Genomic DNA, 230,686 nt, shown 5'->3' with positions numbered 1-230,686 from the left:
AAGAAACCACGCTAAGAACGCGAGCGGCAAGGTTATGCCGCTCAGGGTAATGAAGGGCAGTACGTCCTTGTACTGACTGGCAGCTGAAAAATTACCAGCGGTAGTCGTTGCGGGTTTCCCAGTCACCGACCTCTCTTTCCGCCTGATCTTTCTCGTAACCATAACGTTCCTGGATTTTACCTACCAGCTGGTCACGTTTACCTTCGATGACCGTCATATCGTCATCGGTCAGTTTGCCCCATTGCTCTTTCACCTTACCTTTGAATTGCTTCCAGTTACCACCGGCTTCGTCTTTATTCATCATAAAGTCCTCTTCGTTAGGCTGTGAATAGCGAGTCTGTCATCCAACGTTGCTGCGTTTTTTGCTGGACGTGATATTAAGTGTAGTCAGTGATTCTGAGTGCGACTGACTATTCAGAATATTTAACCGTCACGCTGCCGAAAACCAGCTGCCGTTTCGCCAGTGTCGCCGCCATATCCACGCCAGAGAGAGGCCACGCAGCGCCAGAAAAACCGCCAGCGCCAGCCATAAACCGTGATTTCCCAGCACCGGCAACGCCAGCAGCGTTAAGGCGAACCCGGCTGCCGCTACCGCCATGCTGTTGCGCATTTCCGCCGCCCGCGTTGCGCCGATAAACATACCATCCAGCAGATAGCACCAGACGCCAACCAGCGGCAGAATCACCTGCCAGTACAGATAATGGTCGGCAAGCTGTTGTAACTGCGGCAACGAGGTCAGCAGCGCAACGATCGGTTCGCCCGCCAGCAGATACGTCAACGAGAACAGCAGCGCCACAATGCCCGCCTGACGACAGGCGGCCCGCCATACCGCCAGCAGCTGGCTACCGTCGCGCGCGCCATACGCCTGGCCGGAATGCGCTTCCACCGCGTAGGCAAAGCCGTCAAGAGCATAAGCGGTGAAGGTCAGCAGCGTCATCAGCACCGCATTAACGGCGACAATATCGCTACCTGAGCGGGCGCCGAGGACGGTGATGGTGCCAAAGCAGAGTTGCAGCAGCAATGAGCGCAGCATAATGTCGCGATTGAGCGCCAGCAGACGGCGAAAGTTGCCGCGCCAGGACTGTTTCAGCATCGCAGACGACACGCCGCGCAGACGCAGCACCTTGCGCACCATCAGCAGACCAATCAGCAGCGTGGCGTACTCGGCGATCATCGTTGCCAGCGCCGCGCCCTGCACGTTCATATGCAGTCCCATCACCAGCCACAGGTCGAGCGCAATGTTGATGATATTACCGACTACCAGCAGGATCACCGGCGCGCGCGCGTACTGAACGCCCAACAGCCAGCCCAGCAGAACCAGATTCGCCAGCGAGGCGGGCGCGCTCAGCCAGCGAATCTCCAGAAAACGCCTTGCCTGGGTCAGTACGGCTTCGCTGCCGCCGACGATATGCAGCGCGAGATCGATAAGCGGAGTACGGCAAAGCGCGATTAACGCGCCTGCGCCCAGCGCCAACAGCAGCGGCTGTACCAGCGCTCGCGCCAGCGCCTGCGGGTTCTTCGCGCCAAACGCCTGCGCCGTCAGCCCCGTGGTGCTCATACGCAAAAAAAGCAGCATCATGAACAGAAAACTGGTCGCCGTCGCCCCCACCGCCACGCCGCCGAGATAAACGGGGCTGTCGAGATGGCCGATCACCGCGGTGTCGACCAGTCCCAGCAGGGGAACGGTGATATTGGAGAAAATCATGGGTAAGGCAAGACGCCAGAGCGCTTTATCAGCAGAAGTAAAAAAAGGCATAAAAAGAAGCCTGAGAAGCCGTTATCGCATTTTGAAAAATTTTACAGGCCCGATAGGCGTAGCGCTGGCGGGCCTGTTACCGGACGGCGGCGGCGCTGACGCCGCAGCCGGAGTGAAGGTAATAAAGTACGAAGGTACTACAGCCACTCGCCGTTGCGGATCACGCCAACGGCCAGTCCTTCGATAGTGAAGCTCTGCTCACGCAGGTCCACGACGATCGGTTTGAATTCGCTGTTTTCCGGCAGAAGTTCGACTTTATTGCCCTGCTTCTTCAGTCGTTTTACCGTCACTTCATCATCAATGCGCGCCACGACGACCTGACCGTTACGCACATCCTGAGTTTTGTGTACCGCCAGCAGATCGCCATCCATAATGCCGATGTCTTTCATCGACATACCGCTGACGCGCAGCAGGAAATCGGCATTCGGCTTAAACAGTGACGGATCGACCTGGTAATGGCCTTCAATATGCTGCTGGGCCAGCAGCGGTTCGCCCGCGGCAACGCGCCCGACCAGCGGCAGTCCGTCTTCTTCTTCGTGCAGCAAGCGAATGCCGCGAGATGCGCCGGAGACAATCTCAATAACACCTTTGCGCGCCAGCGCTTTCAGATGCTCTTCAGCGGCGTTCGGGGAACGGAACCCCAAACGCTGCGCGATTTCCGCACGCGTTGGCGGCATACCTGTCTGGCTGATGTGATCCCGAATAAGATCAAACACCTCTTGCTGCCTGGCCGTTAACGCTTTCATTCCGCCCCCTGGGTGTATATACAGTTATGCTGTGAGTATATACAGCAAAAGGCGATTTTGGAACCACAAACTGCATCATGCTCGCGAGTTTTATACGGTTATGGAACCCTGGTCGTAAAAAGCTTAACCAAAATGCGCCCACAGCAGGATGCCCCAGGTGATCAAAGCGATAATGATAGAGAGCAGCACCGCAGCCGACCCCATATCTTTCGCCCGTCCCGACAGCTCGTGATACTCGGAACCGATACGGTCCACCACCGCTTCAATGGCGCTGTTAAGGATTTCAACTATCATCACCAGCATGACCGAGCCAATCAGCAGAACGCGCGTAATCGCATCCACGTCCAGCCAGCAGGCAACCGCCACGGCCAGCAGAACGGCGACGCTCTCCTGGCGGAACGCCGCCTCGTTAATCCACGCGGCGCGAAACCCCTTCCAGGAATAACCTGCTGCTTTGATAATTCGGGTAAATCCAGTGGTATTATTAGCCATTAAAAGAACCTTTTCGCATTATTGGCGTCAATGACAATGTCTGTTTAGCTCAGCGGTATTGAGCGCAGGCGACCCGGCGCGAAGTATGACCGGATACACCAGAATTTCACATGACTTTCTGTTATCCTTGCAGCGCATTTGCATTATTAACCAGAGGCTTTACATCGTTTATGTCCGGCTGGCCACGAATTTACTACAAGTTACTGAATTTACCACTAAGCGTACTGGTAAAAAGCAAGTCTATTCCGGCAGATCCTGCCCCGGAGTTGGGACTCGATACCTCTCGTCCAATTATGTACGTTTTGCCGTACAACTCCAAAGCGGACTTACTGACTTTGCGCGCCCAGTGTCTGGCGCACGATCTTCCCGATCCGTTAGAACCGCTGGAGATCGACGGCTCGCTGCTGCCGCGCTATGTCTTTATTCATGGCGGACCGCGTGTCTTTACCTATTACACGCCGAAAGAAGAGTCCATCAAGCTGTTCCATAACTATCTCGATCTGCATCGCAGCAATCCACAACTGGATGTGCAGATGGTGCCGGTATCGGTGATGTTTGGCCGCTCGCCGGGGCGTGAAAAAGGCGAAGTTAACCCGCCATTACGTATGCTCAACGGCATTCAGAAGTTCTTTGCCGTTTCCTGGCTGGGACGCGACAGCTTTGTGCGCTTCTCACCCTCCGTTTCGCTGCGCCGGATGGCCGACGAACACGGCACCGACAAAATCATCGCGCAAAAACTGGCGCGCGTGGCGCGTATGCACTTCGCCCGCCAGCGTCTGGCGGCTGTCGGCCCGCGCCTGCCTGCGCGTCAGGATCTGTTTAACAAGCTGCTGGCCTCGAAAGCGATCGCCCGCGCGGTAGAAGACGAAGCGCGCAGCAAGAAAATCTCCCATGAAAAAGCGCAGCAGAACGCAATCGCGCTGATGGAAGAGATTGCCGCTAACTTCTCTTACGAGATGATTCGCCTGACCGATCGCATTCTTGGCTTTACCTGGAACCGGCTCTATCAGGGGATTAACGTCCATAACGCCGAGCGCGTCCGCCAGCTGGCGCATGACGGGCACGAAATTGTCTATGTGCCCTGCCACCGCAGCCATATGGACTATCTGCTGCTTTCATACGTGCTCTATCATCAGGGGCTGGTGCCGCCGCATATCGCTGCCGGCATCAACCTCAACTTCTGGCCTGCCGGACCGATTTTCCGTCGTCTCGGCGCGTTCTTTATCCGTCGTACCTTTAAGGGCAATAAGCTCTACTCCACGGTGTTCCGCGAGTATCTGGGCGAGCTGTTCAGCCGCGGCTATTCGGTCGAGTACTTTGTCGAAGGCGGCCGCTCACGTACCGGACGTTTACTGGATCCAAAAACCGGCACCCTGTCGATGACTATCCAGGCGATGCTGCGCGGCGGCACCCGTCCGATTACGTTAGTGCCGATTTACATCGGCTATGAGCATGTGATGGAAGTGGGCACTTACGCCAAAGAGCTGCGCGGCGCGACCAAAGAGAAAGAGAGCCTGCCGCAGATGCTGCGCGGCCTGAGCAAACTGCGTAACCTCGGTCAGGGCTACGTGAACTTCGGCGAGCCGATGCCGCTGATGACCTGGCTGAACCATCACGTGCCGGACTGGCGCGAGTCGATCGATCCTATCGAGGCGGTACGTCCGGCCTGGCTGACGCCGACCGTCAACGGCATCGCCGAAGAGCTGATGGTGCGCATTAACAACGCCGGGGCGGCGAACGCCATGAACCTGTGCTGTACCGCGCTGCTGGCTTCGCGTCAGCGTTCACTGACCCGCGAACAGTTAACTGAGCAGTTGAACTGTTATCTGGATCTGATGCGCAATGTGCCTTATTCCACCGACTCCACGGTGCCCTCCGTCAGCGCCAGTGAACTTATCGATCACGCATTGCAGATGAATAAGTTCGAAGTCGAGAAGGATACGATTGGCGATATCATCATTCTGCCGCGCGAGCAGGCGGTGCTGATGACCTATTACCGTAATAACATCGCACATATGCTGGTGCTGCCTTCGCTGATGGCGGCCATTATCACCCAGCATCGCCGCATCTCCCGCGAGGCGCTGCTGCAGCATGTCGATATCCTCTATCCGATGCTGAAAGCCGAACTGTTCCTGCGCTGGGAGCGTGCCGATTTGGCCAGCGTAATTGATGCGCTGGCGACGGAGATGCAGCGTCAGGGGCTGATTACCGTGCAGGACGGCGAGCTGCATATTAATCCGGCCCATTCGCGTACCCTGCAACTGCTGGCGGCTGGCGCGCGCGAGACGCTGCAGCGCTATGCAATTACCTTCTGGCTGCTGAGCGCGAATCCGTCGATCAACCGCGGCACGCTGGAAAAAGAGAGCCGCACCGTGGCGCAGCGTTTGTCGGTGCTGCACGGCATCAACGCACCGGAGTTTTTCGACAAGGCGGTGTTCAGTTCGTTAGTGCTTACTTTGCGTGACGAAGGCTATATCAGCGATACCGGTGACGCCGAACCTGGCGAAACCATGAAGGTATACCAGATGCTGGCGGAGTTGATTACCTCGGACGTGCGCCTCACCATTGAGAGCGCGACGCAGGGCGAGTAAGGAATAAAAAACCGGTCAAAATTGAAATGACCGGTTTTTTGTTGCCGGATGGCGGCGTTCCGCCTTATCCGGCCTACAGTTTCCAGCCTTGGGATGCATTTGTAGACCTGATAAGCGTAGCGCCATCAGGCACCAACCCACCGAACGCATTTTGCAGGCCGGGCCCCCGGCATGACCTCGACTAAAAGCGTCTGTATTCAGAAACGCCAGTAGCTCATCGCCAGCCCGATAAACAGCACCAGCCCCACGTAGTTATTGTTCATAAACGCTTTGAAGCAGGCTTCGCGATCGCGATTAGCAATCAGTCTCTGCTGATAAACAAACAGCGCGCCAGCCACCAGCACCGACCAGTAAAACCCTACCCCCAGCCCGTTCAGCCAGCCAATCAGCGCCATCAGCGCCAGCACCGCCACCTGTAAAATACCAATAATCAGCTTGTCGTTTTTACCAAACAGGATTGCGGTCGATTTGATGCCGATCTTCAGATCGTCATCGCGGTCCACCATCGCATACTGCGTGTCGTAAGCCACCGCCCAGAGAATGTTAGCCAGGAACATCAGCCAGCAGCTCAGCGGTACGGATTCGCTCACCGCGGCAAAGGCCATCGGGATCGACCAGCCAAAGGCCGCGCCCAGCACCACCTGCGGCAGATGAGTGTAACGCTTCATAAACGGATAGACCCACGCCAGCGCCAGCGCGGCCACGGAGAGCAGGATGGTCATGGTGTTGAGCGTCAACACCAGCAAAAAGGCAAACAGCACCAGCACGACAAACAGCGTCCGGGCCTCTTTTTCCGTCACCGCGCCGCTCGGCAGCGGGCGGTTCGCCGTGCGCTTAACGTGCCCGTCAAATTTGCGGTCGGCGTAGTCGTTTACCACGCATCCGGCGGCGCGCATCAGCCAGACGCCCGCGACAAATACCGCCAGAATCCACAGCGGAGGGACACCGGGGGTCGCCACCCACAGCGCCCACAGCGTCGGCCAGAGGAGCAGCAAGGCGCCAATGGGCTTATCCGTGCGCATTAAGCGATGAAACGCCAACAGCTTATCCTGCGTCAGACTCCACTCCATTTTATTTTCCTCTTAGTACAACGGTGATGCAGGTAAAAACAGCTCGGTCAGCAGCAGTGGCTTACCGCTCAGCCGCAGGCGGGAGCGTCGTCCCCAGAGTCCGGCATCACAACCAATCTCAATAAAATCTCGGGTTAATGTCGATGATGTAAAAAGATAGCGCCCTAACGGGGTTTTGCCCAGGTTTTGTAGGGCTATTTCCGGACCGCTGAGCGTTGATTCAGGCACCACGGTGCGCCCGGCAAGCCAGGGAACGCCATCGGCACAGAGCAGGATTTCACGCAGCCAGTAGCGGGATTCGCCTGGCAGCAGCGCCAGCTCTTCCGCCACCTCATTTTGACCCACGAACGCTTCCCTTATCAGCGTCACGGTGACCCGTTTTCCCTGCTGTTCAAAACGCTTTGTCATGGAATCTTCCAGTAACAGCCAGTCAAGCAGTTCGGGTTCCAGCGCAGGGATTGCCTCAAAATAACGCAGCGCACGCAATTGCGTTAACGCAGGGTGTGACATGCCTGACTCTCCGTTTCATAACCGGAGGTCATTGTATCGCAGAAAAACGATTTCAGAAGGAAGAAACACAATTAAGTGATCTGTTGCGCAACAAAAAAGTAACAATCAGCATCGAAAGCTAAAAAAAAGGTGCGCCATAAGACGCACCAGTTGTTGCAAATCAGCAATGTGGGGAAACCCTTACCCCTTGCCTTTTACACTGCTGATAAAGGTGGAACGGGCAGATGTCGATCCCAGACGTTCAGCTTCATCAAGCAGTTTCAGCGCTTTATCCACGTCGCCTTTGGCGACGGCGTCTTTAATCGCCTTGTTAAAGTAGCTTTCGGTATCGTTCAACATCGGCTCGCTTTTCTTAACCGGCGCAGGGGTCGGCGCGGCAGCGGGCGCGGCATAGGCTGGCGCAGGCGCGGCGGTATTGCCGACCGTCACAGGCCCAGGGCCGGAAGAACCAAACAGCGGCCCCACCAGCACGCTGGAGCTGCTGCTGGTTTTTACTTTCAGTTTCAGCAGACCGTCGGTGGTATGGCGGGCGACAGGGTCCGGAATATCCGGAACGGCATTCCCCACGCCTTTGGCATACGCTTTCGCCGGATCGAGCAGTCTGGTGGTCTGCTGGAGATCTTTTTCGGTGGTAAACACCAGCACGTAAAGCTTCTGCTGGCCCAGCGCAGGCGTCAGGCGCATTACCCCTTCCAGCCGATCCGCGCTCATTACGCCCGGCTCCTGATAGGTGAAGTAGCTGCTGGGGAAGAATGCGGAAGGCGTCATATTCTGGTCAAGAATCAGTACGTTCGGCGCAAATACGCTGGTTTGCTTATTCACTTCGCTGGAGAGCGTAAGGTTCAGTTCGCCGATATTCGCCGGCACGCTCCAGGCGGCGACCGGGCCGGTAATGCCCGCGACGTCCAGACGCTGGCCGCCGCCAGGAAGCTGGACGGACTGGGTTTTAGACTGATCGACCGGCGTCCAGGTTAACTGTTGCAGCGCGGCGGCCGGAATGGATGGCGCGGCGCTGGTGTTCTGCGGCACATAGTTGACTTCTGCCAGCGTGATGCCCGGCGCGCTGGCGAACAACCCGGCGGACAGACAGAGGGCGACGAGACTTTTCTTCATTTTCATTGTTATCACCTCAGAAAGCATGGGTTCAGCGGTGGCCAGGCAATAGCGCGCTAAACCGTGAAAAACGGTGCGGATTGGCCGGACGGCGCGATGCCTTATCCGGCCCGCATCTCGTTACCGGGGGACTGGCGTCCCCCTTACGTCAGCTGTTACCACCAGATTTCCATCTGGGCGCCGAAGGACCACTCATCGCTGTCGCCGCGGCTGGTTGTGCTGAAACCAGAGTTGTTGGCAGCGGCATAGCGCAGGGTGTTATCGCCATCTTTGATATAACCCCACTTCTCATCCCATTTCGCATAGGTTGCGAAGACGCGGATAGCCGGACGTGACCAGATGCTGTCGCCAGCCTGCCACTGTTGCGCCAGGGTGATTTTGTACTGATTGTTGCGGTCGCCGGTCTGCTGGGATTTGACGTTGTCATAGCCCACTTCCAGCAGGGTGCTCATGATCGGCGTCCATTTGAACATCGGACGCACGCCCACGGTCCACCAGTCGGTGCCAAGATCGTTATCCAGATCGGTCTTCTGGTACATACCGACGTACATCAGATCCCAGCGGTCGCCGAGGGAGATTGCCCCGTGGTCGAGAATACGCCACAGCTTACCGTTGTTATTAACATAGCTGTCGACGTAATGGATCTGGTCGTCACCCTCACCGACGGTGAATGTGGAACCATAAGAGCCCTGCGCAACCCCTTTACCATGAGTGGTCATCGCATCCGTGGCATACTGAACCACAAACTTGTTGTAGCCCTTCAGCATGCTCTGGGTGTGTTCCGCCGTGAACATCCAGCCATCTTTAGATGCGCCATCCGCCAGACGGTAGTCGTCGGTGGTATTCGCGCGACCGTAGTCAACGCCCAGCTCCAGCACGCCGTCCGGGTTGGTTTCCAGACCGGCTAAACGCACGTCAAACACGTCGTTGGCGGTATCTTTGGAGCGATCGTAAATATTCTGGCTGCTGAAGGTGTAAGAACCGCCCGCTTCCTGAGAACGGGTAGCGGCCAGAGAGAGTTTACCGAAGCCCAGATCGATGTTTTCGATACCGGCGCCAGGACCGGAAATATCCCAGTAGTAGAAGTCGATCATGTGGACGTCATGACGCTGATAGAAGCGCTTACCCGCCCAGATGGTGGAGCCCGGCAGCCAGTCGATCAGGTTTTTACCCTGCACGTTAGCTTCACGGAACGCCGGATCGGTACCTTCCCAGTCGTTCTGCTGCGCGACCGAGTAAGCGACGTTGGTGTCGAAATAGAAGCTCTTGTCGCCCTCTTTCCACACTTCCTGGCCCAGTTTCAGTTCCGCGTAGGTTTCACATTCGTTACCAAGACGGTATTTACTTTGAGCGCCGGTTGCCTGGAAACACTGCTGTTCGCCGCCGCTACCCGTCCAGCCGATACCGGAACGAGCATAACCATGAAAATCTACGGCCATTGCCTGGACAGACATCATGCCTGCCGCCACGGCAACCGCCAGGGGGAGTTTGCGCAGAGTAATCATCTTTTATCTCCTGAGATCATTGCTTTTCTTTAAACGCGTCATCCTTCGGGCCGCCTCGATACAGCCTCGAAGGGTTTTGCGTTTTGTTTTTTTAATGGGGAGCCTAAACGCCTGGCTCCTGATGCAACCGACGACATGCGGAGCCATCCTCACGGAACAGATGGCAGCGCTCTGGCGGCAGGCCGATAGCGAATGTGGCGCCCTCTTCTACCAACACCACGTCGTTCTGGCGGTAAACCAGGTTCTGACGGATGGCGGGGATCTGGATATGAATTTGCGTTTCGTGACCGAGTTGCTCGACGACCTGCACTTCGCCCTCCAGCGTGACATCGGCGATGTCGCTTGGCAGCAGGTGCTCAGGACGAATGCCTAAAGACATGTTCGCGCCCGGCTGCACGTTGGCGCTGTCGACGGGCAGCCAGACGTGCTGACGGTTCGGCAGCTCAACCTGCACCTGGTCGATGGCGGTGGCGGTCACTTTCACCGGCAGGAAGTTCATCTTCGGCGAACCGATAAAGCCCGCAACGAAGCGGTCAGCCGGGTAGTGGTACAGCTCCAGCGGTTTGCCGACCTGCGCGACGCGACCGGCGTCAAGCACCACGATTTTGTCGGCCAGCGTCATCGCTTCGACCTGATCGTGGGTGACGTAAATCATCGTGCGGCCCAGACGCTTATGCAGGCGGGAGATTTCGATACGCATCTGGACGCGCAGCGCGGCGTCGAGGTTGGACAGCGGCTCATCAAGCAGGAACACCCGCGGTTCCGCCACCAGCGTTCGGCCAATCGCCACACGCTGGCGCTGGCCGCCGGAAAGCGCCTTCGGTTTACGTTCCAGCAGATGCGCCAGTTGCAGCACCTCCGCCACCTGATTGACGCGCTGGTTCATCACCTCTTTTTTGGCGCCAGCCAGTTTGAGGCCAAACGACATGTTTTCCGCAACGGTTAAATGGGGATAGAGCGCATAGGACTGAAAGACCATCCCGACGCCGCGTTCTGCGGGCGGGATATCGTTCATCCGGGTTTCTCCGATGTAGAGGTCTCCGCTGGTGATAGTTTCCAGCCCGGCGATCATACGCAGCAGTGTGGATTTCCCGCAGCCTGACGGCCCGACGAACACCACGAATTCCCCTTCGTGGATGTCGAGGTTGATATCTTTCGATACCACCACGTCGCCCCAGGCTTTCGTTACATTTCGCAGCTGTACGCTCGCCATGCCCTTCTCCCTTCGTTACAACCTGTCATCGACAGCAACATTCATGATGGCCTGACTATGCGTGAATCATTGATTGCGTAAATCCTCCACCCCCCGGCTTTTTTATGGGGGAGGAGTCGGGAGGATGAGAGAAGGACGTCTGAGACCAGAGCCCGACGGCGGCAGGGAATTTCGTGATGTCGCTTGCAAAAATGGAGCTGTTTTTATGTGCGCCAGCACGCATTACTCACATTTATGTAACACAGATCACATAAAGCGACCGTGGGGCGTAGGGGGAAGGATGATGGAAAGAGGATGTCAATTAAGGAAACTGGAGCACGTTGAACCACTGAATTCGTACCACGAGCACATCACCAAAAGGATGGCAGATATGAAGATCAAGACTGGCGCACGCGTTTTCGCATTGTCCGCCCTTGCAGCAATGATGATTTCGGCACCGGCGCTTGCCAAAATTGAAGAAGGTAAGCTGGTTATCTGGATTAACGGCGACAAGGGCTATAACGGCCTGGCTGAAGTGGGTAAAAAATTCGAGAAAGACACCGGCATCAAAGTGACCGTTGAGCATCCGGATAAGTTGGAAGAGAAATTCCCGCAGGTTGCGGCGACCGGCGACGGCCCGGACATCATCTTCTGGGCGCATGACCGTTTCGGCGGCTACGCGCAGTCAGGCCTGCTGGCTGAAATCACCCCGGACAAAGCGTTCCAGGACAAGCTGTATCCATTTACCTGGGATGCGGTGCGTTATAACGGCAAGCTGATCGCCTACCCGATTGCGGTCGAAGCGCTGTCGCTGATTTATAACAAAGATCTGGTGCCGAACCCGCCGAAAACCTGGGAAGAGATCCCGGCGCTGGATAAAGAGCTGAAGGCGAAAGGTAAGAGCGCGCTGATGTTCAACCTGCAGGAACCGTACTTCACCTGGCCGCTGATCGCCGCCGACGGCGGTTACGCCTTCAAATTTGAAAACGGCAAATATGACGTGAAAGACGTCGGCGTCGACAGCGCGGGCGCGAAGGCCGGTCTGACCTTCCTGGTCGACCTGATTAAAAACAAACACATGAACGCGGATACCGATTACTCCATCGCCGAAGCGGCCTTTAACAAGGGCGAAACGGCGATGACCATTAACGGGCCGTGGGCGTGGTCGAATATCGACAAGGGCAAAGTGAACTACGGCGTGACCCTGCTGCCGACCTTTAAAGGTAAACCATCGAAACCGTTCGTCGGCGTACTGAGCGCGGGTATTAACGCCGCCAGCCCGAACAAAGAGCTGGCGAAAGAGTTCCTCGAAAACTACCTGCTGACCGATGAGGGTCTGGCGGACGTCAACAAGGACAAACCGCTGGGCGCGGTGGCGCTGAAATCCTATCAGGATCAGTTAGCGAAAGATCCGCGCATCGCCGCCACGATGGATAACGCCCAGAAAGGTGAAATCATGCCGAATATCCCGCAGATGTCCGCCTTCTGGTATGCGGTGCGCACGGCAGTGATCAACGCCGCCAGCGGCCGTCAGACCGTAGACGCTGCGCTGAAGGATGCACAAGGCCGTATCACCAAGTAAGTAAAGCGGCGGGTGGCGCTTCGTTTACCCGCCCTACAACTACGGTTTCGAACCGTAGGTCAGGTAAGCAGAGCGCCCCTGACGATAAGTTTTCACCGTTGTAGAGGAAGAACCCCATGGATGTCGTTAAAAAGAAATACTGGTGGCAAAGCGACACGCTGAAATGGTCAGTGATTGGTCTGCTGGCTCTGCTGGTAGGTTATCTTGTCGTTTTAATGTACGCCCAGGGGGAGTACCTGTTCGCCATCATGACGCTGATTTTAAGCTCGGTTGGCCTCTATATTTTCGCCAGACGTAAAGCTTACGCCTGGCGCTATGTTTATCCGGGAATGGCCGGGATGGGACTGTTCGTCCTGTTTCCGCTGATCTGCACCATCGCTATTGCGTTTACCAACTACAGCAGCACCAACCAGCTGGCGCAGGAACGCGCGCAGCAGGTCCTGCTGGACCGCTCTTATCAGGCAGGTAAAGCCTATAATTTTGGGCTATACCCGGTGGATGACGAGTGGCAGCTGGCGCTGACCGATGGCGATACCGGCAAATACTATCTTTCTGACGCCTTCAAATTTGGCGGCGAGCAGAAAATTCAGCTGAAAGAAGCGGATGCCCTGCCCGCAGGCGAACGCGCCAGCCTGCGCGTCATCACTCAGAACCGTCAGGCGCTGAACCAGATCACCGCCGTGCTGCCGGATGAGAGCAAAGTGATCATGAGCTCGCTGCGCCAGTTTTCCGGCACGCGACCGCTCTACTCCCTGGCCGACGACGGCACCCTGACCAATAACCAGAGCGGCGTGCAGTACCGCCCGAATAACGATATTGGTTTTTATCAGTCCGTCACCGCTGACGGCGACTGGGGCGATGAAAAGCTCAGTCCGGGCTATACCGTGACCATCGGCTGGGATAACTTCACCCGCGTCTTTACCGACGAAGGCATTCAGAAACCGTTCTTCGCTATCTTCGTCTGGACGGTGGTGTTCTCGGTGCTCACCGTGATCCTCACCGTGGCGGTCGGCATGGTGCTGGCCTGCCTAGTGCAGTGGGAATCGCTGAAAGGCAAAGCGATCTACCGCGTACTGCTCATTCTGCCGTATGCCGTCCCGTCATTTATCTCGATTCTGATTTTCAAAGGCCTGTTTAACCAGAGCTTTGGTGAGATCAACATGATGCTGAGCGCGCTGTTCGGCATTAAACCGGCCTGGTTCAGCGACCCCATGACCGCGCGTTCGATGATTATCATCGTCAATACCTGGCTGGGTTATCCGTATATGATGATCCTCTGCATGGGGCTGCTGAAGGCGATACCGGACGACCTGTATGAAGCGTCGGCGATGGACGGCGCAGGCCCGTTCCAGAACTTCTTTAAAATTACGCTGCCGCTGCTGATTAAGCCGCTGACGCCGCTGATGATCGCCAGCTTCGCCTTTAACTTTAATAACTTTGTACTGATTCAGCTGTTGACCAACGGTGGTCCGGACCGCCTCGGCACCACCACGCCAGCCGGTTATACCGACCTGCTCGTCAGTTATACCTACCGCATCGCCTTTGAGGGCGGCGGCGGACAGGACTTCGGCCTGGCGGCGGCGATTGCCACGCTGATCTTCCTGCTGGTAGGCGCGCTGGCTATCGTTAACCTGAAAGCCACGCGAATGAAATTCGACTAACTGGAATCACCAGGCGTTATTGGCGCAGCCAGTTTGGGCGCTGCCAGCGCGCAAGAACCGGAGCGTACACGAAGTACGTGAGGATTCTGAGCACTGCCAGCGTTCAAAATGGCAAGCAAAATAGCCTGGAACGGTGTTAAGGAGCGAAGAAAAATATGGCTATGGTCCAACCGAAATCTCAAAAGTTACGCCTTCTCACGACGCACTTAGGGCTGCTGATTTTTATCGCGGCAATTATGTTCCCGCTGCTGATGGTTATCGCCATCTCATTACGTGAAGGCAACTTCGCCACCGGCAGCCTGATCCCGGAAAAAATCTCCTGGGAGCACTGGCGGCTGGCGCTGGGCTTCAGCGTAGAACATGCTGATGGCCGGGTCACGCCGCCTCCCTTCCCGGTGCTGTTATGGCTGTGGAATTCGGTGAAGATCGCCGGGATTACCGCCATCGGCATCGTGGCGCTCTCCACCACCTGCGCCTACGCCTTTGCCCGTATGCGCTTTCCGGGCAAAGCCACGCTGCTGAAAGGGATGCTGATTTTCCAGATGTTCCCGGCGGTGCTGTCGCTGGTGGCGCTGTACGCTCTGTTTGATCGCCTCGGCCAGTATATTCCGTTTATCGGCCTGAACACCCACGGCGGGGTGATCTTCGCCTATCTTGGCGGTATCGCGCTGCATGTCTGGACTATCAAAGGTTATTTCGAAACCATCGACGGTTCGCTGGAAGAAGCCGCCGCGCTGGATGGCGCCACGCCGTGGCAGGCCTTCCGCCTGGTGCTGCTGCCGCTGTCGGTGCCGATTCTGGCGGTGGTGTTTATCCTGTCGTTTATTGCCGCCATTACCGAAGTGCCGGTCGCTTCACTGCTGCTGCGTGACGTTAACAGCTACACCCTGGCGGTAGGGATGCAGCAGTATCTCAACCCGCAAAACTACCTGTGGGGCGATTTCGCCGCGGCGGCCGTGCTGTCCGCTATCCCTATCACTCTGGTGTTCCTGCTGGCGCAGCGCTGGCTGGTTAACGGCCTGACGGCAGGCGGTGTGAAAGGTTAAGTTTCATCGAAGTACCTGTGTTAACTCTGCCCGGCAACGGGCAATGCCACTGCACCCTCAATGTGTATTTATTCAACTTGTGACTGCAATTCGGCGCTCCCTGGAGCGCCTTTTTTTTATGATATTTGATAATGCCGTTACGATTATTTTCTTTCGTGCTCACGGTCACTGCATTTTTATTTCCACCCAGGCATTGCCGCCAAGCAAACGCAATTAAGATCACAGAAAAGATATAACATAACTGCAATGTAAAAAATGATAATTGTTTTGCCTTCCTGTAAAACCCACCATCATCGACACTGATAAAAAGAACTGTATCGTCCAAGGCAGGTCTGAATGAATACCCAATATAATTCCCGCTATATTTTTTCGATTACATTAGTCGCAACATTAGGAGGGCTATTATTTGGCTACGATACCGCGGTCATTTCCGGTACCGTCGAGTCATTAAATACCGTCTTTGTCGCGCCACAAAATTTAAGTGAATCCGCCGCCAACTCGCTGCTCGGCTTCTGCGTCGCCAGCGCGCTGATCGGCTGCATCATCGGCGGGGCCATCGGCGGCTATTGCAGCAACCGCTTTGGCCGACGCGACTCGCTGAAAATCGCCGCCCTGCTGTTCTTTATTTCCGGCGTGGGTTCCGCATGGCCGGAATTAGGGTTCACCAGCATCAACCCGGATAATACCGTCCCCGTTTATTTAGCCGGTTACGTCCCCGAATTTGTTATTTATCGAATCATTGGCGGTGTCGGCGTCGGGTTAGCGTCAATGCTGTCGCCAATGTATATCGCCGAAATGGCCCCTGCGCCAATACGCGGAAAACTGGTTTCTTTTAACCAGTTCGCGATTATTTTCGGCCAGCTGCTGGTGTACTGCGTTAACTATTTTATTGCCAAATCCGGCGACGCCGCCTGGCTTAATACCAACGGCTGGCGCTATATGTTCGCCTCGGAGTGCATTCCCGCGCTGCTCTTCTTACTGCTGCTGTATACCGTTCCGGAAAGCCCGCGCTGGCTGATGGCGCGCGGCATGCAGGATCAGGCGGAAGGCGTGCTGCGCAAAATCATGGGGTCGACGCTCGCCGCCCAGGCCGTGCAGGAGATACATCAGTCGCTGGAGCATGGCCGCAAAACCGGCGGTCGTCTGCTGATGTTCGGCGTGGGGGTGATTGTCATCGGTATTATGCTGTCCGTCTTTCAGCAGTTTGTCGGCATTAACGTGGTGCTCTACTACGCGCCGGAGGTCTTTAAGACGCTGGGCGCCAGCACCGACGTCGCCCTGTTGCAGACCATTATTGTCGGCGTAATCAACCTGAGCTTCACCGTACTGGCCATTATGACGGTGGATAAGTTTGGCCGTAAGCCGCTGCAAATTATCGGCGCGCTCGGCATGGCGATCGGTATGTTCAGCCTCGGCACCGCGTTTTATACCCAGGCGCCAGGTATCGTCGCGCTGCTGTCGATGCTGTTCTACGTCGCCGCTTTCGCCATGTCCTGGGGGCCGGTATGCTGGGTGCTGCTGTCGGAGATCTTCCCCAACGCCATCCGCGGCAAAGCGCTGGCTATCGCCGTTGCCGCCCAGTGGCTGGCAAACTACTTTGTCTCCTGGACCTTCCCGATGATGGACAAAAATTCGTGGCTGGTGGCCCATTTCCACAACGGTTTTTCCTACTGGATCTACGGCTGCATGGGGGTGCTGGCAGCGCTGTTTATGTGGAAGTTTGTGCCGGAAACCAAAGGCAAAACGCTGGAAGAGCTGGAAGCGCTGTGGGTGAGCGCAGAGAAAAAAGCGCCGGAAGCGACGGCACTTTAATCCGCTCTCTCTTTACAGGCGGCCTGCGGGCCGCCTTTTCTCGTCTGATACTTCCTATACGCGCACGTAGTCGGTTTCAAAATTAAAGGTATGCCAGAGATGGCGGGCGCGGGAGTACTCGAACAGTCTGCCGTTATCCAGGAAAGCCGTCTGCTCTACCTGAATCAAAATGGTCGGCTCGCTTAATTTCAGCCACTGTCGCTCCTGTTCGCTGGCGTTCAGCCCGGTGACCGTCATATGCGCGCTGTGGATTGTGTGCCCCAGTTCGTGGGTGAGGTAAGCATAGATAGAGTGCTGAATATGGCTCAGGTTGAGATGAGGGAAGAGAGCAACCGGCATCCAGGTATACTCAATAATCGACGGCAGGTCGTCAATGATACGCACCCGCTGAATTTCATGCACCAGCTCGCCTTCCGGTATCTGTAATTTTTGCGCGATGTCCTGATTTGCCGGTACAGCGGCGTACTGCTCTATCCGCGTCGATAACGTCTTACCGTAGCTGGCGCAACGCTGTGCAGTGCCAATTAAATGGGAATTGCTGGCGGCGGAAACCTGGCGCTTAACAAACGATCCCAGCCCGCGCTTGCGTAATACCAGCCCTTCTCTGACCAGCAGATCCAGCGCTTTGGCGACCGTTAATTCACTACAGGCAAACTCTGCGGCAAGGCGGGTTCCTTCGGGAAGCTTTTTGTCCGGAGCGTAAACGCCTGCCACAATGCGGTGCCGCACCTTGTGATAGATGTCCATATATTTCGGCATAAACCCTCCATAAACGGCCCCTTACGGGGCCGGAAAAATTTATCGGGACAGCGAAGCCGCCATTCGCACCCAGGTATGTCGTCGCCCCCGAATAGCGACCGACAGCGCATTGAGCGCCTGCGGATCGGCCATGCCCGCCACGCCGGCGTCGCCAAAATTATGCATATCGCTACCGCAGCGCTTACTGGCGAGGCCAATTTCGCGCACCGTAGCACAATCCGCCCCTTCCTGACTACTGCTCAGGGTGGTGACGGCAAGACCGCCGCACGCCTGCACCGCCTGGACGATCTCCCTGACGTTCACCTCCGCCGCGCCGCGGCATCCGCCAGGCGCAGAGAAAATAACGCCATGCGCGCCAGCTCTGATATAGCTGACATATTCTTCCGGCTGCGCCAGCCCCGCCGTAGAGAACTTAGCCACCAGTATCAGTTTGTCGGTTTGCGCGCGGAGCTGTTCAATCGCCTGACACATGCGTTCAGCCGTGACGCCGAGTTTGTCGTACCCGGTCAGGCAGAAGAAATCGGCGTGCGCCATTGCGTGAAAATGCGCGAGCAGGAAAGCGTTGGGCGATGGAGACGCTTTCTCTGCCAGCACCTCAAAACTGACGCCGGTTAAGCGCCCGGTCAGCGCTTTTACCTGGGTGATGGGATCGTCGCCAAACCGACTATCACCGCCGTTAAGTACCGGATGCAGGCAGTTAATCCCCTTCAGCAACAGCAAATCGGCGCCAAATGCGCACAGCAGTTCAGCATTGGTGACTTCGGCGAACAGCGGCGGCGCCTGCACGGCGACCTCGGCCATAATCACCCGCCCTTCGCTGGCGACGATCGCTTCACGCAGTTCGTCGCCCATGACCGGCAGACAAAAGTCGCTGGCCCGACAGTTAAGGATCCGTTTCATCATGACGCCTCCGTGGCAAGCGTCACCACGGCTGGCGACGGCTGGCGAAATGCGGCTTCGAGAATTTCGAGGTTGGTCAACGCCTCGTTTTCGCTGACGTAATTCGCTTTTCCTGTGGTCAGGGTCCAGAACAGCGCATCATAAACGCGACCATAGTCCCCCGGCACCGCCGCAAGCGTCTCGCGGACGGACTCACCGGCAGCGTTCACATACTCAAGCACCGCCATTTCCCGATCCTCGCCAAATGCCGGATCGCCCGGCATGATGCCCGCTTTCAGGCTGGTCTCCTGTTGATCGATACCGTAACGAATAAACGATCCCCTGGTGCCATGCACGATAAACCGTGGTCCGGGGACTTTAACCAGATGGCTGGTTTTGACAATTGCGGTCGTCTTGCCGTAATAGAGATGCACGTCAAAGGTATCGTCAGGGTTAAGCGGGTTCCTCAGCTTGCGCAGATGGTATCCCACCTGCTGTGGCCGCCCGAGCAGCGAGAGTATTTGATCAACCGTATGCACCCCAAGACCATAGAACGCGCCGTTGAAGTCGCTGCCCGGACAGGTTTCCGCCTGCGGGCGGAAATAGTCGAAATGGCTCTCAATTTCGACAATATCGCCCAGCTTGCCGCTTTCAATAGCCTGCTTCATGGTCAGGAAGCAGCTGTCGAAGCGTCTGTTCTGGAAGGGCGTGACGGTTAAGCCTTTTTCCCGCGCCAGCGCAAACAGCGTTCTGGCCTCCTCCAGCGTGGTGGTGAAGGGCTTTTCCACCATCACATTTTTGCCCTTCTCCAGGCACATTTTCGCGTACTGATAATGGCTGTCAGGGTGGGTGCAGATAATGACCAGTTGGATCTCGCTGTCGTTCAGGATATCGTCGGGATCGGAAGTAAAGGCAATATGCTGATATTGCGCGCTGGCTTCGAGCTCCGGCTTACGCTGAATATCGAAGATACGTTTGACGTGATATTTATCTTTACGCAACAAAACGTAAGGTAAATGGTAGCGCGTGGCGCTTTTACCAAAACCAATATAAGCACAGTTGATCATGATTTTTCCTTAATAAAGAAGGTTAAGGCAGCCTGAACCGCTGCGGGTCCATCGAGTTTGCTAAAGTGCTGGGGATCGATCGGCGCCACGGGGCAATGATGGTTAATATCCTGGGCGATCGTCTCCTGAAGATAAGCGAGCTGTGGTCCGAGCAATATCAGCTGCGCTTGCTCATACTCCTGCGCCAGCCTGCCGGCGTTAACCGCATAGATAGTTAACGTACAGTTCTGGCTCTCGGTATATTTGCGCATCTTCGACGCCATTAATGAGGTGGACATACCCTCGTTGCAGGCAAGAATAATGGTTTTGCCGTCCAGCAGATGAATATCCGCCGGGCTGTCAAGGGTCGTTTCTTCTTTTGGCGCGGCAGCCAGTTCATCAATTACTTTTTCATTCCGGCTTTTCATGATGGCGTTTTCATAAGCCTGTAAAAATGGCATATAAATCACCACCCCCAGCGCCAGTAAAACCGCCTGCAAAATAACGTTACGGAAATCGCCGCCGGACCCCAGCCATCCGGAAATAAACGGCGGAACTGACCACGGGACGTAGGCGACAATTTTTGACACCCATCCCCAGGAGGTCGCGAAATAGGCGATGATAAAGTTAATTTGCGGATAGAGGATAAACGGGATCATCATCAACGGGTTATAGAGTACCGGAAAACCAAAAATGACCGGCTCGTTGATGTTAAATACGCCGGGGGCAATCACCGTGCGGGAAAATTTACGATGGCTGGACAATTTACTGCGGATAAAAACGGCCAGCAGCAGGGCCAGCGTGCTTCCCGTACCGCCCATATGACCATAGAGATCGCGAAACGGCAGCACAATGATATGCGGCGGAACCTGCCCGCTGGCGAAAGCCGCCATATTTTCCTGCATGGCGACCAGCAGCGGAGGCTCAAGCACGGGGTTGATAATCCCGCCAGGATGAATCCCCAGCGAAAACAGGATATTGGTTAAAGTGGTCAGCGTCAGAAATCCGGGCAGGTTGGTGGTTAAATGCACCAGCGGCGCCTGAATGAGCGTCTGTATCAGCGCCTGAACCTCCGTGTGGCCAAGCGTATTCACCGCGAAAGCCAGCAGCGCGAAAAGGCCGATGGTCAGCATAATCGAAAACATCGCCTGGAAGGACTGCACTACCATTGGCGGAACTTCATCGCCCAGGCGAATCTGTAGCCTCTTGCTTTTCGAAATCCATAAAAACAGCCTGGTCGACAGTATCGCCGTTAAGATCGCCAGGAATACGCCGCCTGCATTGGTATACGCATAGGGCACAATACCGGTCTGTTTTATTTCCTGCCCATTTGCCAGCGTTTGCGTGGTTTCTACCGGCATCAGGACGTAAAAAACCGCCAGCGCGACCATCGCCGGAATAACCGGCGTGTGATGCTTTTTCTTACTGGCAATATGATACGCAACCAATATCACTAACATCAGTGATAATATATTCATGGTCCCGTTAAGGATGCGCTCGCCAATATTACGTAAGCGGAGCAAGGTTTCCGTAGATAACAGATTGCTGAGCATGCCATTCGTGTCAAAAATGACATAATTGAGCATGATAAATAATCCTGCCAGCACGAGGAAAGGTACCGCAATAATAAAACTATCGCGCAAACTGCGTAAATGAACCTCGGCGGCCATTTTCTGCGAGGCGTCAGTGATCCGCCCCAATAGTGAGGATTGAAACATACCTGATTCCTGTCAAAGAGGGGATTAACGAATGTCCGGGAAATTCAGCGCAATCATTTCCTGGATAAGCTCCTGAGCAAGCATCGCCGTCATTAAATGATCCTGAGCATGGACCATAATTAAGTGAACCGGTATTTTTCCTTCCCCTTCGTCATATTCAATGAGTCTGGTCTGGATGGCGTGAGCCGCTTTCGCCGCCTGTTTTGATGCCTCCATCTGTTCAGAGGATGCAGGATAGTTGCCTTTCCGGGCCTCCTGCAATGCCTTAAACGCGCAGCTTTTGCACTGACCGGCATTAACAATAAGGCCCATCACTAACTCTTCGTAGCTTGTTTCGTTAAACATTTGCGCTCTCCATGAAATGTGAATGAATACATCCACCTCTGGTGAGATCCCTCACCGCACTCAGGTTTCATGGCACGCATTTAAAACCATATAGTTTTAAATTAAATCTATATAGATCACATTTTACGCTTTCCCGCAGGCTACTCCCGCTTCAGCCGTTTCGAATTACAGAGCCAGAGCGTGATCACCAGCAGCAGGATCGCCGCCGAGTAGATCAGCACATCCATCGGCGATTTATGATCGACGATGATCAGCCGCACAATCGCGGTGATCCCGATATAGACAAAGTAGCGCAGCGGAAAGTGAAAACCTGACTGGAAATACTTAACGATCAGGGCGATAAATTCGAAATAGAGAAAATAGACCACCAGCCCTTCCACCAGCTCATACTTGCTGGTCTGCTCAGGGGCGAACAGCACATCGGCCAGATGCAGCGTCTCTTTGCCGAGGAAGACAACCAGGATCAGCCCCAGACTCAGCAGGCCCAGGTTCAGCACGGTCTGTAAGATGGTGGAGATAAACTCCACGCGCGGACGAGATAGTGACGTCATAACAGCACCTCTTTCTCAGTGGCGAGGTTCCTGTATAACGCAAAAATGTGACGGAGATCTATATTTTTTGTGTATGTTTGGCGTGTTCGCCCGGTGGCGCTGCGCTTACCGGGTCTACAAAATCGTAGGCCGGGCAAACGCAGTGCCGCCCGGCGTGAAGCATCAACGGAAGTTAATGTTCTTATCGCTGGTCATATCATACAGCTGGAATTTACGTCCCAACTGTTGACCGCCGTCGCGCGTCAGCGGCGTCCAGCCCACCGCCGCGCGGCTGCGGGTCGGGCCTGAGGAGAAGAGATCCAGCGGAATGGAGACATAGATCCCTTTGGTAAAATCCCCTTCCCCGTACTCGTCCGGCGACACGTTGGTGAGCGTGGCGTAACCGCCGACCACCACGCCGCTGTCGAAGCGTTTAGAGATATCCAGCGTGCCGCCCTTGTCGCCCGCCAGATACTGACCAACGCTCGCTTTTACCAGCACATCCTGCGCGAACGACGGCGTCCAGTAAGCCGTCAGATGCCCGGTCTTCACGCTGTAATCGGTGAATTTCATCATATCCTGCGCGCTGCGCCAGTCACGCTGTTTCACGTAGTTCGCATCCAGACCAAACGCCCAGTTGCTGTCTACCGGGCGATAAAGCACTTCGGCCCCCGCGCCGCCGTACATGGTTTCCAGGTAGCCGCCATAGACCTGGCCGTAGAAACCGTTGCCGAAGTACTGGAAGTAGTTGGCCTGCAGGTTGTTGACGTACACGTCGTTCTGCACGTATTCACGCACGCGGGTGCGCACGCGCGGCAGCTTCGAGTCGCTCGGCGGATTGGTGTAGTTGAACTTGTCGTAGTTGTTGGCGAGGTTGCCAAACAGGCTGCCGGTGGTCAGCAGATGATCGGTCAGCCACAGGTCGGCGGTGGCCATCACCCCTAACTGATACATGTAGAAGTTTTCCGGCCCGCCCACCGACTGATTGAGCACCGGATCGACATGGAAGGCAAAGCGCGACTTGTCGATATACCAGCCCTGCTCGGTGCTTTCGGGAACCACCGGCTCAAGGCGTTTTTGCGCCAGCGGCGTTTCGTGCCCCAGCGGCTCCCCTTCCAGATGGCGCTTCAGGCTGGCGACGTCCGTTTCGGTGGTCACCTGCGGCAGGTTAAGACGGTTTTCGGTAACGCGGATCGTGCGGATCCCCTCCGGCAGATCGTTCATCACGATCCGGTTCGCCCGTTCGATCCCCTCCCGCGAGTCGCGGTATTTCACCTGCTCGCCGGTGACGTACAGCGTATCGCCCTTCACCTGAATTTTGGGGTCCGTCAGTCCGGCGTTGTATTTCAGCAGCGTAAGCTGACTGGCGACCACCGAGTGTTGCAGGATCGCATCCTGCGGCTGCGGCTGGTATTTCGGTCGGGCATTATCGTTGTAAGTCGGACGCAGATCGTTGAAGTTGGTGCGCAGGGTGACGCCAAACATGAAGGTATTACCGCGCTCGTAGCTGAGGTTAACGTCGGCCCAGTCGGTGACGCGGTAAATGGCGCCGACGTTAAACTTGCTTTTCTGCTCCAGCCTGCCGGCAAAGTCCTGTTGATAGTTATTGCCTTCATACTCCAGCTTCAGGCGCAGCGGCTGCCAGGGCGTCTGGTATTCGACGCCGCCAAACAGCGACGCCGGGCCGTGGAACATCTGGCTGCCGTCAATGGAACCGGCCTGCTGATAGCTGTTATCGCGATAGCAGTATTTGTCGCTGACCGAGCAGAGCGGGTTGCTTACGTTGCCGCTGGTGCCGAGATAGCCCCAGCCGAGGCCGAGCGAGAAATCAAACGGCCCCCAGGCTTTATTCGCCACGATATATTCGGCATCGAACAGACCGGTACCGCCGATATCCCGCGCACCCACCGCCACCTGCGGCAGCCAGTAGCTCTCTTCCCACAGTCTCAGCTTCAGGTCGAAAGCTTTATCCTTGTAGGTTTGATCGCCGGAGAAGGACTCCACGCTGCTGTACTGTCTGGTACGCACGTCGGTGTAACGCAGCGTGGTTTCCAGCCAGGGAAACAGCTGCACCGAGGCCGAATAGTAACGGTACTGATCGTTATCGCGATAGTTAAGACTTAGCTCCCCTTCACGCGCCATGCGCGCGGTCGGGGTTTGCAGCAGCCCCACGCCGCCGAAATCAGACTGCGAGGGGCCAATGGGCGCCGGGTACGTTTCGCCATGACAGGCCGCGCTGATGCCCAGCGCCAGTAAGCTGAGCAGATGTATTTTTTTCATTACTCGGGTATCCGCTGCGTCAGGGTATGAAGAATGTCGGCGTTCAGCGCATCCGGTTCGCTGCTCCAGACGGCATCATCCAGCCCCACAAAAATAATGCTGCCGGGCATCGGCTCAACGTGACGCCTGTTCCAGTAAGCGACCGGCACTTTCTGGCTGCGTCCGTCAGGGTAGATAACCCATGCGTAGCTGCGATCCGCGCCGCTGAGCAGGCTTTGCCCTTCGAGGTAGCTGACGACGTCGCGCCCCGGCATAAACGGCAATTTTCCCGGACGGCTCATCAGACCGAACAGGGTGACCTCCGCTGGCTGCGGACCCACCCACAGCGTGTAGTTTCCCTGTAGCGGCGGATTTGCGCGCTCGCTGACGCGCACCACGTCCGGATCGAGATTCACCCGCTGCCTGCCGGTGATTCTGAGCGCCTGCACCTGCTGGCGCAGGGCGTTAATGGCGGCCGCGTCATCGCCGCTCTCTCCGGCGCTCAGCGCCGCCAGTCGCGCGACCAGTTCCTGCTGCTGGCGCAGCGCCGCCGCGGTCGCCTGTTCTTCGCTAATCACCGCCCCCGGCCACCAGCTGTTCGCCAGCCTCGGCTGTCCCACCAGATCAATAAGGCGTTCCGCGCCGGTCAGCGTTTTAGCCTGCGGCGTCCCGGCGATAAAGACGTTTACGGTGCCGGCGGCAAAAACCGACGCGGCGTTCAGGCTGATAAGCAGCGCGAAAAGTGTCCGTTTCATCATTTTGCCGCCTTGATCAGCGTGGTTTTCACCGGGAAAAATCCCGCGCCAAGATACTGCTCCGACTGGCGAATTTGCCCTTCGCTGTCGATCCAGTAGCGGTTATGCCAGCGCGTCTGGTCGGTGGTCACCTCTTCGTCCAGCACGCGTACGGGCGTTTCATCGCTGCCCACTTTTACCGTGTCGCGGCCATCCCACGTAAAGACCGAGCGCACGGTGGCGTAGCGAACCTGCTTGTGTTCGGTCCAGCCCATTGTGCGGGTCCAGGTAGCGCCGTCGACGATCTGGTTGGGTGCGATAAGCGGGTCGTCAGCGAGATTATTGACTTCAATAAGGTTGTCGCCGCCGAGCAGCGTTTTCACCAGGCGACCATGCTGCGTCACAAGGGTGGCCTGATCCTGAGTCACCCATTTCTGCTGCCCGTTTTCGGCGAAAGCAAGCACCACAAACAGCTGAGGCCCGCCGTTAAGCTGCATATACTGGCTGGCGTAGGGCATATTCTGAATATCGTCGTCCGTCAGCTGTACGCCGGGCGTGCCGAACAGACTGTCCCACAGAGAATGGCCCAGCTCTTTGGTGGTGGCTGAACATGCCTGTAACAGCAGGCAAATAAGGATGATTCCAGGTCGCTTCACGACTCTTCTCCGCATGGTTGTCGGGTGGCGCTGCGCTTACCCGACCTACAGCTAAAATAACCACACCGAAGTGTGGTTATGCTTAAAGCGTACCGGTGTTACTGGGTACTGGTGGTCGTGGTGGTGGTGGTCCCGGTGTTGGAACCGTCACCGCCGCCGGTCGCCGCCAGCGCGACGCCCACCGCCGAGCTTACGGTGCTGACGCTGGTCGCGGAGGAACTGCCCGCCGACACCGACGTCGCCGCCGAACCTGCCGCTTCACCCACCTGAACCGGGGCTGCGTAGACAGAGCTCGCCGCAAGCGCAGATATGGCAAAAATGCCATACAGAACTTTTTTCATAACAATTTCCCTTCATTGAATGAATGGAGATTTACCCAAAAGAGTTTCGGGCGGGATCGAGTATACACAACTAAAGCATGCGGATTACGCCAGCTCTGAATAACGAGGCGGTTTTAGGATAATTGGACCTTTGCGGAATTATTTATTTTTGGATAAATATATTTATATATAAAAATCAAAAGGTTAATATTTTACCAGTGAAGAATTAACATCCGTATTTTCCTAAAATAACACGGCGGTAATTTATGGTTATTCATTATTTTAGGATTAAGCTCAATACAGCAATATGCGCAATGACGTGGACAAGCGGATTTATCTTATAAAAAAGCCGATATAAATATCGGCTTGTTTTATGACTTTACTTTCTTTTTGCCGGATGGCGGCGAAATGGCTTATCAGGCGCGCCAGGCTTTATAGCGGTTGATTAGCCCGTTCGTTGAGCTGTCATGACTGCTGATTTCTTTATCATCATTCAGCTCCGGCAGAATGCGGTTCGCCAGCTGTTTGCCCAGCTCCACGCCCCACTGGTCGAAGGTGAAGATGTTCAGGATCACGCCCTGGGTGAAGATTTTGTGCTCATACAGCGCAATCAGCGCGCCCAGGCTGAACGGGGTGATTTCACGCAGCAGGATCGAGTTGGTCGGACGGTTGCCTTCGAACACTTTGAACGGCACCACATGCTCAAGCGTTGCCGGATCTTTACCCTGATCGCGGTACTCCTGCTCAACCACTTCACGGGATTTACCGAACGCCAGCGCTTCAGTCTGGGCAAAGAAGTTAGACAGCAGCTTCGGATGGTGATCCGACAGCGGGTTGTGGGTGATCGCCGGGGCGATAAAGTCGCAGGGAACCATTTTGGTGCCTTGGTGAATCAGCTGGTAGAAAGCGTGCTGACCGTTAGTGCCCGGCTCACCCCAGATAATCGGGCCAGTCTGGTAATCTACCGGGTTGCCGTTACGGTCAACATATTTGCCGTTAGATTCCATATTGCCCTGCTGGAAGTAAGCTGCAAAGCGGTGCATATACTGGTCATACGGCAGAATCGCTTCGGTTTCAGCGCCGAAGAAATTGTTGTACCAGATACCAATCAGCGCCAGCAGCACCGGCAGGTTTTTCTCTGGCGCGGTGGTGGAGAAGTGCTTATCCATCGCGTGCGCGCCGGAGAGCAGTTCCACAAAGTTGTCATAGCCCACAGAGAGGATGATCGACAGACCAATCGCCGACCACAGGGAGTAGCGACCGCCGACCCAGTCCCAGAATTCAAACATGTTGGCCGTATCAATGCCGAACTCGCCAACCGCTTTCGCGTTGGTAGAGAGCGCGGCAAAATGTTTCGCCACGTGCTGTTCATCACCGGCGGTTTTCAGGAACCAGTCGCGCGCGCTGTGGGCGTTGGTCATGGTTTCCTGGGTGGTGAAGGTCTTGGAAGCCACCAGGAACAGGGTGGTTTCCGGGTTCACTTTTTTCAGCACTTCGGCGATGTGCGTACCATCAACGTTAGAAACAAAGTGCATGTTCAGATGGTTTTTATAGGGACGCAGCGCTTCGGTCACCATGAACGGACCGAGGTCGGAACCGCCGATGCCGATATTGACCACATCGGTAATCGCTTTGCCGGTATAGCCTTTCCAGCTACCTGAAATAATGGCTTCAGAGAAGGTTTTCATCTTCTCCAGCACCGCGTTGACTTCCGGCATCACATCTTTGCCGTCAACGAGAATCGGGGTATTGCTGCGGTTACGCAGCGCCACGTGCAGTACGGCGCGGTCTTCGGTACGGTTAATTTTTTCGCCGGAGAACATGGACTTGATGGCGCCCGCCAGATCGGTCTCTTTCGCCAGATCCTGCAGCTTAGCCAGCGTCTCTTCAGTGATGCGGTTTTTGGAGTAATCCACCAGCATCAGATCGTCAAACGTCGCGGAGAACTTGCTAAAACGGTCGCTATCCTTCGCGAACAGATCCGCGATGGTAACGTCTTTCATTTCGTCAAAATGTTTCTGTAGCGCCTGCCAGGCAGAAGTCTGCGTTGGGTTGATATTTTTCATTGGCAATACTCTTCTGATTTGAGAATTGTGACTGGGATCGATTGTAACGCCAGACAGAGAAAAGTGTGATTGTTTTAGTGCCGTTGCCCTGGCCCCGGCTCATGCGAGATTCAAAGCACCAGAAAGTATAGTTGTTATAAGCGCTGTTTCTGAGCATAAACTCAGCATAAAAAATCCGCATAATCCCGGCGTTGACAGCCCAGGCCGCTCATTTTATTTATAAATACAGTTTTGAATTTGCTTTTGCGCCTGCACCGGTTTCTGTTCTGCCTTTGTGCCATGGTCGCTTTCACACTCCCTGACACGAGGTTGTTATGACAGAGCTAGTCGTCTCCAAATTTGGCGGTACCAGCGTAGCCGATTTTGATGCCATGAACCGTAGCGCCGACGTGGTGCTTTCCGATGCCAGCGTTCGCGTAGTTGTGCTTTCCGCCTCAGCGGGCGTGACCAATCTGCTGGTCGCCCTGGCGGAAGGTCTGGAGCCGCTGGCGCGTTTCGAAAAACTCGACGCCATCCGCAAAATTCAGTTCGATATTCTGGAACGCCTGCGCTACCCGAACGTCATTCGCGAAGAGATCGAGCGCCTGCTGGAGAATATTACCACGCTGGCGGAAGCCGCCTCGCTGGCCACCTCTACCGCGCTGACTGACGAGCTGGTCAGCCACGGCGAGCTGATGTCCACCCTGCTGTTTGTCGAGATCCTGCGCGAGCGCGACGTGGCGGCGCAGTGGTTCGACGTGCGCAAAATCATGCGCACTAACGATCGCTTTGGTCGCGCCGAGCCGGATGTCGCGGCGCTGGCGGAACTGGCAACCTTACAGCTGGCGCCGCGCCTGAATGAGGGGCTGATCATCACCCAGGGCTTTATCGGCAGCGAGAGCAAAGGGCGCACCACCACGCTGGGACGCGGCGGTAGCGACTACACGGCAGCCTTGCTGGCCGAAGCGTTGCAGGCGACGCGCGTGGATATCTGGACCGACGTGCCGGGCATCTACACCACCGATCCCCGCGTGGTGCCCGCCGCGCAGCGGATCGACAAAATCGCCTTTGAAGAAGCGGCGGAAATGGCAACCTTCGGCGCGAAAGTGCTGCATCCAGCGACCCTTCTGCCCGCGGTACGCAGCGATATTCCGGTCTTTGTCGGTTCGAGTAAAGAGCCAAAAGCAGGCGGCACCCTGGTGTGCAACAAAACCGACAACCCGCCGCTGTTCCGCGCGCTGGCGCTGCGCCGCAAGCAGACGCTGCTCACCCTGCACAGCCTGAATATGCTGCATTCGCGCGGCTTTCTGGCCGAAGTGTTCGGCATTCTTGCGCGCCATAATATCTCGGTCGATCTGATTACCACCTCCGAAGTGAGCGTGGCGCTGACGCTGGACACCACCGGTTCCACCTCCACCGGCGATACCCTGCTGACGCAATCGCTGTTGATGGAACTCTCCGCGCTGTGCCGCGTTGAGGTGGAAGAAGGACTGGCGCTGGTGGCGCTGATTGGCAACGATCTGTCGAAAGCCTGCGGCGTCGGCAAAGAGGTGTTCGGCGTACTGGAGCCGTTTAATATCCGCATGATCTGCTACGGGGCCTCCAGCCATAACCTGTGCTTCCTGGTGCCGGGCGCGGAAGCCGAGCAGGTGGTGCAGAAGCTGCATCAGAACCTGTTTGAGTAAGTGAGTTTACATATCCGTCAGGGCCGATGGCGCTTGCGCCATCGGCCCTGTTCATTGCATTACCGTCTCATACAGTAACCGGTCCAGCGCGTTAATATCTCCTTCCCGGCTGTCCGGCAGCGTGGGCGGGATTTCGCCTCGCGCCAGTTCTGCCAGAATAAACCCATGCAGCAACGGACGACGCGGGCCATATTCGGCCTCTCCGGCGCGCTGTTTGCGTTCCAGCAGTTCGTCTATCTCCTGCCGCAAAGCCCCCTCCAGCTCACTGCCTGCCAGCAGCTCGGCAAAACGCATCGGCGGCGCGCCTTTACCCGCCTCCACCCAGCGCACCGCCAGCAAAGGACGCAAAACGTAGAAGTACTTTTTCAGCCGAACGCTGTCACCCTGTAGATAGCCGCGAAAATTTTTTCGCGCCATTGAGTAGTAATGCCAGCGCGCCCGCAGTGGAGAAAACCAGCGGGGAACCTGAGACTTCAGCGTGGAAACCGTTGCCTTATCCTCAAGGTACACTACCGGTGAATCCAGCCATTCGATAAGCGTCGGGTTAGCGCCTTTAAGCAAACCCAACGCTTTACGCCATTCCCAGCCGCAAACGTCCAGTTCATCATCTATCGGCAGCTCGATAACATCGCGCTGCGCGTCGACGCGCAGATACCACTGCGGCGGATGAACGTACAAAAATCGCACGTCATAATCGCTGTCCGGTGACGCGAATCCCCAGCCGCGGCTGCCGGATTCACAGGCGTACAGCACCCTGACGCCAAAGCGATGTTCAACCTCCCTGAGCTGCCGCACGACGCGTTCACGCATCGCGCGGCTCACCGTATTTTCAGCCATTTTATTATCCTTTTACACACACGACCTGCCGAAGGGTATGTACGATTTCCACCAGCGAAGACTGGGCCGCCATCACTGCATCAATGTCTTTATAGGCCATCGGGATTTCGTCGATCACCTCGCTATCTTTCCGGCACTCCACGTGAGCGGTAGCGCGAATGTGATCGGCAATGGTAAAGCGTTTTTTGGCCGCCGTTCGGCTCATTGTTCTTCCCGCGCCGTGGCTGCATGAACAGAAACTCTCCTCATTGCCCAGTCCGCGCACGATGAAACTTTTCGCCCCCATTGAACCGGGAATAATCCCCATCTCGCCTTTTTGCGCCGACACCGCGCCTTTGCGCGTCACCAGCACCTCTTCCCCAAAGTGTCGCTCTTTTTGCACATAGTTGTGGTGGCAGTTCACCGCCTCCTGCCGGGTTAAAAACGGTTTACTCACAATACGCGACAGCGCCGCCAGCACGCGGGACATCATTACTTCCCGGTTATGCCGGGCGAAATCCTGCGCCCACTCCACCGCTTCGATATAGTCGTCATAGTGGCGGCTTCCCTCCTGGAAATAGGCCAGATTTTTATCCGGCAGATTCGCCATATGCTGCTGCATATCCTGCTGCGCAAGGGTGATAAAAACGTTGCCAATCGCGTTGCCTACGCCGCGCGAACCGCTGTGCAGCATCACCCACACCCGCTGTTGTTCGTCCAGACACACTTCGATAAAGTGATTACCGGTTCCTAACGTCCCCAGATGCTGATGATTATTGGTTTTCAGCAGCTGCGGATATTTGTCGGTCAGACGCTTAAAGCGCGGCGCCAACTGTCCCCAGTGAGCGCTTACTTCCTCCGGCGGCGTTTCCCATGCGCCTTTATCGCGCCGGGAACGCGTACTGGTGCGCCCGTGTGGCACCGCCTGTTCAATGGCGCTACGCAGTCCGCTGAGATTATCCGGCAGATCGCCCGCCAGCAGCGAAGTCCGCACGGCGATCATTCCGCAGCCAATGTCCACCCCTACCGCCGCCGGAATAATCGCCCCTTTGGTTGGGATCACGCTGCCAATGGTCGACCCTTTTCCCAAATGCACATCCGGCATGACCGCCAGATGTTTGAAAATAAATGGCATTCTTGCCGTGTTCAGAAGCTGCTCCCTCGCCTCCGGCTCTACCGGTACGCCGCGGGTCCACATTTTTACCGGCGCGGCGTCCGGCACAACTAACCGCTCATACGCTTTCTGCTGCATTTTCTGTTCCTTCTCGCCTTTCAGCATCTTGATACAAGCGTAGTGCCAGAAGCGTGCCAAAAATATAAACGCCGAAGCGAACATTTAATTGTTTGATTTTTATCTGATTATTTTTCTATGTCGAAGCATGAATTGCAGTACCCGAAGATATTTTTTATCTTTTACTCTCAGCTTTTATCTTTCAGGATAAATCATGCAAAAGCGGCGGGTAGTGATTGGCGTACTGGGAACGGTGCTGGATAAACGCGGTAAGCGCGCCAACCGTATGAAGAAATGGCGTCCGACGGTAGGTTTATGCCAGCAGCCGGATTTTCCAGTAGACAGGCTGGAGCTTATCCATCAGCCACGGGATACCGGGATGTGCCAGCAGATAACGGAAGATATTCACCTGCTCTCGCCGCATACCGAGGTGCGTCCGCACGCGATTGCCATCGCAGATCCGTGGGATTTTGAAGAGGTGTACGCGGCGTTTCTCGATTTCGCGACCCGCTATCCATTCGATACCGAAAACGAAGAGTATCTGGTGCATATCACCACCGGCACCCATGTCGCTCAAATTTGCTGGTTTCTGCTGACTGAGGCCCGCTACCTGCCCGCCAGCCTGCTGCAAACCGGGCCAGCGCCGAAAGGCACGCCGGAAGAGGCGATCGCCGCCGGAACCTGTTCGGTCATCGACCTCGATTTAAGCCGCTATGCCACATTGACCAGTCGCTTTCAGCGCGAACAGCAGGCGTCCGTCTCTTTCCTGAAAGCGGGGATCGACACGCGAAACGCCACGTTCAACAAACTCATCGACCGTATTGAGCGCGTCGCGCTGCGATCCCGCGATCCCATCCTGCTCACCGGACCTACGGGGGCAGGTAAATCCTTCCTCGCAAAACGTATTTATCAACTCCGCCAGTCGCGACATCTGGTGGCCGGGAAACTGGTCGCGGTGAACTGCGCGACGCTACGCGGCGACAACGCGATGTCCACGCTGTTTGGTCACGTGAAGGGGGCATTTACCGGCGCGCTGACGCCGCGTGCCGGGCTGTTACGCGAAGCTGACGGCGGGGTGTTGTTTCTTGATGAGATTGGTGAACTGGGGCTGGACGAGCAGGCGATGCTGCTGAAGGCCATTGAAGAAAAAACCTTTTTTCCGTTTGGCGCGGATAAAGAAGCGCGCAGCGATTTTCAACTGATCGCCGGCACGCATCGCAATTTGCCAGAATGGGTCGCAGAGGGCCGCTTCCGCGAAGATCTCTATGCGCGTATTAATATGTGGAGCTTTGCCCTGCCGGGTCTGGCGCAGCGCCGGGAAGATATAGCGCCGAACATTGAATATGAGCTACAGCGTTTTTCCCGCAGCAGACAAAGCCAGATCCGCTTCGACAAAGCGGCGCGCGAACGCTATCTGGCGTTTGCCTGCTCAGCGCAGGCGGCGTGGCGCGGCAACTTTCGTGAACTGAGTTCATCCGTCGCGCGAATGGCGACGCTGGCCGAACAGGGCCGCATAACGACGGATCTGGTTGCAGAAGAAATTGCTTTGCTGAAAGCGAGCTGGCAGGTCACCGACTCGCAGCCTGAACGGGATATGACGCTGGATCTGTTCGATCGCTGTCAGTTAGAGACGGTTCTGGAGGTCTGTCGCCGCAGCGCCTCGCTGTCTGAAGCCGGACGCGAACTGTTTGCCGTCTCCCGGCAGAAAAAAACCAACCCCAACGACGCTGACCGCCTGCGTAAGTATCTGGCGCGTTTTGGCCTGAGCTGGGAAAGTATCCGCAGCACGTAAAATCCGAACTTTTCCGCCAGCAAACATAAATTGTTTGAATATTAAACGCTTCCGCGATAAACAATAAGCAGGGCCTGGCTCGATCCCGGCCTGTTTATAACGACACAACACACTTATCGCAAGGAATGAAAAATGCTGGCCACTCTTACGCGGCTGTTCCCGTTATGGGCGCTGCTGCTCTCGGTTATTGCCTATTACACGCCCTCCACTTTTACCCCTGTTGGCCCGTGGATCGCCACGTTGCTGATGCTGATTATGTTCGGCATGGGCGTTCATCTTAAGGTGGATGACTTTAAACGCGTCCTCTCTCGTCCGGCGCCGGTCGCCGCTGGCATCTTCCTGCACTATCTGCTGATGCCGCTCGCCGCCTGGCTGCTGGCGCTGGCATTCAATATGCCGCCGGAGCTTTCCGCCGGGATGGTGCTGGTAGGCAGCGTGGCCAGCGGTACGGCATCTAACGTAATGATTTATCTGGCGAAGGGCGATGTGGCGCTGTCGGTCACGATTTCATCCGTCTCCACGCTGGTGGGCGTGGTGGCGACGCCATTGTTGACGCGCCTCTACGTCGATGCGCATATCCAGGTTGATGTGATGGGTATGCTGCTCAGCATTCTGCAAATTGTGGTGATACCGATTGCCCTGGGTCTGGCGATCCACCATCTGTTCCCGCGCGTTGTGAGAGCGGTAGAGCCGTACCTGCCCGCGTTTTCAATGGTCTGTATTCTGGCGATTATCAGCGCAGTGGTCGCAGGTTCCGCCTCGCATATCGCCTCGGTCGGCTTTGTGGTGATTCTTGCGGTGATTCTGCATAACACCCTCGGCCTGCTCGGCGGCTACTGGGGCGGACGCCTGTTCGGCTTCGATGAGTCCACCTGCCGGACTCTGGCGATTGAAGTGGGAATGCAGAACTCCGGCCTCGCCGCAGCGCTGGGCAAAATCTACTTCGGTCCGCTCGCTGCCCTGCCCGGCGCGCTGTTCTCGGTCTGGCACAATCTGTCCGGCTCGCTGCTGGCCGGTTACTGGTCCGGCAAGCCGATTGAAAAAGATAAGCGCCAATAATTGAATATTAACCCGGGCCTGATAAGCTCAGCGCCATCAGGCACAATACGGATACAGTGCCGGATAAGTCGTTAACGCCTTATCCGGCCTACAAAGCATTGTCTCTTTCCCGTACACTGGTTTCATTATCCGACTGAGGGCACCCGTATGGCACTCCCCCGCATTACCCAAAAAGAGATGACGGAACGCGAGCAGCGCGAGCTGAAAACGCTGCTGGATCGCGCGCGCATTGCGCACGGTCGTCCGCTGACCAACAGTGAAACCAACAGCGTGAAGAAAGAGTACATCGATAAGCTGATGGCTCAGCGTGAAGCAGAGGCAAAAAAAGCCCGCCAGTTAAAGAAAAAGCAGGCTTACAAACCGGATTCGGAGGCGTCGTTCTCCTGGTCGGCGAATACGCCGACGCGCGGCAGACGTTAACGTCCTTTCTTCTTACGCCCCGGCGAGGTAAATCGCTTACCGTTTGCCGCCGGGCGCGCTTTCTCTTTTTCTTTCGGTTTCTCGATCTTCACCACCGGGCGCTTTATTCCCGCCGTTTTCGGCTTCGCTTTCGCCTTCGGTTTCGCTTCTGAAGAAGAGTTCTCGATAAGCTTAAACAGGGTGATCAGTTCATCGTCCGTCAGGTCGCGCCATTCACCGGGCGGCAGGCCAGCGAGACTGACATTCATAATGCGCGTGCGTTCAAGCTTCGTCACTTCGTAACCAAAGTATTCGCACATCCGGCGGATCTGCCGGTTCAGCCCCTGGATCAGGGTGATGCGGAACACAAACGGCGCTTCTTTTTTAACCTTACATTTTTTCGTCACCGTGCCCAGAATCGGCACGCCCGCCCCCATGCCGCGGATAAACTCGTCGGTGATCGGCTTATCCACCGTCACCAGGTACTCTTTTTCGTGATCGTTACCGGCGCGCAGAATTTTGTTCACCAGGTCGCCGTGGTTGGTCAGGAAAATCAGCCCCTGCGAGTCTTTATCCAGACGGCCAATCGGGAACACGCGCTTACTGTGGTTAACAAAGTCAACGATGTTATCGCGTTCGCTGTCTTCGGTAGTGCTGACGATCCCCACCGGCTTATTCAGGGCGATAAATACCAGCTCTTCCGCTTCGCGCGGCTCAATCAACCGACCGTTGACCTTTACCACATCGCCCGGCATCACCTGATCGCCAATGGCGGCGCGCTTACCATTAATGAAAACATTCCCTTGCTCGATAAAGCGATCCGCTTCGCGACGCGAGCAAATTCCGCTTTCGCTGATGTATTTATTGAGTCGGATGGATGCGTCGGGCAGCATTATTTCTCCTGTAGACAGTGCATTCTCCAGGGGATTCTCTCCCTCGCCGCCTTAATACAGCCTGGATACTGTTGAGTGATAAAAGCGAAATATACCCTACCTTTGGGGCGATAAAAAAGATTCGCGTTCGACCAGGTCAGTACCGCTGAGCCGATGCGTTAATTCACCGCCAGGCGTAATGCCAAATCATGCGGGTATGGGTCAAAATAGTTTTGCGTCAGCAGGTAGCGATCCGGGTATTCGGCCAGATAGTGCTTCAGCAGCGTCAACGGTGCGAGGATGGGCAGCAATCCCGCGCGGTAGTTAAGGATCACCTCACGCAGCTCGCCGCGTTGGCGGCTGTTAAGCTGGTTACGGAAGTACCCCTGAATGTGCATCAGGACGTTGGTATGGTTTTTCCGCGAGGCCGGTTTTTTCAGAATCGCCATCAGCTTTTCCCGATACGCGATAAAGAAGGCGTCCAGATCTTCCCATTCGTGTAATGAGGCGACAAACGGCCCGATTTCACGGTATCCCGCCTGATGGTGCGCCAGCAGTTGCAGTTTATAGCGGCTGTGGAAGTCCAGTAGCGCACGACGCGTCAGGCCGTTTTCGCGCAGCGTATTCAGCTCATGCAGGGCAAATACCCGCTCGACAAAATTCTCGCGCAGCGCCGGATCGTGCAGGCGTCCATCCTCCTCAACGGGCAGCCAGGGATAGCTCGCCATTAAGGCGCCGGTAAACAGGCCGACGCCCTCTTTGCGCCCGCGGTTGCCTTTTTCATCGTACAGCCGCACCCGCTCCATGCCGCAACTGGGCGATTTCGCACAGACGATAAAGCCCGCCAGGTTGCCCTGTCGCGGGAGAAAAGTATCGGCAAACGCGGTCATTTTCTCTGTGACGTCGTCATGCGGCGCATGGCTGAAGCGCATCCGGGTGTCCCCTTCAGGCGTCTGCACCAGGCGCAGCGCCGGGCGGGGAACGGGCAACCCTATCGCCATCTCCGGGCAGACCGGTTTAAACGTCACCCACTGCGCCAGCTCGTCCATCACAAAGCCCATGCGTTTATGCCCGCCGTCAAAGCGGACGGCCGAACCGGTTAAACATCCGCTGATACCAATAACGGGTTGCACGTTCATGCTTTTCTCCTGGCTGTGAATCATAGGGCGTAATGATATTTTAGCCGCTGAACATGCTCTTATGTAACAGACGCATAACAGTGGATAAAGATTACTCCCAAACTTCTGCCAATCACGCCGGTTGGAATGAAGCACAGACGGTTTGCACTACACTTTACTTCCAACCGCGTAGATGAAAGGAGTTCTCATGAAGCTATGGCCCGTCGTGACCGGAGTTGCTATTGCACTGACTCTGGTTGCCTGTAAATCCCCGACTCCGCCGAAAGGCGTACAGCCGATAACAAACTTTGACGCCAGCCGTTATCTGGGTAAATGGTACGAAGTCGCCCGCCTGGAGAACCGCTTCGAGCGTGGCCTTGAGCAGGTGACGGCAACCTACGGTAAGCGCAGCGACGGGGGGATCAGCGTACTCAACCGCGGCTACGATCCGCAGAAAAAGAAATGGAATGAGAGCGAAGGAAAAGCCTCCTTTACCGGCGAACCAACCACTGCCGCGCTGAAAGTCTCGTTCTTCGGGCCGTTTTACGGCGGCTATAACGTGATCAAACTGGACGATAATTATCAGTACGCGCTGGTCAGCGGCCCGAATCGCGATTACCTGTGGCTCCTGTCGCGTACGCCTACCTGCCGGAGGCAGTGAAACAGGACTACCTGAATACCGCGCGCAGCCTGGGCTTCCGGGTCGATCAGCTGGTGTGGGTAAAGCACTAGCCGCGATTCAGGCCAAAATACAGCATGGCCCTTTTCACTCCGTGAGCCACGTCAGTAAGCGGATAAACGTGCAGTGGTAGCATATGCTCCGGTTAATTTTCTGATTACAGGGAGAAATGATGGAACTGCTTTTATTGAGTAACTCGACGCTGCCGGGTAAGGGCTGGATGGAGCACGCGCTGCCGCTGATTGCTGAGCAATTAAATGGACGCCGTTCGGCGGTGTTTATTCCGTTCGCAGGCGTGACGCAAACCTGGGACGAGTACACGGAGAAAACGGCAGCCATCTTCGCGCCGATGGGCGTCAACGTAACGGGTATCCATACGGTAGCCGATCCGGTTGCCGCTATTGCCAATGCCGAGGTGGTGATTGTCGGCGGCGGCAATACCTTCCAGCTGCTGAAAGAGAGCCGTGAGCGCGGCCTGCTGGCCCCGATTGTTGACGTGGTGAAACGCGGCGCGCTGTATATCGGCTGGAGCGCAGGTTCCAATCTCGCCTGCCCGACCATCCGCACCACCAACGATATGCCAATTGTCGATCCGCAGGGCTTTGACGCGCTGGGCCTGTTCCCGCTGCAGATTAACCCGCACTTCACCAACGCGCTGCCGGAGGGGCATAAGGGCGAAACCCGCGAACAGCGTATTCGCGAACTGCTGGTGGTTGCGCCGGAACTGACGGTCATCGGCCTGCCGGAAGGTAACTGGATTAAGGTGAGTAACGGTCAGACGGTGCTCGGCGGCCCGAACACCACCTACGTGTTTAAAGCCGGTGAGGACGCAGTAGCGCTGGAGGCGGGACACCGCTTTTAATCGGTTTAGCCCTTGATGCCGGATGGCGCTACGCCTGTCCGGCAGTCAGTTTGATTAATATTCATCCCTCTCGTCGTCCTGGTCCGGCTGCTCCAGCACGCTGTAGGCGACGGAACAGAACAGCGAGTTCAGGCGCTGCATATCGCCTAATAACCCCAGATGCAGGGAGCTGGTCTCGATGCTCTGCACGTTCTGCTGATGCAGGCGGTCAACGTGCGCATGGGAATAACGCCGGTTAAGAATGCGGAAACGGTGCTTGCTGCGCCGTAACCGTCGGGCGCTTGCAACGTCGCCAGAGAAGAACACCGACAGCGCCAGCCGGAGATTGCTGAGCAACAGATCGTGAAGCGCATCCAGCTCTTTTAACCCTTCGACAGAAAACGCGCGCCGCGCCGCCAGCGATTTATCGGCAATCTCGCTGCCCATGCGCTCCACAATGTCCGACGCCTGCTCAAGGTTGAGCGACATTTCGATGATCTCCGCCCAGCGCTTAGACTCCTCCTCCGCCAGCTCCTCTTTCGGCATCCGCGCAAGATAGAGCTTGATGGCGGTATACAGCACGTTGATATCATCCGCCAATTTGCGTAGCTCTTTTTCTTCACGCGGTTCGCCGTGCATCACCTTTTTCAGCCCGACCATCATCTGTTCCATGGCATCGCCAATGCGCAGCGCCTCACGGGCGGCATTCGCCAGCGCCAGCGTCGGCGTATCCAGCGCGCTGACGTCAAGGTGCTTCGGCTTCAGGTGCGCCTCCAGCTCCGGCTGGTCGCGAATCAACCGCTGGCAAAGCCGCGCCATCGCCCCGGCAAACGGCACCATCGCCAGGCAGCGCGCCAGGTTGTAGAAGACGTGGAAGTAAATCACCAGTTCCGACTTCGGCAGCGGCAGTTCATCCATCAGGTTTGCCAGCGGATGAACGAACGGCAGAATAATCAGGCTGCCCACCAGCTTAAACAGCAGACTGCCGAGCGCCACGCGACGGGCGGCGGCGTTGGCGGCGCTGTTGTTGAGCATCGCCAGCAGGCCGGAGCCCAGATTGGCGCCGATCACCAGGCATAGCGCCACCGGAAACGAGATAATCCCCGCCGCCGTCAGGGTCGCGGTCAGCAGCACCGCCGCGAGGCTGGAGTAACTGATGATGGCGAACATCGCGCCAATCAGCGCGTCGAGCATAATGTCGCCGGTCAGCGAGGCGAAAATGACCTGTACGCCATTGGCCTGGGTGATCGGCGTGACGGCCTGGACGATCAGCTCCAGCGCCAGCAGAATCAGCCCCAGACCGATGCCCACACGTCCCAGCTGTCCGGCGCGGGACTGCTTGCGTCCCAGAAAAAAGATCACGCCGATAAAAATCAGCAGCGGCGACAGCCAGGAGAGATCAAACGTCAGTATTCGCGCCATCAGCGCGGTCCCGACGTCTGCGCCCAGCACTATCACCAGCGCCGGCGTCAGGGCCACCAGATCCTGAGCGACAAACGACGTGACCAGCATGGTGGTGGCGTTACTGCTCTGCACCAGCGCAGTCACGCCAATCCCCGCGCAGAAGGCGAGCGGTTTCTTTTCCACGCTACGGCTTAACACCGTGCGCAGACGCGCGCCAAATACGCGCATCACGCCGGTACGCACGATATGAGTGCCCCACACCAGCAGGGCGACAGCGGAAAGCAGGTGTAACAGCGTTAACACGGAATCAGGTACTCCTTATCGTTATAGATTTCCTGAGGCTCGGAATGTTGGCATCATGCCTGATGGCGCTACGCTTATCAGGCCTTGTATTATCCCTTCAGTGCAGGGAGAACCGGCCAGTTCTCTCTGCCATGCGGTCCGCATGCCGTATCAGGCCTCAGGCTAATAACCTGTGACGTAGATTTATGCAGCGGACCGCCGTTCTCCACAAGTGACAAACCGGACAGTATCATGGACCGGTTTTCCCGGTAATCCGCATTCACAAGGCTGGTCTCACTATGGAACAGGAACTTCATTTTATCGGTATCGATGTCTCTAAAGCTAAGCTGGATGTCGATGTGTTGCGGCCTGATGGCCGTCACCGCAGCAAAAAATTTGCCAACACCCCGAAGGGCCACGACGAACTTCTCCGCTGGCTCAGCGGTCATCGCGTGGCACCGGCACATATCTGCATGGAAGCCACCAGTACGTATATGGAAGACGTTGCCGCTCATCTCAGTGATGCCGGTTACACCGTCTCCGTCATCAACCCCGCCCTGGGTAAAGCCTTTGCACAGAGTGAAGGTCTGCGCAGCAAAACCGATGCAGTGGATGCCCGTATGCTGGCAGAGTTCTGTCGTCAGAAGCGCCCTCCGGCGTGGGAAGCCCCGCATCCGGTTGAACGGGCCCTGCGGGCTCTGGTGCTGCGCCATCAGTCGCTGACGGACATGCACACGCAGGAGCTGAACCGCCTGGAGACAGCGCGTGAGGTGCAGCGTCCGAGTATAGACGCCCATCTGCTGTGGCTTCATGCCGAACTTAAGCGCATCGAAAAGCAGATAAAGGACCTGACGGATGATGACCCGGATATGAAGCACCGCAGGAAGCTGCTGGAAAGTATCCCGGGCATCGGGGAGAAAACGTCCGCGGTATTACTGGCTTATACCGGTCTGAAGGAGCGCTTCACCCATGCCAGGCAGTTCGCCGCTTTTGCGGGTCTGACGCCGCGGCGGTATGAATCAGGCAGCAGTGTGAACAGGGCCAGCCGGATGAGTAAAGCCGGACATGCGTCGCTTCGCAGGGCGCTGTATATGCCTGCGATGGTGGCGGTAAGTAAAACGGAATGGGGAAGAGCGTTCCGTGACCGTCTGGCAGGGAACGGTAAAAAAGGGAAAGTGATAATCGGTGCGATGATGCGCAAGCTGGCGCAGGTGGCGTACGGTGTTCTGAAGTCAGGCGTGCCGTTCGATGCGTCCCGGCATAATCCGGTAGCAGCGTAAAATATGGTGGAAGGGATGAAAAAACAGCGCCTGACGGCGCTGTGACTGGTATGCCTGCAATCCGGTAAGGCGGAAAATAAAAAAGCTTGCAGGCGATAACAGTATCTACAAATCTCCCGCCAGGCCGGATAAGACGTTTACGTTGCCATCCGGCAATGGGCATCGGAATGCCTGATGGCGCTTCGCTTATCAGGCCTACAAAATCTTCCACCAGGCCGGATAAGACGTTTACGTCGCCATTGGGCATGCCGCGCCACTGAACCTTCTTCCAGTATAAGGGTTTAAATGTAAGAAAGAGACAGGGCGCTCAATGAGCGCCCTGTGAGTTGTAAGGAAACGTGACTCCGGTCTGACTGGTCAGTCGGCGTCATAGCCCAGATTTGGCGCCAGCCAGCGCTCCACTTCCGTTACGCTCATTCCTTTACGGAAGGCGTAATCTTCCACCTGGTCGCGCTGAATTTGCGCCACCGCGAAGTACTTGCTGTCAGGATGGCTGAAATACCAGCCGGAAACCGAGGCGCCCGGCCACATGGCGAAGGACTCGGTAAGCTTCATGCCGGTATGCTTTTCGACGTCCAGCAGCTGCCAGATAGTGCCTTTCTCGGTGTGTTCCGGGCAGGCCGGATAGCCCGGCGCGGGACGAATCCCTTGGTAGTTCTCGCGAATAAGTTCTTCATTGCTGAGGTTTTCATTCGGCGCATAGCCCCAGTACACCTTACGCACGCGCTCGTGCAGGTACTCGGCGAACGCTTCCGCCAGCCGGTCGGCGATCGCTTTCACCATGATTTTGTTGTAATCGTCGCGCTGCGCTGCAAACGCCTCCGCCAGCGCGTCCTCCTCCAGCCCGCCGGTCACCGCAAAGGCGCCGATGTAGTCTGCTTTGCCGGACAGCTTCGGCGCGACGAAATCCGCCAGGCAGTAGTTGGCGAAGCCCACTTTTTCCGTCTGCTGGCGCAGATGATGGCTGACGGTCAGCACGTGAGTCCGGGTTTCATCGCGGTAAATTTCGATGTCATCGCCGATGCGGTTCGCCGGGAACAGGCCGACCACGCCGCGTGGATTGAGCGCTTTCTCTACGCTGAGTTTATCCAGCATCTCGTTGGCGTCCTGGAACAGGCGTCTGGCCTCCTCGCCCACCACCTCATCTTCAAGGATGCGCGGGTATTTCCCCGCCAGCGACCAGGTCATAAAGAACGGCGTCCAGTCGATGTAATTACGCAGCGTTTCAATGCTGGCTTCCACCTCCTGTACGCCCAGACGGTGCGCTACCGGCGGCGTGTAGCTCGCCCAGTCGAAGGCCAGATCGTTGTCACGGGCGGCGGCCAAGGTCACGGGCGGCGTACGCGGTTTTTTACGCCCGTGCTGGATGCGGACGGTTTCGTACTCTTTACGGGTACGGGCGACAAACTCATCGCGCTGGGTCGCGGACAGCAGCGCCGCCACCACTCCCACCGTGCGCGAGGCATTCTGCACGTAAACCGTCGGGCCGCTGTAGTTCTGCTCGATCTTCACCGCCGTATGCGCTTTTGAGGTGGTCGCGCCGCCAATCAGCAGCGGAATGGTAAAGCCCTGGCGCTCCATCTCTTTCGCCACGTTCACCATCTCGTCCAGCGACGGGGTGATCAGCCCGGAAAGGCCAATCAGATCCGCATTCACCTCTTTCGCGGTTTTGAGGATTTTTTCCGCTGGCACCATCACGCCAAGATCGACGATTTCATAGTTATTACACTGCAACACCACGCCGACGATATTTTTGCCGATGTCGTGTACGTCGCCCTTCACCGTGGCGATGACCATCTTGCCGTTGCTGGTCCCCTGCTCTTTGCTGGCTTCGATAAACGGCTCCAGGTACGCCACCGCCTGCTTCATCACGCGGGCGGATTTGACCACCTGCGGCAGGAACATTTTCCCTTCGCCAAACAGGTCGCCGACCACGTTCATACCGTCCATCAGCGGCCCTTCAATCACCTCAATCGGGCGAGCGGCCTGCTGACGCGCCTCTTCGGTGTCCTGCTCAATAAACTCGGTGATGCCTTTGACCAGCGAGTATTCAAGACGTTTTTTCACCTCCCAGCTGCGCCACTCCGCCTGCTGCGCGTTGGCGGTATCATCCGCCTTGCTGCCGCGATATTTCTCCGCCAGCGCCAGCAGACGCTCGGTGCCGTCATCGCGGCGGTTGAGGATGACATCCTCCACCGCGTCGCGCAGTTCCGCAGGCAGATCGTCATAAATCGCCAGCTGTCCGGCGTTCACGATCCCCATATCCATGCCGTTACGGATGGCGTAGTAGAGGAACACCGCGTGGATGGCCTCACGCACCGGATCGTTGCCGCGGAACGAGAACGAGACGTTGGAGACGCCGCCGGAGATCAATGCGTGCGGCAGCTCGCGTTTAATGTCTTCACAGGCGCCGATAAAGTCCTGCGCGTAGTTGTTGTGCTCGTCGATCCCGGTCGCAACGGCAAAAATATTCGGGTCAAAGATGATATCTTCCGGCGGGAAGCCCACCTCTTCGGTGAGAATTTTATAAGCACGGCGGCAAATTTCGATTTTACGCGCCCGGGTGTCGGCCTGGCCCTGCTCGTCAAAGGCCATCACCACCACCGCCGCCCCGTAGCGGCGCAGCAGCTTCGCGTGATGGATAAAGGTTTCAACGCCCTCTTTCATCGAGATGGAGTTGACGATGCCTTTGCCCTGAATGCACTTCAGCCCTTTTTCAATGACTTCCCATTTAGAGGAGTCGATCATGATCGGCACGCGGGCGATGTCCGGCTCTCCGGCGATCAGGTTGAGGAAACGCACCATCGCCGCTTCGGCATCCAGCATCCCATCATCCATGTTGATATCGATAATCTGCGCGCCGCTCTCCACCTGCTGGCGGGCGACGTCCAGCGCTTCGCTGTATTTTTCTTCTTTAATCAGCCGCTTAAATTTCGCCGAACCGGTAACGTTGGTGCGCTCGCCGACGTTAACGAACAGGCTGTCTTCACCAATGTTGAGCGGTTCGAGACCGGAGAGACGGCAGGCGATCTCGATTTCCGGCAGTTTACGCGGCGGTAAGCCTTCTACCGCGCGGCTCATGGCGGCAATATGCTCTGGCGTGGTGCCGCAGCAGCCGCCGACGATGTTCAGGAAGCCCGCCTGCGCCCATTCGCGGATTTGCTTCGCCATCGTATCGGCATCGAGATCGTATTCGCCGAAGGCGTTAGGCAGTCCGGCGTTAGGGTGGGCGGTAACGTAGCACTCCGCGATGCGGGAAAGTTCCTGCACATACTGGCGCAGTTCATCCGGCCCCAGCGCGCAGTTAAGACCGAAGGTGAGCGCTTCGGCGTGGCGCAGCGAGTTGTAAAACGCTTCGGTTGTCTGCCCGGAAAGCGTGCGGCCGGAGGCGTCGGTGATGGTGCCGGAGATCATGATCGGCAATTCCACGCCCAGCGCGTCAAACTCTTCTTTCACGGCGAAAACCGCCGCTTTGGCGTTCAGCGTATCGAAAACGGTTTCAATCAGAATCAGGTCCGCTCCGCCCTCCACCAGCGCTCTGGTCGACTCACGGTAGGCGGCCACCAGCCGATCGAAAGAGATATTGCGGAATGCCGGGTCGTTCACATCCGGCGAAATGGAGGCCGTACGGTTAGTGGGGCCGAGGACGCCCGCCACATAGCGCGGTTTTTCCGGCGTGCGCGCCGTCCACTCATCGGCGCAGGCGCGCGCCAGCTTCGCGGCGGCAAGGTTGATTTCCGCCGACAGCGATTCCATCTGGTAATCCGCCATCGCAATGGTGGTGGAGTTGAAGGTGTTGGTTTCGATAATATCCGCGCCCGCTGCAAAGTAAGCGTTATGGATAGCGCTGATCACGTCCGGCTTGCTGAGCACCAGCAGATCGTTGTTGCCCTTCAGATCGCACGGCCAGTCGGCGAAGCGCTCGCCGCGGAAATCGGCTTCACTCAGACGATAGCTCTGGATCATGGTGCCCATACCGCCGTCCAGCACCAGAATTCGCTCATTTAACTGCGCACGCAGTTGTTCAACTTTGCTGCTCACACTTGCTCCCGACAACGCTCAACCAGACCGAAAAAAACTTAACAGGTCATACTGGCACAAACCGGAGAGGTGGAAAAGAGAACAACGGGCAACATGAGACATGTTCAGCTTCACTCATCCGATCAGTACAAGTTTTCTTGCATTATAATTGAATAAAACGAAAATGATTTCCACGATACAGAAAAGGAGTCTGCCATGGTTGCCACCGTTCCCGCAAAACGCGGTAGAAAACCCGCCGCGACAACCGCCCCCGCCGCCGGACAGGTTCAGTCGCTCACCCGCGGCCTGAAGCTGCTGGAGTGGATAGCGGAATCCAACGGCAGCGTGGCGTTAACTGAACTGGCGCAGCAGGCAGGCCTGCCGAACTCCACCACCCATCGCCTGCTGACCACCATGCAGCAGCAGGGTTTTGTCCGTCAGGTTGGCGAACTGGGTCACTGGGCGATTGGCGCGCACGCGTTTATCGTCGGCAGCAGCTTTTTGCAGAGCCGCAACCTGCTGGCGATTGTCCATCCGATTCTGCGCCGCCTGATGGAGGACTCCGGCGAAACGGTAAATCTGGCGGTACTGGACCAGAGCGATCACCAGGCGATTATCATCGACCAGGTGCAGTGCACTCAGCTGATGCGCATGTCAGCGCCCATCGGCGGCAAGCTGCCGATGCATGCCTCCGGCGCGGGCAAAGCGTTTCTCTCCCAGTTGAGCGAGGAGCAGGTGACCAGCCTGCTGCACCGGAAAGGGTTACATGCTTACACTCACGCCACGCTGGTTTCGCCCGTCCACCTGAAGGACGATCTCGCCCAGACCCGTAAGCGCGGCTATTCGTTTGACGATGAAGAACACGCGCTGGGCCTGCGCTGCGTGGCGTCGTGCATTTATGATGAGCACCGCGAACCGTTTGCCGCCATTTCGATTTCCGGCCCGATTTCGCGCATCACCGACGACCGTGTGACTGAGTTTGGCGCAATGGTGATCAAGGCGGCGAAGGAAGTGACGCTGGCGTATGGCGGGATTCGTTAAACACCGGATGAATGTCGGAGCGCGGCAAGCAATGCCCGGCGAGTGCGCTGCGAAACCGGGGTCTGCCGTGCAAGCTCGCGCGTGCTGACGCCGATTTGGGTCACGCATTTCAGGAAGGTAGGATAGTCGTCGCAGGCAATGGAATACTCGATTCCGCGGGTCCGTGTGTCAACGGAGCCGTAACTAACCTCAATATCCGCCTGTTTACACACTTCAACCCAATAAGCCTGTAACCATGCCTTACTGCACTGTGCGGTTGCTTTCTTCGCCGCTCGTTCAAGGGGAGATAGCGTCTTCTGCGTGGAGGCGTAAAACTCCAGCTGGTAGTAGTAATCCGGGATGCTGGGGTAATTCCTTTCCAGCCAGGGATCGTCAATGGGGGCCCCGTATTCATCCAGTTCGTAGCCGGTAAAATCCAGCTCGCCGCAGTAGTAACGACACATTTTAAGCGACAGCCCCGGCAGCTCGCCAAGCAGCCATTCGCCTTCATCAGACGCATTTTGTTGCCTGAAAAGCGCTTCTGCCTGGCCTGCCGTCGGCAGTAACGAGGCTGGAGCAAACTCAACCAGCGGATTAATCGCATTACGAAAAAAGAACATATTCATCATCCCTGAATAAAAATTATCCGGGAACTATACCATAACGCACGCTAAACCGCTGACGTCGCCGATAGGCGTAGACATCCTCCACATGCCCTTCCCGGATGCGCGTCTGTAACGCCCGCCAGTAATCGGCGCGGAACAGATCGGCATGCATCTCTTCGAACAGCGGCCCGATGCGCGGATCGGCGCACAGCCAGTGGCGAAACTCCTCCGGAAACACATCTCCCGGCGATACGCTGTACCAGGGCTCGGCGCTCATCTCATCTTCCGGATAACGCGCCTGCGGAATATCGCGGAAGTTTACCTCCGTCATGTAGCAAATCTCATCGTAGTCGTAAAACACCACGCGGCCATGACGGGTGACGCCAAAGTTTTTAAACAGCATATCGCCGGGAAAAATATTGGCGGCGGCAAGCTGGCGGATCGCATTGCCGTACTCCTCAATGGCGTCGCGCAGTTGCTGGCCTTCCACCTGCTCCAGCCAGATATTGAGCGGCACCATCCGGCGCTCAATATAGAGATGGCGGATGATAATCTGCTCTCCGAGATCGGTGATTTTTTCCGGTACTTCCTCATACAGCAGCGCCAGCAGTGCAGGATCGATCTGCCGTTTATTCAGGACAAAATTCTCAAACTCCTGGGTATCCGCCATGCGCCCTACGCGATCGTGCTCCTTCACCAGCTGATAGCAGGCGCGCACGTGAGCGGCGGACATTTCCTTTTGCGGCGCGAACTTATCTTTAATGATTTTAAACACCCGATCGAACCCCGGCAGGGTAAATACCAGCATCACCATGCCGCGAATGCCTGGCGCTTCAATAAACTGTTCATCGCAGCTTTCCAGATAGCGCAAATATTCACGATAGCTCTCGGTCTTGGCATGTTTCTGGCAGCCAATCGCCATATACAGCTCGGCGGTGGTTTTCCCCGGCAGGATCTCACGCAGCCACTCCACCAGCGCGGCAGGCAACGGCGCGTACACCATAAAATAGGAGCGGGCAAAGCCGAACACGATACTGGCCTCCGCGGTGGTGGTCAGGCAGGCATCAATAAACAGCTCGCCCTCATCGGTACGATGAACGGGCAGCAGGAACGGCAGCGTTCCCGCTGACGTAATAAGCTTACCGACCAGCCAGGCCGCCTTGTTGCGGTAAAACAGCTCATTCGCCACCTGCAAATGGCTGCGGGATAACGCATCCGCGCCGAAAGATTCCGTCAGATGCTGAATGATGTGGCTAATATCACGGCTTTTGTTTTGCCACGGCAGACGCAGCGGCAGATCGCTGAGCACGCGCATCAGCAATGATTCCCAGCCGCGATCGGGGAAGAAATCTTTTGCCAGCGGTCGTGGAATGGTGCGAAAGCGGCGTTCCGGCTGGGAACTGAAGATAAAAAGCCGCTCGGGCGTCAGCGAGCGGTGGTCAAACAGCCGACAGTAGACGGAGTTAAAAAAACTCTCCGCAATCTCGAAGCGCGGATAGTCCGGCAACAGCCGGGTATAGTGATCCTTCACGCGCAGCAAAAAGCCCGCATCGGTACTCTTGCCGTCGGTGATGCAGCGCAGCTGTTCCACCACCAGACCGACGTGGTGATCGTAGAGATGGATACGCTGTTTCATCGCCTGCTGTACCGCATGCCAGTCGGCCTGTTCAAAACGCTGCTGTGCGCCGGAGGTGACTTCCAGAAACCGGCCATACTGAGCGTCGAAGCCTTGCAGAATGGTTTGTGCAATCAGTAATTCGAGGCCACGCGACATTGTTTCTCCCCATCCTGCACACAATCATGCCGGATGGCGCATCGCTTATCCGGCCTGGGGGTTATCGTAGACCCGGTAAGCGCGCGCCATCGGGCATCAGGTCACTCAGAACTGCGACTCTTCCGTCGACCCTGTCAGTGCGGTCACCGATGAAGCGCCGCCCTGAATAATGGTGGTGACTTTATCGAAGTAACCGGTGCCCACTTCCTGCTGGTGGGAAACGAAGGTATAACCCTCTTTGCCTGCGGCGAATTCCGGCTGCTGCACCTTCTCGACGTAGTGTTTCATCCCCTCGCCCTGCGCATAGGCGTGAGCCAGATCGAACATGTTGAACCACATGCTGTGGATACCGGCCAGGGTAATGAACTGATATTTGTAGCCCATATCCGACAGCTGTTGCTGGAAGCTGGCGATAGTCTTGTCGTCCAGGTTCTTCTGCCAGTTAAACGACGGCGAGCAGTTATAGGCCAGCAGTTTGCCCGGATACTGCGCGTGGATGGCATCGGCAAAGCGCTTCGCCAGCGCCAGATCCGGCGTCGAGGTTTCGCACCACACCAGATCGGCATACGGCGCATAGGCCAGACCGCGGCTGATCGCCTGCTCAATGCCGGCACGGGTGCGGAAAAACCCTTCGCTGGTGCGCTCGCCGGTCACAAATTCGCTGTCATACGGGTCGCAGTCGGAGGTAATCAGGTCCGCCGCGTCGGCGTCGGTACGGGCAATCACCAGCGTTGGCACCCCCATCACATCCGCCGCCAGACGCGCGGCGACCAGCTTCTGGATCGCCTCCTGGTTCGGCACCAGCACCTTACCGCCCATGTGGCCGCATTTCTTCACCGACGCCAGCTGATCTTCAAAGTGAACGGCCGCTGCACCGGCTTCAATCATCGCTTTCATCAGCTCAAAGGCGTTTAACACGCCGCCAAAACCGGCTTCCGCATCAGCGACGATCGGCAGGAAGTAATCCACATAGCGCGGATCGTTCGGCTCAATGCCGCTGGACCACTGGATCTGATCGGCGCGACGAAAGGTGTTGTTGATCCGATCCACCACCGCCGGGACAGAGTTCGCCGGGTACAGAGACTGATCCGGATACATGCTGGAGGCCAGGTTGGCGTCCGCCGCCACCTGCCAGCCCGACAGATAAACCGCTTCAATACCGGCTTTCGCCTGCTGTAACGCCTGTCCTCCGGTCAGCGCGCCGAGGCTGTTGATGTAGCCTTTTTTCGCCTCGCCGTGCAGCAGACGCCACATTTTGGCGGCGCCAAGCTGCGCCAGCGTGCATTCCGGATTCACCGAACCGCGTAATTTCACCACTTCCTCTGCGCTGTAAGGGCGACGAATGCCTTCCCAGCGCGGCTGTGTCCACTCTTTTTGTAATTCTTCGATTTGTTGGCTACGGGTCTTCATGTGCAGATGCTCCATATTATTTTTACATCGTCTTTCGTGCCGCAGTTGCGTTGACTGCAACGCGAAATCCATAGGGTAAACTGTGGGTGAATTACGCCAGCAGGCGGTAGCCCGGCAGCGTCAGGAAATCGATTAAGTCATCTGAAGTGGTGATCTGTTCCATCAGGCGCGCAGCGTCATCGAAACGGCCGCTGCTGTAGCGGTGCTCGCCCAGTTCGTCCTGGATCACCCGCATCTCTTCGGCCAACATTTGACGGAACAGGGCTTTGGTTACCGGTTTGCCGTTGCTGAGTGTTTTCTCATGGTGGATCCACTGCCAGATAGAGGTGCGGGAAATTTCCGCGGTCGCCGCATCTTCCATCAGGCCATAAATCGGTACACAGCCGTTACCGGAGATCCATGCTTCGATGTACTGCACCGCAACGCGAATATTGGCGCGCATTCCCTCTTCGGTACGCTCACCTTCACACGGCGCCAGCAGTTGCTCTGCGGCGATCGGCGCGTCCTCCTCGCGGGTGACGAAAAGCTGGTTTTTGTTCTCGCCCAGCGCCTCGTTAAACACCGCCATCGCGGTATCCGCCAGCCCCGGATGGGCAATCCAGGTGCCATCGTGACCGTTGTTGGCCTCCAGCGCTTTATCCGCTTTTACTTTGGCGAGCACCTGATTATTTCGCTCGGCATCTTTGCTTGGAATAAACGCCGCCATGCCGCCCATCGCGAATGCGCCGCGCTTGTGGCAGGTCTTAATCAGCAGGCGCGAATAGGCGCTGAGGAACGGCTTATCCATTGTCACCACCTGACGGTCAGGCAGGACGCGGTCCGGATGATTTTTCAATGTTTTGATATAGCTAAAGATGTAGTCCCAACGACCGCAGTTCAGCCCCACGATGTGGTCGCGCAGGGCGTGGAGTATTTCATCCATCTGGAAGACGGCGGGCAGAGTTTCAATCAGCAGGGTCGCTTTGATTGTGCCGCGCGGCAGACTGAAGCGATCTTCGGCATAGCTGAACACTTCGCTCCACCAGGCCGCTTCCTGCCAGGCCTGGGTTTTCGGCAGATAGAAATAAGGGCCGCTACCTTTGGCCAGCAGCGCTTTGTGATTGTGAAAGAAATAGAGCGCAAAATCGAACAGGCTGCCCGGGATCGCCTCACCGCGCCAGGTGACATGTTTTTCCGGCAGATGCAGGCCGCGCACGCGACAAATCAGCAGCGCCGGATCTGGCTTAAGCTGGTAAATCTTACCGGCTTCGTTGGTGTAACTGATGGTGCCATTCACCGCATCGCGCAGGTTGATATGTCCGTCGATCACTTTGCTCCATTCCGGCGCCAGTGAGTCTTCAAAATCGGCCATAAATACCTTCACGTTGGCATTCAGGGCGTTGATCACCATCTTGCGCTCCACTGGCCCGGTGATCTCAACGCGACGATCCTGTAAATCTTCTGGAATACCGCGAATCGTCCAGTCACCATTGCGAATGGAAGCAGTTTCCGAAATAAAATCCGGCAGCTTGCCGTTGTCGATATCCTGCTGCTGCTGAATGCGTGCGGCGAGCAGTTTGTTACGCTTAGGCGTAAAACGCGTCACCAGTTCCGTGAGAAACTCCACTGCTTCCGCCGTCAGAATTTGCTTTTCCGCCTCACCGCTGGGCCTGGTAAAGGTCAATTCATCGGTAGTGGTCGCCTGTTGATTCATTCTGTAGCTCCTCGTCATTGATCAAATCACATCCCCAATGCGAACGAAGGATCGTTGTGCGCTTTTCGTTCAGCACAACTAAGACTACTCATTTAAAATGCAAAATCAAAAACAATTTCCATTTTTAATTAAATTATCATTTAACTATTTGATAACATTAAAGATAAATTTTTATTACGTCATGAAGTGGATTTCGGAAATAAAAAAGGCACCCGCAGGTGCCTGTTTCAACATGCTGAAACGCTTTAGGATCGTCAGCGTCAGAAGATTAATCCAGCGTGGGATTCATGTGACGCAGATCGTATGGCGTGATCTGGTAAACGTAATAGTTGAGCCAGTTGGTAAACAGTAAATTACCGTGGCTTCGCCAGGTGGCGCGCGGTTTATTCTGCGGATCGTCTTGCGGGAAATAGTTATAAGGCACGACCGGGTTTAAACCCGCTTCCACATCGCGGAAATATTCGCTGGCAAGCGTATGCGCGTCATATTCCGGATGGCCGGTAACGAAGGCAATACGTTTATCTTTGCTGGCAAACAGGTAGGCGTCGCCGTCTGCAGTTTCCGCGAGGATCTCAAGATCGGTGTAGTCACGGATTAACGCCGCCGGGAAGTCAGCGTAGCGCGAGTGCGGCGCAAGGAATGAATCATCAAATCCGCGGGTCAGCAGGGCATGAGGATGGAGGATGTGATGTTCATAGACGCCGGAAAGTTTATCGGAACGGGTTTGCTTGGGAATGCCGTAGAGGATGTTGAGCGCGGCCTGTACCGCCCAACAGACGAACAGCGTTGAGGTCACGTGATCTTTCGCCCACTCGAGCACCTGCTTGATCTGCGGCCAGTAAGCGACATCATTAAACTCTACCAGTCCCAGCGGCGCGCCGGTGACAATCAGGCCATCAAAGTTCTGATCGCAGATATCTTCAAAGTTACAGTAAAAGTTATTCAGATGCTCTGCCGGCGTGTTACGCGATTCACGGGCATCGATCCGCAGCAGCTGTATATCAACCTGCAAGGGTGAGTTAGAGAGCAGGCGTAAAAACTGATTTTCCGTCTCGATTTTCTTCGGCATCAGGTTGAGGATAAGCACCTTCAGCGGACGAATTTCCTGGCCTGACGCGCGGGACGACGTCATCACAAAGACGTTTTCCTCACGCAAGAAATTGACGGCGGGCAGCTCGTCCTGTACGCGAATCGGCATAACCTGATAACCTCACTACACACGTTTATACGTTTAGACATCCAGATAGCTGAAGATACCGGGAATTCCGCTGAATGTCGAGTCTGCATGTGGAAGGTGAGAAAGTTTCAAGACGGCAAGTGCGTTAGACTATAAAGATAACGAAAAGGAGAAAGTATGGTTATTAGCATTCGCCGTTCACAACGTGATGAAGGGGAAAAGCTGGTCAACATCTGGTGTCGCTCGGTCGATGCCACGCATGATTTTTTGTCAAAAGAGTATCGTGCGGAGCTTGAAGAACTGGTGAGATCGTTTTTACCGGAGGCGCCGTTATGGGTGGCCGTTGATGAACAGGATGAGCCAGTCGCCTTTATGCTGCTGACCGGCGAGCATCTGGATGCACTGTTTGTTGATCCGGATGTTCGCGGCTGTGGTGTGGGAAAGTTATTGATTGAGCACGCGCTGTCGCTGGCACCCGAACTCACAACTAACGTAAACGAGCAGAACCAACAGGCAGTAGGATTTTATAAGAAAATGGGATTTAAAGTAACAGGACGTTCGGAAGTGGACGACCTGGGAAAGCCCTATCCATTGTTGAATTTAGCACATCCGTAGGCCGGATAAGGCGGAGCCGCCAACTGGCATCATGACGTGGACGTGCCTGATGGCGCTACGCTTATCAGGCCTACAACACGGTCCGTTGTTGAATGTGGTGCATCGTAGGCCGGATAAGGCGAAGCCGCCATCCGGCATCATGACGTGGGCGTGCCTGATGGCGCTGCGCCTGTCAGGCCAGCGGCAAAAACGCAAAAAGCCCATCCGTCAGGATGGGCTCTTCACCTTAATTAATGCCTGGCAGTTCCCTACTCTCGCATAGGGAGACCCCACACTACCATCGGCGCTACGGCGTTTCACTTCTGAGTTCGGCATGGGGTCAGGTGGGACCACCGCGCTACGGCCGCCAGGCAGATTCTGTCTGTCTGACGCCGGCAGGCGGCAGACTGTAATCTGTATCAATGCTGAAAATCTTCTCTCAACCGCCAAAACATCTTCGGCGTTGTAAGGTTAAGCCTCACGGTTCATTAGTACCGGTTAGCTCAACGCATCGCTGCGCTTACACACCCGGCCTATCAACGTCGTCGTCTTCAACGTTCCTTCAGGAGACTTAAAGTCTCAGGGAGAACTCATCTCGGGGCAAGTTTCGTGCTTAGATGCTTTCAGCACTTATCTCTTCCGCATTTAGCTACCGGGCAGTGCCATTGGCATGACAACCCGAACACCAGTGATGCGTCCACTCCGGTCCTCTCGTACTAGGAGCAGCCCCCCTCAGTTCTCCAGCGCCCACGGCAGATAGGGACCGAACTGTCTCACGACGTTCTAAACCCAGCTCGCGTACCACTTTAAATGGCGAACAGCCATACCCTTGGGACCTACTTCAGCCCCAGGATGTGATGAGCCGACATCGAGGTGCCAAACACCGCCGTCGATATGAACTCTTGGGCGGTATCAGCCTGTTATCCCCGGAGTACCTTTTATCCGTTGAGCGATGGCCCTTCCATTCAGAACCACCGGATCACTATGACCTGCTTTCGCACCTGCTCGCGCCGTCACGCTCGCAGTCAAGCTGGCTTATGCCATTGCACTAACCTCCTGATGTCCGACCAGGATTAGCCAACCTTCGTGCTCCTCCGTTACTCTTTAGGAGGAGACCGCCCCAGTCAAACTACCCACCAGACACTGTCCGCAACCCCGATAAGGGGCCCACGTTAGAACACCAGCCATTAAAGGGTGGTATTTCAAGGTCGGCTCCATGCAGACTGGCGTCCGCACTTCAAAGCCTCCCACCTATCCTGCACATCAAGGACCAGTGTTCAGTGTCAAGCTATAGTAAAGGTTCACGGGGTCTTTCCGTCTTGCCGCGGGTACACTGCATCTTCACAGCGAGTTCAATTTCACTGAGTCTCGGGTGGAGACAGCCTGGCCATCATTACGCCATTCGTGCAGGTCGGAACTTACCCGACAAGGAATTTCGCTACCTTAGGACCGTTATAGTTACGGCCGCCGTTTACCGGGGCTTCGATCAAGAGCTTCTCCGCGAGGATAACCCCATCAATTAACCTTCCGGCACCGGGCAGGCGTCACACCGTATACGTCCACTTTCGTGTTTGCACAGTGCTGTGTTTTTAATAAACAGTTGCAGCCAGCTGGTATCTTCGACTGGTTTCAGCTCCGTGAGCAAGTCACTTCACCTACGCACCAGCGTGCCTTCTCCCGAAGTTACGGCACCATTTTGCCTAGTTCCTTCACCCGAGTTCTCTCAAGCGCCTTGGTATTCTCTACCTGACCACCTGTGTCGGTTTGGGGTACGATTTGATGTTACCTGATGCTTAGAGGCTTTTCCTGGAAGCAGGGCATTTGTCACTTCAGCACCGTGGTGCCTCGTCATCACGCCTCAGTGTTAAAGTGAACCGGATTTACCTGGAACACACACCTACACGCTTAAACCGGGACAACCGTCGCCCGGCCGACATAGCCTTCTCCGTCCCCCCTTCGCAGTAACACCAAGTACAGGAATATTAACCTGTTTCCCATCGACTACGCCTTTCGGCCTCGCCTTAGGGGTCGACTCACCCTGCCCCGATTAACGTTGGACAGGAACCCTTGGTCTTCCGGCGAGCGGGCTTTTCACCCGCTTTATCGTTACTTATGTCAGCATTCGCACTTCTGATACCTCCAGCATGCCTCACAGCACACCTTCAACGGCTTACAGAACGCTCCCCTACCCAACAACACTTAGTGTCGCTGCCGCAGCTTCGGTGCATGGTTTAGCCCCGTTACATCTTCCGCGCAGGCCGACTCGACCAGTGAGCTATTACGCTTTCTTTAAATGATGGCTGCTTCTAAGCCAACATCCTGGCTGTCTGAGCCTTCCCACATCGTTTCCCACTTAACCATGACTTTGGGACCTTAGCTGGCGGTCTGGGTTGTTTCCCTCTTCACGACGGACGTTAGCACCCGCCGTGTGTCTCCCGTGATAACATTCTCCGGTATTCGCAGTTTGCATCGGGTTGGTAAGCCGGGATGGCCCCCTAGCCGAAACAGTGCTCTACCCCCGGAGATGAATTCACGAGGCGCTACCTAAATAGCTTTCGGGGAGAACCAGCTATCTCCCGGTTTGATTGGCCTTTCACCCCCAGCCACAGGTCATCCGCTAATTTTTCAACATTAGTCGGTTCGGTCCTCCAGTTAGTGTTACCCAACCTTCAACCTGCCCATGGCTAGATCACCGGGTTTCGGGTCTATACCCTGCAACTTAACGCCCAATTAAGACTCGGTTTCCCTCCGGCTCCCCTATTCGGTTAACCTTGCTACAGAATATAAGTCGCTGACCCATTATACAAAAGGTACGCAGTCACCCCATAAAGAGGCTCCCACTGCTTGTACGTACACGGTTTCAGGTTCTTTTTCACTCCCCTCGCCGGGGTTCTTTTCGCCTTTCCCTCACGGTACTGGTTCACTATCGGTCAGTCAGGAGTATTTAGCCTTGGAGGATGGTCCCCCCATATTCAGACAGGATACCACGTGTCCCGCCCTACTCATCGAGCTCACAGCCTGTGCGTTTTCGTGTACGGGACTTTCACCCTGTACCGTGCGACTTTCCAGACGCTTCCACTAACACACAAGCTGATTCAGGCTCTGGGCTCCTCCCCGTTCGCTCGCCGCTACTGGGGGAATCTCGGTTGATTTCTTTTCCTCGGGGTACTTAGATGTTTCAGTTCCCCCGGTTCGCCTCGTTAACCTATGTATTCAGTTAACGATGATGCACCGTGGTGCACCGGGTTTCCCCATTCGGACATCGCCGGGTCAAAGGTTCATATCACCTCGCCGGCGCTTTTCGCAGATTAGCACGTCCTTCATCGCCTCTGACTGCCAGGGCATCCACCGTGTACGCTTGTTCGCTTAACCTCACAACCCGAAGATGTTTCACTTCAGGATTGCGAAATTGAGAGACTCACGAACAACTTGCGTTGTTCTGTGTTTCAATTTTCAGCTTGATCCAGATTTTTAAAGAGCAAATATCTCAAACATCACCCGAAGATGAGTTTTGAGATACGGATGGCAACGCCTTTCACACATTGGCCTGCAAGTGGCGTCCCCTAGGGGATTCGAACCCCTGTTACCGCCGTGAAAGGGCGGTGTCCTAGGCCTCTAGACGAAGGGGACACGAAAATTGCTTATCACGCGCTGCGTGATATTTTCGTGTAGGGTGAGCTTTCATTAATAGAAAGCGAGCGGCCTTATTTCATTCAGCCTCACTCCCAACGCGTAAACGCCTTGCTTCTTTACTTTCATCAGACAATCTGTGTGGACACTACAAAGGCAGGTTCTTTAAGGTAAGGAGGTGATCCAACCGCAGGTTCCCCTACGGTTACCTTGTTACGACTTCACCCCAGTCATGAATCACAAAGTGGTAAGCGCCCTCCCGGAGGTTAAGCTACCTACTTCTTTTGCAACCCACTCCCATGGTGTGACGGGCGGTGTGTACAAGGCCCGGGAACGTATTCACCGTGGCATTCTGATCCACGATTACTAGCGATTCCGACTTCATGGAGTCGAGTTGCAGACTCCAATCCGGACTACGACATACTTTATGAGGTCCGCTTGCTCTCGCGAGGTCGCTTCTCTTTGTATATGCCATTGTAGCACGTGTGTAGCCCTGGTCGTAAGGGCCATGATGACTTGACGTCATCCCCACCTTCCTCCAGTTTATCACTGGCAGTCTCCTTTGAGTTCCCGGCCGGACCGCTGGCAACAAAGGATAAGGGTTGCGCTCGTTGCGGGACTTAACCCAACATTTCACAACACGAGCTGACGACAGCCATGCAGCACCTGTCTCACGGTTCCCGAAGGCACAACCGCATCTCTGCAGTCTTCCGTGGATGTCAAGACCAGGTAAGGTTCTTCGCGTTGCATCGAATTAAACCACATGCTCCACCGCTTGTGCGGGCCCCCGTCAATTCATTTGAGTTTTAACCTTGCGGCCGTACTCCCCAGGCGGTCTACTTAACGCGTTAGCTCCGGAAGCCACGCCTCAGGGGCACAACCTCCAAGTAGACATCGTTTACGGCGTGGACTACCAGGGTATCTAATCCTGTTTGCTCCCCACGCTTTCGCACCTGAGCGTCAGTCTTCGTCCAGGGGGCCGCCTTCGCCACCGGTATTCCTCCAGATCTCTACGCATTTCACCGCTACACCTGGAATTCCACCCCCCTCTACGAGACTCAAGCCTGCCAGTTTCGAATGCAGTTCCCAGGTTGAGCCCGGGGATTTCACATCCGACTTGACAGACCGCCTGCGTGCGCTTTACGCCCAGTAATTCCGATTAACGCTTGCACCCTCCGTATTACCGCGGCTGCTGGCACGGAGTTAGCCGGTGCTTCTTCTGCGGGTAACGTCAATGACTGCGGTTATTAACCACAATCCCTTCCTCCCCGCTGAAAGTACTTTACAACCCGAAGGCCTTCTTCATACACGCGGCATGGCTGCATCAGGCTTGCGCCCATTGTGCAATATTCCCCACTGCTGCCTCCCGTAGGAGTCTGGACCGTGTCTCAGTTCCAGTGTGGCTGGTCATCCTCTCAGACCAGCTAGGGATCGTCGCCTTGGTGAGCCGTTACCTCACCAACAAGCTAATCCCATCTGGGCACATCCGGTGGCAAGAGGCCCGAAGGTCCCCCTCTTTGGTCTTGCGACGTTATGCGGTATTAGCTACCGTTTCCAGTAGTTATCCCCCTCCACCGGGCAGTTTCCCAGACATTACTCACCCGTCCGCCACTCGTCAGCAAAGCAGCAAGCTGCTTCCTGTTACCGTTCGACTTGCATGTGTTAGGCCTGCCGCCAGCGTTCAATCTGAGCCATGATCAAACTCTTCAATTTAAGTTTGATGCTCGTGAATTAAACTTCGTAATGAATTACGTGTTCACTCAGAGACTTGGTATTCATTTTTCGTCCGGGGACGTCAAGAATCCATGTCACTTTGAGTGCCCACACAGATTGTCTGATAAATTGTTAAAGAGCAGTTGCAACGCGGCTTTCAGCTCGCCGTTGCGAGGTGGCGTATATTACGCTTTCCTCTTTCAGAGTCAACCCTGATTTCAGGATTTTTCTCTTCACCGCCACCGGCGTTTTTCTGTGAAGTGATTCACATCCGCCGTGTCGATGGAGGCGCATTATAGGGAGTTCCCGAGCATCCGCAATAGAAAAATTGCAGAAAAATGACTGACTGCTGCATTCCCCAGCAAAACCCCGCCTTATACCTGTTTACTCACAAGCTTATCCACAGAAACAGGGATCAACAGCCGGATCTTTCTGGCCCGTAGCGGATCGTGAAAAGAGAAAAACGCCCCTTAAACAGGCGAGCGAAAAATTCGCGAGCGTTGCGCAAACGTTTTCGTTACAATGCCCGGCAAAATGAAGATGCCCCGTAAGGGGCGTTAGCTAAGTTTTTCGCGAAAGATTCAGCTAACGCTCTCTGTAATAGTCAAATCCAGGGGATTTACCATGCAACAACGTCGTCCAGTCCGCCGCGCTCTGCTCAGTGTTTCTGACAAGGCCGGTATCGTCGAATTCGCCCAGGCACTTTCCGTACGTGGTGTGGAGCTGCTGTCGACAGGGGGCACTGCCCGTCTGTTAGCAGATAAAGGCCTGCCGGTGACTGAAGTTTCCGATTACACCGGTTTCCCGGAAATGATGGATGGACGCGTGAAGACCCTGCATCCGAAAGTTCACGGCGGGATCCTCGGTCGCCGCGGGCAGGATGATGGCATTATGGAACAGCACGGCATCGCGCCTATCGATATGGTTGTCGTGAATCTGTATCCGTTCGCGCAGACCGTTGCCCGTGAAGGCTGCTCGCTGGAAGATGCGGTAGAAAACATTGATATCGGCGGCCCGACGATGGTGCGTTCCGCAGCCAAGAACCATAAAGATGTCGCCATCGTCGTTAAGAGCGGCGACTACGAGGCCATCATTAAAGAGATGGACGCTAACGAAGGCTCCCTGACCCTCGCCACCCGTTTCGATCTCGCCATCAAAGCCTTCGAGCACACCGCCGCCTATGACAGCATGATCGCCAACTATTTCGGCAGCATGGTTCCGGCCTACCACGGCGAAAGCAAAGAAGCCTCCGGCCGCTTCCCGCGCACGCTGAACCTGAACTTCATTAAGAAACAGGATATGCGCTACGGCGAGAACAGCCACCAGCAGGCCGCCTTCTATATAGAAGAAGAGGTAAAAGAAGCGTCCGTCGCCACCGCACAGCAAGTGCAGGGCAAAGCGCTTTCTTATAACAATATTGCCGATACCGATGCCGCGCTGGAGTGCGTAAAAGAGTTCAGCGAACCGGCCTGCGTTATCGTGAAGCACGCCAACCCATGCGGCGTGGCGATCAGCGCCACGATTCTCGACGCCTACGACCGTGCGTATAAAACCGACCCGACCTCCGCCTTCGGCGGCATTATCGCCTTCAACCGCGAGCTGGATGCCGAAACGGCGCAGGCGATTATCTCCCGCCAGTTTGTGGAGGTAATCATCGCCCCGTCCGCCACGGAAGAAGCCTTGAAAATCACTGCCGCCAAGCAGAACGTTCGCGTACTGGTCTGCGGCCAGTGGGCTGAGCGCGTGCCGGGTCTGGATTTCAAACGCGTGAACGGCGGCCTGCTGGTTCAGGATCGCGATCTGGGCATGGTGACTGACGGTGAGCTGCGCGTCGTCAGCAAGCGCCAGCCGACGGAACAGGAGCTGCGTGACGCGCTGTTCTGCTGGAAGGTGGCGAAATTCGTGAAGTCCAACGCCATTGTTTATGCGAAAGAGAATATGACTATCGGCATTGGCGCAGGCCAGATGAGCCGCGTCTATTCGGCGAAAATCGCCGGGATTAAGGCCGGTGATGAAGGTCTGGAAGTCAAAGGCTCCGCGATGGCCTCCGACGCCTTCTTCCCGTTCCGCGACGGTATCGATGCCGCTGCCGCCGTAGGCGTGAGCTGCGTGATCCAGCCTGGCGGTTCTATCCGCGACGATGAAGTCATTGCCGCCGCCGACGAGCACGGTATCGCCATGATCTTCACCGACATGCGCCACTTCCGCCATTAATGGAGCGAGAGATGAAAGTATTAGTGATTGGCAACGGCGGGCGCGAGCACGCGCTGGCGTGGAAAGCGGCCCGGTCGCCGAAAGTCGAAACCGTTTTTGTCGCGCCAGGCAACGCCGGCACGGCGCTGGAACCTGGCCTGCAAAACGTGGCAATCAGCGCCACCGACATTCCGGCGCTGCTGAATTTTGCCCAACGCGAGAAGATCGACCTGACTATCGTCGGACCGGAAGCGCCGCTGGTGACCGGCGTGGTGGATACTTTCCGCGCCGCTGGGCTGAAAATCTTCGGCCCAACCCAGGGCGCAGCGCAGCTGGAAGGCTCCAAAGCCTTCACCAAGGATTTCCTTGCGCGCCACCAGATCCCGACCGCCGAATACCAGAACTTCACCGAAATCGAGCCTGCGCTGGCCTATCTGCGGGAAAAAGGCGCGCCGATCGTCATCAAAGCCGATGGTCTGGCCGCCGGTAAGGGCGTGATTGTGGCGATGACGCTGAGCGAGGCCGAAGCCGCGGTTCACGATATGCTGGCAGGCAATGCCTTTGGCGACGCGGGCCACCGCATTGTGATCGAAGAGTTCCTCGACGGGGAGGAGGCCAGTTTCATCGTGATGGTTGACGGCGAGCATGTGCTGCCAATGGCGACCAGCCAGGACCACAAGCGCGTGGGCGATGGCGATACCGGTCTGAACACCGGCGGGATGGGCGCCTACTCGCCTGCGCCGGTCGTCACCGACGAGGTGCATCAGCGGACGATGGAACGCATTATCTGGCCAACCGTAAAAGGCATGGCGGCGGAAGGCAACACCTACACCGGCTTCCTGTATGCGGGTCTGATGATCGACAAGCAGGGCAATCCGAAGGTGATCGAATTCAACTGCCGCTTTGGCGATCCGGAAACCCAGCCCATCATGCTGCGCATGAAGTCCGATCTGGTTGAGCTGTGCCTGGCCGCCTGCGAAGGCAAGCTGGACACGCAAAAATCCGAATGGGACGAGCGCGCCTCGCTGGGCGTGGTGATGGCGGCGGGCGGTTATCCGGGCGACTACCGCACGGGCGATGCGATCCACGGCCTGCCGCTGGAAGAGGTGGCGGACGGTAAAGTCTTCCACGCCGGGACAAAACTGGCTGATGACGAGCAGGTTATCACCAGCGGTGGCCGCGTACTGTGCGTCACCGCGCTGGGGAACAGCGTGGCCGAGGCGCAAAAGCGCGCTTACGCATTAATGGCCGATATCCACTGGGACGACTGCTTCTGCCGTAAAGACATCGGCTGGCGCGCCATTGAACGCGAGCAAAACTAACGCGAAAGCTTCGCCAGCAGCGTTTTGCGCGTAATCCCTAACTGACGGGCGGCTTCCGTTTTATTGCCGCCCGTTTTTTCCAGCGCCGCCAGAATGACCTCTTTTTCGACTTCCACCAGCGGTTGAATCGCCTGCGCCGGCATAAGCGGCATCGCCTGGTTCGCAATCGCCAGCGGCAGTTCACGCTCCGAAATGTACTCTCCGGTCAGCAGGACCACCGCCCGCTCGATGGCATTTTCCAGCTCGCGGATGTTGCCCGGCCAGGCGTAATGAATCAGTAGATCCATCGCCTGCGGCGTAAAGCCTTTCACCGCTTTCCGGTTGCGCGCGGCGAACCGCTGGAGGAAATGCTCAGCCAGCAGGGGAATATCTTCCCGACGCTGGCGCAGCGACGGCGTTTCAATCGTCACCACGTTCAGCCGGTAGTAGAGATCCTGACGAAAACGCCCGGCGCTCGCCTCCTGCGCCAGATCCCGATGGGTGGCGGCGATCAGACGTACATCCACCGAAAGGGTCTGATTGCTGCCCACCCTTTGCACCTCTCGCTCCTGAATCGCCCGCAGCAGGCGGACCTGCATGAGCGGCGAGATATCGCCAATTTCATCCAGAAACAGCGTGCCGCCGTCGGCTTCGACAAAACGTCCCTCCCGACGCTTATCGGCGCCAGTAAAGGCCCCCTTTTCATGACCGAACAGTTCAGATTCCAGCAGCGATTCGTTGAGCGCCGCGCAGTTCAGCGTTACCAGCGGTTTGTCGCTGCGCGCGCTGCTGGCATGGAGCGCGCGCGCCACCAGCTCCTTGCCGGTGCCGGAGTCGCCGTGAATCAGCACCGTGGCGTCGGAAGGGGCGACCATCGCGATTTCGCTCAGTAACTGCTGCATCGCCGGGCTTTTCCCCACCATGCCAGACTGGCTGGCGGAAACCGACGGCAGTTCCCCGGCAACCTCCTGGGCGTGGGCAAGAGATTTCTCCAGCGTCTCCTGTAAGCGGTCAAAATCCAGCGGTTTAATCAGATAATCCAGCGCGCCGGTTTTTAACGCTTCTACCGCCGTTTCGACGCTGGAAAATGCCGTCATGATCAGCACCGGGATCGCCGGATTCAGCGCTTTAATCTCTCTGAGCGTCTCGATGCCGTCCATTTCCGCCATCCGCACATCGCACAGCACCAGATCGAAAACATGGCCGCTTGCCTTTTCCAGCGCTTCACGTCCGCTGTAGGCCAGCGCCACGTTGTAGCCCCAGCCGCGAAGCAGCGCCTGTAAAATCGTGCAGTGGCTGACGTCGTCATCCACCACCAGAATGTCGATCTTTTCGCCCGTCACCCTTGTGAATCCTTCTGTTTTGCGTTCACCGGCAGCCAGAGGGTGAAAACCGCGCCCCGGCCTGCCGGACTGTCCGCCTGAATCGTCCCGCCATGCTGTTCAACAATATTGTGCACCACCGCCAGTCCCAGTCCGGTTCCCTCGGCTTTGGTGGTAAAATAGGGGGTAAAAATCGCCTCCAGCTGTTCCGCCGCTATCCCCTTCCCGCTGTCTGCAACGACGATCTTAACGCGATTATCGCCGCTGGCGCTTGCCGTAACGCTAATCGTCCCCTGGCTGTCGATAGCATGAATCGCATTCAGATAGAGATTCAGCAATACCTGCGTCAGCCGGTCCGGATCGGCCTGGATCAGCGGCAAACCCGCGCTGGGGGTAAACTTCAGCTCAATTTCTCGCTGACGGGCGTCCTGGCTCACCAGCTGTAAAGAGTGGGCGATCAGCGCGTTGAGATCTACCGGCTGGAGCGATAAGCGCGCCGGTTTTACCAGCTCAAGCAGTTCGCTGACCACCCGGTTGAGTCGATCGGCCTCTTTCGCCATCACCTGCGCCAGCTGGTGCGCTTCCCCCTCCGCCGGGGCGCGCTCGGCGAAATAGCGCGCCAGCCCTTTAATCGATGAAAGCGGGTTGCGGATCTCATGCGCCACGCCCGCCGCCAGATGACCCAGCGCCACCAGCTTCTCTTTACGATTCATTTCGTCCTGCAGTAATTGACGCGAACGCAGATACCGCCGGTACCAGAAAAAGGTCATCAGCGTCGCCAGCAGGACCGCGGTTAAGGCGAACAGCATAATCAGCATATTGCGCCATTCACGCGCCTGGGTAGTGGCTAACTCGCTGGCATCAAAGGCGATAAAAATGATTCGCTGCGTGGAAGGCGTGTTTGCATCGTCACTCTCACAACGCGGCATCACTCCCATACCGTGCCTGCCTGACGCATGCAGCGGCTGGAACTGGCGGTAAATTTCCAGCGCCGGAACATCCTGCCCGCGCTCATCCATCGCTTCCGCAGGACGCCAGCGCATTTCCTCGCCGGGACGCAGTCGTTGCATCTCATCTGCCGCATAGAGTTTCCGTCCCGCCTGCGCAGGATCGCTGTGCATCAGGATAGTCCCCTGCACATCCGTCACCGCAAACCATAGCACGCCAGGCTGTCCCGCCATCTCTTCCAGCAGCGTTTGCTGTTGGCGATGATGCATGCGCATTCCCATCCCGACGCGCGAGCCGGATTCCAGCGCGCGTATCAGCACGTCGCCCTTTTCCACCAGGGTCTGGCGCGCGGCATCGCTTTCCCGGCCATAATCGCGGATCACCACCACAGCAAACAGCCCGACCAGCATCAGCATGGCGGCAGGCAAGATGCCACTGAGCCATTTCGCAACGGTATCCTTATGGTGTCGCATACTCTCCTTCGCCTTTCCCCTTACTTTGTGTACGCCTTTGCAGCAGGAATCATGCCACTTTTTGCTGCCGTTAACCCTGTCCTGCCACGCAAACCGCGACGCCGGACGAGTAAAAATGACTCGCCGCGTTCATCCGGCGGGTCATTTTTACTCGCTTTTGTCGGAGCCTCCCTCCCCTGACCCGCGCTACACGCGGTGCCGGTGTCTGGCACGGAAGATGCAATACCGAAAGCGAAACCACCTACAGGAGGATAAATGATGAAACGGAACAATAAAGCTGGCCTGACGCTGATAGCGTTCTCTCTGATGGCATTCGCCGCCAGCCCGGCGCTGGCGCGTCATCACTGGGGCAATGGCGACGGTATGGGGCCGCACTACGCCAGCCCGCTTACCGCCGAACAGCAGACGGCGATGCAGAAAATCCATGATGATTACTACAACCAGACCAGCGCCCTGCGCCAGCAGCTGATGTCCAAACGCTACGAGTATAACGCCCTGCTCTCAACCAACGCCCCGGACAGCGCGAAAATCAACGCGGTAGCGAAAGAGATGGCGTCGTTAAACCAGTCGCTGGATGAGCTACGGGTAAAACGTGATGTGGCGATGGCGCAGGCGGGCATAACGCGCGGCACAGACATGGGTTACGGCGGCTGCGGCGGGCGTGGCGGTCATCGGGGAATGGGACACTGGTAGCAACGTCGCCTGATGGCGCTACGCTTATCAGTCCTGGAGACAGTAGCGTTACCTTATCCGGCCTACAGATCTATCCAGCCGACGTTAAAACGTTTTCTCCGTCGGCTGCCAGCGGCAGAAATCGGAATTCGCCACCAGCAACAGCTGTGAGCCTTCGGGCGCTTCCAGCCACGCCACGCTCACGTCCATTGACGAATGGCGCTGGCGGCGCGCGATGTGGTTCATCGCCCACGCGTCTAAATCAGGCTTCAACGTTTCACCTTCGCAGGTGGTTATCGTGCCTTCGGCGCCGTGCCAGCGCCCCTGTCGCAGCACCACGCGTCCCAGGCGCAGCGCGTCGCTGGTCTGGCGGATTTGTTCGGCGCGATAGCGGTATAAGGCGATTTGATCGTTTGAAAGCTGCTGCTTATGGCCTTCGACTTCGCGCTGCATAAAGCTCAGTTCGCCACGATCGTCAAACCGCACGCGGATATGCTCCGGCGGCTTGCTATAAATATTGAGTTCAATCAGAGAGAACGTTTCGCCCTGCCAGCGATATTCGCTGGTTGTGGTGTTGCCGTCGTTACGCCACGGGCTGAACACCGAAAGTAAGTGCACGCCATCCGCGTCGTCTTTACGCCAGATGCGCACTGCGCCCTGGTCGTCAGCGAAGCCGCTGGCGGTAAAAGGCGGCAGAGAAGCGTTATGGCTACAGGCTGTCAGCAACAGCGCGCCCGCCAGCGTCAGCGCACGACGCCAGACAGACAAAAGGGGCGAAACCGCCCCTTCGTTAAAACTGTTCACAGCCACGCGGTCTTATTTAACTGCGTCTTTCAGTGCTTTACCAGAAACAAACGCCGGTACGTTAGCTGCGGCGATTTTGATCTCTTTACCAGTCTGCGGGTTGCGGCCAGTGCGCTCAGCACGGTGGTTCACTTTGAAGGTACCGAAACCAACCAGTTGTACAGCATCGCCTTCTTTCAGAGACTCAGTAATAGCAGCCAGAGTGGATTCCAGAGCAGCTTTAGCCTGGGTTTTGGACAGTTCTGCTTTGTCTGCAATTACATCAATCAGTTGAGTCTTGTTCATAAGTTATCCTTACAATGTGTTTATCGCTTGCTAAGCATCGAGTGCGACGGAAATGCCAGAAAAGCACTCTCCTGCATACACGCACCGATAGCCACTTTTTTTCGCCCCCCAAATGTAGACCAGACGGGGGGCGGAAGGGAAGCCTTCAGGTACGACAATTCAGAAGTTAAATCACGTTTTCGTGTCTTATTGCTGAAAATTTATACCGATATTACTCTCGCCAGCCTCACGCAGGTCTGCCCTGAGCCCTTTTATCAATTCAATGTCGCGTTCTTCGCAGTCGGCTAAAAGCCGGAATATTTCCCACTGAATATCCCATTCCTGCTCTACCGCCGGGTTCTCTTTAAGCTCTTCATCGCTCATTTCCCGACCCGCCTGGGTCATCTCCAGCATCGCCACCGTAGTAATAGACGTCTTACTGACTTCAACAGCGTGCGACAGCGTTTCACCGCTCAGACGAGAATGCACCAGTTCACTTAACGCCACGCAGGCATCAATTGCCGGATAAACGCCGTACAGATCGTAGTCGTCGGCAACCGGGATCGCCTCTTCGAATTTCTCAAGCTGGCTGTCGAAATTCACCTTCGCATCTTTGACCGTCAGCGTCTCCCAGATAAGGTCGAGAATCCGCCGGTACACCTGACCATCACCGAACCCCGTCTGCTTGCAGAACATGGCATAGTTTGGGTACATACGTTCGCACAGACAGGCCATAAAGGTGACGTGCTGCCAGCTTTCGAGGCGTTCCAGACGCAGATGAATCGGGTTTTGTAACATGATGAAATCTCGAATCGAAAATTAGCCGCAGTGTACATCAATCAGGGCTGAATTTCCTGCCATCGCGTGAAGGCCGGACGCCCGGACGCCACGGCATCCGCCCAACGCGTCGGCTCCGGCAGGCGGTAGCCTTTCATGCAGCGCTGCACCCACGCCAGCGCGCTGTCCAGCCCGACGCGATGCCCCGTCGCCACAAACAGCGGGTTACAACGCGCTTTACTGCGCCACACCCAGGCCAGCTGTTCGCCTTTGTCCATCAGCGGCGCCAGCGCGCCTGGCTCGGCAGAGAGCGGCTCAAACTTGCCGCACAGGCGTTTTTTCGCCACGCCAATGGTCGGCACATCCACCAGCAGTCCGAAATGGCTGGCGACGCCAAGCCGACGCGGATGCGAAATGCCATGCCCGTCGACAAACAGCAGATCGGGTTTTTGCGACAGCTGTTCCCACGCCGCCAGCAGCGCGGGATATTCACGAAACGAGAGAAAGCCGGGGATATAGGGCATGGTCGTGGCGATACGCGCCACTTTGTATTCAATAAGTTCAAGAGAGGGATATTTCAGCAGAACCATTGCCGCTCGCGTCACCTCTCCTCCCTGCTCAAAGCCAACGTCTGCGCCGGCGATCAGATCCGGCGGATCCCGGTCAAACCGATCCTCGCGGATCACGGATGAGGCCAGTTCAAGTTGTTGAGCGCGTAGCGACGCGAGATCCATATTTTCTCCTTAGCGGTGATATTGCGCGGACAGTCGGTGCACCGCCTCCACAAAAGCGCCGGCGTGTTCCGGCGGCACATCCTGGTGGATGCCGTGACCGAGGTTAAAGACGTGGCCTTCGCCTTCGCCGAAAGCAGAAAGTATAGTCGCCACTTCTTCTTCAATGCGCGCTGGCGGCGCATAAAGCATCGACGGGTCCATATTGCCCTGCAGGGCGACCTTATGCCCGACGCGACGGCGCGCGTCGGCAATATCGGTAGTCCAGTCCAGCCCCAGCGCGTCGCAGCCGGTTTCCGCCATCGCCTCCAGCCACTGACCGCCGCCTTTGGTAAACAGCGTCACCGGCACGCGGCGACCGTCGTTTTCACGCAGCAGGCCATCGACAATTTTGTGCATGTAATACAGCGAAAACTGCTGATAATCGCGCCCGGTAAGCACGCCGCCCCAGGTATCGAAAATCATCACCGACTGCGCGCCCGCTTTGATCTGCGCATTGAGATACAGCGTGACGCTTTTCGCCAGCTTATCGAGCAGGGCGTGCAGGGTATGCGGATCGGCATACATCATCTTTTTGATCACGGTAAAGGCTTTGCTGCTGCCGCCTTCCACCATGTAGGTCGCCAGCGTCCATGGGCTGCCGGAAAAGCCGATCAGCGGCACCTCGCCCTTCAGTTCACGGCGGATAGTGCGCACGGCGTTCATCACATAGCCCAGCTCGTCTTCCGGATCGGGAACGGGGAGTTTGTCAACGTCCGCCCTGCAGGCGACCGGAGAGGTGAAACGTGGGCCTTCTCCGGCTTCAAAGTACAGGCCAAGGCCCATCGCATCCGGAATGGTCAGGATGTCTGAAAAGAGGATCGCCGCATCAAGCGGATAGCGGCGCAGCGGCTGGAGCGTCACTTCGCAGGCCAGTTCGGCATTTTTGCACAGCGACATAAAATCGCCAGCCTGGGCGCGGGTGGCTTTATACTCCGGTAAATAGCGGCCCGCCTGGCGCATCATCCATACCGGGGTGACATCAACGGGCTGGCGCAGCAGCGCACGCAGATAACGATCGTTTTTCAGTTCGGTCATTTTGCAGTTCCTTATTGCGTCAGTCCGTCAGTTTATCATGTCATTCATATTCAGCCCGACATATTGCCACCGTATCTTCGATCAGCCGCCGCGCGACGGTGCCTGGCGGCGGCAGGAGCGGTAAATCATCGTAGCGATACCAGTCCGCTTCCAGCAGCTCTTTCGGGTCGATGACAATGTCGCCGCTGTCGTATTCCGCCATAAACGCGGTCATCAGCGACATAGGGAACGGCCACGGCTGAGAGGTCACATAGCGCAGGTTTTTCACTTTAATCCCGCTCTCCTCCATCACTTCACGGGCGACGGCCTGCTCCAGAGTTTCGCCAACTTCCACAAAGCCGGCGAGAACGGTATGGATGCCATTACGATGGCGGGTATGCTGCGCGAGCAGAATGGCGTCATCGCGCCGAATGGCGACAATGATGCAGGGGGCGATTTGCGGATAGTAGCGTTCGCGGCAGTGGCTGCACAGCATCGCCCACTCGGTTTTACTCGGGTGCATGGGATGCCCGCAGTAGCCGCAAAATTTATGCGAACGGTAAAATTCCGCCAGCTGTACGCCCCTTCCCGCCAGCTGAAACAATCCGGCGTCCCGATCGATCACCTGACGGACCGATCCCATATCGTGGCGACGCTGCTGTTGCACCAGCCAGACCGGCTCGCCTTCCCACTCGCCAATGCGTAATGCGCGTTGACCCACAAGATCGAAATTTGCCGCATCGCCGTGTGGCAATTCTCCACAGGGCAACCATAATTTTTGTTCATGACTGACGATCCACCAGCCGTGATCTAATTTTTCAATTATACGATCCATAGCTCTTGCACTACCTTTGCATCACTGGCATGTTGTTAACATTATTTTTACAATCTCTGAGTAAGCCGTTTTTTATCTACACTTGCGGAGACAATCATGCTAAACCAGCTGGAAAACCTGACGGAGCGCGTCGGCGGGAGTAACAAACTGGTCGATCGCTGGCTACACGTGCGTAAGCATCTGCTTGTGGCTTACTATAATCTGGTTGGCATTACGCCTGGCAAAGAATCCTACATGCAGCTGAATGAGAAAGCGCTGGATGATTTTTGTCAGAGTCTGGTCGACTATCTTTCCGCCGGACACTTCAGTATTTATGAACGTATTTTGCATAAATTGGAAGGGAATGGTCAGCTTTTAAACGCAACCAAAATCTGGCCGCAGCTGGAAGCCAACACCCAGCAGATTATGGACTACTACGATTCCACCCTTGAAACCGCCATCGATCACGACAATTGCTATGAGTTCCAGCAGGCGCTGTCGGATATCGGCGAAGCGCTGGAAGCGCGTTTCGTTCTTGAGGATAAGCTGATCATGCTGGTCTTTGATGCCATGCATGAGCAGGCCAGAATTAAACGCCCTGCTTGAATTCTGCGCAATTAACGAGTAGGTTACAAACGTCCCCTCGCTGGAGGGGACATCATCTTGTCGGAGTGCCTGCATTCCACAAACGCATTCGCGATGCCTCAGGGTAACGCGAAGGCGATGTGGGAAAGGCTGAGACCGTTAATTCGGGATCCGCGGAACCTGATCAGGTTAAGACCTGCGAAGGGAACAAGAGTAATTCTGCTTTATGCCCCTGCCCTTACGGGCGGCGCACGTCCATTACTCCATCCGTCGTCTGACAAGCCACGTCCTTAATTTTTTTGGAATGAGCTATGTCTACCACACCATTAACCCGCCGCGAACAGCGCGCTCAGGCCCAGCATTTTATCGATACGCTGGAAGGCACCGCTTTCCCCAATTCAAAACGCATTTACCTCACCGGTTCGCAACCGGATATCCGCGTCCCGATGCGGGAGATCCAGCTTAGCCCGACGCTTATCGGCGGCAGCAAAGAGCATCCGCAGTTCGAAGCGAACGAAGCCGTGCCGGTATACGACACGTCCGGCCCCTACGGCGACCCGGAAATTGCCATCAACGTGCAGCAGGGTCTGGCGAAGCTGCGCCAGCCGTGGATTGAGGCGCGTAATGACAGCGAAGAACTCAGCGTTCGCAGCTCCGCTTATACAAAAGAGCGCCTGGCGGATGACGGCCTCGATGCGCTGCGCTTTACCGGCCTGCTGACGCCAAAGCGCGCTAAATCCGGGCGTCGGGTCACGCAGTTGCATTATGCCCGCCAGGGCATCATCACTCCGGAGATGGAGTTTATCGCCATCCGCGAAAACATGGGGCGCGAGCGCATTCGCAGCGAAGTGCTACGCCACCAGCATCCGGGCGAAGGATTTGGCGCCCGCCTGCCGGAAAATATCACCCCGGAATTTGTCCGTGATGAAGTGGCCGCCGGTCGCGCCATTATCCCCGCCAATATCAACCATCCTGAGTCGGAACCGATGATTATTGGCCGCAATTTTCTGGTCAAAGTGAATGCCAATATCGGTAACTCGGCGGTGACCTCTTCCATTGAAGAGGAGGTGGAAAAGCTGGTGTGGTCAACGCGCTGGGGGGCGGATACGGTGATGGATCTCTCCACCGGGCGCTATATCCACGAAACCCGCGAGTGGATCCTGCGTAACAGCCCGGTGCCGATTGGCACCGTACCGATCTACCAGGCGCTGGAGAAGGTAAACGGCGTCGCCGAAAACCTCACCTGGGAAGCCTTCCGCGATACGCTGCTGGAGCAGGCCGAACAGGGGGTGGATTATTTCACCATCCATGCGGGCGTGCTGCTGCGCTACGTGCCGATGACCGCCAGACGGCTGACCGGTATCGTCTCGCGCGGCGGTTCAATCATGGCGAAATGGTGCCTCTCTCACCATAAAGAGAACTTTCTGTATGAGCACTTCCGCGAAATTTGCGAAATCTGCGCCGCCTACGACGTCTCGCTGTCGCTGGGCGATGGCCTGCGCCCCGGCTCCATTCAGGATGCCAACGACGAGGCGCAGTTCGCCGAGCTGCATACGCTGGGCGAACTGACCAGAATCGCCTGGGAATATGACGTACAGGTGATGATTGAGGGGCCGGGACACGTGCCGATGCAGATGATCCGCCGCAACATGACCGAGGAACTGGAGCACTGTCATGAAGCGCCGTTCTATACGCTTGGACCGCTAACCACCGATATCGCGCCGGGCTACGACCATTTCACCTCTGGCATTGGCGCGGCGATGATCGGCTGGTTCGGCTGCGCGATGCTCTGCTACGTCACGCCGAAAGAACATCTCGGCCTGCCCAACAAAGAGGATGTAAAGCAGGGGCTGATTACCTACAAAATCGCCGCCCACGCCGCCGATCTGGCCAAAGGCCATCCCGGCGCGCAAATTCGCGATAACGCGATGTCGAAAGCGCGCTTTGAATTCCGCTGGGAAGATCAGTTTAACCTCGCCCTCGACCCGTTTACCGCTCGCGCGTACCACGATGAAACGCTGCCGCAGGAGTCCGGCAAAGTGGCGCACTTCTGCTCAATGTGCGGACCAAAATTCTGCTCAATGAAAATCAGCCAGGAGGTTCGCGATTACGCCGCCGCGCAGAGTATCGAAGTGGGAATGGCGGATATGTCGGAGAACTTCCGCGCCAGGGGCGGCGAAATTTATCTGCGTAAGGAGGAAGCGTGATGTATCAGCCCGATTTTCCTTCCGTCCCTTTTCGTCTGGGGCTGTATCCGGTAGTCGACAGCGTCGCGTGGATTGAACGTCTGCTGGAGGCTGGCGTGCGGACAATTCAGTTGCGCATTAAGGATAAGCGCGATGAGGAAGTAGAGGCCGACGTTGTGGCGGCAATTGAGCTGGGTCGTCGCTATGACGCCCGGCTGTTTATCAACGACTACTGGCGGCTGGCGATCAGGCACTGCGCTTACGGCATACATCTGGGCCAGGAAGATCTGCAATCCACCGATCTGAAAGCGATTCAGGCGGCGGGCCTGCGTCTCGGCGTCTCTACCCATGATGATATGGAAATTGACGTGGCGCTTGCCGCACGTCCTTCGTATATCGCACTGGGTCACGTCTTTCCCACGCAAACCAAGCAGATGCCTTCCGCGCCGCAGGGTCTGGAACAGCTGGCGCGGCATATTGAACGTCTGGCCGATTACCCTACCGTCGCCATCGGCGGCATTAGCCTGGAGCGCGCGCCCGCAGTGCTCTCTACCGGCGTTGGCAGCATTGCGGTGGTCAGCGCCATCACCCGGGTCGCGGACTGGCGCACCGCGACGGCGCAGTTACTCGACTTAGCAGGAGCGGGTGATGAACGATCGTGACTTTATGCGCTACAGCCGACAAATCCTGCTCGGCGACATTGCTATTGAGGGACAACAGGCGCTGCTGGAAAGCCGGGCGCTGATTATCGGCCTGGGCGGTTTAGGTTCGCCAACTGCGCTGTATCTGGCGGCCGCTGGCGTTGGAACGCTGGTGCTGGCGGACGATGACGCGGTACACATCAGCAATCTGCAGCGGCAAATTTTGTTCACCACCGAGGATCTCGCCCGGCCCAAATCGCAGGCCGCGCAACAGCGGCTGTCGCGACTCAATCCGCAGATCGAACTGGTGGCGTTACCGCAGCGGCTTAACGGTGATGCGCTCAACCAGGCGGTAGCCCAGGCGGACGTGGTGCTCGACTGTACCGACAATATGGCGACGCGGCAGGAAATTAACGCCGTCTGCGTGGCACATAATACGCCGTTGATTACCGCCAGCGCGGTCGGTTTCGGCGGACAATTGATGGTGCTGACGCCGCCCTGGGAGCAGGGCTGTTACCGCTGTCTGTGGCCGGACGACAGCGAACCGGAGCGCAATTGTCGCACCGCAGGCGTACTCGGCCCGGTGGTTGGGGTGATGGGCACACTGCAGGCGCTGGAGGCGATCAAATTGCTCAGCGGCATTGAAACGCCCGCCGGCGAACTGCGCCTGTTTGACGGCAAAACCAGCCAGTGGCGCACGCTGGCATTACGTCGCGCCACTGGCTGCCCGGTCTGCGGAGGTCAACATGCGAATCCTGTTTAATGATGAACCGTTGCAGTGTGCAGACGGGCTGTCGGTAGCGGAACTGTTGACGCAGTTGAATCAGCTCAAACCGGGCGCCGCGCTGGCGCTGAACCAGCAGATCCTCCCGCGCGAGCAGTGGGAACGACAAAACGTGCAGGAAGGCGATCAGATCCTGCTTTTTCAGGTTATTGCAGGGGGTTGAGATGTTACGTATTGCCGATAAAACGTTTGATTCACATCTGTTCACCGGCACGGGCAAGTTCGCCTCATCGCAGCTGATGATTGACGCCATCCGCGCGTCGGGCAGCCAGCTGGTGACGCTGGCGATGAAGCGCGTGGATTTACGCCAGCATAGCGACGCCATTCTGGCGCCGCTGATTGAGGCCGGGGTGACGCTGCTGCCCAACACCTCCGGGGCGAAAACGGCGGAAGAGGCGATCTTCGCCGCCCAACTGGCGCGTGAGGCGCTGGGAACTCACTGGCTGAAGCTGGAGATCCATCCCGACGCCCGTTGGCTGTTGCCGGACCCGATCGAAACGCTGAAGGCCGCCGACGCGCTGGTAAAGCAGGGATTCGTGGTACTGCCCTACTGCGGTGCTGACCCGGTTCTGTGTAAGCGGCTGGAAGAGGTCGGCTGCGCGGCGGTGATGCCGCTGGGCGCGCCCATTGGCTCAAATCAGGGGCTGGAAACCCGCGCGATGCTGGAGATCATCATCCAGCAGGCGAGCGTGCCGGTGGTCGTTGACGCCGGGATCGGCGTACCAAGTCATGCGACGCAGGCGCTGGAAATGGGCGCCGATGCGGTGCTGGTAAACACGGCGATTGCGGTGGCGGACGATCCGGTCATGATGGCGCGGGCCTTCCGCCTCGCCGTTGAGGCGGGGTTGCTGGCGCGTCAGGCGGTGCCGGGAAGCCGCAGCGTCTGTGCCAGCGCCACCAGCCCGCTGACCGGCTTTCTGGAGATTCCGGCATGAAAACCTTCACTGAACGCTGGCGACAGCTGGATTGGGATGACATCCGCCTGCGCATCCACAGTAAAACGCCCGCCGACGTCGAGCGGGCGCTGAATGCCGCCCGGCTCAGCCGCGACGATATGATGGCGCTGCTGTCGCCCGCAGCCAGCGCGTATCTTGAACCGCTGGCGCAGCGGGCGCAGAAGCTGACCCGTCAGCGCTTCGGCAATACGGTGAGCTTTTATGTGCCGCTGTATCTCTCAAATCTCTGCGCCAACGACTGCACCTACTGCGGTTTTTCAATGAGCAACCGTATTAAGCGCAAGACGCTGGATGAAGCAGAGATTGCGCGGGAGTGCGCCGCCATTCGCGCGCTGGGTTTTGAGCATTTACTGCTGGTCACCGGCGAGCATCAGACGAAAGTGGGAATGGACTATTTTCGCCGTCATCTCCCCACGATCCGCCGCCAGTTTTCTTCATTGCAGATGGAGGTGCAACCGCTGGCGGAAGCGGAATATGCCGAACTCAAAACGCTGGGCCTTGACGGCGTGATGGTGTATCAGGAAACCTGGCACGAAGCGCAGTATGCTCAGCACCACCTGAAGGGCAAAAAACAGGACTTCTTCTGGCGGCTGGAGACGCCGGATCGGCTGGGCCGCGCCGGAATCGATAAAATTGGTCTTGGCGCACTGATAGGCCTTTCCGACAGCTGGCGGGTCGACTGCTACATGATGGCCGAACAACTGCTCTGGCTACAGCAGCATTACTGGCAGAGCCGCTTTTCAGTCTCCTTCCCGCGGCTACGGCCATGCGCGGGCGGCATCGAACCCGCCTCGCTGATGGATGAACGCCAGCTGGTACAGACCATTTGCGCTTTTCGTTTGTTTGCGCCGGAAATTGAATTGTCGCTGTCCACCCGCGAGTCGCCCTGGTTTCGCGACCACGTTATTCCACTGGCGATTAATAACGTCAGCGCCTTTTCGAAAACCCAGCCCGGCGGCTATGCCGATGAACATCCGGAGCTGGAACAGTTCGCGCCGCATGATAACCGCCGTCCCGAAACGGTTGCCGATGCGCTTATCGCCCGGGGATTACAGCCGGTCTGGAAAGACTGGGACAGTTTTCTCGGGCGCGCCTCGCAAAGGTTATGAAGCGTAATGTAAGCCTGTAACATTTTTCCGGGCCGCTACGGAGAACGGAAAACGGGAGGTTGCCGCCAGCCTCCCGTTTTTTTAGGGTATGTCCGTCAGCCGCAGTGCTGTCCAGGGCGAAAAGCTTCTTCCTCGTTTCGCCCTGCCCTCACTGCGACGTAAAGCGAGGAAAAACCCTGAAGCTAAATGTCGGATGGCGGCCTTGCCTTATCCGACCTGCAACGACAGTGCTGGCATAATAAGCGTTGCGCGACTGCCATCAGGCATAAAAAAACCCGCCGGAGCGGGTTTTTTACTATCGGGCAGTCAACGATTACTCGTTGTCGGAACCGCCCAGACCTGCATTCAGCAGTTCCGCCAGGCTGGCGGAGGCGTCTTCCGCAGTCACCTGCGGCGCGGCCGGGAGTTCACCCGCAGCGCGGCGGCGCATACGATCCTGGTGGTACGCATAACCGGTACCCGCCGGGATCAGACGACCCACGATAACGTTCTCTTTCAGGCCGCGCAGTTCGTCGCGTTTACCGGCAACGGCTGCTTCGGTCAGGACACGAGTCGTCTCCTGGAACGATGCGGCAGAGATGAACGATTCGGTTGCCAGAGACGCTTTGGTGATACCCAGCAGATCGCGGGAGAACGTTGCGCCCACTTTGCCGTTCGCTTCCAGATCGCGGTTAGCGATCTTGACGCGGGAGTATTCAACCTGTTCGCCTTCCAGGAAGTCGGAACTACCTGCGCTTTCGATGGTCACTTTACGCAGCATCTGACGAACGATAACTTCAATGTGCTTATCGTTAATCTTAACGCCCTGCAGACGGTATACATCCTGGACTTCGTTAACAATGTAACGAGTCACAGCATGAACGCCACGCAGGCGCAGAATGTCGTGCGGCGCTTCCGGACCGTCGGAAACCACGTCACCACGTTCTACACGCTCACCTTCGAACACGTTGAGCTGACGCCATTTCGGAATCATCTCTTCGTACGGCTCGCTGCCGTCTACCGGGGTGATAACCAGACGACGTTTCCCTTTGGTCTCTTTACCGAAGGAAATGATACCGCTGATTTCCGCCAGGATTGCCGGCTCTTTCGGACGACGCGCTTCGAACAGGTCGGCAACGCGTGGCAGACCACCGGTGATATCCTTGGTACCGCCGGATTCCTGCGGAATACGCGCCAGGGTGTCACCAGAGCTGATCTGTACGCCATCTTCCAGCTGTACAATCGCTTTACCCGGCAGGAAGTACTGCGCAGGCATATCGGTACCCGGGATCAGCACGTCATTGCCCTGAGCATCAACGATTTTCAGCGCCGGACGCAGATCTTTACCACCGGTAGTACGTTCAGCAGAATCCAGCACCACCAGCGAAGACAGACCGGTCAGTTCGTCGGTCTGACGCGTAATGGTCTGGCCGTCGATCATATCGGTGAAGCGAACGAAGCCGCTGACTTCGGTGATAACCGGCATGGTATGCGGGTCCCAGTTTGCAACGGTTTCACCGCCGGCAACCTGCTCGCCATCATTCTTCGCCATCACCGCGCCGTAAGGCACTTTATAGCTCTCTTTGGTACGACCGAATTCGTCGATCAGTTTCAGCTCGGTGTTACGGGAAGTGATAACCAGTTTACCGCTGGAGTTCACAACCGACTTCGCGTTGCTGAGCTTGATGCTACCTTTGTTTTTCACCTGGATGCTGGATTCAGCAGCCGCACGGGATGCCGCACCACCGATGTGGAACGTACGCATCGTCAGCTGTGTACCCGGCTCACCGATGGACTGTGCCGCGATAACGCCGATAGCCTCACCTTTGTTGATGATGTGGCCACGCGCCAGGTCACGACCGTAGCAGTGCGCGCAGACGCCAAAGTCGGTGTCACAGGATACAACGGAACGCACTTTAACCGCGTCGACAGAGTTCTCTTCCAGCAGGTCACACCACTGCTCGTGCAGCAGCGTATTGCGCGGAACCAGAATGTCTGCGGTGCCCGGCTTCAGCACGTCTTCAGCGGTTACACGACCCAGTACGCGATCGCGCAGCGGTTCTTTAACGTCGCCGCCTTCGATAACCGGCGTCATCAGGATGCCTTCGTGCGTACCGCAGTCGTCTTCGGTAACTACCAGATCCTGCGCCACGTCAACCAGACGACGGGTCAGATAACCGGAGTTCGCGGTTTTCAGCGCGGTATCCGCCAGACCTTTACGCGCACCGTGCGTCGAGATGAAGTACTGGAGTACGTTCAGACCTTCACGGAAGTTCGCGGTAATCGGCGTTTCGATGATCGAGCCGTCCGGCTTCGCCATCAGACCACGCATCCCCGCCAGCTGACGAATCTGCGCAGCAGAACCACGCGCACCGGAGTCGGCCATCATGTAGATGCTGTTGAAGGAAACCTGCTGCTCTTCCTGGCCGTCACGGTTAATCACGGTTTCAGTCTGCAGGTTGTCCATCATCGCTTTGGATACACGATCGTTCGCCGCGGCCCAGATATCGATAACTTTGTTGTAGCGTTCGCCTGCGGTAACCAGACCGGACTGGAACTGCTCCTGGATCTCAGCAACTTCGGCTTCCGCCTCAGAGATGATCTCGTATTTTTTATCCGGGATGACCATGTCATCGATACCAACGGACGCACCGGAACGCGCTGCATATGCAAAGCCGGTGTACATCGTCTGGTCCGCAAAAATAACGGTCGGTTTCAGGCCCAGAATACGGTAGCAAGTGTTCAGCATTTTGGAGATCGCTTTCTTGCCCAGCGCCTGGTTGACGATGGAGAAAGGCAGACCTTTCGGTACGATCATCCACAGAATGGCACGGCCAACGGTCGTGTCTTTCAGGCTGGTGTGCGCAACGAATTCGCCGTTAGCATCTTTTTCGTATTCAGTGATACGCACTTTAACGCGCGCATGCAGAGAGGCCAGGCCAGCGCGATAAATACGCTCAGCTTCTTTCGGACCGGTCAGCACCATGCCTTCGCCTTTGGCGTTAACACAGTCACGGGTCATGTAGTACAGACCCAGTACAACGTCCTGAGACGGAACGATGATCGGTTCGCCGTTCGCCGGAGACAGGATGTTGTTGGTAGACATCATCAGCGCACGCGCTTCAAGCTGGGCTTCCAGCGTCAGCGGTACGTGAACAGCCATCTGGTCACCATCGAAGTCGGCGTTGTATGCCGCACAAACCAGCGGGTGCAGCTGGATAGCTTTACCTTCGATCAGCACCGGCTCAAACGCCTGGATACCCAGACGGTGCAGGGTCGGCGCACGGTTCAGCAGTACCGGGTGTTCGCGAATGACTTCGTCGAGGATATCCCAGACGACAGCTTCTTCACGCTCAACCATTTTCTTCGCGGCTTTGATGGTGGTGGCGAGGCCACGCAGTTCCAGCTTGCCGTAGATGAATGGTTTGAACAGCTCCAGCGCCATTTTCTTCGGCAGACCGCACTGATGCAGACGCAGGTATGGGCCTACGGTGATTACAGAACGACCGGAGTAGTCAACACGCTTACCGAGCAGGTTCTGACGGAAACGACCCTGCTTACCTTTGATCATGTCGGCCAAAGATTTCAGAGGACGCTTGTTAGAACCGGTGATCGCACGACCGCGACGACCGTTATCCAACAGGGCGTCTACCGCTTCCTGCAGCATACGTTTTTCGTTGCGGACGATGATATCCGGCGCAGCCAGATCCAGCAGACGCTTCAGACGGTTGTTACGGTTGATCACGCGACGGTACAGATCGTTCAGATCCGACGTTGCGAAACGACCGCCATCCAGCGGAACCAGCGGACGCAGATCCGGCGGCAGAACCGGCAGAACGGTCAGAATCATCCACTCCGGCTTGTTGCCGGACTGTACGAACGCTTCCAGCAGCTTGATACGCTTGGTCAGCTTCTTACGCTTGGTTTCGGAGTTGGTTTCGTTCAGCTCTTCACGCAGCGTTTCACATTCCTGCTCCAGATCCATGCTCTTCAGCAGGGCCTGAATAGCTTCGGCGCCCATCTTGGCGTCGAATTCGTCACCGAACTCTTCCAGCGCGTCCAGATACTGCTCTTCAGTCAGGATCTGCTGGCGCTCCAGGTTAGTCATACCGCCTTCGATAACCACATAGGATTCGAAGTACAGCACGCGTTCGATATCGCGCAGCGGCATATCGAGCAGCAGGCCGATACGGGACGGCAGCGATTTCAGGAACCAGATATGCGCGGTCGGAGAGGCCAGCTCGATGTGGCCCATACGCTCACGGCGCACTTTAGTCTGGGTCACTTCAACGCCGCACTTCTCACAGATCACACCGCGGTGTTTCAGGCGCTTGTACTTACCGCACAGGCACTCGTAGTCTTTTACCGGCCCAAAGATACGGGCGCAGAAAAGGCCGTCACGCTCAGGTTTGAACGTACGGTAGTTGATGGTTTCCGGCTTTTTAACTTCACCGAAAGACCATGAACGGATCATGTCTGGCGAAGCCAGAGCAATTTTGATCGCATCAAACTCTTCGGTTTTAGTTTGCGCTTTCAGAAACTTTAATAAGTCTTTCACGGATTTGCTCCCGTCGGAGTTAGCACATTCCGCTGCCGGGTGTTACCCCGGCAGCAGTGACCTGTTTGAGCGAGAATTACTCGTCTTCCAGTTCGATGTTGATACCCAGCGAACGAATCTCTTTCAACAGTACGTTGAAGGATTCCGGCATGCCCGGCTCCATCTGATGGTTGCCGTCTACGATGTTCTTATACATCTTAGTACGGCCGTTCACGTCATCAGACTTAACGGTGAGCATTTCCTGCAGGGTGTAGGCTGCGCCGTATGCTTCCAGCGCCCACACTTCCATCTCCCCGAAGCGCTGACCACCGAACTGCGCCTTACCACCCAGCGGCTGCTGAGTAACCAGGCTGTAGGAACCGGTGGAACGAGCGTGCATCTTGTCGTCGACCAGGTGGTTCAGTTTCAGCATGTACATGTAACCTACGGTTACCGGACGCTCGAACTGTTCACCCGTACGGCCGTCGAACAGCGTGATCTGACCGGAAGTCGGCAGGTCACCCAGTTTCAGCAGCTCTTTAATTTCCGCTTCTTTCGCACCGTCGAACACCGGCGTTGCGATTGGCATACCTTTGCGCAGGTTTTCAGCCAGACGCAGAACTTCTTCATCGCTGAAGGTATTCAGGTCAACTTTCTGACGAACGTCAGCGCCCAGATCGTACGCACGCTGGATGAATTCGCGCAGCTTCGCGACTTCCTGCTGCTGTTTCAGCATGGCGTTAATCTTGTCGCCGATACCTTTCGCAGCCATACCCAGGTGGGTTTCCAGAATCTGACCGATGTTCATACGAGACGGTACGCCCAGCGGGTTCAGTACGATGTCGACCGGCGTACCGTTTTCATCGTAAGGCATATCTTCGATCGGGTTGATCTTAGAAATAACACCCTTGTTACCGTGACGGCCCGCCATCTTGTCACCAGGCTGAATACGGCGTTTCACCGCCAGATAGACCTTAACAATCTTCAGCACGCCCGGCGCCAGATCGTCGCCCTGGGTGATTTTGCGGCGTTTCGCTTCGAGTTTTTTCTCGAACTCGTGTTTCAGTTCGTCATACTGCTCAGCCAGTTGTTCCAGCTGATTTTGTTTCTCTTCGTCGGTCAGCCCCAGCTCCAGCCAGCGGTCGCGCGGCAGTTTGTCGAGCTTCTCAGCTTCAACGCCGCCGGAAACCAGCACAGCGTGGATACGGCTAAACAGGCCCGCTTCGAGGATCTGCAGTTCTTCAGACAGGTCTTTCTTCGCCTGCTTCAGCTGCATCTCTTCGATTTCCAGCGCGCGCTTGTCTTTTTCCACGCCATCGCGGGTAAAGACCTGAACGTCGATAACCGTACCGGAAACACCGTTTGGCACGCGCAGAGAAGAGTCTTTCACGTCAGACGCTTTCTCACCGAAGATCGCACGCAGCAGCTTCTCTTCCGGAGTCAGTTGGGTTTCACCTTTCGGCGTAACCTTACCAACCAGAATGTCGCCGCCGGTCACTTCCGCGCCGATATAAACGATACCGGATTCATCCAGTTTGGAGAGCGCAGCTTCACCCACGTTCGGGATGTCAGCGGTGATCTCTTCCGGCCCCAGCTTGGTGTCACGGGACACGCACGCCAGTTCCTGAATGTGGATGGTGGTGAAACGGTCTTCCTGGACAACACGCTCGGAAACGAGGATGGAGTCTTCGAAGTTGTAGCCGTTCCACGGCATGAACGCTACGCGCATGTTCTGACCAAGCGCCAGTTCACCGAGGTCGGTGGACGGACCGTCTGCCAGCACGTCGCCGCGCTCAACCGGCTCGCCCAGAGAAACACACGGCATCTGGTTGATACAGGTGTTCTGGTTAGAGCGGGTGTATTTGGTCAGGTTGTAGATGTCGATACCTGCTTCGCCCGGGTACATCTCGTCTTCGTTAACTTTGATAACGATACGGGAGGCATCCACGTACTGAACGGTACCGCCACGCTTAGCGACCGCAGTTACACCGGAGTCAACGGCAACAGCACGTTCCATACCGGTACCTACCAGCGGCTTATCAGCGCGCAGGGTCGGAACCGCCTGACGTTGCATGTTCGCACCCATCAACGCACGGTTGGCGTCATCGTGTTCCAGGAACGGGATCAGGGACGCACCGACGGAAACCACCTGCTGGGTGGAAACGTCCATGTAGTCAACCTGGTCGCGGCTGAACAAGCTGGATTCGCCTTTACTACGGCAGGTCACCAGATCTTCTACGAAGTGGCCGTCGTCATCCAGGTTGGAGTTCGCCTGAGCGATAACGAAGTTGCCTTCTTCAATAGCAGACAGGTAGTGAATTTCATCTGTTACTACGCCATCAACCACGCGACGATACGGCGTCTCAAGGAAGCCATATTCGTTAGTCTGCGCGTACACGGACAGGGAGTTGATCAGACCGATGTTCGGACCTTCCGGCGTTTCGATTGGACATACGCGACCGTAGTGAGTCGGGTGTACGTCTCGAACTTCGAAGCCTGCACGCTCACGGGTCAGACCGCCCGGGCCAAGCGCGGAGATACGACGCTTGTGCGTAATCTCAGACAGCGGGTTGTTCTGGTCCATAAACTGAGACAGCTGGCTGGAGCCGAAGAACTCTTTTACCGCCGCGGAGATCGGTTTGGCGTTGATCATGTCCTGAGGCATCAGGGTATCGAGATCGCCCAGAGACAGACGCTCTTTCACCGCACGCTCAACGCGCACCAGGCCAACGCGGAACTGGTTTTCCGCCATTTCGCCTACGGAACGGATACGACGGTTGCCGAGGTGGTCGATATCATCGACTTCGCCTTTACCGTTACGGATATCGATGAGCTTCTTCATCACTTCGATGATGTCGTCTTTGCTCAGGATACCGGAACCTTCGATCTCTTCACGCAGTAAAGAACGGTTGAACTTCATACGACCTACCGCAGACAGATCGTAGCGGTCTTCGGAGAAGAACAGGTTCTCGAACAGGCTTTCAGCCGCTTCGCGAGTCGGCGGCTCGCCCGGACGCATCATGCGGTAGATTTCTACCAGCGCGCTCAGGCGATCGTTAGTCGGGTCGACGCGAATCGTTTCTGAAATATACGGGCCGTGGTCCAGATCGTTGGTGAACAGCGTTTCGATGCGCTTGTGGCCAGCCTGGCTCAGCTTAGCCAGCAGATCGAGGCTCAGCTCCATGTTGGCCGGGCAGATCAGCTCACCGGTAGATTCATCAACGTAATCTTTCGAGGCGACTTTACCGGCAATATATTCAACCGGAACTTCGATATGCTTGATATCGTCTTTTTCCAGCTGGCGAATATGACGCGCGGTGATACGGCGGCCTTTTTCAACGTAGATTTTGCCATTCGCTTCGATATCGAAGGAAGCGGTTTCACCACGCAGACGCTCCGGCACCAGCTCCATTTGCAGCTTGTTGTCGCGGATTTCGAAGATTACTTTCTCAAAGAACAGATCGAGGATCTGCTCCGTGGTGTAGTTCAGCGCACGCAGAATGATGGTCGCAGGCAGTTTACGGCGACGGTCAATACGGACGAACAGGTTGTCCTTCGGATCGAATTCGAAGTCCAGCCAGGAACCACGGTAAGGAATGATGCGCGCGTTATACAGCACTTTACCGGAGGAGTGGGTTTTACCCTTGTCGGAGTCAAAGAAGACGCCTGGACTACGGTGCAGCTGAGAAACGATAACACGCTCGGTACCATTGATAACAAAGGTACCGTTGTCAGTCATGAGCGGAATTTCACCCATGTAGACTTCTTGTTCTTTAATGTCTTTTACGGTGCCTTCCGGCGCTTCGCGCTCGTAGATCACCAGACGCAGTTTTACGCGCAGCGGTGCGGAATAGGTCACGCCACGGATCTGACATTCCTGAACGTCAAACACCGGTTCGCCAAGGCGGTAGCTGACGTATTGCAGCTCGGAATTACCGCTGTAGCTCTGAATCGGGAATACGGAACGGAATGCGGCTTCCAGACCATACTGCCCTTCAGGATCTTGCTCGATAAACTTCTGAAACGAGTCAAGCTGGATAGAAAGGAGATAAGGTACATCCAGAACTTGTGGACGTTTACCAAAATCCTTACGAATACGTTTTTTCTCGGTATAGGAGTAAACCATAGGGTTCCTCAGCTCGCTGACAAGTCGACCCATCTGTCCATTGAGCGGACAGTTTGTGCAACACTATTTTGTTGACCGGAAAATGGAACACTTTCCGCAATGCCTGTTGCTATCACGCTTAAACCATTTCATTGCGATTTACACAGAACGGCCGCCCTGTCGCAGTATATTAAGTCGTCGATAGAAACAAGCATTGAAAGGCACAGCAGTAGTCAAACAGTGTGAAACGCTACTGGCGCCTTACAGCGCAAAAAGGCTGGTGACTAAAAAGTCACCAGCCATCAGCCTGATCTCTCAGGCTGCAACCGGAAGGGTTGGCTTATTTAACTTCAACTTCAGCGCCAGCTTCTTCCAGAGATTTTTTCAGTGCTTCAGCGTCATCTTTGCTCACGCCTTCTTTCAGAGCGGCCGGAGCAGATTCTACCAGGTCTTTCGCTTCTTTCAGACCCAGGCCAGTTGCGCCACGTACTGCTTTGATAACAGCAACTTTGTTAGCGCCAGCAGCTTTCAGAATTACGTCGAATTCAGTTTTTTCTTCAGCAGCTTCAACCGGGCCAGCAGCTACAGCTACAGCAGCAGCAGCGGAAACACCGAATTTTTCTTCCATTGCAGAGATCAGTTCTACAACGTCCATTACGGACATAGCGGATACTGCTTCAATGATTTGATCTTTAGTGATAGACATTTAAATTGTTCCTGAATATCAGAATAAGTTTATACGTAAGCAAATGCTTTATAAAGATAACTGCGATTAAGCAGCTTCTTTCGCATCGCGTACAGCAGCCAGAGTACGAACCAGTTTGCCAGCCGAAGCTTCTTTCATGGTTGCCATCAGGCGTGCAATTGCTTCTTCGTAGGTCGGCAGAGTTGCCAGGCGGTCGATCTGAGACGCCGGGATCAGCTCACCTTCAAAGGCAGCGGCTTTGACCTCAAATTTTGCATTCGCTTTCGCGAACTCTTTGAACAGACGAGCGGCAGCGCCCGGGTGTTCCATAGAGTATGCAATCAGGGTCGGACCAACAAACGTGTCTTTCAGGCACTCGAACTGAGTACCTTCAACGACGCGGCGCAGCAGGGTGTTACGAACAACACGCATGTAAACGCCAGCTTCACGACCTGCTTTACGCAGTTCAGTCATTTTATCTACAGTTACGCCACGGGAATCCGCAACTACTGCAGACAGCGCGCCTTTGGCTACTTCGCTGACTTCAGCAACAATCGCTTGTTTGTCTTGAAGATTTAAAGCCATTAGCTTTGCTCCTGGATGTTTGCCGGAACTCATGTTCCGGAACTCACTTCACTCTTCCCAACGGAGAGAGCGTCTTAATACGGTGAGCAGAAACAAGCCAGAATATCCAAAAATAATCTTAGCGTTCTGTCACCGTCTACGCAGGGGATTAAGTTTCTTGCGAAACACCTGCGGTCTTCGACGGAGGCCTGGATAGGCCAGGCTCCAACGAACAAATTCTTTCTATTCTTCGCTATTCAGCCTGTGGCGGCGTTAGCTTCCTTCGCTCACACCAGTCACATAGTTAGCTATGCTCCTGGTGATTCACTCAGTTGCTGCCTTGCCACAAACTGAATATCTCGAATATAAATCTGCTATTTGCAGAATCGTGGGGGTAGAATTGTAGACAAAACCACCGCCCACGTAAAGCTAATCTTAGTTCGCAGATGCGCTCAGACCAGCCTGATCAACGGCAACGCCAGCACCCATGGTGGTAGAGATGCTAACTTTCTTGATGTACACGCCTTTCGCCTGAGTCGGTTTCGCTTTTTTCAGCGCAACCAGCAGGGCTTCCAGGTTTTCTTTCAGTTTGTCAGCGTCAAAATCCACTTTACCAATGGTGGTGTGGATGATGCCGTTTTTGTCGTTACGATAACGAACCTGACCCGCTTTAGCGTTCTTAACCGCTTCAGCAACGTTCGGCGTTACGGTACCTACTTTCGGGTTCGGCATCAGGCCACGCGGACCCAGAACCTGGCCCAGCTGGCCAACAACGCGCATTGCATCCGGGGAAGCAATAACAACGTCAAAGTTCATTTCGCCTTTCTTAATCTGTTCAGCCAGATCTTCCATACCTACCAGCTCAGCGCCTGCAGCTTTAGCAGCTTCAGCGTTTGCGCCCTGGGTAAATACGGCTACGCGAACGGAACGGCCAGTACCGTGCGGCAGTACAGTTGCGCCACGTACGTTCTGGTCAGATTTACGCGCGTCGATGCCGAGGTTAACGGCAACGTCTACGCTTTCTACGAACTTAGCGGTAGCCAGTTCTTTCAGCAGAGAGATAGCTTCGTTGATGTCGTACTGTTTAGTCGCATCAACTTTCTCACGGATCACACGCATGCGCTTGGTCAGTTTAGCCATTTCTTAGTCCTCCACTACCAGGCCCATGGAACGTGCAGTACCTTCGATGGAGCGAGTCATCGCTTCAATGTCGGCACCAGTCATGTCGGCAGCTTTGGTCTGCGCGATTTCCTGCAGCTGAGCGCGGGAAATTTTACCCACTTTGTCTTTGTTCGGCTTACCAGAACCAGACTTGATGCCAGCCGCTTTCTTCAGTAGAACGGCTGCCGGCGGAGTCTTGGTAATGAAAGTGAAAGAACGGTCAGCGTAAACGGTGATAACAACCGGAATCGGCAGACCTTTTTCGATGGAATCCGTTTTTGCGTTGAACGCTTTGCAGAATTCCATGATGTTAACGCCCTGCTGACCCAGTGCTGGACCAACCGGCGGACTCGGGTTTGCCATACCAGCTGCAACCTGCAGCTTGACATAGGCTTGTACTTTCTTAGCCATTCTTAAATCCTCAAATTGGGTTATAACGCCTTTACACTTCATCCTTCAGGCCGCCTCTGCGTTGGCTGCCTTCTCTCAAACCAGTCACTTACTTATGTAAGCTCCTGGTTTTCGCTTAGTTGCCGCCTTGATGCAACCTGAATGATTTTGTGTAAGTAACGGCTCCCCGTGATAAATATCGTTTTACGGATAAGATCCATAAAAACAAAAGGCGCGAAATTGTATTCCAATCTCGCGCCTTGTGCAACGATTAGATCGCCGCTTTTTTGATCGCTACTTACGCTTTTTCAACCTGAGCGAAGTCCAGTTCTACCGGGGTCGCACGACCGAAGATAGACACGGACACTTTCAGACGGGACTTCTCGTAGTCCACTTCTTCAACGACGCCGTTAAAGTCAGCGAACGGACCATCGTTAACGCGAACCATTTCACCCGGCTCAAACAGCGTTTTCGGACGCGGCTTATCACCAACCTGCTGCAGGCGGTTCATAATCGCATCAACTTCTTTATCGCTGATTGGCGCAGGACGATCGGAAGTACCGCCGATAAAGCCCATCACACGCGGTACGCTACGCACCAGGTGCCAGCTCGCGTCATTCATGACCATCTGGACCAGTACGTAACCCGGGAAGAATTTACGCTCGCTCTTACGACGCTGGCCGCCGCGGATTTCGACCACTTCTTCGGTCGGCACCATGACTTCGCCAAATAACTCTTCCATATTGTGTAATTTGATATGCTCGCGCAGCGACGTTGCTACGCGGCCTTCAAAACCGGAAAACGCCTGAACGACGTACCAGCGCTTTTTAGGAGCTTCAGACATCTCAGAACCTCAGGCCAGTGATAAAGGAAACCAGGCGAACCAGAATACCATCCAGTCCCCACAGGATTAGTGACATTACTGCGGTAACCGCAGCCACAATCAGCGTGGTGTGCAACGTTTCCTGGCGAGTCGGCCAAATGACCTTACGTACTTCTGTACGCGCTTCGCGGGCAAAAGCAACGGTTGCCTTCCCTTTCGTCGTCAACAGCGCGACACCACCCGCTGCAGCAATCAGAATTACTACGGCCAGCGCACGCAGCGGCAGCATCATGTCACGATAAAGATAATTGCCGACAATTGCCACGAGCAGCAACGCCACGACAACGATCCACTTTATCGCTTCCAGGCCGCGCCCGCTTCCTTGAGCTTCGGTATTCGCACTCATAAACCAACCTGTCAGAAGAATTCTACAAATAATTTCACCCCGCGAATGCGAGGCTAACCAGTCAACCTTGTGCCGAAATGCGTGTCAGCGCTTCGGATTCAACGCCCTCTACAGAGCCTGTCTCAGCAATGATTATGACAAATAAAATCACTGATGAGCCAGGTTCTGGTTCGAAAGCGTACAAAAAGGGCATCAAATGATGCCCTTTTATTGCGCATTGCGTCAAATGTTATCAGCGATTAGCCGAGAACTTTAGCAACCACGCCCGCGCCAACGGTACGGCCGCCTTCACGGATTGCGAAACGCAGACCGTCGTCCATCGCGATCGGGTGGATCAGGGTAACAACCATTTTGATGTTGTCGCCCGGCATTACCATTTCCACGCCTTCCGGCAGTTCGATGGTGCCAGTCACGTCAGTTGTACGGAAGTAGAACTGCGGACGGTAGCCTTTGAAGAACGGAGTGTGACGGCCGCCTTCGTCTTTGGACAGGATATAAACTTCAGATTCGAACTTGGTGTGCGGCTTGATGGTGCCCGGCTTAGCCAGTACCTGACCACGTTCGATTTCTTCACGTTTGATACCACGCAGCAGAACGCCTACGTTCTCACCCGCACGGCCTTCGTCCAGCAGTTTGCGGAACATTTCAACGCCGGTACAGGTAGACTTCGCAGTCTCTTTGATACCAACGATTTCAACTTCTTCGCCCACTTTGATGATACCGCGCTCTACACGACCGGTAACAACGGTACCACGACCGGAGATGGAGAATACGTCTTCGATCGGCAGCAGGAACGGCTTGTCAATCGCACGCTCTGGCTCAGGGATGTAGGAATCCAGGAAGCCTGCCAGTTCGATGATTTTCTCTTCCCACTCTGCTTCGCCTTCCAGCGCTTTCAGGGCAGAACCACGAACGATCGGCGTGTCGTCGCCCGGGAAGTCGTACTGAGACAGCAGCTCACGCACTTCCATCTCAACCAGTTCCAGCAGCTCTTCGTCATCAACCATGTCGCACTTGTTCAGGAACACGATGATGTACGGAACACCTACCTGACGACCCAGCAGGATGTGCTCACGGGTCTGCGGCATCGGGCCGTCAGTCGCGGCAACTACCAGGATCGCGCCGTCCATCTGAGCAGCACCGGTGATCATGTTTTTAACATAGTCGGCGTGGCCCGGGCAGTCTACGTGTGCGTAGTGACGGGTCGGGGTATCGTATTCAACGTGAGAGGTGTTGATGGTGATACCACGCGCTTTTTCTTCCGGCGCGTTATCGATCTGGTCGAATGCGCGAGCAGCACCGCCGTAGGTTTTAGCCAGTACGGTAGTGATTGCAGCGGTCAGCGTTGTTTTACCATGGTCAACGTGGCCGATAGTACCGACGTTAACGTGCGGTTTTGTACGTTCAAACTTTTCTTTAGACATCGATTGTCCCTCTAAGACACGGATAAATCGGTGATATCACCACATCAACCAGGCGATATGCCTGAATGTTGAATCATTGAGTCGTTACAGAGAAAACAGGGAAGGAGAAGTGAAGTGGTGCTGATACCCAGAGTCGAACTGGGGACCTCACCCTTACCAAGGGTGCGCTCTACCAACTGAGCCATATCAGCACGTCTGGAGCGGGCAGCGGGAATCGAACCCGCATCATCAGCTTGGAAGGCTGAGGTAATAGCCATTATACGATGCCCGCATCCTGAAACTCGGCTACCCAGTTCTTTCTGTAACAAAAAAAGAGACAGGTCTCTTTTCTCATTCGAGCCGGTTATTTTATTAACCAGCTCAGACAGCTTATCGCTGCCAGAAAGTGGTGGTGGGGGAAGGATTCGAACCTTCGAAGTCTGTGACGGCAGATTTACAGTCTGCTCCCTTTGGCCGCTCGGGAACCCCACCGGACTTGATGGTGCCGACTACCGGAATCGAACTGGTGACCTACTGATTACAAGTCAGTTGCTCTACCTACTGAGCTAAGTCGGCATCAAGTAGCGCGCATTCTATGGAGAGCGGCGAGCTCATGCAACTAAAAAATTGCATAAAATGTTCTATCGCTCACATTTTGTGCTATACGGTTAATAAATGATGTATTTTCAGTCAGATTAGCATAAAATTTCGGCACCGGCCGGTAGCCTGTTATTCCCCGTTCTGTCCGTTGCGGCCTTCCGCAGATCCAACATGTCCGCTTCACATCTGGAATATCCGTCACAATGCCTTTCAGGGAATGACGCCTGGAAGAGATTTTTTCTTATTATTCCTTCCCACATGGTGTTACCCTCCTGCCCATTGTCCAAATTAACTGAAATGTGACGTGCCATTGCAGGCCGGGATTGACGCGCTTTTTTATCACAGTCCCGATGGTGTGATGACAGCCAGAAACATGCTTATGAGTATAAAAGAGCAAACGTTAATGACGCCTTACCTCCAGTTTGACCGCAACCAGTGGGCTGCGCTTCGTGATTCCGTGCCGATGACGCTTACCGAAGATGAGATCGCCCGGTTAAAAGGTATTAATGAAGATCTGTCGCTGGAAGAAGTGGCGGAGATCTATTTGCCGCTGTCGCGTTTGCTTAACTTCTATATCAGCTCTAATCTGCGTCGTCAGGCGGTTCTCGAACAGTTTTTAGGCACCAATGGCGAGCGCATCCCGTATATTATCAGTATTGCCGGCAGCGTAGCGGTAGGTAAAAGCACGACGGCCCGTGTATTGCAGGCTTTACTAAGCCGCTGGCCGGAGCATCGTCGCGTTGAGCTGATTACAACCGATGGTTTTCTTCATCCCAACCAGGTGTTAAAAGATCGTGGTCTGATGAAGAAGAAGGGCTTTCCTGAATCCTATGATATGCATCGCCTGGTTAAGTTTGTTTCTGACCTGAAATCAGGCGTACCGAATGTGACAGCGCCGGTCTATTCCCATCTGATCTATGATGTTATTCCTGACGGGGATAAAACGGTGGCGCAGCCGGATATACTTATCCTTGAGGGCCTTAACGTTCTGCAAAGCGGAATGGATTATCCTCACGATCCGCATCATGTATTTGTTTCCGACTTCGTCGATTTTTCTATTTATGTTGATGCGCCGGAAGATTTACTGCAGACATGGTATATCAACCGTTTTCTGAAATTCCGCGAAGGGGCGTTTACCGACCCTGACTCTTATTTCCATAATTATGCAAAGCTGTCAAAAGATGAAGCCATTGCCACCGCAACGGCGCTGTGGAAAGAAATTAACTGGCTGAATTTAAAACAAAACATTCTGCCAACGCGGGAGCGCGCAAGTCTGATAATGACCAAGAGCGCGAATCATGCCGTTGAACAGGTCCGCCTGCGCAAATAATAATAAAGGGAGCAATCGCTCCCTTATTTTATTCCGCGCTACGCAGCGATATTTCGCCGCCGACCCAGGATTTAATTACCCCATCCTGTTCGAGAAGTAATGCGCCCTGTGTATCGATCCCGCGTGAAATACCGTATATTTCTTTTTCGCCAATAATGAGTTTGACCTGACGATTAATAAAGTTATCCAGTTTTTCCCAGCGCGAAAGATAGGGAGCCAGGCCTTCCTGTTCAAACAGTTCCAGCGCGCTACGCAACTCACCAATCAGCCTCGCCGCCAGCGTGTTGCGATCCAGCACGATCCCGGCTTCCTGCAGAGTGATCCACCCCTGATTGACAATGCCTTCTTCGACGCGACGCATCGCCATATTAATCCCCGCGCCGATGACGATTTGCGCGGCGTCGCCGGTTTTACCGGTGAGTTCAACCAGAATGCCCGCCAGTTTGCGATCCAAAAGGTAAAGATCGTTCGGCCATTTCACCCGGACTTTATCCGCGCCGAGGTCGCGCAATACTTCAGCCATCACGATACCAATCACCAGGCTTAAGCCAATAGCGGCAGCCGGCCCCTGCTCAAGTCGCCAGTACATCGAAAGATATAAGTTAGCGCCAAAGGGCGAGAACCATTTACGGCCACGGCGACCGCGTCCGGCCTGCTGATATTCAGCCACACAGGCATCGCCTGATTGCAGCTGGCCGAGTCGGTCCAGCAGATACTGATTAGTCGAATCGATCACCGGCAGCACGGCGACCGTACCGCGATCCAGCAGGCTGTGGATGCGCTCTTTATCCAGTAGCTGGATCGGTTCCGGCAGGCTGTAGCCTTTACCAGGAACGGTAAAGACATCCACGCCCCAGTCGCGCAGGGTCTGGATATGCTTATTGATTGCTGCCCGGCTCATCCCCAGCGTTTCACCTAACTGTTCGCCTGAGTGGAACTCGCCGTCAGCCAGCAAGGAGATTAGCGTCATGGGGACGGTATTATCTTTCATGCAATGATCTCCAAGGCACTGACTTCCCCCGTCTGCCCGATAAAACGCACTTCTGGCTCCAGCCAGACGTTAAATTTTTCACCCACTTTAGTACGCACAAGATGCGCAAGCTGCACGACATCTTCACTGGTGGCGTTATCCGCGTTAATCAGCACCAGGGCCTGCTGGCGGTGTACCGCTGCGCCACCAACTGTCGTCCCTTTCAGCTGGCACCGATCGATAAGCCAGCCAGCTGCCAGCTTCACTGTGCCATCCGGCTGGGGATAATGCGGCGCGTCGGGGAATTGAGACAGCAGCGACTGCGCTACCTCAGCCAACACAACGGGATTTTTGAAAAAGCTGCCTGCATTGCCGTTCACCTTCGGGTCTGGCAATTTTGTTGTTCGCATATGACAGACAGAATCAAACACCTGCTGAGGCGTTACCGTTGTGGGATCCAGACGCGTAAGATCGCCATAAGTCAGTACAGGCTGCCATTGCTTCGCCAGACGCAGGCCGACGGCGACAATCGCAAAGCGATCCTGATATTCATGCTTAAAAATACTGTCGCGATAGCCAAAACGGCATTCCGCTGCGCTGATACGATGTTGTTTGCCGGTTGCCAGTTCAACACAGTCAACGTAGTCGCAGACGCGCTGTAACTCTACGCCGTATGCGCCTATGTTCTGAATGGGAGAGGAACCGACGCAGCCAGGAATCAGCGCCAGGTTTTCCAGTCCTGGCATACCCAGCTGTAACGTATGTTGCACCAGATGATGCCAGTTCTCGCCCGCACCGACATGCAAATACCACGCGTCAGGCCGTTCTGTAACGTTTATTCCTTTGATACGGTTGATGATTACCGTACCGCTGAACGTATCAAGAAACAGGACGTTACTCCCTTCGCCCAGTATCAGTACCGGTTGATGTAACGCATTGGCTGATTGCCAAGCTTCAAGTAGCTGTTGTTCATTTTCGACGCAAACAATCTCATTTGCAGACTGTTCGATGCCAAAAGTATTCCAGGGCTTAAGGGAGTGATTCATAGAGGCTTTCCTGATGCAAAATCGTCGCTAGTTTACCGCATATGCAACAGGATGGCTTGTTTTATGGCGGGATGGATGATCTTACCGTAGGCCGGATAAGGCGGAGCCGCCATCCGGCATCATGACGTGGACGTGCCTGATGGCGCTGCGCCTGTCAGGCCTGCAACACGGTCCGTTGTTGAATGTGGTGCATCGCAGGCCGGACTCTGTAGGCCGGATAAGGCGAAGCCGCCATCCGGCGTCATGACGTGGAGTGCCTGATGACGCTGCGCCTGTCAGGCCTGCGGCAAAAACGCAAAAAGCCCATCCGTCAGGATGGGCTTTTCACCTTGATTGATGCCTGGCAGTTCCCTACTCTCGCATGGGGAGACCCCACACTACCATCGGCGCTACGGCGTTTCACTTCTGAGTTCGGCATGGGGTCAGGTGGGACCACCGCGCTAGTGCCGCCAGGCAAATTCTGTGTCAGAAACGAATCTTTTTCACTGATGCTGCGTTGCCTGCGCTCGTAAAGTCAGTCACATACTTCAGTATGCTCCTTCCTTTCCTTCGCTTGCCGCCTTGCCTCAGCGCAAAATCTTTCGTTTCCGCTAATCTGTATCAGAACTGAAAATCTTCTCTCAACCGCCAAAACATCTTCGGCGTTGTAAGGTTAAGCCTCACGGTTCATTAGTACCGGTTAGCTCAACGCATCGCTGCGCTTACACACCCGGCCTATCAACGTCGTCGTCTTCAACGTTCCTTCAGGAGACTTAAAGTCTCAGGGAGAACTCATCTCGGGGCAAGTTTCGTGCTTAGATGCTTTCAGCACTTATCTCTTCCGCATTTAGCTACCGGGCAGTGCCATTGGCATGACAACCCGAACACCAGTGATGCGTCCACTCCGGTCCTCTCGTACTAGGAGCAGCCCCCCTCAGTTCTCCAGCGCCCACGGCAGATAGGGACCGAACTGTCTCACGACGTTCTAAACCCAGCTCGCGTACCACTTTAAATGGCGAACAGCCATACCCTTGGGACCTACTTCAGCCCCAGGATGTGATGAGCCGACATCGAGGTGCCAAACACCGCCGTCGATATGAACTCTTGGGCGGTATCAGCCTGTTATCCCCGGAGTACCTTTTATCCGTTGAGCGATGGCCCTTCCATTCAGAACCACCGGATCACTATGACCTGCTTTCGCACCTGCTCGCGCCGTCACGCTCGCAGTCAAGCTGGCTTATGCCATTGCACTAACCTCCTGATGTCCGACCAGGATTAGCCAACCTTCGTGCTCCTCCGTTACTCTTTAGGAGGAGACCGCCCCAGTCAAACTACCCACCAGACACTGTCCGCAACCCCGATAAGGGGCCCACGTTAGAACACCAGCCATTAAAGGGTGGTATTTCAAGGTCGGCTCCATGCAGACTGGCGTCCGCACTTCAAAGCCTCCCACCTATCCTGCACATCAAGGACCAGTGTTCAGTGTCAAGCTATAGTAAAGGTTCACGGGGTCTTTCCGTCTTGCCGCGGGTACACTGCATCTTCACAGCGAGTTCAATTTCACTGAGTCTCGGGTGGAGACAGCCTGGCCATCATTACGCCATTCGTGCAGGTCGGAACTTACCCGACAAGGAATTTCGCTACCTTAGGACCGTTATAGTTACGGCCGCCGTTTACCGGGGCTTCGATCAAGAGCTTCTCCGCGAGGATAACCCCATCAATTAACCTTCCGGCACCGGGCAGGCGTCACACCGTATACGTCCACTTTCGTGTTTGCACAGTGCTGTGTTTTTAATAAACAGTTGCAGCCAGCTGGTATCTTCGACTGGTTTCAGCTCCGTGAGCAAGTCACTTCACCTACGCGCCAGCGTGCCTTCTCCCGAAGTTACGGCACCATTTTGCCTAGTTCCTTCACCCGAGTTCTCTCAAGCGCCTTGGTATTCTCTACCTGACCACCTGTGTCGGTTTGGGGTACGATTTCGTGTTACCTGATGCTTAGAGGCTTTTCCTGGAAGCAGGGCATTTGTCACTTCAGCACCTTAGTGCCTCGTCATCACGCCTCAGTGTTAATGAACAACCGGATTTACCTGGTCGTTCCACCTGCACGCTTAAACCGGGACAACCGTCGCCCGGCCGACATAGCCTTCTCCGTCCCCCCTTCGCAGTAACACCAAGTACAGGAATATTAACCTGTTTCCCATCGACTACGCCTTTCGGCCTCGCCTTAGGGGTCGACTCACCCTGCCCCGATTAACGTTGGACAGGAACCCTTGGTCTTCCGGCGAGCGGGCTTTTCACCCGCTTTATCGTTACTTATGTCAGCATTCGCACTTCTGATACCTCCAGCATGCCTCACAGCACACCTTCAACGGCTTACAGAACGCTCCCCTACCCAACGAACGTATCCTTAAACCGACTCGACTTTGTATACGCTTTGACGTCGCTTCGCTCCGTCAATCGTAAGACGCTGAATCGCTTTAAGTGATACGTTCGCTGCCGCAGCTTCGGTGCATGGTTTAGCCCCGTTACATCTTCCGCGCAGGCCGACTCGACCAGTGAGCTATTACGCTTTCTTTAAATGATGGCTGCTTCTAAGCCAACATCCTGGCTGTCTGAGCCTTCCCACATCGTTTCCCACTTAACCATGACTTTGGGACCTTAGCTGGCGGTCTGGGTTGTTTCCCTCTTCACGACGGACGTTAGCACCCGCCGTGTGTCTCCCGTGATAACATTCTCCGGTATTCGCAGTTTGCATCGGGTTGGTAAGCCGGGATGGCCCCCTAGCCGAAACAGTGCTCTACCCCCGGAGATGAGTTCACGAGGCGCTACCTAAATAGCTTTCGGGGAGAACCAGCTATCTCCCGGTTTGATTGGCCTTTCACCCCCAGCCACAGGTCATCCGCTAATTTTTCAACATTAGTCGGTTCGGTCCTCCAGTTAGTGTTACCCAACCTTCAACCTGCCCATGGCTAGATCACCGGGTTTCGGGTCTATACCCTGCAACTTAACGCCCAATTAAGACTCGGTTTCCCTCCGGCTCCCCTATTCGGTTAACCTTGCTACAGAATATAAGTCGCTGACCCATTATACAAAAGGTACGCAGTCACCCCATAAAGAGGCTCCCACTGCTTGTACGTACACGGTTTCAGGTTCTTTTTCACTCCCCTCGCCGGGGTTCTTTTCGCCTTTCCCTCACGGTACTGGTTCACTATCGGTCAGTCAGGAGTATTTAGCCTTGGAGGATGGTCCCCCCATATTCAGACAGGATACCACGTGTCCCGCCCTACTCATCGAGCTCACAGCCTGTGCGTTTTCGTGTACGGGACTTTCACCCTGTACCGTGCGACTTTCCAGACGCTTCCACTAACACACAAGCTGATTCAGGCTCTGGGCTCCTCCCCGTTCGCTCGCCGCTACTGGGGGAATCTCGGTTGATTTCTTTTCCTCGGGGTACTTAGATGTTTCAGTTCCCCCGGTTCGCCTCGTTAACCTATGTATTCAGTTAACGATGATGCACCGTGGTGCACCGGGTTTCCCCATTCGGACATCGCCGGGTCAAAGGTTCATATCACCTCGCCGGCGCTTTTCGCAGATTAGCACGTCCTTCATCGCCTCTGACTGCCAGGGCATCCACCGTGTACGCTTGTTCGCTTAACCTCACAACCCGAAGATGTTTCACTTCATGATTGCGATAATTGAGAGACTCACGAACAACTTGCGTTGTTCTGTGTTTCAATTTTCAGCTTGATCCAGATTTTTAAAAGAGCAAAACTTCGCAGTGAACCCTTTCAGGTACACTCTGAAGTTTTATAACGTAAACATTCCACAGAATGGTGGAGCTATGCGGGATCGAACCGCAGACCTCCTGCGTGCAAAGCAGGCGCTCTCCCAGCTGAGCTATAGCCCCATACGGTGTGGTTAAACCTCATTACCCGTAATTTTTGCTGAGGCAAGGCGTGGTGACACGAAGCATACTTAAAGTATGTGAGTGTCGCCGCAACGCAGCATCAGCAAAAATTTGGTAGGCCTGAGTGGACTTGAACCACCGACCTCACCCTTATCAGGGGTGCGCTCTAACCACCTGAGCTACAAGCCTGTAGAGGTTTTTACTGCTCGTTTTTCATCAGACAATCTGTGTGGACACTACAAAGGCAGGTTCTTTAAGGTAAGGAGGTGATCCAACCGCAGGTTCCCCTACGGTTACCTTGTTACGACTTCACCCCAGTCATGAATCACAAAGTGGTAAGCGCCCTCCCGAAGGTTAAGCTACCTACTTCTTTTGCAACCCACTCCCATGGTGTGACGGGCGGTGTGTACAAGGCCCGGGAACGTATTCACCGTGGCATTCTGATCCACGATTACTAGCGATTCCGACTTCATGGAGTCGAGTTGCAGACTCCAATCCGGACTACGACATACTTTATGAGGTCCGCTTGCTCTCGCGAGGTCGCTTCTCTTTGTATATGCCATTGTAGCACGTGTGTAGCCCTGGTCGTAAGGGCCATGATGACTTGACGTCATCCCCACCTTCCTCCAGTTTATCACTGGCAGTCTCCTTTGAGTTCCCGGCCGGACCGCTGGCAACAAAGGATAAGGGTTGCGCTCGTTGCGGGACTTAACCCAACATTTCACAACACGAGCTGACGACAGCCATGCAGCACCTGTCTCAGAGTTCCCGAAGGCACCAATCCATCTCTGGAAAGTTCTCTGGATGTCAAGACCAGGTAAGGTTCTTCGCGTTGCATCGAATTAAACCACATGCTCCACCGCTTGTGCGGGCCCCCGTCAATTCATTTGAGTTTTAACCTTGCGGCCGTACTCCCCAGGCGGTCTACTTAACGCGTTAGCTCCGGAAGCCACGCCTCAGGGGCACAACCTCCAAGTAGACATCGTTTACGGCGTGGACTACCAGGGTATCTAATCCTGTTTGCTCCCCACGCTTTCGCACCTGAGCGTCAGTCTTCGTCCAGGGGGCCGCCTTCGCCACCGGTATTCCTCCAGATCTCTACGCATTTCACCGCTACACCTGGAATTCCACCCCCCTCTACGAGACTCAAGCCTGCCAGTTTCGAATGCAGTTCCCAGGTTGAGCCCGGGGATTTCACATCCGACTTGACAGACCGCCTGCGTGCGCTTTACGCCCAGTAATTCCGATTAACGCTTGCACCCTCCGTATTACCGCGGCTGCTGGCACGGAGTTAGCCGGTGCTTCTTCTGCGGGTAACGTCAATGACTGCGGTTATTAACCACAATCCCTTCCTCCCCGCTGAAAGTACTTTACAACCCGAAGGCCTTCTTCATACACGCGGCATGGCTGCATCAGGCTTGCGCCCATTGTGCAATATTCCCCACTGCTGCCTCCCGTAGGAGTCTGGACCGTGTCTCAGTTCCAGTGTGGCTGGTCATCCTCTCAGACCAGCTAGGGATCGTCGCCTTGGTGAGCCGTTACCTCACCAACAAGCTAATCCCATCTGGGCACATCCGGTGGCAAGAGGCCCGAAGGTCCCCCTCTTTGGTCTTGCGACGTTATGCGGTATTAGCTACCGTTTCCAGTAGTTATCCCCCTCCACCGGGCAGTTTCCCAGACATTACTCACCCGTCCGCCACTCGTCAGCAAAGCAGCAAGCTGCTTCCTGTTACCGTTCGACTTGCATGTGTTAGGCCTGCCGCCAGCGTTCAATCTGAGCCATGATCAAACTCTTCAATTTAAGTTTGATGCTCGTGAATTAAACTTCGTAATGAATTACGTGTTCACTCAGAGACTTGGTATTCATTTATTGTCCGAAGACATCAAGAATCCATGTCACTTTGAGTGCCCACACAGATTGTCTGATAAATTGTTAAAGAGCAGTGCCGCTTCGCTTTTTCTCAGCGGCGCGGGGTGTGCATAATACGCTTTCCCGCCTCAGAGTCAAGCATTTATTTTTTGCTTTTCTCCGTGAAGTTCCTCTCAGAACCCCGCTGACCCGGCGGCCTGTATGCCGTTGTTCCGTGTCAGTGGTGGCGCATTATAGGGAGTTATTCCGGGCTGACAAGAGGAAATTTAAAATAATTTTCCGAGTGCCTGATATTTACTCAAATTGCCATTAAACCGCCAGTTTTTCGAGCGTTTCAAAACCGTAGCGCTGCAAAACGGGTAAAAGTTGCTCGGTTTCCGGCGTCAGCGCCATACAGTAAGCAATATTCGCCGCCGTTGATTTCGCATCCGGCGCTTCGTGTTCCAGCAGCCAGGCCGTGCGCCGCGCAATCGCCGCGCCGGAATCCACCAGTCGCGTCCCTTCCGGCAGAACGTGCAATAGCTCTTCTTTTAATAATGGGAAGTGCGTACAGCCGAGCACTACCGTGTCGGGAGGCTCTGACATACGCAGCCACGGACGCAGGATCCGCTGTAGCTCCTCCAGCGGTACAGGTTTACCGTGCAGTTTCGCTTCGGCCAGTTCAACCAGTTCAGCCGAACCCAGCATCGCGATCTGACATTCATTGGCAAAGCGTGCAATCAGTTCGTGCGTATAGGGCCGTTTCACCGTACCGCGCGTCGCCAGCAGCCCTACAATACCATTGGCGGTTAAGCGCGCCGCTGGCTTAATGGCCGGGACAACGCCAACTACCGGGAAAGCAAACTTTTCACGCAGGGCGGGAAGCGAGACGGTGCTGGCGGTATTACAGGCAATCACCGCTAGAGAAAGAGGACTGCGCTGCTGTACTGCGGTGACTATCTCGACAACGCGCTCGACGATAAACTCTTCGCTCTTCTCCCCGTAAGGAAAAGCCACGTTATCAAAAGCGTATATATAGTGGAGATCCGGCAGGAGTTGCCGAATCTCATCGTACACCGACAACCCACCGACGCCGGAGTCAAAGACCAGCACGGTGGGACGGGGATCAGAAGGTGTAGCTGCCAGACAAGGTGTATTCCCGTCCTGCAGTTTGGTAGCCATAAACTGTCTCGTAATCTTTATCGAACAGGTTGGCTATTTTACCACGAACTGTGAGATGTGAGGTGACAGGATAAGAAAGTCCGATATCCCATACGCTCAGTCCGCCCATTTTGACTCTGCGGGAATTGTCATAGTCGTAATCATAGCGTTCACCAATGTACTGATAGGTCACATCCCACCCCAGCTCATACACCTCGCCGCTCAGCTCATACTTCACCTGCTGTTTTGCGCGACGGTAAAGTTGCTGATCGGTTTCATCATCGCGCGGGTCGACATATTGCAACGTTAAGCGATGATCGACCGGTCCCGTAGTGAGATTGCCGGTCCACTCCAGGCCTTTAATGGTCGCGGATTTGACGTTGAAGTAGGTATTGTCGTTGTAATCGATCAGATTCTGGATTTTGTAGCGATAGGTCGACAGACGCCAGTCAACCGGCCCGGTCAATCCTTCTAATCCAGCTTCCCATTGCTTTGACTCTTCCGGCTTCAGGTTCGGGTTGGAGGCAATCCCAAACCGTTCAGCGCCAAACTGCTGCCCAAGCGAAGGCGCGAGGAAGCCCGTACCATAGGAAAGCGTCACTTTATAATCGTCGACAAACTGCCACCCTGCTGCCGTTTGCCAGGTGCCGTGCCAGCCAAACTGCTCGTCGTGATCTTCACGACCCGAGGCTTCCAGCGTCACGCTGTCGATCTGCTGCTGCCCGGTCAGATAAAGCCCGGTGTTGTCGCGCTTGTAATTATCAGTCCCGTACTCGCCAAAGGACATCAGCTTTTCCTGCTTCCAGTCGACGCCGGCACTGATAGCCCCATGTCCCACAACAACATTGTTGCCCCACTGGATATAGCGCTGCTCCATGTCATCGAGGCTATAACCTGTTGCATAACGCCCGTTCAGACTGCTGTAGTTGTAGTCTTTAATACGCTGGTAGTTTGCCACCAGTTGTGACGAGTAGATCCCGGAATTGAAACGCAGCCCGGTATCCCACGACTGGGTGTAATTTTGGTGCTCATCGTTTCCGCCGTCATAACCCCAGTTGCCCTGGTCATAGTCGGCGTTGCTGGCATAGCCGTAGCCGCGAAAATAGCCATCAAAATTATCGTTGAATTTATGTTCAACGCTGCCCCAGAACAGTTTGTTGCGATAACCGTCGCGATCGCCATCCCCGCTATAGCTGGAGCGCGGCTGCACGTCGAAGCCTTTAGTGGTCTGGTAAGCGCCCGCCGCTGTCACCACCGTATCGCCGAAGCGCTGACGCCAGGCACCATCATATTGCTGGTAGCCCTTTGACCCAACGCCTGCGTTGATCTGTGAACGTTCTTCACCCGCCATAGTGATGATATTGACCACGCCGCCAATCGCACCGGAACCGTAGATCGCTGAACGCGGCCCGCGGATATATTCGATGCGCTGCACCAGCGAAACCGGAATCTGGTCGATATCGGAGTTATTGGTAATACCCGGACGCGCGACCGGAATGCCATCCACCAGCACCAGGACGTGTTTGGCTTCAGTCCCACGCACAAAAAGCGAAGAGCTCTGTCCCATGCCGCCATTCTGCGCGACATCCACGCCCGGCAGACGACGCATAACATCCAGCACGGTTCTGGACTGCCAGCGTTCAATATCCTGCCGGGTAACGATATCCGTAGGGGCCAGTACAGTGTTGACGGGTTGTTGAAAGCGATTTGCCGTGACGACAAGCGTGTCCGGGGTGGCATCCTGTGCCCAACCAGAAAAAGCCGTGACGGAGAGCGCCGTCAGCAGCGACATTTTTTTAATCATTGTAAAGCATCCGCAATATAAGAAGGATGCCGCAGGTCCCACCGATAGTACGCGATGATGAAAACCAGTTGCGACGTTAGCCGGCAGGTCTTCGGGCTCGGAAGGTTATCCTTTTAGGGGATAGCAGAAATGAAGACTTCCCACCCGCAGGCAGTGTCTGCTTACGCTCTCATTTCACCTTTCCTTACCGCTGCGCGTCAGCCCCAGATTCGCACTGGATTCCCTTTTAACTCACAGGACCGGCACACGGATGCTACAGTCTGTTACAACTTACTGTCCAGCGCGTTTGTTAAATATGAGAAGTCATCAATAACTGGACATCCGTTGAGCAATCCCTACAATCCCCGCGTACTTTTATTTTTCAGGATGCATCATGACCCCCGAACACCTTCCGACAGAACAGTATGACGCGCAGCTCGCCGAAAAAGTGGTGCGCTTACAGAGTATGATGGCGCCGTTTTCTGACCTGGTTCCGGAAGTGTTCCGCTCGCCGGTCAGCCATTACCGTATGCGCGCCGAGTTCCGCATCTGGCACGACGGCGATGACCTGTACCATATTATTTTCGATCAGCAGACGAAAAGCCGCATTCGCGTCGACAGCTTCCCGGCGGCGAGTGAGTTGATTAACCAACTGATGAGCGCAATGATTGCAGGCGTGCGCAACAACCCTGTTCTGCGGCAAAAGCTGTTTCAGATTGATTACCTCACCACCATGAGCAACCAGGCGGTGGTGTCGCTGCTGTACCATAAGAAGCTGGACGAGGCGTGGCGGCAGGAAGCGGAAGCACTGCGTGACGCCCTGCGCGCGCAGAATCTGAACGTGCATCTGATTGGCCGGGCGACGAAGACCAAGATCGAACTGGATCAGGATTACATCGACGAACGTCTGCCGGTGGCGGGTAAAGAGATGATCTACCGTCAGGTAGAAAACAGCTTCACCCAGCCGAATGCGGCGATGAATATTCAGATGCTGGAGTGGGCGCTGGATGTCACCAGAGGGTCGAAAGGCGATCTGCTGGAACTATACTGCGGCAACGGCAACTTCTCTTTAGCGCTGGCGCGTAACTTTGACCACGTGCTGGCCACTGAAATCGCCAAGCCGTCCGTCGCCGCGGCGCAGTACAACATTGCGGCGAACGGCATCGAAAACGTGCAGATTATTCGCATGGCGGCAGAGGAATTTACTCAGGCGATGAATGGCGTTCGCGAGTTTAACCGCCTGAAGGGTGTCGATCTGAAAAGCTATCAGTGCGAAACCATTTTTGTCGATCCGCCGCGCAGCGGGCTGGACAGCGAGACAGAGAAGATGGTGCAGGCGTACCCGCGGATTTTATATATCTCCTGTAACCCGCAGACGCTGTGCAAAAACCTGGAAACATTAAGCCAGACGCATAAGATTGAACGTCTGGCGCTGTTCGATCAGTTCCCCTACACGCACCACATGGAGTGCGGGGTGCTACTCACCGCGAAGTAGCAGAGGCGGCTTGCCGGGCGCTTCGCTTGCCCGGCCTACAGATGAGTACACCACTCGGCGTTTTGCCGGGGGCGCTTCGCTTGCCCGGCCTACAAATGAGTACGCCATCCGGCGTTTTGCCGGGGGCGCTTCGCTTGCCCGGCCTACAAATGAGTACACCACTCGGCGTTTTGCTGGGGCACTTCGCCTGCCTGGCCTACGTAATATATGCCCCTGTAGGCCGGATAAGGCGCTTGCGTCGCCATCCGGCATTGACGTTATTCCGCGATATCCTGCGGGCGATTACGCATCTTCACGCCAATCCAGAACACCAGAATCACCGACAGCACCGCCGGGAAGAAGTTGGAGCCGATATCCGGATACTCCGCGCGCACCACGGTGCTGTACAGCAGCACGCCAAGAATAAAGCAGGCCGCAGCCAGACCCGGCAACCCCACGGGCATGGTGCGATTCTGATAACGTTGATGCAGACAGTACACCGTCAGCACCAGCGAAATAATCGGGAATACAGAGAACGGCACGATAGAGCTGAACAGCGCCGCGAATGTGCCATTGATCGATAAGCCAGCGACCAGCGCCAGCAGCAGCGTACCTTTATCCTGAACTGACTGTTTCATTACTCTTCCTTCACATTGTCCGGCATAAGGGACATCTTCTCTTGTTCACGGCGATACCAGTAATAGGCCCCTTTCGCAATCATGCGCAGTTGCAATACCAGTCGCTCTTCTAATTGTCGGCGCTGTTCCGCCCCCACATCCAGCGCCTCAGCCCCCGCGCTAAAGACAATCGTCACCATCGCTTCGGCTTGCGCTTCCGTGAAGGCGCGCGGCATATGGTTTTCGAGTTCCAGATAGTCCGCAAGTTCCGCGATAAAATGCTGAATTTCACGCGCAACGGCGGCACGAAAAGCGGCCGAGGTGCCGGAACGTTCGCGCAATAATAAACGGAAGGCGTTCGGGTTGTTGCCAATGAACTCCATAAATGTGGAAACCGAGGTACGGATCACGCTCCCGCCTTTGGCGATGCGCTGACGCGCCTGGCGCATCAGCTGTCGCAGCATCAGGCCGCTTTCATCGACCATTGTCAGCCCCAGTTCGTCAACATCACGGAAATGACGATAAAATGAGGTTGGCGCAATACCCGCTTCCCGCGCAACCTCACGCAAACTGAGGCTGGCAAAGCTACGCTCAGCGCTCAGTTGACTAAATGCGGCTTCTACCAGCGAACGCCGGGTTTTTTCTTTTTGCTGCGCTCTAACGCCCATCACGATGTCTGAGTCCTTCCATATGCCTTGCCTGGCACTATACCAGAGTTCAAAGTTAATCTGTTTGTTCAGCTTTGTGAATGATTGTTTACGCGCAGTTTGTGCTCCTGCTTCGCAAAAAAGCACAACGATAATTGGGTTAAAGGCAGGCGAATGTTATCATCGTGTTTATTTTATGTATAAAAACAGGTGAGTCATACCATGCCACATTCCTGGGATTACGATGCCATAGTAATAGGTTCAGGCCCCGGCGGCGAAGGCGCTGCAATGGGTCTGGTTAAGCAAGGAGCCCGCGTTGCGGTTATTGAGCGCTACCATAACGTTGGCGGCGGTTGCACCCACTGGGGCACCATCCCGTCAAAAGCGCTCCGCCATGCCGTCAGTCGTATTATTGAATTTAACCAGAACCCCCTTTACAGCGATCACTCCCGCCTGCTCCGTTCCTCCTTCGCCGACATTCTTAACCATGCCGATAACGTGATTAACCAGCAAACGCGTATGCGGCAGGGATTCTATGAGCGTAACCACTGCGAAATTTTACAGGGCAATGCCCATTTCGTTGACGAGCATACGCTGGCGCTGGAATGCTCCGACGGCACGGTCGAAACCCTGACCGCAGAAAAATTTGTCATTGCCTGCGGTTCCCGCCCCTACCATCCGGCGGACGTCGATTTCTCCCACCCGCGCATTTATGACAGCGACTCTATTCTCAGTCTGCATCATGAACCGCGTCACGTGATTATTTATGGCGCAGGGGTGATCGGCTGCGAATATGCGTCGATCTTCCGCGGAATGGACGTTAAAGTCGATTTGATCAATACCCGCGATCGTCTGCTGGCCTTTCTCGACCAGGAGATGTCAGACTCCCTCTCCTACCACTTCTGGAACAGCGGCGTCGTTATTCGTCACAACGAAGAGTATGAGAAGATTGAAGGCTGCGATGACGGCGTGATTATGCATCTCAAGTCAGGCAAAAAGCTGAAGGCCGACTGCCTGCTGTACGCCAATGGCCGCACCGGGAATACCGACTCCCTGGCCTTACAGAATATCGGCCTCGAAACGGACAGCCGCGGGCAGTTGAAGGTCAATAGCATGTACCAGACCGCGCTGCCGCACGTTTACGCAGTGGGCGATGTAATTGGTTATCCGAGCCTGGCGTCCGCCGCCTACGATCAGGGGCGCATCGCCGCGCAGGCGCTGGTGAAGGGTGAAGCGACGGCACATCTGATTGAAGATATCCCGACCGGCATCTACACCATTCCTGAAATCAGCTCCGTGGGGAAAACCGAACAGCAGCTGACGGCGATGAAAGTGCCTTACGAAGTGGGTCGTGCGCAGTTTAAGCATCTGGCGCGCGCGCAGATTGTCGGTATGAACGTCGGCACGCTGAAGATTTTGTTTCACCGGGAAACGAAAGAAATTCTCGGGATTCACTGCTTTGGCGAACGCGCGGCCGAGATTATTCACATCGGCCAGGCGATCATGGAGCAGAAAGGCGGCGGTAACACCATTGAGTATTTTGTTAACACCACCTTTAACTACCCGACAATGGCCGAAGCCTATCGGGTAGCGGTGCTGAACGGCTTAAACCGCCTTTTTTAACGCTTTGTCGAAATGGCCATCCATCGCCCCACGGATGGCCTCCGCCAGTTGCTCATAGCGACTGCGCAGCGGCGAACCCGGACGATAAACCAGCCCTACCGTACGGCGCGGTTCCGGCTTAATGCACGGCAGATAGACGACGCCGTCACGCCTGCGCTCCTGCGGCACCGCCAGCGCTGGCAGTAACGTAATCCCACTGCCCGCCGCCACCATGTTGCGCAGCGTTTCCAGACTGGTCGCGCGGAAGTGGGTATCTTCATCAGCGCCCGCTTCAAAGCAGAAGCCCATCGCCTGGTCGCGCAGACAGTGACCATCTTCCAGCATCAGCAGTTTTTCGCCAGCCAGATCGGCCATCGGCACGCAATCGCGATTCGCCCACGGGTGATCTTCATAGATCGCCAGCAGCATCGGCTCGTCGAACAGCGGCACTTCAATAAACGCTTCACTCTCTTTCACCAGCGCCAGAATAACGCAGTCCAGCTTACCGCTATCCAGCTGCGCCAGCAGCTGATGGGTTTGCGCTTCGTGCAGATACATTTCCAGCTTCGGGAAAGTCTGGTGCAGCATCGGAATAATATGCGGCAGCAGGTAAGGGCCTACCGTCGGAATTAAGCCAATATGCAGTGGACCTGACATGGTCTCGCCCTGCTGGCTTGCCATCTCCTTGAGCACTTTGACCTCACGCAGCACGGTGCGCGCCTGGTCCACCAGCAGCAAACCCGCCTGCGTGAACAGCACTTTACGACTCGTCCGCTCCAGCAGCATCACCCCCAGCTCATCTTCCAGCTTGCGGATTTGCCCGCTGAGCGTCGGCTGACTGACGTGACAGGAGTCAGCCGCACGCCGGAAATGGCGGTGTTCGGCTAATGCCACCAGGTATTCAAGATCACGAATATTCATTATTCATCCTCCGTCGCCACGATAGTTCATGGCGATAGGTAGCATAGCAACCAACGATTATCCCTATCAAGCTTTCTGACTAATAATACAACACGAAACGGAGCGGTACGTTTAACCCTTGAAGCCACCGCACGTTCAGAGAGTTTCTCTCAACCCGAATAACTAAAGCCAACGTGAACTTTTGCGGACCCCGTGGTCCGCATTTTTTTTGCATAAAAAAGCCCGGCACAGGGCCAGGCTCTTAAAGCTTGTTGCCGGATGCGCTTCGTTTATCCGGCAAACTCCTCTACCCCAGCCGCGCCTTCGCGTAGCTAATGGCCTGCGCCACCTGCTGCGGAGAAACGCCGCCCTTCGCCGCCCGCTTATCGAGGCATGACTGCAACGAAAGAATGGGATACACGTCGTCGCCAATCACGCCGCTGAATTTTTGCAGCTCCGCCAGCGGCAGCTCCTCCAGCGCTTTCCCCTGACGAATCGCCTCCACCACCGTTTCACCCACGATATGGTGCGCTTCACGGAACGGCACGCCTTTCGCCACCAGATAGTCCGCCAGTTCAGTGGCGTTAGCATAGCCCTGCTGCGCGGCTTCCTGGCAGCGTGGACGCCGCACCTGAATACCGTCCAGCACCAGCGTGGCCATATGCAGACAATCCAGCCAGGTGTCGAGCGCGTCGAACAGCCCCTCTTTGTCTTCCTGCATATCCTTGTTGTAGGCCAGCGGCAGACCTTTCAACGTCATCATCATGCCGGTCAGCGCGCCCTGCACCCGGCCACACTTGCCGCGAATCAGCTCCAGCGCATCCGGGTTTTTCTTCTGCGGCATCAGCGACGAACCGGAGGTCACGCGGTCAGACAGCTCGACAAATCCCGCTTCGCCGGTGTTAAAGAAAATCAGGTCTTCGGCAAAACGCGACAGGTGCACCATGCCGATAGCGGCGCCCGACAGCAGTTCCAGCACGTGATCGCGGTCGGAGACGCTGTCCAGGCTGTTACACGTCGCGCAAGCAAAGCCCAGCCAGCCGGCCAGCTGTTCCCGGTCGATCTCATAGGCGGTGCCCGCCAGCGCGCCGCAGCCTAACGGGCTGACGTCCAGACGCTTCAGGGCATCCTGCAGGCGGCTTTCGTCGCGCGCCAGCATTTCCACATACGCCAGGCACCAGTGGGCAAACGTCACCGGCTGCGCACGCTGCAAATGGGTATAACCCGGCATCACCGCATCCTGATTAACCTCTGCCGTTGCCACCAGCGCGCTTTGCAGCTGGCGGTTGGCGGCAAGCAGCTCGCCGACCGTATCTTTGCACCACAGCTTCAAATCGGTGGCGACCTGGTCGTTACGGCTACGTCCGGTATGCAGCTTTTTGCCTAACTGACCGACTTTGTCGATCAGCTTACCTTCCACCCAGCTGTGAATATCTTCCGCGTCGCTTTCCAGGATCTGCTGCGGATTCGCGCGAACCTCTTCCAGCAAAACGTTGAGCGCCTCTTCCAGCTGGCGCTGTTCGTCCGCGGTTAACACGCCGACGGTGACCAGCGCTTTGGACCAGGCGACAGAGCCCACAATATCCTGCTCCGCCAGGCGGTAGTCGAAGCGCAACGAGTCGTTGAACTGTTTAAACCGCTGATCTGCTGCCTGTGTAAAACGCCCACCCCAAAGTGCCATAACGTACGTCCTTAAATTCTGATGTTAATGCCGGATGGCGCTACGCTTATCCGGCCTACGAATACTACCGGATGGCGCTGCGCTTACCCGGCCTACGGTCTTGCAGACCCGGCTAGCAGAGCGCCGCCGGGCATTAAATCTTACGCTAAAATACGGGTGCCTATCGGCGTACCGTTAAACAGCGCCGGCAGCTGCTCGGCGTGACGCCAGGAGGCGATATCCACCGGACGACCCAGCGTACGCGCCGCATCCAGCGCGGCGTTGACCTTCACGATCATGCCGTCAGTGATAATACCCTGCTCAATCAGCTGTTCCGCCTTCGCAGCAGTCATTTCAGCAATACGCTGGCCTTTGCCGTCGAGGATGCCGCTCACGTCCGAGAGCAGGATCAGATCCGCCCCCAGCGTCGCCGCCAGCGCGGTCGCCGCCTGGTCCGCGTTGACGTTCATTAACAGCCCTTCTTCCGTCGCGCCGATTGAACTCACTACCGGCAGAAAACCGCCGTTCAGCAGGGTGTTAATCAGCGCCGGCGACCCCGGCTGCGCCAGCCCGACATGACCCAGTTCCTCATCAAGCTGGGTCACTTTGACGCTATCGCCATCGCCCAGGTAGAGGCCGACGGAAGCGATATGATGTTTTTTCGCCCATGCCAGCAGCGTTTTGTTCGCCGTTCCCGCCAGCGCGCCGGTAATAATGTCAATCTGATCGGCTGGCGTGACGCGCAGGCCGTTTTTCTTTTTCACCGGCAGATTCAGCCCTTTCATCAGCTCATCAACCACGCAGCCGCCGCCGTGGACAATCACCAGCGGGCGTTGATGCGTTTCGCGATAGTTAACCAGCGCGGTAAACAGACGCGCCAGCGCCTCTTCGCTATCCAGTAATACGCCACCCAGCTTGATAATTAATGGATTCATCATTGCACCCTTAAACAAGAGACTGCGTTTCAGCAAAGCCGAAACGAATATTAGCGCACTGCACAGCCTGCGCCGCCGCGCCTTTCAATAAGTTATCTTCGGTCGCCACCACGATCAAATGCTCGCCCTGAACGGCAAAACCGATATCACAAAATGGCAGCCCGACCACATTCTTCAGCGCCGGAACGCCCTGCTCATACAGGCGTACCAGCGGTTTATCGTCATACGCCTGGCGCAGCGCCTGAGCGACCTGCGCATGGGTCACCCCCGGCTTCAGACGGCAGGTGATGGTTTCAAGGATCCCGCGCGGGAAGTTGCCCAGATGGGGAGTAAAGATCACCTCCGCCCCCAGGTGGCTGGCGATCTCCGGCTGGTGGCGATGGGTAAATACGCCGTACGGCTGTAAGCTGACTTCACAGAAACTGTTAGACAGCGCGGCCTTGCGCCCCGCGCCGCTCACCCCACTGGTGGCGTTGATTACCGGCCAGTAGGTCAGATCCAGCAGCCCGCCATCAATCAGCGGTTTCAGCGAAAGCTGCGCCGCCGTCGGGTAACAGCCCGGCACGGCAATCAGATTCGCCTCTTTCAGCGCATCCACGCTCCACTCCGCCAGCCCGTACACCGCCTGTGCCAGCAGTTCAGGATGCTGATGGCTGAAGCCATAATATTTTTCATAGAACCCGGCGTCGTTGACGCGAAACGCGCCGGAGAGATCGAATACCACGCAACCGGCCGCCAGGAACTGCGGCGCCAGATCGTGGCTGACTTCGTGCGCCGTGGCCAGGAACACCACGTCCACGCCGTCGGAAAACTCACGGATGTCGGACATCGGCTGCAACGGGAGATCAACAATGCCTTTAAGCTGGGGATGCAAATCGGAGATTAACTTTCCTGCATCATTGCTTTGCGCTGAGACGGTCAAAGCGGTTATGGTCATATGAGGGTGGCGATTTACGTAGCTTACAAGCTCTGCGCCCGCATAACCGCTAGCGCCTACAATCAGCGTATTCAACATCGGGTTCCTTTATGCTCAACGTTAATGTATTTTTATTCACATTTTGTGCATGAATATTGATACTATCACGACCTAAGGTGTGTCAACAATGAAAATGAACTTACCGCCATTTATCGAGATTTACCGCGCCCTGATTGCCACACCGTCCATCAGCGCCACCGAAGAAGCGTTGGACCAGAGCAACGAGTCTTTAATCAATCTGCTGGCGGGTTGGTTCAGCGAACTTGGTTTCAATGTAGAGGTGCAACCGGTTCCGGGCACCCGCAATAAATTCAACCTGCTCGCCAGCACCGGCCACGGCGCGGGCGGGCTGCTGCTGACGGGTCATACCGACACCGTGCCGTTTGACGACGGTCGCTGGACCCGCGATCCGTTCACCCTGACCGAACACGACAACAAGCTGTACGGCCTGGGAACGGCGGACATGAAGGGTTTCTTCGCGTTTATTCTCGACGCCCTGCGCGACGTGGACGTAACGAAACTGAAAAAACCGCTCTACGTGCTGGCGACCGCCGACGAAGAAACTAGCATGGCCGGCGCGCGTTATTTCTCGGAGAACGCGACGATTCGTCCGGACTGCGCCATCATCGGTGAACCCACCTCGCTGCAGCCGATTCGCGCTCACAAGGGCCATATTTCTACGGCGGTGCGCGTGCTGGGCCAGTCCGGTCACTCCAGCGATCCGGCGCGCGGTGTGAATGCCATTGAGCTGATGCACGATGCGATTGGCCGCATTATGCAGTTGCGCGACTCGCTGAAAGAGCGTTACCACTATGAAGCGTTCACCGTGCCCTATCCGACGCTTAATCTCGGCAGCCTGCACGGCGGCGACGCATCGAACCGCATCTGCGCCTGCTGTGAACTGCATATGGATATCCGCCCGCTACCGGGTATGACGTTAAGCGAACTCGACGGCCTTCTGGCGGAAGCGCTGGCGCCGGTTAGCGAGCGCTGGCCGGGACGCCTGACGGTGGCGGAACTGCATCCGCCGATTCCGGGCTACGAATGCCCGCCGGATCATCAACTGGTGGAAATGGTGGAAAAGCTGCTTGGCGAGAAAACCGACGTGGTGAACTACTGTACCGAAGCGCCGTTTATTCAGACCCTGTGCCCGACGCTGGTGCTCGGCCCCGGCTCCATCAATCAGGCGCATCAGCCTGATGAATATCTGGAGACGCGTTTTATTAAGCCGACCCGGGAGCTGATTACCCAGGTTGTACACCATTTCTGCTGGCACTGATCGTCTGCCCGCCGCGTTAATTCTTTGGTATTAAACGCGGCGTTTTTTTACATTTTCATAAGTAATGCTTATTTGATTCACGAGGAATTAAATAACGTAAATTAGCCGCTATTTATTGGTTTGCTGAACCGATTTCGCAGCAATTGACGCCACGGTTTTTACGTGGCTTTATAAGATGAGTAAGTGATGTGAAAAAATTAAGTCCGCACGATTTCGCGTTGCAGCAGACGGCAAACGAGCGCAGCCAACACGGCTACAGCGTGAAAGAATCAGGACATTTACAAAAGAGATGGGGTGTCTGGGTTAATATGAACGAACAATATTCCGCGTTGCGTAGTAATGTCAGTATGCTCGGCAAAGTGCTGGGAGAAACCATCAAGGATGCGCTGGGAGAGAACATTCTTGATCGCGTAGAAACAATCCGTAAGCTGTCAAAATCTTCACGCGCTGGCAATGAGGCAAATCGCCAGGAGTTGCTCACCACGTTACAGAATCTGTCAAACGATGAGCTGCTGCCGGTCGCACGCGCCTTTAGCCAGTTTCTCAACCTGGCCAACACCGCAGAGCAGTATCACAGCATTTCGCCGAAGGGCGAAGCCGCCAGCAACCCGGAAGTGATTGCCCGCACCCTGCGTAAACTCAAAAACCAGCCGAATCTCAACGAAGCCACCATCAAAAAAGCGGTGGAATCTTTGTCGCTGGAGCTGGTGCTGACCGCGCATCCGACAGAAATCACCCGCCGCACGCTGATCCACAAAATGGTGGAAGTCAACGCCTGCTTAAAACAGCTCGATAACAAAGATATCGTCGATTACGAGCGCCACCAGCTGATGCGCCGTTTGCGCCAGCTGATTGCCCAGTCATGGCACACGGATGAAATTCGTAAACAGCGGCCAAGCCCGGTCGATGAAGCCAAGTGGGGCTTCGCGGTGGTGGAGAACAGCCTGTGGCAGGGCGTGCCGAACTATCTGCGCGAACTGAACGAACAGCTGGAAGAGAATCTCGGCTATCAGTTGCCGGTTGATTTTGTCCCCGTGCGATTCACGTCATGGATGGGCGGCGACCGCGACGGCAACCCGAACGTCACCGCGGACATTACCCGCCACGTTCTGCTGCTGAGCCGCTGGAAGGCCACCGATCTGTTCCTGAAAGATATTCAGGTGCTGGTCTCAGAGCTGTCGATGGTCGACGCCACGCCGGAGCTGTTAGCGATGGTTGGCGAAGAAGGCGCCAGTGAGCCGTACCGCTATCTGATGAAAAATCTGCGTTCCCGCCTGATGGCGACCCAGGCGTGGCTGGAAGCGCGTCTGAAAGGCGAAAAACTGCCGAAGCCGGCGGGACTGCTGACGCAAAACGAACAGCTGTGGGAGCCGCTGTACGCCTGTTACCAGTCGCTGCAGGCCTGCGGCATGGGCATTATCGCCAACGGCGAACTGCTCGACACCCTGCGTCGCGTGAAATGCTTCGGCGTACCGCTGGTGCGCATTGATATCCGTCAGGAAAGCACCCGTCATACCGAAGCGCTGGGCGAACTGACCCGCTACCTCGGCATCGGCGATTATGAAAGCTGGTCCGAAGCGGACAAACAGGCGTTCCTGATCCGCGAGCTGAACTCCAAGCGTCCGCTGCTGCCACGTCACTGGGAGCCGAGCAACGACACCCGCGAAGTGCTCGATACCTGTAAGGTCATTGCCGAAGCGCCGAAAGGGTCGATTGCCGCCTACGTCATCTCAATGGCGAAAACGCCGTCTGACGTCCTGGCCGTCCACCTGCTGTTAAAAGAGGCCGGAATTGGCTTCGCGATGCCGGTTGCCCCGCTGTTCGAAACCCTTGACGACCTGAATAACGCCGACGACGTCATGACCCAGCTGCTGAACATCGACTGGTATCGCGGCCTGATTCAGGGCAAGCAGATGGTGATGATCGGCTACTCCGACTCGGCGAAAGACGCCGGGGTGATGGCGGCGTCCTGGGCGCAGTATCAGGCGCAGGATGCGTTAATCAAGACCTGCGAAAAAGCGGGCATTGAACTGACGCTGTTCCACGGTCGCGGCGGCTCCATTGGTCGCGGCGGCGCGCCTGCCCACGCGGCGCTGCTCTCCCAGCCGCCGGGCAGTCTGAAAGGCGGCCTGCGCGTCACCGAGCAGGGCGAGATGATCCGCTTTAAGTACGGCCTGCCGGAAGTGACCGTCAGCAGCCTGTCGCTTTACACCAGCGCGATTCTGGAGGCGAACCTGCTGCCGCCGCCGGAGCCGAAGGACGCCTGGCGTCATATCATGGACGAACTGTCGGTTATCTCCTGCGATCTGTACCGTGGCTACGTTCGCGAAAATAAAGACTTTGTGCCCTATTTCCGTTCCGCAACGCCGGAGCAGGAGCTGGGCAAACTACCGCTCGGTTCACGACCGGCGAAACGTCGTCCGACCGGCGGAGTGGAATCGCTGCGCGCCATCCCGTGGATCTTCGCCTGGACGCAAAACCGACTGATGCTGCCAGCCTGGCTGGGCGCAGGAACCGCGCTGCAAAAAGTGGTCGAAGACGGCAAGCAGAGCGAACTGGAAGCCATGTGCCGCGACTGGCCATTCTTCTCCACCCGCCTCGGGATGCTGGAAATGGTCTTCGCCAAAGCGGATTTGTGGCTGGCGGAATATTACGATCAGCGTCTGGTCGCCAAAGAGCTGTGGCCGCTGGGCAAAGAACTGCGTAATCTGCTGGCAGAGGACATCAAAGTGGTGCTGGATATCGCCAACGACTCGCATCTGATGGCCGATCTGCCGTGGATTGCCGAATCTATTCAGTTGCGGAATATCTACACCGACCCGCTGAACGTTCTGCAGGCCGAACTGCTGCACCGCTCACGCCTGACGGAAGAACAGGGCAAAGAGCCGGACCCGCGCGTGGAACAGGCGCTGATGGTCACCATCGCCGGCGTTGCCGCAGGTATGCGTAATACCGGCTAAATTCCTATTTTTCGTACCCTCGTGCTATTGCGCGAGGGTGCGCTAAAATATTTCTGTCATAAATGTTTCGTTTTACTTATATTCCTGTCTGTTTTTTCTACTGTAAGAATTTTCGGCGTAAACACCCTTTGGCGTGCGAAGCTTCAGATTCTCTTAAGATTTAGTCGTTACGTTTGGCAATACGTTTAAAGACAGGCTACCACTATGCATTCCACAAAATTCCAGCCCGCGTCCGCATTTAGCGGAAAGGCCCTTGGCTGGGCGATGCTTTACTTTTGGTTTTTTTCGACACTACTTCAGGCAATCATATTTATAAGCGGCTACAGCGGCACTAACGGGCTGCGGGACTCCCTGTTATATAGCTCTCTGTGGCTGATCCCGGTGTTCTTATTCCCTAACCGTATCCGTATTATTGCGGCGGTGACGGGCATCATCCTGTGGGCGGCCTCGCTGGCGGCGCTGAGCTATTACGTTATTTACGGGCAGGAGTTCTCGCAGAGCGTACTGTTCGTGATGTTTGAAAGTAATGCTAACGAAGCCAGCGAATATCTGGCCCAGTACTTCAGCATGAAGCTCGTCCTTATCGCCCTGGCCTATACGGCGGTGGCGATCTTCCTGTGGACGCGTCTGCGCCCGGTCTATATCCCTTCGCCGTGGCGCTATCTGATCTCATTCGCCCTGCTTTACGGGCTGATACTGCATCCACTCGCAACAGGCACCTTGATTAAACACAAGCCGTTTGAGAAGTCGCTGGACAGCCTGGCCTCGCGGATGGAGCCTGCCGCGCCGTGGCAATTTATCTCCGGCTACTATCAGTATCAGCGCCAGCTGACGTCGCTGAATAATCTGCTTAATGAAAACAACGCGCTGCCGCCGCTGGCAAACTTTAAAGACAGCAGCGGCGATGCACCGCGCACGCTGGTGCTGGTGATTGGCGAATCCACCCAGCGCGGTCGCATGAGCCTGTACGGCTACCCGCGTGAAACGACGCCGCAGCTGGACGCGCTGCATAAGACAGACCCGAATCTGACCGTGTTTAACAACGTGGTGACCTCGCGCCCCTACACGATCGAAATTTTGCAGCAGGCGCTGACCTTCGCGAACGAAAAGCAGCCGGATCTGTATCTGACCAGACCGTCGCTGATGAACATGATGAAGCAGGCGGGTTATAAGACCTTCTGGATCACCAACCAGCAGACGATGACCGCGCGCAATACCATGCTGACGGTTTTCTCTAAGCAGACCGATAAGCAGTTTTATATGAACCAGCAGCGCACCCAGAGCGCGCGCGAATATGACAGCAACGTGCTGGCGCCGTTTAAAGAAGTGATGGCCGACCCGGCGCCGAAAAAGTTCATCATCGTTCACCTGCTGGGCACCCACATTAAGTACAAGTTCCGCTATCCGGAAAACGAGGGCAAGTTCGATGGCAATACCGATCACCTGCCGCCGGGGCTGAGCGAAGAGGAACGGGAATCGTACAACGATTACGATAACGCGAACCTGTATAACGATAAGGTCGTGGCAACTCTGATTAAGGATTATAAGGCGGCCGATCCGAACGGCTTCCTGCTCTATCTCTCCGATCACGGCGAAGAGGTCTATGATACGCCGCCGCATAAGACGCAGGGGCGTAACGAGGACAGCCCAACGCGCCATATGTATACCGTGCCGTTCCTGCTGTGGACCTCGGAAAAATGGCAGGCGGCGCATCCGCGTGATTTCTCGCAGTATGTGGACAGAAAGTACAGCAGCTCCGAGCTGATCCATACCTGGTCCGATCTGGCGAGATTAAGCTACGAAGGTTACGATCCGACGCGCTCCGTGGTTAACCCGCAGTTCAAAGAGATTACGCGCTGGATTGGCAACCCGTACAAGAAAAATGCGCTGATTGATTATGACACTCTGCCGTATGGCGACCAGGTGGGGAATCAGTAAAGCGCTCCATTGCCGGGCAAGCGAAGCGCCCCCGGCAATAATCACTTGAGGACATCTGTTTTCAACGTTACTGTTTCTCCTGTCTGCGCTCCGCAAAGGATTAACATGTATCAGGATGTCAGCCATCTTCTTTCCCACCTGATTAACGGCCCCGCTTCGCTGCGGCGGATTTTTTTCGCCTCCGCCAGCACACCCGCGCCGGACCTGGCGTATCAGGTGGATTTTCCACGACTGGAGATCGTACTGGAAGGTGAGCTGACCGATGCCAGCGTTGGCGATACGCTGGTCGCTTGCGACGTACTCTACGTTCCGGCGGGCGGCTGGAACCTCCCGCGCTGGCAAACGCCGGTCACCACGCTTAGCATCCTGTTCGGAAAACAGCAGTTAGGCTTCAGCGTGGTGCAATGGGACGGCAAAAGCTACCAGAATCTGGCGAAACAGCACGTTGCGCGACGCGGCCCGCGGATCGGCTCTTTCCTGCTGCAAACGCTCAATGAAATGCAGATGCAGCCGCAGGAGCAGCAAACGGCGCGGCTGATTATCGCCAGCCTGCTCAGTCACTGTCGCGACCTGCTCGGCAGCCAGATCCAAACCTCTTCCCGCAGTCAGGCGCTGTTTGAAGCCATTCGCAGCTATATTGATGAACATTACGCCTCGCCGCTCACCCGCGAGTAGGTGGCGCAGGCGTTTTATATCTCGCCGAACTATCTCTCGCACCTGTTTCAAAAAACGGGCGCCGTCGGCTTTAACGAGTATCTGAACCATACGCGGCTGGAGCATGCCAAAACGTTGCTGAAGGGCTACGACCTGAAGGTGAAAGAGGTGGCGCATACCTGCGGATTTGTGGACAGTAACTACTTTTGCCGTCTGTTCCGTAAAAACACCGAACGGTCGCCGTCGGAGTATCGCCGACAGTATCACAGCCAGTTGACGGAAAAACCGGTTACTCCAGAATGAGATGCGTCTGTTGCGGAGCGGTCAGCAGTTTGCGCACTGCGCTTATCACCCGCTGCGGCTCGCGCAGAAACGCGCTTATCCCCGACTGCACGTAGCGGCTCTGGCTAAAACGTTCCGCGCCTGCCAGTTCGATATCGGTAATCAGCAGCACGGCGTCAGCCCGGCCGATCTCCTCCTCCGTTAAGCGATTTTCCGTACCGAGCGCGCCCTGTGTTTCAATTTTAACGTTCCATTTTTCCTGCTGACAAAGCTTCTCCAGCCGTTCAGCCGCCATGTAGGTATGCGCCACGCCGCTAACGCAGGCGGTCACGGCAACCAGATAGCGTCCCGTTGAGACGGACATATTAACCTCCTGTGGTGACCTCAAAGCCAGCGTTCTCCGCCATTTCACGGTATCTTGCCACGGCTTGCGCCGTGGGCGCCGGAACGTATTTCATTGACCAGGACTGCCCGAGCAGGCGATATTTCGGTTCGCCGTACAGATGAAACGGCAGCAAATGAACCTGTCTTATCCCAAGTGATAACAACAAGCTCAGGGCACGCTGCATATTCTCCGGCATAAGTGTATAACCGGGAATCAATGGCAAGCGGGGGATCACATTAATCCCTTCCGCCACCAGCAGCTTCAGATTCGCCAGTACCCGCGGCAGATTCATGTTCACCACCTCACGCGCCCGCTCCGGCTCCATAATTTTTAAATCAAAGAGTACCTCATCACAGGCTTTCGCCAGCGGCAACAGGCGACTGGCGGATGCATCACCGGCGGTTTCAATCGCGCAGCGCACATCCCAGCGCCGCAGGCGGTGCAGGAATCGGGTCGCGAAAGGCGCCTGCATCAGCACCTCGCCGCCGGAGAGAGTAACACCGCCGCCGGAAGTGCGAAAGAAAACGTCGTCTTTCATCACCTCACGTTCCAGCTCATCAAGGGTGACGTCGCGCCCGATCCGTTCAAACGCACCGGAAGGGCATTCGTCGGCGTCCCGCAGGCAGGGCACGCAGTGCAGACATTTACTTTCCCGGCGCACGGTTTCAATACGCGGTGAAATGGATTCAGGATTGGCGCACCACGGACAGGTATGCGGGCAGCCTTTAAAAAAGACTACCGTGCGTATTCCCTGCCCGTCATTCAACGAGTAACGCTGAATATTGAAGATGCGCGCAACGTCATCGCCGCGCGGCTCCGGTACCTCACAGCTGATGCGCGGTACGGCGAATGATGTCATCCTGGATCTCCTTCGACAGCTCAACAAAGAAGGCGCTATAGCCCGCCACGCGAACCACCAGTCCGGCGAAATCCTGCGGTCGCTGCTGCGCTTCCCGCAGCGTTTCGGCATTCACCACATTAAACTGGATGTGCTGAAGCTTAAGCTGAGTAAATGCGCGCAGGAAGTCAGCGAGCTTGCGCAGCCCCGCCTCGCCCTCCAGGGTCGCCGGAGTAAATTTGACGTTCAGCAGCGTGCCGTTGGAAAGCAGCGTGTTATCGAGCTTGCTGACCGATTTCAGTACCGCCGTCGGCCCCTGCATGTCCTGTCCGAGCATTGGCGACAGGCCGCCGTCGGCCAGCTGTTCTCCGGCGAAACGACCGTCCGGCGTCGCCCCCACTACCGCACCCAGGGGCACATGCGCAGAGACGGTATAAGAGCCCGGCGTAAAATGGCCGCCGCGCGGATTCTGATATTTTTCCACCTCTTTGCAGTAATAACGCAGCAGTTCGGCGCTGATGTTATCGACATCATCAATGTCGTTACCGTATTTCTCGAAGCGGTTGATCAGCCGGGCGCGGATCTTTTCTCCTTCCGGGGTGGCAAAATTAGCTTTCAGCACGGCGAGCAGTTCATCGAAACTCAGGCGCTGCTGCTCAAACACCAGCCCGTTCAGAGCGTGCAGCGAGTCGCTCAGGTTAGCGATGCCTATCCCCTGAACGCCGGAGAAGTTATAGCGCGCGCCGCCGTCGGTAATATCGCGCCCATTTTGCAGACAGTCGCTGATAAACGAGGAAAGCAGCGGCACCGGCGCCCAGTCGCGGTGGCCGATATCGCAAATATTGCTGCCCTCCACCATCAGGGTGATGTAATGGCTGATTTTGCTGCGAATATGATCCAGCAGGCCTTCATAACTGAGTTCGCTGTTGCCCTCGTTTTCGTAGAGGCTAATCTCCATCACCTTCAGCAAATTGAACATGGCGATGTCATGCAGGCCGTAGGTTTTGCCCGGGATCGACAGCTCCACGCAGCCCACTACCGCGTAATCACGCGCATCCTCCAGCGATACGCCGCGGTTCAGGAATGCGGGCACCACCACTTCATCATTGAAGATCTGCGGGATACCGGTGCCGAGGCGGATCGTCTGTGCCGTTTTCATCAGGAACGGCGTATCGATCAGCGCATTGGTGCGCACGCCGAGGTTAGGCTGCGGCAGCTGTACGCTCTGGTAGGCGTCAAGGCACAGGAAAGAGAGGACGTTCACCGCGCTGCGCCCGTTTTCGGTTAAGCCGCCAAGCAGCGCGGTGTAACCGGTCGGGAAGCCGGCAAAATAGCGGGCGCTGCTGGTCGAGCGCAATAACACGATATCGTTGCACTTCACCCACAGCGACTCAAGCAGCTCCTTCAGGAAAGCCGGATCGTCCCCCTGCGTCAGCGATGCCTGGTAAAACGGCAGCATGTACTGGTCGAACCGGCCAAGCGACAGCGAGCTGGCGTTAGACTCGTACTGCAAAATGATGTTCATGTACCAGAACAGCTGACACGCCTGCCAGAAGGTCTGCGGCTTATGCGCCGCGTTATGCCGCAAGTTCGCCGCAATCGCGAGCAGTTCCTGACGGCGCTTCGCGTCAGGGCAGCGCTCAGCCATCTCTTCCGCCAGCACGGCATAGCGCAAAATATGCCGCTGAGACGCTTCCAGCAGCAGCAGCGCGGCCTGATAAAAGTGATTATCGGGCGCTTGTTGACAGTGCGCCCGCATCTGCGTCGTCAGTTCGCCCAGCCCGTTATTCAGCAGGCGCGGATAATCAATGATGATATGCCCCTGCCCTTTATCCGTCTGGTTGACGCTAAAAATCTGCGTACTGACGGCGGCCTTCACCTCATCGGTCATCTGCGCGTTGATGAAATCCTTCATCGAGCGTTTTTCCCACCAGGGGAACAGCTCTTCGCGATAGATGCGTTTATCTTCTTCGCTAATATCAAAACGGTCCTGCGGGCGCGTCGGAAACTGATCCAGCTCCTTGAGCAGCCAGTACGGGTCCATCTCGGGCGACATAATCCCCGCACGCGGTTTTACGGTGCGGTTCCCGGCAATCAGTTCCTCATCACGAATTGAGATCGCCACATGTTCAAGGATATACGCCGTCGCTTTGGCGCGACGCAGGATAACCGGTTCGCCCTCCGTCTGCTGATAGCTGGCGGTGTAAAGCAGCGCGCGTTCCAGCGAGATTTCACGGTTGTTCTGGAACAGCGCGCTTTTCAGGCGTTGGATACGATTCGTCATGAGGAACTCCCTGAAGCCTGGCCATCAGGCTATCTTATTTGTCATTTTGAACCTAGGCTGTGCTCGTAACCCTCACGTACGGCGGGTACGCTCGGGTTCCTGCGCGCTGTCCGTGTTCAAACTGCCTGCAACGATGACGCCTGATGAAGCAGGCTGTTAATCAAAAAACGGTTACGCGGTTTGCGCCAGATGCGCGTCAATCTTATTCATAATGGCGTCGGCGCGTTTTACCGCATCGCTGATATTGACGCGTACGATGGTTTTACCTGCGAAGCGCTCTTCGAATTTGATGCCGATATCCTTAGTCAGAATCACCATATCCGCGCTCGCCACGTCGTCCGGCGTCAGCTCATTTTCCAGGCCAATTGAGCCCTGCGTCTCCACTTTCACTTCCCAGCCTTTCGCTTTTGCGGCGCTCTCCAGCGCTTCGGCAGCCATATAGGTATGCGCGACGCCTGAAGGACATGCGGTAACTGCAATAATTTTCGTCATGGTTTCTTCCTCACTTAATTCATTTCAAACTCTAAATCCAGGTCGTCTTCTTTTTCGTCAACCTGAGTGTCCTTCTTCCGCGCCAGGCTTTTCAGCACGTTTACGCAGATTGCAGTAACAACCGCGCCGACGGCGATCGCGGCGATATAACCGAGCTTGCCTTCCACCACCGGCAGGACGATTAAGCCGCCCCAGCCGGCATAGCACTGCGCGCCGAACAGCGCAGCGGTGGCCGCCCCGCAGGCTGAGCCCAGCATGATGGAAGGGATGACGCGCAGCGGATCGGCGGCGGCGAAGGGAATCGCCCCTTCAGTGACGCCTACGCAGCCCATCACCAGCGCCGCTTTACCGGCTTCCCGCTCTTCCGGAGAGAAGTTTTTACGTCCCAGCAACGTTGCCAGCCCCAGGCCCAGCGGCGGTACGCAGATCCCTACGGCGGCGATGGCCACAACGGTGTAGACGCCCTGCGCCACGCAAATCAGCATAAAGGCATAGGCAACCTTGTTTACCGGACCGCCCATATCAAAGGCCAGCATTAGTCCCATAATTACCGCTAACATCACGATGCTGCCCTGCTGCATCCCCTGCAGCCATTCGGTCAGGCTGCCGGTCAGCGCGCCGACCGGTTCGCCCAGCCCCCACATCATGATGCCTGCCGTGATAAAGGTGCCGATGACCGGAATAACAAAGATGGGCATAACGGAGCGCAGCACCTTATGCACCGGGATTTTTTTCAGGTAGTGAACGACGATGCCGCCGATGATCCCGGCAATCAGCGCGCCAAAAAAACCGGCGCCGAAGCTGTTGCCCACCCAGGCGCCAATCGCGCAGGGCGCCAGCGCGGAGCGTTCGGCAATGGAATAACCGATGTAGGCGGCAAGAAAAGGCACCATCAGCGTCAGTCCGGCGACGCCAATATCAAACAGTTTTTTCAGATTCGGATCGGTCGCAGCGTCCGGCACCGCCCCTTTGCCGTACAGCATGACGGAGACCGCCAGTAAGATGCCGCCCGCAACCACAAAGGGGATCATATGCGACACGCCCGTCATAAGATGCTGTCGGGTATTTTTCAGGATCTGCACCAACTCTTTCATACGTCGCTCCCGGGCCAGGAAAGCCCATATCCATAACGTTGTTGTGGCAAACAATAGGCAATCCGCAACGGCGCAGACAGTGGATAAAAAGGCCATTTACTGGATTTTTGTAATATCAGTACAAAAATGCGATCCGCTTCATAACTTCAGCACAGCGTAATGAAAACGCTAACGCTCCGAGTTGTGAAGCAACTCGCAATTTTCTCGTCACATTACATTTGTCCAGTTTTTGGCAGATTTGTCACATGGCAGAGAGCAATCAAGCCCTTTTATCCTGTAAGCAGAAAACCGTTATGGGAGAGAGGCAATGGCCCTGATTGTGGAATTTACCTGTGAACTGCCCAACGGCGTTCATGCGCGCCCGGCAAGCCACGTGGAAACGCTGTGCAATACCTTCACGTCTCAGATTGAGTGGCACAACCTGCGCACTGGTCGTAAGGGCAACGCCAAAAGCGCGCTGGCGCTGATTGGCACCGACACCCTGGCTGGCGACAGCTGCCAGTTGCTGATTACCGGCGCGGATGAAGCCGAAGCTCACCAGCGTCTGAGCCAGTGGCTACGCGAAGAATTTCCGCTCTGTGACGCCCCGCTGGCAGAAGTCAGCAGCAGCGAATTAGTCCCGCTTCCCGCCTCGCTCACCCACCTGAATCCGCAGTTATTTCGCGCCCGAACCGTCTGCAACGGCAGCGCTGGCGGCATCCTGACTCTGATCTCCTCGCTGGATCTCAACGCCCTCGGCGAACTACCTGCGGCAAACGACGTGGAGAAGGAACAGTCAGCGCTGGATCGCGGCTTAACGCTATTAATGAAAAGCATCGCGTTCCGTTTGCTCGACAGCGATGGCGCCACCAGCGCCATCCTGGAAGCCCACCGTTCGCTGGCGGGCGATACCTCTTTGCGTCAGCACCTGCTGGACGGGGTTTCACGCGGCTTAAGCTGCGCGCAGGCGATTGTTGCCAGCGCTAACCATTTCTGCGATGAATTCTCCCGTTCCAGCAGCAGCTATTTACAGGAGCGCGCGCTGGACGTGCGTGACGTTTGCTTCCAGTTGCTGCAACACATTTACGGCGAAGAACGCTTTCCGGCGCCGAGCAGGCTGACCCAGCCCAGCGTCTGTATGGCCGATGAACTGACGCCAAGCCAGTTCCTGGAGCTGGATAAAACGTTCCTCAAAGGCTTGCTGTTAAAAAGCGGCGGCACCACCTCGCACACGGTGATCCTCGCCCGTTCGTTTAATATTCCCACCCTGGTCGGCGTGGAAATTGACGCCTTAACGCCGTGGCTCCAGCAAACGGTGTATATCGACGGCAACGCAGGCGCAATCGTGGTCGCTCCTGACGAGCCCGTCGATCGCTATTACCAGCAGGAGGCCCGCGTACAGCATGCCCTGCGCGAACAGCAGCGCGTCTGGCTGAACCGGGAAGCGCGCACTGCGGACGATGTCCGGATGGAGGTCGCCGCCAATATCGCGCACTCCGTTGAGGCGCAGGCCGCCTTCGGCAACGGCGCGGAAGCGGTCGGTCTGTTCCGTACGGAAATGCTGTATATGGACCGCGCCAGCGCGCCGGACGAAAACGAACTGTACAATATCTTTTGCCAGGCGCTGGAGCCCGCCCGGGGACGCAGCATTATTGTGCGCACGATGGACATCGGCGGCGATAAGCCCGTTGATTACCTCAACATCCCGGCGGAAACCAACCCTTTCCTCGGCTATCGCGCCGTGCGCATCTATGAAGAGTACGCTGCGCTGTTTACCACCCAACTGCGGGCGATCCTGCGCGCGTCAGCACACGGCAGCCTGAAAATCATGATCCCGATGATCTCCTCAATGGAAGAGATCCTGTGGGTCAAAGAGAAACTGGCGGAAGCTAAACAGCAGTTACGCAATGAGCATATCCCGTTTGATGAGAAGATCCCGCTCGGCATCATGCTGGAAGTTCCGTCGGTGATGTTCATCATCGATCAGTGCTGCGAGGAGATTGATTTCTTCAGCATCGGCAGCAACGATTTGACGCAGTACCTGCTGGCCGTCGATCGCGACAACGCTAAAGTCACTCGCCACTATAACAGTCTGAACCCGGCCTTTCTGCGCGCGCTGGATTACGCGGTGCAGGCGGTGCATCGACAGGGTAAGTGGATTGGCCTGTGCGGCGAGCTGGGGGCAAAAGGCTCGGTTCTTCCGCTGCTGGTTGGCCTCGGGCTGGATGAGATCAGCATGAGCGCGCCGTCGATTCCCACCGCCAAAGCGCGCATGGCGCAGCTCGACAGCCGCGCCTGTCGCCAGTTGCTGAATCAGGCGATGGCCTGCCGCACCTCGCTGGAGGTGGAGCATCTGCTGGCGCAGTTCCGCATGACGCAGCAGGACGCCCCGCTGGTCACCGCCCAATGCATCACCCTTGACAGCGACTGGCGCAGTAAGGAAGAGGTGATCAAGGGGATGACCGACAACCTGCTGCTGGCGGGTCGCTGCCGCTATCCGCGTAAGCTGGAGGCCGATCTCTGGGCGCGCGAAGCGGTCTTCTCAACCGGCCTGGGCTTTAGCTTCGCCATTCCGCACAGCAAATCTGAACATATTGAGCAGTCCACCATCAGCGTGGCGCGGCTGAACGCGCCGGTCCGCTGGGGCGACGACGAGGCGCAGTTCATCATCATGCTGACGCTCAACAAACACGCCGCGGGCGACCAGCATATGCGCATTTTCTCACGTCTGGCCCGTCGCATCATGCACGAAGAATTTCGCAACGCGCTGGTTAACGCCGCCTCCGCCGACGCTATCGCCAGCCTGCTGCAACATGAGCTTGAACTTTAAAAAGAGGAAGAAAATGGAACTGTATCTGGATACCGCAAACGTAGCGGAAGTTGAACGGCTGGCGCGCATCTTCCCGATTGCTGGCGTGACCACCAATCCGAGCATTGTCGCGGCAAGCAAAGAATCCCTCTGGGATGTGCTGCCGCGGTTACAACAGGTTATCGGCGCAGATGGCGTACTGTTTGCCCAGACCATGAGCCGCGATGCGCAGGGCATGGTGAACGAAGCGAAACGCCTGAACAACGCCATACCAGGCATCGTGGTGAAAATCCCGGTGACCTCCGAAGGTCTGGCGGCGATCAAGATGCTGAAAAAAGAGGGCATTACGACGCTCGGCACCGCCGTGTACAGCGCTGCGCAAGGGCTGCTGGCCGCGCTGGCAGGCGCGAAATATGTCGCCCCCTACGTAAACCGCGTGGACGCGCAGGGCGGAGACGGTATCCGCACGGTACAGGAGTTGCAAAGCCTGCTGGCGCTGCACGCCCCGAACAGCAAAGTGCTGGCGGCAAGCTTTAAAACCCCGCGTCAGGCGCTGGACTGTTTACTGGCTGGCTGCGAAGCGATCACGCTGCCTTTAGATGTAGCGCAACAAATGCTCGATACCCCTGCGGTACAGTCGGCTGTTGAGAAGTTTGAGCAGGACTGGAAAAACGCATTCGGAAACATCAACCTGTAAAGGGGATAACGTATGGATCGCATTATTCAATCACCTGGTAAATACATCCAGGGCGCAGATGTCATCACCCGTCTTGGCGACTACCTCAAGCCGCTGGCGGAACGCTGGCTGGTGGTCGGCGATAAATTTGTTTTAGGTTTCGCTCAGGAGGCGCTGGAAAAGAGCTTCCGGGATGCGGGACTGGCGCTGGAAATCGCGCCGTTCGGCGGCGAATGTTCGCAAAATGAGATCGACCGGCTGCGCAGCGTCGCTGAAAAGGCGCAGTGCGGCGCAGTACTTGGCATCGGTGGCGGCAAAACGCTGGATACCGCCAAAGCGCTCGCCCACTTTATGAATCTGCCGGTCGCTATTGCGCCGACCATCGCCTCAACCGATGCGCCATGCAGCGCTCTTTCCGTTATCTACACCGACGCCGGTGAGTTTGACCGCTACCTGATGTTGCCGCATAACCCGCATATGGTTATCGTTGATACGAAAATTGTCGCGGGCGCACCGGCGCGACTGCTGGCCGCCGGTATCGGCGACGCGCTGGCGACCTGGTTCGAAGCGCGCGCCTGTTCACGCAGCGGCGCGATCACGATGGCCGGGGGAAAATGCACCCAGGCTGCGCTGGCGCTGGCTGAACTGTGCTACAACACGCTGCTGGAAGAGGGTGAAAAAGCGATGCTGGCCGCTGAACAGCACGTAGTAACGCCCGCGCTTGAGCGCGTGATCGAGGCGAATACCTATCTGAGCGGCGTCGGCTTTGAAAGCGGCGGTCTGGCGGCAGCGCATGCAATTCATAACGGTCTGACGGCAATTCCTGACGCCCATCACTACTACCACGGCGAGAAAGTGGCGTTTGGTACGCTGACGCAGCTGGTGCTGGAAAACGCCCCGGTTGAGGAGATTGAAACCGTCGCCGCGCTGTGCCACTCCGTCGGTCTGCCGATTACGCTGGCGCAGCTGGATATTAAACAGGATGTGCAGGCGAAAATGCGCATCGTGGCGGAAGCGTCCTGCGTGGAGGGAGAAACCATCCACAATATGCCAGGCGGCGCAACGCCGGATGAGGTGTATGCCGCTCTGCTGGTTGCCGACCAGTACGGACAGCGTTATCTGCAGGAGTGGGAATAAGCGGAATTTGCCGGAGAGTAGCCTCATCCGGCAATTTGCCCGGTGGCGCTGACGCTTACCGGGCTGTCACTGACAGGCCGGAAGGCGGCTTCGCCTCCCGGCATTCAGACTTACAGCAGGTCGAAACGGTCCAGGTTCATCACTTTCACCCATGCAGCCACAAAGTCCTTCACGAACTTCTCGCGGCCATCGCTGCAGGCATACACTTCAGCCAGCGCGCGGAGCACCGAGTTTGAACCAAACACCAGATCGGCGCGGGTGGCGGTGTATTTCACTTCGCCACTCTGGCGGTCACGCCCTTCAAACAGCTCTCCGGATTCATCGGTTGCCTTCCATTCGTAGCGCATATCCAGCAGATTCACGAAGAAATCGTTGCTGAGAACGCCAACGCGGTCGGTAAAGACGCCGTTCCTGCTGCCGTCGAAATTGGCGCCCAGTACGCGCATCCCGCCTACCAGCGCGGTCATTTCCGGCGCGGTAAGGGTCAGTTGCTGCGCTTTATCAATCAGCAGTGACTCGGTGGTAGAGACATCCAGACGCGCCCGATAGTTACGGAAACCATCGGCAATCGGCTCGAGCAGTTCAAACATCTCAATATCGGTCTGATCCTGACGGGCATCGACGCGGCCCGGCGTAAACGGTACGCCGATGCTGACGCCGGCAGCGCTCGCCGCCTGCTCCACACCAACCACGCCCGCCAGCACGATAATATCGGCCAAGGACGCTTTGCCCGTCGATTTCTGGATCTCTTCCAGCACCGGCAGTACGCGTGCCGCAGTGGCATTGACGTCCCAGTCGCGCTGCGGCGCTAAGGCCAGACGCGCGCCGTTCGCCCCGCCGCGCTTGTCGCCGCCGCGGAAGGTGGACGCCGAGGCCCAGGCCACAGAAACCAGCTCGCTGACGGACAGACCGGAAGCGGCGATTGCCGCCTTCAGGCTAATGATCTCCTCTTCGCCCGGATGGTAGACCGGCTGCGGCAGCGGATCCTGCCAGATCAGATCTTCTTTCGGCACTTCCGGACCAATGTAGCGCGCTTTCGGTCCCATATCCCTGTGCGTCAGTTTGAACCAGGCGCGGGCGAAGGCTTCATTAAACGCCTGCGGATCGTTCAGGAAACGTCGGGAGATCTTTTCAAACTCCGGATCGAAACGCAGCGTCAGATCGGTTACCAGCATCGTTGGCTTGCGTTTTTTCGACGGATCGAACGGATCGGGAATAATTTCCGGCGCGTCAACCGCTTCAAACTGGATTGCCCCCGCCGGGCTGCGCGTCTGTACCCACTCGTATTTGAACAGGTTCTCGAAGAAGTAGTTGCTCCACTGGGTTGGGGTTTGCGACCAGACCACTTCCAGACCGGAGGTGATGGCATCCGCTCCCACGCCGCTGCCGTGGCTGCTTGCCCAGCCCAGACCCTGTGCCTCAATCGGCGCCGCTTCCGGATCCGGCCCCACGTGAGACGCTGCCGCCGCGCCGTGCGTTTTACCGAGCGTATGCCCGCCGCCGATCAGCGCCACGGTTTCTTCGTCGTTCATCCCCATGTTGCCAAAGGTCGCGCGAATCGCCGCCGCTGCGGAAATCGGCTCACCGCTGTGATCCGGGCCTTCCGGGTTCACGTAGATAAGCCCCATCTCCGTTGCGCCCAGCGGCGCTTTCGCCAGCGCTTCCGGATGACGGTGAGTCAGCCAGGCTTTCTCATCACCCCAGTTCACGTCCAGATCCGGTTCCCAGACGTCTTCGCGCCCGGCGCCGAAACCGAAGGTGCGGAAGCCCGAGTTTTCCAGCGCGACGTTGCCCGCCAGAATATAGAGATCCGCCCAGGAAATTTTTTGCCCGTATTTCTGCTTAATAGGCCACAGCAGACGGCGTGCTTTATCGAGGCTGACGTTATCCGGCCAGGAATTCAGCGGCGCGAAACGCTGCTGTCCGCGACCCGCCCCGCCGCGCCCGTCAATCGAACGGTAGGTGCCCGCGCCGTGCCACGCCATCCGAATAAACAGCCCGGCATAGCTTCCCCAGTCGGCAGGCCACCACGGCTGTGATTCGGTCAGCAGCGCTTTGAGATCGCCTTTCAGCGCCGAATAATCTAATTTGCTGAATTCTTTGCGGTAGTCGAAGTCCTCACCCAACGGGTTCGAACGGTTAGAGTGTTGATTTAAAAGATCCACCCGGAGCTGGTTAGGCCACCAGTCGCGGCTGGTTGTTCCTGCTCCAGCGCTCTGGTCATGACCGCCCTTATGGAACGGACATTTTCCGGTAGACAGGGTGTTATGGGTATCGTCGGACGTGCTCATATCTCAGCTCCCTTTTCAATGTTACCGCTACGATATACACCACCAGAGATTAGATATATTCGATATAATCCACAGATTCGATAGCCAATACCTTTTATATTTTTCGTTAACAAGATGTAGATCAAAGCAGACGTAAAAAAGCCCTCCGCAGAGGGCCTGGAGAACTTACAGAGCGGGCCTGACACCCAGAGTATGACAGATTGCGAAACTCATCTCAGCGCGGTTAAGCGTATAAAAATGAAAATCTTTTACTCCTTCCCGGCTTAAAATTTTCACCATGTCCATCGCGATGTTCGCCCCCACCAGTTTGCGGGTCTCCGCATCGTCATCAAGCCCGTTAAACATTTGTGACATCCAGGCCGGAATACGCACGTTGGTCATGTCAGCGAACTTCTTCGCCTGCTTAAAGTTTGAAACCGGCAGAATGCCCGGAATGATTTCGACATCAATGCCCGCAGAGACGCAGCGGTCGCGAAAGCGCAGGTAGCTTTCGACGTCGAAGAAAAATTGGGTAATGGCGCGATTTGCACCAGCATCGACTTTACGTTTCAGGTTCAGCAGATCCGCCTGGGCGCTTTTCGCCTCCGGATGCACTTCCGGATAGGCCGCGACCGAAACATCAAAATCCGCCACCTCTTTCAGCAAACTGACCAGGTCGGCGGCGTACATATCCGGCTTGCCGCTGCCCGGCGGCAGGTCGCCACGCAGGGCAACGATGTGACGGATGCCATTGTTCCAGTAGTCGCGAGCAATGGTGCGTAATTCATCGCGGGTGGCGTCAATGCAGGTCAAATGCGGGGCAGCTTCCAGCCCGGTGCGATCTTTAATACCCTTAATGATGCTGTGCGTGCGGTCGCGCTCGCCGGAGTTCGCGCCGTAGGTCACCGAGACAAACTTCGGCTTCAGGCTGCTCAGTCGATCGATAGAGTTCCACAGGGTTTGCTCCATTTCACTGGTGCGCGGCGGGAAAAATTCAAATGAAACGTTAATCTGACCCTGTACTTCCGCCAGGCTCTGATTCAGGGCTTCCCGCTGGTTGGCGTGAAAAAAGCTCATACCTTACCTCATCAATCGCTTGTCATTATATGTTGTGTTGTGAACATCTATCCGTTTAGACGTCCAGATGTAAAAATGACGGAAAAGCGCGATGCCGTCAACAGAAAAATCAGCGTAAAGAGTGAGGAAAACTCAGGGAAGGTGAAAAAAATTCACGTTGCGAGGAAAGGAAGGCGTTTCGAACGCGGTCAGAATGCCAGATGATGAGCGCTTTAACGTATCCAGCAGACTGATAGTGCGAATCCCAGGCCGGATGCCGCCATCCGATAGTTTGCCCGGTGGCGCTATCGCTTACCGGGCCTACGTGTCGGTGCAGGCCGGATAAGGCGAAGCCGCCATCCCGCTGTTTGCCCGGTGGCGCTGTCGCTTACCGGGCCTACGTATCGATGCTGTTGCAGGCCGATGTGATGGACACCTCCCACCTTACGGCATCATTAGTGCCAGACTGAGGTGTTAACTTCAGTTCCCAGGGGGAGGTGTCCACATGAATATTAAACGTATTGGCCTCGATCTCGCAAAGCTGGTTTTTCAGCTTCATGGCGTTGATCACCATGAACGCGTTGTTCTCCGTAAAACACTGCGCCGTTCACAGATGCTTGTCTTTTTCGCCCGGCTTGAGCCCTGTCTTATTGGTATCGAAGCCTGCGGCTCCTCGCATTACTGGGCCAGAGAGTTGACCCGACTCGGGCACTCTGTCCGTATTATCCCGCCCCGGTTCGTTAAGCCTTATCTGAAGGGCAACAAAAACGATGCCAATGATGCCGAAGCTATCTGCGAGGCCGTCAGCAGGCCCTGTATGCGCTATGTTGCCGTTAAATCTGAAGCGCAACAGAGCATGCAGGCAGAGCACCGGGTTCGTGCCCGCCTGCTTCGCGACAGAACGGCGCTCAGCAACGAGATACGCGGCATGCTGGGCGAGTTTGGCCTTGTGCTTCCTGTCGGGCTTGCCGCGCTCAGACGAGCACTGCCGGAGATACTTTCTCAGCAGGAACAATGGGATAACCGCTTTATCCGTCTGCTGTGCGAGTTAGCGGAGGAATTGCAGATACTGGATGACCGACTGGCGCGTTATGACCGGCGGCTTAAACAGCTGGCGCAGGACGATGACCGTATCAGGCGGCTTCAGGAGATCAGCGGGATTGGCCCGGTAACCGCCAGCGCGCTGGTTGCAGCAGTGGGTAATGCAAGACAGTTTAAAAACGGACGTGAAATGGCGGCCTGGCTGGGGCTGGTTCCCGGGCAGCACTCAAGCGGCGGAAAAAACCGGCTGGGTCACATCAGTAAGCGGGGTGACAGCTACCTGCGAACGCTGCTGATCCACGGAGCGCGTGCAGTACTGAATGCCTGCGGTAACAAGGAAGACCGTCGAAGCCAGTGGCTGCAGTCAGTGGCAGAAAGACGTAACAGGAATGTCGCAACGGTCGCCATGGCGAACAAAAATGCCCGTATCGCGTGGGCCGTGCTGAGTCGGGAAGAAGAATATCGCGTGATGTAGAACGAAACGGTAAGAGTGAGAGAAAAGAATAATCCTGTCGTGAGATTGCAGAGTCATTAAGCACAAATGTGTAACAGGTAAGACCGACACCTGAAAACTCCGGTTTATCCGAAGGCTCCCTGCGAAGCAAAGCCGTCAGGCCGAATGGAACCAGGTGTGCAGATAACATCATGGCCGGGCACGACGGTGCCGAAAGAAAGGCCGGATATACGAAAGCATCTTACTCCCGTTACACAAAACATGATTAGTGGCTTGCATAACGGGAGGTGTCCATATACGGATAAGGCGAAACTGCCATCCCACTGTTTGCCCGGTGGCGCTGTCGCTTACCGGGCCTACGTATCGATGCTGTTGCAGGCCGGATAAGGCGAAGCCGCCATCCAGCAAACGAAGCGCTTTACAGCAGCTGCGCCAGGCGGTTAATGTCCGACTGAATCGCCCCGGCGGTGACATCCCGTCCGGCGCCCGGTCCACGGATCACCAGCGGGTTGTCGCGATACCAGCGGCTTTCGATGGCGAACACGTTATCGCACGGCAGCAGCGCCGCCAGCGGATGCTCAGGACGCACCGCCTCGACGCCGACGCGCGCCTTACCGTTAGCGTCAAAACGCGCCACATAGCGCAGCACCAGCCCCATTTCGCGGGCGGCTTCCAGACGCTGCACCATCTGCTCGTTCAGCTCATCGCCATTCTCAAAGAAATGGTCGATAGAGCCTTCTTCGCAGTGCGCCGGCACCAGCGACTCGACGCGCACCTGGTCCGGTTCGATGTCATAACCCGCCTCACGCGCCAGGATCACCAGCTTGCGCATCACATCTTTACCTGACAGATCAACGCGCGGGTCCGGCTCGGTCAGCCCCTGCTGCCAGGCCTGATCCACCAGATCGGTGAATGGCACAGAACCGTCAAATTGCAGGAACAGCCAGGAGAGCGTGCCGGAGAAGATCCCGCTGATCGACAGAATAGTATCGCCGCTGTCGATCAGATCGCGCACGGTATGGTTGATCGGCAGTCCGGCGCCCACGGTGGCGTTATACAGCCAGTGGCGGCCCGTTTTATCAAACGCGTCGTGGATCTGACGGTATTTATCGCTGTTGCTGGCGCCAGCCAGTTTGTTGGCGCTGATCACGTGAAAACCGTGGCTGGCGAAGTCGAGATACTGATCCGCCAGCTGTTCGCTTGCGGTCACATCCAGCACCACCAGATCGTCATACGGATGGGCGCGCATCCACAGGAACAGGGACTCTTCATCCTGTTCAATGGCTTCGTCATTAAAGAACGCCAGCGCGCGGCTGGCATCCAGCCCGTCATAGTTCAACAGACTACGGCGGCTGTCCACCACGCCCGCCAGCACAAATTCAAAGCCGGTACGCGCCGAAAGGGTGCTCTGCTCGCGCGCGAACAGTTCCAGCCAACGCGAACCGATGTTGCCTTTTCCGAACAGCACCAGGCCAATGCGCTTTTCGGCGCGGAAAATAGACTGGTGCAGACCCTGAATCAGGCTCTCGGTCGGCCCGGTACGCAGAACGGCGACCAGGCTAATGCCCTCTTCCGACTGCCAGGTAAACTCAACCGGCTGGCCCTTCAACTGCTGCCAGAAGCGGTGGCAGTGCAGCGGGTTACGGGTAACGCCCGCGCCGACCATCGCCACCAGCGCCAGCCCCTGACGCAGCCGCAGCTCGCCCGGCAGGCCCGCCTCGTCGAGAATGCGCAGCGCACTGTCGGCGACTTCAGAGGTGTAGCAGAACTGCAGCAACTGACGGTCGTTATGCACGCCCACCGCCAGCGGACGCACCTGCGCGCGTTTGAGGATCTGGTCGATATCTTTGTACGCCAGCTTAAAGTCCTGGCTGGCGGGCACCTGAAATTCAATCAGGCAAACGTCATCATGGCTGGTGACGATGCGCGCGCCTGTCCCGGAGGCCAGCACGCGTTCAATGCGCGTGGAGCCCTGATCCGGCGTGTAGCTACAGCGTAATTGCAGATCGATGTCGCTGCCGGAAACCGGCTGAAGAGTGCGCGCGTGCAGTACCGGCGCGGCCAGTCGCGCCAGCTCGCTGGCCTCATCCAGACGCAGCAGCGGCAGCAGGCAGGCATCTTTCACTTTGCGCGGGTCGGCGCTGTATACCCCGGCCACGTCGCTCCAGATGGTAACGCGGGAGACGCCCGCCAGCGCGCCAATCTGCGTCGCGGAATAGTCAGAGCCGTTACGCCCCAGCAGGACCGTTTCGCCCGCATTGCTGCGGCTGATAAAGCCAGTGACAACCAGACGTTTGCCTGGATGCTGCACCAGCAGCTGTTGCAGCAGCGGATAAGAGAGACCTTCATCGACCTGCGGCTGCGCAGCGCGCTCGGCGCGGAGGAACTCACGCGCGTCCAGCCAGGCGGACTCCATCCCCTGCTGGTTGAGCACCGCGGACATCAGTCGCGCGGACCAGATCTCCCCGTGGCCGACCACTTCCGCATAAACGGCATCGGTTACGCCGTTGTCCAGCAGGGTCGCCAGGCGCTCCAGATCGCTGATAAACAGACTGATTAAGTTATCCGCCGCCCCGGCAGGCAGCAGCCCGCTAATCAAATCGCACTGATAACGACGCAGCGTTTGTTGCACCTGATGCGCAGAGAGGCGATCGGTCTGACTGAGTTTAAGCCAGCTAATCAACTGGTTGGTGGTGCTGCCTGCGGCGGAAACCACCATCATATCGTCAGGCTGTGAGTATTCCGCCATAATGCCCGCGACGCGCAGATAACACTTCACGTCGGCCAGACTACTGCCACCAAATTTATGCAGTTGGCGACCCTTCGCCCCTGCCTGCGCAATCACACTCATGTTTACCCCTCTTTTGCAGCCCGGAAGCCATTTTCCAAGTCGGCAATTAAATCTTCGCCATCTTCAATACCGGTGGAGATTCGCAGCAGCGTCTCGGAGATCCCGGCGGCGGCGCGCGCTTCCGGCGCCATGCCGGCATGGGTCATCGTCGCGGCGTGGGAGATCAAACTTTCCACTCCCCCTAAGGATTCCGCCAGCGTAAACAACGACAGCCCGCCAAGGAAACGACGCAGCGTCTGCTCATCGCCATCCAGTTCAAAACTCAACATTGCGCCAAAGCCTTTTTGCTGACGCGCGGCAATTTCATGGCCCTGATTTTCCGGCAGTGACGGATGATACAGCTTTTTCACCAGCGGCTGGGTTTGCAGGTAATCAACAATCGCCTGAGCGTTCCGCTGCGCCACCTCCATGCGCGGCGCCAGGGTGCGTAGCCCGCGCAGCAGCAGATAGCTGTCGAACGCGCTGCCGGTGACGCCGATATTGTTCGCCCACCATGCCAGTTCAGTGACGGTATCGGCATCTTTGGCAATCACCACGCCCGCCACCACGTCAGAGTGACCATTCAGATATTTCGTGCATGAATGCAACACCAGATCGGCGCCCAATACCAGCGGATTTTGCAGCGCCGGGCTTAAAAACGTGTTGTCGACGACGCTCACCGCGCCTGCCTCTCGCGCCAGCTGACAGATTCTGGCGATATCCACCACGCGTAACAGCGGATTGCTCGGACTTTCAACCAGCACCAGCTTCGGTTTTTCCGCCAGCGCGGCCCGCAGCGCCTGCTCATTACCCTGATCGACAAACAAAACGCGATAGCAGCCGCGTTTCGCCAGGCTGTCGAACAGACGGTAGCTGCCGCCGTAGCAGTCGTGCGGCGCCACCAGCAGGTCGCCAGGCTTGAGGAACACCGTCGTCACCAGGTGAATCGCCGACATGCCGGTATTGGTCAACACCGCGCCCGCACCGCCTTCCAGCTCCGCCAGCGCACGCTGGACCACATCACGGGTCGGGTTGCCGCGACGGGAATAGTCGTGGGCACGAGGCTCATTAAAACCGGTGAAGTTGTAAGTACTGGAAAGGTGAATCGGCGGGACAACGCAACCGTACTGTTCGTCGTTATTTAACCCGCTACGCACTGCGATGGTGGCCTGTTTACGCGTCATGTTAGGGTGTTCCTGAGCTGAGTCGGTGAAAAGTTAGGCATCAGATTAATCATTGAAGCAATAGACGTCAATACATCTGGACATCTAAACTTCTTTGCGTATAGATTGAGCAAACCGCAAATAGCCGTTAAAATTATATGCATTAGCGCACAACTACAGGCGCTTTACCCGTGTCATGGGATCGCCTGTACGGTAAACTATGCGGAATTACGGCTGATAGCCACACCGCGTGTGGCCTGGCCCCATATTAATGACAAAGAGGATTAAGGTATCTCATGGCTGAATGGAGCGGCGAATATATCAGCCCATACGCTGAGCACGGTAAGAAGAGTGAACAAGTTAAGAAAATTACGGTTTCCATTCCTCTGAAGGTGTTAAAAATCCTCACCGATGAACGCACGCGTCGTCAGGTGAACAACCTGCGTCACGCCACCAACAGCGAACTGCTGTGCGAAGCGTTTCTGCATGCCTTTACCGGACAACCTCTGCCGAATGATGAAGATCTGCGTAAAGAGCGCAGTGATGAAATCCCGGAAGCGGCAAAAGAGATCATGCGCGAACTGGGCATCGACCCGGAGACGTGGGAATACTGATTCCGGAAGCGGAAAATTAATGCCAGTTGCTAAAGGTAACTGGCATTAACACGAGCCTGTAACAGGTATGCCTGGACTGGCCTTTCAGACCTGCCACGTCCTCTTGTCGTCCCCGGACGCATGCTCAATTACATCAACTTTTTAATCGTTATTTTTGCCGAGTGAATTGCAGAATAATCTCCGGCCTATATTTCTCATTAAATTAACCCCGAGTTATTACTCATAATCCATTAATTTTCCAGATGAATAGACAGTAACGCAGGTCATAAATATTCTTTGTCCTGGACGCTCAACGTGTTATATCTGATAAAAAAACGCTGACAAAATAAAGGCTATCGATGGATACTGTCGAAGAACTTAATGGCACTTATTTTTATAAAAGTATCTGTAATATTTCCGCTGGAGAACTTTTCTTCTGGATATTTCTGGATAAAATCGATGAGCAGTTTGGCGGCATCACGGATATTGTCGCCATGGCATGCATTATTTTAGGGCTTCCATTACTGGAAACAAGAGGTAAACCTTATGGAACAACAGCAGGTACCTCTATAGCGTCTAAATATCTACGCGAAATTCTGAATGTAGAGTTGCCGATGAGGCTTCCAACGTTTACAAATGCCAATGTCAGGACTTTGAAACCACGTTATGTTACCAATCTGGGCGCTTTTGTTGGCAGATGGGTTCCCGTAGTTGGCTGGGTTATCATTGCTAACGATATAATTCAGATCACTTATAAGACCGTATCAACCTATAATACCATTGTAAGAGAGGAAGATAAGATATGGTAACTGATGAAGAGATACTGGAATTTTTCCGGGATGAATTACCCGTTATGGGAACATTAACAGGTAAAATGATTCCATTACAGATGGATGATGCCTTACAGTATTATACATCATTTGATGACCTCTCATTTACCATGGATAAATACACTGAAAAATTTAATATTGATTTAAATAATATAAATTTTGACGTTTATTATCCGTGGGAAATAGAATGGTTTTTCCGTAAGTGGTTTACTAAAGAACCTGTTAAACAAACGGCAAAGCCACTCACTGTTCGTATGTTCGCAGAATCAGCTAAAGCGGGTAAATGGTTATACGACTGATAAGGAGCGTTACAAATGGCAGTTCCTGTTCACTTATGGCTTAAAGATGATAGCGGCGCGATTATCCGCGGCTCTTCTGATGTCCGGGATCGCGAAGGCAGTATAGAGCTACGTGGTTTAACGCATAATCTCTGCATCCCCACCGATAGCGCGACAGGGAAACTCACGGGTACACGCAGACATGCGCCTTTATTGTTTGATAAGGAGATCGATTCCTCTTCCCCCTATCTTTACAAAGCTGTCGCAACGGGCCAGACGCTGAAGAGCGCGGAACTGAAGTTTTATCATATCAATGATGCGGGGCAAGAAGTTGAATACTTTATTATTCTTCTTGAAGAGGTGAAAGTCGTATCCATAACCCCTGTTGTGCATGATACCCGGACGGTAACTGGCACCGGGCATCTGGAAAGCGTGCAGTTGCGCTACGAAAAAATTACCTGGCTATATAAAGACGGCAATATCCAGTATGCTGACGCATGGAACGAAAGAGCGTCAGCGTAGGCGCAAAATGGCGATCGTCCACCGAAAAAAAAGCGCCTTCCGGCGCTTTTTTCTGTGACAGCAGAATCTTATTTGCTGCCCGGGATGCTGAAACGCTTGTTGAAGCGGTCAACACGGCCACCGGTTGCAACGTCACGCTGTTTGCCAGTGTAGAACGGGTGGCATTTACCGCAGACGTCCAGGTTCAGATCGTGACCAACGGTAGAGCGGATTTTCATGACGTTACCGCAAGAACAGGTAGCAGTAATTTCTTCGTATTTCGGGTGAATATCTTTTTTCATGGGAAAACCTCGGTTTAAGGCCGCGTCGCTCTTCCAGCCCTAACGCCAGACACCACGCGATGTTAATTATTTCCCGTCGCCTTCCACTCTACACCAGCAGCGCGAAATTCTCGGGTAATGGTCAATTTTCGACACAATCAAATTGCATCAAAGGCGGCGAATCATACAGAATTTGCACAATGGATGCAAACTGATCCTCGCTCCCTTGTCACAATGTGTATACTAACCCGCCAGTTTTCAAGTCAGGAAGATTTCATGCCCGTTGCGCACGTCGCCTTACCCGTTCCGCTTCCCCGCACCTTTGACTACCTTCTGCCGGAAGGCATGGACGTCAAAGCCGGGTGCCGGGTGCGCGTCCCGTTTGGCAAGCAGCAGGAGCGAATCGGCATTGTGGTTTCGGTCAGCGACAAAAGCGAACTGCCGCTGAATGAACTCAAAGCGGTGGTCAACGTGCTGGACGACGAACCGCTTTTCTCTTCCTCCGTCTGGCGCCTGCTGCTGTGGGCGACGGACTATTACCATCATCCTGTCGGCGACGTGTTGTTTCATGCCCTGCCGATCCTGCTGCGCCAGGGGAAACCGGCGAGCAACGCGCCAATGTGGTACTGGTTTGCCACTGAAGAAGGTCAGGCGGTCGATCTCAACAGCCTGAAACGTTCGCCAAAACAGCAACAGGCGCTGGCCGCGCTGCGACAGGGCAAAATCTGGCGCGACCGGCTGGCGGAACTCGACTTCAGCGACGCCGCACTGCAGGCGCTGCGCAAAAAAGGGCTATGCGAGCTGGCAAGCGAAACGCCTGGCTTCAGCGACTGGCGTACCGGTTACGCCGTCTGCGGCGAGCGTCTGCGCCTGAATACCGAACAGGCTACCGCCGTTGGCGCGATTCACAGCGCCGCCGACCAGTTCTCCGCCTGGCTGCTGGCTGGCGTCACCGGCTCCGGTAAAACCGAAGTCTATCTGAGCGTGCTGGAAAACGTCCTCGCCCAGGGAAAACAGGCGCTGGTGATGGTGCCGGAGATCGGCCTGACGCCGCAGACCATCGCCCGCTTTCGCGAACGTTTCAACGCGCCGGTGGAGGTACTGCATTCCGGTCTCAATGACAGCGAACGTCTTTCCGCCTGGCTGAAAGCGAAAAACGGCGAAGCGGCAATCGTCATCGGCACGCGTTCGTCGCTCTTTACTCCCTTTAAGAATCTGGGGGTCATCGTCATTGATGAGGAACACGACAGCTCATATAAACAGCAGGAGGGCTGGCGCTACCATGCCCGCGACCTGGCGGTGTATCGCGCCCACAGCGAACAAATTCCGATCATCCTCGGCTCAGCGACGCCCGCGCTGGAAACACTGTGCAATGTGCGGCAAAAAAAATATCGCATGCTGCGCCTGACCCGACGCGCGGGAAATGCGCGTCCCGCGGTTCAGCATGTGCTGGACTTAAAAGGTCAGCAGGTACAAGCCGGGCTGGCTCCGGCGCTGATTGGCCGGATGCGCCAGCATTTGCAGGCCGACAACCAGGTGATCCTGTTTCTCAACCGTCGGGGCTTCGCTCCCGCGCTGCTGTGCCATGACTGCGGCTGGATAGCGGAGTGTCCGCGCTGCGATCACTACTACACGCTGCATCAGGCGCAGCATCATCTGCGCTGCCACCACTGTGACAGCCAGCGCCCCGTACCGCGCCAGTGCCCGACCTGCGGCTCCACGCACATGGTGCCGGTCGGCTTAGGCACCGAGCAACTTGAACAGGCCTTAGCGCCCTTTTTCCCCGGCGTGCCGATATCCCGCATCGATCGCGACACCACCAGCCGCAAAGGATCGCTGGAACAGCACCTGGCGGAAGTCCATCGCGGCGGCGCGCGGATCCTGATCGGCACCCAGATGCTGGCGAAAGGACACCATTTCCCGGACGTCACGCTGGTCGCCCTGCTCGACGTGGACGGCGCGCTGTTCTCGGCAGACTTCCGCTCCGCTGAGCGTTTTGCGCAGCTTTATACCCAGGTCTCCGGGCGTGCCGGACGCGCCGGTAAACAGGGAGAGGTGGTGCTCCAGACGCATCATCCGGAACATCCGCTGCTGCAAACGCTGCTGCATAAAGGCTATGACGCGTTTGCCGAACAAGCGCTGGCGGAACGCCAGACCATGCAACTGCCGCCGTGGACCAGCCACGTTATCGTGCGGGCGGAAGACCATAACAATCAACTGGCCCCTCTGTTTTTGCAGCAGTTACGCAATCTGATTCAGGCCAGCCCGCTGGCTGACGACAAGCTATGGGTTCTGGGCCCGGTTCCCGCTCTGGCGCCAAAGCGCGGGGGACGCTATCGCTGGCAAATTTTATTGCAGCACCCCTCGCGGATTCGCCTGCAGCATATTGTCAGCGGCACGCTTACGCTCATCAATACATTGCCGGATGCGCGCAAGGTGAAATGGGTGCTGGATGTCGATCCCATCGAAGGATAACGTCTCACGATGCGAGGCGGATCGTAAAATTCAACATACATCACACTTTTTATGAAAATTCTGTAACCGTTACCGCTTGCTATCTGATAAAAATGTTTTCGATGTGATGTATACACAAAAACATTCGGGATACATCGAGGCGGCAACGTAAAGTCCGTCTGAAAGATCACGTGTACAGGCAAGGATAGTGCTGCGCCGGATTACCCAGGCAAGGAGAGAGAGTGAAACCGAAAAAGCTGGTTGCTGCCGCGACTATGAAAGATGTTGCCGAGAAGGCGAAAGTCTCAACGGCAACCGTATCCCGCGCGTTAATGAACCCGGAAAAAGTCTCCCAGGCCACCCGCAGCCGGGTTGAACAGGCCGCACTGGCTGTCGGCTATTTGCCGCAGGCGGCGGGACGCCACATTAAACGTAATGAATCGCGGACGATTCTGGTGATTGTCCCGGATATTTGCGATCCGTTCTTTAGCGAAATCATTCGCGGCATTGAAGTTACCGCCGCCAGACATGGCTATCTGGTGCTGATCGGCGACTGCGCGCATCAGAATCAGCAGGAAAAAACGTTCGTTAACCTGATCGTTACCAAACAGATTGACGGGATGCTGCTGCTGGGCTCACGCCTGCCATTCGATGCCAGCATTGAAGAACAGCGCAATTTGCCGCCAATGGTGATGGCAAACGAATTTGCCCCGGAGCTGGAGCTTCCCACGGTTCACATTGATAACCTGACCGCCGCCTTCGATGCCGTCAACTATCTGCATGAGCTGGGCCATCAGCGCATCGGCTGCATTGCCGGGCCGGAAGAGATGCCGCTGTGCCATTACCGCCTGCAGGGCTATGTCCAGGCGCTGCGCCGCTGCGGCATTGTGGTCGATCCGCACTATATCGCCCGCGGCGACTTTACCTTTGAGGCGGGCGGCAATGCGTTAAAGCAGCTGCTGGCGCTACCGCTGCCCCCCACGGCGGTGTTCTGCCATAGCGACGTGATGGCGCTTGGCGCCCTCTCATGGGCTAAACGCCAGGGGCTAAAGGTCCCGGACGATCTGTCGATCGTTGGTTTCGACAACATCGCGCTGGCCGAGTTTTGCGATCCCCCGCTGACAACGGTGGCGCAGCCGCGCTTCGGGATTGGACAGGAAGCGATGCTGCTGTTGCTCGATCAAATGCAGGGGCAGAATGTCAGCAGCGGCTCGCGTTTAATGGACTGTGAGCTGATCCTGCGGGGCTCAACGCGTGCTTTAACGTAAACCTTTCAGACTTCCACATCTGGTCAAAGGCCCGTCGCTTAAGTAACATGGCGGGCTGACGAACGAATAAATACAGCGAAACGATAGTGGCACAACGAGATTATGTACGTCGCGGCCAACCGGCAGCTTCGCGGCGCAAAAAGAGCACTTCACGGAAAAAGCAACGCAACACGTCTGCGGTATCGCCCGCTATGGTCGCCATTGCCGCCGCCGTCCTTGTAGCCTTTATCGGTGGTCTGTACTTCATTACCCATCACAAAAAAGAAGAGTCTGAAACGTTGCAGAGTCAGAAAGTGACGGGCAACGGGCTGCCGCCGAAGCCAGAAGAACGCTGGCGCTATATTAAAGAGCTGGAAAGCCGCCAGCCGGGGGTGCGTACACCAACGGAACCGTCCGCGGGCGGTGAAGTGATGAAACCGGACCAGTTGACCAACGAACAGCGTCAGCTGCTGGCGCAGATGCAGGCGGATATGCGCCAGCAGCCTACCCAGCTCAATGAAGTGCCGTGGAACGAACAGACGCCTGCGCAGCGTCAGCAAACGCTGCAACGACAGGCTCAACAGCGTCAGGTTGAGCAACAGCAGCAGCGCGCTCAGCCACAGCAGCAAACGCGTACCGCGCAACAGCCGCCGAAACAGACGACGCAGCCAAAGCAAACGGCCTCCCAACAGCCGTATCAGGATCTGTTGCAGACGCCAGCGTACACGACCGCTTCGCAGCCGAAAACTCAGCAGGCCGCGCCGGTTACCCGCGCGCCGGATGCGCCGAAGCCTGCGACGGAGAAAAAAGACGAGCGCCGCTGGATGGTGCAGTGCGGCTCCTTTAAAGGCGCAGACCAGGCGGAAACCGTGCGCGCTCAGCTGGCTTTCGAAGGTTTTGACTCCAGAATCACCACCAATAACGGCTGGAATCGCGTGGTTATTGGCCCGGTGAAAGGTAAAGCGAATGCCGACAGCACCCTCAGCCGTCTGAAGCTGGCGGGCCACACAAACTGCATTCGACTCGCCGCCGGGGGTTGAAACCCCCAAAATCTCCCCCATCTATAATTGCATTATGCCCCGTACACCGTGCGGGGCCTTTATTCTGCATTTGTAACCAAGGGGTCTGCTCGTGACAACAATAGTAAGCGTACGCCGTAACGGCCATGTGGTTATCGCCGGTGATGGCCAGGCCACGCTGGGCAATACCGTAATGAAAGGCAACGTGAAAAAGGTCCGCCGTCTGTATAACGACAAAGTCATTGCCGGCTTTGCCGGCGGTACGGCAGATGCGTTCACGCTGTTTGAGCTGTTTGAGCGCAAGCTCGAAATGCATCAGGGACACCTGGTCAAAGCCGCCGTCGAACTGGCAAAAGACTGGCGTACCGATCGTATGCTGCGCAAGCTCGAGGCGCTGCTGGCGGTCGCGGATGAAACTGCCTCCCTCATCATCACCGGTAATGGCGACGTCGTACAGCCGGAAAACGATCTGATTGCTATCGGCTCCGGCGGTCCCTACGCCCAGGCCGCGGCGCGTGCTCTGCTGGAAAACACCGAGCTCGGCGCTCGCGAAATTGCGGAAAAAGCGTTGGATATTGCAGGCGACATCTGCATTTACACCAACCACTTCCATACTATCGAAGAATTGACCTCCAAAGCGTAAGGATCTCCCATGTCTGAAATGACCCCACGCGAAATCGTCAGCGAACTGAACAAGCATATTATCGGCCAGGATAACGCCAAGCGTTCCGTGGCGATTGCTTTGCGTAACCGCTGGCGTCGTATGCAGCTCGACGAAGAGCTGCGCCATGAAGTGACCCCGAAAAATATTCTGATGATCGGCCCGACCGGCGTCGGTAAAACCGAGATCGCCCGCCGTCTGGCGAAACTGGCTAACGCGCCGTTCATCAAAGTTGAAGCGACGAAATTCACCGAAGTCGGCTATGTCGGGAAAGAAGTTGACTCCATCATCCGCGATCTGACCGACGCCGCCGTCAAAATGGTTCGCGTCCAGGCGATCGAGAAAAACCGCTACCGCGCCGAAGAGATGGCGGAAGAGCGCATTCTCGACGTATTGATCCCACCGGCAAAGAACAACTGGGGCCAGGCGGAGCAGCAGTCCGAACCATCCGCAGCGCGCCAGGCGTTCCGTAAAAAACTGCGTGAAGGCCAGCTCGACGATAAAGAAATCGAGATCGACCTTGCCGCAGCGCCAATGGGCGTTGAGATCATGGCGCCTCCGGGAATGGAAGAGATGACCAGCCAGCTGCAGTCAATGTTTCAGAACCTCGGCGGACAGAAGCAGAAAGCGCGTAAGCTGAAAATTAAGGACGCGATGAAGCTGCTGATCGAAGAAGAAGCGGCCAAACTGGTGAATCCGGAAGAGCTGAAGCAGGACGCCATCGACGCCGTCGAGCAGCACGGTATCGTGTTTATCGATGAAATCGACAAGATCTGTAAGCGCGGCGAATCCTCCGGCCCGGACGTTTCCCGTGAAGGCGTACAGCGTGACCTGCTGCCGCTGGTGGAAGGCTGCACCGTCTCCACCAAACACGGCATGGTCAAAACCGATCACATTCTGTTTATCGCCTCCGGCGCATTCCAGGTCGCGAAGCCGTCTGACCTGATCCCGGAACTGCAGGGCCGTCTGCCGATCCGCGTGGAGCTTCAGGCGCTGACGACCAGCGACTTCGAGCGCATTCTGACCGAACCGAACGCTTCCGTCACCGTGCAGTATAAAGCGCTGATGGCGACCGAAGGGGTAAACATTGAGTTTACCGACTCCGGTATCAAGCGCATCGCCGAGGCCGCCTGGCAGGTAAACGAAACCACCGAAAACATCGGCGCCCGTCGTTTGCATACCGTTCTTGAGCGTCTGATGGAAGATATTTCCTACGATGCGAGCGATCTCAACGGTCAGAGCATAACAATTGATGCGGATTATGTGAGCAAGCATCTGGATGCGCTGGTCGCAGATGAAGATCTGAGCCGTTTTATCTTATAATCGCGTTCAATGCATTTTCATCACTGTTGATGGGGCTGAAAAGCCCCATTTTTATTGGCGCTCGATATGACTGAACAACAACAAATTAGCCGCACCCAGGCCTGGCTGGAAAGTTTACGCCCCAGGACGCTGCCTCTGGCCTTTGCGGCGATCGTCGTCGGCACTACGCTGGCGTGGTGGCAGGGACACTTTAATCCGCTGGTAGCTCTGCTGGCGTTGATTACCGCTGGCCTGCTGCAAATCCTGTCGAATCTCGCCAATGATTATGGCGATGCGGTAAAAGGCAGCGACAAACCGGACCGCATCGGGCCGCTGCGCGGGATGCAAAAAGGGGTCATCACCCAGCAGCAGATGAAGCGCGCGCTGATTATCACCGTGGTGCTGATTTGTCTCTCCGGCCTGGCGCTGGTCGCCGTGGCGTGTCATACGCTCACCGACTTCGTGGGCTTCCTCGCCCTCGGCGGGCTGTCGATTATCGCCGCCATCACCTATACCGTCGGTAATCGCCCGTATGGCTATATTGGCCTCGGTGATATTTCCGTGCTGGTGTTCTTCGGCTGGCTCAGCGTGATGGGCAGCTGGTATCTGCAGGCGCATACGCTGATTCCGGCGTTGATCCTGCCCGCGACCGCCTGCGGCCTGCTGGCAACCGCGGTGCTGAACATCAATAACCTGCGCGATATCAACAGCGACCGCGAAAACGGCAAAAACACGCTGGTGGTCCGCTTAGGCGAGATTAACGCCCGCCGCTATCACGCCTGCCTGCTGATGGGAACGCTGGTCTGTCTGGCTCTGTTTAACCTGCTTTCCCTGCAAAGTCCGTGGGGCTGGCTGTTCCTGCTGGCGACGCCGTTGCTGGTCAAACAGGCGCGTTACGTGATGCGGCAAATGGACCCGGCGGCGATGCGTCCGATGCTGGAGCGCACCGTGAAAGCCGCGCTACTGACTAACCTGCTGTTTATAATAGGAATTTTCTTAAGCCAGTGGGGCAGATAACTGACAAATATCAATTAACAATTGATGATTTTGCCAACAGTACGCATAGCGCGATATACTAAAAATTCTCGCAGCAACTGAAGTTAAACCTATGAAATATGATACTTCCGAGCTTTGTGACATCTATCAGGAAGATGTCAACGTCGTGGAACCGCTGTTCTCTAACTTTGGGGGACGGTCTTCGTTTGGCGGACAAATCGTCACGGTGAAATGTTTCGAGGACAACGGGTTGCTGTACGATCTGCTCGAACAAAATGGCCGTGGTCGCGTTCTGCTGGTCGACGGCGGCGGTTCTGTCCGTCGTGCGCTGGTCGATGCCGAACTGGCGCGTCTGGCGGTGCAGAATGAATGGGAAGGCCTGGTAGTCTACGGCGCGGTGCGTCAGGTAGACGATCTGGAAGAACTGGATATTGGCATCCAGGCGATCGCCGCCATTCCGGTCGGCGCCGCAGGAGAAGGCATTGGGGAAAGCGATATTCGCGTCAACTTTGGCGGCGTAACGTTCTTCTCCGGCGACCATCTGTACGCCGACAATACCGGGATTATCCTTTCCGAAGACCCGCTCGATATCGAGTGATCAAAAAAGGCACCGCAAGGTCTGAGGGTTCCCCAGAAACATCATTAATACACCATAATGATGTTTCGATAGGCCCTCGCCATATCGGCGTATACCCTGTCGGGGTTCATCCCCGACAGGAGCCCCGGCGACTGCCTGATGACATTTTCACTCAATGTCAGATACGACAGCACCCTGCGTGATTTCTCACTGTTCGCCTGGAACCATCGATTTATTCCCTTACTTTCAAGGTAATATCCTGTCAGCCATATGATGATGCTGTAGAGAACTGCAACCAGGCAAAGCACGGATATTCGTTTCTCCCCCCGGCTTTTACTTGCCCGCAGTCCCAACCCATAGCGCTCGCTTTTTTCATCCCTGAAGTTCTGTTCTATCTGCATACGGCGACTATAAATTTTAACAATCTCGCGTGGCTTATATTCCATCAGGCTGGTAAAAAGCAGCCACGGTTCACGCGCATTTTTACGGTACATCCTGTCTGTTCTGGGGTAATGCTGGCTGCTTTTCCTGCCCGTCGCCCTCTTATGTACGGTGTAAAAATGTCCCGGACAGTCACGACTGGCGTTGCGTGCCAGTCGCCCGAATCCCAGATAGCGCGCCGTTGTTGATGATGCAATATCCCGCGCCATCTGCCAATCTTCATCCCCGACGACCTGAAAATAGAGGCTGCCCCTGACTCGTCCGACAAAATCCCAGCCCAGAGAACGGATGTGGTGAAACCAGCTGCTGCGAAAGCCTGCATCAGTCACGATAATGACCTGCTTATCTTTGCCGATGGCAGTAGCCATCTGATCGAGAAAGGCATTTTGCACGGCAGAGTTGTTCTGGTAGCGGGAGGAAATGACTTTACTCATCAGAGGAATAGCTCTGCCATCGCACAATAAGCTTGCCCGCAAAACACTGAGCTCTGATGAAGGATAACCACTCCAGTCCACGGCAATGACACAAACTGAAAGACTGTGTGTGAGTCGGGATACAAGCTGCCGGTAGACGGAGGGAATATCACTGAACATCAGGTCGCTGTTGAGGTGCCGGTCAACACGCTTAATCTTGTGCTTAACACGTGCGGGGCCTGGCAGGTATCTGCCGATGCTGGTAAGAGAAAGCGAAGCACCACGCGTCAGGGCCACGGTCATATCGAGCAGGGCATTTTTACGGTACTGATGAATGGAGTTCAGGGACTGGCTGAAAAATTTATGGCAAACTTGTGAAGCAGGCATAGAGGAGTGACCTTACTTTTTGGTGGAACACTAAGTAGATCACAACCTTCTATGCCTGTCTTTATTTATGGGGAACCCTCAGACCGCAAGGTGCCTTTTTTATACGTTACGTCATCTGTAAGCCTGATAAGCGTAGCGCGCCATTGAGGTTATTGTGCCGGATGGCGGCGCGAGCGCCTTATCCGGCCTACAAAATCGATAAAATCACCACGATGATTACGCGCAAGATTTCGCGTTGTAGCAAGGCGGCAAGCGAAGATATCCCCAGGAGCGTAGTAAACTACGTGACTGGGGTAGCTAAGCGCAGCCAACGCCGCTACGGCGCGAAAGATAAAGCGTAATCAGACTTCTTCCATACGGCCTAAAAGAGCCTGCAGACGATCCTGCCAGCCGTTCTGCTGCTCTCTCAGCGAATTGTTCTCGCGCTCAAGTTCTTCGCGGCTATGCTGTGCTGCCTGCACTTCCTGCGAAAGGCTGTTATTTTTCTCTTTCAGCTCTTCGATTTCCATCTGTAACAGGGTGATGGTATCAATCGCCTGCTGTACTTTTGCTTCCAGTTTCTCAAATACTTCTAAAGACATGGTTATACTCTCCTGACTTGCAAGGCGACGCTTCACGCATACGCGCACAATATCGCATAATCTATAGTGCCCGATTGTATGAAGCCCCGTCGCCCCTGTCCAGCAGCATCCCACGCAGATTGCGGTTTGCCACACTTTTCATACTTCTCCTGGTGACATGTCGCCTCTCCCCCTGAAGTGTTAACGCTTTGGTTAATGAAATGATTCAGCTCTCATTTTTTATGTCCGACAAAATGCGCTTCATGGCGCGATAACGCTCATTTTATTGACGAAGCACACACATTTTAATTTCGATATTTCTCGTTTTTGTTCGTTAACGATAAGTTAACAGGGCACCTACAGGGCATCGTGGACGTCAGTGACCTCCTCGCTTACCACAAACATTAAACTCTTCAGGATCCGCTTATGAGTCAAACATCAACCTTGAAAGGCCAGTGCATTGCTGAATTCCTCGGAACCGGGTTGTTGATTTTCTTCGGTGTGGGGTGTGTCGCTGCGCTAAAAGTCGCCGGAGCGTCTTTTGGACAGTGGGAAATCAGTATTATCTGGGGGTTAGGGGTGGCGATGGCTATCTACCTGACCGCCGGGGTTTCTGGCGCTCACCTGAACCCGGCTGTCACTATCGCATTATGGCTGTTTGCCTGTTTCGACAAGCGTAAGGTTGTTCCTTTTATCGTTTCACAATTTGCCGGCGCGTTTTGCGCAGCGGCGTTAGTTTACGGGCTTTATTACAATCTTTTCGCGGACTTTGAGCAGACGCACCATATCGTGCGCGGCAGTGTAGAAAGTATTGATCTGGCTGGCACTTTCTCAACGTATCCTAATCCACATATCAATTTTGTGCAGGCCTTCGCGGTTGAGATGGTGATTACCGCTATTCTGATGGGGCTTATTCTCGCGCTGACCGATGACGGCAACGGCGTACCGCGCGGTCCGCTGGCGCCGCTGCTGATTGGCTTGCTGATTGCGGTTATCGGCGCGTCGATGGGGCCGCTGACCGGCTTTGCGATGAACCCGGCGCGTGATATCGGCCCAAAAGCGTTCGCCTGGCTTGCCGGCTGGGGTAACGTCGCCTTTACCGGCGGCAAAGATATTCCTTACTTCCTGGTGCCGCTTTTTGGCCCCATCGTTGGCGCAATTCTGGGCGCGTTCGCCTATCGCAAACTGATCGGCCGCCATTTGCCGTGCGATACCTGCGCCGTGGAAGAACAGGAAACCACGACCGCTACACAACAAAAAGCTTCGCTGTAATGTGACTACGGGACAAAAATTATGACTGACAAAAAATATATCGTTGCGCTCGATCAGGGCACCACCAGCTCCCGCGCCGTCGTGATGGATCACGATGCGAATATCGTGAGCGTTTCCCAACGCGAATTTGAGCAGATCTACCCGAAGGCGGGTTGGGTAGAACATGACCCGATGGAAATCTGGGCAACGCAAAGCTCGACGCTGGTGGAAGTGCTGGCAAAAGCGGACATCCGTTCCGATCAGATTGCAGCTATCGGTATCACCAACCAGCGCGAAACGACCATCGTCTGGGAGCGGGAAACCGGTAAGCCGATTTACAACGCCATCGTCTGGCAATGTCGTCGCACCGCAGACATCTGTGAGCATTTAAAACGCGACGGCATGGAAGAGTATGTGCGCAGCACAACCGGCCTGGTGATTGACCCCTACTTCTCCGGCACCAAAGTGAAGTGGATCCTCGACCACGTCGAAGGCTCCCGCGAGCGAGCGCGTCGCGGCGAACTGCTGTTCGGCACCGTAGATACCTGGCTTATCTGGAAAATGACCCAGGGGCGCGTACACGTCACGGATTACACCAACGCCTCGCGCACCATGCTGTTCAATATCCACACGCTGGACTGGGACGACAAGATGCTGGATGCGCTGGATATTCCGCGCGCCATGCTGCCGGAGGTGAGCCGTTCTTCTGAAGTGTATGGTCAAACCAACATCGGCGGGAAAGGCGGCACGCGTATTCCTATCTCCGGTATTGCCGGCGACCAGCAGGCGGCGCTATTCGGCCAGCTGTGCGTCAAGGAAGGGATGGCGAAGAACACCTACGGCACCGGCTGCTTTATGCTGATGAACACCGGGGAGAAAGCGGTCAAGTCCGAAAACGGACTTTTGACCACCATCGCCTGCGGCCCGACCGGGGAAGTGAACTACGCACTGGAGGGCGCGGTGTTTATGGCCGGCGCGTCTATTCAGTGGCTGCGTGATGAGATGAAGCTGATCAGCGACGCGTTTGACTCCGAATATTTCCCCACCAAAGTGAAAGATACCAACGGCGTGTATGTGGTTCCGGCCTTTACCGGCCTCGGCGCACCGTACTGGGACCCGTATGCCCGCGGCGCCATCTTCGGCCTGACCCGTGGCGTCAATTCCAACCACATTATCCGCGCGACGCTGGAATCCATCGCTTATCAGACCCGCGACGTGCTGGAAGCGATGCAAGCGGACTCCGGCATTCGCCTGCACGCTCTGCGCGTGGATGGCGGCGCGGTTGCCAATAACTTCCTGATGCAGTTCCAGTCTGACATTCTCGGCACGCGCGTCGAGCGCCCGGAAGTACGCGAAGTCACCGCGCTGGGTGCGGCGTACCTGGCGGGACTGGCGGTCGGTTACTGGCAGAACCTTGATGAGCTGCAGGAAAAAGCGGTGATTGAGCGTGAATTCCGTCCCGGTATCGAAACCACCGAGCGTAACTACCGTTACAGCGGCTGGAAGAAGGCGGTCAAACGCGCGCTGGCATGGGAAGAACACGACGCGTAACGCGCCTCTGTAAGCCCGGTAAGCGCAGTGCCGCCGGGCATTTCCCGGTGCAGGGAACGTCCTGCACCCGGGTACACATCAATAATTTCCTCCCCCTCCCTGTGCTACACTGCGCGCCATTCCTTTCTGCTACGAGTTTGCTATGAGACGAGAACTTGCCATCGAATTTTCCCGCGTAACCGAAGCGGCGGCGCTGGCTGGCTATAAATGGTTGGGACGCGGTGACAAGAACGCCGCTGACGGCGCGGCGGTAAACGCCATGCGCATTATGCTTAATCAGGTCAACATTGACGGCACCATCGTGATTGGCGAAGGCGAGATCGACGAAGCACCGATGCTCTATATCGGTGAAAACGTTGGCACCGGACGCGGCGACGCGGTGGATATCGCTGTCGACCCGATCGAAGGCACGCGCATGACGGCGATGGGCCAGGCCAACGCGCTGGCGGTGCTGGCAGTCGGCGATAAAGGCTGCTTTCTCAACGCGCCGGATATGTACATGGAGAAGCTGATTGTCGGGCCGGGCGCGAAAGGCGCTATCGATCTCAACCTGTCGCTGGCGGATAACCTGCGCAATGTCGCTGCTGCGCTCGGCAAACCGCTGTGCGATCTGACCGTCACCATTCTGGCGAAACCGCGTCACGACGAGGCGATTGCCGAAATGCAGAAGCTGGGCGTACGCGTGTTCGCCATTCCGGACGGCGACGTGGCGGCGTCGATTCTGACCTGTATGCCGGACAGCGAAGTTGACGTGCTGTACGGGATCGGCGGCGCGCCGGAGGGCGTGGTCTCCGCCGCGGTGATCCGCGCGCTGGATGGCGATATGCAGGGCCGCCTGCTGGCGCGTCATAACGTTAAGGGCGATAGCGAAGAGAATCGCCGTATTGGCGAACAGGAGCTGGCGCGCTGTAAAGCGATGGGGATCGAAGCGGGCAAAGCGCTGCGTCTGGACGAGATGGCGCGCAGCGACAACGTCATTTTCTCTGCGACCGGCATCACTAAAGGCGATCTGCTGGAAGGAATTAGCCGTAAAGGCAATATCGCCACCACCGAGACGCTGTTGATTCGCGGTAAATCCCGCACCATCCGCCGTATCCAGTCGATCCACTATCTCGATCGTAAAGACCCGGACGTGCAGGCGCATATCCTGTAACGGATATGTGTTCTGTCGGCCGGATCTATCCGGCAAAGCATTTGATCAATCGAGCCTTCCGGCCCATCCGGGCTGGAAATCTTGCCGCCAGGGAACGAAGATATAGGGACGAGATCAGAACAGGAGAAAACCATGGCAGATTGGGTAACAGGCAAAGTCACGAAGGTACAGAACTGGACCGATGCCCTGTTTAGTCTGACCGTCCACGCCCCCGTTCAACCTTTTACCGCCGGTCAGTTTACCAAGCTTGGGCTGGAGATTGACGGCGAGCGCGTTCAGCGCGCTTACTCCTATGTGAATGCTCCCGACAATCCCGATCTGGAGTTTTACCTTGTCACCGTTCCCGATGGCAAACTGAGTCCGCGTCTGGCGGCGCTGAAGCCCGGCGATGAAGTGCAGGTGGTAAGCGAAGCTGCTGGTTTCTTTGTGCTGGATGAAATTCCCGACTGCGACACCCTGTGGATGCTGGCAACCGGCACCGCCATCGGCCCTTACCTGTCGATTCTGCAGTTGGGTAAAGATTTAGATCGCTTCAAAAATGTGGTGCTGGTCCATGCCGCGCGCTACGCCGCCGATTTAAGCTATCTGCCGCTGATGCAGGCGCTGCAAAACCGTTATGAAGATAAGCTGCGGATTCAGACGGTGGTCAGCCGTGAGACGGCGCCGGGTTCGCTGACCGGTCGCGTACCGGCGCTGATTGAAAACGGCGAGCTGGAAAAAGCGGTAGGGCTGCCGATGGATAAAGAGACCAGCCACGTGATGCTGTGCGGTAACCCGCAGATGGTGCGCGATACCCAGCAGTTGCTGAAAGAGACCCGGCAGATGAGCAAACATCTGCGCCGTCGACCGGGGCATATGACCGCCGAGCACTACTGGTAACGCCTTATCGCGCCAGAAGTTCGATGGCGGGCGGACAACGTGCCGGATGGCGGCTACGCCTTATCCGGCCTACGATTTACATCTGTTTGTGGTGCTGGTGAATTCTTTGCCGGATGGCGGCTGCGCCTTATCCGGCCTACAGTTTTCGCCCGTTTGTGGTGCTTGTTTATTCTTTGCCGGATGGCGGCTGCGCCTTATCCAGCCTACGATTTTCGCCCGTTTGTGGTGCTTGTTTATTCTTTGCCGGATGGCGGCTGCGCCTTATCCGGCCTACGATTTTCGCCTGTTTGCGGTGCTTGTTTATTCTTTGCCGGATGGCGGCTGCGCCTTATCCGGCGTACAGCCCGTGTAGGCCCGGTAAGCGTCAGCGCCACCGGGCGTTCAGCGCATACGGGTCAATCCGCCTTAAACTTCACGTCCTGGGTATCTTTGCCGAACTTATTCTCGCCCGGAGTACCGACAAACGCGCCCAGATCGATAATCATCATGATAAGGATCAGCGTCGGCACAAAGCGTCCTGCCGCCCACTGCCAGACGCCAGGCAGGATCGCCCAGTTGCCGGCCAGCAGCATCCACGCCACGATCATCAGCAGCGCCCACAGTCCGGAGCGCCCGCGATCGTGCAGGCGCTTTACCGTCACCGCGGCGGTCGGCCAGAGCAGACAAACCAGGCAAAATGCGGCGGTCTGTATATCGAGTAAGTTTTTACTCGCCAGCGAAAACAGAACCACCATACCGACAAGCCACAGCCCTATCCAAATCCAGAAATCACGGCGACCGATGCGCCCTTTAAATGAGAATAACCACTGCTGTAGGCTCATGTAAGTTCCTTTAAAATAGAAAGCGCCGCTAGTTTACCCTTTTGACAAGCCAGACGGTTATCGTTTTAATCGTGAGCAACCATAACGAAAGGTAAGATTGATGAAGCCAGGATGTTCACTGTTTTTAATACTGTTTTCTGCGATGACTGCCTGCGCGCCAGCGCTGTCGGCAGAGACGTTAATTGCGCCCACTGCGCCGTATCTGCTCGCCGGCGCGCCGACGTTCGATCTCTCTATCAGCCAGTTTCGCGAAAATTTTAACCAGCAGAATCCGAAGCTTCCGTTAAACGAATTCCGCGCTATCGACAGCAGCCGTGATAAAGCCAGGCTTACCCGCGCGGCCAGCAAAATTAATGAGAATCTGTACGCCTCTACCGCCCTTGAGCGCGGGACGCTGAAAATAAAGAGTATGCAGATCACCTGGCTGCCGATTCAGGGACCGGATCAGAAAGCGGCGAAAGCCAAAGCGCTGGAGTATATGGCCGGCGTGATCCGCACCGTCGCGCCGCTGCTCACCAAAGAACAGAGCCAGAAGAAGCTGCAAAAACTGCTGGCGGCGGGGAAAAACAAACGTTACTACGCCGAAACCGAAGGCGCCATTCGCTATGTCGTGGCAGATAACGGCGAAAAGGGGCTGACCTTCGCTGTTGAACCGATTAAGCTGACGTTATCGGAGAATATTGAAGGGCTTAATTAGTGATAAAAAGCAAAGCCTCTCAGGTGAAAATCTCTATACTGATTCACAGACCATGCCATCCAGCAGGGTGGCCATCTTCCTTAATTCGCTGACAAAGCGTGGAGAAATGAAATGCGACATCCTTTAGTGATGGGTAACTGGAAACTGAACGGCAGCCGCCATATGGTAAACGAGCTGGTATCGAACCTGCGTAAAGAGCTGGCGGGCGTTGCTGGCTGCGCGGTGGCTATCGCTCCGCCGGAAATGTACATCGACCTGGCGAAGCACGCTGCGGCCGGTAGCCACATTATCCTCGGCGCGCAGAACGTTGACCTGAACCTGTCCGGCGCTTTCACCGGTGAAACCTCTGCGGAAATGCTGAAAGATATCGGCGCGCAGTACATCATCATCGGCCACTCTGAGCGTCGTACTTATCACAAAGAGTCTGACGAACTGATCGCGAAAAAATTTGCCGTGCTGAAAGAGCAGGGCCTGACCCCGGTTCTGTGCATCGGTGAAACCGAAGCGGAAAACGAAGCGGGCCAGACCGAAGAAGTGTGTGCCCGTCAGATCGACGCCGTGCTGAAAACGCAGGGCGCTGCCGCCTTTGAAGGCGCGGTAATCGCTTACGAACCGGTCTGGGCGATCGGTACCGGTAAATCCGCGACCCCAGCGCAGGCGCAGGCTGTTCACAAATTCATCCGTGACCACATCGCCAAAGCGGACGCGAAAATCGCTGAACAGGTTATCATCCAGTACGGCGGCTCCGTAAACGCCTCCAACGCGGCTGAACTGTTCGCTCAGCCGGACATCGACGGCGCGCTGGTTGGCGGCGCTTCGCTGAAAGCCGATGCCTTCGCGGTAATTGTGAAAGCGGCAGAAGCAGCCAAACAGGCTTAATCGCTTGTGGCGGATGACCGCCTCATAAAATCTCAGGCCCGGTAAGCGCCAGCGCTACCGGGCTTTTTTACAAACGCCCCAGTAAACCAAACCACAAATAATCCAGCGGCACCAGCAGCAGCCAGGTTGCCACCGCCAGTGCCAGACACAGTAGCATCCCCGCCCGCGCCGGCACCTTCCCTAACGCCATCGCCACCACAATCGGCGACGCCTGATACGGCAGCAGCGGCGTGGAATAACCCAGCACCTGAATCATAATCACCGACAAGAGCGGAAAACCCGTCGCCTCAGAAAAGCTCTGCGCCAGGGTGGTGTACAGCGCCGGGACGCCGTTGGCGGTCATAATGAAGTTAAGCGCGGTGGTAATGCCGGTCAGAGCGAGGAAGCTGGTAAACGGCGCCTGCGGATCGAGCGGCATGACGTGCAGCAACGCCTCACCGGCCGCATCGCCAATCCCGGTCTGCGTGACGACGATCGCCAGGCCAAGAATGCCCGCGACGTACAGGCAGGTTCGAAAATTCACGCCCGAGGCAAACTCGTCTCCGCTGATAAAACCGATACGCGGCAGCAGGGTGATGACCGCCGCCGCCAGCCCGCTCCATGCCGGACCAATCCCGTGCCAGCTCTCGCTCACCCACATCGTCAGCACCACCGCCAGCATCCACGCCAGCCGCTTTTCGGCGCGGCTCATCGGCTCCGGCGGCGTTAAATCACGCGGCGCGTGGGGCTTGCCGGGAAACAACCAGCACACCAGCACGATCAGCAGCGCGCCTTTCAGCCAGCCCAGCACCGGCGTATGCAGTAGCAGATAGGGTAAATAGTTAAGATGGATGCCGTAAGAGCCTTCCGCCGCCCCGCTCATCACCAGATTCGGCACGTTGGCGGGGAGGATCGTCGCTGAAAGCTGAAAAGTGCCGAAGCCGACGGCCAGCGCCAGGCCGTACCACGCGCGGGTACCCTCCATAATCCCGGCACGCTTCGCCATCGCCGCAACAATCGGCATCAACAGCGCGATACGCCCCATATTAGAAGGCATGACGAAGGCCAGCGCGTAGCTCAGAAGCACCACGCTGGAGACCATCAGCGGCCAGGAGTCGGTCAGCCGCGCCGAAAGCGCCCTTGCCGCCCGGTCCGCCAGCCCCGTCTTGCGGATCGCCACGCCGAGCACAAAACCGCTGAACACCAGCCAGAACGCCGATGAGGCAAAGCCGCCAAAGATAACCTCCGGCGGGGCGATCTTCGCCATCATCGCCACGGTAAAGAACAGTAGCGCGGTGATAAACTCCGGCAACAGCGAGGTCGCCCAGAGCAGAATGGTGATGCCCACCACTAACGAAGGAATAAACAGCGGATGCGAAAGCCAGAGCGACATGCCTGTCTCCTGTTGTTTTTTTCAACAAGAATACGGGGACAGGCAGGTCGAGTAAACGCCAGATTCGCCGGGGTTACAGTTAGCGTTTACTCTGAGATATATTTAAAATTCTTTGGCTTTCGTTGTTTTCGAAGCTCTTCAGGGGATATTTCATTGCCTTGTTGATCATAATAATGCGTCACCGGCGTACCGTACGGGTCAGCCGTAACGACCTCTTCATTGTTGTCATGATAGGTTTTCGCAAGACGAAACGTATTGCTGAACAGGGCGCCATTGAAATAAGAACGCTCGCTAAAACGGTTGTCTTTAGTCTTAATTAATTGCCCACTAATTACGCCCTGGTCATCCCAACTGGTACTTTCTATTTTCCGGTTGTTATGTTGCAGAACGATTGATGAAAGGAAACCCGATTTGTGCCACCAGTACTCTTTTCCGCATACCGCGATGCCATTTGAAGAGGTCGTACACCAATCGTTCTGACGCATTAAATTACCCGAGCCGGAATGAAAGGTGGTTTGTTCTTTCAGGCCTGGCTTTAGCACATGTGAATCGGCAGACAGACGCATTCGCACCGGTTTACGCGCGTAATCATCACTGGAAGAGTAATCGTAATGGGTTTCTTCCGCCGGATAATATTTCCCGTCCCAACGCGCATAAGAAAACAGCTTCCCGTTATGGTTAAACTTATACTCCGCGCCAGCCTTTTCACCGTCCTGCCAGTGAGTTAACGTAGCAAGAACGCCGTCTTCATGCCAGGTGCGCCATTCTCCGTCTTTCAGGGACGCCGCCTGTTTCGCGGCCCGTCGGTCGCACGCGTCCTGGTCTGTCAGGTTTTTACATAAGTCGCCGCCAGCCGGTGATACGATCTTCCAGTGGCCAAGTTCATAGCGTTGACCACTGTCTTTATGATACACCTCTTCCTTCAACAGCTGACCATACTGATAAATGGCGTATCGCTTTAATTTGCCGTTAGCAAACCATTCGCTGATTTCCCCATTCACTACCCCCTGCCGGTACTGTTTGCTGATAACGTTTTGCCCTTCCAGGGTCGTCTCCCGCAGTTCCCCATCCAGTAGCCCGTTACGATATTGCGCATAACGCGGCTGCGTGGTCATATTCTCTTGCCACCTGCCTTCTTTATGACCGTTAAGATAGTGGCCTTCTTCTTCAAGCTGCCAGGCGGATTCATGACCCCATTGTCGGCTCTTCCGCTGCCATAATCCGTTCAACGTTCTGTTTTGCCAGGTTTCTACCGCAATAATCTCCCCGGTATCAGAGAAGGTTTGCCACACGCCGTCCTTCTCGTCTTCATGGTATCGCCCCTCCTTGCGCAACCCCTCATAATTGTATTCTTGCCAGAGTCCTTCACGCAGTCCGTTGCGGTACGTCCCTTTTTCCAGTAATCGCCCCTCTTCCGCGTTGAAATGGGTCCATTCGCCGTCAAATTCGTTGTTATGATATTGCCCTGTCAAGCCTGGATTTAACTGGCATCCTTGCAGTCCAAAAAAAGTAAATGGCCCCTCCCGGCAGTACTCATTGGCCGCCGCTACGTTCTGGTAATAAAGTCCGGTAATAGCAAAGCCAGCATCATCATTTCCGCATGTGCCCTGACGCAGAATATCCATGGTTAACGTATAGCGTATGTTTTCCCCTTTCTCGCTTGTTCGTTCGATAAACTTGTCAGGAAAAATAAGGGAATAGCCGCTTGCATCGTCCAGTTTTTCTACATCATCGCCCAGCTCATCAAAATAACGCAGGAACTCGTGCCGATAATTATCCGGCGCGTTGAGCACTTCAGTAAAAAGCGGATCGGGTAAATCCTGCGGGAATGCTTTGATCAAATATTGCTGCGGCAGCAGACGGCCGATCGCCTTGCGGGCGCTGGCGACGGTAAAGGTGTCCAGCGACGCCGCCACTTTTTCCAGTTGTGGCGTAAAACGCGTGAGCGGCAGCGCTTGATCCGCATCGGCTCCCCATGCTCTGAGGTGAGGTTTCCCGGCCTTGTCGCGATACATAACCACAACTTCATCCTGGCCGCCCAGGTCCAGATCCTGAAAAAAGACGGCAACAACAGAGACATTCCCGAGTTCGTACTGCCGGTTTTCAATTAACTCATAATCGGAAATTGTCCGCTCCTCTGTCTCTTCAGGAGAGTCGAACCAGGCTGTCACAATATCATTTTTCTGATAAAACGAGAGAGTTTGTCCATCATGAGTGGCAAAAGGTCCATGTACCAGCCTGCCTTTATCCGCAGCGTTGACCGTCGACACCGCGAGCAGTGACGATAACATCCAGTGACGTATACGCATTTTCATTTTATTTGCTTCCCTGCCCCTCAGGCTGGAGCGTAAACACGCCGCCAACCGTTTTTAAGGTCATTATCGATTTATCAGGCACTTTTCCGTGTGCTATTTCCAGATACTCATCAGAGAGCGGCGCTTTAATCGCAACCGGCTTTTGTGCGGAGAGTTGGTTAATGATGTTATTACCGGTGATGCCCTCGGCAATAATTTTCCCCTGCCAGCTGGCTGGAATGACCGTTATGATTTCGCCATCTGCCGAGAAAATATCGCCTTTGGCCAGCACGGTTCCAAAATGGATTTTTCCGTTGCCGGTTTGCAGGTTATTACTGAAGGTTTCGCAGGCCAGCGCATGGATATTTTGCGTGCCGGTGGTCTGTCGGATGTGAATCGTTTCAGATAGCGAGTTAAGCGTTAAGTCACCTTTGACCAGGTCTAACGTCAGCGGCCCTTCTGAGTTTTTATCGGTGAGATTACCGCTTCGTAACTTCACTGACACGGGGACTTTCATGGCTTCAGTCAAAATTTCGCCCTTCATGACATCAAGCGAAACAGAACCGCTGAGGGCATTTTGCGCGTTGACCTTACCATCAACCACGTTTACGCGAATATTATTTTTCGTGCCTTTAAGGTAGATGTCAGTCAGCGTGCCGTTAATCTCGTACTGACCCGTGGCGGGAAGGCTGAGCGCCGCCGTGACGCCCTTTACCTTTTGCAGGTCAATATCGGCAGGCGCTGGCAACGTAAGCGTTGCGTTTTGACCATCAGGCGACCATTGCGGTTCGTCTGAAGAAATATCGCCGGTAATCTTGCGGGTGGTAAGCGACGCCTCACGTGCGATATTTACCTTTTGCATATCCAGGGAAACCTGCGGCTTACCATCATCCCGCGTGACGATTAACAGCGCGCCGCGGGCAATATTGACCGTCAGCGTTCCGTTCTCTGGCAGCGGCCAGTCATAGGTTTTCGCATTAAGCGGAATAGCGATAAATCCCAGCAGAAAAGCCAGGGCTTTCAGTCCCGGGACGACGTCCTTGTGAATAAACATAGAAACTCCGTTCTGATGATCTTTATTTTGCGGCGCTTTACCTGCGCAGAACGAATAACGTTATCATGCCGGACGGCCAAATAACGAGCATCAATTCTTTCGTTTTATCCTAATTTAACAGCGCGCAGCTATGATCCTGAATTTCTTCCGCCGACGCGCGATTTAAGGTCAACAGATTGCGCCGGGTCGCCAGCAGCACAAAAGAATTATCGCTCTGACGGGCCATCGCCAGCGCGTAGCTCCCCATATGCTGGCGCGCCTCCGGCACCTCCTCCGCCAGCATCATAAACGGGCTGCGCTGCATCAGTTCGCTCTCCGTGACGCGGCGCGCCAGGTACTCATGCCCGCGTAACCCGCCCGGTAGCGGTAACCAGCGGGAGCTGACTTTCGCCAGGCTGGCGTCCAGCTGCGCCCGCACATCAGGGCGAAGGCAGGAAATATGGATGTGGAAATGGTCCTGCGTCCGTCCGCTACGAGAATTGATCGCCAGAGAAACGGCGCTGTCCGGAATATCCTTGCCGTACTTCTGGCTCATAAAATCGCGAGCCTGCCAGGCCAGCCAGAAGAAGTTGGGAGTGGGCTGCTCGAGCAGCAAAGGGCTTTCAGTGCCATTAATGCGATAAGTTGGCATCAACAGATATTGCAGCGGGCCGTTGCGGTCTTTAAACACCACGTAGCCAGCAGCGGGCTTTACCTCAGCACACGGCGCGGGATCGTTATGCTGCAACTGGTTGGGTAAGCACTGCCCGAAAACGATGTTCCTTAATGCGTCAGGGTTACGCATAAATTTCCAGTACCCCGTCCCCGCAGCAACAGTAATCACCAGCAATGCCAGCAGCCCAAAAGCGATTTTTTTCATGATGCGTTCCCTGTCTCTACACGACCCGCAAGAGTAACGCAAAATGATGACAATTAAAAAAGCCCGGCGGCAATTGCCCCGGGCCAGTGATAAATACGTTGATTAACGTTTACTGATCTGGTCGAACGTGCCGCCGTTAGAGAAATGTTCTTTCTGCGCTTTCGTCCAGCCGCCAAACACATCGTCAATGGTGAACAGCTTCAGCTTCGGAAACGCGTTCTCATATTTCTTCGCCACGTCGGCATCGCGCGGGCGGTAGTAATTTTTTGCCGCGATCTCCTGGCCTTCCGGCGAGTAGAGATACTTCAGATAGGCTTCGGCAACCGCTTTCGTCCCTTTCTTGTCCACGACTTTATCGACGACAGAGACGGTTGGCTCTGCGAGAATGGATTCGCTCGGGGTGACGATATCGAACTTATCTTTGCCCAGTTCGTTCGTCGCCAGCAGCGCTTCGTTCTCCCATGCGATCAGCACGTCGCCAATCCCACGTTCGACGAAGGTGTTGGTCGAACCGCGCGCGCCGGAGTCCAGCACTTCGACGTTTTTGTATAACGCCTTAACGAAATCCTGCGCTTTCGCTTGATCGTTGTTGTTATGGTGCAGCGCGTAGCCCCACGCCGCCAGATAGTTCCAGCGCGCGCCGCCGGAGCTTTTCGGGTTCGGCGTAATCACCGAAATGCCCGGTTTGATCAGATCGTTCCAGTCGTGAATTTGCTTAGGGTTACCTTTGCGTACCAAGAAGACAATGGTGGACGTATACGGCGCGGAGTTGTCCGGCAGGCGTTTAATCCAGTTTTTATCAATGCGGCCACGTTCGGCAATGGCGTCGACGTCGTAAGCCAGCGCCAGCGTAACCACATCCGCTTCAATACCGTTGATAACGGAAGTGGCCTGTTTGCCGGAGCCGCCATGCGACTGACGAATCACCACGTTATCGCCCGTCTCTTGTTTCCAGTGCGCGCTAAACGCTTTGTTGTACTGCTCGTACAGCTCGCGCGTCGGATCGTAAGAGACGTTAAGTAACTGAATATCCTTTGCCAGAACGCTGGATGATGCCAGCAACAATGTTAACCCTACGCCCCATTTGTTCATCGCCCAACTCTCTTTTGTTGTGTTGTGATGAGCAAAGCGTGCCAGAAAGGAAATCAAACATTAAAGAATAAAAAAAGATTGGCTATAACTTGGGGGAATATATGAAGAGCTTATGCCGGATAGCGGCTGACGCCTTATCCGGCCTATAGATCGCAAAGATTTGTAGGCCGGATAAGCGTAGCGCCATCAGGCGCAGCGAAGAATTAGTACAGTTTCTTCGCGCAGTCCAGCCAGTCACCTTTGAACGGACGCTTCATGTTTTCAATCGCGTCGATAATGTCATGGTGAACCAGTTTTTCGTTCTGAATACCGACGCAGCGACCGCCAAAGCCTTCAAGCAGCAGTTCAATCGCGTAAGCGCCCATACGGGAAGCGAGAATACGGTCGTAAGGCACCGGGGAACCACCGCGCTGAATGTGGCCCAGTACGGTCGCACGGGTTTCACGGGCGGTTTCTTTCTCGATGTAATGCGCCAGCTCATCAACGTCGCACATGTGCTCGGTAATGGCGACGATGGCGTGTTTTTTACCCTTCGCGATACCGGCTTTGATCTCAGCAACCAGATCGTCACGGCTGAATTCCACTTCCGGCACCACCACGAACTCACAGCCGCCGGCGATGGCAGCCGCAAGGGTCAGATCGCCGCAGTAACGACCCATCACTTCAACGATAGAAATACGCTGGTGTGAAGAAGAGGTGTCGCGCAGACGGTCGATTGCTTCCACAACGGTGCCCAACGCGGTGAAGTAACCGATGGTATAGTCGGTCCCTTTGATGTCGTTATCGATGGTGCCCGGCAGGCCGATGCACGGGAAACCCATTTCGGTCAGGCGCTTCGCCCCCATATAGGAACCGTCGCCGCCGATAACCACCAGAGCGTCAATGCCGCGTTTTTTCAGGTTTTCGATAGCCACGGCGCGGATGTTTTCATCACGGAATTCCGGGAAGCGGGCTGACCCCAGGAACGTGCCGCCACGGTTGATCATGTCGGACACGCTGTAACGGTCAAGCTGCACCATACGGTCTTCATACAGACCCAGGTAGCCATCATAAATTCCCATGACTTCCAGTCCTTCCGTCAGCGCTGCGCGCACCACGCCACGGATTGCTGCGTTCATGCCCGGCGCATCACCGCCGCTTGTCAACACACCGATTTTTTTAATCATGACTACCTCTGAACTGTGGAATGCAAAATGAAATCTGTTGCCGGAAGTCGATTCTGCACATCGAAACGATCCAACGAATATGCAGATAGTATAACAATCGCTCCCTGCTGAATTGATTCAGGTCAGGCCAAATGGCGGTAATTTATACACAAAATGCGGGTCTGGCTCACTTTTTTACTCACGCTTACGAAAGCTCAAACCGTTTGTCTTCCTTAGGGACAACGGAACACGGATCCTGATGGATAATCACATCCGAACCCGGGAAACGCCGCAGGATCGCCTGCTCCACCTGTTCAGCCACCAGATGCGCCTGAACGAGCGGCAGATTATCTTCCATTTCCAAATGAATCTGTATAAAGCGGGTCGGCCCTGACTGCCGCGTTCTGAGATCGTGAGCGCCGCTAACGCCCGGCCATGAGGTCACGATTTCAATGATTTCCTGACGTTCTGCATCGGGTAAGGCGCGATCCAGCAACGACTGCACTGCATCATAGCCCATGCGCAACGCGCTATACAAAATATAGACGCCGATGCCCAGCGCAAACAGCGCATCCGCCCGATGCCAGCCGTACCAGGCAAGCCCGAGCGCAACCAGAATAGCGCCGTTCATCATAACATCAGACTGATAATGAAGCATATCCGCCCGCACCGCCTGGCTTTGTGTCCGTTTTACCACCCAGCGCTGAAACGTGACCAGCACAATCGTCGATATCAGGGCGATAATCGTTACCACTACGCCCACGCCGGGATCGTTCATCGGCGTAGGGGTGATTAAATGCTGGATGCCGGTTAAAAACAGAAACAGCGCCGAGCCGGAAATAAACATGCTTTGCGCCAGCGCCGCCAGTGACTCCGCCTTCCCGTGACCAAAAGTATGCTCATCATCCGCCGGTTGCAGCGAGTAGCGCACCACCAGCAGATTGGTCAGCGAGGCGGCAATATCCACCAGCGAGTCGACCAGCGCAGCCAGAATGCTTACCGAACCGGTGTACCACCACGCAAAAATTTTGATCAAAAGTAACAGCGACGCCATCACCGTCGCAGCGATAGCCGCCCGGCTGACCAGCCGTCCATAAGTTTGATTCATAAACGCTCCTGCTATTATCTGGCCGTAGTATAACTCATAGCGACAGCGGGCAGAAAATCATGCCGGATAAGAAAAAATGTTAAATAAATGCTGTTAAGGCGAGAGTGGATGATATGCATTTACTTTTCACAGGAGACGTAACGTATATCATTATAAATAATTTATCCCATCATCACATATATCATTTAATATAAATTAAAATAGATTACCCTCATAATTTAAAAATCTATGCCTGCGCCGTCATTTATTTATAAACTTTATTGCGCCGCCATTTTTTAATGTTTATATTCATTTACGCAGAAGCGGTTTACTGCAATAAATAATTTAAATCAATATAAAGGACTAAATAATGAAACATGGTATATATGTTGCGATGACACTCGCCCTTCTTTCAGGCTGTGCGTCGGCTTCAACGGAAAGCATGAGCTGCCCGGCGCCGGAATCCATCAGCTATGAGAACCATATTTATACTTCTCCCGTGACGCTTTCCGGATGGGAAGGAAGCTGGAATTCACAGGCGCACCGCCAGCAGGATATTAAGCGCTTTGTCACTGCGCTTTATTTTGCAAAAACAGGCGTTACCGAAGGGGTATTAGTGAACTGCACCTATGAACTGGCCAATGGTCAGGAAATTGACTTAACGTACAGCCGTAAAGGAGAAGAGGACATACTCAGCAATTTAATTGTTTCAATTGATGGGAATACAAACTGGTATCCAGAATCGGCATCAAAAAGCGAACGTTTTTATGATTGTGATAAATCGGCGGACGCCTGTAGCTTTACTCCGCTGAGGACCGTTTACAATTAATTTTTCTGTCCGCCTGTCGGCGCTTTTCCTGGTAAGGTCCGTTTTATGGACAAAAAAAACCCCCACATCATGTGGGGGAAGACAGGGATGGTGTCTATGGCAAGGAAAACAGGGTTTGTTACTGGGAACGTGAGTTGCTACTACTCAATAACCTCAACGATGAACTTTTGTGCCATTGCGTCACGTCGCGCAACTGCTCCATACGTTGTTGATGCTTCTCATTTAAAACCGCTTGCTGCTCGGGCGTTAACAGGTGATACATCTGGTTGCGGACCTTAGCCATTTCGACCTGTCTGGCAACCTGTGCCTGCGCCATCTTTTCTGCCTGAGCGCGTACAGCGTTTTCATCAAATTTTTCTGCAGTGACAAGACGATGCATCGTCTCCATTTCGCTAACATTAACAGGAGGCTGTTCGTGCCGGGCCTGTTGCATCAGATCTCGCATCTGTTGACGTTGATGTTCGGTTAAACTTATGCCGTCAAACATATGGCTTTGTACAGTGCGCGGCGCCGAAGGTTCACTCGGGTGCCAGTTATCGCCTGTATCGACTTCAGCAGCATGGCTTAATGAACTGAATGCCAGCGTTGAGGCCATGACGGCAGCGGTAACTTTGCGCATCACTTGCTCCCAAAATCTTTTCTGTCGCGATTCAACGAGAGACAGTCTACGATTCAGGCTGCAAACATGCGTCAGGGGGTGTAAAACAACGTAAAGTCATGGATTAGCGGCGCTTGATGTCGTAATTTCTGCCTCGGAGGTACGTAAACAATGAATAAAATCCTGTTAGTTGATGATGACCGAGAGTTGACATCCCTTTTAAAGGAACTGCTGGAAATGGAAGGCTTCAACGTGCTGGTTGCCCATGACGGGGAACAGGCGCTGGAGCTTCTGGACGACAGCATCGATTTACTTTTGCTTGATGTCATGATGCCGAAGAAAAACGGCATTGATACCCTGAAAGCGCTTCGCCAGACACACCAGACCCCCGTTATTATGCTGACCGCCCGCGGCAGCGAACTGGATCGCGTGCTTGGGCTTGAACTGGGCGCAGATGACTATTTACCGAAGCCGTTTAACGATCGCGAACTGGTGGCGCGTATCCGCGCGATCCTCCGCCGCTCGCACTGGAGCGAACAGCAGCAGAGCAGCGATAACAGCTCGCCGACGCTGGAAGTGGACGCGCTCAGCCTCAATCCGGGGCGTCAGGAAGCCAGCTTTGACGGGCAGACGCTGGAGCTCACCGGCACCGAGTTCACGCTGCTTTATTTGCTGGCGCAGCATCTCGGTCAGGTGGTATCGCGTGAACATCTCAGCCAGGAAGTGCTGGGCAAACGTCTGACGCCTTTTGACCGCGCCATCGATATGCATATCTCGAACCTGCGTCGCAAACTGCCGGAGCGCAAAGATGGCCACCCGTGGTTTAAAACTCTGCGTGGTCGCGGCTATCTGATGGTTTCCGCTTCATGATAGGTAGCTTAACCGCGCGCATCTTCGCCATCTTCTGGTTAACGCTGGCGCTGGTGCTGATGCTGGTGTTGATGTTGCCCAAGCTCGACTCGCGTCAAATGACCGAGCTGCTGGACAGCGAACAGCGCCAGGGGTTGATGATAGAGCAACACGTCGAGGCTGAACTCGCGAACGATCCGCCAAACGATTTAATGTGGTGGCGTCGCCTGTTCCGCGCGATTGACAAGTGGGCGCCGCCTGGACAGCGGCTATTGCTTGTGACCACTGAAGGACGCGTGATCGGCGCTGAACGCAGCGAAATGCAGATCATCCGTAACTTCATTGGTCAGGCGGATAACGCCGATCATCCGCAGAAGAAAAAGTACGGTCGCGTAGAAATGGTTGGCCCGTTCTCCGTCAGGGACGGAGAAGATAATTACCAGCTTTACCTGATTCGACCGGCCAGCAGTTCCCAATCCGATTTTATTAACCTGCTGTTTGACCGCCCGCTATTGTTGTTAATCGTCACGATGCTGGTCAGCTCCCCGCTGCTGTTGTGGCTGGCCTGGAGCCTGGCGAAACCGGCGCGTAAGCTGAAAAACGCCGCCGACGAGGTGGCCCAGGGCAACCTGCGTCAGCATCCGGAACTGGAGGCTGGCCCGCAGGAATTTCTTGCCGCAGGCGCCAGTTTTAACCAGATGGTGACCGCGCTGGAGCGCATGATGACCACCCAACAGCGTCTGCTGTCGGATATCTCGCATGAACTGAGAACGCCGTTGACCCGCTTACAGCTGGGCACCGCGCTGCTGCGCCGCCGCAGCGGCGAGAGCAAAGAGCTTGAGCGTATCGAAACCGAAGCGCAGCGTCTGGACAGCATGATCAACGACCTGTTGGTGATGTCGCGCAATCAGCAGAAAAACGCGCTGGTCAGCGAAACGATGAAAGCCAACCAGCTGTGGGGCGAAGTACTGGACAACGCCGCCTTTGAAGCCGAACAGATGGGCAAATCGCTGACGGTGAACTTCCCGCCGGGGCCGTGGCCGCTGTACGGCAACCCGAACGCGCTGGAAAGCGCGCTGGAAAATATCGTCCGCAACGCGCTGCGCTATTCGCATACGCAGATAGAAGTTGGCTTCGCGGTGGATAAAGACGGGATTACCATCACCGTGGATGACGATGGTCCGGGCGTGAGTCCCGAGGACCGCGAGCAGATCTTCCGCCCGTTTTACCGAACGGATGAAGCGCGCGATCGCGAATCCGGCGGCACCGGGCTGGGGCTGGCGATTGTCGAAACCGCCATCCAGCAGCATCGTGGTTGGGTAAAGGCGGAAGACAGCCCGCTGGGCGGATTGCGGCTGGTGATCTGGTTACCGCTGTATAAGCGTTCGTAATAACGCTGAGTTGCCGGATGGCGGCGTAAACGCCTTATCCGGCCTACAACCGTAGCCCCGCTAAGCGTACCGCCCACAGGCCTGATAAGCACAGCGCCATCAGGTAAATTAGCGCCGGATGGCGGCGTTCCGCCTTATCCGGCCTACAATCGCAGCCCCGCTAAGCGCGCCATCCGTAGGCCTGATAAGCGCAGCGCCATCAGGCAAATTAGCGCCGGATGGCGGCGTTCCGCCTTATCCGGCCTACAACCGCAACCCTATTAAGCGCACCGCCCGTAGGCCTGATAAGCGTAGCGCCATCAGGCAAATAGCGCCGGATGGCGGCGTTCCGCCTTATCCGGCCTACAACCGCAACCCCGTTAAGCGCACCGCCCACAGGCCTGATAAGCGCAGCGCCATCAGGCAAATAGCACCGGATGGCGGCCGGGTGATATTTCTCCCTTGCCTGCTCCGTCAGCCGCGCAGACGCCGCGACTGATCTTCGATTTTGCCGCTCAGACGGCGCTTCTGCATCGTTCTGGTCCAGCTTTTCGACAACCCGGCCGCCGACAGCAAACGGTGATACTGCTCATCATCAAACGGCATATGCCAGGCTATCGCAATCGCTTCCTGTACCGATACATCGCTGACGCGTGAAATCAGCTCCAGCGGCGCGTCGGTCGACACTTTCCCTGGCGCAATCACGCTGCACAACCAGCCGGTTTTACCGCTGTTTTGCATCTGGCTTGCCATATCGCTGATGCCGAAATGGAAGTTAAGCTTATGACACGGCGAACGCGGCTGCGTCACCTGAATCAGCGCCTCGCCCCAGCGCAGGATATCACCGATAAAGACATTCTCCTCGGTCAGCCCTTCCGTCGACAGGTTTTCGCCAAAAGCGGGCGCCGCGAACCGATCCGCCAGTCCGGGGAATTCACGCGCCCAGTACGCATAATGTTCGCGCGGGTAGTGGCACAGCGCGCGATCCGGCCCGCCGTGGATTTTCTTCTCCGCCTGCTGGTCGCCTTCCAGACCGCGCTCCGTCAGCATCAGCTCGCCATCGACCTGAATTTTGGCAATCGCGCTGGGACGGTTTCCCGCATAGTCCTGAATCCTGCCGGTAAATACCTCTACTGGATAGCGCATCTGTTCCCTCTCCCCGATAATTTGCCTTATTTAACCACAATTATTTTACTTCAGGTGCGCAAAATGAGAGCGCGATTCACATGATGCCGAAGGATACATGCTATCAATGAAGGTGTTTTTGAAACGCCATTTCATAATAAGGAGTCGACAACGTGACAGATCAAACGCAGTTTGCTGGCGTCTGGTGCCCCTCCATTACGCCGATGGATCATAACGGACAGATCGATCTCGCGGGGCTGAAGCAGCATCTTCAACGCCTGACCGAGGCGAAGATCGACGTGATTTTACTGATGGGCAGTATCGGGGAGTTCGCCTCCTTCTCTGTTGAAGAGCGGCTGTTGTTGATTCGCGAAGCGCGCGCCATGAGCACGCTGAAGATGGTTGCCAACGTCTCCGCCACCTGTTTGCAGGATGTGCTGCTGATGGCGCAGGAAGCGTATCGCTCCGGTTACGACGCGGTGATGGTACTGCCGCCCTATTATTACGGCCAGATGGCAAAACAGCTGTTGAGCTACTTCCGCCGGTTGGGGCAACAGCTTGACGGTAAATGGTTCGCCTATAACTTTCCGGCGCGCACCGGCTGCGATTTAACGCCGGAGCTGATCGCCACTCTCGCCGCCGAATTCCCGAATTTCGCTGGCATTAAAGATACCGTCGACTGCCAGTCGCATACCCGTAGCATGATTCAAGCGACCCGCGCGGTACGTGACGATTTCGCCGTGCTCTCCGGCTATGACGAGTATTACATTCCCAACCTGCTGGCGGGCGGCGCGGGGATTATCTCCGGGCTGAACAACGTTATGCCGGAGCTGTTTGTCAGCGCCCGTGAGGCGTTCCGGGCGGGCGATCTCGCCGCGTTACAGGAGATTCAGCAGAAGATCGGCGTCTATATGGCGATTTACGCCATCGGCGAGGATTTTGTCACCACCATCAAAACGGTGGTGTCGCGGAAGTTTGGCTACTGCACCGGCGTATCGCGCAATGCGGGCGGTGAACTGAATGAACAACAGTGCCGGACCATCGACGAGGTATTTGGCCGCTAAATGAAAATAGCCCGGCTTACCGGGCTTAAACAGGCCATTGCAGGCCGGATTGCGCTCGCGCCATCCGGCTAATTGACTTATTTTTTAGCCGCGAAACGGGCTGCTGCTTCGTCCCAGTTCACCACGTTCCAGAACTCTTTGATGTAGTCCGGACGACGGTTCTGGAATTTCAGGTAGTAAGCGTGTTCCCACACGTCCAGGCCGAGGATCGGGAAGCCGGATGCGCCAGAGATCGCTTCGCCCATCAGCGGGGAGTCCTGGTTGGCGGTAGAAACTACGGCTAGTTTATCACCTTTCAGCACCAGCCATGCCCAGCCGGAGCCGAAACGGGTTGCTGCGGCTTTCTCGAACTCTTCTTTAAATTTCTCAACGGAACCGAAATCGCGTTCGATAGCGGCCTTCAGATCGCCCTGCAGAGTCGTGCCTTTTTTCAGGCCTTTCCAGAACAGGCTGTGGTTAGCGTGGCCGCCCGCGTTATTGCGCAGGACGGTTTTCTTGTCGGCAGGCACCTGATCCAGCTTCGTAATCAGCTCTTCCACCGGCAGAGAGGCGAATTCCGGCAGGCTTTCCAGCGCTGCATTGGCGTTGTTTACATAAGTCTGATGGTGTTTAGTGTGGTGGATTTCCATCGTCTGCTTATCGAAGTGCGGTTCCAGGGCATCGTAAGCGTACGGCAGGGATGGCAGTGTATAACTCATAATCATCTCCATTATTATCGAGCGGCTGGTTGTTAATGCCGCGTAAGCAGTTGGTTCATTATAGTTAATTAAATGATATTGAAAATGATTATCAATGCCGTAGTTTTTGTGTGGTTATATTTTTGCCGCCCTTTTTTCGTTATGTGAGCCAAATCACCCACTTAACGATCTGATTGCCATCAACACCGCCACCGCGGCAATTGTCAAAAGGTTAATCATCTGCGCAATTTTTAAACTCATTACGTCGGAGGGGTAATACCGGCGATAAAAACAATGAGGATGACGTGATGAGTAACGCGATTACGATGGGTATTTTTTGGCATTTGATAGGCGCGGCCAGTGCAGCCTGTTTCTATGCTCCGTTCAAACAGGTCAAACAATGGTCATGGGAAACGATGTGGTCGGTTGGCGGGATTGTGTCGTGGCTGATCCTGCCGTGGGCCATCAGCGCCATGCTGTTACCGGACTTCTGGGGCTATTACAGTTCTTTCAACCTCTCAACCCTGCTCCCTGTCTTCCTGTTCGGCGCGATGTGGGGCATCGGCAACATTAACTATGGCCTGACCATGCGCTATCTCGGCATGTCGATGGGCATTGGCATCGCCATCGGCATTACGCTGATTGTCGGTACGCTAATGACGCCGATCATCAACGGCAATTTTGACGTGCTGATCAATACCGAAGGCGGACGAATGACCCTGCTGGGCGTGCTGGTCGCGCTGATTGGCGTCGGCATCGTCACCCGCGCGGGACAGCTCAAAGAGCGCAAAATGGGCATCAGGGCCGAAGAATTTAACCTGAAAAAAGGTCTGCTGCTGGCGGTAATGTGCGGCATCTTCTCCGCGGGTATGTCGTTTGCGATGAACGCCGCAAAACCGATGCACGAAGCGGCGGCCGCGCTGGGCGTCGACCCGCTGTACGTCGCGTTGCCAAGCTACGTGGTTATTATGGGCGGCGGCGCGCTGATTAACCTCGGCTTCTGCTTTATCCGTCTGGCAAAAGTGAAGAACCTGTCGATAAAAGCCGACTTCTCGCTGGCAAAACCGCTGATTATCTCCAACGTGCTGCTCTCCGCGCTGGGCGGCCTGATGTGGTATCTCCAGTTCTTCTTCTACGCCTGGGGCCATGCGCGCATTCCGGCGCAGTATGATTACATCAGCTGGATGCTGCACATGAGCTTCTATGTGCTGTGCGGCGGCATCGTCGGTCTGGTGCTGAAAGAGTGGAAAAACGCCGGTCGCCGTCCCGTCAGCGTGCTGAGCCTGGGCTGCGTGGTGATTATCATCGCCGCCAATATCGTCGGCCTCGGTATGGCAAGCTAATTGCTCTGATGACTGAGATGACGCCACTGACTGGGCGTCATCCCGGTTTCCCTGGTGAACACCACGGAAAAGTAATTACTGTCCTCAAAACCGCACTGCATGGAAATTTCACTGATCATCAGCCGACTGTGCTGCAGTAAATACTGCGCATGACAGATACGCACCTGCCGCTGATACTGGTTGATAGTCATGCCGGTCTGATTGCGGAACTGCTGTCGCAATACGCGTTCGCTGCACCCTTCCCGATCGCAAAATTTATCCAGCGCAAAGGCGCGCTCAAGGCTGCCTGCCAGCGCGGTGATCAGTTTATCAAGCAGCGTTTCGCTGGAGGTCGCCGGCAGGTTGTCTGTGGCGTAGCGATAGCGCTTCAGCGTCAACGCCAGTTGGGCGAAAAGCAGTTCCGCCATGTCGTTGGCGAGCGGCTCGCGCTGGTTGCTTTCATGCTCCAGTTGGCCGATCACCTGCCGCGCCTGGGCCATGCCGGTGCTGCCGAGCCGCCAGTGCGCCTGCCTTGTCGCGCCGTTAAAGCCCGGTATTACCGCCTTCCAGTCAACGTTGAGCTTCAGGCGTTCCGGGCAGTAAATAATGTTCTGCAAAACCAGATCGTTAACGGAGGTGTAGGAGTGTTTATCTTCGGCGCGAATGTAAAACAGATCGCCGCGGGTAATACGGTAGGGGCGATCGTTCAGCACATGCAGTCCGTTACCCCGCCAGACCATCACCAGTTCACAAAACTCATGCGTATGTTCCGCAAACACGTTTTGCGGATAGCGATCGGCGACGGCGACGGCCTGTTCGTCACCGGCAAAGAAATCTTTTTTTAACAGGACCAGCTGATTCGCCACCACGTTACCTCAACCTGAATATCTGCCGGATGGCGCTACGCTTATCCGGCCTACAGAACGCCATCCGGCATTCAAGGGAGTGATTATCAGCAAACTGGCGGCAAAAAACGGTGATAGCTTTCGCGTTACTGGAGCAACGCATCGCGCCCCTGACGGATATCGCGCGGGGACCAGTTAAATTCCCGGCGAAAAAGCGTCGAAAAGTGGTTACTGTCGCCAAAACCGCAGTGATAAGCGATCTCGGTGACGCTTTCATCGCTGTGACGCAGCAGGTGGCGGGCTTTAATCAGACGCAGGCGATTCAGATAGCGCTGCGGGGTTAATCCGGTATGTTGCTTGAGCTGGCGGTGCAGCGTGCGCAGGGAAAGCGAAAACCGCTCGGCCAGCGCCTCCCAGCAGATCTCCTCGGCGAAATGATCCTCCAGCCAGGCCATCAGCTGATTCAGCCGCGCATCGTTGTTTTCCGCCCCCTCCATCAGGCTGCTTCTGCGCAACAATACCAGCAGCTGCATAAACAGAATTTCGCGGTTCGCCAGCGCGGGAAGATCCATCTCATCGTCGTTCTGCTCCATCTGCGCCACCAGCTGGCGTACCTGCGCCAGCGCGCTTTGGTTTACCCGCCAGTGCGAGGGGTACATGCCGTCCCGCTCCTGGGGAAGCAGCTGATTCAACCCGGAGAGAAACTGAAACGCATCGGGCGAGCGATAGAGCACGTTAGTCAGACACAGATTGTCGGTATGTTCATATAAGTGCCGATCGTGGTCGCGAACAAAGCACACCGTGCCGCCGCTAATGGTATAGGGCTGGCCGTTAAAAACGTGAATGCCGGTGCCATGTTCCACAATCACAATTTCATGAAAATCATGATGATGCTCCGGAAAGGCAGACTGCGGCAGCCGGGGCTCAATGGCAACCGGCGCGTTACCTGATGGGAAAAAATCCACGCTGTGCAATACGGTCATGATGATCCCTTCCGGATGTAATGAACATGGCAAAATAGTAATTAAGGGTTATCAACCTCACCTTAAATTTTTGACCTGAAACCGTGCAAACAGCGTCGATTTTTCAAGAAAGGGCGGGAAAGATCAGGAATTGCGGTCGCCGTCACATCCACTATTTTGAGGCGTTTTACCGGAAACTGTGAACGTTATCACGTTCACCTTTGCTTTCTTGCCAGCGGCTAATTTTGCCTGTCAGTTACGAGAAGGTGCGCCAGAGCGAGGTTTTTTAGACTGGGCCTAATGAAACTCAGAAGGACCTCGCTATGACTTTTCGCCATTGTGTGGCTGTCGATCTCGGCGCATCCAGCGGCCGCGTAATGCTGGCGCGCTACGACAGTGAACACCGCACCCTGACGCTGCGTGAAATCCACCGCTTCGTGAACTGCCTGCAAAAACAGGATGGTTTCGATACGTGGGACGTCGACAGCCTTGAAGACGCCATTCGCCTCGGGCTGGAAAAGGTCTGCGATGAAGGCATTCGCATCGACAGCATCGGCATTGATACCTGGGGCGTGGACTTTGTTCTGCTGGATAAGCAGGGCCAGCGCGTCGGGCTGCCGGTGTCCTATCGCGACAGCCGCACCACGGGCATTATGCCGCAGGCGCAAAAACAGCTCGGCAAAGCCAATATCTATCAGCGCAGCGGGATCCAGTTTCTGCCGTTCAATACGCTGTACCAGCTGCGCGCGCTGGTCGAACAGCAGCCGGAGCTGGCGTCGCAGGTGGCCCATGCCCTGCTGATCCCTGACTATTTCAGCTATCGCCTGACCGGCGAAATGAACTGGGAATACACCAACGCCACCACCACGCAACTGGTCAATATCAACAGCGACGACTGGGACGATACCCTGCTGGCGTGGACCGGCGCGGATAAAGCCTGGTTTGGCCGCCCTGCGCATCCCGGCAATGTGATCGGCTACTGGATCTGCCCGCAAAAAAATCAGATCCCGGTGGTCGCCGTCGCCAGCCACGATACCGCCAGCGCGGTTATCGCCTCGCCGCTGGCGAATAAGCACAGCGCCTACCTCTCTTCCGGCACCTGGTCGCTGATGGGTTTTGAAAGCCTGACGCCGTACACCAACGACGCGGCGCTGGCGGCCAACATCACCAACGAAGGCGGCGCGGAAGGCCGCTATCGGGTGCTGAAAAATATTATGGGGCTGTGGCTGCTCCAGCGGGTGCTGAAAGAGCGCCAGGTCACCGACCTGCCGGCGCTGATCGCAAAAACGCAGTCGCTTGCAGCCTGCCGCTTCCTGATCAACCCCAACGACGACCGCTTCATCAACCCTGACGATATGTGCGCCGAAATTCAGGCCGCCTGCCGTGAATCCGGCCAGCCTGTGCCTGCCAGCGACGCGGAGCTGGCGCGCTGCATTTTCGACAGCCTGGCGCTGCTGTATGCCGATGTGCTGGGCGAACTGGCGAGCCTGCGCGGCGAAGCCTTTACCCAGTTACACATCGTCGGCGGCGGCTGCCAGAACGCCCTGCTCAACCAGCTGTGCGCCGACGCCTGCGGTATCCGCGTGATGGCCGGGCCGATCGAGGCCTCTACGCTCGGCAATATCGGCATTCAACTGATGACTCTGGACGAACTGAACAACGTCGATGAATTCCGTCAGGTGGTCACCGCCAATTACAACCTGACGACGTTTACCCCTAATCCAGACAGTGAAATTGCCCGCTATGTGGCGCAGTTTCGCTCAAAACGACAGACAAAGGAGCTTTGCGCATGACCACTCAACTGGAACAAGCCTGGGAACTGGCGAAACAACGTTTTGCCGCAGTAGGTATTGATGTCGAGGAGGCGCTGCGCCAGCTCGATCGTCTGCCGGTATCGATGCACTGCTGGCAGGGCGATGATGTCGCCGGATTTGAAAACCCGGAGGGTTCACTTACCGGCGGCATTCAGGCGACGGGCAACTATCCGGGCAAAGCGCGTAACGCCGCGGAACTGCGCGCCGATCTGGAGCAGGCCCTGAGCCTGATCCCGGGGCCGAAACGCCTTAACCTGCACGCTATCTATCTGGAGTCGGATACCCCGGTTTCCCGCGACCAGATCAAGCCGGAGCACTTTAAGAACTGGGTGGAGTGGGCAAAGGCTAACCAGCTTGGGCTGGATTTTAACCCGTCCTGCTTCTCGCATCCGCTGAGCGCGGACGGCTTCACCCTTTCCCATGCCGACGACAAAATCCGTCAGTTCTGGATCGATCACTGCAAAGCCAGCCGCCGCGTTTCCGCCTATTTTGGCGAACAGCTGGGCACGCCGTCGGTGATGAATATCTGGATCCCGGACGGCATGAAAGATCTCACCGTTGACCGCCTGGCGCCGCGCCAGCGTCTGCTGGAAGCGCTGGATGAGGTGATCAGCGAGAAGCTGAACCCGGCGCATCACATCGATGCCGTGGAAAGCAAACTGTTCGGCATCGGCGCGGAAAGCTACACCGTCGGCTCCAACGAGTTCTATATGGGTTACGCCACCAGCCGCCAGACCGCGCTGTGCCTCGATGCCGGACACTTCCATCCGACCGAAGTGATCTCCGACAAGATCTCAAGCGCGATGCTTTATGTGCCGCGCCTGCTGCTGCACGTCAGCCGTCCGGTGCGTTGGGACAGCGACCACGTGGTGCTGCTGGACGACGAAACCCAGGCGATCGCCAGCGAGATTGTGCGCCATAAACTGTTCGACCGCGTGCATATCGGCCTCGACTTCTTCGACGCCTCCATTAACCGCATCGCGGCGTGGGTCATCGGCACCCGTAACATGAAAAAAGCGCTGCTGCGCGCCCTGCTGGAGCCGACGGAGCAACTGCGTCAACTGGAAGCCAGCGGCGATTACACCGCGCGACTGGCGCTGCTGGAAGAGCAGAAATCCCTGCCGTGGCAGGCGGTGTGGGAAATGTACTGCCAGCGTCACGACGCGCCAGCCGGCAGCCAGTGGCTGGAGAGCGTGCGCGCGTATGAAAAAGAGATTCTGAGCAAACGTAGCTAACCCTTTTTGCCGGATGGCGGCTTCACCTTATCCGGCCTACAGGAATGATGCACACCGTAGGCCCGATAAGCGCAGCGCCATCGGGCATTCAATGAGACAGGTATAAAATATGCAAAGTATTACCACTTCCTGGTTTGTTCAGGGAATGATCAAAGCCACTTCCGACGCCTGGCTGAAGGGCTGGGACGAGCGCAACGGCGGCAACCTGACGCTGCGCCTCGACGAGGCGGACATTGCGCCATACGGCGCGGATTTCCACCCGGCGCCGCGCTATATCGCCCTGAGCCAGCCGATGCCGCAGCTGGCCAACACGCCGTTTATCGTCACCGGTTCCGGTAAATTCTTCCGCAACGTGCAGCTCGACCCGGCGGCCAATTTAGGCGTGGTGAAAGTAGACAGCGACGGCGCGGGCTATCACATTTTATGGGGACTGACCCACGAAGCGGTGCCAACTTCTGAGTTGCCGGCGCACTTCCTCTCCCACTGCGAACGCATCAAAGCGACCAACGGCAAAGATCGGGTGATCATGCACTGCCACGCCACCAACCTGATCGCTCTGACCTACGTGCTGGAAAACAGCACCGATCTCATCACCCGCAAACTGTGGGAAGGCAGCACCGAGTGCCTGGTGGTGTTCCCGGACGGCGTCGGCATCCTGCCGTGGATGGTGCCGGGCACCGACGAGATCGGCCAGGCGACCGCCCGGGAAATGCAAAAGCATTCGCTGGTGCTGTGGCCGTTCCACGGCGTCTTTGGCAGCGGCCCGACGCTGGATGAAGCGTTTGGCCTGATCGACACCGCCGAAAAATCGGCGGAAGTGCTGGTGAAAGTGCTGTCGATGGGCGGCATGAAGCAGACCATCAGCCGTGATGAACTGATCGCGCTGGGTAAACGCTTTAGCGTCACCCCGCTCGCCAGCGCACTGGATCTGTATTAATACCCACACCCGCCCCGCTCACCGTTGCCGCTCTGACGCCTTCGCCGGAGCGGCAATATGTGGATCTCGCATATATCGATGTGGCTAACGGTTTTAAATGGCAGGTCGTGGCAGCCTGTATGGTACTGAGCGGAATCAATATTTCTGGCGGTTCCGGCGCCGTGCAAGCGCTGCGCCGCCGGACATAATTTCATCGTAATTAAGGAGAATAACATGAGCTTTATGCTGGCACTTCCGAAAATCAGTCTGCACGGCGCAGGGGCGATTGGCGATATGGTGAATCTGGTCGCCAATAAGCAGTGGGGCAAGGCGCTGATCGTCACCGACGGTCAACTGGTGAAGCTGGGGCTGCTCGACAGCCTGTTTACCGCGCTGGACGCGCATCAGATGGCTTATCACCTGTTTGATGAGGTCTTCCCGAACCCGACCGAAGCGCTGGTGCAAAAAGGCTATGCGGCGTACCAGGCGGCGAACTGCGACTACATCATCGCGTTTGGCGGCGGCAGCCCGATCGACACTGCGAAAGCGGTGAAAATTCTCACCGCCAACCCGGCGCCGTCCACCGCCTACTCCGGCGTCGGCAAGGTGAAAAATCCGGGCGTACCGTTGGTGGCGATTAACACCACCGCCGGCACGGCGGCGGAAATGACCAGTAACGCAGTGATTATCGACTCCGAACGTCAGGTGAAAGAAGTGATCATCGACCCGAATATCATCCCGGATATCGCCGTCGACGATGCCAGCGTAATGCTCAATATTCCGCCGTCCGTAACTGCGGCAACCGGTATGGACGCGTTGACCCACGCGGTGGAAGCGTATGTCTCTGTCGGCGCGCACCCGCTGACCGACGCCAACGCGCTGGAAGCCATTCGCCTGATTAACCTGTGGCTGCCGAAAGCAGTCGATGACGGCCAGAACATGGAAGCCCGCGAGCAGATGGCGTTTGGTCAGTATCTGGCGGGGATGGCGTTTAACAGCGCCGGTCTGGGGCTGGTTCATGCGCTGGCGCACCAGCCGGGCGCGACTCATAATCTGCCGCACGGCGTGTGCAACGCCATCCTGCTGCCGATTATCGAAAACTTTAACCGCCCGAACGCCGTCGCGCGTTTTGCCCGCATCGCCGAAGCGATGGGCGTCGACACCCGCGGCATGAGCGACGAAGCGGCAAGTATGGAAGCCATCAACGCGATCCGCGCCCTCAGCAAGCGCGTAGGGATTCCGGAAGGGTTCAGCAAGCTCGGCGTAACCAAAGAGGATATTGAGGGCTGGCTGGATAAAGCGCTGGCCGATCCATGCGCGCCGTGCAACCCGCGCACCGCCAGCCGCGATGAAGTGCGTGAACTGTATCTGGAGGCGTTATGATCCGCAAAGCGTTCGTGATGCAGGTTAACGCCGGGGATCACGAAGAGTATCAGCGTCGCCATAATCCCATCTGGCCGGAGCTGGAAGCGGTGCTGAAGGCGCATGGCGCGCATCACTATGCGATCTATCTCGACAAGGCGCGCAACCTGCTGTTCGCCACCGTGGAGATCGAATCCGAGGAGCGCTGGAACGCGGTCGCGAACACCGACGTGTGTCAGCGCTGGTGGAAGTATATGCGCGACGTAATGCCCGCTAACCCGGATAACAGTCCGGTAAGCGCGGAACTGAAAGAAGTGTTTTATCTGGCGTAACGACGAGTTGCTCCGCAGGCCTGATAAGCGCAGCGCCATCAGGCAATGCCGAATGGCCAGATGCCGCTATCCATGCCTCAATCCAGGCCCGGTGAACACCGGGCCTGCCTGCATCAGAAGTAATACTTAAAGCGAACGCGGGCGCCGTAGCGGTCTTCAGAGTCATCACCGTGGACGTCATCGCCGTCGCTGTCCAGCGCCGAGTAATAGGCGCCGAGATAGATATTGAAGTTTTCCATATCCATCACGTTAGCGAACTGATAAGACGCATGGACAGTATGAATGTCGTACGTCCCTTCGTCGTTAATCCAGCAGTCGTTGTCGCAGACCATTCCCGAGTAGTCATCGATCTTGTTGTGCGCGTAGATGTAGCCCAGCTCAAAGCGCTTCCACAGGGCGTTAACCGCGGCGGAAAAATCTTTTTCGCTGCTGGCGTCAAGATAAGCGGTGTTCACATTCAGCACCACGCCATTATCCGGGTCGGTTTTTAAGCCATCCCAGGTCATGGTCAGGCCGTAACCGGTACGGTCGGACTGATCAACCAAATCGCCCTGCGCATTGGTATAGCCGTAGGCGTTGTTGATCACGTTCGATTCCATTGCCGCGGCAACGGAAAACTCATCTTTCGACCAGGCAATAACCGGACGCATATAGATCACGTTTTTCTGCTGTTCCATATCGCGGCCATGATAGCTGTTTTCATTAAACAGCGAAGTGCCGTCTTCCAGCAGGGAGTTTAATTCGAAATACCAGTTATCAATCTGCTTGCTGACGAGGAAGTTACCGCCAGCGTCGGAACGTCCGCGCCCCTCTTTCATCATGTAGATATAGCCGCTGCCGTCGTCATACAGATCGTTGGCGGTATTACCGGAATGTTCAACGAAGGTATCCTGGTTCAGCGGGAACATGTCGTAAGCTTCGAAGCGTCCCACCTTCACTTGCCAGTCGTTCTCTTTGCCGAAGAAGAAGACGGCGTCATCGATATCCACGGTGCCGGACATATCACCCAGCGGCTGCGCGGAGAAGCCCGCAAAATAGCCGTTATCCAGCTTACGCATTCCGTCAAAGCCCAGCAGGATACGACCATTCAGATCCCATTTTTCATTGCTGGAATCAGGGTCCATATTGGCGTTGGTCATCGCCAGCAGGCCGCGCTTACTTTCCGCATCCATATTGAATTCCACGTCGCCGTAGATCTTCAAATCGCCGTAGCCGGAAAGCCGCAGATTCGGCGTGGCGGCATTTTTCTGCGTCTCCGCCGCCGCCGTTTCGCTATTAACAGGGGTGTTGCCCTGCGCCGCTTTAAGTTCGCGGATCTCAGACGCCTGCTGAACCTGTAATTGCTGCACCTGATTTTCCGCTTTCGCCGCCCGGTTTTCCGCGGCCTCCAGGCGGGCTTCAAGTTGTTCGAGCCGTTGTTCCAGAGTAGGTAGTGTTGTTTTAGCGAAACCGGTATTTGCCACCAGTAATAAGCCGATTGCTAAAGATAACGTCGATTTCTTCATTTATTCGCTTTCCTTGAAATAAAGAATGATCAGCGCTTTCCTGTAGGAATACGCAGGGTAAATAACGAACTAAAGACTTTTTTATTTTTATATAAATAAACACCCAACAATTGAACCCATGAATATTTAAAAAACAACCGCGGGGGTTTTTACAGGCTAATAATCATTAGCATGATGATTTTTAAGTGTAAATCCTGAAAATCTAAAGTTCGTGAGGAATATAACAAAAGAGGGGAAATAAACAAAAAATCGTAAAAAGAGATTAATATATATTTTGACAATACATAAACAGAATAAATATTTAAGCGTGGCGCGATGGCGCCACGCACAGGTTAATAGAATAACGTTTAATTTTGCTCCGCCACCAGAATAGCCTGCGTATCCGGCACCAGCGCCTTGAAAATATGTTGCCGATCGGCGGGATAACAAATGTAGTCGCCTTCGCCCAGTTCTTCCGGCGCTTCCGTCAGCCCTACCAGCGCTTTTCCCTGCGTGACGATGATGTGCTCAACGGAGCCTGGCGGGTGGGGCTGAGAAACGCGATCGGCCCCCGGCTGCGTCATCAGCAAATAGATATCGCGTCGTGCGCCGGGGGGACAGGCCGCCAGCAAAATCGCCTGATAGTGCGCCTGTTCCGCCACCACTTTCGTCCCTTCACCGCGACGAATCACCTGCGTTTTTTGCGCCTGCGGCTCCAGCAAACGCGCAAAGGGAATATCCAGCGCCACGCAAAGCGACCAGAGCGTTTCCAGGCTGGGATTGCCATTCCCGGCCTCCAGCTGCGAAAGCGTGGATTTGGCGATCCCCGCACGCCGGGCGATTTCCGCCAGCGAAAGCCCCGTCCGCTGCCGTTCACGTACCAGACTTTTGGCAATCATGCTGATGGGCTGTGTCATTCACCACTCCGCGTTTTTTATAACGAACGTTTCGTTCGTCTTGTAATGAAAACCTGTTGCGTTCATTATAATGGAAATTCGTTCGATATGGCTAAAGAGTATGAAACACATCTTTTCCTGTCTTAAAGCAGACACGATAAAAGCGATTGTTCTGGTATGCCTTGCCGTCGGCGTGGTGGGCATGTCTTACGGCTCACTGGCAATGGCCTACGGCTTTCCGGTGTGGGTGCCGTTTGTGCTGTCAATCTTTGTGCTGGCCGGAGCATCTGAATTTATGTTTATCGGTATTGTCGCCAGCGGCGGAAACCCGCTAGCGGCGGCGGCGGCCGGTTTACTGGTTAACGCCCGCCACGTTCCGTTCGGCGTAACGGTGCGCGAGCTGGTCGGCACACGCGGCGCCAGCCTTTTAGGCTGCCATATCATGAACGATGAAAGCGTGGTGTTCGGCCTGTCGCAGAAAACGCCGGAGCAGCGTAAAGCCGCCTACTGGCTGTGCGGGCTGGGGGTCGCCATTCTCTGGCCGGTGGGTACGCTGCTCGGCACGGTGGTCGGCCAGCTGCTGCCAGCGCCGGAAACCATCGGACTCGACGCGGTGTTCCCGGCCATTTTGCTGGCGCTCGTCATTCCGGCGTTTAAAAAGCGCACCACGTTAATTCGCAGCCTGAGCGGCGCCGCCCTGTCGCTTGCCGCCGTTCCCTTTACGCCGGTCGGACTGCCGGTGCTGCTCTCCCTGCTCGGTTTACTGGCGAGGAAAAAATAATGGGCGACATGACGCTGTTTATCTTCGGTATCGCTCTTTTATCGGCGGGCACCTACCTGATGCGCCTCGGCGGCGCAAAGCTGGGCAATCGTCTGGCGCTGTCGGAGCGCGCCCAGGCGCTGCTTTCCGACGCCGCGACGGTACTGCTGTTTTCCGTCGCGCTGGCGACCACCTTCTACGAAGGCGAGCACTTTGCAGGCATGGCGCGTCTGCTGGGCGTCGCTTTCGCGGTGTTCCTCGCCTGGCGGAAAATGCCGCTGATTGTGGTGATTATCGCAGCGGCGGTGGTGACGGCGTTATTGAGAATGGCGGGAGTGCAGTAACCACTAAAACAATCGCCGATCGCGATCACAACCTGATTAAAACAGAGTTTCATTTTTCTGATTAAGCGTAGAAAGTAGTTAGTGTCGAAGAAAAACATCAGTGTCTAGCGTCGAATAATAATCGACGCTATTTTCTACTCTACGCGGAACAAGAAAGATGGCGCGGACAGCCAAAGAAAAATTATTGCATCACATTCTGACGCATTATGCGGAAAGTATCACGGGATTCACGGCTCAGGACTGTACTTGCTTTATGCAGGTCAACCGTAGCGTCATCAGTCACTACCTGAACCGGCTGTGCGACGAGGGGCGTTTACGCAAAGAAAACACGCGCCCGGTGCGCTTCTTTATTCAGCATAATGGCGCAAAAAATGAGCAAGCGTCTCGTTTAGTGTCGAAAAAGGCTGATGCTTTTCAGAGTCTGACCGGCGCTGAGGGGAGTCTGGCGGAAGCGGTCGCTCTCTGCCGCTCGGCGGTGGACTATCCGGGAGACGGCTTACCTGTGCTGATCTCAGGTGAAAGCGGCGTGGGCAAGAGCCATCTCGCCTCGCTGATCTATCAGTACGCCATCGGACGCGGCGTTATCGCCGCTGATAAGCCGTTTGTCGAACTGAACTGCGCTGACTACGCCAACAATCCCGAACTGCTCTCCGCCACGCTGTTCGGCTATACCCGCGGCGCCTTCACCGGCGCCGATCGTGAAAAACAGGGCGCGTTTGACGACGCCAACGGCGGCTTTCTGTTCCTTGATGAAGTGCATCGTCTGTCCGCGGAAAACCAGGAAAAACTGTTCCTGTTTATGGATAAAGGCTATTTCTACCGCCTCGGCGATAACCGCACCCGTCATCCGGCTTCGTTACGCTTTATCTTCGCCACCACGGAAAACATCGACACGGCGCTGCTCAATACCTTCCGCCGACGCATCCCGGTTCGGGTAACGTTGCCTAACTTTATTTCGCGACCGCTTACTGAGCGTATTGCGCAGGTCACTCTGTTCCTGCGTCAGGAAGCGGCCAGCCTGCGCAGGGACATCCATCTCGATAATCAGCTGATGCGCCAGCTCGTCTCTTCGCCGGTGCGCGGCAACATCGGCGAACTGAAAAACCAGATCAAAGTCATGTGCGCCAGCGCGTGGAGTAATCATCGCGACGCCGATATCATCAGGCTACACGGTACGCATCCGGACGGCGAAACGCTGGTGATTTCCGCCGACACAGAGGGGCAGGAACCCGACACCAGCATGCTGCTGCCTAAGGCGATGCATGATGAGGTCATTTTCCGCGATTTCTGCCACAGCGGTAATGTTCTGCTGCTGAACCGCAAAATCGAGCAGTTGCTGACGACGGTGAAGGGCGTGGTTTCCACTGAAACGCTGTATAACGGCTACGTCTGGCAGAACACAATGCATGCGGTAAACGAACTGGAGTGTCTGACCGGCATCACCTGCGGGCCGGAGATCCGTAAAGCGCTCTGGCTTTGCCTGACCTACGCGCTGCATACGCCACAACAGGCGGAACAGGCCGATGAACTGCTGACCATTGCCGACTACGTTTCCGGTAAAGCGCGCCTGCTGGCGGAGGAGTGTATTGCGCTGCTGACGAAGCACGTCACGCATCAGCCGTTACCCCTGTTGCAGCCGCTGTTCAGCTGTATCTTTCATTCTGTGGCCGGAGAAGATTCGCCGATTCAGGGCATTATTGTTTCCCACGGGCGCTCGACTGCCTCGAGCATTGCCGGCATCGCCAACCAGCTGACCGGCGGCTACTACTTTAAAGCCTTCGATATGCCCAACGCGACCTCAACCCGGGAAATTATCGACCTGCTGATAAGTCATCTGTCACGTCTTAAGCACGGCGGCGGGCTGATTATTCTGGTCGATATGGGCTCGCTGAAAGCGATCTACGAAGAGATTAAGCTTCATCTGCACGGCGAGCTGCTGGTGATTAACAACGTCAGCACCGCAATGGCGCTGGATATTGCCTCGAAAATCCAGGACAAGCTGCCAATGGAGGCGATTATCGAAGGGGCGAAAGGCGCGTGGGAGGTAGAAACGCGTTATTACGCCGGCATACTCCCCGGCAACAAGATCATCATTTCGTGCATCTCCGGCGAGGGCATTTCCCGTAAGCTCAAAGACATCGTGCAGCGCTATCTGGCGCAGGAGGAGATCGACATTATCACGATGGAGTATGACGATCTGAAGTGGAAAATCGCCCGCGCCGACCCGGCGTTGAACGGCACGCGGCTGATTATCACCACCACCGAACTGGAGGCGGGGTACATCCCGCTGCTCAGCGTCGAACAGCTGATTAAAGAGAAAACGCTGGTGCTGAAGCGCGACTACTTTAACGGATTAGTCATGGAAGGCGCTCTGGAGCCGATGATCGAGGAGGTGGTGAAACTGTTTACCGTTGAGGGGGTCGCCAGCAGGCTGAACTTCCTCAATCCGGTGGTGATCATCGACGAAGTGGAAGCCGTCATTAAGCAGTATGAGTCTTTCTACAAAATCCACTTTGAAAGCTATCTGCGCATCAACCTGTTTATGCATATCGCGCTGATGATTGAGCGCGTCATGGTGAATAACGGCGTCCGGCACCGCGAAGAAGCCGAACTCACGTTGGATCAGCAGGCTTTTGTCGCCGTACATGACACCTTTTTCCAGGCGCTAAACCGTAAATACAATATCACCCTGCCGCTGACCGAAGTGCTCATGATTTATGAAATTATGGAGCCGTGGATAGCCACCGAAGCGCTCTGTTAACGTTTCTGCCAGCCGCTGGCTGGCAGACGCTTCGACACTGCGTTTGCGGCCCTTTTCGACACAGCAAAAGCCCCCGAACACTACGTTTTACTTCATTAAATTCAGCAAGATAGAAAAATGGCACACCGCTTGCAATACCTTCAACAGATACTGAAAAATGAAGGAATGCACAATGCGAGAGTTGTACATCGCAACCCACGGACACTATGCGCAGGGCATTGTCTCAGCGCTGAATCTGCTGGTCGGCGACGATCATGGCGTAACGCCGATTTGCGCCTACTGCGGCGACATCGGCTCAACGGCGGAGCTGGCAGCCCGCTTTGAAGCGATCGTTCAGCGGACGATTAGCCAACGAAAGGAACTGGTGCTGTTTACCGATATGCCCGGCGGCAGCGTTAACAACACCGCCATCCAGCTGCTGGTTAACTATCCGCATGTCCACGTGATCAGCGGCGCAAATTTGATCATGCTGATGGAGTTCTGTCTTTCTGAACAGACAGAAACCTTAGCGCGCATCCAGGACGCCATCACCGCCGCCAGCGGCGCAATGCAGTATATGAACCGCCAGCCTGAAATTCTTGCCGCCCGTCAGGCGGTATCAAGCGTCCCTGCTGACGATATGGACGGCTTTTTTGCCGCGGAGAGGCCATTATGACCATCGCTCTGGAAACGCTTGATCCACGCTATCTCAAACCGCAACCGGGTCTGGATCGGCGCTGGCTGAACGAAGCGCTGAAGGAGGTCATCACGCAGATTGACGCGATGCTACCGCGCTTTACCACAACCTTCCCGGCAGCCAGCGCGGTTGATGGTCGCTATCCGGCCGTGGAAAAAGTCGACTGGACCGAAGGCTTCTGGACCGGAATGCTGTGGCTGGCCTGGGAGGTCACCGGTGACGATAAGTATCGCTCCATTGCGGAAGGACTGCTCGACAGCTTCGAAGAACGTCTTGATAAGCAGATAAAGGTTGATACGCACGACCTGGGATTTCTGTATCTGCTCTCCTGCGTTAACGCCTGGAAACTGACGGGCAACCGTCGCGCGCGCGAACTTGCGCTGCGCGCCGCCGAACGGCTGTATCAGCGCTTTAACGCAACGGCTGGAGTGATTCAGGCCTGGGGCGATTTGAACGATCCCGCGCGCCAGGGACGGATGATCATCGACTGTAATCTCAACGTCCCGCTGCTATTCTGGGCGGCAAACGAAACGGGCAATAGCGCCTGGCGTGAAGCGGCTACCCACCATCTGGCGCAGGCGGCGCGCTATCTGGTACGCGACGATGCCTCAACGTTTCATACTTTCTATATGGATATCCACAGCGGTCAGCCGCTGCGCGGCGATACCCATCAGGGCTTCAGCGACAGCTCCTGCTGGGCGCGCGGGCAGGCCTGGGGTATTTACGGCTTCGCGCTGGGTTTTCGTCATACCGGCGACGCCTGCCAGCCGGAGCTGGCGCGTAAACTGGCCCACTATTTTCTCAACCGGCTGCCGGACGATTACGTCTGCTACTGGGATCTGATATTCACGCCACAGGATAACGCCTGGCGCGACACTTCCGCCGCCGCTGTCGCCGCCTGCGGGCTGTCGGAGCTGTTAACCCTGCTGCCGCTCAGCGACCCGCTGCGCCCCGCCTACGCGAACGCCATCGAACTGATGATGCGCAATTTACGCGAGCGCTACTTTGCCCACACGCAGGACGGCCTGCTGCGTGAAGGCGTTTACAACTATGGCCGCAGCATGGGCATTAATGAACCTAACCTCTGGGGCGATTATTTTTATTTCGAAGCCCTGGTTCGTCTATCCCGCGTCTGGACACCCTACTTTTGCTAACTGGAGCTACACATGATTTCTTTAATTCGTATTGACGATCGCTTAATTCACGGCCAGGTCGCCGTTGTCTGGACTAAGCACCTCGGCGTCAACCGCATCCTGGTCGCTAACGATCAAATCGTAAATAATGACGTGCAGAAAATGTCGCTGCGGATGGCGGCGCCCGACACCGCGAAGTGCGCCATTATGGCGGTAAAAGATGCGGGCGATGTGCTTAACGATCCGCGTTCCGAAACGATGAAAATTATGGTGATCGTTAACAATGCCGCCGATGCCCGGCGTCTGGTTGAGCAGGTGCCCGCGATAAAAAGCCTCAACGTCGCCAACTTCGGGCGCATTACCGACAATCTGGCGGCGAAAAAACGCATCAGCGATACCGTATACGTCACGCCGGAAGACGTAGCGGATTTTCATGCCATCGCCGCGCGCGGCGTAAAAGTTGAATACCAGGTTCTGCCCTCTCATCCGGTGAAGAACCTGATTGAGATGCTGGATAGCGCCGCCAGCTAAGCGAGGTCGTCATGTTAACGTCTGCATTACTTGTTGCGCTGGTGATGTATATCGCCAAGTTCGCCGACCATACCCTCGGCCAGCCGCTGATCGAACGTCCGCTGATTTGCGGCGCGATGGTGGGCTTTGTGCTGGGTGATTTTCAGCAGGGAATTATTATCGGCGCCACGCTGGAGCTGATTTTCCTCGGCACCATCACCATTGGCGGTTCAGTACCGGCCGATCTCGCCGTCGGTTCCGTCCTGGCGACGGCCTTCACCATCCTGACCAAAGCTGAACCCGCTGTCGCAGTGGCGCTGGCGCTGCCGATCAGCCTGCTGGCGGTATTCGTTTATCAGGTGCTTAAGCTGGTTTACACCGCGCTGGTGGAAAAATATGACGCATTGCTGGAGGAGGGACGCGATCGCGCGGCGCTGGGCATCACGCTGGGAATGACGATGTTTTACGGCGTGCCCTTTGCGGTACTGGCGTTCTTCGGCATTCTTTTCGGCACTGACGTCATTCGTAGCCTGGTCGAAAGCATTCCGGATCCGGTGATGCGCGGCATGACGGCGGTTGGCGGTATTCTGCCTGCGTTAGGCTTCGCCATTCTGTTGAAGGCGCTGTGGAATCGTAATATCGCCGCGTTCTTCTTTATCGGCTTTGCGATGGCGGCTTATTTACAGTTGCCGATTATGGGTATCGCGATTATTGCCGCTTCCGTTGCGGTCTATCTGTGCTTCAACGAGTTCAATCAACTTAAGGCGAATAAACAAGCCACTGTCGCCGCGCCAGCGTCGGTGGACGATAAGGATGGGTTCTTCAATGACTGATATCCACAACAGCGCGCCGTGCGCGTATGCCGACAGCAAAAGCGAAAAAAAGATGTTTCGCCAGCTGTTCTTCCGCCAGTTCCAGCTGCTGGGCTCCATGAACTTTACCCGTATGGAAGGCCTGAGCTACGGCTGGGCCCTCGCGCCCATGCTGAAAAAAATCTACGCCGGCGATCCCCACCGTTACACGGAGTCGCTCAAGCGAAACAGCCAGTTTTTCAACACCAATCAGCATCTGGCGCCCTTCATTATGGGGCTGACGCTGTCGATGGAAAAAGAGAACGCCGCTAACCCGAACTTTGATACTTCAAGCATCAACGGCATTAAAGTGGCGCTGATGGGGCCATTTGCGGGCGTCGGCGACTCTTTCTTCTACGGGGTATTGCGCATTATCGCCACCGGCATCGCGATTGGCCTGGCCTCACAGGGCAACCCGCTGGGGCCATTGCTGTTTCTGCTGATTTATAACATTCCCAGCTATCTGCTGCGCTATTACGGCGGGGTGATGGGTTACCGTCTGGGATCGAAATATATCGCTGAAGCGACGCAGTCGGGATTGCTGAGCTGTATTACCAAGGCATCGTCGATAATGGGCTTAATGATGGTGGGTGCAATGAGCGCCAGCATGGTGAAATTTACCACCACCTTCAAAACGACCATCGCCGGGCAACCATTTGTGTTACAGGAGATACTCGACAAAATTTGCGTCGGACTGATTCCGCTACTGCTGGTACTCGGTTGCCTGAAGCTGCTCAATAAAAAGGTGAGCCCGAATAAAGTATTAATTATGCTGATTGTCTTCGGCTTTGCTGCGGCAGGGGTTGGGGTAATTTGATGTGACACGCTGTGCCTGATGGCGCTGCGCTTATCAGGCCTACAGCCGGATAAGCGCTTGCATTGCCATCCGGCATGGCTTATTTCAGCAGCTCAGCGGTCATATGTACGCGGTTGCCGGTGTAAGCGGAAGTGATTTTGTAATCGCTGGCCCCTGCCTGTTGCGCCTGAGCGGCGATTTTTGCTTCAGCGCTTTCCAGCGTTGAGCCGGTTGCGGTCACGGACTGCGCGGCGAAAGTACCGAAAGAAGTAGCCAGAGCGATAACTGCGACAAAAGTTTTGATGCTTTTCATGTGATAAACCCTTTCATATAGTTGTTTGAGTAAGGCGACATGCCTTGATGTGATAAAGAATAGTTCGTTACTCAGACAACTAAAAGCGGAAGGATTTGCCCATTTCTTTCAAATAAACTGAATGATTATTATCCTGCCATCAACCGCTGCGGATGCGTATAGACCGTTGCCCTGCCCGGCTTGCAGAAACCCACCAGCGTCAGATTGCAACGTTCAGCCACTTCCACCGCCAGCGTGGTGGCGGCGGAAAGCGCAAATAAGATTTCCACACCGCACATCGCCGATTTCTGCACCATCTCATAGCTGGCGCGACTGGACACCAGCACCGCGCCCTGCCCCCACGCATCGCCTTCCCCGGCACGACGTCCGAGCAGCTTATCCAGCGCCACGTGGCGGCCAACGTCTTCATGCCCGCCCGCCAGCTCGCCGTCAGGCGTCACCCAGGCCGCTGCGTGGGTGCAACCGGTCAGTTTGCCGATAGGCTGGTAGTCTTTCAGACGTTCTAAAGCCGAATCAAGTTTCGCTAGTTGAAACGTCTGGGTGAACGGCAACGGCCGCACCGGCCTGCCGATATCATTCAGTTGCTCAACGCCGCAAACGCCGCAGCCGGTTCGTCCCGCCAGCGCGCGGCGTCGTTCTTTCAGCCCCATGAAGCGGCGGCTGGAGAGTTCAATCTGAACTTCCAGACCATTACAGGACGGCACCACATCGATACCGAAAATGTCCTGCGGGCTGGCAATAATCCCCTCCGACAGAGAAAAGCCAACCGCAAAGTGCGCAAGATCTTTTGGCGAAGCCATCATCACAACGTGTGAAATGCCGTTATAGACCAGGGCGACGGGAACCTCCTCGGCAATCTCATCTGGCTGCGAATGTTGCAAATTCTCGCGCTTCCAGAGGCTCACCTGACGATAGCCCGTGACATTTGTCACACATTCAACTTCTTTTGGATGTATCTTATTCACTTTCTTTTAACCGTATAAGAACACACATACCAACATTGTGGTATTCTGTCACAACTCCCGGCGGGACGCGGGGAAAGTGACCCAATTCTGGACCTTTGCGGTCCTGTCCGCAAAGAAAAATAACAACCACTCCCTGAGCATTCGGACTGAATGTGAATGAGAAGTGACAATGTCGAAACAAGGAGCAAACCATGCAGGTCAGCAGAAGGCAGTTCTTTAAGATCTGCGCTGGCGGTATGGCAGGCACCACGGCAGCGGCACTGGGCTTCGCGCCCGGCGTAGCGCTAGCGGAAACACGGCAATATAAACTGCTGCGCACCCGCGAAACCCGTAATACCTGCACTTACTGCTCCGTTGGCTGTGGGCTGTTGATGTACAGCCTCGGCGACGGTGCGAAAAACGCCAAAGCATCTATCTTCCATATCGAAGGCGATCCGGATCATCCGGTAAGCCGCGGCGCGCTCTGTCCGAAAGGGGCCGGTCTGGTGGATTTCATCCACTCCGAAAGTCGCCTGAAATTCCCGGAATACCGCGCGCCAGGTTCAGATAAATGGCAGAAGATCGGTTGGGATGAGGCGTTTGACCGCATCGCGAAGCTGATGAAAGAAGATCGTGACGCCAATTATATAGCCCAGAACGCCGAAGGCGTGACCGTTAACCGCTGGCTCTCCACCGGAATGCTGTGCGCTTCCGCCTCCAGTAATGAAACCGGCTATTTAACGCAAAAATTCTCCCGCGCGCTGGGTATGCTCGCGGTCGACAACCAGGCGCGTGTCTGACACGGACCAACGGTAGCAAGTCTTGCTCCAACGTTTGGTCGCGGTGCGATGACCAACCACTGGGTCGACATTAAGAACGCCAACCTCGTCGTGGTGATGGGCGGTAACGCCGCAGAAGCGCACCCGGTCGGGTTCCGCTGGGCGATGGAAGCGAAAATTCGCAACGGCGCGAAGCTGATTGTGATCGATCCGCGCTTCACGCGCACCGCGTCGGTGGCCGACTTTTATGCGCCGATTCGTTCCGGTACTGACATTGCCTTCCTGTCAGGCGTGATGCTGTACCTGTTGACCAACGAAAAATATAACCGCGAATACACCGAAGCCTACACCAACGCCAGCCTGATCGTGCGGGAAGATTTTGGCTTTGAAGACGGTCTGTTCACCGGTTACGACGCCGATAAACGCCAGTACGATAAAACCAGCTGGAACTACGAGCTGGACGAAAACGGCTTCGCGAAACGCGACCTCACTCTGCAACACCCGCGCTGTGTCTGGAATCTGCTGAAACAGCACGTTTCCCGCTATACGCCGGAAGTTGTCGAAAACATCTGCGGTACGCCAAAAGCCGACTTCCTGAAGGTGTGCGAATACATCGCTGAAACCAGTGCGAAAGACAAAACCGCCTCGTTCCTGTATGCGCTGGGCTGGACGCAGCACTCCATCGGCGCGCAGAACATCCGCACGATGGCGATGATCCAGCTGCTGCTCGGCAACATGGGTATGGCGGGCGGCGGCGTTAACGCCCTGCGCGGCCACTCCAACATTCAGGGCCTGACCGACTTAGGGCTGCTGTCGCAAAGCCTGCCGGGTTACCTGACCCTGCCGAACGAAAAACAGACGGATCTGCAAAGCTATCTGACCGCCAACACGCCAAAACCGCTGCTGGAAGGCCAGGTCAACTACTGGGGCAACTACCCGAAATTCTTCGTCTCGCTGATGAAGGCTTTCTTTGGCGACAAAGCCACGGCGGAAAACAGCTGGGGCTTTGACTGGCTGCCGAAGTGGGACAAAGGGTACGACGTGTTGCAGTACTTCGAGATGATGAACCAGGGCAAGGTCAACGGCTATCTCTGCCAGGGCTTTAACCCGGTCGCCTCATTCCCGAACAAAAATAAAGTAATAGCATCGCTGTCGAAGCTGAAGTTCCTGGTGACCATCGACCCGCTCAACACCGAAACCTCAACCTTCTGGCAAAATCACGGTGAGTCGAACGACGTCGATCCGTCGACAATCCAGACCGAAGTGTTCCGTCTGCCGTGCACCTGCTTCGCCGAAGAGAATGGTTCTATCGTCAACTCCGGCCGCTGGCTGCAGTGGCACTGGAAAGGCGCGGACGCCCCGGGGATTGCCCGTACCGATGGCGAAATTCTCGCCGGTATCTTCCTGCGTCTGCGTAAGATGTACGCTGAACAGGGCGGCGCGAATCCGGAGCAGGTGCTGAACATGACCTGGAACTACACCAGGCCGGACGAACCGGCGTCGGAAGAAGTGGCGATGGAGAGCAACGGCAAAGCGCTGGCCGACATCATTGACCCGGCAACGGGCACGGTGATCGTCAGGAAAGGCCAACAGCTCAGCTCGTTCGCACAGCTGCGTGATGACGGCACTACCTCCAGCGGCTGCTGGATCTTCGCCGGAAGCTGGACGCCGGAAGGCAACATGATGGCGCGGCGCGATAACGCCGATCCGTCAGGCCTCGGCAATACCCTGGGCTGGGCGTGGTCCTGGCCACTTAACCGCCGCATCCTGTATAACCGCGCTTCCGCAGACCCGCAGGGCAACCCGTGGGATCCGAAGCGTCAGATCCTGAAATGGGACGGCGCGAAGTGGAGCGGGATGGACATTCCGGACTACAGCGCCGCCGCGCCGGGCAGCGACGTCGGGCCGTTCATTATGCAGCCGGAAGGGATGGGTCGCCTGTTCGCCGTCGATAAGATGGCGGAAGGGCCGTTCCCGGAACACTACGAGCCGTTTGAGACGCCGCTGGGCACTAACCCGCTGCACCCGAACGTTATCTCTAACCCTGCCGCCCGTATCTTTAAGGGCGATGCCGAAGCGCTGGGTAAAGCCGATAAGTTCCCTTACGTCGGAACCACTTACCGTCTGACCGAGCACTTCCACTACTGGACCAAGCACGCGCTGCTGAACGCCATCGCACAGCCGGAACAGTTTGTGGAGATTGGCGAGAAGCTGGCGAACAAGCTGGGCATCAGCCACGGCGATACGGTGAAGGTTTCGTCCAACCGCGGCTACATCAAGGCTAAAGCGGTGGTGACCAAGCGTATCCGCACGTTGAAAGCCAACGGTAAGGATATCGATACTATCGGTATTCCGATTCACTGGGGCTACGAAGGCGTGGCGAAAAAAGGCTTTATCGCCAACACGTTAACGCCATTCGTCGGTGATGCGAACACGCAGACGCCGGAGTTTAAGTCCTTCCTGGTGAACGTGGAAAAGGTATAACGGAGACGACTTATGGCTTATCAATCGCAAGACATCATTCGTCGTTCCGCGACTAACGGTTTCACCCCCGCACCCCAGGCGCGGGATCACCAGCAAGAAGTGGCGAAGCTTATCGACGTCACCACCTGTATCGGCTGTAAAGCCTGCCAGGTGGCCTGTTCGGAGTGGAATGACATCCGTGATGAAATCGGCAGCAACGTCGGGGTCTATGACAACCCGGCGGATCTGACCGCTAAATCCTGGACGGTGATGCGCTTCTCGGAAGTGGAACAGAACGACAAGCTGGAGTGGCTGATCCGCAAGGACGGCTGTATGCACTGCGCCGATCCGGGCTGCCTGAAGGCGTGTCCGGCGGAAGGGGCGATTATTCAGTACGCCAACGGTATCGTCGACTTCCAGTCTGAGCAGTGCATCGGCTGCGGCTACTGTATCGCCGGCTGCCCGTTCGATGTGCCTCGCCTGAACCCGGAAGACAACCGCGTCTACAAATGTACGCTGTGCGTCGACCGCGTTAACGTCGGCCAGGAACCGGCCTGCGTGAAAACCTGCCCGACCGGCGCTATCCACTTTGGCTCCAAAGAGGATATGAAAACGCTGGCGGGCGAGCGCGTCGCCGAGCTGAAAACCCGCGGTTACGACAATGCGGGCCTGTACGATCCGGCTGGCGTCGGCGGTACGCACGTCATGTACGTGTTGCACCATGCCGACAAGCCGAATCTGTACCACGGTCTGCCGGAGAACCCGGAAATCAGCGCCACCGTGAAGTTCTGGAAAGGGATCTGGAAACCTCTTGCAGCGGTCGGCTTTGCAGCGACCTTTGCGGCCAGCATCTTCCACTACGTCGGGGTCGGTCCGAACCGCGCGCAAGAGGAAGATGATAACCTGCATGAAGAGAAAGACGAGGTGCGCAAATGAAACCACGTGACACCATCGTGCGCTACACCGCGCCGGAACGCATCAACCACTGGGTCACCGCCTTCTGCTTCGTGCTGGCGGCGGTAAGCGGGTTAGGCTTTTTCTTCCCGTCCTTCAACTGGCTGATGCAGATCCTCGGCACGCCGCAGCTGGCGCGGATACTGCACCCGTTTGTAGGCGTTGTCATGTTCGCCTCGTTCATCATCATGTTCTTCCGTTACTGGCACCACAACCTGATCAACCGGGACGACATCTTCTGGGCGAAGAATATTCGCAAGGTTATCGTCAACGATGAGGTTGGCGATACCGGACGGTATAACTTCGGTCAGAAATGCGTCTTCTGGGCGGCAATTATTCTGCTGGTGCTGCTGCTGGTAAGCGGCGTGATTATCTGGCGTCCGTACTTTGCGCCGGCGTTCCCCATTCCGCTGATCCGCTTCGCGCTGATGCTGCACTCCTTTGCCGCCGTCGCGCTGATTGTGGTGATCATGGTGCATATTTACGCCGCGCTGTGGGTGAAAGGCACCATTACCGCCATGGTGGAAGGCTGGGTCACGCGCTCGTGGGCCAGGAAGCACCATCCGCGCTGGTATCGCGAAGTGCGGCAGAAGCAGGATAAATCTTCTTCATAACAGGCTGCATGCTTGCCATTCTGTATAGCGCCGGGAACACCGTTTCCGGCGCTATTTATTAAACCGACAGCTAATCCAAACGGTGAATGGTCTGGTCAGTTGAGATCGGGTATCGTAACGCACACATTGCGATGTCACAGGTATATCCCGCAGGCTGAATACGGTTATCATACCGACATTCAACAGAGCGGACGCGTGGCAGGCGCCAAATCACAGAGCGGATGACGCATAGCCTATCCGCCCAACCAGGAAGTCACTCAATGAGCATTCGTATCATCCCGCAAGATGAGCTGGAAAAGAGCGAGAAGCGCGCGACGGATATGATCCCGCCGCTATTATTCCCCCGGCTCAAAAATTTATACAACCGCCGCGCCGAGCGTCTGCGCGAACTGGCGGAGAACAATCCGTTGGGTGATTACCTGCGCTTTGCCGCGCTGATCGCCCACGCGCAGGAAGTGGTGCTGTACGACCATCCGCTACAGATGGATTTGACCGCGCGCATTAAGGAAGCGAACGAACAGGGCAAACCGCCGCTGGATATTCACGTGCTGCCACGCGATAAGCACTGGCAGAAGCTCCTGCACTCGCTGATCGCTGAACTGAAGCCAGAGATGAGCGGTCCGGCGCTGGCGGTAATTGAAAATCTGGAGAAAGCGTCCGAACAGGAGCTGGAGCAGATGGCGAGCGCGCTGTTTGCTGCGGATTTCGCCTCGGTCAGCAGCGATAAAGCCCCGTTTATCTGGGCCGCGCTGTCGCTCTACTGGGCGCAGATGGCGAGCCTGATCCCCGGCAAAGCCCACGCAGAATACGGCGAACAGCGTCAGTTCTGTCCGGTATGCGGCTCAATGCCGGTCTCCAGCATGGTACAAATCGGCACGACCCAGGGGTTGCGCTACCTGCACTGCAACCTGTGTGAAACCGAATGGCACGTGGTGCGGGTGAAATGCAGCAACTGCGAGCAGAGCCGCGATTTAAACTACTGGTCGCTGGAAAACGAACAGGCGGCAATCAAAGCCGAAAGCTGCGGCGACTGCGGCACCTACCTGAAGATCCTCTATCAGGAAAAAGACCCGAAAGTCGAAGCCGTCGCCGACGACCTTGCCTCACTGGTGCTGGATGCGCGTATGGAACAGGAGGGCTTTGCCCGTAGCTCCATTAACCCGTTCCTGTTTCCGGGGGAAGGGGAGTAAGTATTCACCATGACCGGGCGGCGGACAGACGCCTGGTCTATAAGTTATAGGGTATGATTACGCCCGGCAGCCCGGCAAAGTCTTTCGTATTGCGCGTCACAAGTTCACAACGATGAATCTGCGCTGTTGCAAGGATAATAGCGTCCGGCAGTTTCATTCCGTACACCTGCCTGAGGCTGACGCTTCGTTCCGCGATTTCCTGGGTAACGCCAATCACATTGAACGCATTCAGCGCAATTCGCGTACGGTTTTCCTGATGATATTTTTTTGCGCCCACCATCACTTCCATCCATGTGATAAGGCTAATCGCATTCTGTGGCGGATAAGTTTCAAGCGCTTGTTTCGCTTCAATACGTCCACTGAATAAATCGATCAGAATATTAGTGTCAAATAGTACGGGTACCCGGCGCATCACCACTCCTCGCGCAGTTTCCGTTCGTATTCCACGCCATCTTCCTCACAACCCTGCCAAAGACCCAGCGCATTGGAAATGGTATTTTCAGCCAAACCCTGCTTTGCAAGATATTGTTCAATCGCTTCGCGTAGCAACTCTGCACGCGAAAGATTGCGCTGTTTTTTCAGGTCATCAAGACGCTGGAGCACGTCATCTGATAAGTCGAGTAATATCCTGCCCATATCTCTTCCAGCCATCATGCTCATATATACCTCCAGTATATCGTCTGCAGCCAATTTTTATACAACATACGCCGGTGGCCATACGGAAAAAAGAGCGTTCAAAAGTTACTTTCGCTTTTGCGAGGCGCTTTCCACAATCTCAATCTCATTGAAATTCACCATTTTCTTTCGCCGCCTTCCAGGGTATAACGCTGTATATACATGGGTCATCCCCTGTTGTGGTGGCGTACACTGCCAATCAAGTATAATCCTCTTGACTTACGCTTATCCTCAGGAGGTCTTAATGCGCCCTACATCCCTTAACCTGACATTACCTTCGTTACCTCTACCCTCATCTTCAAATTCAATTTCAGCCACAGACATTCAATCTCTTGTAAAAATGTCGGGTGTGCGCTGGGTGAAAAACAACCAACAACTCTGTTTCCACGGGACTGACCTTAAAATCTACCAGCATCTTGAAGCTGCCCTCGATAAGATCGAATCCACAGACACTGGACGTACTCTTTTGAACTGTATTGAATTAACATCCCGACTCAAATCAGAAAAACTGGCAATACATCTCGATTCTGCTGAGTTAGGGGTGATAGCACACTGCAATGCGGATGCTGAAAACTCCCGAGGAACTGGCTCCGACTTTCACTGTAATCTGAATGCAGTTGAATATCCCTGCGGGCAAGGAATTAGCCTGGTAGACTTTCATGCATGCATTGTTTTCCATGAACTTCTCCACGTTTTCCACAATTTAAATGGAGAGCGCCTGAAAGTTGAGAGTTCTCAACCAGAATTACAAACACACTCCCCACTTTTACTCGAAGAAGCCAGGACTGTTGGGTTGGGTGCTTTTTCTGAAGAAGTTCTTTCAGAAAATAAATTTCGTGAAGAGATTGGGATGCCCCGCAGAACATTCTACCCGCACGATTCATCTCTCATTCATGATGACAATACAGTGACTCAGGGATTCCAGCGGAAAAAACTGCATCCGTTACTTTAGCTACGTTGCTTATATGAGGACTCATCTGCATATATGGATGAAAAATCGCTATACGCCCACATTCTCAACCTGTCCGCCCCGTGGCAGGTTGAATCACTTTCCCTTGATGAAAATGCTGGCTCTGTCACCGTTGTTGTCGGGATCGCCAAAAATTCACTGCTAATCTGCCCGACATGCGGGCAGCAATGCCATGTTCACGATCACCGCCATCGCAAATGGCGTCATCTTGATACCTGCCAGTTCATGACTGTCGTTGAGGCGAATGTCCCCCGGGTCATGTGTCCAGACCATGGTTGCCAGACGTTACCTGTTCCGTGGGCCGGAGCTGGTAGCCGATATACGTTATTGTTCGAATCATTCGTCCTTTCCTGGCTGAAAATTAGCACGGTTGATGCGGTAAGAAAGCAACTTAAGCTTAGCTGGAATGCCGTTGACGGCATTATGACCCGGGCAGTTAAACGTGGTCTTGCGCGAATAAAAAAGCCGCTATCAGCCCGGCATATGAATGTGGACGAAGTTGCGTTCAAAAAAGGGCACCGGTACATCACAGTGATATCAGATCGTAAGGGACGAGCGCTGGCATTAACGGATGATCGGGGTACGGAAAGTCTTGCCAGCTATCTTCGCACCCTCACCGACAGCCAGCTGCAGGCAGTCAAAACGTTCTCAATGGATATGAATGCCGGATATATCAGAGCGGCACGCATCCATCTTCCGGGCGCCGTAGAGAAAATAGCCTTTGACCGCTTCCATGTGGCAAAACAGCTGGGGGAAATCGTTGATAAGACACGGCAGAACGAACATCCCCGACTTCCAGTGGACAGCCGTCGTCAGGCAAAAGGAACCCGCTTCCTGTGGCAATACAGTGACAAATGGATGACAGAGCCACGGCAGGAAAAACTGGCATGGCTGAGAGAACAAATGCAACTGACCAGCCAGTGCTGGACACTGAAAGAGCTGGCGAAAGATATCTGGAACCGCCCCTGGAGTGACAAACGACGTGCAGACTGGTTGCAGTGGATAGCATTGGCGAGAAGTTGCGATGTGCCGGTAATGAGAAATATGGCAGGAGCCATCACGAAAAGGCTATATGGAATACTTAACGCCATGCGGTACAGCGTCTCAAATGGTAATGCCGAAGCGCTGAACAGCAAAATAAGGCTGCTGAGGATAAAGGCCAGAGGCTATCGAAACCGGGAGCGATTTAAACTGGGGGTGATGTTCCATTACGGGAAGCTGGATATGACGTTCTGATCCTCCCACCATGATCGGGGAAGACCCATATACATACAGATATAAGGATGAAAAAATGGCGCTGGAAAAGGATATTGCACAACAGGTAGAAGACTTTATCGCGGCTGGACGTCCCTCTGTTCGTCATCTGACTATTGATGAGCGGAGGGCGGGATACATCGCCAGCACAGCGCTTGCCGGCGGGACAGAAAACCGCGTTGATGTTAACGATATTGAACTGGAAGGCATGACGTTTCGCGTGGTGTCGCCACGCAATGCTTCCGGCACGCTTCCCTGCGTCATTTACTATCACGGCGGTTGTTTTATCAGTGGAGGGTTCGCCACGCACGATAACCAACTGCGGCAGCTGGCTTACGCCAGCGGCTGTCGGGTCATTGCCGTACAGTACCGTCTTGCGCCGGAGCACACTTTTCCTGCGGCGCATGACGACGCTGAAAAAGGGGCGAATCTCATCCGCAAGCACGCCGGGCTACTGGGCGTCGATCGTCACCATATTACGCTTGCCGGCGACAGCGCAGGCGGGCACCTGGCGCTGGTCACGGCGTTACGTCTGAAAGCGGCGAAACAGTGGCTGCCCGCGCAGCTGATGCTCATCTACCCGATGCTCGACGCCACGGCGCATTTTGAAAGCTACACCCGTAATGGGCTCGATTACATTATCACCCGCGATACCCTGCTCTCCGGCTACGAGATGTATCTATCGCACACCGACCGCAGGCATCCGGAAGCCAGCCCGCTCTGGCGAAACGACCTCAACGGACTGCCCCCGACGCACATTATCAGCGCGGAGTTTGATCCGTTGCGCGATGAAGATGAGGAGCTTTACGAGCGGCTTACCGCCCAGGGCGTGGACTGCACCTGCCAGCGCTACTTCGGCGTTATACATGGCTTTTTCCAGCTCGGCGGTATCAGCCATGCGGCACGCAGCGCGATGCAGGATATCGCATGGCGAGTCGGTGGCGGGTTGCCTCAATCGGCAGCCCTTGCTACAGAATAATAAGTCACCCTACTCCTCTTCGTTCCCGCCCTCTTCATAAGGACCAAAGGGGCGGGCGGGCAGGACGATATAAATTCCTTCGAATATCGCGCCGGGAGTCTCGTCGCCCAGAAGCTCAACCTGGAGCTGTACGCGCGCTTTTTTGCCGCGGGCAAGACGGTCGAGATCGCCGCTCAGAGAGCCGAGGTCAGCAACCGCGCTGGGCCTGCCTCTGATCGGCTTGCTATAGCGGATATGCGCGTCGGCAAGAATGATCGTTCCGCCAAGGTGGCGCTCGCGCAGCATCAGCCAGATGAGGCCCCAGCCGGTCAGCGTCGCCAGCGAAAACAGGCTTCCGGCAAACAGCGTATGATGAGGATTTTGATTGCCCGTTTCCGGCATGGTGGTAATAAATTTCTGCCCGGTGTACTGCTGAATGCGCACGCCCATTTTCTCGCTCAGCGGGATATGTTCATACCAGGCCTGCTGAAGCTGTCCGCACCAGTCGCCGCGATGCAAAATGTCATCAAGCGAAGCGACGGGTTTGATCATTAAGAAGTGGCGAACCGGCGTGGTCTGCGGGGTGGTAATTTCCCCCTGATTCACAAAGCCCAGTTTGGCGAAGAATTCGACCGCGTCTTCACGGGCGCTGCAGGTCACTCGCTTAACGCCCTCCTGGCGCGCCACCGACTCCAGCGTCATCGCCATCAGCGTGCCCAGCCCTTTATCCTGCACCGCCGGGTCTACGGCCATAAAGCGGATGGAGGCTTCGTTATCGGCGTTGATGTATAAACGTCCCACGGCAACCAGGTTACCGTCTTCATCCACCACCATCTGGTGATGCGCCATCGCATCCCAGGCGTCGCGCTCGGAACCTTTCGGCTGATGCAGCGGCTTACGCAGCATTTCCCAACGAAACTGATAGTAACGTTCTAATTCTTCTTCTGTTTGCGGTACCCGAAGATGATACATAGCCGTACTCTCTCTTGTTGCCCGCGACCACGCCGGAAGCTGGTTCATACCTGTAACCAGAACGTCACGGGGCCGTCATTGACCAGCGCAACCTGCATATCCGCAGCGAAGCGTCCGGTTTGGGTGTGCATTTCCTGCTGGCGACAGCGTTCGACAAAGTAATCGTACAGCGCTTCGGCGCGTTCCGGCGTCGCGCCTCTGGAGAAGCCCGGACGCATACCGCGTTCCGTATCCGCCGCCAGCGTAAACTGCGACACCACCAGCACGCTTCCCCCCGCCTGGCGCACATTCAGATTCATTTTGCCGTCGGCATCGCTGAAAATGCGATAGCCCAACACGCGCTCGCACAGGCGATTCGCTTTTTGTTCGTCGTCATCCTTTTCGACACCTAATAACACTAAAAGTCCGCTGCCAATTTCACCCGTCACCTCTCCCTCCACGGTGACGCTGGCACGGGTTACGCGCTGAATTAATGCAATCATGGTTGTTCTGCTTGTTCCTGATCTGCGGCTTGCCTGAGTTTGCGGTATTCCCCGAGAGTGACAGTTATTTCCGCGCCAAGCAAGACGATACACCACGTCCAGTACACCCAGACAAACAAAATGGGGATCACCGCCAGCACGCCGTAAATGAGCTGATAAGAGGGGAACATGGTGATATAAAGCGCGAAACCTTTCTTTCCCGCCTCGAACAGCACCGCCGCGACAAAGGCGCCGATGATGGCGTCGCGGTTCAGCACCCGCGTCGTGGGCACAATGCTGTAAAGCAGCCAGAAGGAAAGCCAGGAGAGGATCAGCGGGAAGATGCGCAGGACGTCATCAATCACGGAATTGAAATCGCTGGCCCAGCGCAAAGAGAGAAGATAAGAGCTAATCGCCAGGCTCGCCCCCGCCAGGAGCGGCCCGAGCGTGAGAATCATCCAGTAAACAGCAAAAGAGTAGACCTTTGGCCGGGTCCGCTTGCTGCGCCAGATGGTGTTCAGCGCGCTGTCGATAGCGTACATCAGCAACAGCGAAGTGACGATCAGGCCACAGGCCCCCACCGCGGTCATTTTACTGGAGTTGGCAACAAACTGTTCGATATAGCGCTGGATCACATCGCCCGTCGCGGGCATGAAATTGGCAAAGATAAAGTGGCGCAGCTGAACGCTCACTTCGGAAAACATCGGAAAGGCGGCAAAAAGGGCAAAAACCACGGCAATCAACGGCACTAAGGAAAGCAACGAGACGTAGGCAAGATTTCCCGCCAGCGTCGTCATGTTGTCTTCATCAATGCGCTGCCAGAGCAGCTTCAGCCAGGCCCGCAGCGGACGCGTATGATGCCTGGCTTTCTGATGCACGGTTTTTAGCATAGCACCTTCGCGAAATAGTCCGGAATGGTGGTTTTATCGGTCACCAGAATGCTGACGATCCCCAACTGGTTAGCCCCTTCTATATTATCGACGTTGTCGACAAAGAAGACCGTATCGTCCGCGGAAAAACCTTCCTGCTGGAGGACGTGCTGATAGATGCGCGTCTCCGGCTTACGCATCCCCAGATCCTGTGAAAGATAAATGCGATCGGCCGCCTGGCGAATTTCCGGGTACTCTTCCGGCCAGAAGGTGGTGTGCAGCCGGTTAGTGTTCGACAACACCACCACGCGATGCCCCTGCGCGCGCAGTTTATGCATAATATCGATGACCTCAGGGCGCAGAGCGACAAACACCGCCTGCCAGCCGTGAGAAAACTGCTCATAGCTCAACGACAGATCCATCTCCTGGCACAGCGCCTCGGCAAAGGCTTCGTCGGTAATTTCCCCGCGCTCATGCTGATGGAAGGCCTCCCCCATCGTAAAACTTTGCTTTAACGACGCCAGCGGTACACGGCTTAAGTTACTCCATGCCCCTAACACGCGGTTGAAGTCGATATCGACAATCACATTACCTAAATCAAAGATATAGAGCATGTTCATCTCCTTACTCGCCGTGGATGAGTAACTGTAGCGGGAAAGGAGAGCTTTGACTATGCGTCTGAGCGGGAAGGTGAACGAAAAAAAGGCGATGCGGTAAACGCATCGCCTCTGGTGGCATCCCCCGATTATCGGGCCTGTGGTTTCAATTTTTACAACGACTTATGCCAGTCTGTCGTATCAGAAGGTGTACTTCACGCCGAGCATGGCGGAGGTATCGCTGTAGCTGTTGTCGCCAACCTGCTGCGCAACGTTACCCCAGACCTGCAGGCGAGGCGTAACCTGCCCTTCCACACCCACTTTTAGTTCGCCAATATTGCGCGTGCCGCTGATTTCATCCGTGATGGAGCCCATCTGCACGGCCTGGTTACTGGTATTGTGGATCCAGTTCGCCTCTACAAACGGCTGGAAATCGCGCCCTTTACCGGCATCTTTTTCCGCGTGCCCTTTCAGGTAAGCGCGGACGCCAAGACGGGTCATCAGGTTGCCGTCGGTTTTATCTTTCACCAGCGTACCGTTGCGTTCACGATGAGCGTCGGCCTGCACGTCCATCCAGATAACCTGCGCTTTCGGCTGGATCCAGTAGCTTGCTTTTTCACTTTCTCCCATCAGGAAGCTGTAGCCCCCTTCAACGGATGCGGTGATACCGTCGGATTTGTAGCTTTCGCTGGCCAGATGGTCGCCGCGAACGGTGTTATCGAACCAGTTGTACAATACCCAGCTATCCAGATAGGTGCCGGTCTTGTCGGCTTCGTTCGCATACCAGGTGGCATACAGACCCACGCTGTAGCCATCTACCGAACCACGGGAGGCATAGCCGGTGTGGTCGTTACGGGTTTTGCTTTTCTGATTGGCATAACCTGCCATCGCGCCCAGATGCCAGCGATCGAGGCTGTCGCTGCTCCATTGCGCCAGATCGCCGCCAATTTGCAGAACGTAACGGTTCGCCGTGGTTCTCAGCTGTCCGCTGGCGTCATCGAAGCGGGTGCGGCCGCCTTCGTTACGTATCCACATACTGGTGACTTTCTCTTCGCCGGTCAGCACGTCGGTATACTGCGTTTCACCCAGACGATCATGCAGACGGGTGATAAACATCGTGTTGGCGGCGTAGTTGTTCGCCAGATAGCTACCAAACTCCGGACGATACTGATGCTCAACGGGAGTCGGAGGCGCAGGCGGACCCTCTGGTTTTGGCGGCGATGCCGGCGTTGGCGGCGCAGGCGGCTCCGGCGGTTCAGGAGGATCAACCGGATCGACAGGGTCTGGCGGAGGCGGCGGCTCTGGCGGATCGACCGGTTCCGGATCGGGTTCTTCAGGCGGATCCACCGGCGTCAGTTCACTGGTCAGATACCAGTCGCTGGCTTTTTTCACCACGTCGTAATCATACGCGCCCGCCACGATACGACCTGCTTTGGCAAATGTACCGTCGGAGTTCCCTGCGACCTCGACGATCTTAATCCCTTCAACCGTCAGTTCGCCCGCGCCGCCGATGTTGTTAATGCCCACGCTGGTGTTGCCGGAAGTATCCCCTTTAACGATTAACTTATCGGTTAAGGAATCGTCGCCGCCCAGCACGGTATTCAGCACTATTGTGCCGCCGTTACCGACGTAGTTGCCTTCAACGGTCAGGGTTTTCGGAACGAATGTCTCATCCGCGCCAGGAGATTGCCACGCCACGGTGGCGCCGTTCAGCGTCAGATCGGTCAGCGTGGAGTCTTTGGTCATCGTCCACAGACTGCCGCTGCCTTTTACGTTCAGGTTAACCTTCGACGTGGCGTCCACGCTGGTCGAACCGACGAAAAGGGAGGTATCCGCCATATTCAGGGCTACCGTACCGCCATTGATGGCGTTGATATTACCTTCAATATCAAATACGCCTTCGCTGTCGGTCAGCACGGTTCTGTCAGGATTCAGGCTGTCGGTTCGCAAATGCGTATCGGCGACCACCGGCATAACGATTGCCTGACTAGAAATAACCGAGTCAACGCCATTCGCCTGAATAACATCGGCGCTGGCGGCCGTTCTCAGCTTCGCGCCGCCCGCCAGATAAACCGTCCCCGGACGAACGTTATCCGTATAGGTCCCCTGCTGTTCGGTAGAAGCGTAAATCGCGAAAGCGTTCTCACCCGTTGTTGCAATATCCACGCCGTCGCCCAGCTGGATAAGTCCGCCCTTGTTGGCGTAAACGGCATGGCCGCCTTTGGTGGTGGTGGAAATTTCAGAGTCGTCGCCGATAAACACATAGGCATTGCCTTTAGTGTTATGGTTTTTACCCTGCAGGATATCCATAATTCCCATGCCGTTGGTGTCTCTGTCCCTGTTACCGGCGTAAACGGCATAGCCTTTACTGTCGGCCGCATTCGCCGCGGTTCCGGTCCCGACCACTTTCAGCACGTTTTTCCCGGCCAGGATAATAATGCTGTTTGCGCCCGCGTTCTGGAAGTTATTCGCCCTGACGGCAACGCCATCCTTAACCGAGATATTTGTCGACTCCGTGACATACACCAGAGAGTCGTAGTCATTATTAAAATCGGATGCGGCGTTAATGCCGTCAGCCGACGATCCCGTGGTTTCAATGGTTAAATTTCTGGCTTTAAAAAAGACCGCTTCGCTGTTACCCCTGACCCCGTCGGCGGCAGAGCCGGACGTTTTAATCGTAATGTCTTTGAGGTTTGGCGCATTCATACCGTTCGTCTGTAAATAGACCCCAAAACCGCCCAGCGGGGAGGTTGCGCCAGTCCCGGTAGTGGTGACGTTAATCAGGTCGTAATCGCCAAGAGGGGTTGAACCTCCGTAATAATAAAGTACGTTGTTATGATCGAGCGTCAGCTCCGCGTTTGCGTTCGGAACATGGCCGCCTACGGCAATAAGCGCTACGGCAATACTTAATGCCGTCTTTTTAAAAAGCGCGCTTTTCTTTAAGTCTTTGTATGTGGTTTTCATATTTCCACCTTTTCCTTAACATTCGTCATTAACGCTGACTCGTCAGGATTCAGGACTCCGTTTTCGAATGAAAATAACTGCTTGAAAAAACCAAAGGCAAAAGATTGGCGGCTCTTTAAGAAAATAAAGATTCAGCGACCAACTCAATTAATGAAACTTACCTTTTACGGCATAGATATCGTTATTTAAATGAACTGTCAACGGAGGAAAAACGAGGAAAAAAACCAAAACCGAAAGCGTTATCATTTATTTGCATTATTCCTGGAAAATATTTTCCAGAATTTAAAACTCTTGTCATGGCTGCCGAAAAGGCTAATAAATCAAGGTCCGGAAAGAGCATTTTTTGCAAAATAAACCCGCAATTAAGAATATTGCATATTATACCAGGACGTTTCTCAACTTTTAATTTTTGTGATAAAAGAACCGCCTTCACGGCGGTCTCTGTAAATAAACGGATCAGGCGCTGGCAACATCGTCCTGGGCAGGACTCACTTCGACAATTTCGACCTGCTGGGACTTCAGCAAATTGTGTAAGGCAGGACCCGGCAGCTCATCGGTAAACAGCGCCGTCACCTGCGACACGTTACCAATCTCCACCGCGGCGGAAGCATGATATTTGGTATGGTCGGCGGCCAGAAGAATATGCCGCGAGTGCGTCATCATCGTTGTCACCACGCTGGCTTCATTGACGTCAAACTCCAGCAGCGCGCCGTCGCTTTCAATCGCCCCGACGCTGGTCACCAGGTAGTCGGCGCGAAAGCCAGCGACAAAAGCCGTCGCGGACGGGCCGATGATGCCGCTGTTGTGCGGACGCAGCGTGCCGCCGGGCACCATCACTTCGAAGCGCGGATTGTTATACAGGATATGCGCGACGCGCAGGCTGTTGGTGATAATCCGCAGATGGTTGTGGTTCAGCAACGCCCGCGCCACCTGTTCGACGGTGGTGCCGATAGTGATAAACACCGTTGAACCGTCCGGAATATAGTCAGCCACCGCTTCCGCGATGGCCTTTTTCTCTTTTGTCCACGACACTTCACGCTGCTCAAATGCCATATTCACGACGCTGGACGCCCGCCCCGCGCCGCCGTGATGGCGGGTGATAAGACCCTGCTCGCTCAGTTTACGAATATCACGGCGCACCGTCTGGGTGGAAACCTCCAGCAAATCCGCCAGTTCATCAATATTCATATACCCGCGCTCGCTAATGAGCGCGAGCAACTGATCGTGGCGTGGATTGCCGGTCAGTTCAGTAAGACTCATGAAATGCCCTCGAAAAACCATTGCTCTGGCATTTTATACAAAAAGTGACAGGAAAGATCGGGTTTGATCACAGTCAGGTATCCCCGCACGTCCGCCGGGACGCGTACACTTCAGCGCCGCCACCCCGCTGGCGAACCTGACAGCCTCCGCCATTGCGCTGCCTGAAGCCAGGCTGAACGCCAGCGCGCCGTGAAAAACATCGCCTGCGCCCGTAGTATCCACCACCTCAACGCTAAAACCGGGCTGATGAAGCAGCCGATCGTTTTCAAGCCAGTTACAGCCTTCACCGCCGCGCGTCACATAGACATGTCCATTTGTGAGCGTTTGTGCGAAATGCAGCGCCTTAATGACATCTTCGGTGCCAGCCAGCCGCGCCAGCCCCGGCGCCGAAAACGCGGCATGATCGCTGAGCGCCACCAGCTCGCTGATATCCTGCGGCGTCACATCGCCATCCAGTACGGTCATGACCCCCGCGCGGCGTGCAAGAGTAAATGCCTGCTTCGCCCCTTCATGCCAGCGAATGTCGGCTAAAACGACATCCCATTGGGAAAAATCGATCTCATTAAGCCACCCGGCGTCCGGCAGTAAGTCCGGGCTGGGGAAATTAACGATAATCCGCTCACCTTTCGCATCCACCATAATCGCTGACTGCGACGATTTTGCCTGCGCGTAGCGCCGGGTGTAGCGGGTATTGACTCCCAGCGCTTCCAGCTCCGCCAGCAGACTGTTCCCGGTGTCGTCATCGCCGACGCGGCCAATAAAGTCCACCTGCGCGCCCAGCTTCGCCGCCGCCACCGCAGCCGTTGCCGCAGGTCCGCCGCCCACTTCCGTATAGCGCTGCGCCACATATTTACCGCCTTCGGTCGGTAAGCCCTCTACGTAATAGATACGGTCCATCACGGTAATACCTACACAAGCAATACGAATCATGGCCATTCCTTAATTGATTTGAGATGGAATCATTTTAATTTCATGAAATGTTAAAAAAGTGACGGCTGTCAATTTTTTGACCATAAATTACAAATACGATCAAAAACAGACAGAAACAACCGTCTCTGAATGACAAAAAATGACATCCACGTCTCAGGAGGACGTTATGGCAGTAATCGCATTTATCGGATTAGGGCAAATGGGCTCGCCAATGGCAGGCAACCTGCTGAAGCAGGGCCACCAGCTCAGCGTTTTTGACGTCAATCCGGACGCCGTGCAGCGTCTGGTGGAAAAAGGCGCTCAGCCTGCCAGCAGTCCGGCGCAGGCGGCGGAAGGCGCTGAGTTCGTTATCACCATGCTGCCCAATGGCGATCTGGTGCGCAGCGTCTTGTTTGGCGCGCAGGGGGTTTGCGAAAGCCTGTCGCCGCAGGCGCTGGTGATTGATATGTCCACCATTCATCCCATGCAGACCGACAGCCTGATCGCAGAAATGCGCGCCAAAGGATTCGCCATGATGGATGTGCCGGTCGGACGCACCTCCGATCACGCCATCGCCGGCTCCCTGCTTCTGCTGGCGGGCGGTACGGCAGAACAGATCGAACGCGCCACGCCTGTGCTGATGGCAATGGGCAATGAGCTGATTAACGCGGGCGGTCCGGGGATGGGTATCCGCGTGAAGCTGATTAATAACTACATGAGCATTGCGCTCAACGCGCTTTCCGCAGAAGCCGCCGTGCTGTGCGAAGCGCTCGGCCTCTCCTTTGACGTGGCGTTAAAGGTAATGAGCGGTACGCCAGCCGGGAAAGGCCATTTCACCACCTCCTGGCCGAACAAAGTGCTGAAAGGCGATCTTTCTCCGGCTTTCATGATCGATCTCGCGCACAAGGATCTGGGTATCGCCCTGGACGTCGCCAACCAGTTGCACGTCCCGATGCCGCTCGGCGCCGCCTCACGTGAAGTTTATAACCAGGCGCGGGCGGCGGGTCGCGGCCGGGAAGACTGGACCGCGATTCTTGAACAGGTTCGCGCCGCCGCCGGACGAAAAAACCATTTTTGATACGCAAAAGGACGAATAAATGACGATGTATACCCTGAAAGATATCACCCGACCTTCCGGCGGCTTCGCCATGCTGGCGGTTGACCAGCGCGAAGCGATGCGCCTGATGTTTGCCGCAGCCGGCGCGCCGACGCCGGTGACGGATCAGCAGCTGACGGATTTCAAAGTTAACGCGGCCAGGATTCTGTCGCCTTATGCCTCCGCCATTCTGCTCGATCAGCAGTTCTGTTACCGCCAGGTGGTGGAACAGAAAGCCGTGGCAAAAAGCTGCGCAATGATTGTCGCCGCCGATGCGTTTATTCCGGGTAACGGCATTCCCGTTGACAGCGTAACGATTGATAAAAGCATTAATCCTCAGGCCGTGAAGCAGGATGGCGCAAAAGCGCTGAAGCTGCTGGTGCTGTGGCGCAGCGATGAAGATCCTCAGCAGCGCCTGCAAATGGTTAAAGAATTCAATGAACTATGCCATGCCAACGGGCTGCTGAGCATTATCGAGCCGGTAGTGCGCCCGCCGCGCCGCGGCGATAAGTTCGATCGTGAACAGGCCATCATCGATGCCGCAAAAGAGCTGGGTGATAGCGGCGCCGACCTCTACAAAGTCGAAATGCCGCTCCACGGCAAAGGTTCGCAACAGGCGTTGCTGTCAGTATCCCAGCGTCTGAACGATCAGATCAATATGCCGTGGGTGATCCTCTCCTCCGGCGTGGATGAAAAATTATTCCCGCGCGCGGTCAGCGTCGCGATGACGGCAGGAGCTTCGGGTTTCCTGGCGGGCCGCGCGGTCTGGTCATCGGTCATTGGCCTGCCGGATAGTGAAATGATGCTGCGAGACGTTTCTGCCCCTAAATTGCAGCGACTGGGCGAAATTGTCGATGAAATGATGGCTAAACGTAATTAAACGAGGAAAGCACATGAAATGGTTTAACACCCTGAGCCACAACCGCTGGCTGGAGCAGGAAACGGATCGCATTTTTAACTTTGGTAAGAACGCGGCGGTGCCGACCGGGTTCGGCTGGCTGGGCAATAAAGGGCAGATAAAAGAAGAGATGGGAACCCACCTGTGGATCACCGTTCGTATGCTGCACGTCTATTCCGTCGCCGCCGCAATGGGCAGACCGGGCGCTTACGATCTCGTTGACCACGGTATTAAAGCGCTCAATGGCGCGCTGCGGGATAAAAAATATGGCGGCTGGTACGCCTGCGTTAATGACGAAGGGGTGATGGATGCCTCCAAACAGGGCTATCAGCATTTCTTTGTCCTGCTCGGCGCTGCCAGCGCGGTCACCACCGGCCATCCGGAAGCCAGAAAGCTCCTCGATGATGCGATCGAAGTCATTGAGAAATACTTCTGGAGCGAAGACGAGCAGATGTGCCTGGAGTCCTGGGACGAAGCCTTCAGCAAAACCGAAGACTACCGTGGCGGCAATGCCAATATGCACGCCGTTGAGGCGTTCCTGATCGTTTACGACGTGACCCATGACCGCAAATGGCTTGACCGGGCGGTACGTATCGCGTCGGTGATTATTCACGACGTCGCGCGTAAAGGCGACTATCGCGTCAACGAGCACTTTGACGTCAACTGGAACCCAATCCGCGATTACAACAAAGAGAATCCGGCTCACCGCTTCCGCGCTTATGGCGGGACGCCCGGCCACTGGATTGAATGGGGCCGCCTGATGCTGCATATCCACCCCGCGTTTGAAGCCCGATGCGAACAGCCACCAGCCTGGCTGCTGGAAGACGCCAAAGGATTGTTCCACGCCATGATCCGCGACGCCTGGGCGCCGGACGGCGCTGACGGCATCGTTTATACCGTGGACTGGGATGGTAAACCCATCGTGCGGGAACGCGTACGCTGGCCGGTTGTGGAAGCGATGGGTACGGCATATGCGCTCTATACCGTGACAGGCGATCGCCAGTATGAAGTCTGGTATCAGAAATGGTGGGATTACTGCATTAAGTACCTGATGGACTACGAGAATGGTTCCTGGTGGCAGGAGCTTGATCCTGACAATAAGGTCACCACCAAAGTCTGGGACGGTAAACAGGATATTTACCACCTGCTGCACTGTCTGGTGATTCCACGCATCCCGTTAGCGCCTGGCCTGGCGCCCGCTGTCGCCGCCGGGTTACTGGACGTAAACGCTAAGTAAAACCACTCAATACGGCATATCAACACTCGGTGTCGATATGCCGTCAGGGGATTTGTATGCAGAAAAGACGTTTGCATAGCGGAGGGAAAACCCTTTCCCTTACGGCAGGTGATTACCGCGCCCAAATTGTGACGGTTGGCGCCGGACTTGCTGAATTATCGTACCAGGGCTGCCACCTGGTGATACCGCATAACCCGGAAGAAATGCCGCCCGCACATCTGGGGAAAGTGCTTATCCCCTGGCCTAACCGTATTGCGAATGGCTGTTATCAGTATCAGGGGCGGGAATTTCAGCTGCCGGTAAATGAGCACAGTTCCCACGCCGCCATTCATGGTTTTCTGGCATGGCGCGACTGGCAGGTCGCTGACGCCACGGCGGATAAGGTCACGCTGACGGCATTTTTGCCCCCCAGCTATGGCTATCCTTTTTCTTTATTTTCCACGGTGATTTATTCGCTGGATCGGGAAAAGGGGCTGTCGGTAGAGATAATCAGTGAAAATATTGGCAAACTCCCGGCCCCCTATGGCGCGGGGATTCACCCTTATCTCACCTGTAACCTGGCGCCTGTCGATAGCTACCGGCTGCAATTTCCGGCAAAACAGGTTTTTGCGGTAGATAGTCGCGCAAATCCCACGACGCTGCATCCGGCGCAGGAGCTGGACCTGGACTTTTCCCTTCCCAACTATATTGGCGCACGGAAAATCGATCACACCTTTAAAACCGATTCCCGCGCGTGGGAGGTCAATATAACCGACCCGGCGCAGGGGCTTTCCGTAAGCCTGTACGCCGATCAGCCTTGGTTGCAGATATACAGCGGTGAAAAGTTAAGTCGTCAGGGACTGGCGGTGGAACCTATGAGCTGCCCGCCGAACGCATTTAATTCAGCCATCGATCTTGTCCACCTGCAACCCGGGGAGAGCCACCGTCTCTTTTTATCCATTAAAGGCGAACGCCTGGAGCCCGGAAATGGATAAAAGCAACCGAATAACAATTAACTGCTTCCATACGTGTTTAGCGTCACCGGGTTTAAGGTCTGGATTAACAACAAGGAATTACCATGGATTTTTTTAATTTATTCACGCCCGATGGCGTAATGTTAGTAAGCGTCTCATTTAAACCGTCTGGTCTGTTTCCTCCGGCTCCACAAAAATAATGTCCATCATTTTTAGTGGACACTATCGTATGGAATACCGGACCTGGATTACTGAAGCTTTACGCCTTCACTTCGAAGAACATTTACCTCGGGTTGTGGCCGGACGTCGCCTGGGTGTACCAAAATCAACAGTTTGTAGTATGTTCGTGCGCTTTCGGAGAGCTGGCCTTTCGTGGCCTTTGCCCGCAGGCATGTCGGAGCAGGAACTTGATGCCTGCCTTTACGGACAATTTTCCACGGTACCAGTCGTACGTCCTGAAAGCACCGTTATATCCGAAACCCCCGTGGTAAAAAAACGTCCCCGGCGGCCCAACTTCCCTTATGAGTTTAAAATCGCCTTAGTGGAGCAGTCACTGCAGCCCGGAGCCTGTGTGGCGCAGATCGCCCGGGAAAACGGAATCAACGATAACCTGCTCTTCAACTGGCGCCATCAATACCGGAAAGGTGGCCTGCTGCCTTCCGGAAAAAATATGCCGGCACTGCTTCCCGTGACGTTAACGCCGGAGCCGGATAATAAAATCCCGGCCCCCGCACAGGAACCAGAGCAGATAAATACACCGTCCGACAGTCTGTGTTGTGAGCTGGTTCTGCCGGCCGGAACTCTCAGGCTTAAAGGTAAACTGACGCCGGCGTTATTACAGACACTTATCCGCGAAATAAAAGGGAGCAGCCACTGATGATATCTCTCCCTGCAGGTTCGCGTATCTGGCTGGTTGCAGGTATCACCGATATGCGAAATGGCTTTAACGGCCTGGCATCAAAAGTTCAGAACGTCCTGAAGGATGACCCGTTCTCCGGACACCTGTTCATCTTCCGCGGACGCCGGGGTGACCAGATAAAAGTGTTGTGGGCTGACAGTGACGGACTGTGCCTCTTCACCAAACGCCTGGAGCGGGGCCGCTTCATCTGGCCAGTCACCCGTGACGGCAAGGTGCACCTTACTCCGGCTCAGTTATCCATGCTTCTTGAAGGTATCAACTGGAAGCACCCGAAACGAACGGAACGCGCTGGAATCCGCATATAACCCGTTGTAAAGTGAGGATATGGACACCTCACTTGCTCATGAGAACGCCCGCCTGCGGGCACTGTTGCAGACGCAACAGGACACCATCCGCCAGATGGCCGAATACAACCGCCTGCTCTCACAGCGGGTGGCGGCTTATGCTTCCGAAATCAACCGGCTGAAGGCGCTGGTTGCGAAACTGCAACGTATGCAGTTCGGTAAAAGCTCAGAAAAACTTCGCGCAAAAACCGAACGGCAGATACAGGATGCACAGGAGAGAATCAGCGCACTTCAGGAAGAAATGGCTGAAACGCTGGGTGAGCAATATGACCCGGCACTGCCATCCGCCCTGCGCCAGTCTTCAGCCCGTAAACCGTTACCGGCCTCACTTCCCCGTGAAACCCGGGTTATCCGGCCGGAAGAGGAATGCTGTCCTGCCTGTGGTGGTGAACTCAGTTCTCTGGGATGTGATGTGTCAGAGCAACTGGAGCTTATCAGCAGCGCCTTTAAGGTTATCGAAACACAACGTCCGAAACTGGCCTGTTGCCGGTGCGACCATATCGTGCAGGCACCAGTACCTTCAAAACCCATTGCACGCAGTTATGCCGGAGCGGGGCTTCTGGCCCATGTTGTCACCGGGAAATATGCAGACCATCTGCCGTTATACCGCCAGTCAGAAATATACCGTCGTCAGGGAGTGGAGCTGAGCCGTGCCACACTGGGGCGCTGGACAGGTGCTGTTGCTGAACTGCTGGAGCCGCTGTATGACGTCCTGCGCCAGTATGTGCTGATGCCCGGTAAAGTCCATGCTGATGATATCCCCGTCCCGGTCCAGGAGCCGGGCAGCGGTAAAACCCGGACAGCCCGGCTGTGGGTCTACGTCCGTGATGACCGTAACGCCGGTTCACAGATGCCCCCGGCGGTCTGGTTCGCGTACAGCCCGGACCGGAAAGGCATACATCCACAGAATCACCTGTCCGGTTACAGCGGAGTGCTTCAGGCCGATGCTTACGGTGGCTACCGGGCGTTATACGAATCCGGCAGAATAACGGAAGCCGCGTGTATGGCCCATGCCCGGAGAAAAATCCACGATGTGCATGCAAGAGCGCCAACCGATATCACCACGGAAGCCCTGCAGCGTATCGGTGAACTGTATGCCATCGAAGCAGAAGTCCGGGGATGTTCAGCAGAACAGCGTCTGGCGGCAAGAAAAGCCAGAGCTGCGTCACTGATGCAGTCACTGTATGACTGGATACAGACTCAGATGAAAACACTGTCGCGTCACTCGGATACGGCAAAAGCGTTCGCATACCTGCTGAAACAGTGGGATAGCCTGAACGTGTACTGCAGTAATGGCTGGGTGGAAATCGACAACAACATCGCAGAGAACGCCTTAAGGGGAGTGGCCGTAGGCCGGAAAAACTGGCTGTTCGCGGGTTCTGACAGCGGTGGCGAACATGCGGCGGTGTTGTACTCGCTGATCGGCACATGCCGTCTGAACAATGTGGAGCCAGAAAAATGGCTGCGTTACGTCATTGAGCATATCCAGGACTGGCCGGCAAATCGGGTACGCGATCTGTTGCCCTGGAAAGTTGATCTGAGCTCTCAGTAAATATCAATACGGTTCTGGCGAGCCGCTTACTAATGTTAGATACCAACGTGGTATTAATCGTTATCGCATTAATGTTCCTTTATACCTTTGTGGGAATTTGCGCAGGCTTTGGCGGCGGGCTGACCACGATGCCGCTCATTACTCTGATGTTGCCGGTGAAGATGGCGACGCCCTTATCGGTGATTGTCGGCACCGCAACCGCCATCTATGCCACCTGGCTGTCGCGAAAAGAAACGGACTGGCGCTCCGCCGCGGTGCTGATTGGCTTTTCATTTCTCGGCATTCCGGTCGGCTTATATGCGCTGACATATCTGCCCGATCATATGATGAAAATAGGGCTTGGCGCATTTCTGATCCTCTATTCGTTTTACAGCATGTTTATTCCCCGCCTGCCCATTTATGACCGCAGATGGATCGCCGCGCCGCTTGGCGCTGTCGCCGGGGCGCTGGGCGCCGCGTTTTCCACCAATGGTCCGCCGGTGGTGATGTATGGCATGTTGCGTAATTTAGGTCCGGCAGCGTTTCGCGGAACGCTTAACGCTTTCTTTACCGCCAACAATATTGCCGTGGTCGGTGGTCTGGCGACCAGTGGCATATTGACCATCTCCACCTTCAAGCTGGTGATTTTCTGTATCCCGACGATGATTCTCGGATCGCTGGTGGGCCAATACGTTCATAAACGTATTTCCGTGAAGGTATTCCGCGTGCTGGTCTTTTTACTGCTGATTGCCTCTGGCGCGATGTTAATAAAAGGCGCAATGGGAATTCCTGCGCTTGTGGCGCTGTTACCGCCATTTTTATTACTGGCGGTGTTACAGCTGATATTTGGCAAAAAAATTGCCGAAATTCGCAAGGCTGATGCAGCGAAATAAAAAACGCTGCCAGCTGTGCGTCAGCGTTAATTAAAAAACTAACAAAACATAACTACCTTACCCGTCCCGCTCTCCTTAATGAATGGAGATATTGTTATGAGTCTGAAAGATGAGTTTTTACTGAACATCAGGTTAGAGAATAGTGAGAACGGTTTTACTTTATTCTATCAACAGCGCCCTCTCCTGCACCACAGCGCGACCTCCCCTTGCCTGTGGGTCGGCGCGGGCGTGGCCGATATCGACATGTTTCGCGGCAATTTCAGCATTAAGGACAAGCTGAACGAGAAGATAGCCCTGACCGACGCGGCCGTCAGCGAATCGGCTGACGGCTGGCGAGTGCGTTTTAGCCGCGGCGATGCGGTTAACGCCTCGCTGCATATCTCTGCCGATGAAATGGGCCGCCTGACGCTCAGGCTGCAAAACGACGATCGCCGCCATAACCGCATCTGGCTGCGGCTGGCGGCAAAACCGCAGGACCATATCTACGGCTGCGGCGAGCAGTTCTCTTATTTCGACCTGCGCGGCAAGCCGTTCCCGCTGTGGACCAGCGAACAGGGCGTGGGCCGCAACAAAAGCAGCTATGTGACCTGGCAGGCCGACTGCAAGGAGAACGCGGGCGGCGACTATTACTGGACCTTCTTCCCGCAGCCGACCTTCGTCAGTACGCAGAAGTATTACTGCCACGTCGATAACAGCTGCTATATGAATTTTGACTTCAGCGCGCCGGACTATCACGAACTGGCCTTCTGGGAAGATAACGCCACGCTGCGTTTTGAATGCGCCGACAGCTACATCGCTCTGCTGGAAAAACTCACCGCGCTGCTGGGCCGCCAGCCCGAGCTGCCGGACTGGGTGTTCGATGGCGTTACGCTGGGTATTCAGGGCGGCACCGACGTCTGTCAGCAAAAGCTGGACACCATGCGCAATGCCGGGGTGAAAGTTAACGGCATCTGGGCGCAGGACTGGTCCGGGATCCGCATGACCTCGTTCGGCAAGCGTGTTATGTGGAACTGGAAGTGGAACAGCGAAAACTACCCGCAGCTGGACAGCCGCATTCAGCAATGGAAAGCCGAAGGCGTCCAGTTCCTCTCCTACATCAACCCGTATGTCGCCAGCGATAAAGACCTCTGCGCCGAAGCAGCGCAGCGCGGCTATCTGGCGAAAGACGCCGCCGGAAACGACTATCTGGTTGAATTTGGCGAGTTCTACGGCGGGGTGGTGGATCTGACGAATCCACAAGCCTATGACTGGTTCAAAACGATCATCAAAAAGAACCTGATCGCGCTCGGCTGCGGCGGCTGGATGGCGGACTTCGGCGAATACCTGCCGACCGATACCTGGCTGCACAACGGCGTCAGCGCCGAAATTATGCATAACGCCTGGCCGGCGCTGTGGGCAAAGTGCAACTACGAGGCGCTCCAGGAAACCGGCAAACTTGGCGACATCCTGTTCTTTATGCGCGCGGGCTACAGCGGTAGCCAGAAGTATTCCACCATGATGTGGGCGGGCGATCAGAACGTTGACTGGAGCCTCGACGATGGCCTGGCCTCCGTGATCCCTGCCGCGCTTTCTCTGGCAATGTCCGGCCACGGCCTGCATCACAGCGACATCGGCGGTTACACCACCCTGTTTGACATGAAGCGTACGAAGGAACTGCTGCTGCGCTGGTGCGACTTCAGCGCCTTCACGCCGATGATGCGTACTCATGAAGGCAACCGTCCGGGCGATAACTGGCAGTTTGACAGCGATACGCAAACCATCGCCCACTTTGCCCGAATGACCACCGTCTTTACCACCCTGAAACCCTATCTGAAGCAGGCCGTCGCACAGAACGCCGCCAGCGGTCTGCCGGTGATGCGTCCGCTGTTCCTCCATTACGAAGACGACGCGACCGCCTACACCCTGAAATACCAGTACCTGCTGGGACGGGACCTGCTGGTGGCGCCGGTTTATGAACAGGGCCGCAGCGACTGGACGTTGTATCTGCCAGAGGACAGCTGGATCAACCTCTGGACGGGTGAAGCGTACCGGGGCGGAGAGATCACCGTGGATGCGCCGCTCGGACAGCCGCCGGTGTTTTATCGGGCAGACAGTGAATGGGCATCGCTGTTCGCATCAATGCGCCATATCTGATCGGGCTCGCCCGCGGCTAATCCCCGCGGGCAGATGAGGGATAATCATGAGTCAAAATACAGCCAGTCCGGCAACATTACGCTTGCCGTTTAAAGAAAAACTCGCCTATGGGATCGGAGACTTAGGCTCCAATATCCTTCTGGATATCGGGACGCTCTATTTACTCAAATTTTATACCGATGTGCTGGGTCTGCCGGGCACGTACGGCGGCATTATTTTCCTTATCGCCAAGTTTTTCACCGCATTTACCGATATGGGAACCGGAATTATGTTCGATTCGCGGCGTAAAATCGGCCCGAAGGGTAAATTCCGCCCTTTCGTGCTCTACGCCGCCTTTCCGGTGACTCTGCTGGCCATCGCTAACTTCGTCGGCACGCCGTTCGACGTCACCGGTAAAACGGTCATGGCGACGGTGCTGTTTATGCTCTACGGCCTGTTCTTCAGCATGATGAACTGCTCCTACGGCGCGATGGTGCCTGCGATGACCAAAAACCCGGACGAGCGCGCCTCGCTTGCCGCATGGCGTCAGGGCGGCGCCACGCTTGGTCTGCTGCTCTGTACGGTGGGCTTTGTGCCGGTGATGAACCTGATCGAAGGTAATCCACAGCTGAGCTATATCTTCGCCGCCACGCTGTTTTCCCTGTTCGGGCTGTTTTTTATGTGGTGGTGCTACGCCGGGGTAAAAGAGCGCTATGTGGAGGCGAAGCCCGCCGGTGCGGCGCAGAAGCCGGGACTGTTGCAGTCTTTTCGCGCCATCGCCGGCAACCGTCCGCTGTTTATTCTCTGCATAGCGAACCTCTGTACCCTCGGCGCGTTTAACATCAAGCTGGCGATCCAGGTTTACTACACCCAGTACGTCCTGCACGACCCGATCCTGCTGTCATGGATGGGCTTCTTCAGCATGGGCTGCATTTTCATCGGCGTCTTTCTGATGCCGGGAATGGTGCGCCGCTTCGGCAAGAAAAAGGTCTATCTCGGCGGTCTGCTGATTTGGGTGGCCGGTGATTTACTGAACTATTTCTTTGGCGGCGGCTCGGTGAGCTTTGTCGCCTTCTCATGCCTGGCCTTCTTTGGCTCAGCTTTCGTCAACAGCCTGAACTGGGCGCTGGTATCCGACACCGTGGAATACGGCGAATGGCGCACCGGCGTGCGTTCTGAAGGCACCGTATACACCGGATTCACCTTCTTCCGTAAGGTCTCGCAGGCGCTGGCGGGCTTCTTCCCCGGCTGGATGCTGACGCAAATCGGCTACGTGCCGAACGTGGCGCAGTCTGCGGGAACGGTCGAGGGGCTACGGCAGCTGATCTTTATTTATCCTTGCGCGCTGGCGGTCATCACCATCATCGCGATGGGCTGCTTCTACAACCTCAATGAAAAAATGTACATCCGTATTGTTGATGAAATTGAAGCCCGTAAGCGCGCAACCACATAATGATAATGAATGGCGCCCTGCGGGGCGCTACGGGGATTTATTATGTCTGACCACGATCCGCTAACGCTTAAACTGAGCCTACGGGAAAAAGTCGCCTACGGACTGGGCGATATCGGTTCTAATCTCATGCTGAGTATTGGCACGCTCTATCTGCTGAAATTTTACACCGATGAGCTGGCAATGCCTGCTTACTACGGCGGGATTATTTTCCTGGTGGCGAAATTCTTTACCGCTTTCACCGATATGCTCACCGGCATTCTGCTTGATTCGCGGAAAAATATTGGTCCGATGGGTAAATTCAGGCCATTTATCTTATATGCGGCGATTCCTACCGCCATTATTACGACGGTGCAGTTCATCGCCACGACCTTCAGTTTGCCGGTGAAAACGGCAATCGCCACCGGTCTGTTTATGCTGTTTGGCCTGTTTTACAGCCTGATGAACTGCGCCTATGGCGCGATGATTCCCGCCATCACCAAAAACTCACAAGAACGGGCGCAGCTGGCCGCCTTTCGTCAGGGTGGCGCAACGCTGGGTTTACTCGTCTGCACCGTAGCGTTTATGCCGTTGCAGGCCCTGTTTTCTTCAACCTCGCTGGGCTATGCCTGCGCCGCATTCATTTTTTCCGTGTGCGGTTTTGGATTTATGATGCTGTGCTTCAAAGGCGTTAAAGAACATTACGTCGAGCCGCCGTCAACAGGACATAAAATCAGCGTCGTTAAATCGTTCTGCGCCATCTTCCGCAATCCGCCGTTATTCGTGCTCTGCCTGGCGAATTTATGCACGCTGGCCGCCTTTAACATTAAGTTAGCGATTCAGGTTTATTACGCGCAATACGTGCTGAACGATATCCATCTGTTATCGTGGATGGGATTCTTTAGCATGGGATGCGTTTTAGTGGGCGTGATTCTCGTACCCTGGACGGTAAAATGCTTTGGCAAGAAGCAGGTCTACCTCGGCGGGATGGTGCTATGGGCGGTGGGCGATATCCTCAATTATTTCTGGGGCAGCACCTCTCTGACCTTCGTGGCTTTCTCCTGTGTCGCCTTCTTCGGCACCGCCTTTGTAAACAGCCTGAACTGGGCGCTGGTGCCGGATACGGTGGACTACGGCGAGTGGAAAACGGGCATTCGCGCGGAAGGTTCGGTGTACACGGGTTACACCTTTTCGCGCAAGATCTCAGCGGCGCTGGCGGGTTTCTTACCGGGCATTATGCTGACCCAGATTGGCTATGTGCCAAATATCGCGCAAAGCGACGCCACGCTGTCAGGGCTGCGTCAGCTGATCTTTCTCTGGCCCTGCGGGCTGGCGGTTATCGCCGCGTTAATCATGGGCTTCTTTTATAAACTCAATGAGGCGCGTTTCGCTTTTATCATTGCGGAGATAAACCAGCGGAAAAAAGCAAAACAGGCCGTTAACGCAACGGACCGGAAAGATACGACTGTCGATTACCTGCCGGCAGCGAAGTAAACCGCGCCGGGCGGGAACCACTGCGTCAGAAAAAAAAAGCCGCTGAAATTTCAGCGGCTTTTTGCTTGCCCGTTGCAGCCTGATAAGCAAAGCGCTATCAGGCCATTCAACGCGATTACTCTTCTTTCGCACCACGCATCGCACGGCGGCGATCGTTTTCCGTCAGATGACGTTTACGGATACGAATAGACTGCGGCGTCACTTCAACCAGTTCATCATCATCGATGAATTCCAGCGCCTGTTCCAGAGTCATCTTGATCGGCGGAACCAGAACCGTCGCTTCGTCCGTACCGGACGCGCGCATGTTGGTCAGCTTCTTACCGGTCAGGCAGTTGACGGTCAGGTCGTTGGAACGGCTGTGAATACCGATAATCTGGCCTTCGTACACTTCCGCGCCGTGACCGAGGAACAGCTTACCGCGATCCTGCAGGCCGAACAGCGCAAACGCCACCGCTTTACCCTGACCGTTGGAGATCAGCACGCCGTTGTTACGCTGGCCCACTTCGCCCGGACGCACGTCGTCGTAGTGGCTGAAGGTGGAGTACAGCAGACCGGTACCGGAGGTCATGGTCATGAACTCTGAACGGAAGCCGATCAGACCACGGCTTGGGATCACGTAGTCGAGACGTACACGGCCTTTGCCATCCGGATTCATGTTTTTCAGATCACCTTTACGCTCGCCCAGCGCCTGCATCACGGAGCCCTGGTGCTGCTCTTCAACGTCCAGCGTGACGTTCTCGAACGGCTCCTGTTTACGGCCATCGATTTCGCGGAAGATAACTTTCGGACGGGAAACCGCCATTTCGAAACCTTCACGGCGCATGTTCTCGATCAGCACCGACAGGTGCAGTTCGCCACGACCGGATACGCGAAACGCGTCCGCATCTTCGGTTTCTTCAACGCGCAGCGCAACGTTGTGCACCAGCTCTTTGTTCAGGCGGTCAAGGATCTGACGAGAGGTAACGTATTTACCTTCTTTACCACAGAACGGAGAGGTGTTGACGTTGAAGAACATGGTAACGGTCGGTTCATCAACGGACAGCGCCGGCAGCGCTTCAACTTTCTGCGGATCGCAGATGGTGTCGGAGATGTTCAGCTCGCCCAGACCGGTGATTGCAATGATGTCGCCCGCTTCCGCCAGATCGCTGTCGATACGCTCCAGACCCAGGTGAGTCAGCACTTTACCGACTTTACCGTTACGGGTTTTGCCTTCGCTATCGATGATAGTGATCTGCTGGTTCGGTTTCACTTTACCGCGCTTGATGCGGCCAATGCCGATAACGCCAACGTAGTTGTTGTAGTCCAGCTGGGAGATCTGCATCTGGAACGGACCGTCAAGGTCAACGTCCGGCGCAGGCACGTGGTCAACGATCGCCTGATACAGCGGGGTCATATCTTCCGCCATATCTTCGTGATCCAGACCGGCGATACCGTTCAGCGCAGATGCGTAGATGATCGGGAAGTCCAGCTGCTCGTCGGTCGCGTCGAGGTTAACGAACAGGTCGAATACCTGATCGACAACCCAGTCCGGACGGGCGCCAGGACGGTCAACCTTGTTGATAACCACAATGGGCTTCAGGCCATGAGCGAAGGCTTTTTTGGTCACAAAGCGCGTCTGCGGCATTGGGCCGTCAAATGCGTCAACCACCAGCAGCACGGAGTCAACCATGGACATGACACGCTCAACTTCACCACCGAAGTCTGCGTGCCCAGGGGTATCAACGATGTTGATACGGTAATCATTCCATTTGATAGCGGTGTTTTTCGCGAGGATAGTAATCCCACGCTCTTTCTCCAAATCGTTGGAGTCCATCACACGCTCTTGAGTTTCGGCACGAGAGTCGAACGTACCGGATTGCTGCAGCAGCTTATCAACCAGGGTAGTTTTACCATGGTCAACGTGCGCGATGATGGCGATGTTACGCAAATTTTCGATCACAACTTTGCCTCAGGCATTAGAAATAGCGCGTTATTGTACACGGATTAATCGCACTACAAAACAGGATCACAAACATCCTCCGCAAACAAGTATTGCAGAGTTTCTTTGTGATCGCTTTCACGGAGCGTTAAAAGGGTTATTCACTGTGCATTGCACCAACATGGTGCTTAATGTTCCCATTAAAGCACTATATTGGTGCAACATACTCATCATGGTGCAGCCCTTTTGCACGATGGTGCGCATGATAACGCCTTTTAGGGGCAATTTAAAAGTTGGCACAGTTTTCGCTTTATCTTTTTTACGGCGACACGGCCAATGATGAAAGAATTGAACACCTCGTTACCACGACGACCATGACCAATCTGGAGAGTTAAGTATGTCCGCTGAACACGTTTTGACGATGCTGAATGAGCATGAAGTGAAGTTTGTCGATCTGCGCTTCACTGATACCAAAGGTAAAGAACAGCACGTCACAATCCCTGCTCATCAGGTGAATGCCGAATTCTTTGAAGAAGGCAAAATGTTTGACGGCTCCTCGATTGGCGGCTGGAAAGGCATCAACGAATCCGACATGGTGCTGATGCCGGATGCCTCTACCGCGGTTATCGACCCGTTCTTCGCGGACTCCACTCTGATCATCCGTTGCGACATCCTGGAACCGGGCACCTTACAGGGCTACGACCGCGACCCGCGCTCTATCGCCAAGCGCGCGGAAGATTACCTGCGTTCTACCGGTATCGCCGACACCGTGCTGTTCGGGCCGGAACCAGAATTCTTCCTGTTTGACGACATCCGTTTCGGCAGCTCTATCTCCGGTTCTCATGTCGCTATCGACGATATCGAAGGCGCCTGGAACTCCTCCACCCAGTACGAGGGCGGCAACAAAGGCCACCGTCCGGCGGTGAAAGGCGGTTACTTCCCGGTTCCGCCGGTAGACTCCGCTCAGGACATCCGTTCTGAAATGTGTTCCGTAATGGAGCAGATGGGCCTGGTTGTCGAAGCGCACCACCATGAAGTTGCTACCGCCGGTCAGAACGAAGTGGCAACCCGCTTCAACACCATGACCAAAAAAGCGGACGAAATCCAGATCTACAAATATGTGGTTCACAACGTTGCGCACCGTTTCGGTAAAACCGCAACCTTTATGCCAAAACCGATGTTCGGCGATAACGGTTCCGGTATGCACTGCCACATGTCGCTGTCGAAAAACGGCACCAACCTGTTCTCTGGCGACAAGTACGCCGGTCTGTCCGAGCAGGCGCTGTACTACATTGGCGGCGTCATCAAACACGCTAAAGCGATCAACGCCCTGGCGAACCCGACCACCAACTCCTACAAGCGTCTGGTCCCGGGCTACGAAGCGCCGGTTATGCTGGCCTACTCTGCGCGTAACCGTTCCGCCTCTATCCGTATTCCGGTAGTGGCCTCGCCGAAAGCGCGTCGTATCGAAGTGCGCTTCCCGGACCCGGCGGCTAACCCGTACCTGTGCTTTGCCGCTCTGCTGATGGCAGGTCTTGACGGCATCAAGAACAAGATCCACCCGGGCGAAGCGATGGATAAAAACCTGTACGACCTGCCGCCGGAAGAGGCGAAAGAGATCCCACAGGTTGCAGGCTCTCTGGAAGAAGCGCTGAACGAGCTGGATCTGGACCGCGAGTTCCTGAAAGCGGGCGGCGTGTTCACTGATGAAGCTATCGACGCTTACATCGCGCTGCGCCGCGAAGAAAACGACCGCGTACGCATGACGCCGCACCCGGTAGAGTTTGAGCTGTACTACAGCGTTTAATACACCCAATCCTTCTGGCTGCGCTAAGGCGGCCTGAAGGAGGAAGTGTCGAGTTGCCGTGGAAATTTTAGCCTGCGCAGGCAGGTTTGGGATTGATGGCAAACAAAAAATGCCCGATGGCGCAGGCTTATCGGGCCTACGGGTAACTCTCTTGTAGGCCGGATAAGGCGCAGCCGCCATCCGGCGCAACGTTTGTCACTCATCTGTAGCCCATCTCACGATGGGCTTTTTTCTCCGCCAACAAACTGATCCTTCGCGCTTTTTCCCGCTGAAAAGCTATAATGCACTAAATTGGTGCAAACTGTCAGGAGACTGCAGATGGCAACAGGCACGCCGCCCGATGCTGGGCAGATCCTCAATTCTCTCATCAACAGCATTCTGCTGGTCGACGATGAACTGGCGGTACATTACGCCAACCCCGCCGCCCAACAGCTTCTCGCCCAGAGTTCGCGCAAGCTGTTCGGCACGCCGCTGCCAGAGCTGTTGAGCTACTTTTCCTTAAATCTCGAACTGATGCGCGAGAGCTTAGAGGCGGGCCAGGGTTTTACGGATAACGAAGTGACGCTGGTGCTTGACGGACGCTCGCATATTCTTTCCGTCACCGCGCAGCGTATGCCTGACGGTCAGATTTTACTGGAGATGGCGCCAATGGATAACCAGCGCCGTCTGAGCCAGGAGCAGCTTCAGCACGCTCAGCAGGTCGCCGCGCGCGATCTGGTACGTGGACTGGCGCATGAGATTAAAAACCCGCTCGGCGGCTTACGCGGTGCGGCGCAGCTGCTCAGCAAAGCCCTGCCCGACCCGGCGCTGCTGGAATACACCAAAGTGATCATTGAGCAGGCCGACAGGCTGCGCAATCTGGTCGACAGGCTGCTGGGCCCGCAAATGCCGGGCACGCACGTCACGGAAAGTATTCATAAAGTGGCGGAACGCGTGGTGGCGCTGGTGTCGATGGAGCTACCGGAAAACGTCACGCTGATTCGCGATTATGACCCGAGCCTGCCGGAGTTGCCGCACGACCCGGAGCAGATCGAGCAGGTGCTGTTAAACATTGTACGTAATGCGCTACAGGCGCTGGGACCGGAGGGCGGCGAAATCGTGCTGCGCACCCGCACCGCTTTCCAGCTTACCCTGCACGGCGAGCGCTATCGCCTGGCGGCGCGCATCGACGTGGAAGACAACGGACCGGGGATCCCTTCCCATTTACAGGATACGCTGTTTTACCCGATGGTCAGCGGCCGCGAAGGCGGCACCGGGCTGGGCCTGTCCATTGCCCGTAATCTGATCGATCAGCATTCCGGCAAAATTGAATTTACCAGTTGGCCAGGCCACACCGAGTTCTCGGTGTACCTGCCTATCAGGAAATAAGGTGACGTTTATGCAACGAGGAATAGTCTGGGTAGTCGATGACGATAGTTCTATCCGTTGGGTGCTTGAACGTGCTCTCGCCGGTGCGGGTCTGAACTGTGCGACCTTTGAAAACGGTAATGAAGTGCTGAACGCGCTGGCAAGCAAAACGCCGGACGTGCTGCTGTCCGATATCCGGATGCCGGGCATGGACGGGCTGGCGCTGTTAAAACAGATTAAACAGCGCCACCCGATGCTTCCGGTCATCATAATGACCGCGCATTCCGACCTGGATGCCGCCGTCAGCGCCTATCAGCAGGGGGCGTTTGATTACCTGCCAAAACCGTTCGATATTGACGAGGCCGTCGCGCTGGTTGAACGCGCCATCAGCCATTATCAGGAACAGCAGCAGCCGCGTAATATCCAGATCAACGGTCCGACCACCGACATTATCGGCGAAGCGCCGGCGATGCAGGATGTGTTCCGCATTATCGGGCGGCTTTCCCGCTCCTCCATCAGCGTATTGATCAACGGTGAGTCCGGGACCGGTAAAGAGCTGGTCGCCCATGCGCTGCATCGCCACAGTCCGCGCGCGAAAGCGCCGTTTATCGCGCTGAACATGGCGGCGATCCCGAAGGACCTGATCGAATCCGAGCTGTTTGGTCATGAAAAAGGGGCCTTCACCGGCGCGAATACCATTCGTCAGGGACGTTTCGAACAGGCCGATGGCGGTACGCTGTTTCTGGATGAGATCGGCGATATGCCGCTGGACGTGCAGACGCGCTTACTGCGCGTGCTGGCTGACGGACAGTTTTACCGCGTGGGCGGCTACGCACCGGTGAAGGTCGATGTGCGGATTATCGCCGCCACCCACCAGAACCTGGAGCAGCGGGTGCAGGAAGGTAAATTCCGTGAGGACCTGTTCCATCGTCTGAACGTGATTCGCGTCCATCTGCCGCCGCTGCGTGAGCGCCGTGAGGACATTCCGCGCCTGGCCCGCCACTTCTTACAGGTTGCGGCGCGCGAACTTGGCGTTGAAGCCAAACTGCTGCATCCGGAAACCGAAGCTGCGCTGACGCGCCTGGCCTGGCCGGGCAACGTTCGCCAGCTGGAAAACACCTGCCGCTGGTTAACGGTTATGGCTGCCGGTCAGGAAGTGTTGATCCAGGATCTGCCCGGCGAGCTGTTTGA

The 230,686-nt window shown here is 55.8% G+C and carries 191 protein-coding genes, 7 tRNA genes, 6 rRNA genes, 3 pseudogenes and 2 riboswitches (2 of these 209 running past the window's edge); of the genes and pseudogenes, 95 read left to right on the top strand and 112 right to left on the bottom strand.

From position 1 onward, the window contains the following. Positions 1 to 15, top strand: partial view of a zinc uptake transcriptional repressor Zur gene (zur, locus tag K7R23_RS08065; protein ID WP_012907694.1) — the 3' end only. Its footprint begins 501 nt before the window's first position; the window shows 15 of its 516 coding nt (coding positions 502–516); its start codon lies off the left edge, out of view; the stop codon is at positions 13 to 15. 76 nt (positions 16 to 91) lie between these two features. Here zur and K7R23_RS08060 read toward each other — a convergent pair whose 3' ends face one another. The 4 genes from K7R23_RS08060 to K7R23_RS08045 all read right to left on the bottom strand — a co-directional run bounded on the left by K7R23_RS08060 (position 92) and on the right by K7R23_RS08045 (position 2,994). Further along, positions 92 to 301 carry a CsbD family protein gene (locus K7R23_RS08060; protein WP_024132953.1) on the bottom strand — a complete coding sequence of 70 codons (210 nt, stop codon included), beginning with the start codon at positions 299 to 301 and terminating at the stop codon, positions 92 to 94. Positions 302 to 430: 129 nt separating this feature from the next. Beyond that, positions 431 to 1,756 (bottom strand): MATE family efflux transporter DinF, encoded by a 1,326-nt coding sequence (dinF, locus tag K7R23_RS08055; protein WP_012907696.1) that lies wholly within the window; start codon positions 1,754 to 1,756, stop codon positions 431 to 433. A 137-nt stretch (positions 1,757 to 1,893) separates the two neighbouring features. Next, positions 1,894 to 2,502 carry a transcriptional repressor LexA gene (lexA, locus tag K7R23_RS08050; RefSeq protein ID WP_012907697.1) on the bottom strand — a complete coding sequence of 203 codons (609 nt, stop codon included), beginning with the start codon at positions 2,500 to 2,502 and terminating at the stop codon, positions 1,894 to 1,896. A gap of 123 nt (positions 2,503 to 2,625) precedes the next feature. After that, positions 2,626 to 2,994, bottom strand: coding sequence for a diacylglycerol kinase (locus tag K7R23_RS08045; protein ID WP_012907698.1), 369 nt, complete (start codon positions 2,992 to 2,994; stop codon positions 2,626 to 2,628). 170 nt (positions 2,995 to 3,164) lie between these two features. Between K7R23_RS08045 and plsB the strand changes: the two genes are divergently transcribed. Next, complete coding sequence (gene plsB, locus K7R23_RS08040) at positions 3,165 to 5,585, top strand: glycerol-3-phosphate 1-O-acyltransferase PlsB (RefSeq protein WP_012907699.1); 2,421 nt, start codon at positions 3,165 to 3,167, stop codon at positions 5,583 to 5,585. 197 nt (positions 5,586 to 5,782) lie between these two features. On the opposite strand, the gene ubiA is transcribed toward plsB, so the two are convergent. The 5 genes from ubiA to malK form a co-directional block, all read right to left on the bottom strand. Then, the gene (ubiA, locus tag K7R23_RS08035; protein ID WP_012907700.1) at positions 5,783 to 6,655 is read right to left on the bottom strand and encodes a 4-hydroxybenzoate octaprenyltransferase; all 873 of its coding nucleotides are present in this window, start codon (positions 6,653 to 6,655) and stop codon (positions 5,783 to 5,785) included. A 12-nt stretch (positions 6,656 to 6,667) separates the two neighbouring features. Then, entirely contained in the window at positions 6,668 to 7,165 is a 498-nt protein-coding gene (ubiC, locus tag K7R23_RS08030) for a chorismate lyase (protein WP_012907701.1), read from the bottom strand. A gap of 180 nt (positions 7,166 to 7,345) precedes the next feature. Next, positions 7,346 to 8,284, bottom strand: a complete 939-nt coding sequence (gene malM, locus K7R23_RS08025; RefSeq protein ID WP_012907702.1) for a maltose operon protein MalM — start codon at positions 8,282 to 8,284, stop codon at positions 7,346 to 7,348. A 149-nt stretch (positions 8,285 to 8,433) separates the two neighbouring features. Beyond that, positions 8,434 to 9,783, bottom strand: coding sequence for a maltoporin (locus K7R23_RS08020; protein WP_012907703.1), 1,350 nt, complete (start codon positions 9,781 to 9,783; stop codon positions 8,434 to 8,436). Positions 9,784 to 9,886: 103 nt separating this feature from the next. Next, entirely contained in the window at positions 9,887 to 10,996 is a 1,110-nt protein-coding gene (gene malK, locus K7R23_RS08015; protein WP_012907704.1) for a maltose/maltodextrin ABC transporter ATP-binding protein MalK, read from the bottom strand. 370 nt (positions 10,997 to 11,366) lie between these two features. Here malK and malE point away from each other — a divergent pair, with 370 nt between their 5' ends. The 3 genes from malE (at position 11,367) to malG (ending at position 15,264) form a co-directional block, all read left to right on the top strand. After that, on the top strand, positions 11,367 to 12,557 hold the full coding sequence (malE, locus tag K7R23_RS08010; protein ID WP_024132954.1) for a maltose/maltodextrin ABC transporter substrate-binding protein MalE: 1,191 nt from the start codon (positions 11,367 to 11,369) through the stop codon (positions 12,555 to 12,557). 116 nt (positions 12,558 to 12,673) lie between these two features. Next, a complete protein-coding gene (malF, locus tag K7R23_RS08005; protein ID WP_012907706.1) occupies positions 12,674 to 14,218 on the top strand; it encodes a maltose ABC transporter permease MalF in 1,545 nt (514 codons plus the stop codon). A 155-nt stretch (positions 14,219 to 14,373) separates the two neighbouring features. Continuing rightward, the gene (gene malG / locus K7R23_RS08000) at positions 14,374 to 15,264 is read left to right on the top strand and encodes a maltose ABC transporter permease MalG (protein WP_012907707.1); all 891 of its coding nucleotides are present in this window, start codon (positions 14,374 to 14,376) and stop codon (positions 15,262 to 15,264) included. On the opposite strand, the gene K7R23_RS07995 is transcribed toward malG, so the two are convergent. Further along, positions 15,230 to 15,589, bottom strand: a complete 360-nt coding sequence (locus K7R23_RS07995; protein ID WP_148222106.1) for a hypothetical protein — start codon at positions 15,587 to 15,589, stop codon at positions 15,230 to 15,232. The genes malG and K7R23_RS07995 overlap by 35 nt on opposite strands. Before the next feature lie 11 nt (positions 15,590 to 15,600). Here K7R23_RS07995 and xylE point away from each other — a divergent pair, with 11 nt between their 5' ends. Then, a complete protein-coding gene (xylE, locus tag K7R23_RS07990; RefSeq protein WP_012907708.1) occupies positions 15,601 to 17,076 on the top strand; it encodes a D-xylose transporter XylE in 1,476 nt (491 codons plus the stop codon). 54 nt (positions 17,077 to 17,130) lie between these two features. On the opposite strand, the gene K7R23_RS07985 is transcribed toward xylE, so the two are convergent. The 11 genes from K7R23_RS07985 to pgi form a co-directional block, all read right to left on the bottom strand. Further along, entirely contained in the window at positions 17,131 to 17,835 is a 705-nt protein-coding gene (locus tag K7R23_RS07985) for a GntR family transcriptional regulator (protein WP_012907709.1), read from the bottom strand. Between the two features lie 39 nt (positions 17,836 to 17,874). After that, the gene (locus K7R23_RS07980; RefSeq protein ID WP_012907710.1) at positions 17,875 to 18,738 is read right to left on the bottom strand and encodes a DUF7916 family protein; all 864 of its coding nucleotides are present in this window, start codon (positions 18,736 to 18,738) and stop codon (positions 17,875 to 17,877) included. Then, positions 18,735 to 19,781, bottom strand: a complete 1,047-nt coding sequence (locus K7R23_RS07975) for an oxidoreductase (RefSeq protein WP_012907711.1) — start codon at positions 19,779 to 19,781, stop codon at positions 18,735 to 18,737. The genes K7R23_RS07980 and K7R23_RS07975 overlap by 4 nt, the downstream gene beginning before the upstream one ends. After that, positions 19,778 to 21,430: a PTS transporter subunit EIIC gene (locus K7R23_RS07970; protein WP_232796122.1), complete on the bottom strand. Its 1,653-nt coding sequence runs from the start codon at positions 21,428 to 21,430 to the stop codon at positions 19,778 to 19,780. The genes K7R23_RS07975 and K7R23_RS07970 overlap by 4 nt, the downstream gene beginning before the upstream one ends. Before the next feature lie 72 nt (positions 21,431 to 21,502). Next, entirely contained in the window at positions 21,503 to 21,823 is a 321-nt protein-coding gene (locus K7R23_RS07965; protein WP_042622896.1) for a PTS lactose/cellobiose transporter subunit IIA, read from the bottom strand. 140 nt (positions 21,824 to 21,963) lie between these two features. After that, positions 21,964 to 22,374 carry a phosphate-starvation-inducible protein PsiE gene (gene psiE, locus K7R23_RS07960; protein ID WP_012907714.1) on the bottom strand — a complete coding sequence of 137 codons (411 nt, stop codon included), beginning with the start codon at positions 22,372 to 22,374 and terminating at the stop codon, positions 21,964 to 21,966. 162 nt (positions 22,375 to 22,536) lie between these two features. Further along, the gene (locus K7R23_RS07955) at positions 22,537 to 24,633 is read right to left on the bottom strand and encodes a YjbH domain-containing protein (RefSeq protein WP_012907715.1); all 2,097 of its coding nucleotides are present in this window, start codon (positions 24,631 to 24,633) and stop codon (positions 22,537 to 22,539) included. Next, positions 24,633 to 25,370 carry a capsule biosynthesis GfcC family protein gene (locus tag K7R23_RS07950; protein ID WP_012907716.1) on the bottom strand — a complete coding sequence of 246 codons (738 nt, stop codon included), beginning with the start codon at positions 25,368 to 25,370 and terminating at the stop codon, positions 24,633 to 24,635. Before K7R23_RS07950 ends, K7R23_RS07955 begins: the two co-directional genes overlap by 1 nt. Then, entirely contained in the window at positions 25,367 to 26,002 is a 636-nt protein-coding gene (locus K7R23_RS07945) for a YjbF family lipoprotein (protein WP_012907717.1), read from the bottom strand. The genes K7R23_RS07950 and K7R23_RS07945 overlap by 4 nt, the downstream gene beginning before the upstream one ends. 98 nt (positions 26,003 to 26,100) lie before the next feature. After that, positions 26,101 to 26,343 carry an exopolysaccharide production protein YjbE gene (yjbE, locus tag K7R23_RS07940; protein ID WP_012907718.1) on the bottom strand — a complete coding sequence of 81 codons (243 nt, stop codon included), beginning with the start codon at positions 26,341 to 26,343 and terminating at the stop codon, positions 26,101 to 26,103. A 395-nt stretch (positions 26,344 to 26,738) separates the two neighbouring features. Then, positions 26,739 to 28,388, bottom strand: a complete 1,650-nt coding sequence (pgi, locus tag K7R23_RS07935; protein WP_012907719.1) for a glucose-6-phosphate isomerase — start codon at positions 28,386 to 28,388, stop codon at positions 26,739 to 26,741. A gap of 314 nt (positions 28,389 to 28,702) precedes the next feature. Between pgi and lysC the strand changes: the two genes are divergently transcribed. After that, positions 28,703 to 30,052, top strand: coding sequence for a lysine-sensitive aspartokinase 3 (lysC, locus tag K7R23_RS07930; protein ID WP_012907720.1), 1,350 nt, complete (start codon positions 28,703 to 28,705; stop codon positions 30,050 to 30,052). Between the two features lie 51 nt (positions 30,053 to 30,103). On the opposite strand, the gene K7R23_RS07925 is transcribed toward lysC, so the two are convergent. Together K7R23_RS07925 and K7R23_RS07920 are read right to left on the bottom strand one after the other, a co-directional pair. After that, on the bottom strand, positions 30,104 to 30,889 hold the full coding sequence (locus K7R23_RS07925; protein ID WP_024132957.1) for a nucleotidyltransferase domain-containing protein: 786 nt from the start codon (positions 30,887 to 30,889) through the stop codon (positions 30,104 to 30,106). 4 nt (positions 30,890 to 30,893) lie between these two features. After that, a complete protein-coding gene (locus tag K7R23_RS07920; protein WP_024132958.1) occupies positions 30,894 to 32,120 on the bottom strand; it encodes an RtcB family protein in 1,227 nt (408 codons plus the stop codon). Between the two features lie 193 nt (positions 32,121 to 32,313). Here K7R23_RS07920 and rtcR point away from each other — a divergent pair, with 193 nt between their 5' ends. The 3 genes from rtcR (at position 32,314) to K7R23_RS07905 (ending at position 35,370) form a co-directional block, all read left to right on the top strand. Further along, positions 32,314 to 33,891: an RNA repair transcriptional activator RtcR gene (gene rtcR / locus K7R23_RS07915; protein ID WP_012907723.1), complete on the top strand. Its 1,578-nt coding sequence runs from the start codon at positions 32,314 to 32,316 to the stop codon at positions 33,889 to 33,891. A 132-nt stretch (positions 33,892 to 34,023) separates the two neighbouring features. Beyond that, positions 34,024 to 34,950: a ketopantoate/pantoate/pantothenate transporter PanS gene (panS, locus tag K7R23_RS07910; protein WP_012907724.1), complete on the top strand. Its 927-nt coding sequence runs from the start codon at positions 34,024 to 34,026 to the stop codon at positions 34,948 to 34,950. Between the two features lie 147 nt (positions 34,951 to 35,097). Continuing rightward, positions 35,098 to 35,370: a YjbD family protein gene (locus K7R23_RS07905; protein ID WP_012907725.1), complete on the top strand. Its 273-nt coding sequence runs from the start codon at positions 35,098 to 35,100 to the stop codon at positions 35,368 to 35,370. On the opposite strand, the gene rluF is transcribed toward K7R23_RS07905, so the two are convergent. Together rluF and K7R23_RS07895 are read right to left on the bottom strand one after the other, a co-directional pair. Further along, entirely contained in the window at positions 35,367 to 36,242 is an 876-nt protein-coding gene (gene rluF / locus K7R23_RS07900) for a 23S rRNA pseudouridine(2604) synthase RluF (protein WP_012907726.1), read from the bottom strand. The two genes, K7R23_RS07905 and rluF, sit on opposite strands and share 4 nt — an antisense overlap. Before the next feature lie 158 nt (positions 36,243 to 36,400). Continuing rightward, entirely contained in the window at positions 36,401 to 37,360 is a 960-nt protein-coding gene (locus K7R23_RS07895; protein ID WP_012907727.1) for a YbgA family protein, read from the bottom strand. Between the two features lie 187 nt (positions 37,361 to 37,547). Here K7R23_RS07895 and K7R23_RS07890 point away from each other — a divergent pair. Further along, a pseudogene (locus K7R23_RS07890) lies at positions 37,548 to 38,071 on the top strand (lipocalin family protein). A gap of 119 nt (positions 38,072 to 38,190) precedes the next feature. Continuing rightward, on the top strand, positions 38,191 to 38,880 hold the full coding sequence (gene pepE, locus K7R23_RS07885; RefSeq protein ID WP_024132959.1) for a dipeptidase PepE: 690 nt from the start codon (positions 38,191 to 38,193) through the stop codon (positions 38,878 to 38,880). Between the two features lie 54 nt (positions 38,881 to 38,934). On the opposite strand, the gene K7R23_RS07880 is transcribed toward pepE, so the two are convergent. Beyond that, positions 38,935 to 40,566, bottom strand: coding sequence for a Na/Pi cotransporter family protein (locus K7R23_RS07880; protein WP_024132960.1), 1,632 nt, complete (start codon positions 40,564 to 40,566; stop codon positions 38,935 to 38,937). A gap of 278 nt (positions 40,567 to 40,844) precedes the next feature. Between K7R23_RS07880 and K7R23_RS07875 the strand changes: the two genes are divergently transcribed. Further along, positions 40,845 to 41,825, top strand: coding sequence for an IS110-like element ISCro4 family transposase (locus K7R23_RS07875; protein ID WP_012904434.1), 981 nt, complete (start codon positions 40,845 to 40,847; stop codon positions 41,823 to 41,825). Between the two features lie 357 nt (positions 41,826 to 42,182). Here K7R23_RS07875 and metH read toward each other — a convergent pair whose 3' ends face one another. After that, positions 42,183 to 45,866, bottom strand: coding sequence for a methionine synthase (gene metH / locus K7R23_RS07870; protein ID WP_024132961.1), 3,684 nt, complete (start codon positions 45,864 to 45,866; stop codon positions 42,183 to 42,185). A gap of 195 nt (positions 45,867 to 46,061) precedes the next feature. Between metH and iclR the strand changes: the two genes are divergently transcribed. Continuing rightward, positions 46,062 to 46,886: a glyoxylate bypass operon transcriptional repressor IclR gene (gene iclR / locus K7R23_RS07865; RefSeq protein ID WP_012907732.1), complete on the top strand. Its 825-nt coding sequence runs from the start codon at positions 46,062 to 46,064 to the stop codon at positions 46,884 to 46,886. On the opposite strand, the gene K7R23_RS07860 is transcribed toward iclR, so the two are convergent. From K7R23_RS07860 to metA, 5 genes are all read right to left on the bottom strand, one after another. Further along, entirely contained in the window at positions 46,883 to 47,485 is a 603-nt protein-coding gene (locus tag K7R23_RS07860; protein ID WP_024132962.1) for a hypothetical protein, read from the bottom strand. The genes iclR and K7R23_RS07860 overlap by 4 nt on opposite strands. A 22-nt stretch (positions 47,486 to 47,507) precedes the next feature. Further along, complete coding sequence (aceK, locus tag K7R23_RS07855; protein WP_012907734.1) at positions 47,508 to 49,244, bottom strand: bifunctional isocitrate dehydrogenase kinase/phosphatase; 1,737 nt, start codon at positions 49,242 to 49,244, stop codon at positions 47,508 to 47,510. Between the two features lie 105 nt (positions 49,245 to 49,349). Further along, a complete protein-coding gene (gene aceA, locus K7R23_RS07850; protein WP_012907735.1) occupies positions 49,350 to 50,654 on the bottom strand; it encodes an isocitrate lyase in 1,305 nt (434 codons plus the stop codon). A 91-nt stretch (positions 50,655 to 50,745) separates the two neighbouring features. After that, positions 50,746 to 52,347, bottom strand: coding sequence for a malate synthase A (gene aceB, locus K7R23_RS07845; protein WP_012907736.1), 1,602 nt, complete (start codon positions 52,345 to 52,347; stop codon positions 50,746 to 50,748). Between the two features lie 268 nt (positions 52,348 to 52,615). After that, positions 52,616 to 53,545 (bottom strand): homoserine O-acetyltransferase MetA, encoded by a 930-nt coding sequence (metA, locus tag K7R23_RS07840; protein ID WP_012907737.1) that lies wholly within the window; start codon positions 53,543 to 53,545, stop codon positions 52,616 to 52,618. A 156-nt stretch (positions 53,546 to 53,701) separates the two neighbouring features. Between metA and K7R23_RS07835 the strand changes: the two genes are divergently transcribed. Then, positions 53,702 to 54,139, top strand: a complete 438-nt coding sequence (locus tag K7R23_RS07835; protein WP_012907738.1) for an acetyltransferase — start codon at positions 53,702 to 53,704, stop codon at positions 54,137 to 54,139. 235 nt (positions 54,140 to 54,374) lie between these two features. On the opposite strand, the gene rrf (K7R23_RS07830) is transcribed toward K7R23_RS07835, so the two are convergent. The 4 genes from rrf (K7R23_RS07830) to K7R23_RS07815 all read right to left on the bottom strand — a co-directional run bounded on the left by rrf (K7R23_RS07830) (position 54,375) and on the right by K7R23_RS07815 (position 59,461). Beyond that, positions 54,375 to 54,490, bottom strand: a 5S ribosomal RNA gene (gene rrf / locus K7R23_RS07830). Between the two features lie 95 nt (positions 54,491 to 54,585). Next, positions 54,586 to 57,490 (bottom strand): 23S ribosomal RNA (locus tag K7R23_RS07825). A 182-nt stretch (positions 57,491 to 57,672) separates the two neighbouring features. Next, positions 57,673 to 57,748 (bottom strand) — tRNA-Glu (locus K7R23_RS07820). A gap of 171 nt (positions 57,749 to 57,919) precedes the next feature. Further along, a 16S ribosomal RNA gene (locus K7R23_RS07815) occupies positions 57,920 to 59,461 on the bottom strand. The 16S, 23S and 5S rRNA genes sit together here with 1 tRNA gene alongside, the layout of an rRNA operon. 624 nt (positions 59,462 to 60,085) lie before the next feature. Between K7R23_RS07815 and purH the strand changes: the two genes are divergently transcribed. Together purH and purD are read left to right on the top strand one after the other, a co-directional pair. Continuing rightward, positions 60,086 to 61,675, top strand: coding sequence for a bifunctional phosphoribosylaminoimidazolecarboxamide formyltransferase/IMP cyclohydrolase (purH, locus tag K7R23_RS07810; protein WP_012907739.1), 1,590 nt, complete (start codon positions 60,086 to 60,088; stop codon positions 61,673 to 61,675). An 11-nt stretch (positions 61,676 to 61,686) separates the two neighbouring features. Next, complete coding sequence (gene purD, locus K7R23_RS07805) at positions 61,687 to 62,976, top strand: phosphoribosylamine--glycine ligase (RefSeq protein WP_012907740.1); 1,290 nt, start codon at positions 61,687 to 61,689, stop codon at positions 62,974 to 62,976. Here the strand turns inward: purD and zraR are convergent. Together zraR and zraS are read right to left on the bottom strand one after the other, a co-directional pair. Continuing rightward, complete coding sequence (zraR, locus tag K7R23_RS07800) at positions 62,973 to 64,298, bottom strand: sigma-54-dependent response regulator transcription factor ZraR (protein ID WP_012907741.1); 1,326 nt, start codon at positions 64,296 to 64,298, stop codon at positions 62,973 to 62,975. The genes purD and zraR overlap by 4 nt on opposite strands. After that, entirely contained in the window at positions 64,295 to 65,698 is a 1,404-nt protein-coding gene (gene zraS, locus K7R23_RS07795; RefSeq protein ID WP_012907742.1) for a two-component system sensor histidine kinase ZraS, read from the bottom strand. Before zraS ends, zraR begins: the two co-directional genes overlap by 4 nt. Positions 65,699 to 65,956: 258 nt before the next feature. Here zraS and zraP point away from each other — a divergent pair, with 258 nt between their 5' ends. Beyond that, on the top strand, positions 65,957 to 66,391 hold the full coding sequence (gene zraP / locus K7R23_RS07790; protein ID WP_024132963.1) for a zinc resistance sensor/chaperone ZraP: 435 nt from the start codon (positions 65,957 to 65,959) through the stop codon (positions 66,389 to 66,391). An 84-nt stretch (positions 66,392 to 66,475) separates the two neighbouring features. Here zraP and K7R23_RS07785 read toward each other — a convergent pair whose 3' ends face one another. The 6 genes from K7R23_RS07785 to nudC all read right to left on the bottom strand — a co-directional run bounded on the left by K7R23_RS07785 (position 66,476) and on the right by nudC (position 70,837). Then, positions 66,476 to 67,174: a DUF1481 domain-containing protein gene (locus K7R23_RS07785; protein WP_012907744.1), complete on the bottom strand. Its 699-nt coding sequence runs from the start codon at positions 67,172 to 67,174 to the stop codon at positions 66,476 to 66,478. A gap of 12 nt (positions 67,175 to 67,186) precedes the next feature. Then, positions 67,187 to 67,459 carry a nucleoid-associated protein HU-alpha gene (gene hupA, locus K7R23_RS07780; RefSeq protein WP_001044509.1) on the bottom strand — a complete coding sequence of 91 codons (273 nt, stop codon included), beginning with the start codon at positions 67,457 to 67,459 and terminating at the stop codon, positions 67,187 to 67,189. A 186-nt stretch (positions 67,460 to 67,645) separates the two neighbouring features. Then, positions 67,646 to 68,236, bottom strand: a complete 591-nt coding sequence (locus K7R23_RS07775) for a YjaG family protein (protein ID WP_012907745.1) — start codon at positions 68,234 to 68,236, stop codon at positions 67,646 to 67,648. 41 nt (positions 68,237 to 68,277) lie between these two features. Then, a complete protein-coding gene (gene nfi, locus K7R23_RS07770) occupies positions 68,278 to 68,949 on the bottom strand; it encodes a deoxyribonuclease V (protein WP_012907746.1) in 672 nt (223 codons plus the stop codon). A 9-nt stretch (positions 68,950 to 68,958) separates the two neighbouring features. Further along, the gene (hemE, locus tag K7R23_RS07765) at positions 68,959 to 70,023 is read right to left on the bottom strand and encodes a uroporphyrinogen decarboxylase (RefSeq protein ID WP_012907747.1); all 1,065 of its coding nucleotides are present in this window, start codon (positions 70,021 to 70,023) and stop codon (positions 68,959 to 68,961) included. Between the two features lie 40 nt (positions 70,024 to 70,063). Next, the gene (gene nudC / locus K7R23_RS07760; RefSeq protein ID WP_012907748.1) at positions 70,064 to 70,837 is read right to left on the bottom strand and encodes an NAD(+) diphosphatase; all 774 of its coding nucleotides are present in this window, start codon (positions 70,835 to 70,837) and stop codon (positions 70,064 to 70,066) included. Between the two features lie 96 nt (positions 70,838 to 70,933). On the opposite strand from nudC, the gene K7R23_RS07755 reads away from it, so the two are divergent. The 7 genes from K7R23_RS07755 to thiH all read left to right on the top strand — a co-directional run bounded on the left by K7R23_RS07755 (position 70,934) and on the right by thiH (position 77,077). Continuing rightward, on the top strand, positions 70,934 to 71,422 hold the full coding sequence (locus tag K7R23_RS07755; protein ID WP_012907749.1) for an Rsd/AlgQ family anti-sigma factor: 489 nt from the start codon (positions 70,934 to 70,936) through the stop codon (positions 71,420 to 71,422). A gap of 51 nt (positions 71,423 to 71,473) precedes the next feature. Then, a riboswitch (TPP riboswitch) is annotated at positions 71,474 to 71,625 on the top strand. Between the two features lie 87 nt (positions 71,626 to 71,712). Continuing rightward, positions 71,713 to 73,608: a phosphomethylpyrimidine synthase ThiC gene (thiC, locus tag K7R23_RS07750; RefSeq protein ID WP_012907750.1), complete on the top strand. Its 1,896-nt coding sequence runs from the start codon at positions 71,713 to 71,715 to the stop codon at positions 73,606 to 73,608. Continuing rightward, the gene (thiE, locus tag K7R23_RS07745; RefSeq protein ID WP_024132964.1) at positions 73,608 to 74,249 is read left to right on the top strand and encodes a thiamine phosphate synthase; all 642 of its coding nucleotides are present in this window, start codon (positions 73,608 to 73,610) and stop codon (positions 74,247 to 74,249) included. Before thiC ends, thiE begins: the two co-directional genes overlap by 1 nt. Then, positions 74,236 to 74,991: a HesA/MoeB/ThiF family protein gene (locus K7R23_RS07740; RefSeq protein ID WP_012907752.1), complete on the top strand. Its 756-nt coding sequence runs from the start codon at positions 74,236 to 74,238 to the stop codon at positions 74,989 to 74,991. The genes thiE and K7R23_RS07740 overlap by 14 nt, the downstream gene beginning before the upstream one ends. Beyond that, positions 74,975 to 75,175, top strand: coding sequence for a sulfur carrier protein ThiS (gene thiS / locus K7R23_RS07735; protein ID WP_012907753.1), 201 nt, complete (start codon positions 74,975 to 74,977; stop codon positions 75,173 to 75,175). Before K7R23_RS07740 ends, thiS begins: the two co-directional genes overlap by 17 nt. 1 nt (position 75,176) lies before the next feature. Continuing rightward, positions 75,177 to 75,947 (top strand): thiazole synthase, encoded by a 771-nt coding sequence (gene thiG, locus K7R23_RS07730; RefSeq protein WP_012907754.1) that lies wholly within the window; start codon positions 75,177 to 75,179, stop codon positions 75,945 to 75,947. Next, entirely contained in the window at positions 75,944 to 77,077 is a 1,134-nt protein-coding gene (gene thiH, locus K7R23_RS07725; RefSeq protein WP_012907755.1) for a 2-iminoacetate synthase ThiH, read from the top strand. The genes thiG and thiH overlap by 4 nt, the downstream gene beginning before the upstream one ends. Before the next feature lie 313 nt (positions 77,078 to 77,390). On the opposite strand, the gene rpoC is transcribed toward thiH, so the two are convergent. From rpoC to K7R23_RS07660, 13 genes are all read right to left on the bottom strand, one after another. After that, positions 77,391 to 81,614: a DNA-directed RNA polymerase subunit beta' gene (rpoC, locus tag K7R23_RS07720; RefSeq protein WP_012907756.1), complete on the bottom strand. Its 4,224-nt coding sequence runs from the start codon at positions 81,612 to 81,614 to the stop codon at positions 77,391 to 77,393. A gap of 76 nt (positions 81,615 to 81,690) precedes the next feature. Then, entirely contained in the window at positions 81,691 to 85,719 is a 4,029-nt protein-coding gene (gene rpoB, locus K7R23_RS07715; RefSeq protein ID WP_012907757.1) for a DNA-directed RNA polymerase subunit beta, read from the bottom strand. Between the two features lie 319 nt (positions 85,720 to 86,038). After that, positions 86,039 to 86,404: a 50S ribosomal protein L7/L12 gene (rplL, locus tag K7R23_RS07710; RefSeq protein WP_012133812.1), complete on the bottom strand. Its 366-nt coding sequence runs from the start codon at positions 86,402 to 86,404 to the stop codon at positions 86,039 to 86,041. Between the two features lie 66 nt (positions 86,405 to 86,470). Next, positions 86,471 to 86,968, bottom strand: a complete 498-nt coding sequence (gene rplJ, locus K7R23_RS07705) for a 50S ribosomal protein L10 (RefSeq protein ID WP_001207203.1) — start codon at positions 86,966 to 86,968, stop codon at positions 86,471 to 86,473. Between the two features lie 414 nt (positions 86,969 to 87,382). Next, positions 87,383 to 88,087, bottom strand: coding sequence for a 50S ribosomal protein L1 (gene rplA / locus K7R23_RS07700; protein ID WP_012907758.1), 705 nt, complete (start codon positions 88,085 to 88,087; stop codon positions 87,383 to 87,385). A 3-nt stretch (positions 88,088 to 88,090) separates the two neighbouring features. Further along, positions 88,091 to 88,519, bottom strand: coding sequence for a 50S ribosomal protein L11 (rplK, locus tag K7R23_RS07695; protein WP_012133815.1), 429 nt, complete (start codon positions 88,517 to 88,519; stop codon positions 88,091 to 88,093). 277 nt (positions 88,520 to 88,796) lie between these two features. After that, a complete protein-coding gene (nusG, locus tag K7R23_RS07690) occupies positions 88,797 to 89,342 on the bottom strand; it encodes a transcription termination/antitermination protein NusG (RefSeq protein ID WP_003862341.1) in 546 nt (181 codons plus the stop codon). A gap of 1 nt (position 89,343) precedes the next feature. Further along, positions 89,344 to 89,727 carry a preprotein translocase subunit SecE gene (gene secE / locus K7R23_RS07685; RefSeq protein WP_012907759.1) on the bottom strand — a complete coding sequence of 128 codons (384 nt, stop codon included), beginning with the start codon at positions 89,725 to 89,727 and terminating at the stop codon, positions 89,344 to 89,346. 239 nt (positions 89,728 to 89,966) lie between these two features. Next, a complete protein-coding gene (tuf, locus tag K7R23_RS07680; protein WP_012907761.1) occupies positions 89,967 to 91,151 on the bottom strand; it encodes an elongation factor Tu in 1,185 nt (394 codons plus the stop codon). 115 nt (positions 91,152 to 91,266) lie between these two features. Then, a tRNA-Thr gene (locus K7R23_RS07675) sits at positions 91,267 to 91,342 on the bottom strand. A gap of 5 nt (positions 91,343 to 91,347) precedes the next feature. Next, a tRNA-Gly gene (locus K7R23_RS07670) sits at positions 91,348 to 91,422 on the bottom strand. Positions 91,423 to 91,537: 115 nt separating this feature from the next. Continuing rightward, positions 91,538 to 91,622: transfer RNA gene (locus K7R23_RS07665), tRNA-Tyr, on the bottom strand. 8 nt (positions 91,623 to 91,630) lie between these two features. Continuing rightward, positions 91,631 to 91,706, bottom strand: a tRNA-Thr gene (locus tag K7R23_RS07660). A gap of 403 nt (positions 91,707 to 92,109) precedes the next feature. On the opposite strand from K7R23_RS07660, the gene coaA reads away from it, so the two are divergent. Then, positions 92,110 to 93,060 carry a type I pantothenate kinase gene (gene coaA / locus K7R23_RS07655; RefSeq protein ID WP_012907762.1) on the top strand — a complete coding sequence of 317 codons (951 nt, stop codon included), beginning with the start codon at positions 92,110 to 92,112 and terminating at the stop codon, positions 93,058 to 93,060. Between the two features lie 28 nt (positions 93,061 to 93,088). Here the strand turns inward: coaA and birA are convergent, their stop codons facing one another. From birA to btuB, 9 genes are all read right to left on the bottom strand, one after another. After that, on the bottom strand, positions 93,089 to 94,051 hold the full coding sequence (gene birA, locus K7R23_RS07650) for a bifunctional biotin--[acetyl-CoA-carboxylase] ligase/biotin operon repressor BirA (RefSeq protein ID WP_012907763.1): 963 nt from the start codon (positions 94,049 to 94,051) through the stop codon (positions 93,089 to 93,091). Beyond that, the gene (murB, locus tag K7R23_RS07645; protein ID WP_012907764.1) at positions 94,048 to 95,076 is read right to left on the bottom strand and encodes a UDP-N-acetylmuramate dehydrogenase; all 1,029 of its coding nucleotides are present in this window, start codon (positions 95,074 to 95,076) and stop codon (positions 94,048 to 94,050) included. The genes birA and murB overlap by 4 nt, the downstream gene beginning before the upstream one ends. Positions 95,077 to 95,414: 338 nt before the next feature. After that, positions 95,415 to 95,530 (bottom strand): 5S ribosomal RNA (gene rrf / locus K7R23_RS07640). Between the two features lie 194 nt (positions 95,531 to 95,724). Beyond that, positions 95,725 to 98,712 (bottom strand): 23S ribosomal RNA (locus tag K7R23_RS07635). Positions 98,713 to 98,886: 174 nt separating this feature from the next. After that, a tRNA-Ala gene (locus K7R23_RS07630) sits at positions 98,887 to 98,962 on the bottom strand. Between the two features lie 112 nt (positions 98,963 to 99,074). Beyond that, positions 99,075 to 99,151 (bottom strand) — tRNA-Ile (locus K7R23_RS07625). Between the two features lie 70 nt (positions 99,152 to 99,221). Further along, positions 99,222 to 100,763 (bottom strand): 16S ribosomal RNA (locus tag K7R23_RS07620). A 378-nt stretch (positions 100,764 to 101,141) separates the two neighbouring features. Continuing rightward, positions 101,142 to 101,993: a glutamate racemase gene (gene murI, locus K7R23_RS07615; protein WP_012907765.1), complete on the bottom strand. Its 852-nt coding sequence runs from the start codon at positions 101,991 to 101,993 to the stop codon at positions 101,142 to 101,144. Next, positions 101,938 to 103,776 carry a TonB-dependent vitamin B12 receptor BtuB gene (gene btuB / locus K7R23_RS07610; protein WP_012907766.1) on the bottom strand — a complete coding sequence of 613 codons (1,839 nt, stop codon included), beginning with the start codon at positions 103,774 to 103,776 and terminating at the stop codon, positions 101,938 to 101,940. The genes murI and btuB overlap by 56 nt, the downstream gene beginning before the upstream one ends. A gap of 65 nt (positions 103,777 to 103,841) precedes the next feature. Next, a riboswitch (cobalamin riboswitch) is annotated at positions 103,842 to 104,035 on the bottom strand. 114 nt (positions 104,036 to 104,149) lie between these two features. Here btuB and trmA point away from each other — a divergent pair. Then, complete coding sequence (trmA, locus tag K7R23_RS07605; RefSeq protein WP_012907767.1) at positions 104,150 to 105,250, top strand: tRNA (uridine(54)-C5)-methyltransferase TrmA; 1,101 nt, start codon at positions 104,150 to 104,152, stop codon at positions 105,248 to 105,250. 257 nt (positions 105,251 to 105,507) lie between these two features. Here the strand turns inward: trmA and K7R23_RS07600 are convergent, their stop codons facing one another. Together K7R23_RS07600 and fabR are read right to left on the bottom strand one after the other, a co-directional pair. After that, entirely contained in the window at positions 105,508 to 105,867 is a 360-nt protein-coding gene (locus K7R23_RS07600; protein ID WP_012907768.1) for a YijD family membrane protein, read from the bottom strand. Continuing rightward, positions 105,867 to 106,517, bottom strand: coding sequence for an HTH-type transcriptional repressor FabR (gene fabR, locus K7R23_RS07595; protein WP_043013910.1), 651 nt, complete (start codon positions 106,515 to 106,517; stop codon positions 105,867 to 105,869). The genes K7R23_RS07600 and fabR overlap by 1 nt, the downstream gene beginning before the upstream one ends. A 198-nt stretch (positions 106,518 to 106,715) precedes the next feature. Here fabR and sthA point away from each other — a divergent pair, with 198 nt between their 5' ends. Next, positions 106,716 to 108,116: a Si-specific NAD(P)(+) transhydrogenase gene (sthA, locus tag K7R23_RS07590; RefSeq protein ID WP_012907770.1), complete on the top strand. Its 1,401-nt coding sequence runs from the start codon at positions 106,716 to 106,718 to the stop codon at positions 108,114 to 108,116. Here the strand turns inward: sthA and oxyR are convergent. From oxyR to argC, 4 genes are all read right to left on the bottom strand, one after another. Beyond that, a complete protein-coding gene (gene oxyR, locus K7R23_RS07585; RefSeq protein WP_012907771.1) occupies positions 108,099 to 109,016 on the bottom strand; it encodes a DNA-binding transcriptional regulator OxyR in 918 nt (305 codons plus the stop codon). The two genes, sthA and oxyR, sit on opposite strands and share 18 nt — an antisense overlap. A 286-nt stretch (positions 109,017 to 109,302) precedes the next feature. Continuing rightward, positions 109,303 to 110,676 (bottom strand): argininosuccinate lyase, encoded by a 1,374-nt coding sequence (gene argH, locus K7R23_RS07580; protein WP_012907772.1) that lies wholly within the window; start codon positions 110,674 to 110,676, stop codon positions 109,303 to 109,305. Positions 110,677 to 110,816: 140 nt separating this feature from the next. Then, positions 110,817 to 111,593 carry an acetylglutamate kinase gene (gene argB / locus K7R23_RS07575; protein ID WP_148222109.1) on the bottom strand — a complete coding sequence of 259 codons (777 nt, stop codon included), beginning with the start codon at positions 111,591 to 111,593 and terminating at the stop codon, positions 110,817 to 110,819. Positions 111,594 to 111,600: 7 nt separating this feature from the next. Beyond that, positions 111,601 to 112,605, bottom strand: a complete 1,005-nt coding sequence (argC, locus tag K7R23_RS07570) for an N-acetyl-gamma-glutamyl-phosphate reductase (protein ID WP_012907774.1) — start codon at positions 112,603 to 112,605, stop codon at positions 111,601 to 111,603. Positions 112,606 to 112,693: 88 nt separating this feature from the next. Between argC and argE the strand changes: the two genes are divergently transcribed. The 4 genes and pseudogenes from argE (at position 112,694) to K7R23_RS07550 (ending at position 119,700) form a co-directional block, all read left to right on the top strand. Further along, positions 112,694 to 113,845, top strand: a complete 1,152-nt coding sequence (argE, locus tag K7R23_RS07565) for an acetylornithine deacetylase (protein WP_012907775.1) — start codon at positions 112,694 to 112,696, stop codon at positions 113,843 to 113,845. A 308-nt stretch (positions 113,846 to 114,153) separates the two neighbouring features. Continuing rightward, positions 114,154 to 116,805 carry a phosphoenolpyruvate carboxylase gene (ppc, locus tag K7R23_RS07560; RefSeq protein WP_012907776.1) on the top strand — a complete coding sequence of 884 codons (2,652 nt, stop codon included), beginning with the start codon at positions 114,154 to 114,156 and terminating at the stop codon, positions 116,803 to 116,805. A gap of 204 nt (positions 116,806 to 117,009) precedes the next feature. Further along, on the top strand, positions 117,010 to 118,743 hold the full coding sequence (locus K7R23_RS07555; RefSeq protein ID WP_012907777.1) for a phosphoethanolamine transferase CptA: 1,734 nt from the start codon (positions 117,010 to 117,012) through the stop codon (positions 118,741 to 118,743). Between the two features lie 105 nt (positions 118,744 to 118,848). Beyond that, a pseudogene (locus K7R23_RS07550) lies at positions 118,849 to 119,700 on the top strand (helix-turn-helix transcriptional regulator). Here K7R23_RS07550 and K7R23_RS07545 read toward each other — a convergent pair. The 5 genes from K7R23_RS07545 to K7R23_RS07525 all read right to left on the bottom strand — a co-directional run bounded on the left by K7R23_RS07545 (position 119,687) and on the right by K7R23_RS07525 (position 124,772). Next, positions 119,687 to 120,043: a PTS fructose-like transporter subunit IIB gene (locus K7R23_RS07545; protein WP_012907778.1), complete on the bottom strand. Its 357-nt coding sequence runs from the start codon at positions 120,041 to 120,043 to the stop codon at positions 119,687 to 119,689. The pseudogene K7R23_RS07550 and the gene K7R23_RS07545 sit on opposite strands and share 14 nt — an antisense overlap. A gap of 1 nt (position 120,044) precedes the next feature. Continuing rightward, on the bottom strand, positions 120,045 to 120,923 hold the full coding sequence (locus K7R23_RS07540; protein ID WP_012907779.1) for a [formate-C-acetyltransferase]-activating enzyme: 879 nt from the start codon (positions 120,921 to 120,923) through the stop codon (positions 120,045 to 120,047). Further along, entirely contained in the window at positions 120,889 to 123,186 is a 2,298-nt protein-coding gene (locus K7R23_RS07535; RefSeq protein ID WP_012907780.1) for a formate C-acetyltransferase, read from the bottom strand. The genes K7R23_RS07540 and K7R23_RS07535 overlap by 35 nt, the downstream gene beginning before the upstream one ends. 171 nt (positions 123,187 to 123,357) lie before the next feature. After that, the gene (locus K7R23_RS07530; protein ID WP_012907781.1) at positions 123,358 to 123,678 is read right to left on the bottom strand and encodes a PTS fructose-like transporter subunit IIB; all 321 of its coding nucleotides are present in this window, start codon (positions 123,676 to 123,678) and stop codon (positions 123,358 to 123,360) included. 14 nt (positions 123,679 to 123,692) lie between these two features. After that, positions 123,693 to 124,772 (bottom strand): PTS fructose transporter subunit EIIC, encoded by a 1,080-nt coding sequence (locus K7R23_RS07525; RefSeq protein WP_012907782.1) that lies wholly within the window; start codon positions 124,770 to 124,772, stop codon positions 123,693 to 123,695. Positions 124,773 to 125,079: 307 nt separating this feature from the next. Between K7R23_RS07525 and ptsP the strand changes: the two genes are divergently transcribed. Genes ptsP through gldA form a run of 3 tightly spaced genes read left to right on the top strand, consistent with a single transcriptional unit; the run spans position 125,080 to position 129,373 of the window. Then, positions 125,080 to 127,581, top strand: coding sequence for a phosphoenolpyruvate--protein phosphotransferase (gene ptsP, locus K7R23_RS07520; protein ID WP_012907783.1), 2,502 nt, complete (start codon positions 125,080 to 125,082; stop codon positions 127,579 to 127,581). Positions 127,582 to 127,594: 13 nt separating this feature from the next. Next, positions 127,595 to 128,257 carry a fructose-6-phosphate aldolase gene (gene fsa / locus K7R23_RS07515; RefSeq protein ID WP_012907784.1) on the top strand — a complete coding sequence of 221 codons (663 nt, stop codon included), beginning with the start codon at positions 127,595 to 127,597 and terminating at the stop codon, positions 128,255 to 128,257. Positions 128,258 to 128,269: 12 nt separating this feature from the next. Then, positions 128,270 to 129,373, top strand: a complete 1,104-nt coding sequence (gldA, locus tag K7R23_RS07510; protein WP_012907785.1) for a bifunctional L-1,2-propanediol dehydrogenase/glycerol dehydrogenase — start codon at positions 128,270 to 128,272, stop codon at positions 129,371 to 129,373. Positions 129,374 to 129,483: 110 nt separating this feature from the next. Here the strand turns inward: gldA and katG are convergent, their stop codons facing one another. Together katG and metF are read right to left on the bottom strand one after the other, a co-directional pair. Beyond that, positions 129,484 to 131,664 carry a catalase/peroxidase HPI gene (katG, locus tag K7R23_RS07505; RefSeq protein WP_012907786.1) on the bottom strand — a complete coding sequence of 727 codons (2,181 nt, stop codon included), beginning with the start codon at positions 131,662 to 131,664 and terminating at the stop codon, positions 129,484 to 129,486. 165 nt (positions 131,665 to 131,829) lie between these two features. Continuing rightward, a complete protein-coding gene (metF, locus tag K7R23_RS07500; protein ID WP_012907787.1) occupies positions 131,830 to 132,720 on the bottom strand; it encodes a methylenetetrahydrofolate reductase in 891 nt (296 codons plus the stop codon). Positions 132,721 to 133,204: 484 nt separating this feature from the next. On the opposite strand from metF, the gene K7R23_RS07495 reads away from it, so the two are divergent. Then, positions 133,205 to 134,215 carry an IS110-like element ISCro5 family transposase gene (locus K7R23_RS07495; RefSeq protein WP_012907788.1) on the top strand — a complete coding sequence of 337 codons (1,011 nt, stop codon included), beginning with the start codon at positions 133,205 to 133,207 and terminating at the stop codon, positions 134,213 to 134,215. Between the two features lie 397 nt (positions 134,216 to 134,612). On the opposite strand, the gene metL is transcribed toward K7R23_RS07495, so the two are convergent. After that, positions 134,613 to 137,045 (bottom strand): bifunctional aspartate kinase/homoserine dehydrogenase II, encoded by a 2,433-nt coding sequence (gene metL / locus K7R23_RS07490; protein ID WP_012907789.1) that lies wholly within the window; start codon positions 137,043 to 137,045, stop codon positions 134,613 to 134,615. Positions 137,046 to 137,047: 2 nt separating this feature from the next. Further along, the gene (gene metB, locus K7R23_RS07485; RefSeq protein ID WP_012907790.1) at positions 137,048 to 138,208 is read right to left on the bottom strand and encodes a cystathionine gamma-synthase; all 1,161 of its coding nucleotides are present in this window, start codon (positions 138,206 to 138,208) and stop codon (positions 137,048 to 137,050) included. Positions 138,209 to 138,483: 275 nt separating this feature from the next. Here metB and metJ point away from each other — a divergent pair, with 275 nt between their 5' ends. The 4 genes from metJ to K7R23_RS07465 all read left to right on the top strand — a co-directional run bounded on the left by metJ (position 138,484) and on the right by K7R23_RS07465 (position 140,410). Beyond that, positions 138,484 to 138,801: a met regulon transcriptional regulator MetJ gene (gene metJ / locus K7R23_RS07480; protein WP_012907792.1), complete on the top strand. Its 318-nt coding sequence runs from the start codon at positions 138,484 to 138,486 to the stop codon at positions 138,799 to 138,801. Between the two features lie 338 nt (positions 138,802 to 139,139). Further along, positions 139,140 to 139,589, top strand: coding sequence for an STM2901 family protein (locus K7R23_RS07475; protein ID WP_012907793.1), 450 nt, complete (start codon positions 139,140 to 139,142; stop codon positions 139,587 to 139,589). Then, positions 139,583 to 139,909, top strand: coding sequence for a DUF1493 family protein (locus K7R23_RS07470; protein ID WP_012907794.1), 327 nt, complete (start codon positions 139,583 to 139,585; stop codon positions 139,907 to 139,909). Before K7R23_RS07475 ends, K7R23_RS07470 begins: the two co-directional genes overlap by 7 nt. Before the next feature lie 15 nt (positions 139,910 to 139,924). Further along, the gene (locus K7R23_RS07465) at positions 139,925 to 140,410 is read left to right on the top strand and encodes an Hcp family type VI secretion system effector (protein ID WP_012907795.1); all 486 of its coding nucleotides are present in this window, start codon (positions 139,925 to 139,927) and stop codon (positions 140,408 to 140,410) included. A gap of 68 nt (positions 140,411 to 140,478) precedes the next feature. Here the strand turns inward: K7R23_RS07465 and rpmE are convergent, their stop codons facing one another. Continuing rightward, positions 140,479 to 140,691 carry a 50S ribosomal protein L31 gene (gene rpmE, locus K7R23_RS07460; RefSeq protein WP_012907796.1) on the bottom strand — a complete coding sequence of 71 codons (213 nt, stop codon included), beginning with the start codon at positions 140,689 to 140,691 and terminating at the stop codon, positions 140,479 to 140,481. Between the two features lie 255 nt (positions 140,692 to 140,946). On the opposite strand from rpmE, the gene priA reads away from it, so the two are divergent. The 7 genes from priA to rraA all read left to right on the top strand — a co-directional run bounded on the left by priA (position 140,947) and on the right by rraA (position 148,947). Then, positions 140,947 to 143,145: a primosomal protein N' gene (gene priA / locus K7R23_RS07455; protein ID WP_024132967.1), complete on the top strand. Its 2,199-nt coding sequence runs from the start codon at positions 140,947 to 140,949 to the stop codon at positions 143,143 to 143,145. Between the two features lie 221 nt (positions 143,146 to 143,366). Further along, positions 143,367 to 144,392 (top strand): DNA-binding transcriptional regulator CytR, encoded by a 1,026-nt coding sequence (gene cytR, locus K7R23_RS07450; RefSeq protein WP_012907798.1) that lies wholly within the window; start codon positions 143,367 to 143,369, stop codon positions 144,390 to 144,392. An 86-nt stretch (positions 144,393 to 144,478) separates the two neighbouring features. Further along, the gene (gene ftsN / locus K7R23_RS07445) at positions 144,479 to 145,411 is read left to right on the top strand and encodes a cell division protein FtsN (protein WP_012907799.1); all 933 of its coding nucleotides are present in this window, start codon (positions 144,479 to 144,481) and stop codon (positions 145,409 to 145,411) included. A gap of 91 nt (positions 145,412 to 145,502) precedes the next feature. After that, a complete protein-coding gene (gene hslV / locus K7R23_RS07440) occupies positions 145,503 to 146,033 on the top strand; it encodes an ATP-dependent protease subunit HslV (RefSeq protein ID WP_000208241.1) in 531 nt (176 codons plus the stop codon). Between the two features lie 9 nt (positions 146,034 to 146,042). Next, complete coding sequence (hslU, locus tag K7R23_RS07435; RefSeq protein WP_012907800.1) at positions 146,043 to 147,374, top strand: HslU--HslV peptidase ATPase subunit; 1,332 nt, start codon at positions 146,043 to 146,045, stop codon at positions 147,372 to 147,374. A gap of 66 nt (positions 147,375 to 147,440) precedes the next feature. Beyond that, a complete protein-coding gene (gene menA / locus K7R23_RS07430; protein WP_012907801.1) occupies positions 147,441 to 148,370 on the top strand; it encodes a 1,4-dihydroxy-2-naphthoate polyprenyltransferase in 930 nt (309 codons plus the stop codon). Between the two features lie 91 nt (positions 148,371 to 148,461). Next, positions 148,462 to 148,947: a ribonuclease E activity regulator RraA gene (rraA, locus tag K7R23_RS07425; protein WP_012907802.1), complete on the top strand. Its 486-nt coding sequence runs from the start codon at positions 148,462 to 148,464 to the stop codon at positions 148,945 to 148,947. Positions 148,948 to 148,991: 44 nt separating this feature from the next. Here rraA and K7R23_RS07420 read toward each other — a convergent pair whose 3' ends face one another. Beyond that, positions 148,992 to 150,167 carry an IS4-like element ISCro2 family transposase gene (locus K7R23_RS07420; protein WP_012905025.1) on the bottom strand — a complete coding sequence of 392 codons (1,176 nt, stop codon included), beginning with the start codon at positions 150,165 to 150,167 and terminating at the stop codon, positions 148,992 to 148,994. Positions 150,168 to 150,328: 161 nt separating this feature from the next. On the opposite strand from K7R23_RS07420, the gene K7R23_RS07415 reads away from it, so the two are divergent. Then, positions 150,329 to 150,508, top strand: coding sequence for a hypothetical protein (locus K7R23_RS07415; protein WP_024132968.1), 180 nt, complete (start codon positions 150,329 to 150,331; stop codon positions 150,506 to 150,508). Here the strand turns inward: K7R23_RS07415 and zapB are convergent, their stop codons facing one another. Further along, positions 150,509 to 150,754: a septal ring assembly protein ZapB gene (gene zapB / locus K7R23_RS07410; protein WP_162467730.1), complete on the bottom strand. Its 246-nt coding sequence runs from the start codon at positions 150,752 to 150,754 to the stop codon at positions 150,509 to 150,511. 399 nt (positions 150,755 to 151,153) lie between these two features. Here zapB and glpF point away from each other — a divergent pair, with 399 nt between their 5' ends. The 5 genes from glpF to K7R23_RS07385 all read left to right on the top strand — a co-directional run bounded on the left by glpF (position 151,154) and on the right by K7R23_RS07385 (position 155,913). After that, complete coding sequence (gene glpF, locus K7R23_RS07405) at positions 151,154 to 151,999, top strand: glycerol uptake facilitator protein GlpF (protein WP_012907805.1); 846 nt, start codon at positions 151,154 to 151,156, stop codon at positions 151,997 to 151,999. A gap of 21 nt (positions 152,000 to 152,020) precedes the next feature. Beyond that, a complete protein-coding gene (gene glpK, locus K7R23_RS07400) occupies positions 152,021 to 153,529 on the top strand; it encodes a glycerol kinase GlpK (RefSeq protein WP_012907806.1) in 1,509 nt (502 codons plus the stop codon). Between the two features lie 142 nt (positions 153,530 to 153,671). Beyond that, complete coding sequence (gene glpX / locus K7R23_RS07395; RefSeq protein WP_012907807.1) at positions 153,672 to 154,682, top strand: class II fructose-bisphosphatase; 1,011 nt, start codon at positions 153,672 to 153,674, stop codon at positions 154,680 to 154,682. 132 nt (positions 154,683 to 154,814) lie between these two features. Continuing rightward, positions 154,815 to 155,561, top strand: a complete 747-nt coding sequence (gene fpr, locus K7R23_RS07390; protein ID WP_012907808.1) for a ferredoxin--NADP(+) reductase — start codon at positions 154,815 to 154,817, stop codon at positions 155,559 to 155,561. Positions 155,562 to 155,649: 88 nt separating this feature from the next. Further along, a complete protein-coding gene (locus K7R23_RS07385) occupies positions 155,650 to 155,913 on the top strand; it encodes a hypothetical protein (protein WP_232796113.1) in 264 nt (87 codons plus the stop codon). Positions 155,914 to 155,956: 43 nt separating this feature from the next. Here K7R23_RS07385 and K7R23_RS07380 read toward each other — a convergent pair whose 3' ends face one another. After that, complete coding sequence (locus K7R23_RS07380) at positions 155,957 to 156,382, bottom strand: DUF805 domain-containing protein (protein ID WP_012907810.1); 426 nt, start codon at positions 156,380 to 156,382, stop codon at positions 155,957 to 155,959. Between the two features lie 100 nt (positions 156,383 to 156,482). Here K7R23_RS07380 and K7R23_RS07375 point away from each other — a divergent pair, with 100 nt between their 5' ends. Both K7R23_RS07375 and tpiA read left to right on the top strand, forming a co-directional pair. Then, a complete protein-coding gene (locus K7R23_RS07375) occupies positions 156,483 to 157,079 on the top strand; it encodes a YiiQ family protein (RefSeq protein WP_024132969.1) in 597 nt (198 codons plus the stop codon). A gap of 111 nt (positions 157,080 to 157,190) precedes the next feature. Beyond that, entirely contained in the window at positions 157,191 to 157,958 is a 768-nt protein-coding gene (gene tpiA / locus K7R23_RS07370) for a triose-phosphate isomerase (protein ID WP_012907812.1), read from the top strand. 67 nt (positions 157,959 to 158,025) lie between these two features. On the opposite strand, the gene K7R23_RS07365 is transcribed toward tpiA, so the two are convergent. From K7R23_RS07365 to fieF, 7 genes are all read right to left on the bottom strand, one after another. Next, positions 158,026 to 159,330, bottom strand: coding sequence for an SLC13 family permease (locus K7R23_RS07365; RefSeq protein ID WP_012907813.1), 1,305 nt, complete (start codon positions 159,328 to 159,330; stop codon positions 158,026 to 158,028). Between the two features lie 86 nt (positions 159,331 to 159,416). Further along, entirely contained in the window at positions 159,417 to 161,645 is a 2,229-nt protein-coding gene (locus tag K7R23_RS07360; RefSeq protein ID WP_012907814.1) for a toxin-antitoxin system YwqK family antitoxin, read from the bottom strand. Between the two features lies 1 nt (position 161,646). Continuing rightward, positions 161,647 to 162,678 carry a DUF4097 family beta strand repeat-containing protein gene (locus tag K7R23_RS07355; RefSeq protein ID WP_012907815.1) on the bottom strand — a complete coding sequence of 344 codons (1,032 nt, stop codon included), beginning with the start codon at positions 162,676 to 162,678 and terminating at the stop codon, positions 161,647 to 161,649. A gap of 109 nt (positions 162,679 to 162,787) precedes the next feature. Beyond that, positions 162,788 to 163,537: a CDP-diacylglycerol diphosphatase gene (locus tag K7R23_RS07350; RefSeq protein ID WP_012907816.1), complete on the bottom strand. Its 750-nt coding sequence runs from the start codon at positions 163,535 to 163,537 to the stop codon at positions 162,788 to 162,790. Positions 163,538 to 163,639: 102 nt separating this feature from the next. After that, positions 163,640 to 164,629 carry a sulfate/thiosulfate ABC transporter substrate-binding protein Sbp gene (sbp, locus tag K7R23_RS07345; protein WP_012907817.1) on the bottom strand — a complete coding sequence of 330 codons (990 nt, stop codon included), beginning with the start codon at positions 164,627 to 164,629 and terminating at the stop codon, positions 163,640 to 163,642. Positions 164,630 to 164,832: 203 nt separating this feature from the next. Beyond that, positions 164,833 to 165,795, bottom strand: a complete 963-nt coding sequence (gene pfkA / locus K7R23_RS07340) for a 6-phosphofructokinase (protein ID WP_012907818.1) — start codon at positions 165,793 to 165,795, stop codon at positions 164,833 to 164,835. 184 nt (positions 165,796 to 165,979) lie between these two features. Beyond that, positions 165,980 to 166,882 carry a CDF family cation-efflux transporter FieF gene (fieF, locus tag K7R23_RS07335; RefSeq protein ID WP_012907819.1) on the bottom strand — a complete coding sequence of 301 codons (903 nt, stop codon included), beginning with the start codon at positions 166,880 to 166,882 and terminating at the stop codon, positions 165,980 to 165,982. Positions 166,883 to 167,231: 349 nt separating this feature from the next. On the opposite strand from fieF, the gene K7R23_RS07330 reads away from it, so the two are divergent. After that, entirely contained in the window at positions 167,232 to 167,690 is a 459-nt protein-coding gene (locus K7R23_RS07330) for a DUF3757 domain-containing protein (RefSeq protein WP_012907820.1), read from the top strand. A gap of 118 nt (positions 167,691 to 167,808) precedes the next feature. Here the strand turns inward: K7R23_RS07330 and cpxP are convergent, their stop codons facing one another. Beyond that, positions 167,809 to 168,309 carry a cell-envelope stress modulator CpxP gene (gene cpxP, locus K7R23_RS07325; RefSeq protein WP_012907821.1) on the bottom strand — a complete coding sequence of 167 codons (501 nt, stop codon included), beginning with the start codon at positions 168,307 to 168,309 and terminating at the stop codon, positions 167,809 to 167,811. Positions 168,310 to 168,459: 150 nt separating this feature from the next. On the opposite strand from cpxP, the gene cpxR reads away from it, so the two are divergent. Together cpxR and cpxA are read left to right on the top strand one after the other, a co-directional pair. After that, positions 168,460 to 169,158 (top strand): envelope stress response regulator transcription factor CpxR, encoded by a 699-nt coding sequence (gene cpxR, locus K7R23_RS07320; protein WP_012907822.1) that lies wholly within the window; start codon positions 168,460 to 168,462, stop codon positions 169,156 to 169,158. Next, entirely contained in the window at positions 169,155 to 170,528 is a 1,374-nt protein-coding gene (cpxA, locus tag K7R23_RS07315; protein WP_012907823.1) for an envelope stress sensor histidine kinase CpxA, read from the top strand. Before cpxR ends, cpxA begins: the two co-directional genes overlap by 4 nt. A 453-nt stretch (positions 170,529 to 170,981) precedes the next feature. On the opposite strand, the gene yiiM is transcribed toward cpxA, so the two are convergent. After that, entirely contained in the window at positions 170,982 to 171,653 is a 672-nt protein-coding gene (yiiM, locus tag K7R23_RS07310) for a 6-hydroxyaminopurine reductase (protein ID WP_012907825.1), read from the bottom strand. A gap of 152 nt (positions 171,654 to 171,805) precedes the next feature. Here yiiM and K7R23_RS07305 point away from each other — a divergent pair, with 152 nt between their 5' ends. Beyond that, complete coding sequence (locus tag K7R23_RS07305) at positions 171,806 to 172,696, top strand: dihydrodipicolinate synthase family protein (protein ID WP_012907826.1); 891 nt, start codon at positions 171,806 to 171,808, stop codon at positions 172,694 to 172,696. A gap of 77 nt (positions 172,697 to 172,773) precedes the next feature. On the opposite strand, the gene sodA is transcribed toward K7R23_RS07305, so the two are convergent. Then, positions 172,774 to 173,394, bottom strand: coding sequence for a superoxide dismutase [Mn] (sodA, locus tag K7R23_RS07300; RefSeq protein ID WP_012907827.1), 621 nt, complete (start codon positions 173,392 to 173,394; stop codon positions 172,774 to 172,776). 287 nt (positions 173,395 to 173,681) lie between these two features. Here sodA and rhaT point away from each other — a divergent pair, with 287 nt between their 5' ends. After that, on the top strand, positions 173,682 to 174,716 hold the full coding sequence (gene rhaT / locus K7R23_RS07295) for an L-rhamnose/proton symporter RhaT (protein WP_012907828.1): 1,035 nt from the start codon (positions 173,682 to 173,684) through the stop codon (positions 174,714 to 174,716). On the opposite strand, the gene rhaR is transcribed toward rhaT, so the two are convergent. Both rhaR and rhaS read right to left on the bottom strand, forming a co-directional pair. Further along, positions 174,713 to 175,561 carry an HTH-type transcriptional activator RhaR gene (gene rhaR, locus K7R23_RS07290; protein ID WP_012907829.1) on the bottom strand — a complete coding sequence of 283 codons (849 nt, stop codon included), beginning with the start codon at positions 175,559 to 175,561 and terminating at the stop codon, positions 174,713 to 174,715. The genes rhaT and rhaR overlap by 4 nt on opposite strands. Positions 175,562 to 175,686: 125 nt before the next feature. After that, complete coding sequence (rhaS, locus tag K7R23_RS07285; protein ID WP_012907830.1) at positions 175,687 to 176,523, bottom strand: HTH-type transcriptional activator RhaS; 837 nt, start codon at positions 176,521 to 176,523, stop codon at positions 175,687 to 175,689. 302 nt (positions 176,524 to 176,825) lie between these two features. Between rhaS and rhaB the strand changes: the two genes are divergently transcribed. The 6 genes and pseudogenes from rhaB to rhaM all read left to right on the top strand — a co-directional run bounded on the left by rhaB (position 176,826) and on the right by rhaM (position 182,161). Then, positions 176,826 to 178,295, top strand: a complete 1,470-nt coding sequence (rhaB, locus tag K7R23_RS07280) for a rhamnulokinase (protein ID WP_012907831.1) — start codon at positions 176,826 to 176,828, stop codon at positions 178,293 to 178,295. Next, a complete protein-coding gene (gene rhaA / locus K7R23_RS07275; protein WP_012907832.1) occupies positions 178,292 to 179,551 on the top strand; it encodes an L-rhamnose isomerase in 1,260 nt (419 codons plus the stop codon). Before rhaB ends, rhaA begins: the two co-directional genes overlap by 4 nt. Before the next feature lie 109 nt (positions 179,552 to 179,660). After that, complete coding sequence (gene rhaD, locus K7R23_RS07270; protein ID WP_012907833.1) at positions 179,661 to 180,488, top strand: rhamnulose-1-phosphate aldolase; 828 nt, start codon at positions 179,661 to 179,663, stop codon at positions 180,486 to 180,488. A 65-nt stretch (positions 180,489 to 180,553) separates the two neighbouring features. Then, positions 180,554 to 180,652 (top strand): annotated as a pseudogene (locus tag K7R23_RS07265) (hypothetical protein); the annotation flags it as partial. A gap of 49 nt (positions 180,653 to 180,701) precedes the next feature. Next, complete coding sequence (gene fucO / locus K7R23_RS07260) at positions 180,702 to 181,850, top strand: lactaldehyde reductase (protein ID WP_012907834.1); 1,149 nt, start codon at positions 180,702 to 180,704, stop codon at positions 181,848 to 181,850. Then, positions 181,847 to 182,161, top strand: coding sequence for an L-rhamnose mutarotase (gene rhaM / locus K7R23_RS07255; RefSeq protein WP_012907835.1), 315 nt, complete (start codon positions 181,847 to 181,849; stop codon positions 182,159 to 182,161). The genes fucO and rhaM overlap by 4 nt, the downstream gene beginning before the upstream one ends. A gap of 113 nt (positions 182,162 to 182,274) precedes the next feature. On the opposite strand, the gene K7R23_RS07250 is transcribed toward rhaM, so the two are convergent. Continuing rightward, positions 182,275 to 183,666, bottom strand: coding sequence for a carbohydrate porin (locus K7R23_RS07250; protein WP_012907836.1), 1,392 nt, complete (start codon positions 183,664 to 183,666; stop codon positions 182,275 to 182,277). 347 nt (positions 183,667 to 184,013) lie between these two features. Next, on the bottom strand, positions 184,014 to 184,562 hold the full coding sequence (locus tag K7R23_RS07245; protein ID WP_012907837.1) for a helix-turn-helix domain-containing protein: 549 nt from the start codon (positions 184,560 to 184,562) through the stop codon (positions 184,014 to 184,016). Between the two features lie 100 nt (positions 184,563 to 184,662). Between K7R23_RS07245 and K7R23_RS07240 the strand changes: the two genes are divergently transcribed. The 8 genes from K7R23_RS07240 (at position 184,663) to K7R23_RS07205 (ending at position 192,393) form a co-directional block, all read left to right on the top strand. Further along, positions 184,663 to 185,322 (top strand): AzlC family ABC transporter permease, encoded by a 660-nt coding sequence (locus tag K7R23_RS07240; protein ID WP_012907838.1) that lies wholly within the window; start codon positions 184,663 to 184,665, stop codon positions 185,320 to 185,322. After that, positions 185,322 to 185,645 (top strand): AzlD domain-containing protein, encoded by a 324-nt coding sequence (locus tag K7R23_RS07235; protein ID WP_012907839.1) that lies wholly within the window; start codon positions 185,322 to 185,324, stop codon positions 185,643 to 185,645. The genes K7R23_RS07240 and K7R23_RS07235 overlap by 1 nt, the downstream gene beginning before the upstream one ends. 157 nt (positions 185,646 to 185,802) lie before the next feature. Beyond that, positions 185,803 to 188,406 carry a sigma 54-interacting transcriptional regulator gene (locus K7R23_RS07230; RefSeq protein WP_012907840.1) on the top strand — a complete coding sequence of 868 codons (2,604 nt, stop codon included), beginning with the start codon at positions 185,803 to 185,805 and terminating at the stop codon, positions 188,404 to 188,406. Between the two features lie 172 nt (positions 188,407 to 188,578). Next, positions 188,579 to 189,061 (top strand): PTS sugar transporter subunit IIA, encoded by a 483-nt coding sequence (locus K7R23_RS07225; protein WP_012907841.1) that lies wholly within the window; start codon positions 188,579 to 188,581, stop codon positions 189,059 to 189,061. Further along, positions 189,058 to 190,236 (top strand): glycoside hydrolase family 88 protein, encoded by a 1,179-nt coding sequence (locus K7R23_RS07220; RefSeq protein WP_012907842.1) that lies wholly within the window; start codon positions 189,058 to 189,060, stop codon positions 190,234 to 190,236. Before K7R23_RS07225 ends, K7R23_RS07220 begins: the two co-directional genes overlap by 4 nt. Before the next feature lie 12 nt (positions 190,237 to 190,248). Beyond that, positions 190,249 to 190,746, top strand: coding sequence for a PTS sugar transporter subunit IIB (locus K7R23_RS07215; protein WP_012907843.1), 498 nt, complete (start codon positions 190,249 to 190,251; stop codon positions 190,744 to 190,746). An 11-nt stretch (positions 190,747 to 190,757) separates the two neighbouring features. Further along, complete coding sequence (locus K7R23_RS07210) at positions 190,758 to 191,558, top strand: PTS mannose/fructose/sorbose/N-acetylgalactosamine transporter subunit IIC (protein WP_012907844.1); 801 nt, start codon at positions 190,758 to 190,760, stop codon at positions 191,556 to 191,558. Beyond that, entirely contained in the window at positions 191,551 to 192,393 is an 843-nt protein-coding gene (locus K7R23_RS07205; RefSeq protein ID WP_012907845.1) for a PTS system mannose/fructose/sorbose family transporter subunit IID, read from the top strand. The genes K7R23_RS07210 and K7R23_RS07205 overlap by 8 nt, the downstream gene beginning before the upstream one ends. Positions 192,394 to 192,472: 79 nt before the next feature. Here the strand turns inward: K7R23_RS07205 and K7R23_RS07200 are convergent, their stop codons facing one another. Together K7R23_RS07200 and fdhD are read right to left on the bottom strand one after the other, a co-directional pair. Beyond that, positions 192,473 to 192,685, bottom strand: coding sequence for a YdgH/BhsA/McbA-like domain containing protein (locus K7R23_RS07200; RefSeq protein WP_012907846.1), 213 nt, complete (start codon positions 192,683 to 192,685; stop codon positions 192,473 to 192,475). Positions 192,686 to 192,813: 128 nt separating this feature from the next. Continuing rightward, positions 192,814 to 193,650, bottom strand: coding sequence for a formate dehydrogenase accessory sulfurtransferase FdhD (fdhD, locus tag K7R23_RS07195; RefSeq protein ID WP_012907847.1), 837 nt, complete (start codon positions 193,648 to 193,650; stop codon positions 192,814 to 192,816). Between the two features lie 191 nt (positions 193,651 to 193,841). Between fdhD and fdnG the strand changes: the two genes are divergently transcribed. From fdnG to fdhE, 4 genes are all read left to right on the top strand, one after another. Next, complete coding sequence (gene fdnG / locus K7R23_RS07190; RefSeq protein ID WP_148222110.1) at positions 193,842 to 196,892, top strand: formate dehydrogenase-N subunit alpha; 3,051 nt, start codon at positions 193,842 to 193,844, stop codon at positions 196,890 to 196,892. A gap of 12 nt (positions 196,893 to 196,904) precedes the next feature. Then, complete coding sequence (fdxH, locus tag K7R23_RS07185; RefSeq protein ID WP_012907849.1) at positions 196,905 to 197,807, top strand: formate dehydrogenase subunit beta; 903 nt, start codon at positions 196,905 to 196,907, stop codon at positions 197,805 to 197,807. After that, entirely contained in the window at positions 197,804 to 198,439 is a 636-nt protein-coding gene (gene fdoI, locus K7R23_RS07180) for a formate dehydrogenase cytochrome b556 subunit (protein WP_012907850.1), read from the top strand. The genes fdxH and fdoI overlap by 4 nt, the downstream gene beginning before the upstream one ends. Positions 198,440 to 198,699: 260 nt before the next feature. Continuing rightward, entirely contained in the window at positions 198,700 to 199,629 is a 930-nt protein-coding gene (gene fdhE / locus K7R23_RS07175) for a formate dehydrogenase accessory protein FdhE (RefSeq protein ID WP_012907851.1), read from the top strand. Positions 199,630 to 199,666: 37 nt separating this feature from the next. Here fdhE and K7R23_RS07170 read toward each other — a convergent pair whose 3' ends face one another. Beyond that, positions 199,667 to 200,041, bottom strand: coding sequence for a type II toxin-antitoxin system VapC family toxin (locus K7R23_RS07170; RefSeq protein ID WP_012907852.1), 375 nt, complete (start codon positions 200,039 to 200,041; stop codon positions 199,667 to 199,669). Further along, positions 200,041 to 200,283, bottom strand: coding sequence for a ribbon-helix-helix domain-containing protein (locus tag K7R23_RS07165; RefSeq protein WP_162467731.1), 243 nt, complete (start codon positions 200,281 to 200,283; stop codon positions 200,041 to 200,043). The genes K7R23_RS07170 and K7R23_RS07165 overlap by 1 nt, the downstream gene beginning before the upstream one ends. Before the next feature lie 265 nt (positions 200,284 to 200,548). Here K7R23_RS07165 and K7R23_RS07160 point away from each other — a divergent pair, with 265 nt between their 5' ends. Genes K7R23_RS07160 through K7R23_RS07150 form a run of 3 tightly spaced genes read left to right on the top strand, consistent with a single transcriptional unit; the run spans position 200,549 to position 203,507 of the window. Beyond that, the gene (locus K7R23_RS07160; protein WP_012904922.1) at positions 200,549 to 201,256 is read left to right on the top strand and encodes a M91 family zinc metallopeptidase; all 708 of its coding nucleotides are present in this window, start codon (positions 200,549 to 200,551) and stop codon (positions 201,254 to 201,256) included. Between the two features lie 33 nt (positions 201,257 to 201,289). Beyond that, a complete protein-coding gene (locus tag K7R23_RS07155) occupies positions 201,290 to 202,510 on the top strand; it encodes an ISL3 family transposase (RefSeq protein WP_012907853.1) in 1,221 nt (406 codons plus the stop codon). Between the two features lie 55 nt (positions 202,511 to 202,565). Next, on the top strand, positions 202,566 to 203,507 hold the full coding sequence (locus K7R23_RS07150; RefSeq protein ID WP_012907854.1) for an alpha/beta hydrolase: 942 nt from the start codon (positions 202,566 to 202,568) through the stop codon (positions 203,505 to 203,507). Positions 203,508 to 203,516: 9 nt separating this feature from the next. Here the strand turns inward: K7R23_RS07150 and fabY are convergent, their stop codons facing one another. The 8 genes from fabY to K7R23_RS07110 form a co-directional block, all read right to left on the bottom strand. Then, positions 203,517 to 204,458: a fatty acid biosynthesis protein FabY gene (fabY, locus tag K7R23_RS07145; protein WP_024132973.1), complete on the bottom strand. Its 942-nt coding sequence runs from the start codon at positions 204,456 to 204,458 to the stop codon at positions 203,517 to 203,519. A gap of 44 nt (positions 204,459 to 204,502) precedes the next feature. Continuing rightward, positions 204,503 to 204,940 carry a D-aminoacyl-tRNA deacylase gene (dtd, locus tag K7R23_RS07140; RefSeq protein ID WP_012907856.1) on the bottom strand — a complete coding sequence of 146 codons (438 nt, stop codon included), beginning with the start codon at positions 204,938 to 204,940 and terminating at the stop codon, positions 204,503 to 204,505. After that, complete coding sequence (locus K7R23_RS07135) at positions 204,937 to 205,809, bottom strand: virulence factor BrkB family protein (protein WP_012907857.1); 873 nt, start codon at positions 205,807 to 205,809, stop codon at positions 204,937 to 204,939. Before K7R23_RS07135 ends, dtd begins: the two co-directional genes overlap by 4 nt. Next, complete coding sequence (gene yihX / locus K7R23_RS07130) at positions 205,803 to 206,402, bottom strand: glucose-1-phosphatase (protein WP_012907858.1); 600 nt, start codon at positions 206,400 to 206,402, stop codon at positions 205,803 to 205,805. The genes K7R23_RS07135 and yihX overlap by 7 nt, the downstream gene beginning before the upstream one ends. Positions 206,403 to 206,585: 183 nt before the next feature. Then, positions 206,586 to 209,348 carry an autotransporter outer membrane beta-barrel domain-containing protein gene (locus K7R23_RS07125; RefSeq protein ID WP_012907859.1) on the bottom strand — a complete coding sequence of 921 codons (2,763 nt, stop codon included), beginning with the start codon at positions 209,346 to 209,348 and terminating at the stop codon, positions 206,586 to 206,588. Between the two features lie 181 nt (positions 209,349 to 209,529). Further along, entirely contained in the window at positions 209,530 to 209,781 is a 252-nt protein-coding gene (locus K7R23_RS07120; RefSeq protein WP_148222111.1) for a hypothetical protein, read from the bottom strand. 23 nt (positions 209,782 to 209,804) lie between these two features. Next, on the bottom strand, positions 209,805 to 210,608 hold the full coding sequence (locus K7R23_RS07115; RefSeq protein WP_012907860.1) for a DeoR/GlpR family DNA-binding transcription regulator: 804 nt from the start codon (positions 210,606 to 210,608) through the stop codon (positions 209,805 to 209,807). Positions 210,609 to 210,641: 33 nt separating this feature from the next. Then, complete coding sequence (locus K7R23_RS07110; protein WP_012907861.1) at positions 210,642 to 211,538, bottom strand: sugar kinase; 897 nt, start codon at positions 211,536 to 211,538, stop codon at positions 210,642 to 210,644. A gap of 166 nt (positions 211,539 to 211,704) precedes the next feature. On the opposite strand from K7R23_RS07110, the gene yihU reads away from it, so the two are divergent. From yihU to K7R23_RS07055, 11 genes are all read left to right on the top strand, one after another. After that, a complete protein-coding gene (gene yihU / locus K7R23_RS07105; protein WP_012907862.1) occupies positions 211,705 to 212,595 on the top strand; it encodes a sulfolactaldehyde 3-reductase in 891 nt (296 codons plus the stop codon). A 19-nt stretch (positions 212,596 to 212,614) separates the two neighbouring features. Beyond that, complete coding sequence (gene yihT / locus K7R23_RS07100; RefSeq protein ID WP_012907863.1) at positions 212,615 to 213,493, top strand: sulfofructosephosphate aldolase; 879 nt, start codon at positions 212,615 to 212,617, stop codon at positions 213,491 to 213,493. A 13-nt stretch (positions 213,494 to 213,506) separates the two neighbouring features. Further along, the gene (yihS, locus tag K7R23_RS07095) at positions 213,507 to 214,748 is read left to right on the top strand and encodes a sulfoquinovose isomerase (protein ID WP_012907864.1); all 1,242 of its coding nucleotides are present in this window, start codon (positions 213,507 to 213,509) and stop codon (positions 214,746 to 214,748) included. 56 nt (positions 214,749 to 214,804) lie between these two features. Beyond that, complete coding sequence (locus K7R23_RS07090; RefSeq protein WP_012907865.1) at positions 214,805 to 215,722, top strand: aldose-1-epimerase; 918 nt, start codon at positions 214,805 to 214,807, stop codon at positions 215,720 to 215,722. Between the two features lie 178 nt (positions 215,723 to 215,900). Beyond that, positions 215,901 to 216,578 (top strand): IS66-like element accessory protein TnpA, encoded by a 678-nt coding sequence (tnpA, locus tag K7R23_RS07085; protein WP_012904569.1) that lies wholly within the window; start codon positions 215,901 to 215,903, stop codon positions 216,576 to 216,578. Beyond that, the gene (gene tnpB, locus K7R23_RS07080) at positions 216,578 to 216,925 is read left to right on the top strand and encodes an IS66 family insertion sequence element accessory protein TnpB (RefSeq protein WP_012904570.1); all 348 of its coding nucleotides are present in this window, start codon (positions 216,578 to 216,580) and stop codon (positions 216,923 to 216,925) included. The genes tnpA and tnpB overlap by 1 nt, the downstream gene beginning before the upstream one ends. A 19-nt stretch (positions 216,926 to 216,944) precedes the next feature. Further along, entirely contained in the window at positions 216,945 to 218,516 is a 1,572-nt protein-coding gene (locus K7R23_RS07075) for an IS66-like element ISCro1 family transposase (protein ID WP_012904571.1), read from the top strand. A 32-nt stretch (positions 218,517 to 218,548) separates the two neighbouring features. Beyond that, a complete protein-coding gene (locus K7R23_RS07070; protein ID WP_012907866.1) occupies positions 218,549 to 219,388 on the top strand; it encodes a sulfite exporter TauE/SafE family protein in 840 nt (279 codons plus the stop codon). Between the two features lie 96 nt (positions 219,389 to 219,484). Beyond that, on the top strand, positions 219,485 to 221,521 hold the full coding sequence (locus tag K7R23_RS07065) for an alpha-glucosidase (protein ID WP_024132974.1): 2,037 nt from the start codon (positions 219,485 to 219,487) through the stop codon (positions 221,519 to 221,521). Positions 221,522 to 221,567: 46 nt separating this feature from the next. Beyond that, positions 221,568 to 222,953 (top strand): MFS transporter, encoded by a 1,386-nt coding sequence (locus tag K7R23_RS07060; RefSeq protein WP_012907868.1) that lies wholly within the window; start codon positions 221,568 to 221,570, stop codon positions 222,951 to 222,953. Between the two features lie 42 nt (positions 222,954 to 222,995). Beyond that, the gene (locus K7R23_RS07055) at positions 222,996 to 224,423 is read left to right on the top strand and encodes an MFS transporter (RefSeq protein ID WP_012907869.1); all 1,428 of its coding nucleotides are present in this window, start codon (positions 222,996 to 222,998) and stop codon (positions 224,421 to 224,423) included. A gap of 115 nt (positions 224,424 to 224,538) precedes the next feature. On the opposite strand, the gene typA is transcribed toward K7R23_RS07055, so the two are convergent. Continuing rightward, complete coding sequence (gene typA / locus K7R23_RS07050) at positions 224,539 to 226,362, bottom strand: ribosome-dependent GTPase TypA (RefSeq protein WP_012907870.1); 1,824 nt, start codon at positions 226,360 to 226,362, stop codon at positions 224,539 to 224,541. Positions 226,363 to 226,738: 376 nt separating this feature from the next. Between typA and glnA the strand changes: the two genes are divergently transcribed. The 3 genes from glnA to glnG all read left to right on the top strand — a co-directional run. Then, positions 226,739 to 228,148, top strand: coding sequence for a glutamate--ammonia ligase (glnA, locus tag K7R23_RS07045; RefSeq protein ID WP_012907871.1), 1,410 nt, complete (start codon positions 226,739 to 226,741; stop codon positions 228,146 to 228,148). Between the two features lie 318 nt (positions 228,149 to 228,466). Then, positions 228,467 to 229,516 (top strand): nitrogen regulation protein NR(II), encoded by a 1,050-nt coding sequence (glnL, locus tag K7R23_RS07040; RefSeq protein ID WP_012907872.1) that lies wholly within the window; start codon positions 228,467 to 228,469, stop codon positions 229,514 to 229,516. A gap of 10 nt (positions 229,517 to 229,526) precedes the next feature. Then, positions 229,527 to 230,686, top strand: the 5' portion of a protein-coding gene (glnG, locus tag K7R23_RS07035; RefSeq protein WP_012907873.1) for a nitrogen regulation protein NR(I). 250 nt of this gene lie beyond the right edge of the window; only the first 1,160 of its 1,410 coding nucleotides appear in the window; it begins with the start codon at positions 229,527 to 229,529; its stop codon lies off the right edge, out of view.

The organism is Citrobacter rodentium NBRC 105723 = DSM 16636, assembly GCF_021278985.1.
In the GTDB taxonomy this organism is placed as follows: Bacteria; Pseudomonadota; Gammaproteobacteria; order Enterobacterales; family Enterobacteriaceae; genus Citrobacter_A; species Citrobacter_A rodentium.
The sequence above is the reverse complement of the archived record's forward strand: the minus strand, read 5'-3'. Positions and strand labels throughout refer to the sequence as shown.

What these genes read in the sequence shown, in the direction of transcription:
- K7R23_RS08060 (WP_024132953.1), bottom strand. Translation starts at nt 301, where the DNA reads ATGAATAAAGACGAAGCCGGTGGTAACTGGAAGCAATTCAAAGGTAAG.
- dinF (WP_012907696.1), bottom strand. Translation starts at nt 1,756, where the DNA reads ATGCCTTTTTTTACTTCTGCTGATAAAGCGCTCTGGCGTCTTGCCTTA.
- lexA (WP_012907697.1), bottom strand. Translation starts at nt 2,502, where the DNA reads ATGAAAGCGTTAACGGCCAGGCAGCAAGAGGTGTTTGATCTTATTCGG.
- K7R23_RS08045 (WP_012907698.1), bottom strand. Translation starts at nt 2,994, where the DNA reads ATGGCTAATAATACCACTGGATTTACCCGAATTATCAAAGCAGCAGGT.
- plsB (WP_012907699.1), top strand. Translation starts at nt 3,165, where the DNA reads ATGTCCGGCTGGCCACGAATTTACTACAAGTTACTGAATTTACCACTA.
- ubiA (WP_012907700.1), bottom strand. Translation starts at nt 6,655, where the DNA reads ATGGAGTGGAGTCTGACGCAGGATAAGCTGTTGGCGTTTCATCGCTTA.
- ubiC (WP_012907701.1), bottom strand. Translation starts at nt 7,165, where the DNA reads ATGTCACACCCTGCGTTAACGCAATTGCGTGCGCTGCGTTATTTTGAG.
- malM (WP_012907702.1), bottom strand. Translation starts at nt 8,284, where the DNA reads ATGAAAATGAAGAAAAGTCTCGTCGCCCTCTGTCTGTCCGCCGGGTTG.
- K7R23_RS08020 (WP_012907703.1), bottom strand. Translation starts at nt 9,783, where the DNA reads ATGATTACTCTGCGCAAACTCCCCCTGGCGGTTGCCGTGGCGGCAGGC.
- malK (WP_012907704.1), bottom strand. Translation starts at nt 10,996, where the DNA reads ATGGCGAGCGTACAGCTGCGAAATGTAACGAAAGCCTGGGGCGACGTG.
- malE (WP_024132954.1), top strand. Translation starts at nt 11,367, where the DNA reads ATGAAGATCAAGACTGGCGCACGCGTTTTCGCATTGTCCGCCCTTGCA.
- malF (WP_012907706.1), top strand. Translation starts at nt 12,674, where the DNA reads ATGGATGTCGTTAAAAAGAAATACTGGTGGCAAAGCGACACGCTGAAA.
- malG (WP_012907707.1), top strand. Translation starts at nt 14,374, where the DNA reads ATGGCTATGGTCCAACCGAAATCTCAAAAGTTACGCCTTCTCACGACG.
- xylE (WP_012907708.1), top strand. Translation starts at nt 15,601, where the DNA reads ATGAATACCCAATATAATTCCCGCTATATTTTTTCGATTACATTAGTC.
- K7R23_RS07985 (WP_012907709.1), bottom strand. Translation starts at nt 17,835, where the DNA reads ATGCCGAAATATATGGACATCTATCACAAGGTGCGGCACCGCATTGTG.
- K7R23_RS07980 (WP_012907710.1), bottom strand. Translation starts at nt 18,738, where the DNA reads ATGATGAAACGGATCCTTAACTGTCGGGCCAGCGACTTTTGTCTGCCG.
- K7R23_RS07975 (WP_012907711.1), bottom strand. Translation starts at nt 19,781, where the DNA reads ATGATCAACTGTGCTTATATTGGTTTTGGTAAAAGCGCCACGCGCTAC.
- K7R23_RS07970 (WP_232796122.1), bottom strand. Translation starts at nt 21,430, where the DNA reads ATGGCCGCCGAGGTTCATTTACGCAGTTTGCGCGATAGTTTTATTATT.
- K7R23_RS07965 (WP_042622896.1), bottom strand. Translation starts at nt 21,823, where the DNA reads ATGTTTAACGAAACAAGCTACGAAGAGTTAGTGATGGGCCTTATTGTT.
- psiE (WP_012907714.1), bottom strand. Translation starts at nt 22,374, where the DNA reads ATGACGTCACTATCTCGTCCGCGCGTGGAGTTTATCTCCACCATCTTA.
- K7R23_RS07955 (WP_012907715.1), bottom strand. Translation starts at nt 24,633, where the DNA reads ATGAAAAAAATACATCTGCTCAGCTTACTGGCGCTGGGCATCAGCGCG.
- K7R23_RS07950 (WP_012907716.1), bottom strand. Translation starts at nt 25,370, where the DNA reads ATGATGAAACGGACACTTTTCGCGCTGCTTATCAGCCTGAACGCCGCG.
- yjbE (WP_012907718.1), bottom strand. Translation starts at nt 26,343, where the DNA reads ATGAAAAAAGTTCTGTATGGCATTTTTGCCATATCTGCGCTTGCGGCG.
- pgi (WP_012907719.1), bottom strand. Translation starts at nt 28,388, where the DNA reads ATGAAAAATATCAACCCAACGCAGACTTCTGCCTGGCAGGCGCTACAG.
- lysC (WP_012907720.1), top strand. Translation starts at nt 28,703, where the DNA reads ATGACAGAGCTAGTCGTCTCCAAATTTGGCGGTACCAGCGTAGCCGAT.
- K7R23_RS07925 (WP_024132957.1), bottom strand. Translation starts at nt 30,889, where the DNA reads ATGGCTGAAAATACGGTGAGCCGCGCGATGCGTGAACGCGTCGTGCGG.
- K7R23_RS07920 (WP_024132958.1), bottom strand. Translation starts at nt 32,120, where the DNA reads ATGCAGCAGAAAGCGTATGAGCGGTTAGTTGTGCCGGACGCCGCGCCG.
- rtcR (WP_012907723.1), top strand. Translation starts at nt 32,314, where the DNA reads ATGCAAAAGCGGCGGGTAGTGATTGGCGTACTGGGAACGGTGCTGGAT.
- panS (WP_012907724.1), top strand. Translation starts at nt 34,024, where the DNA reads ATGCTGGCCACTCTTACGCGGCTGTTCCCGTTATGGGCGCTGCTGCTC.
- K7R23_RS07905 (WP_012907725.1), top strand. Translation starts at nt 35,098, where the DNA reads ATGGCACTCCCCCGCATTACCCAAAAAGAGATGACGGAACGCGAGCAG.
- rluF (WP_012907726.1), bottom strand. Translation starts at nt 36,242, where the DNA reads ATGCTGCCCGACGCATCCATCCGACTCAATAAATACATCAGCGAAAGC.
- K7R23_RS07895 (WP_012907727.1), bottom strand. Translation starts at nt 37,360, where the DNA reads ATGAACGTGCAACCCGTTATTGGTATCAGCGGATGTTTAACCGGTTCG.
- pepE (WP_024132959.1), top strand. Translation starts at nt 38,191, where the DNA reads ATGGAACTGCTTTTATTGAGTAACTCGACGCTGCCGGGTAAGGGCTGG.
- K7R23_RS07875 (WP_012904434.1), top strand. Translation starts at nt 40,845, where the DNA reads ATGGAACAGGAACTTCATTTTATCGGTATCGATGTCTCTAAAGCTAAG.
- iclR (WP_012907732.1), top strand. Translation starts at nt 46,062, where the DNA reads ATGGTTGCCACCGTTCCCGCAAAACGCGGTAGAAAACCCGCCGCGACA.
- K7R23_RS07860 (WP_024132962.1), bottom strand. Translation starts at nt 47,485, where the DNA reads ATGTTCTTTTTTCGTAATGCGATTAATCCGCTGGTTGAGTTTGCTCCA.
- aceK (WP_012907734.1), bottom strand. Translation starts at nt 49,244, where the DNA reads ATGTCGCGTGGCCTCGAATTACTGATTGCACAAACCATTCTGCAAGGC.
- aceA (WP_012907735.1), bottom strand. Translation starts at nt 50,654, where the DNA reads ATGAAGACCCGTAGCCAACAAATCGAAGAATTACAAAAAGAGTGGACA.
- aceB (WP_012907736.1), bottom strand. Translation starts at nt 52,347, where the DNA reads ATGAATCAACAGGCGACCACTACCGATGAATTGACCTTTACCAGGCCC.
- metA (WP_012907737.1), bottom strand. Translation starts at nt 53,545, where the DNA reads ATGCCGATTCGCGTACAGGACGAGCTGCCCGCCGTCAATTTCTTGCGT.
- K7R23_RS07835 (WP_012907738.1), top strand. Translation starts at nt 53,702, where the DNA reads ATGGTTATTAGCATTCGCCGTTCACAACGTGATGAAGGGGAAAAGCTG.
- purH (WP_012907739.1), top strand. Translation starts at nt 60,086, where the DNA reads ATGCAACAACGTCGTCCAGTCCGCCGCGCTCTGCTCAGTGTTTCTGAC.
- purD (WP_012907740.1), top strand. Translation starts at nt 61,687, where the DNA reads ATGAAAGTATTAGTGATTGGCAACGGCGGGCGCGAGCACGCGCTGGCG.
- zraS (WP_012907742.1), bottom strand. Translation starts at nt 65,698, where the DNA reads ATGCGACACCATAAGGATACCGTTGCGAAATGGCTCAGTGGCATCTTG.
- zraP (WP_024132963.1), top strand. Translation starts at nt 65,957, where the DNA reads ATGAAACGGAACAATAAAGCTGGCCTGACGCTGATAGCGTTCTCTCTG.
- hupA (WP_001044509.1), bottom strand. Translation starts at nt 67,459, where the DNA reads ATGAACAAGACTCAACTGATTGATGTAATTGCAGACAAAGCAGAACTG.
- K7R23_RS07775 (WP_012907745.1), bottom strand. Translation starts at nt 68,236, where the DNA reads ATGTTACAAAACCCGATTCATCTGCGTCTGGAACGCCTCGAAAGCTGG.
- nfi (WP_012907746.1), bottom strand. Translation starts at nt 68,949, where the DNA reads ATGGATCTCGCGTCGCTACGCGCTCAACAACTTGAACTGGCCTCATCC.
- hemE (WP_012907747.1), bottom strand. Translation starts at nt 70,023, where the DNA reads ATGACCGAACTGAAAAACGATCGTTATCTGCGTGCGCTGCTGCGCCAG.
- nudC (WP_012907748.1), bottom strand. Translation starts at nt 70,837, where the DNA reads ATGGATCGTATAATTGAAAAATTAGATCACGGCTGGTGGATCGTCAGT.
- K7R23_RS07755 (WP_012907749.1), top strand. Translation starts at nt 70,934, where the DNA reads ATGCTAAACCAGCTGGAAAACCTGACGGAGCGCGTCGGCGGGAGTAAC.
- thiC (WP_012907750.1), top strand. Translation starts at nt 71,713, where the DNA reads ATGTCTACCACACCATTAACCCGCCGCGAACAGCGCGCTCAGGCCCAG.
- thiE (WP_024132964.1), top strand. Translation starts at nt 73,608, where the DNA reads ATGTATCAGCCCGATTTTCCTTCCGTCCCTTTTCGTCTGGGGCTGTAT.
- K7R23_RS07740 (WP_012907752.1), top strand. Translation starts at nt 74,236, where the DNA reads ATGAACGATCGTGACTTTATGCGCTACAGCCGACAAATCCTGCTCGGC.
- thiS (WP_012907753.1), top strand. Translation starts at nt 74,975, where the DNA reads ATGCGAATCCTGTTTAATGATGAACCGTTGCAGTGTGCAGACGGGCTG.
- thiG (WP_012907754.1), top strand. Translation starts at nt 75,177, where the DNA reads ATGTTACGTATTGCCGATAAAACGTTTGATTCACATCTGTTCACCGGC.
- thiH (WP_012907755.1), top strand. Translation starts at nt 75,944, where the DNA reads ATGAAAACCTTCACTGAACGCTGGCGACAGCTGGATTGGGATGACATC.
- rpoB (WP_012907757.1), bottom strand. Translation starts at nt 85,719, where the DNA reads ATGGTTTACTCCTATACCGAGAAAAAACGTATTCGTAAGGATTTTGGT.
- rplL (WP_012133812.1), bottom strand. Translation starts at nt 86,404, where the DNA reads ATGTCTATCACTAAAGATCAAATCATTGAAGCAGTATCCGCTATGTCC.
- rplJ (WP_001207203.1), bottom strand. Translation starts at nt 86,968, where the DNA reads ATGGCTTTAAATCTTCAAGACAAACAAGCGATTGTTGCTGAAGTCAGC.
- rplA (WP_012907758.1), bottom strand. Translation starts at nt 88,087, where the DNA reads ATGGCTAAACTGACCAAGCGCATGCGTGTGATCCGTGAGAAAGTTGAT.
- rplK (WP_012133815.1), bottom strand. Translation starts at nt 88,519, where the DNA reads ATGGCTAAGAAAGTACAAGCCTATGTCAAGCTGCAGGTTGCAGCTGGT.
- nusG (WP_003862341.1), bottom strand. Translation starts at nt 89,342, where the DNA reads ATGTCTGAAGCTCCTAAAAAGCGCTGGTACGTCGTTCAGGCGTTTTCC.
- secE (WP_012907759.1), bottom strand. Translation starts at nt 89,727, where the DNA reads ATGAGTGCGAATACCGAAGCTCAAGGAAGCGGGCGCGGCCTGGAAGCG.
- tuf (WP_012907761.1), bottom strand. Translation starts at nt 91,151, where the DNA reads ATGTCTAAAGAAAAGTTTGAACGTACAAAACCGCACGTTAACGTCGGT.
- coaA (WP_012907762.1), top strand. Translation starts at nt 92,110, where the DNA reads ATGAGTATAAAAGAGCAAACGTTAATGACGCCTTACCTCCAGTTTGAC.
- birA (WP_012907763.1), bottom strand. Translation starts at nt 94,051, where the DNA reads ATGAAAGATAATACCGTCCCCATGACGCTAATCTCCTTGCTGGCTGAC.
- murB (WP_012907764.1), bottom strand. Translation starts at nt 95,076, where the DNA reads ATGAATCACTCCCTTAAGCCCTGGAATACTTTTGGCATCGAACAGTCT.
- murI (WP_012907765.1), bottom strand. Translation starts at nt 101,993, where the DNA reads ATGGCTACCAAACTGCAGGACGGGAATACACCTTGTCTGGCAGCTACA.
- btuB (WP_012907766.1), bottom strand. Translation starts at nt 103,776, where the DNA reads ATGATTAAAAAAATGTCGCTGCTGACGGCGCTCTCCGTCACGGCTTTT.
- trmA (WP_012907767.1), top strand. Translation starts at nt 104,150, where the DNA reads ATGACCCCCGAACACCTTCCGACAGAACAGTATGACGCGCAGCTCGCC.
- K7R23_RS07600 (WP_012907768.1), bottom strand. Translation starts at nt 105,867, where the DNA reads ATGAAACAGTCAGTTCAGGATAAAGGTACGCTGCTGCTGGCGCTGGTC.
- sthA (WP_012907770.1), top strand. Translation starts at nt 106,716, where the DNA reads ATGCCACATTCCTGGGATTACGATGCCATAGTAATAGGTTCAGGCCCC.
- oxyR (WP_012907771.1), bottom strand. Translation starts at nt 109,016, where the DNA reads ATGAATATTCGTGATCTTGAATACCTGGTGGCATTAGCCGAACACCGC.
- argH (WP_012907772.1), bottom strand. Translation starts at nt 110,676, where the DNA reads ATGGCACTTTGGGGTGGGCGTTTTACACAGGCAGCAGATCAGCGGTTT.
- argB (WP_148222109.1), bottom strand. Translation starts at nt 111,593, where the DNA reads ATGATGAATCCATTAATTATCAAGCTGGGTGGCGTATTACTGGATAGC.
- argC (WP_012907774.1), bottom strand. Translation starts at nt 112,605, where the DNA reads ATGTTGAATACGCTGATTGTAGGCGCTAGCGGTTATGCGGGCGCAGAG.
- argE (WP_012907775.1), top strand. Translation starts at nt 112,694, where the DNA reads ATGAAAATGAACTTACCGCCATTTATCGAGATTTACCGCGCCCTGATT.
- ppc (WP_012907776.1), top strand. Translation starts at nt 114,154, where the DNA reads ATGAACGAACAATATTCCGCGTTGCGTAGTAATGTCAGTATGCTCGGC.
- K7R23_RS07555 (WP_012907777.1), top strand. Translation starts at nt 117,010, where the DNA reads ATGCATTCCACAAAATTCCAGCCCGCGTCCGCATTTAGCGGAAAGGCC.
- K7R23_RS07545 (WP_012907778.1), bottom strand. Translation starts at nt 120,043, where the DNA reads ATGTCCGTCTCAACGGGACGCTATCTGGTTGCCGTGACCGCCTGCGTT.
- K7R23_RS07540 (WP_012907779.1), bottom strand. Translation starts at nt 120,923, where the DNA reads ATGACATCATTCGCCGTACCGCGCATCAGCTGTGAGGTACCGGAGCCG.
- K7R23_RS07535 (WP_012907780.1), bottom strand. Translation starts at nt 123,186, where the DNA reads ATGACGAATCGTATCCAACGCCTGAAAAGCGCGCTGTTCCAGAACAAC.
- K7R23_RS07530 (WP_012907781.1), bottom strand. Translation starts at nt 123,678, where the DNA reads ATGACGAAAATTATTGCAGTTACCGCATGTCCTTCAGGCGTCGCGCAT.
- K7R23_RS07525 (WP_012907782.1), bottom strand. Translation starts at nt 124,772, where the DNA reads ATGAAAGAGTTGGTGCAGATCCTGAAAAATACCCGACAGCATCTTATG.
- ptsP (WP_012907783.1), top strand. Translation starts at nt 125,080, where the DNA reads ATGGCCCTGATTGTGGAATTTACCTGTGAACTGCCCAACGGCGTTCAT.
- fsa (WP_012907784.1), top strand. Translation starts at nt 127,595, where the DNA reads ATGGAACTGTATCTGGATACCGCAAACGTAGCGGAAGTTGAACGGCTG.
- gldA (WP_012907785.1), top strand. Translation starts at nt 128,270, where the DNA reads ATGGATCGCATTATTCAATCACCTGGTAAATACATCCAGGGCGCAGAT.
- katG (WP_012907786.1), bottom strand. Translation starts at nt 131,664, where the DNA reads ATGAGCACGTCCGACGATACCCATAACACCCTGTCTACCGGAAAATGT.
- metF (WP_012907787.1), bottom strand. Translation starts at nt 132,720, where the DNA reads ATGAGCTTTTTTCACGCCAACCAGCGGGAAGCCCTGAATCAGAGCCTG.
- K7R23_RS07495 (WP_012907788.1), top strand. Translation starts at nt 133,205, where the DNA reads ATGAATATTAAACGTATTGGCCTCGATCTCGCAAAGCTGGTTTTTCAG.
- metL (WP_012907789.1), bottom strand. Translation starts at nt 137,045, where the DNA reads ATGAGTGTGATTGCGCAGGCAGGGGCGAAGGGTCGCCAACTGCATAAA.
- metB (WP_012907790.1), bottom strand. Translation starts at nt 138,208, where the DNA reads ATGACGCGTAAACAGGCCACCATCGCAGTGCGTAGCGGGTTAAATAAC.
- metJ (WP_012907792.1), top strand. Translation starts at nt 138,484, where the DNA reads ATGGCTGAATGGAGCGGCGAATATATCAGCCCATACGCTGAGCACGGT.
- K7R23_RS07475 (WP_012907793.1), top strand. Translation starts at nt 139,140, where the DNA reads ATGGATACTGTCGAAGAACTTAATGGCACTTATTTTTATAAAAGTATC.
- K7R23_RS07470 (WP_012907794.1), top strand. Translation starts at nt 139,583, where the DNA reads ATGGTAACTGATGAAGAGATACTGGAATTTTTCCGGGATGAATTACCC.
- K7R23_RS07465 (WP_012907795.1), top strand. Translation starts at nt 139,925, where the DNA reads ATGGCAGTTCCTGTTCACTTATGGCTTAAAGATGATAGCGGCGCGATT.
- rpmE (WP_012907796.1), bottom strand. Translation starts at nt 140,691, where the DNA reads ATGAAAAAAGATATTCACCCGAAATACGAAGAAATTACTGCTACCTGT.
- priA (WP_024132967.1), top strand. Translation starts at nt 140,947, where the DNA reads ATGCCCGTTGCGCACGTCGCCTTACCCGTTCCGCTTCCCCGCACCTTT.
- hslU (WP_012907800.1), top strand. Translation starts at nt 146,043, where the DNA reads ATGTCTGAAATGACCCCACGCGAAATCGTCAGCGAACTGAACAAGCAT.
- menA (WP_012907801.1), top strand. Translation starts at nt 147,441, where the DNA reads ATGACTGAACAACAACAAATTAGCCGCACCCAGGCCTGGCTGGAAAGT.
- rraA (WP_012907802.1), top strand. Translation starts at nt 148,462, where the DNA reads ATGAAATATGATACTTCCGAGCTTTGTGACATCTATCAGGAAGATGTC.
- K7R23_RS07420 (WP_012905025.1), bottom strand. Translation starts at nt 150,167, where the DNA reads ATGCCTGCTTCACAAGTTTGCCATAAATTTTTCAGCCAGTCCCTGAAC.
- K7R23_RS07415 (WP_024132968.1), top strand. Translation starts at nt 150,329, where the DNA reads ATGGCGGCGCGAGCGCCTTATCCGGCCTACAAAATCGATAAAATCACC.
- glpF (WP_012907805.1), top strand. Translation starts at nt 151,154, where the DNA reads ATGAGTCAAACATCAACCTTGAAAGGCCAGTGCATTGCTGAATTCCTC.
- glpK (WP_012907806.1), top strand. Translation starts at nt 152,021, where the DNA reads ATGACTGACAAAAAATATATCGTTGCGCTCGATCAGGGCACCACCAGC.
- glpX (WP_012907807.1), top strand. Translation starts at nt 153,672, where the DNA reads ATGAGACGAGAACTTGCCATCGAATTTTCCCGCGTAACCGAAGCGGCG.
- fpr (WP_012907808.1), top strand. Translation starts at nt 154,815, where the DNA reads ATGGCAGATTGGGTAACAGGCAAAGTCACGAAGGTACAGAACTGGACC.
- K7R23_RS07380 (WP_012907810.1), bottom strand. Translation starts at nt 156,382, where the DNA reads ATGAGCCTACAGCAGTGGTTATTCTCATTTAAAGGGCGCATCGGTCGC.
- K7R23_RS07375 (WP_024132969.1), top strand. Translation starts at nt 156,483, where the DNA reads ATGAAGCCAGGATGTTCACTGTTTTTAATACTGTTTTCTGCGATGACT.
- tpiA (WP_012907812.1), top strand. Translation starts at nt 157,191, where the DNA reads ATGCGACATCCTTTAGTGATGGGTAACTGGAAACTGAACGGCAGCCGC.
- K7R23_RS07365 (WP_012907813.1), bottom strand. Translation starts at nt 159,330, where the DNA reads ATGTCGCTCTGGCTTTCGCATCCGCTGTTTATTCCTTCGTTAGTGGTG.
- K7R23_RS07360 (WP_012907814.1), bottom strand. Translation starts at nt 161,645, where the DNA reads ATGAAAATGCGTATACGTCACTGGATGTTATCGTCACTGCTCGCGGTG.
- K7R23_RS07355 (WP_012907815.1), bottom strand. Translation starts at nt 162,678, where the DNA reads ATGTTTATTCACAAGGACGTCGTCCCGGGACTGAAAGCCCTGGCTTTT.
- K7R23_RS07350 (WP_012907816.1), bottom strand. Translation starts at nt 163,537, where the DNA reads ATGAAAAAAATCGCTTTTGGGCTGCTGGCATTGCTGGTGATTACTGTT.
- sbp (WP_012907817.1), bottom strand. Translation starts at nt 164,629, where the DNA reads ATGAACAAATGGGGCGTAGGGTTAACATTGTTGCTGGCATCATCCAGC.
- pfkA (WP_012907818.1), bottom strand. Translation starts at nt 165,795, where the DNA reads ATGATTAAAAAAATCGGTGTGTTGACAAGCGGCGGTGATGCGCCGGGC.
- fieF (WP_012907819.1), bottom strand. Translation starts at nt 166,882, where the DNA reads ATGAATCAAACTTATGGACGGCTGGTCAGCCGGGCGGCTATCGCTGCG.
- K7R23_RS07330 (WP_012907820.1), top strand. Translation starts at nt 167,232, where the DNA reads ATGAAACATGGTATATATGTTGCGATGACACTCGCCCTTCTTTCAGGC.
- cpxP (WP_012907821.1), bottom strand. Translation starts at nt 168,309, where the DNA reads ATGCGCAAAGTTACCGCTGCCGTCATGGCCTCAACGCTGGCATTCAGT.
- cpxR (WP_012907822.1), top strand. Translation starts at nt 168,460, where the DNA reads ATGAATAAAATCCTGTTAGTTGATGATGACCGAGAGTTGACATCCCTT.
- cpxA (WP_012907823.1), top strand. Translation starts at nt 169,155, where the DNA reads ATGATAGGTAGCTTAACCGCGCGCATCTTCGCCATCTTCTGGTTAACG.
- yiiM (WP_012907825.1), bottom strand. Translation starts at nt 171,653, where the DNA reads ATGCGCTATCCAGTAGAGGTATTTACCGGCAGGATTCAGGACTATGCG.
- sodA (WP_012907827.1), bottom strand. Translation starts at nt 173,394, where the DNA reads ATGAGTTATACACTGCCATCCCTGCCGTACGCTTACGATGCCCTGGAA.
- rhaT (WP_012907828.1), top strand. Translation starts at nt 173,682, where the DNA reads ATGAGTAACGCGATTACGATGGGTATTTTTTGGCATTTGATAGGCGCG.
- rhaS (WP_012907830.1), bottom strand. Translation starts at nt 176,523, where the DNA reads ATGACCGTATTGCACAGCGTGGATTTTTTCCCATCAGGTAACGCGCCG.
- rhaB (WP_012907831.1), top strand. Translation starts at nt 176,826, where the DNA reads ATGACTTTTCGCCATTGTGTGGCTGTCGATCTCGGCGCATCCAGCGGC.
- rhaA (WP_012907832.1), top strand. Translation starts at nt 178,292, where the DNA reads ATGACCACTCAACTGGAACAAGCCTGGGAACTGGCGAAACAACGTTTT.
- rhaD (WP_012907833.1), top strand. Translation starts at nt 179,661, where the DNA reads ATGCAAAGTATTACCACTTCCTGGTTTGTTCAGGGAATGATCAAAGCC.
- fucO (WP_012907834.1), top strand. Translation starts at nt 180,702, where the DNA reads ATGAGCTTTATGCTGGCACTTCCGAAAATCAGTCTGCACGGCGCAGGG.
- rhaM (WP_012907835.1), top strand. Translation starts at nt 181,847, where the DNA reads ATGATCCGCAAAGCGTTCGTGATGCAGGTTAACGCCGGGGATCACGAA.
- K7R23_RS07250 (WP_012907836.1), bottom strand. Translation starts at nt 183,666, where the DNA reads ATGAAGAAATCGACGTTATCTTTAGCAATCGGCTTATTACTGGTGGCA.
- K7R23_RS07245 (WP_012907837.1), bottom strand. Translation starts at nt 184,562, where the DNA reads ATGACACAGCCCATCAGCATGATTGCCAAAAGTCTGGTACGTGAACGG.
- K7R23_RS07240 (WP_012907838.1), top strand. Translation starts at nt 184,663, where the DNA reads ATGAAACACATCTTTTCCTGTCTTAAAGCAGACACGATAAAAGCGATT.
- K7R23_RS07235 (WP_012907839.1), top strand. Translation starts at nt 185,322, where the DNA reads ATGGGCGACATGACGCTGTTTATCTTCGGTATCGCTCTTTTATCGGCG.
- K7R23_RS07230 (WP_012907840.1), top strand. Translation starts at nt 185,803, where the DNA reads ATGGCGCGGACAGCCAAAGAAAAATTATTGCATCACATTCTGACGCAT.
- K7R23_RS07225 (WP_012907841.1), top strand. Translation starts at nt 188,579, where the DNA reads ATGCGAGAGTTGTACATCGCAACCCACGGACACTATGCGCAGGGCATT.
- K7R23_RS07220 (WP_012907842.1), top strand. Translation starts at nt 189,058, where the DNA reads ATGACCATCGCTCTGGAAACGCTTGATCCACGCTATCTCAAACCGCAA.
- K7R23_RS07215 (WP_012907843.1), top strand. Translation starts at nt 190,249, where the DNA reads ATGATTTCTTTAATTCGTATTGACGATCGCTTAATTCACGGCCAGGTC.
- K7R23_RS07210 (WP_012907844.1), top strand. Translation starts at nt 190,758, where the DNA reads ATGTTAACGTCTGCATTACTTGTTGCGCTGGTGATGTATATCGCCAAG.
- K7R23_RS07205 (WP_012907845.1), top strand. Translation starts at nt 191,551, where the DNA reads ATGACTGATATCCACAACAGCGCGCCGTGCGCGTATGCCGACAGCAAA.
- K7R23_RS07200 (WP_012907846.1), bottom strand. Translation starts at nt 192,685, where the DNA reads ATGAAAAGCATCAAAACTTTTGTCGCAGTTATCGCTCTGGCTACTTCT.
- fdxH (WP_012907849.1), top strand. Translation starts at nt 196,905, where the DNA reads ATGGCTTATCAATCGCAAGACATCATTCGTCGTTCCGCGACTAACGGT.
- fdoI (WP_012907850.1), top strand. Translation starts at nt 197,804, where the DNA reads ATGAAACCACGTGACACCATCGTGCGCTACACCGCGCCGGAACGCATC.
- fdhE (WP_012907851.1), top strand. Translation starts at nt 198,700, where the DNA reads ATGAGCATTCGTATCATCCCGCAAGATGAGCTGGAAAAGAGCGAGAAG.
- K7R23_RS07170 (WP_012907852.1), bottom strand. Translation starts at nt 200,041, where the DNA reads ATGCGCCGGGTACCCGTACTATTTGACACTAATATTCTGATCGATTTA.
- K7R23_RS07165 (WP_162467731.1), bottom strand. Translation starts at nt 200,283, where the DNA reads ATGATGGCTGGAAGAGATATGGGCAGGATATTACTCGACTTATCAGAT.
- K7R23_RS07160 (WP_012904922.1), top strand. Translation starts at nt 200,549, where the DNA reads ATGCGCCCTACATCCCTTAACCTGACATTACCTTCGTTACCTCTACCC.
- K7R23_RS07155 (WP_012907853.1), top strand. Translation starts at nt 201,290, where the DNA reads ATGGATGAAAAATCGCTATACGCCCACATTCTCAACCTGTCCGCCCCG.
- K7R23_RS07150 (WP_012907854.1), top strand. Translation starts at nt 202,566, where the DNA reads ATGGCGCTGGAAAAGGATATTGCACAACAGGTAGAAGACTTTATCGCG.
- fabY (WP_024132973.1), bottom strand. Translation starts at nt 204,458, where the DNA reads ATGTATCATCTTCGGGTACCGCAAACAGAAGAAGAATTAGAACGTTAC.
- dtd (WP_012907856.1), bottom strand. Translation starts at nt 204,940, where the DNA reads ATGATTGCATTAATTCAGCGCGTAACCCGTGCCAGCGTCACCGTGGAG.
- K7R23_RS07135 (WP_012907857.1), bottom strand. Translation starts at nt 205,809, where the DNA reads ATGCTAAAAACCGTGCATCAGAAAGCCAGGCATCATACGCGTCCGCTG.
- yihX (WP_012907858.1), bottom strand. Translation starts at nt 206,402, where the DNA reads ATGCTCTATATCTTTGATTTAGGTAATGTGATTGTCGATATCGACTTC.
- K7R23_RS07125 (WP_012907859.1), bottom strand. Translation starts at nt 209,348, where the DNA reads ATGAAAACCACATACAAAGACTTAAAGAAAAGCGCGCTTTTTAAAAAG.
- K7R23_RS07115 (WP_012907860.1), bottom strand. Translation starts at nt 210,608, where the DNA reads ATGAGTCTTACTGAACTGACCGGCAATCCACGCCACGATCAGTTGCTC.
- K7R23_RS07110 (WP_012907861.1), bottom strand. Translation starts at nt 211,538, where the DNA reads ATGATTCGTATTGCTTGTGTAGGTATTACCGTGATGGACCGTATCTAT.
- yihU (WP_012907862.1), top strand. Translation starts at nt 211,705, where the DNA reads ATGGCAGTAATCGCATTTATCGGATTAGGGCAAATGGGCTCGCCAATG.
- yihT (WP_012907863.1), top strand. Translation starts at nt 212,615, where the DNA reads ATGACGATGTATACCCTGAAAGATATCACCCGACCTTCCGGCGGCTTC.
- yihS (WP_012907864.1), top strand. Translation starts at nt 213,507, where the DNA reads ATGAAATGGTTTAACACCCTGAGCCACAACCGCTGGCTGGAGCAGGAA.
- K7R23_RS07090 (WP_012907865.1), top strand. Translation starts at nt 214,805, where the DNA reads ATGCAGAAAAGACGTTTGCATAGCGGAGGGAAAACCCTTTCCCTTACG.
- tnpA (WP_012904569.1), top strand. Translation starts at nt 215,901, where the DNA reads ATGTCCATCATTTTTAGTGGACACTATCGTATGGAATACCGGACCTGG.
- tnpB (WP_012904570.1), top strand. Translation starts at nt 216,578, where the DNA reads ATGATATCTCTCCCTGCAGGTTCGCGTATCTGGCTGGTTGCAGGTATC.
- K7R23_RS07075 (WP_012904571.1), top strand. Translation starts at nt 216,945, where the DNA reads ATGGACACCTCACTTGCTCATGAGAACGCCCGCCTGCGGGCACTGTTG.
- K7R23_RS07070 (WP_012907866.1), top strand. Translation starts at nt 218,549, where the DNA reads ATGTTAGATACCAACGTGGTATTAATCGTTATCGCATTAATGTTCCTT.
- K7R23_RS07065 (WP_024132974.1), top strand. Translation starts at nt 219,485, where the DNA reads ATGAGTCTGAAAGATGAGTTTTTACTGAACATCAGGTTAGAGAATAGT.
- K7R23_RS07060 (WP_012907868.1), top strand. Translation starts at nt 221,568, where the DNA reads ATGAGTCAAAATACAGCCAGTCCGGCAACATTACGCTTGCCGTTTAAA.
- K7R23_RS07055 (WP_012907869.1), top strand. Translation starts at nt 222,996, where the DNA reads ATGTCTGACCACGATCCGCTAACGCTTAAACTGAGCCTACGGGAAAAA.
- glnA (WP_012907871.1), top strand. Translation starts at nt 226,739, where the DNA reads ATGTCCGCTGAACACGTTTTGACGATGCTGAATGAGCATGAAGTGAAG.
- glnL (WP_012907872.1), top strand. Translation starts at nt 228,467, where the DNA reads ATGGCAACAGGCACGCCGCCCGATGCTGGGCAGATCCTCAATTCTCTC.